At 55.4% G+C, this 229699-nt stretch carries 218 protein-coding genes and 1 pseudogene (1 of these 219 cut by a window edge); 99 read left to right on the forward strand and 120 right to left on the reverse strand.

Annotated elements, in window-relative coordinates:
* From LG297_RS03685 to LG297_RS03700, 4 genes are all read right to left on the reverse strand, one after another.
* Positions 1 to 381, reverse strand: the beginning of a protein-coding gene (locus LG297_RS03685) for an FAD-dependent monooxygenase (protein ID WP_404425247.1). 756 nt of this gene lie to the left of the window's left edge; only the first 381 of its 1137 coding nucleotides appear in the window; the start codon lies at positions 379 to 381; the stop codon falls past the left edge of the window.
* A gap of 35 nt (positions 382 to 416) precedes the next feature.
* Entirely contained in the window at positions 417 to 1415 is a 999-nt protein-coding gene (gene moaA, locus LG297_RS03690) for a GTP 3',8-cyclase MoaA (RefSeq protein WP_404425249.1), read from the reverse strand.
* 195 nt (positions 1416 to 1610) lie between these two features.
* Complete coding sequence (locus LG297_RS03695; protein WP_404425251.1) at positions 1611 to 2444, reverse strand: hypothetical protein; 834 nt, start codon at positions 2442 to 2444, stop codon at positions 1611 to 1613.
* A 214-nt stretch (positions 2445 to 2658) separates the two neighbouring features.
* A complete protein-coding gene (locus LG297_RS03700; RefSeq protein WP_404425253.1) occupies positions 2659 to 2844 on the reverse strand; it encodes a DUF3553 domain-containing protein in 186 nt (61 codons plus the stop codon).
* 322 nt (positions 2845 to 3166) lie between these two features.
* Here LG297_RS03700 and LG297_RS03705 point away from each other — a divergent pair, with 322 nt between their 5' ends.
* The 6 genes from LG297_RS03705 to LG297_RS03730 all read left to right on the forward strand — a co-directional run bounded on the left by LG297_RS03705 (position 3167) and on the right by LG297_RS03730 (position 10682).
* A complete protein-coding gene (locus tag LG297_RS03705) occupies positions 3167 to 3775 on the forward strand; it encodes a histidine phosphotransferase family protein (protein WP_404425255.1) in 609 nt (202 codons plus the stop codon).
* A gap of 142 nt (positions 3776 to 3917) precedes the next feature.
* Entirely contained in the window at positions 3918 to 6593 is a 2676-nt protein-coding gene (locus tag LG297_RS03710; RefSeq protein WP_404425257.1) for a chemotaxis protein CheW, read from the forward strand.
* 15 nt (positions 6594 to 6608) lie between these two features.
* The gene (locus LG297_RS03715) at positions 6609 to 7115 is read left to right on the forward strand and encodes a chemotaxis protein CheW (RefSeq protein ID WP_404425259.1); all 507 of its coding nucleotides are present in this window, start codon (positions 6609 to 6611) and stop codon (positions 7113 to 7115) included.
* An 84-nt stretch (positions 7116 to 7199) separates the two neighbouring features.
* Entirely contained in the window at positions 7200 to 7565 is a 366-nt protein-coding gene (locus tag LG297_RS03720; RefSeq protein WP_404425261.1) for a PleD family two-component system response regulator, read from the forward strand.
* Positions 7566 to 7634: 69 nt separating this feature from the next.
* The gene (locus LG297_RS03725; protein ID WP_404425263.1) at positions 7635 to 9353 is read left to right on the forward strand and encodes a chemotaxis protein CheB; all 1719 of its coding nucleotides are present in this window, start codon (positions 7635 to 7637) and stop codon (positions 9351 to 9353) included.
* A 6-nt stretch (positions 9354 to 9359) separates the two neighbouring features.
* Entirely contained in the window at positions 9360 to 10682 is a 1323-nt protein-coding gene (locus LG297_RS03730) for a CheR family methyltransferase (protein WP_404425265.1), read from the forward strand.
* Between the two features lie 117 nt (positions 10683 to 10799).
* On the opposite strand, the gene ctrA is transcribed toward LG297_RS03730, so the two are convergent.
* Complete coding sequence (ctrA, locus tag LG297_RS03735; protein WP_007091320.1) at positions 10800 to 11498, reverse strand: response regulator transcription factor CtrA; 699 nt, start codon at positions 11496 to 11498, stop codon at positions 10800 to 10802.
* A gap of 403 nt (positions 11499 to 11901) precedes the next feature.
* Here ctrA and fliI point away from each other — a divergent pair, with 403 nt between their 5' ends.
* Both fliI and LG297_RS03745 read left to right on the forward strand, forming a co-directional pair.
* Positions 11902 to 13422 (forward strand): flagellar protein export ATPase FliI, encoded by a 1521-nt coding sequence (fliI, locus tag LG297_RS03740; RefSeq protein ID WP_404425268.1) that lies wholly within the window; start codon positions 11902 to 11904, stop codon positions 13420 to 13422.
* A 54-nt stretch (positions 13423 to 13476) separates the two neighbouring features.
* Positions 13477 to 13905 (forward strand): flagellar FliJ family protein, encoded by a 429-nt coding sequence (locus LG297_RS03745; protein WP_404425270.1) that lies wholly within the window; start codon positions 13477 to 13479, stop codon positions 13903 to 13905.
* Positions 13906 to 13910: 5 nt separating this feature from the next.
* Here the strand turns inward: LG297_RS03745 and LG297_RS03750 are convergent, their stop codons facing one another.
* The gene (locus LG297_RS03750) at positions 13911 to 14393 is read right to left on the reverse strand and encodes a YbaK/EbsC family protein (RefSeq protein ID WP_404425272.1); all 483 of its coding nucleotides are present in this window, start codon (positions 14391 to 14393) and stop codon (positions 13911 to 13913) included.
* Complete coding sequence (locus tag LG297_RS03755) at positions 14390 to 15127, reverse strand: TerC family protein (protein WP_404425274.1); 738 nt, start codon at positions 15125 to 15127, stop codon at positions 14390 to 14392. Before LG297_RS03755 ends, LG297_RS03750 begins: the two co-directional genes overlap by 4 nt.
* Positions 15128 to 15335: 208 nt before the next feature.
* On the opposite strand from LG297_RS03755, the gene LG297_RS03760 reads away from it, so the two are divergent.
* The 4 genes from LG297_RS03760 (at position 15336) to LG297_RS03775 (ending at position 19632) form a co-directional block, all read left to right on the forward strand.
* Positions 15336 to 16565: an ABC transporter substrate-binding protein gene (locus LG297_RS03760; protein ID WP_404425276.1), complete on the forward strand. Its 1230-nt coding sequence runs from the start codon at positions 15336 to 15338 to the stop codon at positions 16563 to 16565.
* Positions 16566 to 16571: 6 nt separating this feature from the next.
* Positions 16572 to 18257: an ABC transporter permease gene (locus LG297_RS03765; RefSeq protein WP_404425278.1), complete on the forward strand. Its 1686-nt coding sequence runs from the start codon at positions 16572 to 16574 to the stop codon at positions 18255 to 18257.
* 7 nt (positions 18258 to 18264) lie between these two features.
* Positions 18265 to 18942, forward strand: coding sequence for an ATP-binding cassette domain-containing protein (locus LG297_RS03770; protein WP_404425280.1), 678 nt, complete (start codon positions 18265 to 18267; stop codon positions 18940 to 18942).
* A 135-nt stretch (positions 18943 to 19077) separates the two neighbouring features.
* Entirely contained in the window at positions 19078 to 19632 is a 555-nt protein-coding gene (locus LG297_RS03775; RefSeq protein WP_404425282.1) for a prolyl hydroxylase family protein, read from the forward strand.
* Here the strand turns inward: LG297_RS03775 and LG297_RS03780 are convergent, their stop codons facing one another.
* The 24 genes from LG297_RS03780 to LG297_RS03895 all read right to left on the reverse strand — a co-directional run bounded on the left by LG297_RS03780 (position 19633) and on the right by LG297_RS03895 (position 48582).
* Complete coding sequence (locus tag LG297_RS03780) at positions 19633 to 20034, reverse strand: hypothetical protein (protein ID WP_404425284.1); 402 nt, start codon at positions 20032 to 20034, stop codon at positions 19633 to 19635.
* A 101-nt stretch (positions 20035 to 20135) separates the two neighbouring features.
* Positions 20136 to 21758, reverse strand: coding sequence for a hypothetical protein (locus LG297_RS03785; protein ID WP_404425286.1), 1623 nt, complete (start codon positions 21756 to 21758; stop codon positions 20136 to 20138).
* 4 nt (positions 21759 to 21762) lie between these two features.
* On the reverse strand, positions 21763 to 22551 hold the full coding sequence (locus LG297_RS03790; protein WP_404425288.1) for a MinD/ParA family protein: 789 nt from the start codon (positions 22549 to 22551) through the stop codon (positions 21763 to 21765).
* Entirely contained in the window at positions 22548 to 23534 is a 987-nt protein-coding gene (locus LG297_RS03795) for a GTP-binding protein (RefSeq protein WP_404425290.1), read from the reverse strand. Before LG297_RS03795 ends, LG297_RS03790 begins: the two co-directional genes overlap by 4 nt.
* A 24-nt stretch (positions 23535 to 23558) precedes the next feature.
* On the reverse strand, positions 23559 to 25715 hold the full coding sequence (flhA, locus tag LG297_RS03800) for a flagellar biosynthesis protein FlhA (RefSeq protein ID WP_404425292.1): 2157 nt from the start codon (positions 25713 to 25715) through the stop codon (positions 23559 to 23561).
* 83 nt (positions 25716 to 25798) lie between these two features.
* Positions 25799 to 27388: a sigma-54-dependent transcriptional regulator gene (locus LG297_RS03805; RefSeq protein ID WP_404425294.1), complete on the reverse strand. Its 1590-nt coding sequence runs from the start codon at positions 27386 to 27388 to the stop codon at positions 25799 to 25801.
* 58 nt (positions 27389 to 27446) lie between these two features.
* A complete protein-coding gene (locus tag LG297_RS03810; protein WP_404425296.1) occupies positions 27447 to 28241 on the reverse strand; it encodes a motility protein A in 795 nt (264 codons plus the stop codon).
* A gap of 22 nt (positions 28242 to 28263) precedes the next feature.
* Complete coding sequence (gene fliN / locus LG297_RS03815) at positions 28264 to 28629, reverse strand: flagellar motor switch protein FliN (protein WP_404425298.1); 366 nt, start codon at positions 28627 to 28629, stop codon at positions 28264 to 28266.
* On the reverse strand, positions 28619 to 29803 hold the full coding sequence (locus tag LG297_RS03820; RefSeq protein WP_404425300.1) for a FliH/SctL family protein: 1185 nt from the start codon (positions 29801 to 29803) through the stop codon (positions 28619 to 28621). Before LG297_RS03820 ends, fliN begins: the two co-directional genes overlap by 11 nt.
* An 81-nt stretch (positions 29804 to 29884) precedes the next feature.
* On the reverse strand, positions 29885 to 31486 hold the full coding sequence (fliF, locus tag LG297_RS03825) for a flagellar basal-body MS-ring/collar protein FliF (RefSeq protein ID WP_404426928.1): 1602 nt from the start codon (positions 31484 to 31486) through the stop codon (positions 29885 to 29887).
* 358 nt (positions 31487 to 31844) lie between these two features.
* Complete coding sequence (locus tag LG297_RS03830) at positions 31845 to 33557, reverse strand: flagellar hook-basal body complex protein (protein WP_404425302.1); 1713 nt, start codon at positions 33555 to 33557, stop codon at positions 31845 to 31847.
* A gap of 51 nt (positions 33558 to 33608) precedes the next feature.
* Positions 33609 to 34397, reverse strand: coding sequence for a flagellar hook assembly protein FlgD (locus LG297_RS03835; protein ID WP_404425304.1), 789 nt, complete (start codon positions 34395 to 34397; stop codon positions 33609 to 33611).
* A gap of 21 nt (positions 34398 to 34418) precedes the next feature.
* Positions 34419 to 36056 carry a flagellar hook-length control protein FliK gene (locus LG297_RS03840; RefSeq protein ID WP_404425306.1) on the reverse strand — a complete coding sequence of 546 codons (1638 nt, stop codon included), beginning with the start codon at positions 36054 to 36056 and terminating at the stop codon, positions 34419 to 34421.
* A gap of 200 nt (positions 36057 to 36256) precedes the next feature.
* Positions 36257 to 36763: a flagellar export chaperone FliS gene (gene fliS, locus LG297_RS03845; protein WP_404425308.1), complete on the reverse strand. Its 507-nt coding sequence runs from the start codon at positions 36761 to 36763 to the stop codon at positions 36257 to 36259.
* Positions 36764 to 36820: 57 nt separating this feature from the next.
* Positions 36821 to 38569 (reverse strand): flagellar filament capping protein FliD, encoded by a 1749-nt coding sequence (gene fliD / locus LG297_RS03850; RefSeq protein ID WP_404425310.1) that lies wholly within the window; start codon positions 38567 to 38569, stop codon positions 36821 to 36823.
* A 106-nt stretch (positions 38570 to 38675) separates the two neighbouring features.
* Entirely contained in the window at positions 38676 to 39053 is a 378-nt protein-coding gene (locus tag LG297_RS03855) for a flagellar protein FlaG (RefSeq protein WP_404425312.1), read from the reverse strand.
* A gap of 86 nt (positions 39054 to 39139) precedes the next feature.
* A complete protein-coding gene (locus LG297_RS03860) occupies positions 39140 to 40462 on the reverse strand; it encodes a flagellin (RefSeq protein ID WP_404425314.1) in 1323 nt (440 codons plus the stop codon).
* Between the two features lie 379 nt (positions 40463 to 40841).
* On the reverse strand, positions 40842 to 42167 hold the full coding sequence (locus LG297_RS03865; RefSeq protein WP_404425316.1) for a flagellin: 1326 nt from the start codon (positions 42165 to 42167) through the stop codon (positions 40842 to 40844).
* A gap of 215 nt (positions 42168 to 42382) precedes the next feature.
* Entirely contained in the window at positions 42383 to 42859 is a 477-nt protein-coding gene (fliW, locus tag LG297_RS03870; protein ID WP_404425318.1) for a flagellar assembly protein FliW, read from the reverse strand.
* 80 nt (positions 42860 to 42939) lie between these two features.
* Positions 42940 to 44169 carry a hypothetical protein gene (locus LG297_RS03875; RefSeq protein WP_404425320.1) on the reverse strand — a complete coding sequence of 410 codons (1230 nt, stop codon included), beginning with the start codon at positions 44167 to 44169 and terminating at the stop codon, positions 42940 to 42942.
* 27 nt (positions 44170 to 44196) lie between these two features.
* Positions 44197 to 46608, reverse strand: coding sequence for a flagellar hook-associated protein FlgK (gene flgK, locus LG297_RS03880; protein WP_404425322.1), 2412 nt, complete (start codon positions 46606 to 46608; stop codon positions 44197 to 44199).
* Positions 46609 to 46625: 17 nt separating this feature from the next.
* Positions 46626 to 47087, reverse strand: a complete 462-nt coding sequence (locus LG297_RS03885; RefSeq protein WP_404425324.1) for a hypothetical protein — start codon at positions 47085 to 47087, stop codon at positions 46626 to 46628.
* Positions 47088 to 47092: 5 nt separating this feature from the next.
* Positions 47093 to 47440 (reverse strand): rod-binding protein, encoded by a 348-nt coding sequence (locus tag LG297_RS03890; protein ID WP_404425326.1) that lies wholly within the window; start codon positions 47438 to 47440, stop codon positions 47093 to 47095.
* Positions 47440 to 48582: a flagellar basal body P-ring protein FlgI gene (locus LG297_RS03895; RefSeq protein ID WP_404425328.1), complete on the reverse strand. Its 1143-nt coding sequence runs from the start codon at positions 48580 to 48582 to the stop codon at positions 47440 to 47442. The genes LG297_RS03890 and LG297_RS03895 overlap by 1 nt, the downstream gene beginning before the upstream one ends.
* A 344-nt stretch (positions 48583 to 48926) precedes the next feature.
* Between LG297_RS03895 and LG297_RS03900 the strand changes: the two genes are divergently transcribed.
* Together LG297_RS03900 and dksA are read left to right on the forward strand one after the other, a co-directional pair.
* Positions 48927 to 49370, forward strand: a complete 444-nt coding sequence (locus LG297_RS03900; RefSeq protein WP_404425330.1) for a flagellar assembly protein FliX — start codon at positions 48927 to 48929, stop codon at positions 49368 to 49370.
* A 151-nt stretch (positions 49371 to 49521) separates the two neighbouring features.
* Entirely contained in the window at positions 49522 to 49941 is a 420-nt protein-coding gene (gene dksA / locus LG297_RS03905) for an RNA polymerase-binding protein DksA (RefSeq protein ID WP_007092332.1), read from the forward strand.
* A 250-nt stretch (positions 49942 to 50191) separates the two neighbouring features.
* On the opposite strand, the gene flgH is transcribed toward dksA, so the two are convergent.
* The 4 genes from flgH to flgF all read right to left on the reverse strand — a co-directional run bounded on the left by flgH (position 50192) and on the right by flgF (position 53824).
* Complete coding sequence (gene flgH / locus LG297_RS03910) at positions 50192 to 50965, reverse strand: flagellar basal body L-ring protein FlgH (RefSeq protein WP_404425332.1); 774 nt, start codon at positions 50963 to 50965, stop codon at positions 50192 to 50194.
* Positions 50966 to 51092: 127 nt separating this feature from the next.
* Complete coding sequence (gene flgA, locus LG297_RS03915) at positions 51093 to 52079, reverse strand: flagellar basal body P-ring formation chaperone FlgA (protein ID WP_404425334.1); 987 nt, start codon at positions 52077 to 52079, stop codon at positions 51093 to 51095.
* Between the two features lie 125 nt (positions 52080 to 52204).
* Complete coding sequence (flgG, locus tag LG297_RS03920) at positions 52205 to 52990, reverse strand: flagellar basal-body rod protein FlgG (protein ID WP_404425336.1); 786 nt, start codon at positions 52988 to 52990, stop codon at positions 52205 to 52207.
* Positions 52991 to 53062: 72 nt separating this feature from the next.
* Positions 53063 to 53824: a flagellar basal-body rod protein FlgF gene (gene flgF, locus LG297_RS03925; protein ID WP_404425338.1), complete on the reverse strand. Its 762-nt coding sequence runs from the start codon at positions 53822 to 53824 to the stop codon at positions 53063 to 53065.
* 339 nt (positions 53825 to 54163) lie between these two features.
* Between flgF and LG297_RS03930 the strand changes: the two genes are divergently transcribed.
* The 10 genes from LG297_RS03930 to LG297_RS03975 all read left to right on the forward strand — a co-directional run bounded on the left by LG297_RS03930 (position 54164) and on the right by LG297_RS03975 (position 65207).
* Positions 54164 to 54697, forward strand: a complete 534-nt coding sequence (locus LG297_RS03930; protein ID WP_404425340.1) for a flagellar basal body-associated FliL family protein — start codon at positions 54164 to 54166, stop codon at positions 54695 to 54697.
* Positions 54698 to 54766: 69 nt separating this feature from the next.
* Positions 54767 to 55894 (forward strand): flagellar motor switch protein FliM, encoded by a 1128-nt coding sequence (gene fliM / locus LG297_RS03935; protein WP_114121795.1) that lies wholly within the window; start codon positions 54767 to 54769, stop codon positions 55892 to 55894.
* Positions 55894 to 56544 (forward strand): DUF6468 domain-containing protein, encoded by a 651-nt coding sequence (locus LG297_RS03940; protein ID WP_404425343.1) that lies wholly within the window; start codon positions 55894 to 55896, stop codon positions 56542 to 56544. The genes fliM and LG297_RS03940 overlap by 1 nt, the downstream gene beginning before the upstream one ends.
* A 154-nt stretch (positions 56545 to 56698) precedes the next feature.
* Positions 56699 to 57442: a MotE family protein gene (locus LG297_RS03945; protein WP_404425345.1), complete on the forward strand. Its 744-nt coding sequence runs from the start codon at positions 56699 to 56701 to the stop codon at positions 57440 to 57442.
* Between the two features lie 223 nt (positions 57443 to 57665).
* Entirely contained in the window at positions 57666 to 58052 is a 387-nt protein-coding gene (locus tag LG297_RS03950; RefSeq protein WP_062952883.1) for a response regulator, read from the forward strand.
* Positions 58053 to 58087: 35 nt separating this feature from the next.
* On the forward strand, positions 58088 to 58735 hold the full coding sequence (locus tag LG297_RS03955; protein WP_404425348.1) for a protein phosphatase CheZ: 648 nt from the start codon (positions 58088 to 58090) through the stop codon (positions 58733 to 58735).
* Positions 58736 to 58746: 11 nt separating this feature from the next.
* Complete coding sequence (locus LG297_RS03960) at positions 58747 to 59595, forward strand: hypothetical protein (RefSeq protein WP_404425350.1); 849 nt, start codon at positions 58747 to 58749, stop codon at positions 59593 to 59595.
* Positions 59595 to 60317, forward strand: coding sequence for a flagellar motor protein MotB (locus LG297_RS03965; RefSeq protein WP_404425352.1), 723 nt, complete (start codon positions 59595 to 59597; stop codon positions 60315 to 60317). Before LG297_RS03960 ends, LG297_RS03965 begins: the two co-directional genes overlap by 1 nt.
* 2 nt (positions 60318 to 60319) lie before the next feature.
* Complete coding sequence (locus LG297_RS03970; protein ID WP_404425354.1) at positions 60320 to 63802, forward strand: tetratricopeptide repeat protein; 3483 nt, start codon at positions 60320 to 60322, stop codon at positions 63800 to 63802.
* Positions 63803 to 63887: 85 nt separating this feature from the next.
* A complete protein-coding gene (locus LG297_RS03975) occupies positions 63888 to 65207 on the forward strand; it encodes an SEL1-like repeat protein (RefSeq protein WP_404425356.1) in 1320 nt (439 codons plus the stop codon).
* A 77-nt stretch (positions 65208 to 65284) separates the two neighbouring features.
* Here LG297_RS03975 and fliP read toward each other — a convergent pair whose 3' ends face one another.
* The 5 genes from fliP to csrA all read right to left on the reverse strand — a co-directional run bounded on the left by fliP (position 65285) and on the right by csrA (position 67904).
* Entirely contained in the window at positions 65285 to 66109 is an 825-nt protein-coding gene (gene fliP, locus LG297_RS03980) for a flagellar type III secretion system pore protein FliP (protein ID WP_404425358.1), read from the reverse strand.
* Entirely contained in the window at positions 66106 to 66492 is a 387-nt protein-coding gene (locus LG297_RS03985) for a FliO/MopB family protein (protein WP_404425360.1), read from the reverse strand. The genes fliP and LG297_RS03985 overlap by 4 nt, the downstream gene beginning before the upstream one ends.
* 122 nt (positions 66493 to 66614) lie before the next feature.
* A complete protein-coding gene (locus tag LG297_RS03990; protein ID WP_404425361.1) occupies positions 66615 to 66953 on the reverse strand; it encodes a hypothetical protein in 339 nt (112 codons plus the stop codon).
* On the reverse strand, positions 66943 to 67371 hold the full coding sequence (locus tag LG297_RS03995) for an EscU/YscU/HrcU family type III secretion system export apparatus switch protein (protein ID WP_404425363.1): 429 nt from the start codon (positions 67369 to 67371) through the stop codon (positions 66943 to 66945). The genes LG297_RS03990 and LG297_RS03995 overlap by 11 nt, the downstream gene beginning before the upstream one ends.
* Before the next feature lie 254 nt (positions 67372 to 67625).
* Positions 67626 to 67904, reverse strand: a complete 279-nt coding sequence (csrA, locus tag LG297_RS04000; RefSeq protein ID WP_404425365.1) for a carbon storage regulator CsrA — start codon at positions 67902 to 67904, stop codon at positions 67626 to 67628.
* Positions 67905 to 68185: 281 nt separating this feature from the next.
* Here csrA and flgB point away from each other — a divergent pair, with 281 nt between their 5' ends.
* The 8 genes from flgB to LG297_RS04040 all read left to right on the forward strand — a co-directional run bounded on the left by flgB (position 68186) and on the right by LG297_RS04040 (position 75504).
* Positions 68186 to 68587 (forward strand): flagellar basal body rod protein FlgB, encoded by a 402-nt coding sequence (gene flgB, locus LG297_RS04005; RefSeq protein ID WP_404425367.1) that lies wholly within the window; start codon positions 68186 to 68188, stop codon positions 68585 to 68587.
* 24 nt (positions 68588 to 68611) lie between these two features.
* Positions 68612 to 69019, forward strand: a complete 408-nt coding sequence (gene flgC / locus LG297_RS04010; protein WP_404425369.1) for a flagellar basal body rod protein FlgC — start codon at positions 68612 to 68614, stop codon at positions 69017 to 69019.
* A gap of 49 nt (positions 69020 to 69068) precedes the next feature.
* Positions 69069 to 69395: a flagellar hook-basal body complex protein FliE gene (gene fliE, locus LG297_RS04015; protein WP_404425371.1), complete on the forward strand. Its 327-nt coding sequence runs from the start codon at positions 69069 to 69071 to the stop codon at positions 69393 to 69395.
* Positions 69396 to 69559: 164 nt separating this feature from the next.
* Positions 69560 to 69829: a flagellar biosynthesis protein FliQ gene (gene fliQ / locus LG297_RS04020; protein WP_062952870.1), complete on the forward strand. Its 270-nt coding sequence runs from the start codon at positions 69560 to 69562 to the stop codon at positions 69827 to 69829.
* 36 nt (positions 69830 to 69865) lie between these two features.
* Entirely contained in the window at positions 69866 to 70630 is a 765-nt protein-coding gene (gene fliR, locus LG297_RS04025; RefSeq protein WP_404425374.1) for a flagellar biosynthetic protein FliR, read from the forward strand.
* A gap of 53 nt (positions 70631 to 70683) precedes the next feature.
* A complete protein-coding gene (gene flhB / locus LG297_RS04030; protein ID WP_404425376.1) occupies positions 70684 to 71754 on the forward strand; it encodes a flagellar biosynthesis protein FlhB in 1071 nt (356 codons plus the stop codon).
* Between the two features lie 184 nt (positions 71755 to 71938).
* The gene (bla, locus tag LG297_RS04035; RefSeq protein WP_404426929.1) at positions 71939 to 72757 is read left to right on the forward strand and encodes a class A beta-lactamase; all 819 of its coding nucleotides are present in this window, start codon (positions 71939 to 71941) and stop codon (positions 72755 to 72757) included.
* 128 nt (positions 72758 to 72885) lie between these two features.
* A complete protein-coding gene (locus LG297_RS04040; protein WP_404425378.1) occupies positions 72886 to 75504 on the forward strand; it encodes an ATP-binding protein in 2619 nt (872 codons plus the stop codon).
* Positions 75505 to 75513: 9 nt separating this feature from the next.
* On the opposite strand, the gene LG297_RS04045 is transcribed toward LG297_RS04040, so the two are convergent.
* Together LG297_RS04045 and LG297_RS04050 are read right to left on the reverse strand one after the other, a co-directional pair.
* The gene (locus LG297_RS04045; protein WP_404425380.1) at positions 75514 to 76551 is read right to left on the reverse strand and encodes a sodium:calcium antiporter; all 1038 of its coding nucleotides are present in this window, start codon (positions 76549 to 76551) and stop codon (positions 75514 to 75516) included.
* A gap of 102 nt (positions 76552 to 76653) precedes the next feature.
* Positions 76654 to 77427 (reverse strand): PH domain-containing protein, encoded by a 774-nt coding sequence (locus LG297_RS04050; protein ID WP_404425382.1) that lies wholly within the window; start codon positions 77425 to 77427, stop codon positions 76654 to 76656.
* 215 nt (positions 77428 to 77642) lie between these two features.
* Between LG297_RS04050 and LG297_RS04055 the strand changes: the two genes are divergently transcribed.
* Positions 77643 to 78542: a DMT family transporter gene (locus LG297_RS04055; protein ID WP_404425384.1), complete on the forward strand. Its 900-nt coding sequence runs from the start codon at positions 77643 to 77645 to the stop codon at positions 78540 to 78542.
* Here LG297_RS04055 and LG297_RS04060 read toward each other — a convergent pair.
* Both LG297_RS04060 and LG297_RS04065 read right to left on the reverse strand, forming a co-directional pair.
* The gene (locus tag LG297_RS04060; protein ID WP_404425386.1) at positions 78528 to 79049 is read right to left on the reverse strand and encodes a hypothetical protein; all 522 of its coding nucleotides are present in this window, start codon (positions 79047 to 79049) and stop codon (positions 78528 to 78530) included. The genes LG297_RS04055 and LG297_RS04060 overlap by 15 nt on opposite strands.
* 9 nt (positions 79050 to 79058) lie before the next feature.
* Complete coding sequence (locus tag LG297_RS04065) at positions 79059 to 79847, reverse strand: DUF4198 domain-containing protein (protein WP_404425388.1); 789 nt, start codon at positions 79845 to 79847, stop codon at positions 79059 to 79061.
* Between the two features lie 97 nt (positions 79848 to 79944).
* Here LG297_RS04065 and nikR point away from each other — a divergent pair, with 97 nt between their 5' ends.
* The 8 genes from nikR to LG297_RS04105 all read left to right on the forward strand — a co-directional run bounded on the left by nikR (position 79945) and on the right by LG297_RS04105 (position 87518).
* Positions 79945 to 80424, forward strand: a complete 480-nt coding sequence (gene nikR / locus LG297_RS04070) for a nickel-responsive transcriptional regulator NikR (RefSeq protein ID WP_404425390.1) — start codon at positions 79945 to 79947, stop codon at positions 80422 to 80424.
* Between the two features lie 280 nt (positions 80425 to 80704).
* Complete coding sequence (gene recA / locus LG297_RS04075; RefSeq protein ID WP_341363371.1) at positions 80705 to 81784, forward strand: recombinase RecA; 1080 nt, start codon at positions 80705 to 80707, stop codon at positions 81782 to 81784.
* A 250-nt stretch (positions 81785 to 82034) separates the two neighbouring features.
* Entirely contained in the window at positions 82035 to 82175 is a 141-nt protein-coding gene (locus LG297_RS04080; protein WP_097051001.1) for an entericidin A/B family lipoprotein, read from the forward strand.
* 93 nt (positions 82176 to 82268) lie between these two features.
* Positions 82269 to 82445 carry a DUF1328 domain-containing protein gene (locus LG297_RS04085; protein WP_082824831.1) on the forward strand — a complete coding sequence of 59 codons (177 nt, stop codon included), beginning with the start codon at positions 82269 to 82271 and terminating at the stop codon, positions 82443 to 82445.
* 220 nt (positions 82446 to 82665) lie between these two features.
* Entirely contained in the window at positions 82666 to 82809 is a 144-nt protein-coding gene (locus LG297_RS04090; protein WP_404425393.1) for an entericidin, read from the forward strand.
* 36 nt (positions 82810 to 82845) lie between these two features.
* On the forward strand, positions 82846 to 83151 hold the full coding sequence (locus tag LG297_RS04095) for an NIPSNAP family protein (protein WP_404425395.1): 306 nt from the start codon (positions 82846 to 82848) through the stop codon (positions 83149 to 83151).
* A gap of 180 nt (positions 83152 to 83331) precedes the next feature.
* Entirely contained in the window at positions 83332 to 85986 is a 2655-nt protein-coding gene (alaS, locus tag LG297_RS04100; RefSeq protein WP_404425397.1) for an alanine--tRNA ligase, read from the forward strand.
* A 176-nt stretch (positions 85987 to 86162) separates the two neighbouring features.
* Positions 86163 to 87518 (forward strand): hypothetical protein, encoded by a 1356-nt coding sequence (locus LG297_RS04105; RefSeq protein ID WP_404425399.1) that lies wholly within the window; start codon positions 86163 to 86165, stop codon positions 87516 to 87518.
* A 64-nt stretch (positions 87519 to 87582) separates the two neighbouring features.
* On the opposite strand, the gene LG297_RS04110 is transcribed toward LG297_RS04105, so the two are convergent.
* On the reverse strand, positions 87583 to 87987 hold the full coding sequence (locus tag LG297_RS04110; RefSeq protein ID WP_404425401.1) for a hypothetical protein: 405 nt from the start codon (positions 87985 to 87987) through the stop codon (positions 87583 to 87585).
* A 51-nt stretch (positions 87988 to 88038) separates the two neighbouring features.
* Positions 88039 to 88950 carry a DMT family transporter gene (locus LG297_RS04115; protein ID WP_404425403.1) on the reverse strand — a complete coding sequence of 304 codons (912 nt, stop codon included), beginning with the start codon at positions 88948 to 88950 and terminating at the stop codon, positions 88039 to 88041.
* 137 nt (positions 88951 to 89087) lie between these two features.
* On the opposite strand from LG297_RS04115, the gene LG297_RS04120 reads away from it, so the two are divergent.
* On the forward strand, positions 89088 to 89537 hold the full coding sequence (locus LG297_RS04120; protein WP_404425405.1) for an Lrp/AsnC family transcriptional regulator: 450 nt from the start codon (positions 89088 to 89090) through the stop codon (positions 89535 to 89537).
* Positions 89538 to 89636: 99 nt separating this feature from the next.
* Here the strand turns inward: LG297_RS04120 and LG297_RS04125 are convergent, their stop codons facing one another.
* Positions 89637 to 91001, reverse strand: coding sequence for a DUF2254 domain-containing protein (locus tag LG297_RS04125; RefSeq protein ID WP_404425407.1), 1365 nt, complete (start codon positions 90999 to 91001; stop codon positions 89637 to 89639).
* Between the two features lie 270 nt (positions 91002 to 91271).
* Here LG297_RS04125 and LG297_RS04130 point away from each other — a divergent pair, with 270 nt between their 5' ends.
* Positions 91272 to 92024 carry a TetR/AcrR family transcriptional regulator gene (locus LG297_RS04130; RefSeq protein WP_404425409.1) on the forward strand — a complete coding sequence of 251 codons (753 nt, stop codon included), beginning with the start codon at positions 91272 to 91274 and terminating at the stop codon, positions 92022 to 92024.
* Between the two features lie 61 nt (positions 92025 to 92085).
* Complete coding sequence (locus tag LG297_RS04135) at positions 92086 to 93336, forward strand: MFS transporter (protein ID WP_404425411.1); 1251 nt, start codon at positions 92086 to 92088, stop codon at positions 93334 to 93336.
* A gap of 13 nt (positions 93337 to 93349) precedes the next feature.
* Here the strand turns inward: LG297_RS04135 and LG297_RS04140 are convergent, their stop codons facing one another.
* Positions 93350 to 94192, reverse strand: coding sequence for a tetratricopeptide repeat protein (locus LG297_RS04140; protein ID WP_404425413.1), 843 nt, complete (start codon positions 94190 to 94192; stop codon positions 93350 to 93352).
* Positions 94193 to 94436: 244 nt separating this feature from the next.
* Here LG297_RS04140 and LG297_RS04145 point away from each other — a divergent pair, with 244 nt between their 5' ends.
* The 3 genes from LG297_RS04145 (at position 94437) to LG297_RS04155 (ending at position 97062) form a co-directional block, all read left to right on the forward strand.
* Positions 94437 to 95282: an AAA family ATPase gene (locus tag LG297_RS04145; protein ID WP_404425415.1), complete on the forward strand. Its 846-nt coding sequence runs from the start codon at positions 94437 to 94439 to the stop codon at positions 95280 to 95282.
* A gap of 6 nt (positions 95283 to 95288) precedes the next feature.
* Positions 95289 to 96476, forward strand: a complete 1188-nt coding sequence (locus LG297_RS04150; RefSeq protein WP_404425417.1) for a VWA domain-containing protein — start codon at positions 95289 to 95291, stop codon at positions 96474 to 96476.
* Positions 96477 to 96597: 121 nt separating this feature from the next.
* Positions 96598 to 97062, forward strand: a complete 465-nt coding sequence (locus LG297_RS04155; protein WP_404425419.1) for a thiol-disulfide oxidoreductase DCC family protein — start codon at positions 96598 to 96600, stop codon at positions 97060 to 97062.
* A gap of 16 nt (positions 97063 to 97078) precedes the next feature.
* Here LG297_RS04155 and LG297_RS04160 read toward each other — a convergent pair whose 3' ends face one another.
* Positions 97079 to 97495, reverse strand: a complete 417-nt coding sequence (locus tag LG297_RS04160; RefSeq protein WP_404425421.1) for an Lrp/AsnC family transcriptional regulator — start codon at positions 97493 to 97495, stop codon at positions 97079 to 97081.
* A gap of 137 nt (positions 97496 to 97632) precedes the next feature.
* On the opposite strand from LG297_RS04160, the gene LG297_RS04165 reads away from it, so the two are divergent.
* The 5 genes from LG297_RS04165 to LG297_RS04185 all read left to right on the forward strand — a co-directional run bounded on the left by LG297_RS04165 (position 97633) and on the right by LG297_RS04185 (position 103229).
* Complete coding sequence (locus tag LG297_RS04165) at positions 97633 to 99306, forward strand: M20/M25/M40 family metallo-hydrolase (RefSeq protein ID WP_404425423.1); 1674 nt, start codon at positions 97633 to 97635, stop codon at positions 99304 to 99306.
* Positions 99307 to 99452: 146 nt separating this feature from the next.
* On the forward strand, positions 99453 to 100505 hold the full coding sequence (glpQ, locus tag LG297_RS04170) for a glycerophosphodiester phosphodiesterase (protein ID WP_404425425.1): 1053 nt from the start codon (positions 99453 to 99455) through the stop codon (positions 100503 to 100505).
* A 156-nt stretch (positions 100506 to 100661) separates the two neighbouring features.
* The gene (gene wrbA, locus LG297_RS04175; RefSeq protein WP_404425427.1) at positions 100662 to 101264 is read left to right on the forward strand and encodes an NAD(P)H:quinone oxidoreductase; all 603 of its coding nucleotides are present in this window, start codon (positions 100662 to 100664) and stop codon (positions 101262 to 101264) included.
* Between the two features lie 168 nt (positions 101265 to 101432).
* A complete protein-coding gene (locus tag LG297_RS04180) occupies positions 101433 to 102299 on the forward strand; it encodes a pirin family protein (RefSeq protein WP_404425429.1) in 867 nt (288 codons plus the stop codon).
* 180 nt (positions 102300 to 102479) lie between these two features.
* Positions 102480 to 103229: a substrate-binding periplasmic protein gene (locus LG297_RS04185; RefSeq protein ID WP_404425431.1), complete on the forward strand. Its 750-nt coding sequence runs from the start codon at positions 102480 to 102482 to the stop codon at positions 103227 to 103229.
* 31 nt (positions 103230 to 103260) lie between these two features.
* On the opposite strand, the gene LG297_RS04190 is transcribed toward LG297_RS04185, so the two are convergent.
* The 3 genes from LG297_RS04190 to LG297_RS04200 form a co-directional block, all read right to left on the reverse strand.
* Positions 103261 to 104220 carry a hypothetical protein gene (locus LG297_RS04190; protein ID WP_404425433.1) on the reverse strand — a complete coding sequence of 320 codons (960 nt, stop codon included), beginning with the start codon at positions 104218 to 104220 and terminating at the stop codon, positions 103261 to 103263.
* 135 nt (positions 104221 to 104355) lie between these two features.
* On the reverse strand, positions 104356 to 105111 hold the full coding sequence (locus LG297_RS04195; protein WP_404425435.1) for a hypothetical protein: 756 nt from the start codon (positions 105109 to 105111) through the stop codon (positions 104356 to 104358).
* Entirely contained in the window at positions 105108 to 105608 is a 501-nt protein-coding gene (locus LG297_RS04200; protein ID WP_297014412.1) for an RNA polymerase sigma factor, read from the reverse strand. Before LG297_RS04200 ends, LG297_RS04195 begins: the two co-directional genes overlap by 4 nt.
* Positions 105609 to 105866: 258 nt before the next feature.
* On the opposite strand from LG297_RS04200, the gene LG297_RS04205 reads away from it, so the two are divergent.
* The gene (locus LG297_RS04205; RefSeq protein WP_404425437.1) at positions 105867 to 106700 is read left to right on the forward strand and encodes a hypothetical protein; all 834 of its coding nucleotides are present in this window, start codon (positions 105867 to 105869) and stop codon (positions 106698 to 106700) included.
* A 186-nt stretch (positions 106701 to 106886) separates the two neighbouring features.
* Here the strand turns inward: LG297_RS04205 and LG297_RS04210 are convergent, their stop codons facing one another.
* Entirely contained in the window at positions 106887 to 108101 is a 1215-nt protein-coding gene (locus LG297_RS04210) for an NADP-dependent isocitrate dehydrogenase (protein WP_404425439.1), read from the reverse strand.
* 408 nt (positions 108102 to 108509) lie between these two features.
* Here LG297_RS04210 and LG297_RS04215 point away from each other — a divergent pair, with 408 nt between their 5' ends.
* On the forward strand, positions 108510 to 108680 hold the full coding sequence (locus LG297_RS04215) for a hypothetical protein (protein WP_404425441.1): 171 nt from the start codon (positions 108510 to 108512) through the stop codon (positions 108678 to 108680).
* A 29-nt stretch (positions 108681 to 108709) separates the two neighbouring features.
* Here LG297_RS04215 and LG297_RS04220 read toward each other — a convergent pair whose 3' ends face one another.
* Entirely contained in the window at positions 108710 to 109369 is a 660-nt protein-coding gene (locus LG297_RS04220) for a TetR/AcrR family transcriptional regulator (RefSeq protein ID WP_404425443.1), read from the reverse strand.
* A gap of 94 nt (positions 109370 to 109463) precedes the next feature.
* Between LG297_RS04220 and LG297_RS04225 the strand changes: the two genes are divergently transcribed.
* Entirely contained in the window at positions 109464 to 110567 is a 1104-nt protein-coding gene (locus tag LG297_RS04225) for an HlyD family secretion protein (protein WP_404425445.1), read from the forward strand.
* A 1-nt stretch (position 110568) separates the two neighbouring features.
* Complete coding sequence (locus LG297_RS04230) at positions 110569 to 112161, forward strand: DHA2 family efflux MFS transporter permease subunit (protein ID WP_404425447.1); 1593 nt, start codon at positions 110569 to 110571, stop codon at positions 112159 to 112161.
* Positions 112162 to 112540: 379 nt separating this feature from the next.
* Here the strand turns inward: LG297_RS04230 and LG297_RS04235 are convergent, their stop codons facing one another.
* Both LG297_RS04235 and LG297_RS04240 read right to left on the reverse strand, forming a co-directional pair.
* The gene (locus LG297_RS04235) at positions 112541 to 113503 is read right to left on the reverse strand and encodes an EamA family transporter (RefSeq protein WP_404425449.1); all 963 of its coding nucleotides are present in this window, start codon (positions 113501 to 113503) and stop codon (positions 112541 to 112543) included.
* A gap of 160 nt (positions 113504 to 113663) precedes the next feature.
* Positions 113664 to 114653 (reverse strand): NAD(P)/FAD-dependent oxidoreductase, encoded by a 990-nt coding sequence (locus LG297_RS04240; RefSeq protein ID WP_404425451.1) that lies wholly within the window; start codon positions 114651 to 114653, stop codon positions 113664 to 113666.
* A 156-nt stretch (positions 114654 to 114809) separates the two neighbouring features.
* Here LG297_RS04240 and LG297_RS04245 point away from each other — a divergent pair, with 156 nt between their 5' ends.
* Positions 114810 to 115304, forward strand: a complete 495-nt coding sequence (locus tag LG297_RS04245; RefSeq protein WP_404425453.1) for an Rrf2 family transcriptional regulator — start codon at positions 114810 to 114812, stop codon at positions 115302 to 115304.
* Between the two features lie 114 nt (positions 115305 to 115418).
* Positions 115419 to 116345 (forward strand): LysR family transcriptional regulator, encoded by a 927-nt coding sequence (locus tag LG297_RS04250; RefSeq protein ID WP_404425455.1) that lies wholly within the window; start codon positions 115419 to 115421, stop codon positions 116343 to 116345.
* 105 nt (positions 116346 to 116450) lie between these two features.
* Here the strand turns inward: LG297_RS04250 and LG297_RS04255 are convergent, their stop codons facing one another.
* Both LG297_RS04255 and LG297_RS04260 read right to left on the reverse strand, forming a co-directional pair.
* Complete coding sequence (locus tag LG297_RS04255) at positions 116451 to 117530, reverse strand: cytochrome-c peroxidase (protein ID WP_404425457.1); 1080 nt, start codon at positions 117528 to 117530, stop codon at positions 116451 to 116453.
* Between the two features lie 178 nt (positions 117531 to 117708).
* Positions 117709 to 118293, reverse strand: coding sequence for a TIGR00730 family Rossman fold protein (locus LG297_RS04260; protein WP_404425459.1), 585 nt, complete (start codon positions 118291 to 118293; stop codon positions 117709 to 117711).
* Positions 118294 to 118647: 354 nt separating this feature from the next.
* Between LG297_RS04260 and LG297_RS04265 the strand changes: the two genes are divergently transcribed.
* The 4 genes from LG297_RS04265 to pssA all read left to right on the forward strand — a co-directional run bounded on the left by LG297_RS04265 (position 118648) and on the right by pssA (position 122731).
* Positions 118648 to 119634, forward strand: a complete 987-nt coding sequence (locus tag LG297_RS04265; protein ID WP_404425461.1) for a hypothetical protein — start codon at positions 118648 to 118650, stop codon at positions 119632 to 119634.
* A gap of 223 nt (positions 119635 to 119857) precedes the next feature.
* Positions 119858 to 121006, forward strand: coding sequence for an Ig-like domain-containing protein (locus LG297_RS04270; protein WP_404425463.1), 1149 nt, complete (start codon positions 119858 to 119860; stop codon positions 121004 to 121006).
* Positions 121007 to 121094: 88 nt separating this feature from the next.
* The gene (locus LG297_RS04275) at positions 121095 to 121862 is read left to right on the forward strand and encodes a phosphatidylserine decarboxylase (protein ID WP_404425465.1); all 768 of its coding nucleotides are present in this window, start codon (positions 121095 to 121097) and stop codon (positions 121860 to 121862) included.
* Complete coding sequence (gene pssA / locus LG297_RS04280; protein ID WP_404425467.1) at positions 121862 to 122731, forward strand: CDP-diacylglycerol--serine O-phosphatidyltransferase; 870 nt, start codon at positions 121862 to 121864, stop codon at positions 122729 to 122731. Before LG297_RS04275 ends, pssA begins: the two co-directional genes overlap by 1 nt.
* A 69-nt stretch (positions 122732 to 122800) precedes the next feature.
* Here the strand turns inward: pssA and LG297_RS04285 are convergent, their stop codons facing one another.
* Both LG297_RS04285 and LG297_RS04290 read right to left on the reverse strand, forming a co-directional pair.
* Positions 122801 to 123748 (reverse strand): hypothetical protein, encoded by a 948-nt coding sequence (locus LG297_RS04285; protein WP_404425469.1) that lies wholly within the window; start codon positions 123746 to 123748, stop codon positions 122801 to 122803.
* 260 nt (positions 123749 to 124008) lie between these two features.
* Positions 124009 to 124944 carry a hypothetical protein gene (locus LG297_RS04290; RefSeq protein ID WP_404425471.1) on the reverse strand — a complete coding sequence of 312 codons (936 nt, stop codon included), beginning with the start codon at positions 124942 to 124944 and terminating at the stop codon, positions 124009 to 124011.
* A 324-nt stretch (positions 124945 to 125268) separates the two neighbouring features.
* Here LG297_RS04290 and LG297_RS04295 point away from each other — a divergent pair, with 324 nt between their 5' ends.
* Complete coding sequence (locus LG297_RS04295; RefSeq protein WP_404425473.1) at positions 125269 to 126081, forward strand: substrate-binding periplasmic protein; 813 nt, start codon at positions 125269 to 125271, stop codon at positions 126079 to 126081.
* Between the two features lie 145 nt (positions 126082 to 126226).
* Here LG297_RS04295 and LG297_RS04300 read toward each other — a convergent pair whose 3' ends face one another.
* From LG297_RS04300 to LG297_RS04310, 3 genes are all read right to left on the reverse strand, one after another.
* Positions 126227 to 129427: an efflux RND transporter permease subunit gene (locus LG297_RS04300; RefSeq protein WP_404425475.1), complete on the reverse strand. Its 3201-nt coding sequence runs from the start codon at positions 129425 to 129427 to the stop codon at positions 126227 to 126229.
* Positions 129428 to 129456: 29 nt separating this feature from the next.
* Positions 129457 to 130638, reverse strand: a complete 1182-nt coding sequence (locus LG297_RS04305; protein WP_404425477.1) for an efflux RND transporter periplasmic adaptor subunit — start codon at positions 130636 to 130638, stop codon at positions 129457 to 129459.
* 109 nt (positions 130639 to 130747) lie between these two features.
* Positions 130748 to 131350 carry a PadR family transcriptional regulator gene (locus tag LG297_RS04310; RefSeq protein WP_404425479.1) on the reverse strand — a complete coding sequence of 201 codons (603 nt, stop codon included), beginning with the start codon at positions 131348 to 131350 and terminating at the stop codon, positions 130748 to 130750.
* Positions 131351 to 131716: 366 nt separating this feature from the next.
* Between LG297_RS04310 and LG297_RS04315 the strand changes: the two genes are divergently transcribed.
* Together LG297_RS04315 and LG297_RS04320 are read left to right on the forward strand one after the other, a co-directional pair.
* Complete coding sequence (locus tag LG297_RS04315) at positions 131717 to 133012, forward strand: helix-turn-helix domain-containing protein (protein ID WP_404425481.1); 1296 nt, start codon at positions 131717 to 131719, stop codon at positions 133010 to 133012.
* Positions 133013 to 133051: 39 nt separating this feature from the next.
* Positions 133052 to 133795 (forward strand): methyltransferase family protein, encoded by a 744-nt coding sequence (locus LG297_RS04320; RefSeq protein WP_404425483.1) that lies wholly within the window; start codon positions 133052 to 133054, stop codon positions 133793 to 133795.
* On the opposite strand, the gene LG297_RS04325 is transcribed toward LG297_RS04320, so the two are convergent.
* From LG297_RS04325 to LG297_RS04365, 9 genes are all read right to left on the reverse strand, one after another.
* Positions 133792 to 134142, reverse strand: coding sequence for a hypothetical protein (locus LG297_RS04325; protein ID WP_404425485.1), 351 nt, complete (start codon positions 134140 to 134142; stop codon positions 133792 to 133794). The genes LG297_RS04320 and LG297_RS04325 overlap by 4 nt on opposite strands.
* A 288-nt stretch (positions 134143 to 134430) precedes the next feature.
* Entirely contained in the window at positions 134431 to 135204 is a 774-nt protein-coding gene (gene queE / locus LG297_RS04330; RefSeq protein WP_404425487.1) for a 7-carboxy-7-deazaguanine synthase QueE, read from the reverse strand.
* Complete coding sequence (gene queD / locus LG297_RS04335; RefSeq protein ID WP_404425489.1) at positions 135201 to 135560, reverse strand: 6-carboxytetrahydropterin synthase QueD; 360 nt, start codon at positions 135558 to 135560, stop codon at positions 135201 to 135203. The genes queE and queD overlap by 4 nt, the downstream gene beginning before the upstream one ends.
* A gap of 195 nt (positions 135561 to 135755) precedes the next feature.
* A complete protein-coding gene (gene queC, locus LG297_RS04340) occupies positions 135756 to 136499 on the reverse strand; it encodes a 7-cyano-7-deazaguanine synthase QueC (RefSeq protein WP_404425491.1) in 744 nt (247 codons plus the stop codon).
* A 125-nt stretch (positions 136500 to 136624) separates the two neighbouring features.
* Complete coding sequence (locus LG297_RS04345) at positions 136625 to 137479, reverse strand: class I SAM-dependent methyltransferase (RefSeq protein WP_404425493.1); 855 nt, start codon at positions 137477 to 137479, stop codon at positions 136625 to 136627.
* Positions 137480 to 138064: 585 nt separating this feature from the next.
* Entirely contained in the window at positions 138065 to 139249 is a 1185-nt protein-coding gene (locus LG297_RS04350; RefSeq protein WP_404425495.1) for an ImmA/IrrE family metallo-endopeptidase, read from the reverse strand.
* A 6-nt stretch (positions 139250 to 139255) separates the two neighbouring features.
* Positions 139256 to 140611 carry a 7-cyano-7-deazaguanine synthase gene (locus LG297_RS04355; protein ID WP_404425497.1) on the reverse strand — a complete coding sequence of 452 codons (1356 nt, stop codon included), beginning with the start codon at positions 140609 to 140611 and terminating at the stop codon, positions 139256 to 139258.
* Positions 140611 to 141174 carry a hypothetical protein gene (locus LG297_RS04360; protein ID WP_404425499.1) on the reverse strand — a complete coding sequence of 188 codons (564 nt, stop codon included), beginning with the start codon at positions 141172 to 141174 and terminating at the stop codon, positions 140611 to 140613. The genes LG297_RS04355 and LG297_RS04360 overlap by 1 nt, the downstream gene beginning before the upstream one ends.
* 216 nt (positions 141175 to 141390) lie before the next feature.
* On the reverse strand, positions 141391 to 142008 hold the full coding sequence (locus tag LG297_RS04365; protein ID WP_404425501.1) for a superoxide dismutase family protein: 618 nt from the start codon (positions 142006 to 142008) through the stop codon (positions 141391 to 141393).
* Positions 142009 to 142321: 313 nt separating this feature from the next.
* On the opposite strand from LG297_RS04365, the gene LG297_RS04370 reads away from it, so the two are divergent.
* Complete coding sequence (locus LG297_RS04370; protein WP_404425503.1) at positions 142322 to 143704, forward strand: hypothetical protein; 1383 nt, start codon at positions 142322 to 142324, stop codon at positions 143702 to 143704.
* A 66-nt stretch (positions 143705 to 143770) separates the two neighbouring features.
* On the opposite strand, the gene LG297_RS04375 is transcribed toward LG297_RS04370, so the two are convergent.
* The gene (locus LG297_RS04375; RefSeq protein ID WP_404425505.1) at positions 143771 to 144442 is read right to left on the reverse strand and encodes a DUF5610 domain-containing protein; all 672 of its coding nucleotides are present in this window, start codon (positions 144440 to 144442) and stop codon (positions 143771 to 143773) included.
* 330 nt (positions 144443 to 144772) lie between these two features.
* Here LG297_RS04375 and LG297_RS04380 point away from each other — a divergent pair, with 330 nt between their 5' ends.
* Positions 144773 to 147775: a leucine--tRNA ligase gene (locus LG297_RS04380; protein ID WP_404425507.1), complete on the forward strand. Its 3003-nt coding sequence runs from the start codon at positions 144773 to 144775 to the stop codon at positions 147773 to 147775.
* Between the two features lie 133 nt (positions 147776 to 147908).
* Positions 147909 to 149198: a nucleotide sugar dehydrogenase gene (locus tag LG297_RS04385; RefSeq protein ID WP_404425509.1), complete on the forward strand. Its 1290-nt coding sequence runs from the start codon at positions 147909 to 147911 to the stop codon at positions 149196 to 149198.
* A 12-nt stretch (positions 149199 to 149210) separates the two neighbouring features.
* Here LG297_RS04385 and LG297_RS04390 read toward each other — a convergent pair whose 3' ends face one another.
* The 8 genes from LG297_RS04390 to LG297_RS04425 form a co-directional block, all read right to left on the reverse strand.
* The gene (locus LG297_RS04390) at positions 149211 to 149576 is read right to left on the reverse strand and encodes an MmcQ/YjbR family DNA-binding protein (protein WP_404425511.1); all 366 of its coding nucleotides are present in this window, start codon (positions 149574 to 149576) and stop codon (positions 149211 to 149213) included.
* Positions 149577 to 149637: 61 nt separating this feature from the next.
* A complete protein-coding gene (locus tag LG297_RS04395; protein WP_404425513.1) occupies positions 149638 to 150729 on the reverse strand; it encodes a glycosyltransferase family 4 protein in 1092 nt (363 codons plus the stop codon).
* On the reverse strand, positions 150726 to 151271 hold the full coding sequence (locus LG297_RS04400) for a glycosyltransferase (protein WP_404425515.1): 546 nt from the start codon (positions 151269 to 151271) through the stop codon (positions 150726 to 150728). The genes LG297_RS04395 and LG297_RS04400 overlap by 4 nt, the downstream gene beginning before the upstream one ends.
* A 189-nt stretch (positions 151272 to 151460) precedes the next feature.
* A complete protein-coding gene (locus LG297_RS04405; RefSeq protein WP_404425517.1) occupies positions 151461 to 152945 on the reverse strand; it encodes a hypothetical protein in 1485 nt (494 codons plus the stop codon).
* Positions 152930 to 153673 (reverse strand): hypothetical protein, encoded by a 744-nt coding sequence (locus LG297_RS04410; RefSeq protein WP_404425519.1) that lies wholly within the window; start codon positions 153671 to 153673, stop codon positions 152930 to 152932. Before LG297_RS04410 ends, LG297_RS04405 begins: the two co-directional genes overlap by 16 nt.
* Entirely contained in the window at positions 153670 to 154809 is a 1140-nt protein-coding gene (locus LG297_RS04415) for a hypothetical protein (RefSeq protein ID WP_404425521.1), read from the reverse strand. Before LG297_RS04415 ends, LG297_RS04410 begins: the two co-directional genes overlap by 4 nt.
* Entirely contained in the window at positions 154802 to 155998 is a 1197-nt protein-coding gene (locus LG297_RS04420) for a glycosyltransferase family 4 protein (protein ID WP_404425523.1), read from the reverse strand. The genes LG297_RS04415 and LG297_RS04420 overlap by 8 nt, the downstream gene beginning before the upstream one ends.
* Positions 155998 to 157110, reverse strand: a complete 1113-nt coding sequence (locus LG297_RS04425) for a glycosyltransferase family 4 protein (protein WP_404425525.1) — start codon at positions 157108 to 157110, stop codon at positions 155998 to 156000. Before LG297_RS04425 ends, LG297_RS04420 begins: the two co-directional genes overlap by 1 nt.
* Positions 157111 to 157425: 315 nt before the next feature.
* Between LG297_RS04425 and LG297_RS04430 the strand changes: the two genes are divergently transcribed.
* A complete protein-coding gene (locus LG297_RS04430) occupies positions 157426 to 158685 on the forward strand; it encodes a WecB/TagA/CpsF family glycosyltransferase (protein WP_404425527.1) in 1260 nt (419 codons plus the stop codon).
* Positions 158682 to 160730: a GumC family protein gene (locus LG297_RS04435; protein WP_404425529.1), complete on the forward strand. Its 2049-nt coding sequence runs from the start codon at positions 158682 to 158684 to the stop codon at positions 160728 to 160730. Before LG297_RS04430 ends, LG297_RS04435 begins: the two co-directional genes overlap by 4 nt.
* Before the next feature lie 288 nt (positions 160731 to 161018).
* Here LG297_RS04435 and LG297_RS04440 read toward each other — a convergent pair whose 3' ends face one another.
* Positions 161019 to 162371 (reverse strand): O-antigen ligase family protein, encoded by a 1353-nt coding sequence (locus LG297_RS04440; protein ID WP_404425531.1) that lies wholly within the window; start codon positions 162369 to 162371, stop codon positions 161019 to 161021.
* A gap of 98 nt (positions 162372 to 162469) precedes the next feature.
* Here LG297_RS04440 and LG297_RS04445 point away from each other — a divergent pair, with 98 nt between their 5' ends.
* The 5 genes from LG297_RS04445 (at position 162470) to LG297_RS04465 (ending at position 168671) form a co-directional block, all read left to right on the forward strand.
* A complete protein-coding gene (locus LG297_RS04445) occupies positions 162470 to 163534 on the forward strand; it encodes an O-antigen ligase family protein (RefSeq protein ID WP_404425533.1) in 1065 nt (354 codons plus the stop codon).
* On the forward strand, positions 163521 to 164852 hold the full coding sequence (locus LG297_RS04450) for a hypothetical protein (RefSeq protein WP_404425535.1): 1332 nt from the start codon (positions 163521 to 163523) through the stop codon (positions 164850 to 164852). Before LG297_RS04445 ends, LG297_RS04450 begins: the two co-directional genes overlap by 14 nt.
* A 75-nt stretch (positions 164853 to 164927) precedes the next feature.
* The gene (gene hrpB, locus LG297_RS04455; RefSeq protein ID WP_404425537.1) at positions 164928 to 167432 is read left to right on the forward strand and encodes an ATP-dependent helicase HrpB; all 2505 of its coding nucleotides are present in this window, start codon (positions 164928 to 164930) and stop codon (positions 167430 to 167432) included.
* 21 nt (positions 167433 to 167453) lie between these two features.
* The gene (locus tag LG297_RS04460) at positions 167454 to 168152 is read left to right on the forward strand and encodes a VIT family protein (protein ID WP_404425539.1); all 699 of its coding nucleotides are present in this window, start codon (positions 167454 to 167456) and stop codon (positions 168150 to 168152) included.
* A gap of 108 nt (positions 168153 to 168260) precedes the next feature.
* Entirely contained in the window at positions 168261 to 168671 is a 411-nt protein-coding gene (locus LG297_RS04465) for a VOC family protein (protein WP_404425541.1), read from the forward strand.
* Here LG297_RS04465 and greB read toward each other — a convergent pair.
* Entirely contained in the window at positions 168656 to 169138 is a 483-nt protein-coding gene (gene greB / locus LG297_RS04470; RefSeq protein WP_404425543.1) for a transcription elongation factor GreB, read from the reverse strand. The two genes, LG297_RS04465 and greB, sit on opposite strands and share 16 nt — an antisense overlap.
* Before the next feature lie 78 nt (positions 169139 to 169216).
* The gene (locus LG297_RS04475) at positions 169217 to 170125 is read right to left on the reverse strand and encodes a LysR family transcriptional regulator (protein WP_404425545.1); all 909 of its coding nucleotides are present in this window, start codon (positions 170123 to 170125) and stop codon (positions 169217 to 169219) included.
* A gap of 97 nt (positions 170126 to 170222) precedes the next feature.
* Here LG297_RS04475 and LG297_RS04480 point away from each other — a divergent pair, with 97 nt between their 5' ends.
* Positions 170223 to 170687, forward strand: coding sequence for an ester cyclase (locus LG297_RS04480; RefSeq protein WP_404425547.1), 465 nt, complete (start codon positions 170223 to 170225; stop codon positions 170685 to 170687).
* Positions 170684 to 171607 carry an NADP-dependent oxidoreductase gene (locus LG297_RS04485; RefSeq protein WP_404425549.1) on the forward strand — a complete coding sequence of 308 codons (924 nt, stop codon included), beginning with the start codon at positions 170684 to 170686 and terminating at the stop codon, positions 171605 to 171607. Before LG297_RS04480 ends, LG297_RS04485 begins: the two co-directional genes overlap by 4 nt.
* Positions 171608 to 171665: 58 nt before the next feature.
* On the opposite strand, the gene LG297_RS04490 is transcribed toward LG297_RS04485, so the two are convergent.
* The 4 genes from LG297_RS04490 to LG297_RS04505 form a co-directional block, all read right to left on the reverse strand.
* The gene (locus LG297_RS04490) at positions 171666 to 172895 is read right to left on the reverse strand and encodes an MFS transporter (RefSeq protein ID WP_404425551.1); all 1230 of its coding nucleotides are present in this window, start codon (positions 172893 to 172895) and stop codon (positions 171666 to 171668) included.
* A gap of 79 nt (positions 172896 to 172974) precedes the next feature.
* A complete protein-coding gene (locus LG297_RS04495; protein ID WP_404425553.1) occupies positions 172975 to 173928 on the reverse strand; it encodes a LysR family transcriptional regulator in 954 nt (317 codons plus the stop codon).
* Between the two features lie 77 nt (positions 173929 to 174005).
* The gene (locus LG297_RS04500) at positions 174006 to 175193 is read right to left on the reverse strand and encodes a DUF3095 domain-containing protein (RefSeq protein ID WP_404425555.1); all 1188 of its coding nucleotides are present in this window, start codon (positions 175191 to 175193) and stop codon (positions 174006 to 174008) included.
* Positions 175194 to 175233: 40 nt separating this feature from the next.
* Positions 175234 to 175452, reverse strand: coding sequence for a SlyX family protein (locus tag LG297_RS04505; RefSeq protein ID WP_404425557.1), 219 nt, complete (start codon positions 175450 to 175452; stop codon positions 175234 to 175236).
* A 108-nt stretch (positions 175453 to 175560) separates the two neighbouring features.
* Between LG297_RS04505 and LG297_RS04510 the strand changes: the two genes are divergently transcribed.
* Positions 175561 to 176097, forward strand: coding sequence for an SAM-dependent methyltransferase (locus tag LG297_RS04510; RefSeq protein WP_404425559.1), 537 nt, complete (start codon positions 175561 to 175563; stop codon positions 176095 to 176097).
* 59 nt (positions 176098 to 176156) lie between these two features.
* On the opposite strand, the gene LG297_RS04515 is transcribed toward LG297_RS04510, so the two are convergent.
* The 3 genes and pseudogenes from LG297_RS04515 to LG297_RS04525 form a co-directional block, all read right to left on the reverse strand.
* On the reverse strand, positions 176157 to 176567 hold the full coding sequence (locus tag LG297_RS04515; protein ID WP_404426930.1) for an NAD(P)-dependent oxidoreductase: 411 nt from the start codon (positions 176565 to 176567) through the stop codon (positions 176157 to 176159).
* Positions 176553 to 177047 (reverse strand): annotated as a pseudogene (locus LG297_RS04520) (NAD(P)-dependent oxidoreductase); the annotation flags it as partial. The pseudogene LG297_RS04520 and the gene LG297_RS04515, both read right to left, overlap by 15 nt.
* 267 nt (positions 177048 to 177314) lie before the next feature.
* Complete coding sequence (locus LG297_RS04525; RefSeq protein ID WP_082824825.1) at positions 177315 to 177728, reverse strand: tellurite resistance TerB family protein; 414 nt, start codon at positions 177726 to 177728, stop codon at positions 177315 to 177317.
* Positions 177729 to 178096: 368 nt separating this feature from the next.
* On the opposite strand from LG297_RS04525, the gene LG297_RS04530 reads away from it, so the two are divergent.
* Entirely contained in the window at positions 178097 to 181234 is a 3138-nt protein-coding gene (locus tag LG297_RS04530) for an EAL domain-containing protein (protein WP_404425561.1), read from the forward strand.
* Positions 181235 to 181282: 48 nt separating this feature from the next.
* Here the strand turns inward: LG297_RS04530 and LG297_RS04535 are convergent, their stop codons facing one another.
* From LG297_RS04535 to LG297_RS04545, 3 genes are all read right to left on the reverse strand, one after another.
* Positions 181283 to 181927 (reverse strand): Crp/Fnr family transcriptional regulator, encoded by a 645-nt coding sequence (locus LG297_RS04535; RefSeq protein ID WP_404425563.1) that lies wholly within the window; start codon positions 181925 to 181927, stop codon positions 181283 to 181285.
* Between the two features lie 102 nt (positions 181928 to 182029).
* Positions 182030 to 183415, reverse strand: coding sequence for a PepSY-associated TM helix domain-containing protein (locus LG297_RS04540; RefSeq protein WP_404425565.1), 1386 nt, complete (start codon positions 183413 to 183415; stop codon positions 182030 to 182032).
* Between the two features lie 152 nt (positions 183416 to 183567).
* The gene (locus LG297_RS04545; RefSeq protein WP_404425567.1) at positions 183568 to 184014 is read right to left on the reverse strand and encodes a DUF2946 family protein; all 447 of its coding nucleotides are present in this window, start codon (positions 184012 to 184014) and stop codon (positions 183568 to 183570) included.
* A gap of 279 nt (positions 184015 to 184293) precedes the next feature.
* Between LG297_RS04545 and LG297_RS04550 the strand changes: the two genes are divergently transcribed.
* Positions 184294 to 184863: an HdeD family acid-resistance protein gene (locus LG297_RS04550; protein WP_404425569.1), complete on the forward strand. Its 570-nt coding sequence runs from the start codon at positions 184294 to 184296 to the stop codon at positions 184861 to 184863.
* Positions 184864 to 184873: 10 nt separating this feature from the next.
* Here the strand turns inward: LG297_RS04550 and LG297_RS04555 are convergent, their stop codons facing one another.
* The 3 genes from LG297_RS04555 to LG297_RS04565 all read right to left on the reverse strand — a co-directional run bounded on the left by LG297_RS04555 (position 184874) and on the right by LG297_RS04565 (position 189097).
* Positions 184874 to 185893 (reverse strand): hypothetical protein, encoded by a 1020-nt coding sequence (locus LG297_RS04555; RefSeq protein ID WP_404425571.1) that lies wholly within the window; start codon positions 185891 to 185893, stop codon positions 184874 to 184876.
* Positions 185894 to 185978: 85 nt separating this feature from the next.
* Positions 185979 to 186200, reverse strand: coding sequence for a hypothetical protein (locus LG297_RS04560; protein WP_404425573.1), 222 nt, complete (start codon positions 186198 to 186200; stop codon positions 185979 to 185981).
* Between the two features lie 128 nt (positions 186201 to 186328).
* The gene (locus LG297_RS04565) at positions 186329 to 189097 is read right to left on the reverse strand and encodes an ATP-dependent DNA helicase (RefSeq protein WP_404425575.1); all 2769 of its coding nucleotides are present in this window, start codon (positions 189095 to 189097) and stop codon (positions 186329 to 186331) included.
* Positions 189098 to 189198: 101 nt separating this feature from the next.
* Between LG297_RS04565 and LG297_RS04570 the strand changes: the two genes are divergently transcribed.
* Positions 189199 to 190044, forward strand: a complete 846-nt coding sequence (locus tag LG297_RS04570) for an AraC family transcriptional regulator (protein WP_404425577.1) — start codon at positions 189199 to 189201, stop codon at positions 190042 to 190044.
* Positions 190045 to 190050: 6 nt separating this feature from the next.
* Here the strand turns inward: LG297_RS04570 and LG297_RS04575 are convergent, their stop codons facing one another.
* The 6 genes from LG297_RS04575 to LG297_RS04600 form a co-directional block, all read right to left on the reverse strand.
* Positions 190051 to 190653, reverse strand: a complete 603-nt coding sequence (locus LG297_RS04575) for a LysE family translocator (RefSeq protein ID WP_404425579.1) — start codon at positions 190651 to 190653, stop codon at positions 190051 to 190053.
* Positions 190654 to 190824: 171 nt separating this feature from the next.
* Positions 190825 to 191193, reverse strand: coding sequence for a hypothetical protein (locus tag LG297_RS04580; RefSeq protein WP_404425581.1), 369 nt, complete (start codon positions 191191 to 191193; stop codon positions 190825 to 190827).
* Positions 191194 to 191373: 180 nt separating this feature from the next.
* Positions 191374 to 191814, reverse strand: coding sequence for a YqaA family protein (locus tag LG297_RS04585; protein WP_404425583.1), 441 nt, complete (start codon positions 191812 to 191814; stop codon positions 191374 to 191376).
* Between the two features lie 63 nt (positions 191815 to 191877).
* Complete coding sequence (locus LG297_RS04590; protein ID WP_404425585.1) at positions 191878 to 192174, reverse strand: putative quinol monooxygenase; 297 nt, start codon at positions 192172 to 192174, stop codon at positions 191878 to 191880.
* A gap of 182 nt (positions 192175 to 192356) precedes the next feature.
* The gene (locus LG297_RS04595) at positions 192357 to 192782 is read right to left on the reverse strand and encodes an organic hydroperoxide resistance protein (protein WP_097050920.1); all 426 of its coding nucleotides are present in this window, start codon (positions 192780 to 192782) and stop codon (positions 192357 to 192359) included.
* Positions 192783 to 192930: 148 nt separating this feature from the next.
* Positions 192931 to 193962 (reverse strand): alpha/beta hydrolase, encoded by a 1032-nt coding sequence (locus LG297_RS04600; RefSeq protein WP_404425587.1) that lies wholly within the window; start codon positions 193960 to 193962, stop codon positions 192931 to 192933.
* 256 nt (positions 193963 to 194218) lie between these two features.
* Here LG297_RS04600 and LG297_RS04605 point away from each other — a divergent pair, with 256 nt between their 5' ends.
* Entirely contained in the window at positions 194219 to 194674 is a 456-nt protein-coding gene (locus LG297_RS04605) for a MarR family winged helix-turn-helix transcriptional regulator (protein WP_404425589.1), read from the forward strand.
* A 27-nt stretch (positions 194675 to 194701) separates the two neighbouring features.
* Here LG297_RS04605 and LG297_RS04610 read toward each other — a convergent pair whose 3' ends face one another.
* The 3 genes from LG297_RS04610 to LG297_RS04620 form a co-directional block, all read right to left on the reverse strand.
* Positions 194702 to 195133 (reverse strand): DUF1801 domain-containing protein, encoded by a 432-nt coding sequence (locus tag LG297_RS04610; RefSeq protein WP_404425591.1) that lies wholly within the window; start codon positions 195131 to 195133, stop codon positions 194702 to 194704.
* Positions 195133 to 195516: an MAPEG family protein gene (locus LG297_RS04615; RefSeq protein WP_404425593.1), complete on the reverse strand. Its 384-nt coding sequence runs from the start codon at positions 195514 to 195516 to the stop codon at positions 195133 to 195135. Before LG297_RS04615 ends, LG297_RS04610 begins: the two co-directional genes overlap by 1 nt.
* A 159-nt stretch (positions 195517 to 195675) precedes the next feature.
* Entirely contained in the window at positions 195676 to 197475 is a 1800-nt protein-coding gene (locus LG297_RS04620) for a methyl-accepting chemotaxis protein (RefSeq protein WP_404425595.1), read from the reverse strand.
* Between the two features lie 443 nt (positions 197476 to 197918).
* Here LG297_RS04620 and LG297_RS04625 point away from each other — a divergent pair, with 443 nt between their 5' ends.
* Positions 197919 to 198755, forward strand: a complete 837-nt coding sequence (locus LG297_RS04625; protein WP_404425597.1) for an aspartyl/asparaginyl beta-hydroxylase domain-containing protein — start codon at positions 197919 to 197921, stop codon at positions 198753 to 198755.
* Positions 198756 to 198848: 93 nt separating this feature from the next.
* On the opposite strand, the gene LG297_RS04630 is transcribed toward LG297_RS04625, so the two are convergent.
* Positions 198849 to 199739, reverse strand: coding sequence for a LysR substrate-binding domain-containing protein (locus tag LG297_RS04630; protein WP_404425598.1), 891 nt, complete (start codon positions 199737 to 199739; stop codon positions 198849 to 198851).
* A 98-nt stretch (positions 199740 to 199837) separates the two neighbouring features.
* On the opposite strand from LG297_RS04630, the gene LG297_RS04635 reads away from it, so the two are divergent.
* Positions 199838 to 200077, forward strand: a complete 240-nt coding sequence (locus LG297_RS04635; protein ID WP_404425600.1) for a hypothetical protein — start codon at positions 199838 to 199840, stop codon at positions 200075 to 200077.
* Positions 200078 to 200199: 122 nt separating this feature from the next.
* Here the strand turns inward: LG297_RS04635 and LG297_RS04640 are convergent, their stop codons facing one another.
* From LG297_RS04640 to LG297_RS04650, 3 genes are all read right to left on the reverse strand, one after another.
* Positions 200200 to 202275 (reverse strand): methyl-accepting chemotaxis protein, encoded by a 2076-nt coding sequence (locus tag LG297_RS04640; RefSeq protein WP_404425602.1) that lies wholly within the window; start codon positions 202273 to 202275, stop codon positions 200200 to 200202.
* Positions 202276 to 202445: 170 nt separating this feature from the next.
* The gene (locus LG297_RS04645) at positions 202446 to 204890 is read right to left on the reverse strand and encodes an EAL domain-containing protein (protein WP_404425604.1); all 2445 of its coding nucleotides are present in this window, start codon (positions 204888 to 204890) and stop codon (positions 202446 to 202448) included.
* Positions 204891 to 204898: 8 nt separating this feature from the next.
* Positions 204899 to 205990: a sensor histidine kinase gene (locus LG297_RS04650; RefSeq protein WP_404425606.1), complete on the reverse strand. Its 1092-nt coding sequence runs from the start codon at positions 205988 to 205990 to the stop codon at positions 204899 to 204901.
* Between the two features lie 268 nt (positions 205991 to 206258).
* Here LG297_RS04650 and LG297_RS04655 point away from each other — a divergent pair, with 268 nt between their 5' ends.
* The 5 genes from LG297_RS04655 to LG297_RS04675 all read left to right on the forward strand — a co-directional run bounded on the left by LG297_RS04655 (position 206259) and on the right by LG297_RS04675 (position 210668).
* Positions 206259 to 206396 carry a hypothetical protein gene (locus LG297_RS04655; protein ID WP_404425608.1) on the forward strand — a complete coding sequence of 46 codons (138 nt, stop codon included), beginning with the start codon at positions 206259 to 206261 and terminating at the stop codon, positions 206394 to 206396.
* Between the two features lie 34 nt (positions 206397 to 206430).
* Positions 206431 to 208023 carry a lysine--tRNA ligase gene (locus LG297_RS04660; protein ID WP_404425610.1) on the forward strand — a complete coding sequence of 531 codons (1593 nt, stop codon included), beginning with the start codon at positions 206431 to 206433 and terminating at the stop codon, positions 208021 to 208023.
* A gap of 151 nt (positions 208024 to 208174) precedes the next feature.
* Positions 208175 to 209131 (forward strand): proline dehydrogenase family protein, encoded by a 957-nt coding sequence (locus LG297_RS04665; RefSeq protein WP_404425612.1) that lies wholly within the window; start codon positions 208175 to 208177, stop codon positions 209129 to 209131.
* A gap of 142 nt (positions 209132 to 209273) precedes the next feature.
* Positions 209274 to 209861: a DUF4136 domain-containing protein gene (locus tag LG297_RS04670; RefSeq protein ID WP_404425614.1), complete on the forward strand. Its 588-nt coding sequence runs from the start codon at positions 209274 to 209276 to the stop codon at positions 209859 to 209861.
* Between the two features lie 213 nt (positions 209862 to 210074).
* Entirely contained in the window at positions 210075 to 210668 is a 594-nt protein-coding gene (locus LG297_RS04675; protein ID WP_404425616.1) for a lipocalin-like domain-containing protein, read from the forward strand.
* Between the two features lie 35 nt (positions 210669 to 210703).
* On the opposite strand, the gene LG297_RS04680 is transcribed toward LG297_RS04675, so the two are convergent.
* Complete coding sequence (locus LG297_RS04680) at positions 210704 to 211579, reverse strand: branched-chain amino acid aminotransferase (RefSeq protein ID WP_404425618.1); 876 nt, start codon at positions 211577 to 211579, stop codon at positions 210704 to 210706.
* Between the two features lie 285 nt (positions 211580 to 211864).
* On the opposite strand from LG297_RS04680, the gene LG297_RS04685 reads away from it, so the two are divergent.
* The 6 genes from LG297_RS04685 (at position 211865) to LG297_RS04710 (ending at position 219148) form a co-directional block, all read left to right on the forward strand.
* Positions 211865 to 212929, forward strand: a complete 1065-nt coding sequence (locus tag LG297_RS04685; protein ID WP_404425620.1) for a LacI family DNA-binding transcriptional regulator — start codon at positions 211865 to 211867, stop codon at positions 212927 to 212929.
* A 342-nt stretch (positions 212930 to 213271) separates the two neighbouring features.
* The gene (locus LG297_RS04690; protein WP_404425622.1) at positions 213272 to 214309 is read left to right on the forward strand and encodes an ABC transporter substrate-binding protein; all 1038 of its coding nucleotides are present in this window, start codon (positions 213272 to 213274) and stop codon (positions 214307 to 214309) included.
* A gap of 99 nt (positions 214310 to 214408) precedes the next feature.
* The gene (locus LG297_RS04695) at positions 214409 to 216625 is read left to right on the forward strand and encodes an ABC transporter permease (RefSeq protein WP_404426931.1); all 2217 of its coding nucleotides are present in this window, start codon (positions 214409 to 214411) and stop codon (positions 216623 to 216625) included.
* Complete coding sequence (locus tag LG297_RS04700; RefSeq protein WP_404425624.1) at positions 216622 to 217722, forward strand: ABC transporter ATP-binding protein; 1101 nt, start codon at positions 216622 to 216624, stop codon at positions 217720 to 217722. The genes LG297_RS04695 and LG297_RS04700 overlap by 4 nt, the downstream gene beginning before the upstream one ends.
* Positions 217723 to 217758: 36 nt before the next feature.
* Complete coding sequence (locus LG297_RS04705; RefSeq protein ID WP_404425626.1) at positions 217759 to 218568, forward strand: inositol monophosphatase family protein; 810 nt, start codon at positions 217759 to 217761, stop codon at positions 218566 to 218568.
* A gap of 163 nt (positions 218569 to 218731) precedes the next feature.
* On the forward strand, positions 218732 to 219148 hold the full coding sequence (locus LG297_RS04710) for a CBS domain-containing protein (protein WP_404425628.1): 417 nt from the start codon (positions 218732 to 218734) through the stop codon (positions 219146 to 219148).
* 80 nt (positions 219149 to 219228) lie between these two features.
* Here the strand turns inward: LG297_RS04710 and LG297_RS04715 are convergent, their stop codons facing one another.
* From LG297_RS04715 to LG297_RS04745, 7 genes are all read right to left on the reverse strand, one after another.
* Positions 219229 to 219849, reverse strand: coding sequence for a S24 family peptidase (locus LG297_RS04715; RefSeq protein WP_404425630.1), 621 nt, complete (start codon positions 219847 to 219849; stop codon positions 219229 to 219231).
* Between the two features lie 64 nt (positions 219850 to 219913).
* On the reverse strand, positions 219914 to 221215 hold the full coding sequence (locus LG297_RS04720; RefSeq protein WP_404425632.1) for a four-carbon acid sugar kinase family protein: 1302 nt from the start codon (positions 221213 to 221215) through the stop codon (positions 219914 to 219916).
* 5 nt (positions 221216 to 221220) lie between these two features.
* Entirely contained in the window at positions 221221 to 222489 is a 1269-nt protein-coding gene (locus tag LG297_RS04725) for a ribulose-bisphosphate carboxylase large subunit family protein (RefSeq protein WP_404425634.1), read from the reverse strand.
* Positions 222490 to 222492: 3 nt separating this feature from the next.
* Entirely contained in the window at positions 222493 to 223032 is a 540-nt protein-coding gene (locus LG297_RS04730) for a VOC family protein (RefSeq protein ID WP_085641872.1), read from the reverse strand.
* A 10-nt stretch (positions 223033 to 223042) separates the two neighbouring features.
* Positions 223043 to 224320, reverse strand: a complete 1278-nt coding sequence (locus tag LG297_RS04735; RefSeq protein ID WP_404425637.1) for a TRAP transporter large permease — start codon at positions 224318 to 224320, stop codon at positions 223043 to 223045.
* Positions 224317 to 224883 (reverse strand): TRAP transporter small permease, encoded by a 567-nt coding sequence (locus tag LG297_RS04740; RefSeq protein ID WP_404425639.1) that lies wholly within the window; start codon positions 224881 to 224883, stop codon positions 224317 to 224319. Before LG297_RS04740 ends, LG297_RS04735 begins: the two co-directional genes overlap by 4 nt.
* Positions 224884 to 224978: 95 nt before the next feature.
* Entirely contained in the window at positions 224979 to 225989 is a 1011-nt protein-coding gene (locus LG297_RS04745; RefSeq protein ID WP_404425641.1) for a TRAP transporter substrate-binding protein, read from the reverse strand.
* Positions 225990 to 226136: 147 nt separating this feature from the next.
* Here LG297_RS04745 and LG297_RS04750 point away from each other — a divergent pair, with 147 nt between their 5' ends.
* Entirely contained in the window at positions 226137 to 227171 is a 1035-nt protein-coding gene (locus LG297_RS04750; protein WP_404425643.1) for a LacI family DNA-binding transcriptional regulator, read from the forward strand.
* Positions 227172 to 227261: 90 nt separating this feature from the next.
* Here LG297_RS04750 and LG297_RS04755 read toward each other — a convergent pair whose 3' ends face one another.
* Positions 227262 to 227456 carry a YegP family protein gene (locus LG297_RS04755; protein WP_404425645.1) on the reverse strand — a complete coding sequence of 65 codons (195 nt, stop codon included), beginning with the start codon at positions 227454 to 227456 and terminating at the stop codon, positions 227262 to 227264.
* 113 nt (positions 227457 to 227569) lie between these two features.
* Entirely contained in the window at positions 227570 to 227857 is a 288-nt protein-coding gene (locus LG297_RS04760; protein ID WP_404425647.1) for a hypothetical protein, read from the reverse strand.
* A 174-nt stretch (positions 227858 to 228031) separates the two neighbouring features.
* Between LG297_RS04760 and LG297_RS04765 the strand changes: the two genes are divergently transcribed.
* The 3 genes from LG297_RS04765 (at position 228032) to LG297_RS04775 (ending at position 229531) form a co-directional block, all read left to right on the forward strand.
* The gene (locus LG297_RS04765; RefSeq protein ID WP_404425649.1) at positions 228032 to 228229 is read left to right on the forward strand and encodes a hypothetical protein; all 198 of its coding nucleotides are present in this window, start codon (positions 228032 to 228034) and stop codon (positions 228227 to 228229) included.
* Positions 228230 to 228231: 2 nt separating this feature from the next.
* Positions 228232 to 229179 (forward strand): IS1595 family transposase, encoded by a 948-nt coding sequence (locus LG297_RS04770; protein ID WP_404425651.1) that lies wholly within the window; start codon positions 228232 to 228234, stop codon positions 229177 to 229179.
* 79 nt (positions 229180 to 229258) lie between these two features.
* On the forward strand, positions 229259 to 229531 hold the full coding sequence (locus LG297_RS04775; protein WP_404425653.1) for a hypothetical protein: 273 nt from the start codon (positions 229259 to 229261) through the stop codon (positions 229529 to 229531).
* Positions 229532 to 229699 lie beyond the last annotated feature (168 nt).

Consider the following 229699-nt stretch of genomic DNA (forward strand, 5'->3'; position numbering starts at 1 on the left):
TTCGTTACTGATGTCGGATACGGAAAGCCCGAAGCGGATTGCCGGACCTGTCAGTTTGGCACACAGGATTTCGTGAAAGTCGCTGCGTGTCACGGCCTGAAATGTCGGCCAGCCGAGTTGTTCGGTTTCAAGCGCAAACAGTTTTCGGTCACGATGATCGAAATATTCCAGCCGTGGAAAGGCACTGGATTTGTCGGCAACATCCTGATCAATGCCAAGGGCCCGAAGGGCCGCCACCGCATTACCGGGCAGGTGCAACCCCGCCCCGGCCGGTTTCCAGCCATCAAGGGTTTCGGCAATCGTAATGTCGTGTCCGTCGCCTTGCAGGGCAATGGCCGCAGACAAACCGGCGATACCGCCGCCGACAATCAGAATATTCATTTTATGCCTGTGATTGGAATGGAGTGATGTCCGTATCAGCCGCCGGTCATGCTCATATGACGACCGACTGCCGGTTTCTGGCCCTTGCGGTCGATGACAAAATCATGCCCCTTGGGTTTCAGCAGCATGGCTTCGTCAAGCAGCCGGTCAAGGGCTTCGGGTTCGCCCGAACGAAGGGCTGCGCGCAGATCGACATGGTCTTCCTGTCCAAGGCACATATAAAGTGTGCCGGTACAGGTCACGCGCACGCGGTTGCAGCCTTCGCAGAAATTATGGGTAAGCGGTGTTATGAAACCAAGACGCCCGCCGGTTTCGGCCACCGTGACATAGCGAGCCGGGCCGGGGGTGACATGGTTGCTAGGCACAAGGGTATATTCCTGTTCCAGCCGTTCACGAACCGCGGTTAGCGGCAGATATTGCTCGGTCCGGTCGCCGTCGATATCGCCAAGCGGCATGGTTTCAATCAGACACAGATCAAATCCTTCGCTGCCACACCAGGCGACAAGACGGGAAATTTCGTCTTCGTTGAAATTGCGCAATGCGACAGTATTGATCTTGATTTTAAGACCGGCCTGTTTGGCGGCTTCAAGGCCGCTTAGCACCTGCTCAAGGCGACCGCGGCGGGTAATTTCGGCGAATTTCTGATGATCAAGACTATCAAGCGAGATGTTGAGGCGCTTGACGCCAAGACGCGCCAGATCATCGGCATAGGTTGCAAGCTGGCTGCCATTCGTCGTCATGGTCAGTTCGTCAAGCGCACCGGATCTAAGATGGCGCGACAAATCCCTGATCAAATCCATGATGCCACGACGCACCAGTGGCTCGCCCCCGGTCAGGCGCAATTTGCGGACACCGCGCGCGATGAAGGCCGAACAGAGCTGATCAAGTTCTTCCAGTGTCAGGACTTCGGATTTTGGCAGAAAGATCATGCTTTCAGCCATGCAATAGGTGCAGCGGAAGTCACAACGGTCCGTCACCGATACCCGAAGGTAGGATACATGACGGCCATATTTGTCGATCAGCGGTCTGGTCATGGCGATGGCGCTTGTTTCTGTTTTACGGGTCCGGAAACGCTATGTAGTGCGCAAGTTCGACTTTTGCACAAGGGGGATCGATTTGGCCACCCCGATTTGCGATGAAACCATCACCTTTCCGTCAGATGGCACATGAAAAACCGCGAGGAATGAATATCCGTCGCGGTTTTTTGTGATCGGTGAATGCCCGATTGCCTATTTCCAGTTATCGGCTTCGCGAATATGCAGGGCCGCGATATCGCGATCAAGAGCTGCCATGACATTGCGCAGGGTTTCGACATTCTCGCTGCCAAGTCTTGCCACCAGTTCAGCCGAACGTTCGGGTTTGGAAAGGGCGGCCCGAACGTCGCGGAACAGGGCGCGGAGCAGGCGCACGCAATGTTCCTCGGTAAAGGTCCAGGCCTGATCACCGTGAGGCAGATTGTCATTGACCAGCTGCACCATCCACTGTTTGCGGCGGTCATAATCCTTGAAATGCAGTGCCATGCGGGCAAAGACAAGGTTAAGCTGATTGGCGACCTGCGGTTCCTCGGCCAGATGATCCCAATAATCGGTCGGATCGCGCAATTCGTCATCCTCGTCGGCGTGCTGCACGATGATGGCATGAATTTCGCCGTCGATTTCCTGAAGCATGTCCATCCCGACCATCATGCGGATGACCTTGAAGAAGGGCTGCAGTATTTCACGCGACAATGCACCATGCTCAAGATCGCCGGCTTCACGTCCTTCAAGCAGATGGGCAAAGCGGCTGACCATCAGGCGGCCAAGCGGATCATGACGCACGGCGGCATTTTGACGGGCCTTGACGGTATCGACGTCGGTTTCAAGCGTCATCCATGCACCGTCAAACAGGTTTTCCTGCCCGCGTAACGTATCAAGGGCAGCAAGAATTTTGTCCGGGCTGATTGTTCCGCCATGCGCTCTCGCATATTCGACAAGACCTGTGGAAAACTGTTCGAGTACAGCAAAAGCGGCAGCATGGTGACGCTGTTTGAAACTGTCCCGTGGTGGTTTGTTGACTGCAATCATGGACCCGTTCCGACCTCGTTATCTTTTTGTGCGCGGCTAACCGGCATGTTTGCAGGCAACCGGATGCGTGAGACCTTGCGTATCAAATGTCAATCAGTACGCCAAAATGCTTAACATTTCCATTTCAGCAAGTTTCGTGCCATCGCTGCAGCATCACACCCCGGATTTGTGTTGTCAGGCAATGGCCTGCAGACTGGCGCCGGTTTGCTGGGCTCTATTCGTAACCGGCTGCCGCCTCGACGATTTCAAGAACGACATGGCGGGGGCGGATGATCTGGCGGCCGGCTTCTTCGAAATTGATGGCAATCCGGTCACCGTCGACAGCCTGAATACGTCCAAGACCCCAATCGGGCTGGCCGGGATGGCGAACAATGGTGCCAGGTGTCAGCAGAAAATCCATAACCGAACTCTTTTGTCTGGTGTCGTTGCCGATATATAGTCAGGCAATAGGCTGCCCACAAACTTTGCGCAATGGCAACCGTCACATCCAGAGCCGGATTATTGCCGGTCATTGGCCGATGGGCAAATATTGCCGCACTTTAAAAGGCCGCATAAAGTCGGGCAACTAAAGAAGGTTTTAACACATCTGCCTGCAATCTGGATCCGGTTCGCCGTTCCGGTCTTGGTCATTGTCCCGATTGACAAGGCAGGGGATGCGGACTTCGCCTTGCTTTGGGGAAGCAGGCGACCTGTTGACCCGTCACCTTGGAGATACCCGTTACATGGAACAGGACAGAGCGGTGGAACTGATCCTGATCGAGCTGATCAGCTCGCGCATTTGCCACGATTTGGTCGGGCCGGTGGGGGCGGTCAATGCCGGTGCCGAACTGATGGGGGAAGCCGGTGTCACCGATGACGAGGCGCTTGCCCTGATGCGCAAAAGCGGCCTTGAAGCCGCGCGTCGCTTGCAACTTTTCCGGCTGGCATTTGGGCGCGCTGGCAACAGTGTCGATACAAAATCGATGCGCGATGCGCTTGCCCAGAGTTTCGAGGCCGAGGGCAAGGTTTCCCTGCAATGGGATGATGTTGGAATTGATCCAGCGCATGGAAGGCTTGTACTTAATATGGTGATGCTGGCCCGCGAGGCTCTGCCGTTTGGCGGGGACATTGCGGTTGTCTGCGAATCCGGGGGCAAAATTTCGGTCAATGCATCGGGAAAACGGGCGGCATTTCGTCCCGATGTTGAAAATGTTATGAAAAACGAGGTGCCGCCCGAAGAGCTTGATCCGCGTACTGTGCATGGCTTTTTCCTGCGAAATCTGGCTTGTCGTGCCGGGGGAACGCTTTCGGTCTTGCAAGACGACGGAAATATTGCATTGATCTATGTATAAAAAAAAGACCTGCTGGTCTGGTAATGCCATGTGCTAGGTTCTACGTAAGTAACGGATTGAACGTGTGTTTCGCGCACGGGTCGTGGGGATGGATGTTCCTGTTCCGGCAAGCATTTGATTGCCGGAGATGTGGAGGGGATTTATGGACGATCTTTTAAGTGAATTTCTGACAGAGACTTCGGAAAGCCTTTCTACGCTTGACGTCGAACTGGTGAAACTGGAGCAAAATCCGAATGATCCGGACATTCTGTCGAATATTTTCCGTCTGGTGCATACCATCAAGGGGACTTGCGGGTTTCTTGGGTTGCCGCGACTGGAAGCAGTTGCGCATGCCGGTGAAAACGTGCTCGGCAAAATTCGCGACGGGGAACTGGTCGTAACACCGGACGCGGTGACGCTGGTTCTCGAATCCATCGACACGATCAAATATCTGCTGAGCGAGCTTGAGCAGAACGAAACCGAACCGGATGGCAACGACGCCGATCTGATTGCGCGCCTGAACCATTTTGCCGATACCGGCACGATCATGGGTGGTGCTGCGGCACCGGCTGCTGCGTCGGTCGAGGAAGAAGCTGCCGAAGACATCCCGATGACCGACGACGAACGGCTTCAGGCCATTTTCGATGCGACCGAAGTCGATCCGGACATTCAGGAGCCCGAGCCTGAACCAGAGAAACCTGCACCGGCTGCGGCTCCGCCGGCAGCGGCAAAGTCGCAGGCCGTTACCCAATCCAAAGCCGCCGCCGAAGAACAGGCCCCGCGCGGCGAGGCCAAGGAAAGCTCTGTTGCGGCCCAGACGATCCGTGTGAACGTCGAATTGCTTGAAAACCTGATGACGCTGGTTTCCGAGCTTGTCCTGACCCGTAACCAGCTTTTGCAGATGGTTCGCGGCAAGGATGACAGCGAATTTACCGTTCCGTTGCAGCGCCTTTCGCACATCACGACCGACCTTCAGGAAGGTGTGATGAAGACCCGTATGCAGCCGATCGGCAACGCTTGGGCGAAACTGCCGCGTATCGTTCGTGACCTTGCGCTCGAGATGAACAAGAAAATCGATCTGCAGATGATCGGTGCCGATACGGAACTTGACCGTCAGGTGCTTGAACTGATCAAGGACCCGTTGACCCATATGGTTCGTAACTCTGCCGACCATGGACTGGAAGATATTCCGGGCCGTCGTGAAGTTGGCAAGCCCGAAACCGGTACGGTCACGCTGAACGCCTATCACGAAGGCGGTCACATCATCATCGAGATTTCCGATGACGGCCGGGGCCTCAATATCGAACGGATCAAGGCAAAGGCGATTGCCAACGGTCTTGCCACCGAAAGCGATCTTGACGGCATGGCGGACTCGCAAATCCACCAGTTCATCTTCAAGGCCGGTTTCTCGACCGCCGAAAAGGTAACGTCGGTTTCGGGGCGTGGTGTCGGCATGGACGTGGTCCGTACCAACATCGAAAAAATCGGTGGTACGGTTGAACTGAAATCGGTCGAAGGCCGTGGTTCGACCTTTATCATCAAAATTCCGCTGACCCTTGCCATCGTTTCGGCCCTGATCGTCGAAAGCGGCGGCGAACGTTTCGCCATTCCACAGATCAGCGTTCTGGAACTGGTTCGCGCATCAAGCAATTCCGATCATTCAATCGAACGCATTCATGACACGCCGGTCCTGCGCCTGCGCAACCGTCTGCTGCCGCTTGTCACACTCAAGAAAATCCTTGGTCTTGATGACGGTGAAACGACGGTGGATGATGTCGATGAAGAAGCTTTCATCGTTGTTACCCAGGTCGGGACCTATTCATTTGGTATCATCGTTGACCGTGTGTTCGACACCGAGGAAATCGTGGTCAAGCCGGTCGCCCCGATCCTGCGTGACCTGTCGCTGTTCTCGGGCAACACGATCCTTGGCGACGGCAGCGTGATCATGATCCTCGATCCGAACGGTATTGCCACCCGGACCGGCGAAATCACTGTTGGCGGTTCGCAGGGCGTCGAAAGCAAGGCTCGCTCCGATACCGGCGACCGCGAAACGACTTCCATGCTGGTTTTCCGGGCCGGTGGGGCAGAAATTCGTGCGGTACCGCTGGCACTGGTTGCCCGTCTCGAAGAAATCGATGTCGAGAATATCGAATATTCAAACGGTCGTCCGCTGGTTCAGTATCGCGGCAAACTGATGCCGCTGGTGTTCATCGACGGTTCCTATCAGATGAAGGCCGAAGGCCGCCAGCCTACCTTGGTGTTCCAGGATCGTGAACGGACAATGGGCCTTGTGGTTGACGAGATCGTCGATATTGTCGATGACGTGCTGAACGTCGAACTGACAGCCGATCAGGATGGTCTGGTCGGATCTGCGGTGATTGACGGCAAGGCAACCGACTTGATTGATGCGGGTTACTATCTTGAACTGGCGTTTTCCGACTGGTTCGGTCACGAAGATACCGGTGGCGAGAAGAAGCGTGTGCTTCTGATCGATGACAGCCCGTTTTTCCGCAACCTGCTGACGCCGATGCTGTCTGTATCGGGTTTCCGGGTCGTCGCGGTCGAAAATGCCGAACAGGCGCTTGATCTTAAGACCCGTGGCGAACTGTTCGATGCGATCATCAGCGATATCGAAATGCCGGGCATGAATGGCTTCGAATTTGCCGAAAGCCTGCAAAATGATGCAGAATGGGGTAATACCCCGATCATCGCATTGTCCTCGCACACCAGCGAGGAAGATTTCGAACGGGGTAGACAGGTCGGCTTTAGCGATTATGTCGCGAAATTCGACCGGGACGCGCTGGTATCGACACTGATCCAGACGCTGAGCGCAGTTTAATCGGGGAAAAGTCCAATGAGCGATAAAAAGGCACTCGTCCCGAGCAAAGAACAGGGCACCGCCCTTGATCTTGGCGGCGCGACGAAGGATTTCGTTACCGCCTATATCGGCAAGCAATTGTTCGGTATTCCGGTTCTGACGGTTCAGGATGTTCTTGGACCGCAACGCATCACGCGTATTCCGCTGGCCCCGCCTGAAGTTGCGGGGTCGCTGAACCTGCGCGGTCGTATTGTGACGGCGATTGATGTTCGTAAACGTCTTGGTCTTCGCGAACGCGAAGATACCGAGCCTGGCATGAGCATCGTGGTCGATCAGGGCGGCGAACTTTACAGCCTGATGGTCGACCAGGTTGGAGAGGTTCTGAGCGTCCCGCAGAAAGCGTTCGAGCAGAATCCGGCGACTCTTGATCCGCGCTGGCGCGAATTTTCCGATGGCATTTTCCGTCTCGACAAGAAGCTTCTTGTCATTCTGGATGTTACCCGTCTGCTTGATTTTACCGCTTCGGTAAAACAGGCGGGCTAGGTATGATAGTATGTATCGGATGCAAAATGCATCCGATACAATGCCGTTATTGGCTTAACGACCTAATTTGCGAGAAGGAAGTCGATGAAGAGCTGTCTCGTCGTCGATGATTCGAAAGTCATCAGAATGGTGGCGCGCCGTATCCTGGAAGAAATGGGATTTGCGGTTATTGAGGCCGTGGACGGGCAGGAGGCAATTGACCGTTGCCACGAAGCCATGCCAGATGCCGTGTTGCTTGACTGGAACATGCCGGTCAAAAGCGGGATCGATTTCCTGCGGGAATTGCGGGCGGCCCCTGGTGGGGATGAACCTGTTGTCGTGTTCTGCACCACCGAAAACGATCTCGAGCACATCCAGGAAGCCATCATGGCCGGTGCGAACGAATATATTATGAAACCGTTCGACAGCGAGATCATCCAGGCAAAATTCGAGCAGGTCGGTCTGATTTAAGGTTCCTGTCAGCATCGCTGTGCATTTGCCTTGGTTTTGGTCCGGTTGCGCTAACGGGAATGTCGGTACGTGGAAGACACGCCAATCCATCCACCCTACAAGGTCCTGATTGTCGACGATTCTGCGATTGTGCGCGGCCTTGTAACCCGCATGTTGCAGGAAGACGACGATATCGAAGTTGTCGGCTCCGTCGCCAATGGCGAGGATGCTCTTGTTGTCATGCGCAAGGAAATCGGTATCGAGGCGGTGGTTCTGGATATCGAAATGCCCGTCATGGATGGTCTGACGGCGTTGCCCAAGCTGCTTGAGATCGATCCGACAGTCCGCGTGATCATGGCATCCACCCTGACCAAGCGAAATGCCGATATCAGTTTTCAGGCCATGACGCTGGGGGCGGTCGACTATATTCCCAAACCGTCTTCGGCCAAGGACCTTAATGTTGGCGAAGGCTTCCGTGCCGAATTGCTCGACAAGGTCAAGGCATGGGCCGAACAGCGGCGCAAGATGCTTGGCTCCGAGCAAGTGCGTTACGAAGAAATGCATGCCGAACCGGCACCGGTTTCCGAAACGTCCGCGACATCCCCCGAAACCGCTGCTACGCAGACGCCGGATCAGATCCCGGATGGCGATGATCATGTGGACGGGAAGCAGACGGGGAATGGTGATGCCACGGCCCCGTTCCGTGCCGAGCTGTCTGCTGAACATCAAACATTGCACAAGCCGGGGCGGGTTCAACGCAAACGGTTTACCGCCGAACTGCGTCCGCGTCCGATGAACCAGCCCGGTCGTCATGGGCCGATGTCGACCCGCCCGATGCCACAGCCGCAACATCAGCAACCGCAACCGCAACCGAGCCCTGCCAACACAGGCGAGGGCAAGGTGGCTGATGCGACAACATTGTCCCGCCTTAGCGGTGCCTCTGCGCCCGCGACACAGCCACGCGATCCGGGCCGTCTGATCCGCGAGGCCGCAATTGCCGCAGGCGATGCCAAGGCGGCAGGTGTTGGTGTCAAACCTTCCATCCATCCGGCAGGTGGTGCAGTAACCGCACGAACTGTACCGGTTAAACCGGCACCGCAACGCACGGCGCCTGCCGCACGCAGTCCGGCAGGCGCACCCGTTGCGCGTGCCAAGTCCCCGGCGGGTGCGGCACCTGCGCCGGTAAAGCGCGCCCTTATGACCGGGCAGATCAACCTGCTTCCGGAAAAACGCATCAATGTCGAGGCGATCGCGATCGGCAGTTCGACCGGTGGTCCGCAGGCTTTATTCGAAGTTCTGCGCGGGCTTGCCGGTGTACGGCAGCCAATTTTCATTACCCAGCATATGCCTGCGACCTTTACCACGATCCTTGCTGAACACATCACGCGCCTGACCGGGCTTAAATGCCAGGAAGGTCAGACCGGCATGCCAATTCAGGGCGGGCAGGTTTACCTTGCGCCCGGCGATTACCACATGGTGATAGAGGGCCGCGGAAATAGCAGGAAAATCGTCTTGAATCAGAATCCTCCAGAAAATTTCTGTCGTCCTTCGGTCGATCCGATGCTGCGCAGCCTTGTTGAAAGCTATGGTGGTAATATACTGACGGCTATCCTTACAGGGATGGGGCAGGATGGTATGCTCGGTGGGCGTGCTGTCGTGGGGGCCGGGGGAATGGTTGTTGCACAGGACGAACAGACAAGCGTTGTGTGGGGAATGCCCGGTGCCGCAGCACATGCGGGCATCTGTTCGGCTGTTCTTCCGGTGGGCGGTATCGCGGCCTATATCAAAAAATTTGCAGGAGGTCGTTAAGCCGAGATGATGAGGCCGGAAGACTTCGATTTCGTCAGCAGACTGATAAAGTCTAAATCCGGGCTCGTTCTGAGCCAGGACAAGACGTATCTGCTCGAAAGCCGGCTGATGCCGATTGCGCGCAAGCGCGGGCTTAAGGACCTGACCGAACTTATCGCAGCACTGCGCGGTGGTGACCGTGTGCTTGTCGAGGAAGTCGTCGATGCGATGACGACCAATGAAAGCTTCTTCTTCCGCGATACCAAACCGTTTGACCAGTTCCGACATGTCGTTTTGCCGCACATGATCAAGGAACGTGCATCCAAACGCCATCTCCGGATCTGGTGCGCAGCCGCGTCTTCGGGGCAGGAACCCTATTCGCTGGCGATGATCCTTGATGATTTCAAAAGCCAGCTTTCCGGTTGGCGGGTCGAAATTATCGGTACCGACATTTCGCGTGAAATCCTGACCAAGGCGCGCGCGGGACTTTATTCCCAGTTCGAAGTCCAAAGGGGGCTTCCGATCCAGCTTCTGGTGAAATATTTCCAGAAGAAGGAAGACCAGTGGCAAATCTCGCAGGAAATCCGGTCGAAGGTTCAGTACAAAGAATTCAACCTGCTGGAAGATTTCAGGCCGTTGGGGCAGTTCGATATCGTCTATTGCCGTAACGTGCTGATCTATTTCGACCAGCCGACCAAAACAGATGTGCTGTCACGTATATCGGCATTGATGCCCGATGATGGTTTCTTGTTCCTGGGTGGGGCGGAAACGGTTTTGGGAATTTCCGACAAGTTCAAACCGCTGGCACGCCAGCGTGGTATCTATCAGCTGAACCGTCCGGGGGCACCGGATGTTGATGTTAGCGCGCTCGAGAAAATTCAGGCTGGTTCCGGTACTGGTACTACGGCTGGGCTTGCTACTGGTACCGCGGCTGACGGCTTCGCTTTCCCGAAACCGAAACACATGCAAAATGCCGCCGGCGGCGCGACTACTGGTGCCACAACCACGCCCGCGCGTCCGGGACTTTCAAGCGGCACGACAACCCGTCCGGCGACCACGAATACAGGTTCGGCGGGAACGGCAGCACGCCCGGGTACAACCGGTGCGACAGGCAGCACATATAGCCGTCCTTCAACTGTTGGAATGGGCAGCACCGGCACAGCAGGCTCTACTGGCACGGCAGCAGGTTCGACCTATCGGCGTCCGGTGGGGACCGGGGCAACCGGCACCACAACGCCGCCTGCGCGACCATCGGGCGGTGCGGGCACTGGCAGCACCGGAACCGGGACAACGCGCCCGTCAACCACGTTTGATCGTTCGCGTTTCAGCAAGCCCGAAGACAAGAAATAGAAACCCGCTCGTTCGTTGCACGCAATCAGCGTGATTAAAAGCAAAACGCCCCGACGGACAAATCGGGGCGTTTTTGAGTATTGGGCACAGCGGATTGCGACGACAGGTGCGTTGCGATCAGGCGGCTGCGCTACTGTTGACATCCGGGTCGCGCAGGACATAGCCCCGGCCCCAGACCGTGTGGATGTAATTGTCGCCCTTGGTGGCCGACTGGATTTTCTTGCGCAGTTTGCACACGAAAACGTCGATGATCTTGAGTTCCGGCTCGTCCATCCCGCCATAAAGATGGTTCAGGAACATTTCCTTGGTCAATGTCGTGCCTTTGCGCAGCGACAGCAATTCAAGGATGCCATATTCCTTGCCGGTCAGATGCAGCGGCGATCCATCAACATCGACGGTGCGTGCATCAAGGTTCACATTCAGCCTGCCGGTGGCAATCATCGATTGTGCATGGCCGCGCGACCGGCGAACAATCGCCTGGATGCGTGCCAGCAATTCGACCTTGTCAAACGGCTTGGTCAGATAATCATCCGCACCAAAGCCAAGGCCTTTGACCTTGTCCTCGGTCTCGGTCAGCCCCGACAGAATAAGTACCGGGGTTTCAACGCGTGCGTCGCGCAAACGTCTGAGAACTTCATAGCCGTCGATATCCGGCAGCATGAGATCCAGCAGAATAATATCGTAATCGTAAAGTTTGCCGATCTCGAGGCCATCCTCCCCAAGATCCGTGGTGTCGACAACCATGCCTTCTGATTTCAGCATCAGTTCGATGCTGTCAGCAGTGGCGTTGTCGTCTTCGACAAGCAGCACCCGCATGTTCCGCTCCGTTACCGTGTTCCGCAAAAAAGTCCGTGTTGATCCGGCTTATTCCGACAAGCGCCCCAACGATTGCCGTGTGGAATTTTATTCCATTCCGTTAACGATACGTTGCTTTGCGACTCGTGGCAAGCAGGCGAGTCGCATCTTGTTAACTTTTTTTCATCAACACAGGCGCTCGATGTTGGAATGTGAAGTTTCCCAACGGTTTACACCGTTAACGTCCGGGCGTGCCGAGACCGTTTTTTCAATGCCAATTTGGCATATACGGGTTTTTAATACCGTCTATGCCACTTATATCTGGTGCGACGCGGTTGAATTTGCCACCCTGTGTCGGGATTGTGGCCACAAAATTCGCAAGACCGCAAGATACACAGAGCCCACCAAACAGAAAAGTGCAAACGTGTTCCAGATTGGCCGAAACATTGTCGCCGAACTCCGCCGTATTCCCGATTACCGGATTGTCGGGCGGGTGACGGCTGTTTTGGGCCTGCTGGTTGAAATCGGCGGGGTCGAGGGGGCATTGTCTGTTGGCGATCGTTGCAAGGTTAAACGCCGTGACGGCGAAGCGGTGATTTGCGAAGTTGTCGGTTTCCGCAACGAACGTGCCCTTCTGATGCCGTTCGGTGTGCTTGATGGCATCGGGATCGGGTGCGAGGTTGAACTGGCCGATACCCAGCCACAGGTCTATCCCGATGAAAGCTGGTTGGGGCGTGTGGTTAATGCATTTGGGCAACCCGTAGATGGCAAGGGGGCATTGACAGAAGGCCCAACCGCCTATCCGATCCGGAATACACCGCCATCGGCCCATTCGCGTCAGCGCGTTGCCGGCAAGATCGATTTGGGTGTGCGCGCGATGAATACCTTCCTGACCTGCTGCCGGGGGCAGCGTATGGGTATCTTTGCCGGTTCGGGGGTCGGTAAATCCAGCTTGCTGTCGATGATGACCCGTCACACGACGTCCGATGTTTCGGTGGTCGGCCTGATCGGCGAACGTGGTCGTGAGGCGCGCGAATTCATCGAAGACGACCTGGGCGAAGAAGGCCTGCGCCGTTCCGTTGTCGTCGTTGCCACATCGGACGAGCCGCCGCTGATGCGCCGTCAGGCAGCCTATATGACGATGGCACTGTCAGAGTTTTTCCGTGATAGCGGGCGCGATGTCCTGTGCATGATGGATTCTGTCACCCGCTTTGCCATGGCCCAGCGTGAAATCAGCCTGTCGGTGGGCGAACCACCGGCATCAAAGGGTTATACCCCGACGGTTTTTGCCGAATTGCCGCGACTGTTGGAGCGTGCCGGTCCGGGCGGGCCGGGGCAGGGATCTGTTACCGGACTGTTTACCGTTCTGGTCGACGGCGATGATCATAATGAACCGATTTCCGATGCGGTTCGTGGTATTCTTGACGGACACGTTGTGCTGGATCGTGCGATTGCCGAACAGGGTCGTTATCCGGCCATCAATATTCTGCGCAGTGTTTCGCGTACCATGCCGGGCTGCAATAACGAGCATGAAAACCAGATTGTTTCGCGTGCTCGCCAGTTGTTGGCGACATACGAGGACATGGCCGAACTGATCCGTCTGGGCGCCTACCGTCTGGGTACGGATCCCAAGGTTGACGAGGCCATCCATTATTTCCCGCTGATCGAGGAATTCCTGAAACAGCGCAAAACCGAATGCACCCGGTTGGCCGACGGTTATGCTGAATTGGCGCGCCGTCTTGATCTGGCACCGGCCGAACAGGAACTTCCCAATGCGGGCGGCAATGTCGGTGCTCAACCTGCTGCCCAGAACCCGCAGCAGGGCGGGGCCACCGTGATGGAACGCAACCGGCTTCGCCCGCAGGTCAATAGCCGTTCAACCGCCCCAAATGCAGGTAATGATCTGAATGCGGCCAAACGGGCACTTCGGCGTGACCCGCAATAGTATGATGATTATGCCGGAATGCTGTGCCGTCGATCTTTCGGATAACTGATTGCCATGGTCAAGGATTTCAAAACGCTGATCCGGATGCGCAAATGGGCGCTCGATGATAAACGCCGTGAACTCGGCGAGATGCAGGGCGTGCTGAGCAACCTTCTGGCCGAAAAGGATGCACTGGAAAAAGCGATAATTACCGAACAGAAAGTTGCAGCCGAAAATCCGGAATTGGCCGGTTTTGCCTATGGCCGTTTTGCCAGTGCCGTGATTGTCGAGCGTGAGGCGCTTGTTAAGCGCATCTCCGATCAGGAAGCCAAAATCGATGTGTTTCGTGACGAAGTTGCCGACGCATTCAAGGCATTAAAGACTGCCGAGATTGCTGAACGCAACCGGGCCGAGGCGGAACGCGCCGAGGAAGAGCGCAAGGAACAGGCCGAACTTGATGAAATCGGTGCACGTTCTGCTACGCGCGATGAGGGGCTTATCTGAACCCGTCACGCCGAGATCGACACGCCTGTTTCAACGCCGGTCACCCGGCGCAGTTCATCCGGGGTCATGGCAAACACCGTCCTGGGCGTTCCCGCCGCCAGCCAGATCGTGTTTTTCGATAACAGCTTTTCATCAATCAGGGTTTCGACCGGTCCGACATGGCCAAAGGGCGGCACACCGCCAATCGCATAGCCGGTGGTGGTTCGGACATCATCGGCGGTGGCTTTTCGGATTGAAAGACCGCCGATCAGACCGGCAACGCGCTTTTCATCCACCTGATCGGCTCCGTTCATAATGATCAGGATCGGTTTGTGGCGTTCGGTCATGAACACCAGCGATTTTCCGATATCGCTGACATCGCAGCCGATGGCGGCGGCCGCATCGGCCGCCGATCTTGTGCCATCGGGAAATTCCAGCACCTTGATATGGTCAAGACCATACTTGTCGAATGCATTTTGCAGGCAGGAAGGTGGTAACACCTGTTTCATTTGGCGGCTCCCAGCTCTTTGGCTTTGCGTTTACGCTTCTGATTGATCAGGTTCAGCGTTTCGACGCCAAGGCTGAACGCCATGGCGAAGTAAATGTAACCTTTGGGAACGTGGATTTCGACGCCGTCTAGCAACAGGACAAAGCCGACCAGGATCAGGAAGGCTAAGGCCAGCATTTTGACCGACGGGTGCTTTTCGACAAAATCGCTGATGGTGCTGGCCGCCGCCAGCATGACGAGAACCGACAGAACAACCGCGATCATCATGATCGAAATATGATCGACCAGCCCGACAGCGGTAATCACACTGTCGAGCGAGAAGATCATATCAAGCAGCATGATCTGGGCTATGGTCATCGCAAAGCTCGACATGATCTTGCCCGGTCCGTGTTCTTCGGGTTCGTCAATTGTATGATGAATTTCCTTGGATGCCTTGGCGATCAGGAACAGACCGCCGACAATCAGAATAAGGTCACGTCCGCTGATTTCCTGCCCGAAGGCGGAAAATAGTGGCGCGGTCAATTCCATCACCCAGGCGATACAGGCCAGAAGTACAAGCCGCATGCCCATCGCCGCAATCAGGCCGATGCGGCGGGCCGATTTCTGTTGATGTTTCGGGAGTTTGGAAACAATCACCGACAGGAAAACGATGTTATCAATGCCCAGTACGATTTCAAGCGCGGTCAGGGTGGCAAGCCCCATCCACATATGCGGATCTGTGACCCATTCAAACATGATTTGTTCCCGTTCCTGTGTTCCCGAACGCAATGCCGGAGCCCCCGACAGGGTGTAGTCACCGGCCACCTAACGCAAGCGTGAATTGATTTTAGACTGCCAAGATTGGAAAAATGATGGCAACAAAAACAAACAGGTAACGCGGATGGTGCCCGGTTGTTTCAATTGGCTGTTATTTGCGGTCCATCCAGTAACAAGGATTTCCAAGATGCGCGTTTTTCTTGCCGGTCTGAGCATTGTCGCCGGTCTTGCGACGGCAGCGGTTCCCGTCCCTGCCAAGGCCGATTCGGCACCCGATATCGGCAACTGGCAATCGGTTCTGGACCAGGCGCGCGGGCAAACGGTTTATTTCCATGCCTGGGGTGGAGAGCCCCGCATCAATGACTATATCGCATGGGCTGGTGCACAGGTTCAGGAACGCTATGGCATCAATGTCGTGCAGGTTAAACTTTCCGACACGGCCGATGCTGTGGCAAAGGTTTTGTCGGAAAAGACCGCCGGGGTCGATGACGGCGGGGCGGTCGATATGATCTGGCTGAATGGTGAAAACTTTGCCGCCATGAAACGCAATGACCTTCTGTTTGGGCCTTGGGCCGAACAGACGCCGAATTTTGCTTATGTCGATGTCGAAGGCAAGCCAACTGTAATCAACGATTTCACGGTGCCGACCATGGGCCTTGAAGCACCGTGGGGTATGGCGCAGGTCAGTTTCTATTATGACACCGCACGCCTTGATATTGTGCCGAAGTCTGCCCAAGCCTTGCTGGAATGGCTGGTGAAGCATCCGGGGCGGTTTACCTATCCGCAGCCACCGAATTATATGGGCTCGACCTTTCTGAAACAAATCCTGACCGAGCTGGTTGAGGATCCCAAAGTTCTGCAACAGCCAGCCAATGAAACGGATGCCGAAAAGGTATTGGCACCGCTTTGGGGATATCTTGAAGATTTGCAACCGCTTTTGTGGCGTAACGGGCAGGCCTACCCGCAAAATGGCGCATCTTTGCGCACCATGATGGCCGATAACGAAATCGACATCGCGTTTTCGTTTAGCTCGGGCGAGGTATCATCGGCGATTGAGGCAATGGAACTGCCCGATACAGTCCGGTCCTATGTGTTTGACAATGGTACGCTTGGCAACACCAACTTCGTTGCCATCCCCTATAACGCATCGGCCAAGGCCGGGGCCGTCGTGCTGGCCGATTTCCTGATGTCGCCCGAGGCGCAATTGCGTAAACAGGATCCGCAATATTGGGGGGCCGATACGGTACTGGCGATGGATAAATTGCCAGAAGATATGCAAAAGGCTTTTGCCGATCTGGACCTTGGGATTGCGTCACTGTCGCCGTCCGACCGTGGCACGGTTCTGCCGGAACCCCATCCAAGCTGGATGGAGCTGGTCGAAACCGAATGGCAGAAACGCTATGGCGTGGTGCAATAGGCACCTATGCTGCGGTTCATTCCGGCTTTTACCCTCATGCTGATGATCGGCCCGGTCTGTGCCGGGCTGATCGGGACGATATTACCGGCATTTGGGTATCTTCCGGCGCTTGGTGGTGATGGAATATCGATTGATCCATGGCGGGATTTGTTTGATCAGCCGGGGCTTGGCATTTCGATCCGGCTGTCACTGGTCAATGGTCTGCTCGCGACACTGATCTCATTTTTAATTGTCATGCTGTTTTGCGCCGCGTGGCAGGGAACGCGGATTTTTGGTGTGATGCAGCGATTGCTGTCGCCGATCCTGTCTGTGCCACATGCTGCGGCGGCCTTTGGGCTGGCTTTTCTGATCGCGCCGACCGGCTGGATTGTTCGGGCGGTCGCACCAATTGCCGGGTGGGACCGCCCGCCCGATATTGTAACTTTGCAGGATCCGTTGGGAATAGCTCTGATTGCCGGGCTGGTCGCCAAGGAAATCCCGTTTTTATTGTTGATGACGCTCGCGGCCTTACCGCAGTCCGATGCGGACCGGACGCAGCATGTGGCCTTAACACTTGGATATGGTCGGGTGGTGGGCTGGCTTAAAACCGTTTTGCCACGGGTCTATCCGCAAATCCGTCTGCCGGTATTGGCGGTGCTGGCCTATTCGGCATCGGTTGTCGATGTTGCGATGATCCTTGGTCCGACGACACCCGCACCATTGGCGGTTCGTATTCTTGGCTGGTTGTCCGACCCGGACCTGTCGCATCGTTTTCTGGCCTCTGCCGGTGCCATGTTGCAATTGATCCTTGTTTTGATGGCAATGGCGATCTGGCGGGGCGGGGAGATGCTTGTGGCTCGGTGGGGCCGAGCCTGGGCCCAAGGCGGCATGCGCGGGCGACGCGATGATAGCGTTCGAAGCTTTGCCGCCGGGGTGGCAATCCTGTCTGCGGCGGCGGTGTTTTTGGGTTTGGCCAGCCTTCTGGTCTGGAGCCTTGCCGGCTATTGGTCCTTTCCGGAATTTCTGCCACGCGATTTCAGTCTACGTCTTTGGATGCGCGAATATGGCATGCTGGGGGCGACACTTTGGACGACATTGGTGATTGCCATTCTATCTGTCGGGATTGCGATTACGCTGGTTCTGGGATGTCTTGAAAACGAAACCCGCCGGTTTCAAAAACCGGGGCAGGGGGTGATATTGTTGATTTACCTGCCGCTTTTGATGCCGCAAATCAGCTTCATGTTCGGGCTTCAGGTGTTTTTTACCGGCATCGGGCTGGAACGAACGTTGATTTCCGTCGTGATCGTTCATTTGATCTTTGTGCTGCCCTATATCTTTCTCTCACTTGCCGATCCGTTTCGCGCCCTTGACCCTCGATATGGGCAAACCGCCTTATGCCTTGGTGCATCACCGGCGCGGGTGTTCTGGTTGGTCCGCTTACCATTATTGACCCGCGCGGTTCTGACCGCCTTTGCAGTCGGCATTGCGGTCAGTGTCGGGCAGTATCTGCCAACCCTTTTGATCGGGGCGGGGCGATTTGCGACGGTAACGACCGAGGCGGTAGCACTGGCATCAGGCGGAGACCGGCGAATGATCGGGATTTACGGGCTTTTGCAAATGATCCTGCCCTTTGCCGGTTTTGCCCTGGCCCTTCTGATTCCGGCGGTTTTGTTCCGCCACCGGCGCGGCATGGGAAACCGAAACAGGATATGATCAGCCGATGAACAGCACATCAGCCAGCAATAATACCCCCGTCACAGGGCTTGAATTACGCCGGGTTTTCATTCGCCTGAACGGGCGTGTGCTGGTTGATATTGATACCATCATCACTCCGGGCGAGATCGTGACGCTGATGGGGCCGAGTGGTTCGGGAAAATCAAGTCTGCTGGCCTATATTTGCGGAACATTGCCGGTGGGCGAAACCGCCGGGTTTGAGGTTAGCGGGCAGGTTGTCCTGAACGGACAAGTGCTGGACGGTTTGGCACCGCAGGATCGCCATGTCGGTATCCTGTTTCAGGATGACCTTCTGTTTCCGCATTTATCGGTTGGCGGCAATCTGGCGTTTGCCCTGCCATCAAGTGTTCGGGGGCGGGTAGAACGCAGAACTCGTATCGAGGACGCGCTGGAAAGTGCGGGGCTTGGTGGTTTTGCCAACCGTGATCCGGCGACATTATCCGGCGGGCAGCGTGCGCGTGTTGCCCTTATGCGGGTGTTGCTGTCCGAGCCCGGCGCACTTTTGCTCGATGAACCTTTTTCCAAGCTTGATACCGAGTTACGTGATCAGATCAGGACATTTGTTTTTGAACAGGCGCGGTTGCGTGGTTTGCCAACCCTGATGGTGACCCATGATCCCGATGACGGGGCGGCAGCCAGCGGCAGGATCGTAAATCCGGTATAGCATGCAGGCGGTTCTTGCATGATTTTCTCGCTGGTCAATCCCGGCGTTTGGCCCTAAGACAAACGCACCGCAAAGAATTGTCTTGGGCCCGAAACACGAAATCAAAGGCCCATGCGGCATTGGAGAATGTCGTGAATGTTTCCAGAAGAAATGTATGCGATCGTCCCGGATGCGCTTGATACTGCAACCTGTGATCGACTGATTGACGGATTTTCGCAAGAACTTGACGATGGTGGCCTTGTTCAGGGACAGTCGGCAAGCCATATCCGCCGGTCGCAGATCACCTGGTTCAATGAAACACAGGAACCGGTCGTCATGCGCCGGATCGTTGACATGGTTGCGGATGTAAACCGCAATGTGTTTGATTTTTCTTTGTCGGAATTTGCCGAAGATGCGCAGATCGCCTGCTATGCCGGGGATCAGCGCGGTCACTATGACTGGCACAGCGACGTTGGCGCATCGGATGTCGCACGCCGCCGCAAACTGACCATGGTGATCCAGCTTTCCGAACCTGATCAGTATGAAGGCGGTTTGCTGCAATTAAACCCGGCGGGGCATGTTTTTGATGCGCCGATGGAACGCGGTACTGCAATCTTTTTCCCGAGTTTTGTTTTGCACCGCGTCGCACCGACGACGGCAGGCCTGCGCTATTCTCTGACCCAATGGGTGCACGGAACACCGTTCCGCTGATCAGTACCGTTCCAGCCGGTCCAGAAGGCGCGGATTGTGCCATTTGGGCTGGCGGTCTTCCAGAGCGGCTTCGTGGTGCTGGACGCTGGCATTGTCGGCCTTTTGTTTATCAAGGCGCAAATTGATCCAGCGCGGAATGATTTCATTGTTGAAATCTTCCATCAGCAGTACGGCTGCCGTTTCGAAATTGTCGAACGGGATACGGGCGATTTCGGCAAAATATGCCGCCAGACAATCCGGTTTAAGGATCAGCCGGTCAGGTACATAACGCAGCGTCATGCGCGCCGGAAAGACGGTTTCGCATCCGGCCAGTTCGCTTTGCAGCGTCACGACATAGTCAAGCTGTGCACCCGGATTATGTTCGGTCAGCAACAGGTTTCGACGTTCAAATATTTCCAGCATCGGCGCTACCTGCGTTTATTCATATGAGTATTCAAGATTACTCCTGCCCGTCAGTATCGAAAAGCCTTCATTTCAATGACATGACGGGCTGGCATGTGAATTCATGCCTCGATCCCGTGATGAGATCCGTGGCCGGGTTCGTTGGCAGGCGGAGCAATCTCGACAAAGCGCGAGCCATCCTGAAAAATCAGATGCCCGTTATAGCCGGAAATTTGCAATGCCTCGCGGAAGATGCCGCGGATATCATCGCGGTTAACCGATTGCAGCGGGTTTTCGGTACGAACGATCAGGTCGAACTTGTTGCCTTCACCCTTTACCAGACCGTCAAGCTGGGTATGGCCGACCTCGCTAAAAGACAGGTCGAGAAGAAAGCGTGTGCCGGGCTCTTCCTTTTCGCCTTTTTCGTTTTCCTCGTCACCGTGTCGCCAGGCAAGCCGAACCTGTTCGATACGATCACCCATCTGAAACGGCATCGGCATCACGCGCCAGCCATCCGGGCGTTCATCGGCGACCATGCCCCGCAGTCTGCTGAAATCGCCTTCAAGCTTTTTAAGGATATCGTCGCCGTTCCCATCAATCGATGACAGACTGTTGCTGGCGCGATCCCCCATCCAGCCACGTGCCGTGCCGCCGGGGCCGGTCATGGCGGCGAAAAAGAACATCATGGTAGTTGTCAGTTTCGGTCCGGCCTGCGGAATATTGTTCAGAAGCGCCGCCGCCGCCGCCGGGTCGTGTTGCACCAATGCGGTCACCGCCTGCTGCAAACTGCCCCAATCACGCGAAAGGGCAGCGTTCTGGCCGCGCGAGATCAATTCTGCCTCGGTCATCATTTGCGGGATTTGGGTGCCGCGTCCGGCGGCGGTGTTGGCATCAACACTGAACGACAGGGTCGCGCCCACCGGCGCAGGCATTGGCAATTTGATGCCAACGACACCGGCAGACGTGCGAAGGGCGGTAAAACCGTTTGGCAACATACGGGCTTCGGCGCTATCGGGGGGCAGAACCGTTCCTGTCAGGACGAGCGGTGTCGGGGTTGTACCGCCAGACCCGCCTGCAACGGCCTGACCGGCAAGGCCAGCGGCGGATGGTGTTGGAAGTGTGCCAGAGGACGTGATGACCGGTGTCGTTGCGGTTGGTATTCCGGTTGGTGTTCCCGGCGCGGTCATATTTGCAATCTGGGCGGCTTTTCCGGCGCTGACAGCACCCTGACCGACAAAGACAATCTGCGTCTGGCTGCCTGCGGGCAACTGACTGCCATTTGGCAGGGTCAGGTTGCTTGTTGTGATGGCGCTAAAGGTTTGACCGGGGATCAGCGGATTGCTGTTGATACTCGCCGTCGGCAAACTGCTGCCGGTTCCGGTTGGGCCCGGTGTCAGTGTTTGCGGCAGAACCTGAAGGCGAAGGGTTGCTGCCGGATCGCTCCCCTGTTGCGGGTGCCCCTGGGGCATGATGCGAACCCACAGCAGGTCACCAAGATTGGCGGGAAGCGGCGTGGGAAGCTTTATATTCACCTGACCCAGAGCGGTCAGAAGGGTCAATTCATTGCCGGAACGCGATTGAACGGCTGCCTGCAGAAGACTTTCGACCGGCAGTTTGGCAATGGCATTGGCGACCTGCTGGGCGGCACTGACCTGAGCCGGTGTCGCACCTGGTCCCCCCGAAGCCGCACCACCTTGACCACCAACAGTGGTGCCGGGAGGAATGGCCTGGGGCGGGATCGTCATGGCATCAGCCCTCCAGCAATTTTTGCGTGATGGCTTCCATGTCGTGCGCGGCATCGCAATTGGGATGACGCATCAGAAGCGGGGTTTGCGAACGGATACATTCGGAAACACGCGTATCGGTACGTATAACGCCCAGAAGTGGCGGACTGATTTTCAGGAAACCTTCGCAGGCTTTAAGAAGCTTGTTGTAGATCGCTTCGCCTTCCTTGCGGTCCTTGGCCATATTGACCACGACCCGGATATCGGTTTTGGGGCGCGCCATATGGGTGACCTTGATAAAGGCATAGGCATCGGTAAGAGAGGTCGGGTCACCGTTGGTGATGACAATTACCGTGTTGGCAAGACTTGTCATCTGACGCACACCCTGATCAACACCCGCGCCAAGGTCGATCAGGACCTTGTCATAGCTTTTGCCTGTCTGGATCAGATCGTCTGACAGGGCCTGAAGGCGGGTGGCCGGCAGATTGGCAAGACTGCCAGATCCGCTACGCCCTGCAATGATGTCGAACCCGCCATCGGGGAAATGGGTGACCGCATCGCGCAAACCGATCCGTCCGGAAATAACCCCGCCCAGATCATGTTTGGGCATCAGGCCAAGCTGAATATCGATATTGGCAAGACCAAGATCACCATCAAACAGCAGGGCCTTTTTACCTTCGCGCACCAGCGAATGGGTCAGAGTAATGGCAAACCAGGTCTTGCCCACACCACCCTTGCCAGATGCAATGGCAAGGACGTTGCGGCCTTTGGCGCGCGGAGCGGTTTTGGATACTTCATCAGACTTGGCAGTCATTTCACGACCTCGGAGAAACTCGGTTTCGCGTTCTCGGCGCGATGGGACGGTATCAGAAGTTTGGCCAGGGCGACGGGGCTTATTGCGGTCAGGCCGTCTGCAACCTGAGCGGTCATACTGACATTGCAAAGGGAAAGATTTCCTGAATCCGCACCGTATAGCGCGCCGCCAAGGCGCGATGCAACATCCAGTCTGGAAATCACCATGCGCGAAACACCGCAATCGGCAAAGGCATTTGCGATATCGGCACATTCGTCGGCATCAAGCCCGGCGGGATTAACCAGGACCGGTTCGCTGGGCACCACGGACATGAAACCGCCCAGTGCCTTGATATCGGTATCGACATAGGGATTGCAGCTTGCCGTGTCGACCAGAACCATATCGGCATCCCGAACACGGGCAAATTGCGATTTGAACTCTTCAGGGGTCCTGACCAGCGTCAGCTTGATGTTCAGAATACGGGTAAAGGCTTCGAGTTGGGCAACACCGCCTGCACGTTTGTAATCGGTGGTCAGAACCGCGACTTTACGCTTTTTCATGACGGCGCGTGCCGCTGTTTTGGCGACGGCCAGTGTTTTTCCACAACCGGGCGGCCCGACAAAAGCAAGCGCGCGCGGCGTGTTCTTTTCCGGGAGGGGAGAGAAATCGAAAATTTCGTCCAGTGCTGAAGCCAGAAGTTGCTGTGCATTGGTCGCCCCACTTTCGCGGCCCATCAGGTCGAACAGCCGCAGGCGCAGCCGTTCGGGCAGATTATGGCGCAGCAATGCCTCTTCGGCGTGATCAAGCAGTTCCTGATGGCCCGGCGGTCCCTGATCGGCGATATCAAAATCAAGGTCGGGATCGCGATCCAGAGCAGCCGTCAGGCGCACGCCTGTCCCCGGAATATCCTGGGTCGATACGATGATGGCATCCGATCCCATATGGTCTTTGACCAGTGCCATTGCCTCGGTCATGGTCGGGGCGCTGAACGTCTTAAGGCGCATATGCTGTCCCCTCGCAACGGATCATCATATCTGCCCCATGGTTTTGAGTTGGGCCTTGGGATGGATTTCGTTCTGCGACATGACAACGGTGGTTGGACGGAACCGTTCGACGATGGATCGGACATAGGGACGAATGCCGGGACTGGTCAAAAGAACCGGGCTTTCGCCCATCATGCCAAGTCGTTCGAACGTGGTGCGAACCTTGTTGATGAATTCCTGAAGCTGGCTTGGCGGGATTGACAATTGCTTTTCCTCGCCGGAGCCAACCAGACTTTCGGCAAATATCTGTTCCCACTGCGGGGACAGGGTTACCAGCGGGATCACGCCATCATGGTTGGTATTCACATCCGACAACTGACGGGCAAGACGGGATCTGACATGCTCGGTCATAAAGGTCGGGTTTCGGGTAAAGGCGGTTGATTCCGCGATCCCTTCGAGGATGGTTGGCAGATCGCGGATCGAAATGCGTTCGGTCAGAAGGTTTTGCAGAACGCGCTGAACCCCGCCAACGGAAACCTGACTCGGTACGATATCCTCGACCAGTTTTTTCTGGTCCTCATCGAGTTCATCCAGAAGCTTTTGCGTTTCGGCATAGGACAGAAGTTCGGGCATATGATCCTTGATCACCTCTGTAATGTGGGTGGTGATCACAGTTTGGGGATCGACAACGGTATAGCCACGGAACATGGCCTCTTCCTTCATGCCCTGCTCAATCCACATGGCCGGCAGGTTGAAGGTCGGTTCCATGGTCTTTTCACCGGCAAGGGTGATTTCCTCGCCCCTCGGGTCCATGACCAGCAGCATATTGGGACGAAGGTCGCCACGGCCTGCCTCGATCTCCTTGACGCGAAGTACATAGGTGTTGGCAGGCAATTGCATATTGTCCTGAATGCGCACACTGGGCATGACAAAACCCATATCGGTGGCAAGCTGACGGCGCAGTGCCTTGATCTGATCGGTCAGTTTCTGGCCGCGTTCGGTGCTGATCAGCGACAGCAGGCCATAACCGAGCTCAAGCCGCACATAATCCATGCGAAGCGCATTGGCGATCGGTTCTTCTGGCGGCGGGCCTGCGGCATCGGCTGCAGTCTGGGCTTCTTCCATCTGGGCGCTGGCGGCAGCCTCTTTCTGCTTTTTGCCCAGATGCCATGCAAGATAACCCAGCACAATCGCCAGACCAAGGAACCAGATCATCGGAATACCGGGCAAAAGTGACATGCCTGCCATCATGGCCGCGGCGACGCCGAGGGCGGCGGGGTAGTTGCTGACCTGCCCGAAAACGGCCTTTTCCGTCGCACCGTCAAGGCCGCCTTTGGTCACCAGAAGACCGGCGGCGGTCGATACGATCAGGGCGGGGATTTGCGATACCAGACCGTCACCGACCGTCAGGATCGTGTAAGTTTCGGTGGCTTCGGCAAGTGACAATCCCATCTGGGCCGTGCCGATGATGATGCCGCCAATCACGTTGATAAAGGTGATCAGGATACCGGCGACAGCATCGCCTCGCACGAATTTCGATGCACCATCCATGGAACCGAAGAACGAGCTTTCGTCTTCCAGTTCCTTGCGGCGTGCCTTTGCCTGTGTCTCGTTGATCAGGCCGGACGACAGATCGGCGTCAATCGCCATCTGTTTGCCGGGCATGGCATCAAGGGTGAAACGGGCGGCGACTTCGGCGATACGACCCGAACCCTTGGTGATAACCACAAAGTTGATGATCACAAGGATTGCAAAAACAATGATCCCGATCACGAAATTTCCCGAGATCAGGAAACTGCCAAACGCCTCGATCACGGCCCCGGCGGCATGGGTGCCTTCGTGCCCGTGTCCAAGAATAAGCCGCGTTGTTGCAATATTCAGCGCCAGCCGAAGTGACGTCGCCACCAGCAGGATCATAGGGAAAGAGTTGAATTCCAGCGGTTTCTGGATGAACAGGGCGGTCATCAGGATCAGCACCGAGAAACTGATCGATAATGCCAGCAGGAAATCGAGCAGCCATGGTGGCATCGGAAACATCATGACCGCAAGGATCAGGATAAAGCCGAGCGCCATGGCGATATCGCCACGTCTCATCGCCGAACGCAGGCGTGACTGGATGCCCGCCATGTTCAGGCCGCCTGCGCCGCCGGGTCCTTGCGATCCGTCAGATCCTGCCGGTGTGATGTCTCGACCGTCGGCCATATTGCCTGCTGGTTACCCTGTGTTGCTGGTCCCGGGAATGCACCCCCTTCCTGATATGGGGTGCGCCGGTTGTTTTGTAATAATCAGTCCTGAACATTGCCGGGTTGCGGCACGATAAGTCCTTCGTCGGTATATTGACGCAGTTTGTTACGCAACGTGCGGATCGAAATTCCCAGAATGTTGGCCGCATGGGTCCGGTTGCCGAAACAATGTTTTAGCGTATCGATGATCAGATCGCGTTCGACATCGGCGACAGTGCGACCGACAAGTGCGGCGGTGACCGAAGAATCATCATGGGGGGTATCTGCTTCATAATTGCCGGGTTCGGCCGATGGGGATGTATAATCATCATATTCATCTTCCCGGGGGGCAGATGTTTGCGGTGCGGGTGCCTGTGGCGTCGGGCTGGCCGCACGATAGGCTGCACCGCCATAGGCTGCGTTGGCATTGGCATAGGCCGAACTCGCGCGTGACGGGGCGCTTGGTGCGGGGTTTGCGGGGCCCGGTCCCGGTGTTGGCGCTGCGGAGACAGCTTCAGGGGCCGGGGCGGATTGCCATCCCGGCTCGGTGCTGCCAGCGCCTGACAGCATGATGGCTTCAGGGCCGATTTCTGTTGGCCCGGCGATCAGAACCGCACGATGCATGGTGTTTTCCAGTTCACGAACGTTGCCGCGCCAGTGATGGCTGCGCAGTCGTGCTATGGCAAGCGGGCTGATCGGGCGGATCGGAACATCGTTGGCATCTGAGTATTTTTTAACAAAGAATTCCGCCAGAACCGGAATATCGTCAGGCCGTTCACGCAGCGAAGGAATATCGAGATTGACGACGTTCAGACGGAAATACAAATCTTCGCGGAAGTTGCCGGCATTGACTTCGGCCTCAAGATTGCGGTTCGAGGTCGCGAGAATGCGGACATCGACCTTGACCGGGCTTTTGCCACCCAGACGGTCGATTTCCTTTTCCTGAATGGCACGCAGCAGTTTTGCCTGCAGGCGGACATCCATTTCGCTGATTTCATCAAGCAAAAGTGTGCCGCCATTGGCTTCTTCGAACTTGCCGATGCGCCGGGCCTGTGCGCCGGTAAATGCGCCCTTTTCATGCCCGAACAGTTCGGATTCCAGAAGGTTGTCGGGGATCGCGGCACAGTTCACAGCTACGAACGGCTTGTCCGCCCGGTTGGATTTGCGATGAACAAAGCGCGAGATGATTTCCTTGCCGGTGCCGCTTTCCCCGGTGATCAGAATGGAGGCGGAACTGTTGGCGACCTGGGTTGCCAGACGAAGGGTTTCCGCCATGCGGGCATCGCGATGGATCAGGGCATGGCTTTCTTCGGTAACGGCCTCAAAGATTGCCGCGATCAGGGCTGCTTCGGGCGGCAGGGGAATGAATTCCTGTGCCCCGGCCTTGATCGCGTTAACCGCACCATTGATATCATTGCCGATACCGCAGGCCACAACCGGGACATTGATGCGTTCACGATGCATCGCTTCGATCAGGGCCGCAACATCAAGGGCGATGTCGGCCATAACCAGATCGATACGGTTGCCTGCGCGCAGGATATTCAGCGATGTTGTGACACTTTCGGCCAACTGGACTGTTGCGCCGCGTGCCATCGCGATCTTGCTGGCTGCGCCGATCTGACCGCCCAGTCCACCAACGATCAATACCTGCATAGTCTCATCTCTTTCCGCTTCGTTTCCAGTGGCAGTTTCAATTGGCGGATCATACCGATCAATCGAAATAGCTGACCCGCTTTGACGGGGGCAGGATGGAGTTGATCAGCATTTCCAGTCGACGGGGGTTTTCCTGCCGTCCGATGGAAACGGCCCCCACCATGTAAACCGAATTCAAAAGTTCTTCTTCGCCCGAGTTGCGTTCTAGTTTGGCGGCAAGCGGCATAAACACCATGTTTGCCAGCACAGCACCATAGAAAGTCGTGAGAAGGGCAACGGCCATGGACGGCCCGATCGAGGATGGATCATCAAGGTTGCCAAGCATCTGGACCAGACCGATCAGCGTGCCGATCAGGCCCATGGCTGGCGCGATATCGCCAGCCTTTTTCATAATATTGGCACCTTTCTGGTGTCGTCCGATGGTGGCGTTCATGTCCTTGCGCATGATGGCTTCGACTTCTTCGGGTGGTGTGCCGTCAACGACCAGCGATAACCCCTTCCAAAGATATTCTTCGCTTTGCAGGCTGTCGAGATGGCCCTGCAATGACAGAACCCCGCCCTTGCGGGCGATTTCAGCCAGTTGGAGGATTTGCAGGGCAGCGTCGGCCGGGTTGCGCGATTTGTGAAAAATCGTGCGCATCAGAATTTTGCCAACGCCCAGAAACTCGCCAAGAGCAAAACAGACAGCGGTAATCGAGGCCGTCCCACCGATCACGATCAGGACGGACGGAATATCGATAAATGCCCCGGGCGATCCCCCCAATACAATCGCCGCAATAACAAGCGCGAAGCCAATAGCCAACCCCGCGACCGTCGCGATATCAAACGACGTTTTAGTCCCCCCGTCCGCCATACCCGCTCATCCTCTCAAAAGACTAGTTTTTCTCGGACTTGATGATTTCCGTCATGGTTACCCCCAGACGGTCTTCGACAACCACCACTTCGCCGCGAGCGACCAGACGGTTGTTTACATAGATATCAATAGCTTCCCCAACCTTGCGGTCAAGCTCTACAACGGCACCACGCCCCAGTTTCAGCAACTGGCTTACCTGCATGGTTGCTTTTCCAAGGACCGCTGAAACCTGAACGGGAATGTCGTATACCGCTTCAAGATCCTTGGACGTCTTCATGGCATCGCTGCCGATCTCGGCGGCGGCCAGAAGTTCGGTGCCTTCGCCCTCTAACTCGATATCATCATTGTTGTCGAGTTCCGAGAGTTCAAGATCGTCATCATCGGCCATTTTCGTCTCCTGATCCTTTGGCTTCCTGCGTCACGTCGATTTTCGTTTCGGGCTGGGCTTCGGGCTTGTGACCGGTCTGCAACGGGTTCCCATCCTGTTGTAGCTGATCATTTTTCTCGTCAATCCGGGTTCGAGTGTGCGACGCATCATCCCGGGGGGATGTTGGCATAATAACCTGTTCTGTACCATGACCTTCTTCAATCTGGTCAGTTGATACACGGGTAGAGTGTGATCCGGTTCCACTATCACCGATCTGATCGTCTAATGTTGGAGATGCCGGTATCCCGGGGGCATCTGGTGCCGCGTTCGTTACCCCTGATTCTGCTGCCGAAACCGGAATGTCTGCGGTCAATGGCGGTTCAGACCGGGTCGGAGGCTGCTGGGGCGGAAGGTCGGCACGGGTGGTATTTTGAACAGCGGGATCGCCCATGTCACTGTCTTCGAGCTCGTGCTCTTCGCCGTGTGCCTCAAGGGCGCGTTCAACAATATCGTTGATTTCTGCCCAGATGCGCTTGGTATCGCGAACCGCCGTGCCGTCGCCCCAGGAGACATGACAGTCACCAAGGTCGACATCGGATTCCCCGACAACCCCGACTTTGCCGGAAAAGCCGCGGGACTGCGCGATTTTTTCGACATTTTCCGAAACCATATCGGCAATATCGGGATGCACCTGAACGATCACCTTGGGGGCATCGAACAGATTTGCGAGACATTGGCGGACGATGCTTTCAATTTCGGTCAGTTCAAACTGTTTTGACCAGGCCGGGGCGATTTTACGCATGATGCCAACCGCGACATGAATGGCATCCTCGTTGATACGGGCATTGGCGCGTTTTTGTTGTTCATCAATCCGGGCAAGGGCATCGGCAATCCTTGCTGCCGCCTCGGTCATGGCTTGTTCCAGCGACGTTCGTATTTCCGTCCGGCCCTGTTCAAGCCCCCTGGAAAAACCTTCGGCGTCGGCGGCTTCGCGTGCGGCAGTTTCAGCCGCGGCGATCATCTCTGCGGCCTGTTCTTCGGTGTAAACCAGCGGCGGCGGAGGCGGTGTTTCGTCTTCGGGCTTTTTTTTCTTTTTGCCAACAGAATAATGCTCGTCATCCGCGCCGGATGACCGAATGACGTTATCGGCATCATCGAAACTGAGCGAAAACTTGAATTTTTCAATGGCCGTCATATCGAACCGCCAGTTTGGTTTGTGCGACAAGCAGGCCGGTGGCGTTATGCCACCCTGCCCATGATTGGACCGTCAGGCATATCAGGTTTCCTGATACAGCCAGTTGCGAATGATCGCCAAAGCTTCTTCCGGATGTTTTTCGACAATCTCGCCGATTTTCTTGACCGAGGACGCTTTGACACGACCCTCAACCATCGAAAGGTTGATCAGTTCCTCGCTGTCTTCCATCCCGGGGGCCATCGGCACCGGCGATGGTCCTGTCAGGGCCGGGGTGCCTTCTGCTGTCATGTCATCGGCGAGCAACTGGCGTTGGGCCATGTCGGCAGCACTTGGCAGGGTCTCGAACGCTCGGGTCAGAAGAGGACGAACCACCAGAAGGATGACCAGAATTGCGACAATGGCCAGTACCAGCATCTCGGCGATGCGGAAAATCTCGGCCTTGTCGAGGCCAAGGAATGTTTCGACATCTTCATCCGGGAACAGGTCTGCCGTGTCGGCGAATTGCATGTTGATCACTTCGACCTGGTCGCTTCGCGCCGGGTCATAGCCAATTGTACTGCGTACCAGGGCGGCGATTTTTTCCAGTTCTTCGGGGCTGCGTTCCTGATAAAGCCTTTCCCCGTTCTCGTCTGTTGTGTAGGTGCCATCGACCAGTACTGCAACCGTCACACGCGAAATTTCGCCAATTTCCTTGACCTTGGTGGTGGTGGTTTTGGAAATTTCGTAATTGACGGTTTCTTCGGTGCGTTCTTCCTGGCTGCTGGTGCCTGCTCCTTGTCCACCACCAAAGTCGGCGTCAGGCAAGTTGTTTTGCAGCGTTACCGGATCGGTGCCTTCGGTTTCGCTATTGGTCGAGTTCTCTTCGATCGTCTGGCTGGAACGCACGACCTGCTCGTCAGGGTTAAAGCGTTCATCTGCCGTCGTGACCTTGTTGAAATCCATTTCGACGGAAACTTCGGCACGAACTTCGCCGTAGCCGAGCGAACGCGACAGAAGATCTTCGATCGTATTGCGCAGGCGGCTTTCGTTGCGGATGCGCATTTCATCGGCGGTCTGGGTCAGGAAGGTTGAAGATTGTTCCTCGCCATCGCCACGGGCCAGAAGGCGACCGCGTTCATCAATGATTGAGACCTTGCCTGGTGTCAGTTGCGGTACTGCTGCGGCGACAAGATGCTGGATGGCAATGACCTGTTCGGGTTTCAATTCGCCGCCCGACATTTTTACTGCAATTGATGCACTGGCTTCCTGCGTTTCGCGTGAAAACATTTGGCGTTTGGGCAAAACCAGATGCACACGGGCCTGCTGGATCGACTGGATCGCGATAATGGTACGGGCCAGTTCACCTTCAAGTGCGCGAACATGGTTGATATTTTGTTCGAAGCTGGTCGCGCCAAGGCCACTGCCACTGTCGAAAACTTCATAGCCGACAGAACCGCCGGTCGGCAGGCCGCTTTCCGCCATCGACAGACGCATGCGATTGACCTGATCGGCAGGGACAAGGATTTCGGTACCATTATTGAGCAACTGATAGGAAACCTGCTGTTCTTCGAGCCGGTTAACGATCTGGCTGGCATCCGCGGGATTAAGATCGCGATACAGCAATTCCATATTCGGTGCTGATACACGCATAATAAGGAATGCAAAAAATACAAGCAGCAACACCCCGACGCCACTGATGGCCATCAGGCGTGTCGGTCCAAGACCTTTAAGCGTTTGTAATAAACCGCCCACGTTTGTCTGCTCCGGATCGATTGTTATCACTGTCCCCAAGACCGGCAGATGTCCGCACAATCGCTACCGGTATCATCTACGAATAGAAGCGCATATTGAAGAACAGGTTAACAACCGGCAATTATTGCCCAGTAATGTGTTCAAAATTCGCCAGTGATTTGAATCATTTGCATCTTTGGCGATAACAATATGCTGCCCTTTATGTAGGTAGTTATACCAGAAAAAAGAAGCCCGGCTGCAAAAGCCGGGCGAGTCCCTGTAAACATGCAGTGCATCGGGGCAGGATTCCCGCCCCGATGGCTCAAATCAGTTACCGTTTGATTCGGATCAGTTCGTCAAGCATTTCATCGGTCGTGGTGATCGTCTTGGTGTTCGCCGAATAGGCACGCTGGGTGACGATCATGTTGGTGAATTCTTCAGCAAGATCAACGTTCGACGATTCAAGTGCGGACGCCACGACGTTACCCGCACCGTTCAGGCCCGGTTCACGCAACAGATAGTCACCCGATTCACGGGTCTGGCGATAAACGTTACCGCTATAGTTTTCCATTTCATCAGGTGCTTCGAAGGTTGCGATTGCCAGTTTATAGATCGGGCGTTTCACACCGTTGGCGAACTCGACCTGAAGGAAACCTTCCTCGGTAAAGCCATAGTTCACCATTGAACCTGCTTGCGCGCCGTTCTGGTTGATGAAGCGGGTGTCGTATTCGACAAGGTTGCCATTGGCATCCGAACCTGCGCCAAACTGGGTAATGCCGTTCGTCAGGCCAACAGTGCCCAGGTCAAGAGTAATTTCGTTTGGATTCGACCCGTTGGTCCAGTTCGCGGTGATTTCCTCATCAAGCAAGTCCGTACCGGCGTTGTCGGTAAAGGTCCGCAGGCTGCCGTCACCGTTAAAGGTAATGATACCGGACTGGATCAATCCGTCTGGATGCTGGGTTGCATCAAGCTCACCTGTTGCCGTACTGCCCGTCAGTTCAAATCCCCAGCGATTCTGGCCCAGCTTGACGACCTGCAACTGGACAACGTGCGCCGTACCAAGGGAATCATAAATTGTTACCGGCATGGTGTTGTTTTCATCAACAGTACCGTCGGCCAGATCACCACCGGTATAGGTCGCTGCCAACGTTGCCGGGAAAGGTCCGGTAAAGCCAAGGGCCGTCAGCGGCGTGTTGTTGTTGTTGGTAATGACAACATCCTGATCGGCAAAAGAGCCGGTAATGGTCAGGGTATCGTCAGTGCCGGTCGATGTTGCAGTTGCAGTCACGCCGGTAACCGCGCTGATTTCCGCTGCTATATCAGCAAGCGTTTCACCAGCGTTGATGGTGATGGTCGTAACTGTGCCGGCAGGATACTCGATGTCAAACGAATCACCGGCTGCGATACCGGCCTGACCAGCGAGGGCGATGGTGCCGTCAATACCCAATGTGGTGGAAACATCCGAACCGCCTGTCAACGGCGTTTCATTGGCGTTGAGGTTGGCACCAAATTCGATGGTTGTGGTTGATGCTGCTGCCGTCAGGATCGAGTTGATATCAAGAACCTGAAGATCGGAGATCGCGGAACTGTTCGATGTTGTCGGCGTTCCTGTCGGGTCAAGAAGGACACCGTTACGGTCAGTTGCCCAGCCCTGAACGTAATACCCGGCGGTGTTGCGCAAAAAGCCGTCATCGTCAGGTTTGAAATCACCTGCACGTGTGAAGAATATCTCGTTGTCCGACCCGGGGGAGTTTGTGTCGCGGACGACAAAAAAGCCATCGCCGGAAATTGCTGCGGCTGTATTTGACGAGGTTGCCTGCAGCAAGCCCTGCTTGCTGATCAAAGCCGTCGGGTGGAACCGTACACCGCCGGGGGTGTAACGGGTATCGGTTGCGGATTCCGTGACAAGCGTCGAGAAACGCCCGATGGTACCCTTGTAACCGACCGTGTTCAGGTTCGAGATGTTATCCGAAATGACGCCCAGGTTTTGCGACTGGGCATTAAGGCCGGATACACCGGAAATCATAGCACCAAAAAGGCTCATTTTTATTCTCCTGCACTTACAGGGTGTTGATCAAAATCCGGATGAGAGCCTTCAGGCTGCTTCGTCCTGTTCGTCATTTCCGGAGGAGTCGTCGCCATCGGAGCCACCGGTGTCACCACCGTTGGAGGTATCCGTTCCATTCGCACCAAGCTTGACGTTCGTCAGGGTGGCGAACGGTACGGAAACGTCACCGATACGCAGATAAATATCGTCATCACCAATATCGACACTGTCGACATTGCCAATGATGCCAATCGCCATTGAGGCGGGTTTGCCTTTTTCATCCTTGAAGGTGTCACCGTTGGCAGCCATCGGTTTGAGCACGAGGGTATAGGCACCCTCAGCCTGTGCGACGCCGCTATTATTCTTGCCATCCCAGGTAAAGTCCTGAAGGCCGGAAACTTCGGTAAGTTCTTCGGAATATATTGTCTTGCCGCTCTGATCCTGTATCTGCAATTGCAGACGCGGGACTTCGGGGGAGATGTTGTATTTGTATTTGAGCTCGCCACCTTCATCGAGCCAGTTGGTGTCGCCAACCGCTTCAATCTCTGCCCCGACATAGGACAGGGCGGAAAGCTGACGTTGCTGGCTTTGCATCGCAAGCAGGTTCTCAAGGTTCTTGTTGCTCTGGATCCCTTGCTCGACCTGGGCGAACTGGCTCAGCTGGTCGGTGAATTTGTCACTTTCCATCGGCGAAGTCGGATCCTGATTCTTGAGCTGGGTGGTCAGCAATGTCAGGAACGTGTCGAAGTTCTGTGCCAGCTGGCTTGCCGAATTGCTTGATGCCGCGTTCGTGTTGCTTCCTGCGACATTAACATTGGTAGTTGAAGAAATGGTCATGATTTTGTTCCCCTACCTTTCCTAAATCCGGATATCGACGAGGCCGTTGGGATTGATCCCGTAGCCGATGGCAACATGTTCTGCGAGTTCGGCACCAGACATGACATCGCCTTCATCAGGCGTGCTGCCGGAATTGTTTGCCATGCGGGATTGGCCGTTGCCTTCCTGGCTTTGGCCGCCTTCGTTTCGATGTTCGAAGGTGAAGCTTTGACTGTCTGCATTCAGGCCTGCATCCTTGAGTGCCTGTTGCAAAGCGCGTGAGTCCTGGCGCAGCATATCAAGCGTTTCACGGGTATCTGCCTGAATGACTCCTTGCACGCGGCCGTCATGGCTGATTTCCAGTTTCACGTCTACCCGACCGAGATGCTCGGGGCGAAGCTGAACCGAAATTTTCTCCACGCCATCGCTGGCGGCATTGCGAATATGAACTGCGACTTGCTGCTGAACCTGCTGCGCCGGGGCACTGCGTGCTGTATGCGCGGCCTGGCCGGAGGCATTGCCCTGGGTCAAGTTGCTGTTGCCTGAAAGCTGACCATTGCCAGCCTGTACTGTGCCATCGGTCGCGCCGGTTGCGCTGACGGTGGAGGTTGCATTGCTGGTGGTTGCTGTTTGGGGCTGGGCAACTGGCGGCATGTTCTGCAGATTGGCTGCACCGGCCATGGCCTGTTGGGCCGCCTGACCGGTTGTGTTTGCAGGGGTGGCATTCGCTGCAGTCTGGGTGCCAGCACCTGAATTGGCATTCGCAGTGTTGTTACCGTTCGTAGCCTGTGCGGCTTCGCTACCCGATTTAACGGTGCGTTCACCACTCATGGCGTCGACGATTTTCGAGAGGAAACTGTCATTATCCCTGGCGATTTCGGTGCTGCCGTCAATACCGTTCAATGCCGATTTTGCCGCTGCACCCGCCGCCGGTTGGGAGAGGGCAGTGGAGCTCATAAGGCCGTCGGTTGTTCCTTCGACATTTCCACTTTGAGCCGGGATCTGCGCGCCATTCCCGGACTGAGTGGAAGAGGCCGGGATGTTGGTTCCTGCAGTCTGGACAGCATTTTGATCCGTAACCTGTACTGTTGCCGGGGATACTGCCGGGATAGCGGCCATATTCGGATCAACTACAGGGTCGGATGGTTGCGCAGTAGTATTTTCTGCCGGAATGGTTTCGCCAGTTGCTGGGGTCACATTCAAAGCCGTTTCCGGTGTTTCATCGGCGGGTTTGGATGATTTCGGCGGCGTATCCGTTTCGGCGGTTTCGTGTTCGGTTACATTGTCGCGGTCATGATTGCCGGTTTCGGCAAGATCATGGTCAATGTCTTCCGGTTTCGAATTTTCGGTGGTGTTTGTTTCTTCGCGCGGGCGATGTGTGTCGACATCATCATAATGTTCGCGATTATCATCATTCGTCAAACCGTCGGCTCGATTGACTTCGGGTTTTCGATAATCGTCGCGTGCGGAATTGTCGCTACGTTTCGCGTCAATGTCTTCACGGATTTGTGTCTGGGCAGTTTTTGCCGCGTCATGACGAATTTGGGCGTTGCGTTCTGCCCAACTGTCTGTGACCTGATCCATGACGTCGCCAAAGGACACATCGCTGCTGACAGACCCGGTCTGGCCCGGAATGGATATGGTTGGTGATGCCGATCTGATAATCGCAGAGCTGTTCATGACGTGGTCCTTCTTAAAACAGTGCCAGAACATCTGCAAAAGGCGGGCCAGTTTTGAATGTCAGGAATTCGTATAAAGAATCAGCAACTTAATCGCCGGTTGCAGGCAAAGGCATTTTTTGCCGGGCCTTTCATGCCGATACAGCATGAAAAAAGCTCCCGTCAGAAAAGGCGGGAGCTTTGGTCTTGCCAACTGATGGTTCAGGCAGAAATCGAAAGACCGGATTTGGGACGTTGTTCCTCGTCTTTCGTGTCTTGTCGATCTGATTGCGGATAAGATTGCGCACGAGGCTGTTGGCTCTGTTGTGCCGCAAGGATTGCCTGCCGCATTTCGTTTTCACTTCTTTCGGCAAGGGTTGCCCAAGAATCGCGAAGAGGTGTTAAAAGCTTGATAACATCAAGTGCGGCCTGGGGATCATTATGGCGATCAACATCCATTAACCGCAGCATGCAATGGGTATAAAGCCGTTCCAGATTGGTCGCGATTTCGCCACCCTGATCCATATCAAGCGTATTGGAAAGATGGGCAATCAGGTCAATAGCACGACAATTGGCGTTGCAGCGGCTTTGGATATCCCTGGCATCAATTGCTCGCAGGGCCTCCTGCAAGCAGGATAGCGTCTTTTCGTACAGCATGAAGACCATCTTGGCCGGCGAGGCTGTATTGACTTGCTGGTTTCTGTATATGTGTGCTGCATGCTCGTTCACGCTACACTCCTTGGTCTGCTAGGCGTCCTGTCAGTGTGCATGTATGAGTGTAAAATGTTAATTATTATCTTTGCCTGCGGCCATCAATTCATCGAGAGAACTCTGGATATTTTTCATTCTGGCAAGGGCCGCTTCCATTGAAATGAAGCGATCCATCAGATTTTCGCGCTGCCGCACAAGGCGTTCGTCAATGCGATCAACCTTGTCCTGATAGGATGCATTCTGTGTTTCAATGGACTCGATTTCCTGTGAAAGAACGCCTTCATCTTCGTCAAGGAAGCTATCAAGTTCAAAATAAAACTGGGTGCCGAGACCGACACTGGTATTTATCGTTGCGTTTTCAACAGCAGTTCCGTCGCCGCTGTAAATCAGGCGCAACCCGTCCGCGGTTGTAATAGTGTTGCCCGACACAGTTGCATTTTTTCCGCTGGTGGTAACACCATCGACCGTAATGTCATAGGTTACGCTGTTGATGACGCCGCCAGATGCATCAATGGTAAAATCATACTGACCGCCTTCGGTTTTACCGTTAAAGCCGGTCATGGTCAGGTTGGCGTTATCCGTTTTTGCCTGGAAGTTGAATAACTCCATGACTTCGGTCGATTCATTGAGAAGCGCCTCATCAAGCTTGGTTTCATCAAGCTCCAGCGTTTTATTCAACAGCGGATCTTCAGATGTACCATAAGGAACGAAGTCGATACCAATCTCGGCCAGAACAGAATAATCTGTCTCGCCGGCGCGATCGGTAACGTTTTTGGCAAACGAACCGGCAATCTGTTGCAGGGACGATTCGATATTCTTGACAGCCGAATTGCCAAGCAAAATGGCATCTTCGGATTTTTCCCCGGTTATCGGATCAACGAACGTCTTTTCGTTTACAAATGTCTGAACAGCGTTATAGGCCTCGACAAATCCGACAATGGCGGATTTGGCCTGGTTAAGGTCCTGTTCGACTTCGATCTTGATTGTTGTGCCCGGTTCGGCGTCATAAAGGCTGATGCTCAGTCCATCAATCAGATCGGAAATTTCGTTTGATGACCGCGAAACCGCAATACCATCAAGGGTAAACTCGGCATTGTTACCCTGATCAATTTCATTTGCGCCAAGATCGGTGAGTACCGTACCGCTGACATCGGTCAGGGTCATACGGTTGTCTTCGCCTTCTGCGGTCGAGGTGAAGATCAGCGTAGACTGACCATCGGCAACTTTGACAACCGATGCCTGAACGCCGGTATTCGATGTCACCGCGTTAATTTTATCGCGGATATCAAGCAGCGAGTCATCGGCAGCAACCGTGATATCGGCATCCCCGGTTGCGGTTGAGATATTGAAAGTTCCTGCGCCAACAGGCGCATCGTCGGTCGGGTTCACGGCCTGGGTGTTGCTGGCGATCTTGTGCTTTGATGCGACCTGACTGATCTCGAAACTATAAGTACCAGCCGCCGCTGCATTTTTGGCCGTTACGCCCATCAATTGTCCGACGGGGGAGGACGTACCGGAGCCGTTCGAGGCGGATGCAAAAATCTGTTTGGCTTCGAAGATGTTTTTCGATTTATCGAAGCTTGTGGCCCCGTAAAGGTTGGCCATCGCATCCTTGAGCGTGCCGACAAGGGTCTGCAATTCTTTTAGCGCGGTGAGTTTTTCGTCGTTGGCTTCGACGCGTTTTTCAAGGGAATCTGCGGGTATGCGACGTGCCGCAATCATTTTGTCGACAACATCGACAAAATCGATGTTCGATGAACCGCCCGAAAGCTGAATTCGACCGTTTTCTCCGACATAGATATTGTTAAGGTTCACGCCGCTCATTTGTCTTGCTCCCTGGGCTTCGTCGGTCGGCAACTTTTACACGTCTTGCCTGTACACGATCTTTTACGCAAGAAGCGTGCCTTTTCCGCAAGGCCCAAATGCTAAATCAGATTGCTTCGTCCACGACACTGCCAAGATATTCGCGAATTTGCGCGAAAAGATGTTGCAGTTCCTTGGACGGAATTTCCCGAAGAACTTCGCCGCTGTGACGATCCGTAACCTTGGCGATAACCCGACCGGTATCCTGATTGAAGTTCAGTTCGATACGCGAATTCTGGTCGGACAGCTCGGGAATGTCGAGCTTGGCCAGTGCCTGTTGAAGTCTGTTCCCCGCATCGGCCTGAGGATGATTTGCGTCAGAAGATTTGGCCGCACTTTTTGCTGATGCAGATTGGCCCGTCGCATTGTGTGACGCAGAAAGAGCAGAACCCGACGAAGAGCCGGAGGAACGCTGGGATTGATATGCGCCGATTACGATTTCCATCTGACCCTCCTATGCCACCTGTGCGGCAAAGGATAATCCGGATGAAGGATGGGAGGTTAACTCCCATCCTTCCTCGGATATCCGGATTACTGCAGCAGACGCAGCAGGTTCTGCGGCATCTGGTTTGCCTGTGCCAGCATGGCGACACCGGACTGCACAAGGATCTGCTTCGAGGTGAAGTTGGTCATTTCAGACGCGACATCAAGGTCGAGCAGAACGGACCGGGCAGATTCGGTGTTTTCCTGGGTGGTTGCCAGGTTCTGGCCAGCGAAGTCGAGACGGTTCTGGAACGTACCGATCGATGCACGGGCAGCCTGCAGGGTATCGATCGCCGAGTTGACGTTTTCGATTGCAGTCTGTGCACCGGCCTGAGTGCTGATAGCGTCGGCATCAATGCCAAGGCTGGTCAGGTCAACACGGCTCAGCGTTACCGAAAGACGGTCGGCAGCAGTGTTGTTCGAACCAATCTGGAAATTGACATCGGCCTGGAAGGCCTGTCCGCTATCGGAAAGCATCGTAACGGTTGCGTTTTCACCGTTTGCAGCACCCCAGTCAGCGCCACCAACAGCGGCGTCAACGGTAGCCGTCAGACCGGAGTTGATCGAGATCGACAGACCAACTTCATCAAAGTTGAGTGATGCCTGTTCGCCAACGCCAACTTCGTTGGCACCGTCAGTCTGATAGCTGGTGATATCGATGCTCTGGGTATAGGTGGTCGGACCGCCATCATCATCAACCGTTGCCGAAACAGTCATAATAACCGAGTTGCCGGGGCCAGCGGTAATGTCAACAGCAAAGCTGTTATCCGTGACGACAGGGTTACCATCCACATCCAGCGTGCCGGAGAAGTTTTGAGCCCAGAAGTTGTTATCGGTGATCGCAAAGCCCGAGAAACCATTGGCATTGCTGAGATCGGTTGCGTCAGAAGCAAGACCGTCACCAGCGCCACCATCCAGAATGTTCTGGAAGTTGATGTCCACATCGCCACCGTCGCCAAGCAACTGAATGCCGTTGAAGTTGGTCGAGGATGAAACGCGGTCAATCTCGTCTTTCAGAAGCTGGAATTCATCGTCAAGGAAGCCGCGCTCGGTATCCGACAGGTTGCCGGAAGCAGCCTGCGTCGCCAGCGTTTTCATACGAACGAGAACGTCATCAACCGTTGCCATCGAGCCATCGGCAATCTGCAGCATCGCGTTGGCCTGACCAACGTTGACGGTTGCTGTTTTAAGGGCCTGGGTGGTTGCGTTCAGACGGGCACCGATGGCCATCGAAGCGGCATCATCGCGGGCCGAAACAACACGGGTACCCGACGACAGTTTCGACAGGGAACGGGTTGCCATCTCGTCCGAGTTGGTCAGGTTACGGTGTGCAACGTTGGCAGCATAGTTGGAAATAATATTGAGAGCCATTTTATATCTCCTACATGGATAGCTCAAACGGCGTCGTGCCGTTCTGGAACCTGGCAACATTGCCAGATATGCTTTTAATGTTCTTCCTGATCACCAAAAGCAAAACTTTGTACGACGAAATATACCTATGGATGATGTGTATGTCCAGTAGTTTGTTGAATGATAGAAACATGTTTTAAATCAAAGCGATAGATTAACTATACTGTCGATACTTTGAATATTTGAAGTTGTTTTTGCGCTGTGATAATAGCGTTTACGCTCAGAAATCGCTGAAAAGCGCGAATCGATTCGAATCGAAAATACCTGAATTTTACCAAAGAAAAAGGTGCGCCTTTGAAAAGGTCGCACCTTTTGCGGGTGGTAGATTGCCGTGCAGATGTTACTGCTGCAGCAGACGCAGCAGGTTCTGCGGCATCTGGTTTGCCTGTGCCAGCATGGCGACACCGGACTGCACCAGAATCTGCTTCGAGGTGAAGTTGGTCATTTCAGACGCGACATCAAGGTCGAGCAGAACGGACCGGGCAGATTCGGTATTTTCCGTTGTGGTTGACAGGTTCTGACCGGCAAAGTCGAGACGGTTCTGGAACGTACCGATCGACGCACGGGCAGCCTGCAGGGTATCAATTGCAGAGTTAACACTTTCGATACCTGCCTGTGCTCCTGCCTGATCGCCAATTACTGTATTCGCGAGATCAAGAGTATCAAGGTCCACCCGCGTCAGGCTAACCGAAAGACGGTCGGCAGCAGTGTTATTTGCGCCGATCTGGAAATTGACATCGGCCTGGAAGGCCTGACCATTGTCTGAAAGCATGGTGACGGTTGTGTTTTCACCGTTTGCAGCGCCCCAGTCAGCACCACCAACAGCGGCGTCAACGGTAGCCGTCAGACCGGCATTGATTGTGATCGACAGACCAACTTCATCAAAGTTGAGTGATGCCTGTTCACCAACGCCAACTTCATTGGCACCACCGGTCTGATAGCTGGTGAGATCAATGCTTTGGGTGTAAGTGGTCGGACCGCCATCATCATCAACCGTTGCCGAAACGGTCATAATAACCGAGTTGCCGGGGCCAGCGGCAATGTCAACAGCAAAGCTGTTATCCGTGACGACAGGGTTACCATCCACATCCAGCGTGCCGGAGAAGTTTTGAGCCCAGAAGTTGTTATCGGTGATCGCAAAGCCCGAGAAACCATTGGCATTGCTGAGATCGGTTGCGTCAGAAGCAAGACCGTCACCAGCGCCACCATCCAGAATGTTCTGGAAGTTGATGTCCACATCGCCACCATCGCCAAGCAATTGAACGCCGTTGAAGTTGGTTGATGATGCGATACGATCAATCTCGTCTTTCAGAAGCTGGAATTCATCGTCGAGGAAGCCGCGTTCGGTATCTGACAGGTTGCCGGAGGCTGCCTGCGTCGCCAGCGTTTTCATGCGAACGAGGACATCATCAATGGTTGCCATCGCACCATCGGCAATCTGCAGCATCGAATTGGCCTGGCCAACGTTGACGGTTGCTGTTTTAAGGGCCTGGGTGGTTGCGTTCAGACGGGCACCGATGGCCATCGAAGCGGCATCATCGCGGGCCGAAACAACACGGGTACCCGACGACAGTTTTGAAAGCGACCGGGTCGCCATGGTGTCGGATTCTTGCAAGTTGCGGTGTGCAACGTTTGCCGCATAGTTCGAGATAATATTAAGAGCCATACTTCCCTCCTACATGGATGGCCCCATCGGAGCCTGTGTAGTCTGAAAAAATGCTCTCGAAGCCCGTGTCCCATCACGGATATCGTGTGTTTCGTATGCTCGAGAGCCTGAATACCAAGTATTAAGCAACGAGCGTGCCAGTTTCAGGCTGTGATTCGGCGGGAAATAAAAGATTGCCCGGCAAGATCTGCCGGGCGGGTGGGCAACTTCCGGTTTTAAAGGTCGTGCTGAACGGAATATTTGTCGTTAGGGATAATGTGCTGCCAGGCAATCTGGCGTTCGGTGTCGATGAATACCGGTGCCCGCAGATTGGTCGACATGGTGATGCCTTTGCCATCCGGCGCACTGCGTACCGTGACAACCATCAGAATCGCCAGATTTTTTGCCTCAATCGCGAGGCTGGACAGCGCAAGATCAATGTCCTTTTGATCAATCATCTGGCTATCCATATTGTACGGCGCCACGATAAACGACAGATTTGCATCAGTCAGGCTTTGGTAAAGCTTGAACTGGTCAAGGTTGGTATTGGGAATGTTCGCCAGACCAAAGACGTGATGGTCAGGAAAGCCCAGAAGGCCAATCGGCATATAGATGCCCTTGTCCCAGCTAAACTCGATATTGCCAAACCGGGTTTCAACAACCACGGACTCGGGTACGGTCTTGTCGGTGGCCTTTTCGGGGTCCATTGGCATTCTAACTCCGGCGCGCTGAGGGTTAATTAATGGTATGTGTGTGCCTTTGAAAGGCTGAATACAAGAAGGCTTTTCGCAAATTATCTCAGATAGTTTACCAGACTTAGGTCGGATGAACGGGAGATCGTCATGAAGCTCGCGTTTAAAGCGGTCTCGTACTGGGCCAGTTCGACAAGGGTGAGCGGAATATCAACACCTTCGATATCCGCAATGGCCTGACTCGCGAAAACCTTGAAATCGGCATGGTTGCTTTCGAAGCGTTCAAGATTGGCAATATCGAGACCGATTTCACCCTGGACATTGGGCAGGTTTTCGATCGCATCATTGATATGATCAAGTGCCTGGCCGAGTGCTTCCTGATCGGTTGTACCTGCGGCAATGCCCAGCCCCTGAATGAGGCTTTGGAATGCGGGGGCGTCAGCAAGAATCCCGTATGAAATATCGTAATCCTTGTCGACGCGGGTATTCAGAACCTGCTGGTCACCGGCATAGTAGGCCGTATCGTTTCGCGGATTCGGAATTTTGGTCAGTCCAAGGGCTTCCAGTATGTTGCCGCCACCAGTTTCGTTAAGTGTAATCGAGCCGTTACCGACATTTTCGATATTCAGCCGGGGCGATCCACCAGAAGAAATCGGGCGGATGCTTGACGTCGCACCATTTGCGGTATTGCCGTTAATGGCATCAACCAAGTCGCCAATGGTCGTTGTTGCCACCGGGGCATAGTTGATATTTGTCGTAACCGTATTGCCATCGCTATCGGAACTGACAATTTCGATCGTGCCGTCGGTAACTCCCAGCGAGGCAAGCGTATCGGTTGCACTGATCGCTGTGTCGCCGCTGGCATAGTTATCGGCAGGATAGATTTTTTCGATATCGACTGCTGGTTGGTCGGATCGCCCACCTGCAAAGAGAAAGCGTCCATCCAGATTGGTGTTGAGCAGACCGGCAATCTGTTGCATTGCCTGAGAGGCTTCGTTGTCAAGATTGACATCGTCGGATTGCTCTGCACTGAGCGCCTGGATCAGCAGGGATTTCATCTTGACGGCAATAGAAGTCATTTCATCGACGGCTGTTTCCATCGATTGCAGACGCAGTTTGGCCTGGGTCGTGTTGCGAAGATATTGCTCGGTGCGGGTATATTCCGCTTCGAGATTCAGCAAACGCTGAGTGCTTTCCGCAATACCCGAATATTCGCGCGATTTATAACCGCTCGACGCTTGGGTATTCAAATCGGCGACCTTTGACGCGTTTTTCAACGCCAGGTTCGAAAGCAATGTGTGGCTTGTGTAAGTTGCAACGCGCGTTACCATCTTACCGTCTCCATTTTATGCGGCAGTTTAGACCGCATTCAACAGCGTATCAAACAATTCATCCACGGTCGAAATAACCCGTGCGGATGCGCTGTAAGCACGCTGGAAAATAATCAAATCGGACATTTCTTCGTCAAGGTTGACCCCGGCCTCGTTCTGGATACGGGTATCGAGATCCTCTACCAGAGAGGACTGGAACTCGTAGTTGCTTGCAGCGACCGAAGCCTTGGTCGCAGAAGTGGCAATAATTCCGGCGGCAAAATCGGTCAGTGACGTCCGTTCGGCAGAGAGACCGCCCGCAGATTCGAAATTGATATCGGTGCGTTCGAACGTGTTGCTAAGGGCAAGAGCAGCACTATTGTCACCTTCATGGACACCGTAATTGATACCCAACCCCAGAACACTTGTCAGGCTGTCTGCCGCAGGAAGGCCGCTATCCTGGAAAAAGAACGGGTCGCCATCGGCATCGGTTACCTGCAATTTATAACCGCCGATGCTGCTGTCATAGATAACTTCGGCCGTGATATTATTGTCGGACAGGATAGCGCTGTTATTGATGGCGTTTGCAATATCATCCAGTGACGAACCACTGTCATAATCGATATCCACGTCGGAAAACGGGCCGCTGACAGTCAGGGTATAGTTTAGCGGCGGCGGTACCAGTGGGCCGAGATTGGGGATTGCTGCCGAAGAATCGACAACGGCATTCGCGGTTTCATAGACATCGGCATTCATCTGTCCGCGCACGATGCGTGCCGGATCGTTTTTGATCGCACTGTCAACATCCATGTTGCCAGCCAGTGTCGGCATGTCTTCTGTCATGCCGATTGTTTCCGCCATATCGCCATTATCGGTGATTGTCATGTTCGCCGTGTAGCTGAGTACCAGACGAGAACGATCACCGTCGTCGACAATATATGCCATTTCGGCGGCATCTTCTGCCGTCATGCCGGCCCCCTCCAGGGCGGTGCGGATGGCATCGCGCACATCGGTGAGGCTGTCGGTTGCCGCATAGTTGACGGTAATACCCGGTGTTGTCAGAACACCGCTACCGGCACTGATTACCATTGAGTTCGCCGTGACGTTCAACGCTTCGGTCGCACTGTCCAGCGGGGACGACGTCATGGTATCGGAGCGTTTTGTCGTGGCAACAAAGTCGTTCAGGCCGAAATAGTGGGAAAATCCCTGTTCGCGACCGTCGCTGGTGGTGATGGCGCTGGTCATTTCATTGATTGAAATGCGGCTGCCATCGATGCCCTCTATGACCATCTGGCCATCAACCAGCGATGCAGTCAGGTAGCCACCCGCATCGGATGCGTTGATCTCATCAATAAGTCCCTGCACTGTCGCAGGGACTGTTGGCAAGGTGATGTCGGCCCAACTGTCGTCTGCAGATAATTCACCATTGGCAGTTAATGCCGCGATCCGAAATGTACCGGATGCAGTCAGCGGGTCCGATCCCGCGACCATGCGGTTGCCCGACAGGTTGGTCGGCGGGGGAAAAGCCGTACCCTTGTTGTGTTCTTCGTTGATGGCATCGCGTAATTCACCGGCCAGTTCGTTGATCTGATCATTCAGGCGCGGCAATTCCTGATCACGCATTTCAAGCAGACCCTTGATCGTACCGGTCTGCATGATATCGGTGATATCCTCTCCATCCAGCGTGATGCCCGATCCGCCCGTGCCGGGTTCAAAGCCGGCCGTCGGGGAAAAGGCAAGGGTGGCCGGTGTTCTGTCCAACAGGGTCCGGTTGCCCCCGGCTGTAAACAGGACCATGGATCCGTCACCGCGATTATAGGTGGTGACGTTCATGATTTTGGACAGTTCGTTAATTTTCTGGTCGCGCTGGTCCTCAAGCTCTGTCGTCGGTTGATCAAGGTTTCTCTGACGTACGACGTCGGTATTGAGTTCGGCAATTTCATTCAGAAGTGCATTTGCGCGTTCGACCTCATCGGCAATGTTCTTGTCGATGTCATCGCGCATATCCTGGATCTGTCGCGACAGGTTTTCGAAAGAATCCATGACCTGGATAGCACTTTCGATGACTTCTACCTTTGGCGAATTTTGTTCTGGCGTATTGCCCAGTTGCTCGAAGGCATCGGCCATGTCGCTGATGCGCTGACTGATTGCGGCATCTGATTGCGGCGTGCCAAACAGGGTCTGGATGCGCTGAAAGAACTCGAAGCGCACTTCTTCACGACCGGCTTTACCAAGCTCGCCGCGCATTTCACGTACAAGGCCTTCATTGACGTTGCGGTAAATGTCACCAATCTGTGAGCCGACACCGACGCCATCGAGTATCAAAGTTTCCTGCCCGGCAATCTTTTTGGAATAGCCGGGGGTATTCACGTTCGAGATGTTCGATGACGTGATGGAAATACGGGCCTGTGCGGTATTGAGGCCGGAAATTGCGCTATTGAGTGCCTGGGTCAGTGACATGGTCTTTGCCTTTACCCCTAGAGCGTTTCGTTAACGCTGTAAGATGTGCCGGGTTTGCTGGTCGGGCGGCCATAACCGCCGATGGATGCCTTGCCGGTCTGGCCGGAACGGTTGTAGGTCGTGCAGTCTTCCTTGGCCTTGTCATTCACCGCGCGCACGATGGCATTGACCATGCGTTCGTTGGTGGCTTTGGCCGCCTGAAGGGCCGTCATATTGCGGCGTGCCGCCTGCTGGAATTCGGCCTGGAGGTCGCGAAGCTCGGCCTTGTCATTCTCGGCCAGTTGGCGCAGCTCGGAACCGCGTGCGCGCAACTTGACGACCAGCTGTTCATACTGCATCGACAGGGCAGATTTTTCCGACACGAACTGCTCGTACTCGGCAATTTCGAGCTTGCGCAGTCCCTGGGTTTCACGCTCCAGCAGGGAAATCAGGTCATAAGTGACGCTTTTAAGCTCGATAACCATCTGTTCGGTGGTCATGGTCATTATCCTTCCTGCACCTTTAGGATTTCGCGTGTAACGGCATCTGCAATTCCGATGCCACCTGCGCGGGTCATTTCTTTGGCGTATTCATCAACCAGCAGGGACCGCATCATGGTTTCGCCGTGACCGCCGCCAAACATTTCGTTGGTTTCAATGCCTGCGAACATGTGGCTCAGCATCTGGCCGAGAAACATCGATTCAAATTCTTCGCCGGCTTTGCGGGCCCCGGCCTCGGTTTTGATATGTCCGTCCGTCAACTGGCTTGCGCGGTTTGTCACCGTGTTCTGGGTACCATACTGAGCAGAGGCCTGGGCTTGCGCCATCAGGGCGTTGGTGCTGTCGATCATCATTACATCACCTCGATTTCGGCCTGAAGCGCACCGGATGTTTTGATCGCCTGAAGGATGGTGATCATGTCACGCGGTCCAACGCCAAGGCTGTTCAGCCCATTGACGAGTTCCTGCAGGCTGACGCCACTGCTAAGAACGCCAAGCTGATTGCCTTCGCCTTCGTCAATCTCGATATCGGTACGGTCGACGACTTCGGTATCGCCGGTTTGCGAGAAGGGTGAAGGTTGCGAAACCTGCGGTGTTTCGGTTACGCGGATCGTCAGGTTGCCCTGGGCGATTGCGACACGGTTGATGCGGACATTTTCACCCATCACGATCGTGCCGGTATTTTCGTCAATAACAACACGCGCGATCTGATCGGGTTCGACCCGAAGTTGTTCAATATCGGTCAGCAGGGCGACAACATCCTGATTGTAACGTTCGGGAATGTTTATGCGAACCGTGCCCGGGTCGCTCGGACGAGCCACAACTTCGCCGATATAGGCATTGACCGCCTCGGCAATACGTCTTGCTGTTGTGAAGTCCGGGTTGCGCAAAACAACGGACATATCCTGCATGGAGTTCAGGTTAAAATCGATTTCGCGTTCAACGATACCGCCATTGGCGATGCGCGCGGATGTCGGAACACCCTTGACCACTGTCTGGGCATTGCCCGCGGCAGAGAAGCCGCCAACGGCAAGGTTGCCCTGGGCCACGGCGTAAACTTCACCGTCCGCACCAACCATCGGAGTTACCAGAAGTGTACCACCCTGAAGGCTTTCGGCAGTGCCGATTGCACTGATCGAGACATCAAGGCGCGAGCCCTGACGCGAGAAGGGTGGCAGAGTGGCGGTCACCATGACTGCTGCGATATTATCGGAATCAAGATCGCCAATCTGATCGCGGACATTTATGCCCAAGCGTTCCAGCATGGCGACAAGGCTTTGGCGTGTGAAGTCGGCATCGTCAAGATCATCGCCCGAGCCGTTCAGGCCAACAACAAGGCCATAGCCGACCAGCATGTTGTCACGAACGCCTTCGAAATCAGCGATATCCTTGATGCGTGACTGGGCATTCGCGGGTGCAGCCTGTGTCAGGACAATCATGCCCAGCATGACAAGTGCTGCTGCCTTCACTCCATATTTGCCTAGACCTTTGATCATATTCTTTATTCCGCTTTCGGGGACGGTCAAGCCATCCAACACAATACGAAACCACTTCTGCGAAAATCGTGCCAAATGGCAGAAACCTGCGGCTTTGTATCTTTGGCAGGCGTGGTTGCTGGAAAGCCGGTATGTTTTCAACAGTCAAAGAGCCCGTGCCGCAAAGGTAGTGTGCCGACCCGGCATTTTTTTCCCGTTGCACCAATTCCCGGTTTGGGCGAGACTCGGCCATCTTAATCAGTGCCATCGGGCAGGGTGGGTCGCCCCGGAAATCTGGCGGGCCCGTTTCGGCCAGCTTGTGCCGGGCAGTTCGGAAAGCTTACCACAGCAGGCGGAAGTGAAAAATGAAGGTTAGCGGTTCCAAGGCGACAGGTGCAAACAGTACGGCGCGAAAGAAGTCATCCGGCAGCACCGGTGGGGGCGGATTTGCCGATGCCATTCGTTCGCTCGATTCCGCGGGCGGGGCAAGCGGTGCAGGAGGTGTCCATAGCGCGGGAACTGTCAGTGCGCTTGATGCCCTGCTGGCATTGCAACAGAGCGGCGATGCCCTCGATTCTCCTGAAAAACATGCTCTTTTACGAGCGGAAAGCCTTCTTGAGCAGCTTGAAGGGGTGCGAGATGCCTTGCTGAGCGGTTCCATGCCAGCTACGCGTTTGCACCAGCTTGTCGCGTTGCTGGATCAGCAGCGCGAAAATATTTCCGATCCTGCCCTTTCGTCGGTGCTTGACGAGATTGATCTGCGTGCGCAGGTCGAACTGGCAAAGCTTGAAGTTTCGGGACTGGCCTGAATTCGAGGTTTCGATAATGACTTTGGTTGTGAAACCCAAGGTTATGAAGGCTTTCAGGCTAATTCAGAATTATTTGTTCAATCAGCTTGCACCCATTGCGCGCGCCCTCTATATTGCCGCGCGTTCGATGAGTCCTGTATAGAGGGCGTACATGACTATCACGCTACCACCAGACTATCGTCCCGCTGAGGACGAAGAGTTCATGAACCCGCGCCAGCGGGAATATTTCCGGCAGAAGCTTTTGGCCTGGCGGGCTGAATTGCTGCAAGAATCTTCGGAAACATTAGCGAGCCTGCAGGATGGCGGGGGACTTCAGGAACCGGATCTGACCGACCGTGCATCGGCCGAAACAGATCGGGCACTGGAACTTCGCACCCGTGACAGGGCGCGTAAGCTGATTTCAAAAATTGATGCTGCTTTGCGTCGAATTGAAGACGGATCATATGGTTACTGTGAAGAAACCGACGAGCCGATCAGCCTGAAAAGACTTGAAGCACGTCCGATTGCGACCCTGAGCATTGAAGCCCAGGAACGCCACGAACGGATGGAGCGCACTCGCCGCGACGACTGATCGCGTCGGGAATGAATAAGGATCGTGTAGTAAGCATCGATCCGGCCAAATGGCAAAAGCCAAGGCTCTGTGGGGGAATACTGGTTAGGGATAACCAAAATCAAGGCCCGGTTGCTATCTGCGACCGGGCCTTTTTTATGCCGAATTAAAGATTTCGGGAAAAACAAAAAACCGGCCAGACAAAGGGCCGGTTTTTGATAAATGACAACCACCTGTCGGAATCCCGGAAAGGGCAGGTGTGCATTTTCGATCAGAAGGGCAGGATTACATCCATGATCTCGCTGCCATAGCGGGGTTGCTGCACGTCAGAGATCGTGCCGCGGCCGCCATAGGAAATCCGGGCTTCGGCGATCTTGTCATATCCGACTTCGTTAGCCGAAGTGATATCGGCCGCGCGGATGACGCCAGCGATCTGCACTTCCCTGACTTCGCTGTTTACCCGGATTTCCTGACGGCCATGAATCACATAGTTACCATTTGGCAATATCTGGATCACGATCGCCGCGACCCGCAAATCGATGGCTTCGTTACGATCAAGCGACCCGCTGCCCCGGTTTGATGTGGCACTATCCATATCAAACATGGAAGACGGGTTGATGGTTTCGGGCAATACCTTGGTGAATTCCGATTCCAGTCCGAACAGGTTCGGCACAGCGAGGTCTTCGCTGTTGGTGCGGGATCGTTGGGTGGTATTGGCCAGTGCGGCACTATCTTGCATGTCAACAACGACTGTCAGGATATCGCCTACCTGACTGGCGCGCTGATCCTTGAAGAACGAGCGTGCCCCGGAACGCCACAGCGAGTTGGGATTGCGTTCCGCAACTTGCGGGGCGGGCATTGGCAGGCTGACCGGGCGATAGGCTTCTGCCTGGGTCGGGTTATCTATTGCCGACAGCTTTGGTGCTTCGCCGACTTCCGAAAGGCGTTTCATCGCGTTGCAGCCTGAAAGCAGTGCTGCTGCGCCGATCAGGCTGGTCACAAGCGCCAAGCGGCGCATTGAAATCTGGAAATGATTACCGGGCATTTATTCCTCCTGGGATTCCTGCCGGTATTTACGCAATCCTCGTGCCAGAATACGATTTCGTAAAGGGCAAAGCGTGCCGGGTGGGCAAGCCTTTGTCTTTGAACGAAAATTACCAGAGGTGTAAGGATTACTGCGACATTGCAGGCAGAGCACGAACTTCGTTCTCGGCAACAACTTCCACCTGGATGGTTTTGTTGCTGGACATGTTCATGACACGGATGACCGATCCCTTTGCACCGTCTTCAAGTGCCTTGCCACGCGCGGTAAGTGACATATTTTCCGTTATCAGCCGGATGATCACAAGTGAACCGCGCCGGACAAGGATCGGGTTGGAAAAGTCACGAAACATCAGTGGTTCGTCAGGTTTGATCGGGCGTAACGCTTCTTTGCCAATGACATTGTTAATATCGTTGATGGTGCCGGCCGGAACCCGTTCTGAACGGATATTGCGATATTCAACCTGATCGGGACGAACGACTGCGCCACGCTGGATCGGCTCAACCACGACAGGGACTTGTGCCAAGGGGAAATATCTTCCACTCATGCGGTAAGTGCGCTGTTGGGCTGTCTGGGCACCGGTCGTAACGTTGGCAATAAAACGGTTGGTGCGCTGATTGATATCGATCCCGGTAATTTCGACTGCAGGCGGGACATCCACCGGCAAGTGAATCTGGAAGGTTTCCCCTGAAAGGTCGATACTGAAAGGCGGTTTGATGCCCTGGTCGATCAGGGCATTTTGGATCTCGTCAGCGATTTCATCCATGGATATAGTCTGGCTGGCGCGTGTGATGACAATCTGGTCCGCTGTTGTGCGCGGTCGCCACTGCAATTTCTGTCGCTGGGCAATCCCGTAGAGCCATCGATAATCGAGAACTGTTTGCCGCCCCGGCTGCGGGGCATGAGCGACCGGAATATCGGCCAGTTCAGGATCAACGCCGCTGAAAATATCCCCGAGAGTTACATATTGTCCCTCAACAACAGCATCCGGGCGCAACAAGATATTCGTATCGATTGTCTGCGAACCGGAGGACGACTGAGCATATCCCTGAGCCTGATCGGTCAGGAGAGCCGTAAGCAACAGGATAAGGGCGAGGAATATTTTCTGTATCTGCATGGTGTAACTATAGCATGGAACTGTATAGATCGCGTAAATACACTTTGCGCGGGCAACCGCTTTGTTCCCCGGTTGCCCGCGCAATTATTTTCCAGATGCTTCTGTCAGTTCAGACCGGAACGAAATTAACGCAGGTTGCTGACTGCGCTCATCATTTCATCTGTGGTCGAGATTGATTTGGAATTCATCTCGTATGCACGTTGGGCTTTGATCAGGTTGGTGATTTCCTGAACCACGTTGACATTCGATGCTTCCAGATAACCTTGCTGAATAGTACCAAAACCAACACCGCCAGGTACCCCGGCAGCGGCATTGCCCGAGGCCTCGGTTTCAAGGAAGAGGTTGTCGCCAAGGGCATCAAGTCCTGCCGGATTGATGAAGGTGGCAAGCTGGATCTGGCCAAGGTTCTGAAGGGCCACCTGACCGTCAATTTCAGCAAATACTTCGCCAGAAGTGTTGATTGTGACAGATGTTGCGTTATCGGGCACGGTGATGCCCGGCTGTACGGCAAAGCCATCTTTTGTCACAAGCTGGCCGTCTGCGTCGAGTTTCAGCGTTCCGTCTCGGGTATAAGCTGTTTCGCCGCTTGGCATATCGATCTGCAAATAGCCGCGACCCTGAATGGCAACATCAAGCTCGTTTTCCGTCAGGGTCAAGGTACCCTGTCCCATATAACGACCGATGGCTGCGGTTTTCACGCCCAAGCCAACCTGCACGCCAACAGGAACGATTGTTCCGGTATCTGATGACGGAGAACCGGCACGGCGTAAATCCTGATAAAGCAGATCCTGAAATTCCGCGCGCTGGCGTTTGTAGCCGGTGGTGGTCATGTTGGCGATGTTGTGCGAGGTCACATCCACGTTGGTGGATTGTGCCTGCATGCCAAGGGCTCCGATATCAAGTGACCGCATCTTCTGTCTCCTGGGTCTGCGCCGGCGGCGCATTCTGATTCTTTATGTAGCGGGACTTAAGTCCCTGGTTCATCAGGCGCGAATGTCGCCCAGCTTGCTGATCATATTGCGCTGGCGCTCGTTTTCGCTTTCGAGGGTTCGCGACACCGATTGATAGGTGCGCAACACATCAATCATTTGCGTCATCGAGCCGATCGGGTTGACGTTGGATTTTTCCAATGCACCCTGAACCACGCCGGGATTGTCCACCGGTTGTGCGCCGTCAGGATCTTCCGGATTTTCTTTGACCACGCTGTAAAGCGAACTGCCGGTTACATTCATTTCCTGAACGTTGTCGAAGGTAACGACCTGCAGCCTTCCGACCTGACCGATATCGGTTGATACTGTACCATCACCCTTGATTTCGATCTGGCCGTCGGCTTCGTTAAAGAAAATCGGCTGGTCGGCATCGCTCATCACCGGATAGCCTTCATTGGTAATCAGCTGACCGCCAGGGTCGAGGCTAAAGTTACCATTGCGGGTATATTGAATGCCGGTGGGCGTTTCGACTGCAAAGAACGTGTCCGGCTGGCTCAGGGCAACGTCAAGCGGTCGTTCGGTGTGTTCTATATTTCCCACACGCGTATCGCGGAACTGCGCGATGTCCTGAACAAGGGATATCTCGCGCTCGCCACGAAACGGTGCATCCTTGTTCTTCGCTATCCAGTCGGTGAACATCATCTTTTCTTCCTTGTACCCGGTCGTGTTCATGTTCGCCAGGTTCTGGGAGATGTTGTTCATCATGCTGCGAAGCGCTTTTTGGCGCGACAAAGCGATGTAGGTAACGTTTTCCATATTCTACTTCCCAAATCGGGTCGGTGTTCTGGACAGGTCAGTTGCGAACAGCGTGCCAAATGTGTTAACTACATGAAGTTAAATGATAAAATTATGACCCGCTGTGGTTCCCGGGAATGTTCCAGAAAGGTTCTGGTAGAAATTGCCGTCCGATTTTGCCGAGTGACCAGCAAGGCGGGTGGCAAGTGGATTTTCATGTATTAGATTACAGAGGCAAATCCGTTATATCGCCCGGCGGGAAACGGAATTTTAACGTCAAGGCGTTATGCCTCATCATTCCGGCATAGTGTTTGCTCGGAAGACGGGATATCGTTTTTGAATGCGGGATAGTGCGGGCCAATGGGTGATGACGTCGACGAAATAGAAATGGATGGCGGTGGGCGCAGCAAGAAATTGCTGGTCGTTGTTGTCTTGCTGGTGCTGTTGTTGCTGGGCGGTGCCGCCGCAGCATATTTCACCGGGTTGTTGCAGCCGGTGATTGATATGCTGACGGGGGGCGGGAATGGTTTGCAGACCGAGGAAGTGATTTCCGAGAGTGCAATCGAAGAAGCCCCCGGCGTACCCGAGAATGTCGGTTTTGTCGACCTGCCGGAGATTCTGGTCAATCTTAATGCCGGTGGCGGCAAGCAAAGCTATCTTAAAATACGTGTCAGTCTGGAAGTCGCCGATCAGACGATGCTGCCGCAGATCGAACAGATGATGCCGCGTATTGTCGACAACTTTCAGGTTTATCTTCGCGAATTGAGGCCCGAGGACCTCGCCGGGTCCGAGGGTATGTTCCGCCTGCGCGAGGAATTGCTGATCCGTGTGAGTGCTGCGGCAAAACCGGCAAAAATTAACGACGTTCTGTTCAAGGAAATGCTGGTACAATAGGGCTCCGGCGACAATGCCAGAGCTACCATCAAGAAGGTAACGGGCCAAAGACCCAGGGACAAATCGCCGATGGCAGATGAAGATGATGATGACGCACTTGCCGCTGAATGGGAAGCCATGGCAGGCGGTGACGAGGATGGAGACGACGGCGGCGAGGATATGGCAGCCGAATGGGAATCCATGCTTGGCGACGAGGATGGCGGCGGCGAAGACGAGGATGTAGGCCCTGGATCTGCGCGTGTTCTGAACCAGGACGAAATCGACAGTCTTCTGGGTTTCGATGACGGGTCGGGTGCGGGCGATCAATCGGGCATTCAGGCTATCATCAACTCGTCGATGGTGGCTTATGAGCGTCTGCCGATGCTCGAAGTTGTCTTCGACCGGTTGGTGCGCATGATGTCAACGTCGCTGCGTAACTTTACATCCGACAACGTTGAAGTATCGCTTGATAACATCCTGTCGTTGCGTTTCGGGGATTACCTGAACTCGATCCCTCTGCCCGCCATGCTTGGTGTTTTCAAGGCTGAGGAGTGGGATAACTACGGACTGCTGACGGTTGACTCCGCGCTGATTTATTCCATCGTGGACGTATTGCTGGGCGGGCGACGCGGTACGGCGGCGATGCGTATTGAGGGTCGTCCCTATACCACGATCGAACGCAATCTTGTCGAACGCATGATCCATGTGGTTCTTGGCGATCTTTCTGCGGCCTTTGATCCGCTAAGCCCGGTGACCTTCCGGTTCGAGCGCCTTGAAACCAACCCGCGTTTTGCGACCATTGCCCGTCATGCCAATGCTGCCATCGTCGCAAAGTTGCGCATTGATATGGAAGATCGCGGTGGTCGTCTCGAACTGCTGATCCCATATGCAACACTGGAGCCGGTTCGTGAGCTGCTGCTTCAGATGTTCATGGGGGAAAAGTTCGGTCGTGACTCGATTTGGGAAAACCACCTGGCAAACGAGTTATGGCAAACCCATGTGAACCTTCTTGCCGTACTGGATGAACAGATCATGTCACTTGGGGATGTGATTAATCTGGAAGTTGGCAACCGTTTGGTTCTTAATACCAGTCCGACCTCGCCTGTCGAGGTTAGGTGCGGGGATGTTCCCCTGTTCAAGGGGATGATGGGGCGCAAGGGGGACAGGATCGCTATTCAGGTTCGTGACCGTGCGCGGCATAACGAGGAAGACAGTTGATGGATTATGCCATCTATCTTGATCTGGTGATGATCGCGTTGCTGATTGCGACCATTATTTATGCCGTGATCCTGAGTCGCCGTCTGGCGGCATTTCGGCGCAACCGGGAAGAAATGCAAAACTTTCTGACCGCTTTCAATGCTGCAAACGAACGCGCCGAAATATCAATCAGGGCGCTGAAAGACATGGCAGAACAATCGGGCGAGAAACTGCGCGAGGATATCGAAAAGGCCAGCGCGCTCAACGAAGATCTTTCCTTTATGGTTGACCGTGGCGAAAGCATTGCCAACCGTCTGGAAAAGGCTGCAAGTGATGCCAATGCGACCCGCCGTGGCGGTAGTACGGCAAGTTTTGCCGGGACCGGAAATGCTACGGGGCCTGATCGCAAAGATATCGAGGATGATCGTCAGGGAGTTGAAACCCGTGCCGAAGAACTTGCTGCACGTCTGATGCGCGATGTCGAGCGTGGAACGCCTCCGGTTTCTTCCCGGTCGGGTGATGCGTCGGGAGGCGGGTTTTCTTCATCGTCACGAACAGGCGCTTCTTCTGGTGCCTCCGAACCGGTTTCTGATCCTTATGAACAGGATGAAGACGCCGGACGTTCCGAAGCCGAACGGGAACTTCTTGCCGCACTGCGTTCTGTTCGCTAGGCCGCGACTGCGATTTGGTCGGACGGTGCCGAATTGTCGTGGATGGTGAAAATCGGGAAAGGCGTCTTTTTTGGACAAATCTGATCCCTATTTGTTAGTATATGATTTGAAATTCAATATGGGCGTGCAAGCGTCCCGTGTTCCGGGTGAATGAATGTCTTCTGTGCGTATTCTGCCGTTGGTGGTTCTGGTCGGTCTTGTCGTTTTGACGGTCAAGATCGTGGGACTGTTTTCGGACTCTCCAAAAGGAGAAGATGCAGCCGCGACATCTGGCGTCAGTGTCGTTCAGCTTGCACGTGCGCAGGCACAGGAACAACCGGCTGCTGCACCTGATGCGGCGACACCTGAAACGCCGGCTGGCGAACCGGGGCTTGATGATCCGCTCGGGATGATGGAAGACGACGGGACAGGGGCTGTTGACGGTATGCCGAACGGGTCCGGTGATACCCCGCCGATGCTGGGCGGTGATCCAACCTTGTTTACCCAGGAAGAAATTGATCTTTTGCAGAACCTGTCGGTGCGCCGTTCCGAACTGGACCGTAAAGAGCAACGTCTTGACGAGCGTGAGAGCCTTTTGGCGGCTGCTGAAGCCCGGATCGATGCCAAGATCGAGGAAATGAAGTCGCTGAAAACGGCGATTGAAGGTCTGGTCGAGACCAAGGAAGAACAGGAAAATGAACGGATCACCAAGCTGATCAGCGTTTATGAAAAAATGAAGCCAAAGGATGCTGCGCGCATCTGGAACGATCTGGATATGGATATTCTGTTGCAGGTGGCACTTGGCATGCGAGAAGCAAATACTGCAGCGGTTCTGGCCGAAATGACGGCAGATCGGGCCCGTGCGCTGACAACCGAACTTGCCTACAAGCAGGATATAAACATGTTGCCGCTTCAATAATGCAGGAGACAGGCAAGCTTTGCAGAAATTTGGTCTGTATAAAATGGCTGCCGGTCGGCTGATTATTCAAGTATCATCAACATGATGGCCGTTATTCGGAAATTGTGAAAAGCCTTGATTAACCATTGTTAAATAGGTACATCACGATTATAGGGGCCTTACTCTTATGCACAGGGGTTCATGGGGTAAGGGTGAGAGATTTGATAGCATGATGGAGTGGTGAATGGCCGTCGATCCGAATATGCCGATCCTGATTGTGGATGACTACAAAACCATGTTGCGTATCATCCGCAATCTCCTGCGGCAGTTGAACTTTACCAATATCGAAGAAGCGACGGATGGCAGCATGGCATTGCGCAAACTGCGTGAAAAGCCGTTCAGCCTTGTGATTTCCGACTGGAATATGGAGCCGATGACCGGGCTCCAGCTTCTGAAAGAAGTCCGGGCTGATACAAAGCTGAAGGATCTGCCCTTCATCATGATCACCGCCGAGGCGAAAACCGAAAACGTCGTGATGGCGAAAAAGGCCGGTGTGTCTAACTACATCGTCAAGCCGTTCAACGCCGAGACGTTGAAAGGCAAACTCACCACTGTTATCGGTGAGTTCTGATTAGGGGCGCGGGACGATAGTCCCGCGATACCGTGATGTCCAAAACGTCCAAAGACGAACTTCGACAGTTGTTGCTGGACCTCAAGGCGCGCCTTGACGGCGATGATCTGAAGGTTGAACAATTGTCTGATCTGATGGATCAGCTTTCGCGCTTTGTTTCGGAAGGTGACAAGCCATCAGACGACCAGAAACGCCTGTTTGGCGAACTGGATGAGCTTTCGGGCATCATTCGCAAGATGAAATCCGAGATCGCATCATTGCGACCGGACGATATCAAGGCAGAATATATCCCCAATGCCACCGACGAGCTTGACGCAATTGTCGATGCAACAGCCGGGGCAACGCATGAAATCCTTGATGCGATGGATACGCTTGAGGAACTAGCTGCAAATCTTCCCCCTGAACAGGCTGAAATCGTAACCAGTGCGACCATGCGCGTTTACGAGGCCTGTAACTTCCAGGACATCACCGGCCAGCGTACGACCAAGGTGATCAAGGCCCTGAAATCGATTGAGGAACGGGTCGAGGGACTGGTTAAGGCATTTGGTGATGAAATTGCCAAATATGCCGCGTCCAATCCCCGGAAGAAAAAAGAACCCGAAGGTGAAGAAGCCTTGCTGAACGGGCCGCAACTTGATGGCAAGGGTGTTTCGCAGGCTGACATCGACGCGATGTTTAGCTAAATGGGACGGTTATGGCGGAAATAGAGGACGACGGACCAAGACCACCAAGCCCGCCCACAAATGCGGCGGTCGCGCTGTTCCTCGCTCTCTATCTCCTGCTTTTGGCATTCTTTATTCTGCTAAACACCATTTCAACGTTCGAGGAAGTCAAAACCCGGGAAGTTCAGGAAAGCCTGTCTTCCGCCTTTGCTGCCATTCTGCCGCCGACCACCAGTCTGCAAACCGTTACCTCGATTGAAGGGCCGGTGGTTGCCGCCGAGGATACCCAGGACAAACTCGGTTCCTTGTTCCAGACGGCAATCAAGGTCGTTCGGGTGCAGGTGCTTCAGCCCGGCACGCTGATGGAAGTCATCATGCATGTCGATCAATTATTCGATCCCAATTCAATCCTTATTCGTGAACGACAGGATGAACTCATGGACCAGCTCGCCGAGGTGCTGGCCGATGAAAGTGGTTATGCGTCCTATCAAATGGAAATGGTCATGGGTAGCGAGTTGGGATCAAAAGGCACGGTCGAGATTGAAAACAATCTTCAAATCGGTCGTGCGGGCGCGTTTGCCAGAGACCTTATCGACCGCGGCGCACCGGAAAAAAACGTTTATGTCGGTATCGACCCGGGAGCTGATCCGTTCATCGTGACCTTCCGCTTTTTCTGGGATTTCGGCCCGAAAGAACCGCCTGCTCCTGTGGTGACACCAACAAATGCCAATAACGGTTCCGGCAATGGTGCAATTCCGGCACCGGGATCGAATGGGACCGGCAACGCAAATAATGGTCCAATGCTGATCCCGGTGCCGGGAGCCAGCCAGCCAAGTATCAACGCGCCCATTCCACTGGGACCTCAAGGGGGCGACGGCTGATGGATGAACCAAAGCGCGATAACGGTCCCAAAGGGCCGCCGCCATGGATGCTCAGTCTTGCGGATCTGATCTCGTTGCTGCTGACGTTCTTCGTGATGCTGTTTGCAATGTCCAAGGTCAAGATCGACCGCTGGGACGAGGTTGTTGATTCTTTGTCACAGGCGATCAAGCCGTCCCCGGTCGAAGAAACGGATGAACCGGTCGCGCAGCTAAATATACCACGGGTTTATCGCAAGCCGGCAATGAACCTTGATTACCTTAGTGCGGTGATTGATGATGCCATTGATGATAACGACGTTCTTGGCGATGCCACGCTGAACCGTGATGCGGACAAGCTTGTTATTTCCCTGCCGGGCGATATTCTGTTTATCAGTGGCAGTTCTGAAATGACGGACAGGGCGCGTCAGGCGCTGTTCGTCCTTGGCGGTGTCCTTCGAAACATCGGGAACCGGATCGGTGTACAGGGGCATACCGACCCCCGCCCTGTCAGTGGACGCGGGCTTTATGCGTCGAATTGGGAACTTTCCCTTGCCCGTGCTGCAGCCGTTGCCAACGAACTTAAAAGATCCGGTTATACAGATTACATAAATATTTACGGATTTGCGGCATCAAGATACGACCAGCTTCCGGTAATGGCGGACGAGCAGGCGCGTTTTACAATGGCTCGTCGGGTCGACATTGTTATTGAACCCCATAGCGGAAGCGGGATCGGAGGTTCGTAAGAATGCTTTTGGCCGTCGCGCGTCTCCTGCTGGCTACTGTGGTTATGGTAGCCGGTCTGGCAGCATTGCCGGTAATGGGAGCGCGCCCCGCACTCGCTCAGGCGACAGATCAGGTGATCATTCGCTCGGGCGCACATAGTGGTTATGGACGTATTGTTCTGCAATGGGACAAGCCTGTCGACTACACCGCTGAGATCATCGGTGATCAACTTGTCGTGCGTTTTGATCGGCCGCTTGTCGCTTCTATGCGTGGCGTTCTTGATCCGATTTCCGATTATGTCAGCGACGGTTTTTTTGATCCGGATGGACGCACGGTTGCGTTTGTCTTGCGTGATGATTTCGAGGCACGTGTTTTTAATGTCGGGACCAATGTGGTGCTCGATATTCTCGATAAGCCTGCACCGCCTCCGGCCTTGCCCGCATCCCCCGAGCCAACCCCGCCGAGGCCCGCGCCAGATTCCCCCGCCGAAATAGCATCCGAACCGCTGCCAACACCGCAGACACGCCCGGCAACATCGCCGTCCCCGGAGGGGAATACCACCCCGGCTGCCGCAACTCCTGAACTTGATATCAGGGTCGGGCGGCATCCGACATTCTATCGTCTGGTTTTTGATTGGCCGAACCGTACCGATTACACACTGAACGGCGATCAGGGGAACCAGACTTTGGCTTTCAGCAACCCGGCCCGCATTGATGCGACGGGTGTGACACGTCGCCTGCCCGAGGGGGTTACCCTTCGTCAAAGTGCAACTGATCCGTTGTCTGTAGGGATCGAAACCGATCCGCCACGGGCACTGCGCCATTTCCGGTCCGGCAACAAAGTTGTTGTCGACCTGATGGGAGTACAGGGAACACCATCCGATGCCGTTGCTGGGACACCGGCAGCCCGTAATACGGCACCCGCCCCCGCGGCACCCGTACCATCGCAAGCCGCACGGCAATCTCCTCCTGCGCCAACCGCAGGAGAAACTTCACTGGAGGCAGAAACACCTGCCGCCTCGACAGATGATCCGATTGCGAGTTCTTTGTCGCAACAGCCGGATGTGCCTATTATATCGGAAGCGGTTGCACCTGAACGCGAAAGTATTGGCGACCTTGATGTATCCGTAACTCAGGATCCGACAAAACTTGTCCTTGGCTTTCCATTCGGGCGACCGGGCGGAATGGCGATCTGGTCTCGTGCCGGTTTCCTTTGGATGGTGTTTGACGTTCGTGCCAATCTGAACCTTGATGCTGTCAGGCAGGATGCTGCACAGATTGTCGGGGTGGTCGAGCAGCTTGACAGTCCTTATGCCACAGTACTGCGTATGACCATTCCCGAAGGGGTGGGGCTTTATGCAACGCCTGCTGAAAATGGCGACTGGGACGTCACCTTGCAGCAGGGGACCATGCAACCGATCGAGCGGCTTGGCCCGTCAATTGAACTGGATAATCAGACCCGGGCCCGCCTCGTTGTGCCGCTTGGCGATATCAGTCCGACCATACCGATTGAAGATCCCGAGGTCGGTGATCAGCTTCGTGTCGTGCCAACTCGCCAAATGGGCTATGGCATTGAAACGGCATTGCGTTATCCGGACTTCGAAGTTCTTCCCTCGGTTCAGGGGGTCGTGGTCGCGCCGATCAATGAAACCGTACAAGTCACCAATCGTGATGATGGACAGGCAGTGGTGGTGACGGCTGCCGACGGACTTAATATTTCACCGGAAGGGGCGCGGCTGCTGGCATCCGCAACCGGCGTGCGTGCGCGTGCCGGTGATGGCCGCGAAGGTCTGATTTTCGAACTGGAAGACTGGCGACGTGGCGGGTTGGAGAATTACAACAACGCAATGTATGCCCTGCGTCAGGAATTGATTGCAAGTGGAGACGAACACCGTAACAAGGCCCGGCTTGAACTCGCGCAATACTATATGGCCAACGGTCTTGGTCCCGAGGCGGATGCGGTTGTCTCGGCCATGGAAGATGACGATCCGCTGATTGCCCAGAAATTGCAGTTTCGTGCCCTGAAAGCGGCCGTCAAGTTTCTTGATCGCGAATATGACGAAGCATCCCGTTTACTTGAAGATGAACGCCTGCGGGCTATCCCGGAAATGCAGTTGTGGCGTGCGGTGACTTTTGCGGCTCGCGGACGTCCGAACGAAGGGGCGCGTGATCTTCTCGAAAGTGTGCATATCCTTGATAACTATCCGCCTGAATTGCTATCGCGTCTTGGCCCGCTTGCGGCCGAGCAGGCATTGATTGTCGGTAACCCTGATGCCGGCATGGACATAATTGAAAAGATGCTGGTTACCAAGGGGATGAGCGACAGCAAAATCAAGGATGTCGAGTATCTGAAAGGTATTTTCGAGGAAGAGGCAGGTGAATTTGAGCAGGCTGTCTCGACATGGGACGAGGTTGCCGAAGGTGATAATCGCAAGGCACGCGCGCATGCGATCTTTGATCGCACCGAACTTCTGATGCGGCTTGAGCGTTTGACCCTTGATGATGCAATCGAACAACTGGAGAAATTGCGTTTCGCATGGCGCGGGGACAATTTCGAAATGGCATTGTTGCGTCGGCTCGGTGAACTGCAGATCCGGAACAAGCAATATCGCGAAGGTCTAAATACCCTGCGTCAGGCGGCGATCTTCTTCCCCAACAGCCCGTCTGCGGCCGATGTTACCGATATGATGCACAATACGTTCGAGTCCATTTATCTGGGCGACGAGATCAATAATATTTCGGCGATCAAGGCTGTTGCACTGTATGACGAATTCCGCGAACTGACACCGGCTGGTGAAAAGGGTGATGAACTGATCCGGCGTCTTGCTGACCGAATGGTCGATGTCGAATTGTTCGACCGGGCCGAGGCGCTTTTGGAACATCAGGTTGATTTCCGCCTGACGGGAACAGAAAAAGCACGGGTCGGCGCAAGGCTGGCGCTCGTTTATCTGCTTGATGGCAAGCCAGATGAATCGATACGGGTTCTTGATAACAGCGAGGTCGCTGGGCTGACACCGGAACTCGAAAGCCAACGCCGCCATTTGCGGGCGCGTGCTCTGCTGGATACAGATCGCGGGGCCGAAGCAATGGCATCCCTTGAAGGGGATTTGTCCAAGGATGCCGAATTGCTCCGGGTCGACTATTATCGGGAAACGCGGGATTACATGTCTGCTGCCGAAACTTTCCAGCGGTTGGTCGGGGATGACGAGGGCAATATGGTCGAGAATTTCGGCGATGAGCGGGCCCGCTATGTTTTGAACTGGGCAGTCAATCTGGCGATGGGCGGGCAGGAGCGCACGTTGAATATGCTCAAACGTCGCTATGGAATTGTGATGGCGCAAAGCCCTTATGCCGAAGCTTTCAGCCTGATTACATCATCTCCGACGCAGGGCTTGATCGATTACCGTACATTGGCGAATAGAGTTGATGAAGTTGAGAGTTTCCAGGGTTTCTTGACCAATTATCGTGACCAGTTGGAAAAGTCACAGCTTAGTGCTATAAACTAATAATCGTATTTATGTTTTGGTCGGGTCATTGCATCTGTAAGGTGCGGAGGGCCGGTCTTGTTCTATTTGTGAAAGCAGTGCTGTGATGGATCGTGCACTTAAAATGGTCTATTACGATGACGCGAAGGTCGAACGTGACATCTTCGCTCAGCTTTCGCTTGCGCTCAGACATTTTCGTGGTGTCGGCATGCCCCGCGACGAGGGCGCTACCCGGAAAATTCTTGACCAGATACATCGGCAAAGCCGTGCCTTTGCCGCCATCTGCTATGGCTTCATGCGTTCCAAGGGAATAGGCGTTGCCGAGGATCAGGGCGAGGGCGATCAGTGGTACCGCGAAGCAGCCTATTGGTTCCGCGAGGAGGCAATTGGCGGGCAGGGCATTTCGGCCAACAATCTCGGATATCTCTATGCCAAGGGACTCGGAGTTCCGGAAAACCCGGAAACTGCTGCTGAATGGTTTGAACAGGCATCTGAAAACGGTTCAATCGCGGCTCTTTACAATCTTGGGGTCTGTTATCTTAACGGATGGGGTGTAGACCAGAATGATGAGACTGCCGTGGAATATCTGCGTCGCGCGAGTGAGGCAAATGACCCCTCGGCAGCAAGTGTGTTGGCCTATCTTTATCTTGAGGGGCGCGGTGTAAAGCGCGACCCGTCCAAATCGTTTGAATACAATTTGCGCGCTGCCCGCGCAGGCAGTGTCGAAGCTGCCTCTGCGCTTGGTTATGCGCTTGGTGTTGGTCTTGGGGCGGAGCGCAATATCGCCGAAAGCATCAGCTGGTTCGAAATGGCCGCGAACGAGGGTGATACCTATGCCCAGGCCAATCTGGCCATGTATTTCTGCCATTCTTCTGATTTGAAGCTGTTCAATCGCGGCTGGACGATGCTGATGAATGCCTGCGATCAGGGCGATATTTCAGCCAAATACCAGATGACGCAGATATTGATCTTTGGCGTTGCACATCGCGAGCCCGACTATGCCGCAGCCCTTGATCTGGCTATGGATTTGGCAGAACTGGGTCATCCTGGCGGTTATCATCTGATCGGGGTGATGTATGAGCATGGCCTTGGTGTGCCGGTTGACATGGCCCGTTCGGCAAGCTGGTACGAGCGTGCCGCGCGCAAGGGTTCGGCAAACGGTCAGGCGGCCTTGGGGCGGCTTTATGCGATCGGCAGCGGCGTCGATCAGGACAATATCATGGCCTATTACTGGCTGCGGATGTCGGCCCCCTCGGCCGGAAGTCAGGCTTATCGTGAAATGGAAGCCGTGCGGACAAGAATGAATGATCGTGAACGCCAGCAGGCGGATCGCTATGTTACCGAAAACCCGGCCCCGCGTCGCGGCAGTTTTGGTCTGAAACCGCTCGAAAAGAACGTTTTTAAAACAGGAAAACGTTCGGTCTGATCCGGATGATCTAATAATCAAAAAGCCGTCTGCTTGTGCAAGGCGGCTTTTGTTTTGGAAATTCCCGTTGGGTACGGCTAACCGCCGAAACTTTCGACCAGCGATCCCGATATCAGATACCAGCCATCGACCATGACAAAGAAAATCAGCTTGAAGGGCAACGAGATGATGACAGGGGGCAGCATCATCATCCCCATCGACATCAGGATACTGGCAACCACCATGTCGATGATCAGAAACGGGATAAACAGCAAAAAGCCGATTTCAAATGCGCGGCGCAGTTCACTGATCATGAAAGCCGGGATCAGGGCGCGTAGCGGAATGGTTTCGGGGCCGGTGACCTCGACATTCGCCAGATTGACGAACAGTTCCAGATCGCGGTCGCGCACTTGTGTCATCATGAAATCATGAACCGGTCGGACGGACCTCTCCATGCCTTCGAATTCATCGATATCGCCATTGATCATGGGCTGTAGGCCTTCGTCCCAGACGCGCTCCATCGTTGGCATCATAATGAACAAAGTCAGAAACAGCGCCAAGCTGACCATGACCTGGTTTGGCGGTGATTGCTGAATGCCGATGGCGGTCCGTAAAAGGCTGAGGACCACAACGATACGGGTAAAAGATGTCACCATCATCAGGATGGCCGGGGCAAGGCTTAGGACCGTAATCAAACCGATCAACTGGATCATGCGGCCGGACGACGTCACACCGGGGCCATCACCCAAATCAAAATTGAATGTCTGGGCGTGAACGGTATCACCGCCAAATCCTATGGCGATCAGGGGTACCAGTGACCAGATTGCAGCTAGCGTCAGCCAGCGTGGGACGCGGCCTGTGTTGGTATGCACCGGTTGGCCGGCTTGATCCTGTCGGGGATACGGGGCGGGTGCGATCATCATGCGGGTTGTTTCCCGTTGGTCTTTGTCTGATTTTTGTCAGACTTCGGCAGCGCTGTCGCATCGGGCACGTCATCATCGCCATGAATGCGCATATCGTCACTGAGGACTTCGGAGAAATGCGTGCCGATGTTGCGTTCTATGACGCTATCCCCGGATGGACCCAGCAAGACAAGATGTTCGGTATCGTCCCGTTTTAAGAGAACCAGACGTCGCTTGGTATCGACAGGAACGACTTCGACAATCGAAAGGCGGCGTTCCTTGTGCCGACGGTTGATATTACGCGCACCGGGAATAAAGCGCCGTGCAACCAGAGCCAATACCCCGATCATACCCAATACAAATACAAGGGCGGCGACAAACCGGAAATAAGCGCTAAATTCCATCAGGTTACCTTCCCCGCGACGGACCTGTTGTTTGGCTCGCCCCTAATATGACGAACCCGTTCTGTTTACCGTGCGCGGCCCGCACAGGCAAGATGCCATCGGGATTTCCAGCAAGGGCCTGTCTAGCGCGTTGTGCGTGCCGCATGGGCATAGGCATTGGTTGCCTGTGCGTTATTGCTAAGTCCGCGCAACTGACGTTGCAATTCGGAATATTCCTTGTGCATGGTCGTTTCCAGACGCGCCAGATCATCGGTCAAAGCAGCCAGAAGCGGTGCAACTTCGCGGCGTTGCTCGCCATTCATCACACTGGCCTGGACACAAAGATCGGAAATCTTGGTTTCCAGTGTATTGAGTTCAACCACCTTGCCTTCATCGACAAATCGCTGGCTGGCAGTGATCAGGGACAATACACGCTTGAGATCTTTCTTGAACTGATCAGGCTTGAATTGTTCAGGGCTCATTTTGGCCTTCCCGGTTGCGATCTTCAAAATGGGTTGTCGACACCGGATCAATGTTTGTTGATGCCGGTTGTTTCTTCGCCGAATCACCGTAAATCCGGTTGATACGGTAGATATAGTTTAAAATCTCGGCGACGGCGGCAAATGCTTCGAGCGGAATTTCGCTATCCACATCGACCGCCATCAGAATTTCCGCAAGATCGCTGTCTTTACGGACTTTGACCCCGTTGGCAAAGGCCAGTTGCAATATCTGTTCCGCAACGCTGCCTTCGCCCTTTGCGCTTAGTATCGGCGCGTTGTCGCGGCCATGAGCATAGCGCAGTGCAACGGCCTTCTGATCGCCGGAACCGGGCGCGGCAAGATTTTCCGTGCGGGTTTCGCGCGGATCGGTGATGTCGACTTTGGGTCGGTTACCGGTCATTCCTGCCCATTTCGTCATATTCCATCGTCTTGCGCTGCGTGGAGCGCCAATCACAAGCCTCGACCATAGCCAGAAGATGGTCAACAAATCGTTGCAACCATTTTCAGACGATTAAATGTGGCGCGTGGGCGTGAACACACGGTCGGGGAAGTAGTCAAGTTCCCGGCTACCTGCCAGGACGATGACGATGTTGCCTGTCGTTTGTCGGTTGTCTCGCGTCTCAGGCCCGTGCCGGGGATCGCGCGACAGGAAAATCAGTCTTTACCGTCTTTTTCGTCGGTTTCAGGACTGTTTTTCATCTTGTCGGCAACCGAATTGGCCACCTGGCCCAACTGACGTACAAGATCCGCGCTGGCCGCAGCCGAACGGTTTTCTTCCTGAATGCGATCATAAAGTTCGCGACGCAGGACCTGCACATCTTCGGGAAAGGTGAAGCCCAGCTTCACGGTTTTGCCGCGAACCTCAACGACGGTGACTTCGATGTTGTCGTCAATAACAACGGAGTCGCCAACTTTTCGTGTGAGATAGAGCATGAAATGTCCCGGTTTCGATAGATGGCGAAAGAAATTCGCCAGACGCGACACAATATGCCCGCTTTGTCCTTCGCGGTCCAGTGTCGCCGATAACAACCCGGAGCCATATTGTAATTTAAGGATTTTCTGACTTCTGGCATGGCATGTGCACAGTAGTTTGCAGGATTGATTTGGGCGGCAAATTCCGCCTTCCGCAAGACCCCGGTTACGATCAGGCCACCGCGTTAACTTCGGCTTTACCGGATCGCCCAATACTGGGGTCGGGATAACAGGAGCAGGCAATGGATATCGGCAAACTTGGCATGTTCGCCAATCTGAAAGAAAAGATGGACTGGCTGACACAGCGTCAGGAAGTCATCGCACAGAATATTGCCAACTCCGATACGCCAAGCTATCGCGCCAACGACCTTAAGGAATTCGATCCGAAGAATATCGGTCGTGACCGCCAATTTATTCTGGCGATGCAGGCGACGACGCCGGGTCACAGTCAGGGACTGCACAAACCGCAGAACTTCAAGGACGAGGAAGTTCGCAAGAACTATGAAGTGGCGCCTGGCAAAAACGCCGTCATTCTCGAAGAGCAGATGGTCAAGATGAACGAAAACCAGGTCGATTATCAGACCATGACCCGCCTTTATGCAAAGCATAAATCGATGATGATTTCGGCACTGGGCCGCGCATAAGCAGCGTTGAAGGAATAAGCGATCATGGAACTTTATAAAGCTTTCAAAATTTCCGCTTCCGGTATGCGCGCGCAGGGAACCCGACTGCGTATCGCGGCCGAAAACGTTGCCAACGCCGATAGTCTGCCGACCGCGCCGGGGCAGGACCCGTATCGTCGGAAGTTGCTGACATTTAAAAACGTCATGGACCGCGAAGTGGGCGTTGAACTCGTCAAGGTCAATAAAGTCATGACCGACAAGTCCGATTTTGGTATGAAGTATGAACCGAGCCATCCGGCCGCCAACGATCAGGGCTATGTTCAGACCCCGAACGTCGAAACGCTGGTCGAGATGATGGACTTGCGCGAAGCACAGAGAAGCTATGAAGCCAACCTCAATGTGATACAATCTTCGCGCAGCATGCTGCTCAAGACACTTGATATTCTGCAATAACCCCCGAAGTATCAGGTTGGAAATCGATACCTGTTAAGGATGCGAACCAATGGTTGCCAGCTTCAATGATGCCATTTCTGCCTACCGGAATGCAGCAAGCGGTCAAACTGCAAGCGTTGCCGAACGTGTGGGCGGTAACGGTCAGACGGTCAATCCGGGGGAAAGTTTTGCCGATATGGTCAAGGGGGCGGCAATTGATGCCCGTGCGACCATGGTGAATAGCGAACAGATGACCCAGAAAGCAATCGTTGGCGATGCGGAACTGCATGAAGTGGTGACCGCGGTTTCGGCAGCCGAAGTCACGCTTCGTACCGTCGTCAGCGTTCGCGACAAGGCTGTCGAAGCCTATCAAAGTGTATTGAGCATGCCGATCTGACGGTTGGTTGAATTGTTGGACGGATGCTTTTGGACAAACCGCACGATCATCGTGCGGTTTTTTGTTTTCGGGCGATCAAATTGAAATTGCAGGAAATCATGGCCGATGACCGGCCTTATCCTGTATGAATAATCTGACGTGCGGACGACGAAACAGGAAGGCCGATGGATCAAGCCGAAATTATGGATGTGGCCTATGATGCCGTATGGACTCTTCTGAAGGTCAGTACACCCTTGATGCTGATTGCATTGGGGGTGGGTTTGGTCATCGCTCTGTTTCAGGCTTTGACCCAGATTCAAGAAATGACTCTGACTTTTGTACCCAAAATCCTCGTGATTTTTATCGCGCTTCTGGTGCTTTTGCCTTTCATGATGACGGAAATGACCGAATTCATGGGACGAATGGTCGATCATTTTATTGGTCTGCCGAACTAGCAAAACGAACCCAATAACAGGACATCCTGAAAGAAGATGAATCTCGATGATCTTCTGACACTCAATGTCTATGTGGTCCTGATGAGCTTTGCCAGGGTCGGGGCGGCCTTTGCCTTTATGCCGGGAATCGGTTCAAGGGTTGTACCCGCGCGGGCTCGACTGGTTTTTGCTTTTTGGGTGGCGGTGGTGATTTCGCCGCTGGCGGGCCCGCTGATACCGGAACAGCCTGCCGATGCGCCAACGCTTTTTGTGCATTTGGCGTATGAACTGACAGTTGGTGCGTTTTTTGGCTTGTTTGGTCAGGTAATGATGGCCGGACTTCAGACAGCAGGGTCGATTATTGCCTATACATCCTCGTTGGCGAACGCCTTTAGCGGTGATGCCCTTTCCGGGGCGCAAAGTGCGGTGACAGGCAATTTCCTCACACAGATCGGCATGATTCTGATTTTTGTAACCGGTCTTGACCATTTGATGATACAGGCGGTGTTTGAGAGCTATTCATTGTTTCCGCCAGGTGGTGCCTTGCCGGTTGGTGACATGAGCGAATTTTTCGCGCGCGCGATCAATGAAAGCTTTATCATCGCGATGAAAATCTCGGCCCCGTTCCTGATCGTTGCTATCGTGATGCAGGTGGCGCTGGGTATTTTGAACAAGCTGATGCCGCAATTGCCGGTGTTTTTTGTGGCCATGCCGGTTCAGATCGGACTGGCTTTTGTGCTTCTGGCACTGGCGTTGCCAACCATGATGATGGTATTTCTGGAATATTACGAAAACGGGTTGGAAAGTTTCGTCAACCCCTAGGGGCTGGCAACCTTACGGCATAGTGCCGGGCAGCCCGGAATGATGGTGCGGGAATGGCCGAAGAAGACGACAGCCAAAAGACAGAAGACCCCACAAGTAAAAAGCTTGAGGATGCCCGAAAGAAAGGGCAGGTGGCAGTCTCCAAGGAAGTTGGCAACTTCATGCTGTTATTTGGCGGCGGTCTGGTGATGACCATGATGGCACCCGGCATGGCGCAATCCGTGCGGGATATTTCGGTTGGCTTTATCGAACATCCGCACATGTATGATGTCAGCCGGGCAAGCTTGCCGGTGCTGATGAAGGATGTGCTGGTAGGAATGCTTTATGTGTTGGGCATTCCCTTTGTCCTTTTGATGTTTTTTGCCGCCGCCGGGCATTTGTTGCAGAATGGCCTTGTGGTCGCGGTTGAACGCATTTCCCCCAAACCGGATAAGCTTAATCCGCTGACTGGGGCGAAGAACCTGTTCTCGATGAAGAACATGGTCGAGTTCGTCAAAAATGTTTTCAAGATTGCTCTGGTCGGTGCGGTCCTGGGCTTTGTGATCGTTCCTGAACTGATGGATGTTGAACTCTATCCCCAGATGCCGGTCGAAATGGCCCTGGAACGGCTTTACGATATGATCATCATTCTGATGATCGCAGCCATTTCACTGACAGCCGTGATTGCCGGGCTCGATTTCGCCTATCAGCGTTACGAATTCAACAAGCAGATGAAGATGTCCAAGCAGGAGATCAAGGACGAATACAAGCAGACCGAAGGCAGCCCCGAAATCAAGGCCAAGGTCCGCCAGATCAGGATGCAACGTGCCCAGCAGCGCATGATGCAAAATGTACCCAGTGCCGACGTCGTCATCACCAACCCGACCCATTATGCCGTGGCGCTTAAATACGACATCAATGCGATGGAAGCCCCGATGTGTGTTGCGAAGGGACAGGATAATATCGCGCTTAAAATCCGCGAGGTGGCCGAAGAAAACAATGTTACCATCATGGAAAACCCGCCGGTCGCCCGCGCCCTGTTCGCAACTGTCGAAGTCGATCAGGAAATCCCGCCTGAACATTATAAGGCAGTTGCCGAGATCATCTCGTTCGTGTTCCGCCAGCGCGGCAAGAAGCTGGGCTGATTGCAGGCTGTCCTGCCAAGTTCGCAAGTCCGGTCTTTCGACATTATTGCGCCAAAATTCAGCCGTTAATCCCGGTAACAAGCAGCCTGACTTGTTTCTGTTTCCGGGAAGTCCGTAAAACATGCCTGCCTTCAAAAGAACAGTTCTGGCAACTGCCACCATCCTGTCCCTGCTTGTTTCTGTCATGATACCGGTGTCTGCGTCGGCGAATGACCGTCTGATCAATGCTATCCGCGCGATCGAAACCCGGCTGAACGGGCGAATCGGCGTCAGTATCCTGAACGTTGAAAACGGACGGGAATGGCAATATCGCGCAGATGAACGTTTTCCGATGACCAGCACGTTCAAGCTGCTCGCTTGTGCTGCGGTGCTGCACAAGGTTGACCGTGGGGACGAAACGCTTGATCGCCGTATCACTTTTGGGGCGGATGATCTGGTGACCTATTCGCCGGTAACGGAAAAGCATGTTGATGGCGGTATGACGATTGGCGAATTGTGCGAGGCCACCTTGCATCTGAGCGATAATACGGCGGCCAACCTTATCCTTGATGTGCTGGGTGGCCCCGATGCCCTTAATGCTTACTTGCGCGATATTGGCGATGATGTGACCCGCCTTGACCGGATAGAACCCGAATTGAATGCCGCAACACCGGGCGACCCGCGCGATACCACAACCCCCGATGCCATGCGTGCAACTCTTGCCTATCTGTTGCTCGGCGATGCACTGTCCCCGGAATTGCGCCAGCAGCTTGAAGACTGGCTGACGGGTAATCAGGTCGGTGGCCCGTTGCTGCGGGCCGGTTTACCCGATGACTGGAAGATTGCAGACAGAACCGGGGCTGGCGGATTTGGATCGCGTGCCATTGTTGCGGTAATCTGGCCACCGGAACAAAAGCCGGTGATAGCTGCAGTCTATATCACACAGACATCCGCATCGATGGAAGAACGCAACGCAGCGATTGCAGATATCGGGCAGGAAATTTCTGCCGCTGTCATGCAGTAGAACTCTGTCCCCGAAACAGGAAGCAGAATGTGCTCCCGCTAATGTAAAACTTGCCGGTAGCCAGTCAGCCCAATAGCAGCTAAAAGTATGGGGCAATATTGTAAGTTATTGGCGTTAAAGGCGGTCGCGTGCTGTTTCGGGGAATTATCCTTGCTGTAAGTGTCGCATTTGTCGCTTTTGTCTATGCCCTGTTACAGGTCATGGCAAAGGCTGGCCTTGATGTGCGTATCATGTGGATTATCGGGTCCATGGTAACGGGGGTGGCGATCGTCGCGGTGGCCGCCCTGTCACTGTCTGCACGGTGGCGATCTGCCGGTGATCGTGACATTGCGCCATTGTTAAACGGTTTGGCGCATTCCGATATTGGTGTTGCCCTGATTGATGCCTATGGCCGCACGCTTTATGCCAACCCTGCCTTTCCACGCAAACTCGGTATCGAACCGGGCGAGGACATGCTTGCCGCCCTTGAAGCACGGCTAAGCTTTCTTGATGTCGGCAGTTCCGAGCTGGCCGATTTGCGGACACGCGCGATGCGCGGCGAAGCTGGCGAAATTTACGTCGATTTTTCACAAGCCAGAAAAACCGGGCAACTCGCACTTGCTGCTCCTGCCGGGGCTGCGGACGATGATGCAACCGGGAATGACGAAACACCGCCAGACGACATTGCCGAAGAAATTTACGAAGCCGGTACGGCCTGTCTTCGAATTTCGGTGACTGCGGCAAATGCCCGCGCAGGCCAGATGCTTTGGACGGTTGACGGTATCGATCCGTCTGCGATGCCCGAAGCGGGGCGTTCACTTGTTGTTGCTGAACAGTCTGCTGCCTTTGGGGCGTTTGTCACCGGTTCGGATGATGAAATGACGGTTGGCGGTGTCGCGTCGCGGATGGCAGATGGTGCGGGAAGCGAACAGGCCGATCAGATGGTCGAACGCCTGCCCGTTGGCGTTTGCGGTCTGGATGAAGAAGGCCGCATTCTTTACCTGAACCGGCGTCTGGCAAGCTGGCTTGGCGGTGAACCCGAAGATTTCGCCACCGGTACGCTGGAACTGGCCGATCTGATTGTCGGCGACGGCATGAATGGCGAGGTGAAGCTCAAGGTCAAGGGCGGCGAGCCGATCAAATGCTTTGTCACCCATTCGATCAACGCACCCGGCACTGGTCCGATCCGAAGCCAGGCGGTGGTCTTCCCCGATCCGATGCCAGCCCATGAATGGGAACATGCGCTTGCCGAAACGGAACGCCGGGTACGCTGGTTCTTTGACGACAGTCCGCTTTCGATTGTTCTGGCCGATATGTCGGGCACGGTTACCGATGCCAACCGCGCCTTTATTGAAACGGCGGGGCAACGACATGAACGGGTGATTGGTAGATCCATTCTTGAACTGATCCTGCCGGAAGACCGCGACGAAGTTGCCCGCTATCTGTCCAAGGCTGTCATGGGTATGGGCAAGGGCGGCCAGATCGAAGCCCGTCTGCAGGGTTCGCGCGGGGTCGCCGCACAGATTTACCTGCAACGTGTCGCGGGACGTTCGGGAGAAGCAGGTGCGCTTCTGCTAAACTTCCTTGATACGACCGAACAGAAGAATCTTGAGGAACAATTTGCCCAGTCGCAGAAAATGCAGGCGGTCGGACAGCTTGCCGGCGGGGTTGCACATGATTTTAACAACCTGCTGACCGCGATGATCGGCTTCTGCGATTTGTTGCTGTCGCGGCACGGGCCAGGCGACCCCAGCTTTGCCGATATCATGCAGATCAAACAGAATGCCAATCGTGCAGCCAATCTTGTCCGGCAGCTTTTGGCGTTTTCGCGTCGTCAGACATTACAGCCCAAAATCATCAACATCACCGATGCATTGGCGGAAATGTCGAACCTGTTGCGCCGTTTGATTGGTGAAAAGATCGATCTGAAGGTCAGTCATGGTCGCGATATCGGTCTGGTGAAGGTTGATCCGGGGCAGCTTGATCAGGTGATTATCAACCTTGTGGTCAATGCACGCGATGCCATGGCGGCCAATGGCGGGACGCTTACGGTTCAGACCGGCACCGAGATTGTGGATGAGGCACGCAATACTGGCACCGAACTGATCCCGCCAGGGGATTATATACGGATCGAGGTTTCCGATACCGGTATCGGCATTCCCAAGGATAACCTGACACGCATTTTCGAACCCTTCTTCTCGACCAAGCAGCGGGGCGAGGGCACGGGCCTTGGCCTGTCGACCGTTTACGGGATTGTCAAACAGACCGGCGGTTTCGTTGCCGTTCAATCCGAACCCGGTGTAGGCACGACTTTTACGATTTATCTCCCTCACTACGAAGCGACTGAGGAAGAACTGGCCGAAACCCGTGCGGTGGCCGAAGAAGCCCCGTCACGCGATCTGACCGGTACAGGTGCGATCCTTTTGGTCGAGGACGAGGACGCGGTTCGGACATTCGGTGCGCGTGCTCTTCGCGGCAAAGGCTATGACGTGCTTGAAGCCAATAATGGCGATAACGCGCTTGAGGTTCTGGCGAAAACCGACAAGACCATTGATCTGGTTATTTCCGACGTGGTGATGCCAGGTATTGATGGTCCGACCCTGATCCGCATGTTGCGTGAAAAGCGCCCGGATTTGCGGGTCATCTTTATCTCGGGCTATGCCGAAGATACCTATCGTGATGAACTTGACGAAGAAAACGGCGTGCATTTCCTGCCCAAGCCCTTCTCGCTCAAGGACCTTGCGACCAAGGTCAAAGAAGTCCTGTAAGTTGTTGCTCTATCCTGTCAGATAGAAAATCGAACCGCCATAAAGGCATAAGATCGAAACGCTTTCCCAGCCGATATTGACAAGCCCTCTGCGTTCGCGGTTCAGCATCCCCAACAGAAGTATGCCGGTCATCAGAATGACAAGGGCGATGGTGAACAGGTGCTGCGGACTGAATGCGGCGTAAATCGACCCGTCGCGATAGGCGAAGTCCGATGCCGCCAGAAACAGAACGTCAAACGCATTGCCGCCGATAATATCCCCAACTGCCAGATTGACTGCTCCCATGCGGACAGCTGCAATTGCCGAAACAAGTTCGGGCAACGATGTCGCAATCGCGGTCAGGAATGTGCCAACAGCCGTTTCGCTGATGCCGGTTTTCTCGACGATCGCCAACCCGCTTTCACCAATAGTGTAACCGGCGATTGCTGTTATCGCGGCAAAGGCCAGAAACGCTGACCACAGACGTAGCGAACTTTCCGGATGATAATCTGCATCATCTTCCTTGGCATCCTCGTCGGTCAGGTCGGTTTTGCGGGGCCGCCACATCGGTTGATGGCGGATTTCGGCAAGTAGAGACAGGCCAAAGCCATACAGAATGAACAACAGGATCGATACCGGGTGGATATGCAATATTGTCCAGTCCGGCCCGGCATAGGCCAGAAGCGGTAGGGCAAGCATGCTGACCAGCAGGGTCGCCTGCGCCAGTCCGGTGGCGCTGGCGGCGGCATGTTCCAGATTGCCCTTGCGATACAGAAAGTCGGCAATTCCCAGAAAGGTTGTCTGGGCTGCAATGCCGCCTAGCGCATTGCCAATGGCAAGGTCAGTATGTCCCTGCCATGCTGTCGTCACCGAAAGCACACTTCCGGGCAGGCTGGTTGACATACCGACAAAAACCGCACCGGCAATGATTTGTCCCATGCCGGTTCGTTCGGCCAGTTTGACAGCAATCGTTGCCAGCCGCGTCCCGGCAAAACCGATGATCAGTGCACAAATCGAAAACAGTCCGACTATGGACCAAAGCGGCAGGCTGGCAATTGCAGGCAGCATCGAAACATCTTTTGTTCGGATCTGGCCGCATTTGCACCGGGGCGGCTTTACCTGCCCTTTATGACGCGTCGGGTGCCGTCATGTTCCCTGATTTTGCGAAAGTTAAAACACTTCCCCTTCCGGACGTGCCAGCGGCTTGTTTTCGTTGTGTTCAATTGCTTCTTCACGGGCGCGATGTGTAATGTCAATCGGCTCGCCCTGGCGGGTGTCGGGGCGGACACGGCCAAAGAAATCGGACAGTTCCTTTGCGACGGTTTCAGGTCCCGTGACCTGACGCAGCGTAAAGCTGTGCCCCAGCCGGTCGGTGACATGAAGGTCGCCATAATCGAAAATATTCCCGATCACGCTTTTGCTGATCTGTGTGCTTTTGATGGACTCGAACCCGCGATCATCCTGATCCTTGCGCAAGACACCGCTGCGCGTGACGATCCGGTTATTGGTTATGACGCGCTCAAAGAAAAACAGATCGCGAATAGCGGTCAGGGGCAAAAGAATGCTGTCGCGTGCAGCACGTGTTGAAACGCCAAGGGCACGTTTCAACAGCTTCCAGACAATCGAAATCAGCGCGATGATCAGCCCGAACAGGGCAATTGAAAACACGAATTCATATTCTTCCCAAACCCGATCCAGTGCGGCAAAGGCTTCGGGGCCGGTCAGAAGGGCGCGTGCCTGCGGCATCAAGAAATCGTATATCGCGCGCCAGTGATAGGACGCGTAGATCAGAACCGCAATCCAGATGATCTTGATGATACCGGGGACAAGGATCGATACAGGCGAAATCGGCAGATCCATGATCACCACCTCGCCATCATGCAGATGGCGGCGGATGCCCTTGAACGGTTTGGTTTCCGCGGCGGTCTCGTTTTTCCGGCTCATGTATGTCGTCCTGTTTCAAGCAATCGGTTCAACATACGGCGCGATCAGAATTTCGCAAGCGGGTGAAGGGTTTGCTTTGGTACTATTCGTTGTTTTACCGCGATAATCTGTGATTTTTACAGTTGCCAAAAAGGGCAAAGTCGCGCTTATCTTCCCGAACCGGTTGCGCCACATCCCGGTCAACAACCAAAACAATATCCAAGCAAGAGCCCCGCATGATCCCGTTCTTCGGTGAAGCTGCCGCCTTTACTGCCGCGATGGCCTGGGCGACGTCGAGCATGATTTTTTCCAATATCGGCGGCAAGGTGGGCGCGCAGACGGTCAATCGCGGGCGTCTGGCATGCTCGATCACCTGTCTGACGTTGCTGCATTGGCTGCTTGAAGGGCAGCCTTGGCCGAATGCCGTAACATGGGAACAGCTTGGCTGGCTTTCACTATCTTCGATCCTTGGGCTTGTGATTGGCGATGCCATGCTGTTTCAGGCCTTCGTTACCCTGGGGGCGCGGCTATCGATGCTGATGATGTCGACCGTGCCGATCATGGGGGCGGTTCTGGGCTGGGTGTTGTTTGACGAAGTTCTCAGCCTTCAGGAAATGTCGGGTATCGCACTTGGCATTGGCGGCATCCTTTTGGTCATCATGATGAAAAAGGGACGTCCTGTCGGGTTGGAGGGACGCAATTATCTGGTCGGTATCCTGTTTGGACTTGGCGGTGCCATCGGGCAGGTTTCCAATCTGGTGACGGCGAAATATGCACTGATTGGCGGTTATTCCGCGCTGTCGGCAACATGGATCAGAACCTTTGTCGCGGTTGTGATCATGTGGGGAATTGCGGTTGCGATGGGACGAGCCCGGCGTACGATTGTGGCGTGCAGTGCGCCGGATGTCGGGCGGTGGCTGTTCCTTGGTGCCTTTATCGGCCCGGCGCTTGGTGTATGGCTTTCGATGGTGGCGGTTCAGAATGCCAATGTCGGTATCGCATCGACGCTGATGGCGTTGCCGCCGGTTTTGCTGATTGTCTATGAAGGTGTGGTTCTTCGCCGCCCGGTCGGCCCGCAGGCCATCATCGGGACCTGCATGGCTTTTGGCGGGGTTGCCCTTTTATTCCTGCATTGATCGGTGTTTCTGACGCCGTCTGAGCCAGACCGGGATGAATGCCAGATTGGCAATCAGGCTGATCCCGAACAGGATGGATACCCAGATCGGAAGATTGACCAAGGCACCTGTGCCGCGAAGGCCGGGCGTGGCCGGTTCGGGTGGTTTTGATACACCTGTCATGTCTGGCGTATCAGGCGAATGGGTCAGGATGACCTGATGGCCCATACCGTCCGATACCATGATTCGCCAATGCGCGCCGGTTTCCCCGTCACGCGACAAGGAAGGCGTCGCCACAGCAAAATGCCCGGCGCGATCCGTCCGGCCCTTTTGCCAGATATTGCCATCCGGACCGGTTATCGTGACTTCGGCAAACATCATTGCCGTGCCGTCGGTATATCCGAACTGATAGACGGTGGCGGATTGACTTTGATCGATTTGCCATCCGGCACCATGTGCCAGTGCAGGCAGAGGTCCCGCCAGTAGCAGGGCCAAAGCCAGATTTGTTGAGCGAAGAAATGCCATCATGACGGAATACTATTCCGCAATGTCAAAAGTCATCGTGGCGCGCAGATTGTGTACACGCACACCTTCCTGGGCATCGGGAAGATCGGCGGCAACGCGCACCACCCATAGACCCGGCGCACTGATACGGATTTTGGCAATGCCGCTACCGCGATTATCGCTCATGGTTTCGGTATAATAGGCATAGGAAGACGGCGTATCGGTGAAGCCCGCATAGGTTGCCAGAACACTGGTCGAATAGGGTTGCCCATCCAGCAGAACCTGAACATCAATATCATCGTCGATGCTTGCTGTGCGCGGATCGCTTAACGGCACGATTTCAAGCTTGTGCCCGAGTGGTATGGAAACAAACTCGGCATTTCCATCACCACCGGTCAGGTTTTTGGAAAACTTTTCAAAGCGCGAGGATGCAATCGCATCCGGGTTCACATCCGGTCCGCCTTCCTTCCAGCCATCCGGCGTCTGGGACCAGATCACCGGCAGGCGATGACTGACGAGCCATGCGGCGCTGTCCGGAAGGGTAAAAGTGCCCTTCAGGTTCGGGGTATCTTCATTTTCGGTAATTTCAAGATCGGTGGTGACCGAGGGGGTAATCAATTGTGCGGTTACATGTTGCGGGGCTTCGGCTTCTTCGGGAACACCGAAAACATGGGTCGAATCGAGGGTGAAGACAGCATTGTTCTTGCCGCTATCGGTGATGATGTCACTGCTGGCGATGAATTCGTGGGCTGTTGCACCATAGCCGATCAGGCAACCCAGCGCGGTAATTGCAAGCGGGGTTGTGAACTTTGATTGAAACATCTGCTATCCTTTGGGAGATTAGGGGAGTTGAAAGGCGGTATGAACTTTTCAAAATTGTTCATACGAGTCAAGCTGATGATTCTGAAAGGGAATTCGTATGACCCGCGTGACCGTATCGATCGAAGACGATTTGATGGAGGCCTTTGATGCCTTCCTTGAGCATCGCGGCTACACCAACCGGTCAGAAGGTTTTCGTGACCTGATCCGGGAAAAGCTTCAGAATACCAAGCTTGACGAAGATACCGGCGGCGTTGGTATCGCGGTTCTGAATTATGTTTATGACCATGAAGAGCGCATGCTGGCGTCGCGACTTATGAGTGCCCAGCACGAACATCATGACCTGACCGTGTCGACCGTCCATTTCCATATTGATCATGATACCTGTCTGGAAAGCGTGACCCTGCGTGGCAAGCTTGCCGATATTCGCAGATTCGCCGATCAGGTCCTGGCACAGCCGGGTGTCCGTCACGGGCAGCTTTATTCCGTGCCCGGTGAACTGCATGTCGAAGCCCATCATCACGGGGACGACGAACATGGTCACGCGCATCGTCACGAACATCTGAAAATCACGACCTGAAATCGTGCCGCAACAGAACCATTCCAACAGCTTGTGGGCTGCAGGACCGCTTCACTCAGAGGAAAGGCAGGAACTCTTCCACCGATAAATGAGAACAAACTTGCAACATTCATTTTTTTATGAGAGTGTTCGCATTATGTTCTCAATGCGTTTGCCGAAATGAGCTGGCGGGATTGCCAATCATCCGGCGGGGCACCTAGCGGTGGCGTTCCGCATTCTGGACCGGGGAACCGCCTGCGTTGCATCCTACCCGGCCCTGTGGAATAAGAGAGTTCGAAAAATGATTCAGACCGCACTGCATTTGGTGGATAAGGATACGATGGATAAGCAGAAGGCACTCGAAGCCGCCCTTGGGCAGATCGAACGCGCATTTGGCAAGGGCTCGATCATGAAGCTCGGCCAGCGCGATAGTGCGGTTGATATTTCAGCCATTTCGACCGGATCGCTTGGCCTTGATATTGGGCTTGGCATTGGTGGTCTGCCGCGTGGCCGCATCGTCGAAATTTACGGCCCGGAAAGTTCGGGTAAAACCACACTGGCCCTGCACACCATTGCCGAGGCCCAGAAACTGGGCGGCACCTGTGCTTTTGTCGATGCCGAGCACGCGCTTGATCCGGGTTATGCCCGCAAGCTGGGTGTGAATACCGACGAACTCCTGATTTCGCAGCCTGACGCCGGTGAACAGGCGCTTGAAATCGCCGATACGCTAGTGCGTTCCGGTGCGATTGATGTTCTGGTCGTCGATTCGGTTGCCGCCCTCGTACCACGTGCGGAACTTGAAGGCGAAATGGGCGATACCCACGTTGGCCTGCAGGCCCGCCTGATGAGCCAGGCATTGCGCAAACTGACCAGTTCGGTCTCGCGTTCCAACTGCATGGTCATCTTCATCAACCAGATCCGTATGAAGATCGGTGTGATGTTCGGTAGTCCGGAAACCACCACGGGTGGTAACGCGCTTAAATTCTATGCGTCTGTCCGTCTCGATATTCGCCGTATCGGCCAGATCAAGGATCGTGACGAAGTCGTGGGTAACCAGACCCGCGTGAAGGTTGTCAAAAACAAGATGGCCCCGCCGTTCAAGCAGGTCGAATTCGATATCATGTATGGCGAAGGCATTTCCAAGATGGGTGAAATCCTTGATCTTGGCGTCAAGGCAGGCATCGTCGAGAAATCCGGTTCCTGGTTCTCGTACAATTCGACCCGTATCGGTCAGGGCCGCGAGAATGCCAAGACCTTCCTGCGTGAAAATCCGGAAATGACCGCCGAGATCGAACGCAGCATCCGCGAAAGTGCCGGCCTGATTGCTGAGGCAATGACCAGCATGAGCGATGATGAACCGTCAAATGACGATGATGCGTGATTGCTGACTACCGATTTTCGCCAAATGCATCAAACGGGTCCTTCGGGGCCCGTTTTTTGTTGCGAGGTAGGCAAATCCGCAATTGCCCCAAAATGATCAAGATTGGCTGCAACCCGCAAAAACAAAGACATCGGCTCTGCCTTAATTGCGTCAGATCAGACACTTGGCAACCGCACAGGGAACTTTGTCTTTCCGGCTCCGTTATGAGGAATGTGAACAAAATCACGTCGAGCAAACAGGAGAAACCGAAATGTCTGACTTTCTGAAAAAGCTTTTCGCCGTTGCAATGATTTCCGGCATGGGTCTTGGCCTTGCTGCCTGCGAGACCGCCGAAGGCTTTGGCAAAGACATGGAAAATGCGGGTGAGTCCATTCAGGAAGAAGCTGAATAACAACATTGCCGTGCGGCTTCTCTGATGCCTGACGGGCACCGGGCTTGATCCCGGTGATCCGCCAGCGGCCAAAACCGAAAAGGAGATAACATCATGTTGGGTTGGGCAGTCTTTTGTCTCATTCTGGCGCTTGTCGCCGCCGTCCTTGGTTTTGGCGGCTTGGCAGGTACGTTTGTCGGGATTGCAAAGATCCTGTTCTTTGTCTTCCTCGTACTGTTCGTTGTTTCGCTTCTGGTCAACGCACTGCGTGGTCGTCGTCCTCCGATCTGATCGCGATATCGACAATAATACGAGCAAACGGAAACGGGCGTGCTGCGGCGCGCCCGTTTTTCTGCGTGGCTTTTAAATCATCCATGCAGGAAAGAGTTGCCAGCCGGTCGTGACCCCGACAAGATAGCAACCGATTTCGGAAGCCATATGCCTTGCGTCAGAAGCGGGCCGCGGCCGCCTTCAAAATCAACATGTCGTTAAAGGCAGGAGCAATCAAACGATGTCTATTCTTGTAAAACGTATTCTGGCACTGACCCTGGTCGCTGGTTTTGGCATGTCGCTGGCCGCGTGTGAAACCGCCGCCGGATTTGGACGTGATGTCGAAAAACTTGGCGAACAGATTCAGGAAGGCGTTAACGAGTAACCTGTCAGCGTTTGGCATATCCAAAAGGTTTCTGCCTTGATCACCTGCTATTTGAAATATGTTGTCGACATGCATAAAATCCCCGAATTCGAGGAGTATGCACGCCGCTGGATTCCCATCGTCAACCGGATGGGCGGCGATCATCACGGCTATTTCCTGCCACATGAAGGGGCCAGCAACATTGCCTATGCCCTGTTCAGTTTCCCGAGCCTTGCGGCTTACGAAGATTATCGCAACCGCATGGCCGATGATGATGAGTGTGTTGCGACACTCGAACTTGAAAAACGCAACCGCAGCATCATCAGTTACGAGCGCAGTTTCATGCGCCCGGTTCTTGAGTAGGTCGGCATATCTGATCATGGCGTTGCGGCGTTGCCGGTACGGTGCCAGATGCAGAAATCATCACTTAAACACCGCAAAGCCTTTCCCCGACTGGACAGCACAGGGACGAGCCGCTAAATAGGGCAGTCGCGCCGCAAGTTTGCGGCAGCGATTGTTCCGCGTTTTCCGGGTTGGAGAGAGATGCAGACCGTTAACGATATCCGCACCACGTTTCTGGAATTCTTCCGAAAGAACGGCCACGAGGTCGTGTCTTCCAGCCCGCTGGTTCCGCGCAATGACCCGACCCTGATGTTCACCAACGCAGGGATGGTGCAGTTCAAAAACGTTTTCACCGGTCAGGAACAGCGCGATTATTCGCGTGCGACCACCTCGCAGAAATGCGTGCGTGCCGGTGGCAAGCATAACGATCTTGAAAATGTCGGTCATACGGCCCGTCACCATACCTTCTTTGAAATGCTCGGCAACTTTTCGTTCGGCGACTATTTCAAGGAAAACGCGATTGAATTCGCTTGGAACCTGATCACCAGGGAATACGGCCTCCCGGCAGAAAAGCTGCTGGTTACCGTCTATCACACCGATGACGAGGCCCATGGTCTTTGGAAAAAGATCGCCGGTCTTTCCGATGATCGCATCATTCGCATTACGACCTCGGATAACTTCTGGTCGATGGGCGATACCGGTCCTTGTGGTCCGTGTTCGGAAATCTTCTTTGACCATGGCGATAAAATCTGGGGCGGTCCTCCGGGCAGTGCCGACGAAGACGGCGACCGGTTCATCGAAATCTGGAACCTCGTCTTCATGCAGTACGAGCAGATGGCAAATGGCGAACGCGTCAATCTGCCAAAGCCGTCGATTGACACGGGTATGGGCCTTGAACGTATCGCGGCTGTGCTTCAGGGCAAGCACGATAACTATGATATCGACCTGATGCGCGCCCTGATCGAAGCATCGGCGGACGCCACCAGCACCGATCCCGATGGACCGCATAATGTGTCGCACCGCGTGGTTGCCGACCATCTGCGTTCGACCAGTTTCCTGATTGCCGATGGTGTTCTGCCGTCCAATGCCGGACGTGGAAACGTGCTGCGCCGTATCATGCGCCGCGCCATGCGTCACCTGCACATGATCGGCACCCAGGACCCGGTGATGTATAAACTGGTTCCGGCACTGGTGCGCAAAATGGGCGGTGCCTTCCCGGAACTGGTTCGGGCACAGGCATTGATCGAGGAAACCCTGAAGCTCGAAGAGCAGGGCTTTAAAACCATGCTGGACCGCGGCCTCAAGATGCTTGATGACGCGACCGATGGCATGGCGGAGGGCGCAATCCTCTCGGGTGATGTTGCCTTCAAGCTTTATGATACTTACGGCTTCCCGCTTGATCTGACGGCAGATGCGCTTAAACCGCGCAAGATCGGCATTGATGAAAGCGGTTTTACGTCCGCCATGGAAGAACAGAAAGCCAAGGCCCGTGCCGCATGGTCGGGTTCCGGCGAAGCCGCGACCGAGGAAGTCTGGTTTGACATCAATGACCGTGATGGCGCGACCGAATTCCTCGGCTACGAAACCGAAAATGCCGAAGGCGTTATCACGGCCCTGATCAAGGATGGTGCCGAGGCCAAAACCGCGACCAAGGGCGACGAGGTTGCGATTGTTGCCAACCAGACCCCGTTCTTCGGGGAGTCCGGTGGTCAGCAGGGCGATGCCGGTGTGATCAAAACCGAAAAGGGTGCCGTGATTGAAATCACCGACACCCAGAAAAAACTCGGTGCGCTTCATGTGCATCTTGGCAAAATTGTCGAAGGTGATGTTTCGGTTGGTGATGCTGCCGAATTCCGTGTCGATCATACCCGCCGTTCGGCCCTGCGCGCCAACCATTCGGCGACCCATCTTCTGCATGCGGTCATGCGCAAGCATCTGGGCGATCACGTGACCCAGAAGGGATCGCTGGTGGCCAAGGATCGCCTGCGTTTCGACGTATCGCATCCCAAGCCGATTACCGCCGAAGAAGCCGCTGTGATCGAATTCGACGTCAACCGTCTGATCCGCGAAAACAGCGAAGTCACCACCCGTCTGATGACCCCGGACGAGGCGATTGAACTGGGTGCGATGGCGCTGTTTGGCGAAAAATACGGCGATGAAGTCCGCGTTGTATCGATGGGCCTGCCCGAAGCAAACGAACATGCCTATTCGCTTGAACTGTGCGGTGGCACCCATGTCAAACGCACCGGTGATATCGGTATGTTCAAGATCGTATCCGAAGGTGCGGTTTCAAGCGGTGTCCGCCGTATCGAAGCCTTGACCGGTTCGGATGCCGCAAGCTACATGGCGGCTCGGGATCAGCTTCTGCAAACCATTTCGGCCGATCTTAAAGCCGTTCCCGAAGATGTTCCGGCACGTGTCAAAGCCTTGCAGGATGAACGCCGCAAGCTTGAACGCGAGGTTTCCGACCTGCGCAAGAAACTGGCGACCGCCGGTTCGGGCGGGGCATCGGGTGCGGATGCGTTCAAGGAAGTCAACGGTATCAAACTGGCCCTGCGTGTTCTGGACGGTATCCCGGCCAAGGAACTCAAGGGCATGGTTGATGAATTGCGCGATCAGATGGGATCGGGTGTTGTTGCCCTGATTTCGACGGACGGCGGCAAGGCATCAATCGTTGTCGGCCTGACCGAAGACCTTGCGGGTAAGTTCAGCGCAGTCGATCTGGTCCGTGTCGGTGTCGAAAAACTCGGCGGCAAAGGCGGCGGTGGTCGCCCGGATATGGCACAGGGCGGTGGGCCCGATGCCGATCAGGCCGACGCGGCACTTGCTGCGATTGAGGCAACGATTGCTGCCTGATCGTCTGCAAAGCCGAATGTTTGAAAGGGGTATCCATATGGGTGCCCCTTTTGTTTTAGGCTGACTACGAGATTATAAAATTGGTGGAAATTATTACATCCTAATAAAGCTTTTGATTGCAGCATTTGAATGTTGGGGTTTAACCTGAAGTTGCAATTCTAGCAGGGGGATGTGATTTGAGACCGGATTATTTGGTACAAGGCGAAGTTGCCCGATTATTTCCAGTGTTGGCGACGACTTCAAAGGAAGGGAGAACAACCTCCATCGTTCTGAGTTGTATTGCCAATGTAGATGAATTTGGCAAAGAGCTATTGAAATCTGTGGGCGTCAAGACGGGAAAGAAGGCCGTTATAGAAGCCTATACAGAGGTTGTCTTCAGCGCGGGTAAAGAAAAAGAGAAGGATCGTCCTGACGGCTTGCTGGTTGTCAAGACCGGGAAAAAGGAATGGCGGGCGCTTATTGAAACCAAAGTCGGTGCCAGTGATCTTAATGAGGAGCAGATCGAGCGATACAGGGGTATTGCAAAAGATCATAACATCAATTGCGTAATTACCGTCTCAAATCAGTTCTCTTCACGTCCGGAAAATCATCCTCTTCAGTCGGTTCGGAAAAGCCGCTCGAAGATACCTGTTTATCATTGGTCATGGATGTTCATTCTTACTTCCGCTGATTTGTTGATAAACAACGAGCAAATTGAAGACACAGATCAGATGTTTTTGCTTAATGAGCTAAAACGGTTTCTGACACATGAAAGTGCCGGGGTTAAAGGTTTTGACCGGATGCCTCCTGAATGGAGCGAGCTTAATAAGCAGGTTTCGGCTGTTGGCGGTATTCCTGCCAAATCGTCGGAAGCATTGGCTGTGCTTGAAGCTTGGCACCAGGAAACGCGTGACCTTTCTCTGATTTTGAGCCGACAAACGGAAACTGTAGTAAATGAAAAGCTGCCGAGAAAACATCTTCAGGACCCTGGTTTGCGGTTGAAAGAAGAGTTTGCACTGCTGAGAGAAACAGGAAGATTGCAGGCTATCTTGTCCATTCCAGATGCAGCATCGCCTGTCGAAATCTACGCGAATATTCTCAGCCGGACGGTTTCTGTCGAAATGTTTCTGCGGGCACCTGAAGATCGAAAATCGACCAAAGCCCGGATGACATGGTTACTGCGTCAGTTAAAGAGCGTAGCTACACCCGACATTCACGTGCGTTTGATGTGGCCCGGCAGTAGCGAGGCAACGCACTATTCACTTGAGGCCCTTAGAGAAGATCCGGCAATTGCTGAAACTGACAAAAACAGTCTTCAGGTTCTGGGATTTCACGTCTTTTTGTCTCGTCGTTTAGGGGCGCGATTTACGCAGAACGTCAATTTTATCTCTGATCTGGAAGCAATCGTTCCCGAGTTCTATCGCACTGTTGGTCAAAATCTTGTTGCGTGGCGAAAAGCTGCTCCACGTATCAAAAGCGAAAGGGACGAGGCAGTTGATGTCAGTGTTGATGCGCTGGAAGACGAAGCAGAAGATTTCGCGATGGACAATTGACCCCATCGCAATTCGATTAAAAAAGGCCCCGAAATAGGGCCTTTTTTATATGCTGTGATGAGTTTCAGTCTTGCAGCATCTGTTTGTTCAGTTGTGCAAGTTTCTGCTGCTTTTCCTCGTCCGTCGTTTCTTCATCTTCGTTTACTGTCAGAAGCTCCTCTGCCGATGTTGGCAGCGTGGATTTGGAGGCTTCAGCCTGCTGGCCGATCAGTTGGGCTTCTGTTCGTGACTTGGCACTTGCATTTGCAGCAAGCGGGTCAAAAGACGGAGTATCCGATAGCGGCGCGGCTCTGCCTGAGCTGGCATCGTCTCCCTGCCTTTGGCGCATGAAGGCGATGGTTTCTTCGGGGACTTGTTTGTTCGCAACGTTGATCCCCAGCTTTTGAAACGATGCAACATTGAACTGGGACGGATTAATGCTGGTCATGCAGTGTTTTCCAAAAGTTTTACCCTGAAAAGTTGCAAGCAATAATCAGACCACCCGTTCATCTGCGTGCCGTTGGATTTGACCGTCGCGTGGTCATTTCTGGATGGCGGCATTTCTTGCCGGGTTGCGTTTTCCAGTACGCCAGAGCTGCCAGCCAAGATTCATGCCGGTTGCGGCAATCACAATCGCCACTGCCCCGATGATCTGGGCGGTATCCGGGCGATAGCCGAACGCGATCAGGTCGACCAGAATTGCAACAACCGGATAGATGAAGGACAGCGACCCTTGCAAATGGGTGGGTAGTTTCTGAACCGCGCCATACATCAGCACATACATGATCCCCGTATGAACCACGCCAACCGTGACAAGCGCGCCCCAGCTTGACGGATCATCGGGCAGGTTATCCAGATTCGCAAAGGGGGCCAGCATCAGGATACCGATACAAACCTGTATTAGCGCGATCAGATGCGGCGGGGTGCCTTTAAGCTTTTTGGTGATGATCGCGGCAACCGCCCAGAAAAAGGCTGCGACCAGTGCCATCGCGATGCCGCCGGCATAATTGGTGCCGGTAAAACCGCCATCGGGTTTGTCCGATATGATCAAAAGCAGACCGCCAAACGCAATGGCAAGCCATGCGAATTTATTTGCTGTCAGCTTTTCACCAAACAGCAATGCGCCGAACATCACCAGTATGAAGGGTTGAGTGTTGTAGACTGCCGTTGAAACCGAAATAGAGGCCATCGAATAGGACTGGAACAGCAGAAACCAGTTGGTCACGATGGCAACGCCGCCAAGCGCTGCCCAGCCCAATGTCCGCAGGTTCAAAAGTCCACGTAACAATCCCATGCCAGCGCAGACGACAAACAGGGCACCCGCCCCGAATACGCACCGCCAGAAAACAACATCAAGGGCGGATTGCCCCGACATAACGACGAACCAGCCAATTGTGCCCAGAATCGTCATGGCTGCGGTCATTTCGACCGTGCCGCGCAGTTTTTCATCCATCGGAATGCTCCGTTAAACTGATTTTATGGATGAAATTTGCGCCTTTTTTCGGCCTCGTTCCATGGCTTGAGATTGAAAATATCGGTTATTTGATTAATTATATAAAGTTGAGGTGGCAGATTTATGGAAAAAGTAAAGTGATCGACGAAATCGACCAGAAGATATTGAAAATCCTGATTGATGATTCGCGCGTCTCGCAAAAGGAACTGGCTGCCCGTGTCGGATTGTCATCCCCCGGCGTGGCGGAGCGGGTCCGGCGTTTGGAAGAACGCGGGATCATTCGTGGTTTCACCATTGATGTAAATCCAGAGGCTCTTGGTTATCCCCTGCAGGCGATCGTGCGCATTCGCCCACTGCCTGGCAAATTGCACATCGTTCAGCAAATGATCGAAGAAATCCCCGAATTTGGTGAATGTGACAAGGTTACGGGTGATGATTGCTATATCGCGCGGCTTTATGTCCGTTCGATGGGGGAACTTGATACATTGCTGGACCGGATTGTCGATAAGGCCGAAACCAATACATCAATTGTGAAATCAAAATCGGTTGAACGACGGATGCCGCCACCGGTTATGCGTTCGTCTTAGCAAGCGGCGTCGTCGGCGCTTCGCTTGCCTTTTCACCGGTTCTGATCCGTGGTGGCCCGGTAACCCGGCTTGCCAATAGTTTGACCCGGCAGGTCGGGATCAGGCCGCCGAATAATCATCCTTGGCCTGTTGCTTTCGCAGGACGCGGTTAACGGCCCGTTCAACCGCCCTTCGATCCGTCGCATCGGAGACGTCACGTGCGGCTGCGCGTCCGATGAGACGGGCATGTTCGCGAAGGATTTCCTGCTGTCCGGGGTGGCGGGCAAGGCCAACGAGACTTTCAAGGACCTCTGCCATCGGCAGAAGCACATCGGGCTTGCCAGCAGCCGATTGGCGAATCTGATCGAATGCAGCGTCCAGCATGCCGCCGAAATCAGAAAGATTGGCGCAGATACGTTCTTTGCCCTGATCATCCTGCCAGAGCCCAAGCGGATAATGGAAGCTCATCGCTTTTGGCAACGCACGGCCCAGACGATAGATCACGGCAATGGCGGTAAACGGGTCGTTGATCCCGGGCGACAGGGCGCGCAAGGCAATTTCGACCAGTTGGCGCAGGGCAAATTCGATATCAAGCAGGGCCGTGCGCTGATTGCCGATCATGATTTCGTGGTCAATGTCATCGCGGATTTTGTCGGTATCGATGTCGCTGCTTTTGTCGGGTGCGGGCGGATAGGGGCTGATTTCGCCGATAATGTCACCGGCAATCACATGCTGCCCGGCGCGGATCGTCAGGGCGATTTTGATGTCGGTGCGGATGGCAAGTTCAAGCAGATCGTCATAGGCAATTCCCTGAACATATCCCGATTTGGTCGCCCTGAGGACCTGCCCGGGCTGGATCGAGGCCACGTCGGGCAGCACGCAGTCAATCCCCGCCGCCCGCTTGATCGGCTTTTCAAGGGTTTCAAGCGATGCGGCAATGGTGGTTTCCAGATTGGCCCCGACATTGTGAATCACCTGATCGGCAACGATGGATCGGCCAAGATGATGTACAAACAGGATCAGTACGAACAGGCTGATGACAAAAAGCGCAATGCCCGCCATCGCGGCAATTTGCGGTATCTGGTCGTTTTCACCCTGTCCGCCCGAGATGACAAGGGTTGTGATCAGAAACAGGATCGATCCGACAAAACTGCCAAGTGAATTCTGGGTTTTCGGGTCGCCCATGAAATTGCGGATGGTACGCGGCCCAAGTGACCCGGCGGCCAAAGTCAGGACCACCATGGTCACCGAAAGGGCAAAGGTGGTCATCGTCACCAATGTCGCCAGCAGGGTCGATGTCAGGTCCTGCACGGTTTCAATCGTGCCAAAACGTGGCCAGAAATCCGGAAGGCTTCTGATCATTTCCGTGCCCGGCAGCCGGATGGTCAGCAGGGCGAAAATGGCACCGCCAATCGCATACAGAAGCGGGGTAAACCACAGGCTGTGGCTTATGATTTCCCAGAGCCGGATAAAGCGATGAAACATTTTTCAGAGACCCCAGTTCGTGTCATGTGCTTTGCGTGGCGACATATGCCGCCCGTCGGCAAAGCCAGCACCGGGACAGCGATCATCATATGAACGCTCGACCTGCAAAGCCGGTTCCCGGCCGATGACGGGAATTCATGCCATAGCATATCACGGAAATTTCAATGCGGTCGCCCAAGCCGGATGCCACCTATGCAAATTTGGCGGTTGCCGGGTTTTAAAAAATGAACCAAATTCGATTTTGCGTCATTTAATCATACAGGCATCGCGATGAACCGGCAGGACATCCCGGAAAAATCACCCGTAAAGCAACGGGCGAACCGCACAGAAAAGCGCCAGCAGCGCGAAGAGCTGATTGTTCAGCGCGCGGGAGAACTGATTGCGCAATACGGATTTTTCGAACTGAAAATGTCCGACCTTGCACGGGCTTGCGAAATTTCGGTCGGCACGCTTTACGCCCATTTCGCCAGCAAGGAAGACCTTCTGCTGGGGCTTGCCATTACAGCCGGACAGAAACGTGCGCGGTTTTTTGATCATGCGCGCGCCCATGATGGCAGTGCGATGGAAAAGTTCATTGTCGCCAGTCTGCTTGATATCCGCTTTTCCCTTGAACATCCCGAATGGTTCGAGGCGGAATATCTTGCGTTGGCACCTTCGATCTGGACGCGCGCGACGCCATCACATCATCAAAGCCAGTTGGCGGAGGTCGGCCGGATTACCGAGATGTTTCAAAGCTTTCTGTCGGCGGCAGCCGATGAACTTGGCATTTCGCATGATGTGATTGCGCGAACACGTAACCTCAATCTTGGCAGTTGGGGGCTTTCATTTGGCATGAATGCCCTTGCAATGTCGGAAATAACCGACCGTCATTACGGCACGGAACTGCGTGGCAATGCGATTGATATTTTCTGCGACAGCCTGGCCGATCTTCTGGCCGGGGCGGGATGGCATGTTGATGACGCCCGCCAGATCGTGCGCGACCTTGCCGCACGTTATGCCGATCTGCCCGAAGATGCGACATAGTCGCCACCCACGATTTCCATAAACCGCTGCCACCAAAAAACGCCCAAGGAGTATTCGCCCCATGTCCCAGGAAACCAAAACCATGACTGCGGTCTTTTTGACCGTACTGTTCGGTTTTGCCGGGTTCAGTCTGCCTTATCCGGTTTTCAGCCCGATGTTTCTGAAACCCGAACTGGGCTTTCTTGACCCATCCGTGCCGACGGAATACCGCACGATGCTTTTGGGTGTCGCCATGGCGCTTTATCCCATCGGGCAGTTTATCGGTGCCCCGTGGCTGGGGCGGGTGTCGGACAAGCTTGGCCGTCGACCGGTTCTGATGGCGTCGCTTTTGGGGGCGGCACTTGGTTATCTTGTGACGGCGTATGGGGTCGCCAGCGCGAATTTGCCGCTGGTTTTGGCCGGGAGGTTCGTGTCCGGCCTGTGCGAGGGCAATATGGCGATTGCACAATCGATTGCATCGGATATCAGCCGCCCGGAAACCAAGGTGCGTAATTTTGGCCTGATTACGGTGGCGATCAATGTTGGCTGGATCATCGGGCCATTGATGGGCGGCTTTTTCTCCGACCCGACCATTCATCCGTCCTTTAACGTTTCCTGGCCGTTCTATTTTGCCGCGGGCATGTATGCCTTTAACCTGTTGGTGGTGTTCGTGATCCTGCGTATCCCCGAATATGCGCGTCGTCGCGGCACGCCAAAGGGCATGACACCACCGGCCACGCGCACCGTTTGGGCGACGATCAAGGATCCGGACCTTTTGCCCGGTTATGTGATTTCGTTTTTCAGCTATATCGCGGTTTATATCTTCTTTGCCTTTTTCGGGGTCTATCTGGTGCAGAATTACGACGTCACCAGCAGCTTCCTTGGCATGTGTTCGGCAATCATTTCGATCCCGCTAATACTTGCCGGATTGACGGTTGATCGCGCGCAGAAGATTTGCGGTCTGATCGGTGTTGGCACACTCGGGCATCTGTTTTTGGGGATCGGCCTGATCACATTCCTGATCCCCGATGGGCTGGTGTGGATATTTGTGCCCATGTGTCTGGCGGCGTTTGGTATTGCCTGGTGTGAGGTGACAACCAGCCTGTTTATTTCCAACGCTGCCGGATCGCATGAACAGGGGCAGGCATTGGGCGTTTATCGTTCCGTCCACGTGCTTGCCGAAGCCGCAGCCGTGCTGATCGGCGGGGTTTTGGCCGGGGTCGCCAGTTATGCGCCCTTCTTCCTTGGCTTTGTTGCCGCGATGCTTTGTGTGATCGGTATTCTGGGCTGGCTGCGCATACGGCAGGCAACTGCAGACGTTCCGGTGGCTTAAGCTCACCACATTTTCAGATATCAATCGGTGCATGGGCGGCCCGCGCAATCAGTTCGGCCGCCCTGTCGCTGCCTTTGCGGTCCTTGCCCGGCAGTTTGACAAGCTCATCGGCAAGTTCGCGGGTTTCCTTGATCCCGTCGAGGTCGGCACTGATTTCCATCACCCGGTCCCAGATCGCCGTGTCATCCATGCCGCCCATAACGGTCAGGGTGATCGCCCGGTTAAGGGCGGCTTCGGCATTCTCGGGATCATGGCTCAGGATCAGCTCGAACGCCTCAAACGCCGCAATCAGATGCCCTTCGCGCAGATTGATAACGCCCAGATCGTTCGATGCGATCAAGGATGCGGGATCAATTCGCAACAATTGCTCGATCGCGCGGCGTTCGCTATCGATATCGTCATTGGCGCGATGCGCACGGGCAATCAGGCGGTGGATGGCGGCATTTCCCGGTTTGTGATGGGCTGCATTTTGAAACGCGCCAAGTGCGCGATCAGGCTGTTCAAGTTCCAGCAAGGCCTGCCCGCGCAATACCAGCAATTCCGGATCAATCGGATGATTGCGCAGAACAATATCGACATGGTTAAGGGCGGATCTGGCATCGCCGTTCTCAAGCAGGGCGCGTGCAATGTGATGAAGGCATTTCTCGTGACCTTCATCAGATTGCAATACGGTGCGATATTCGCCGAGTGCTTCGGTTAGTAAACCTTTTTCATGAAGGGCCCGGGCAAGCCCGAACCGGGCTTCAAGATTATCCTCATCCTCGCCCAGTGCCTGGCGTAACATATTGATTGCAGCGTCATATTGGCGTCTTTGAAGTGCGGCAAGCCCCATATCCGCAAAGGACATAGTGGTCATGCAAATTCTCCCAACCTTGGTATCATCCCGTTATCCGACCTATCGGATTTATCGTATTTCGATGGGATTATAGGCGGTAGAACGGTCATTTCCACCCCTGATCTATGTTTAGGGGAAGAGCACAGCAGGTTTTCTCCAGCCCTATAAAATCCCTGCCAATAGGGACGCGGGCGAATCAGCCCTTGTCCGCAGCTATTCTTGCCCTTACCTTGACGCAAACGTCAACTTATGTTGCAGGGCGAAAATGAAGTTTCAGGGTACGGAAAATTACGTCGCGACCGAAGATCTGATGGTGGCGGTCAATGCCGCGATTACCTTGCAGCGGCCGCTTCTGGTCAAGGGCGAGCCGGGAACAGGCAAAACCGTCCTGGCCGAGGAAATTGCCAAATCGCTTGGCAAGAAGCTGATTACCTGGTCGATCAAATCAACCACACGTGCGCAGCAGGGTCTTTATGAATATGACGCTGTTTCGCGCCTGCGTGACAGCCAGTTGGGTGATGCGCGCGTGCACGACATTGCCAATTACATCGTCAAGGGCAAGCTTTGGGAAGCATTCGAGGATGAAAGTGCACCGGTTCTGCTGATTGACGAAATCGACAAGGCCGATATCGAGTTCCCCAATGATTTGCTTCAGGAACTCGACCGGATGGAATTCTTTGTCTATGAGACACAGGAAACCATCAAGGCGGCCAATCGCCCGATCGTGATCATCACATCGAACAATGAAAAGGAACTGCCCGACGCGTTCCTGCGACGGTGCTTTTTCCATTATATCCGCTTCCCGGATGCCGAAACCATGGCCGAAATCGTTGCGGTCCATTTCCCCGATATCCAGAAACGTCTGGTGTCGGAGGCCCTGAACCTGTTTTACGACATGCGCGATGTTGGCGGGCTTAAGAAAAAGCCGTCAACATCGGAACTGCTTGATTGGCTAAAGCTTCTGATGGCCGAAGATTTGCCGCCCGAAGCATTGCGGGCCAGGGACGCCAAAACCGCCGTGCCGCCACTTCATGGGGCGCTGTTGAAAAACGAGCAGGATGTTTACCTGTTCGAACGTCTTGCCTTTATGGCGCGGCGCGAAGGGCGTTAGACCATCATGTTCACCGGCTTTTTCTACAAGCTGAAAGAAGCCCGCGTTCCCGTCAGTCTGCGCGAATATCTGACGCTGCTTGAGGCCGTCGAAAAGGGCCTTGCGAACCACGCGGTCGAGGATTTCTATTACCTGGCGCGTGCAGCACTAGTGAAGGATGAACGCCATCTTGACCGGTTCGATCAGGTCTTTGGTGCCCATTTCAAGGGCGTGGTTGATCTGGCTGACGGCATGGATGAAGTTGCCAAGGTCGACATTCCCGAAGAATGGCTGCGCAAGCTTGCCGAAAAATTCCTGACCGACGCGGAAAAGGCCGAGATCGAGGCGCTGGGTGGTTGGGAAAAGCTGATGGAAACCCTTAAACAGCGGCTTGAGGAACAGAAAGGCCGTCACCAGGGCGGCAATAAATGGATCGGCACCGCCGGAACATCGCCCTTTGGCGCCTATGGCTATAACCCCGAAGGGGTGCGGATCGGGCAGGACAAATCCCGTCATCGTCGTGCGGTCAAGGTCTGGGACAAACGCGAGTTTAAAAACCTTGATGACAGTGTCGAAATCGGCACGCGCAATATCAAGGTGGCCCTGCGGCGTTTGCGGAAATGGGCGCGGACCGGGGCGGCAGATGAACTTGATCTGCCCGGTACCATTTCATCAACCGCCCGTCAGGGCTGGCTCGATGTGCAGATGCGCCCTGAACGGCACAATGCGGTCAAGGTGCTTATGCTGTTTGATATCGGCGGGTCGATGGATGACCATATCAAGGTGTGCGAGGAGCTGTTTTCGGCGGTCAAAACCGAATTCAAGCATCTGGAATATTATTACTTCCATAATTGTCCCTATGAAGGGCTGTGGAAGGACAATGCGCGCCGCCGCACCGATCAGGTTTCAACATGGGATGTGATCCGGACCTATGGTGCAGATTACAAGCTGGTGATTGTTGGCGATGCCACCATGAGTCCCTATGAAATCACCTATCCCGGCGGCTCGGTCGAACATTGGAACGAGGAAGCCGGGGCGGTCTGGATGCAACGTTTGCTCGATCATTTCGAACATGCCGCCTGGATCAATCCGCAGGCGGAAAACTGGTGGCAATATCACGGCTCGATCCAGATCATTCACAAACTGATGGATGGTCGGATGTATCCGCTAACCCTTGAGGGGCTTGATCGGATGACCGGGGAATTGAACCGCTGATATCGGTGTCAGGAAACTGATCGGAAGGTTGACATGGCCGTATCCGCTCACAAGTCCGATGATATCGCCGGGTAAGAAACCGCCTCTGGACCTGATCAATATATCCCCGTGGTCTATCGATATGAACCTGCGCATTTCCAAACCGCCCTATTCATACCGCGACGACAACACGGTGCCGGACTTTGACGATTCCCGTCCGGTGATTGTGATGGATGGGCAGTGCGGCCTGTGTGCCATGACGGCCCGCTGGATGGCGCATGCCGACAAAGCCGGAGAATTTGGCATCTGCCGTTCGCAGACGGAACTGGGGACGGCGCTTCTGCACCATTATGGTATTGATGCGCAAAAACCCGAAAGCTGGCTCTATATCGTGGATGGTCGGGCTTATAGTGCGCTTGACGGTATCATTCGCGCCGGTGCACGGGTAGGGGGCACCGGATGGCTGTTTCAACCGCTCAGGATTTTGCCGCGGTCATTGCAGGACGGGCTTTATCGATGGGTGGCGCGAAACCGTTACAGGATATTTGGCCGGACGGATATGTGTGCGCTGCGCGATGAGGCTTTGCGCGTCAGATTGATGGAGTGAAACCAACCCATTCCGATCATGCCGGCCCCAGAAACAGATAGCTTTCGGTTTTGGCGATACCTTCCATGGTGCGCACGGTCGTGACCACCTGATGAAAATCCGAAAGGGCAGGCACCTGAATTTCCGCGATCAGGTCCCATTCGCCATTGGTGGTGTGAAGGGCGGCAAAGCCAAGGTTTTTGCGAAGGCTCGCGACCAGCGTTTTTACATTCTTGCCCGATAGCTCGATCATCATCACACCCCGAATGGTACCGTCCGACGCATCATCGCGCAGGCGCACGGTAAATCCGGCAATCACCCCCTGATTGATCAGGCGATCCATTCGGGTTTTAACCGTTCCGGCTGCAACCCCCAAAAGCTGCGCCAGTTTCGGGACGGATGCACGCGCATTGATGCGCAATTCGGCAAGAAGGCGGCGGTCAAGATCATCCATAATTTCGTTCCGGTTTGATGGTTTCGTCAATTATCCTGATGAAATAATCAATTTCCAATCGAAAATTGTATCAAACTGGCATTTTAACTGTTTTCGGCAAAGCATATCCTGTTGTCTCGTCATCAGGGAGCAAACACATGGCCATGCCGGAAAAACAATGGGCACCTTATGCCCGTACTGCTGAAATCGCCGACCGCCTGACCCGTTTTGGCAGTGTTACCGGCAGCGCAGGGGAAGCCGATATCACAGGGCTGATCGTCGATATTTTGCGTGAAATTCCTTATTTTCAGGATAACCCCGACAATATCGCCGTGATCGACAGCCATCCGGTGGCGGGGGGCAGCCGGATGGCAAAAAGTGTTGCCGCACTGGTGCGGGGAACCGGGCGCAAGACAATGGCAATGGCCGGACATTTTGATGTGGTGTCGATTGAAAACTATCATGATCTGAAACATCTGGCTTTTGAACCCGATGCGCTGTGCGAGGCCCTGATTGCCGATCTGTCCAGTCGGGAAAATCTTAGCGATGCCGAGGCACTTGCTCTTCGCGATTTTCAGACCGGTGATTTCATCCCGGGGCGCGGATTGCTTGATATGAAAAGCGGCGATGCGGCGGGCATTGCATTTCTTGAACATTTCAGCCAGCAGCCGGACCGGAAGGGCAATGTCATCCTGTTCCTGACACCTGATGAAGAACGCAATTCATGCGGTATGCGCAGCCTGCGCAATGCGTTGCCGGAATTGGCCGGGCGATGGAACCTCGATATTGTCGGCGGGGTCAATCTGGATGCCAGCAGCGACCCCGGCAATGGCGAGGCCGGGCGCGCAATTTTCCATGGCTCGGTCGGGAAGCTTTTGCCCTTTGCCTTGGTGGTGGGTTTGCCAACCCATGTCGGTTATCCGTTTGATGGTGTTTCCGCCCATGTGATCGCATCGGAAATCATGCAGGCGATCGAGGCCAATAGTAATCTGTGTGATCGCGGCATGCGTGAAACCGCACCGCCCCCGGTCTGTCTTGAGGCCCGCGATGTGCGCGATAACTACGAAGTCACCACACCAGAACATGTCTGGATGGCGTTTAACTGGCTGGTGATGGGGAAAAGCTGTGCCGAACTTATGGGCGATTTCACCGCCATCGTAAAGGATGCCGGAAACCGTGCACTTGAACGGTTTGCCGTCCACGCGGCCCGCTATGCCAAGGCCTGCGGTCAGGCTGCTCCCGCACCTTTGCCATCCTTGCGCATGGTCACAATTGCCCAATTGCGTGACATGGCCTTTGCATCGGGCGGCAGCGATGCGCTTGACCAGATCAATGCGGTGGCCATTGAAACGGCACGGGATAACAATCCGCTCAACCGTACCCGCATTATGGTTAGGGCCATGCTGGCCGAGGCACATCTGCGCGGCCCGGCCGTAGTGACCGGTCTGGCCGGTTTGCATTATCCGGCTGTTCATGTTGATCGCGCAAAGGATATGGACCGTCAGTTTCTGGATGCGATTGACCGGGCCCGCACCACGATAGAGGCCCGCCACAAAACGCAGATTTGTGATCGCGGTTATTTCATGGGCATCTCGGATATGAGTTTTTTCGGACATGTGACCGATACCCGTGACACAGAAACCATCGCCGCCAGCACCCCGATAGAGGAACTGGTGGATCGCCCGGTTGATGATGTTCTGACCTATCCTGTGGTCAATATCGGTCCGTGGGGGCGGGAATATCATCAACGTCATGAACGGCTTTATGCGCCCTACGCCTATCATGTGCTGCCCGATTTTCTGGCCGAAATCGCGGGAGAGCTTTTGGGCTGATCACTATCATTGGCAAAGCAATCCACGGAAGACGGACAAGCGTAACAGTTGCATGAAACTTTGAGTTCTTGCCTTCTGCCTTGTTCCTGCCGCATCGTTTCGTCACTATGCTGGGCAAAACTTATGCGGAAATAAGGAGTTATGGGATGCTGATGAAATCTGCGCGCGCCGCCATTCTGGGAACGGCACTTGCTGTTCTGCCACTGTCGATCACACCGGCAATGGCACAGGACAGTACCCTTGAAAGGGTGGTGATCGCCCATCGCGGGGCATCGGGCTATCTGCCCGAACATACCCTGCCGGCAAAGGCGCTGGCATATAGCATGGGGGCAGATTTCATCGAACAGGATGTGGTGATGTCCAAGGACGGTGTGCCGGTTGTCCTGCATGACATCCATGTCGATACCACGACCGACGTTGCCAAAAAATTCCCCGACCGCAAACGCGAAGATGGCCGTTACTACGCGATTGATTTCACGTTGGAAGAACTCAAAAGCCTGAATGTCACCGAACGGTTCAAGGCCGATACCGGGGATCAGGTTTACCCGAACCGCTTCCCCGGCGAATACGCGATTTTTAAAATTCCCACACTGGAAGAAGAAATTGCCATGATCCGGGGGCTTAACAAATCAACCGGGCGTGATGTCGGCATCTATCCGGAAATCAAGGACCCGGCATGGCACAAGGCCGAAGGGCAGGATGTGACCGCCGCGGTCATCAAGGTCATGGAACATTGGGGGTATGGCACGCCGGAATCCAATTCCTATGTCCAGTGTTTTGACTGGGAAGAAACCAAGCGTATCCGCAACGACCTGAAATATCAGGGCAAGCTGGTTCAGTTGCTGGGTGAAAACAGATGGGGCGCCCCCGAGGGCACGGATTACGATTATCTGAAAACCGATGATGGTGTGGCCGAAATGGCAACTGTGGTCGACGGGATTGGCCCGTGGCTGCCTCAGGTCATCGAAGGGCTTAGTGCCGATGGCACGGCGATCATGACGCCAACGCTGATTGCAGCCCAGCGTGCGCAGTTGGAAGTCCATCCCTATACCCTGCGTGCCGATCAGTTGCCGAAATGGGCAGGCGACATGGATATCGCGCTTAAGGCGATTTTTGATGATGCCGCAATCAATGGCATCTTTACCGACTTCCCCGATCAGGTTGTCGAATATCTGGCGGTGCGACCGCAGCAGGACTGATTACGCTCGCGTGTTGCGGTCTGGAACAGTTCCGGGATACGCGCGTTCTGGTCCGGGTAGGCTAAACGAAATAGACTGTTTCCAATCTGACTGTATCCGTCAGGCGGCAGTTGCCGCATTCTGATAAAGATCGATTTTCAACTCAAGGAGGCAAAATTGGCCAAGGTTCTGGTTCTTTATTATTCGATGTACGGACATATCGAAACCATGGCAAATGCCGTGGCCGAAGGCGCGCGCGGGGTTGCGGGTACGCATGTTGATGTTAAACGCGTGCCGGAAATCATGCCCGAAGATGTTGCCAAGGCTGCCGGTGCAAAGCTTGACCAGGTTGCCCCGATTGCCGCGGTTTCGGATCTTCCGGAATATGATGCAATCATCTTTGGTGTCCCGACCCGTTTTGGCAACATGTCGGCCCAGATGCGCAATTTCCTTGATCAGACCGGTGGCCTGTGGGCCAAGGGCGCATTGATCGGCAAGATCGGTTCGGTATTTGCCTCGACCGGAACCCAGCATGGCGGCCAGGAAACCACCATTACCTCGACCCATACGACACTACTGCATCATGGCATGGTCATTGTCGGCGTGCCTTATAGCTGTGCGGGCCTGACCAATATGGATGAAATCACCGGCGGGTCGCCTTACGGTGCGTCAACGCTGGCCGGTGCAGACGGTTCGCGTCAGCCGTCAAAGAACGAGCTTGATATCGCCAAATTCCAGGGCAAACACGTTGCCGAACTGGCCGCCAAGCTGGCCGTTTAAACGGTTTTCCATCGGTTTTCAGGCCGCGCGGCAATCTGTCGTGTGGCCTTTTCTTTATGTGATTGGATTGTTGCGGGAAACAATCCGATGCGTGATTGATCATTGTTTCGCGACAGTTTTCTGCCAGATTGAAGGGCAGAGAATGATGTTTTAACGAAAGGACTGTTCATGTCTGATCATGTTAAAAAACCGCGCGGTGTTGCCCGTGTTATCCGTGCGATGGATACATCCGACGGGGCCGGTGTGTCGCTGAAACGGTCCGTCGGATCGCCGCAGCTTGATATGCTCGACCCGTTTCTGATGCTGGATTCCATTTCAACCGACAATGCCGACGAATACATTGCCGGTTTCCCCGAACATCCCCATCGCGGCTTTGAAACGGTGACCTATATGGTCGAGGGAGCCATGCGTCACAAGGACAGCATGGGCAATGAAGGTGTTCTGCGTTCGGGTGGTGTGCAGTGGATGACCGCAGGCAGCGGGATTTTGCATTCCGAAAGCCCGGAGCAGGAAGATGGTCTTTTGCAGGGCTTCCAACTTTGGATCAACCTTCCGGCCAAGGATAAAATGGTAACCCCGCGTTACCAGAATATCGAAGGCAGCGACGTCGTCGAACTCAGCCCCGAAGACGGTGTCGATCTGCGTCTTGTCGCCGGTGATTTCATGGGTAAAACCGGGCCGGTCAATGGCATTGCTACCAAGCCGGTCTTTATTGATGCCAAACTGGCGGCTGGTCGCGAGGTGACCCTGCCGGTGTCCAGAGGCCATGCCGCGATGGTTTATGTCTTTATCGGGGACGCGATTGTTGCTGATAAGGCGATCACCACGCATCATCTGGCCGTTCTGGATGATGGCGATAGCATCACGCTTAAAGGCGGCCCCGAAGGTGGTCGGATGCTTTTGATTGCGGCCCGTCCGCTGCATGAACCGGTTGTTCGCTATGGCCCGTTCGTCATGAGCAGCAAACAGGAACTGATGCAGGCCTTCGACGATTATCAGCGTGGCCGGTTTGTCCGTGCGGCGGCTGTTTCCTGAAAAAGACATTCATAAAGTTCCAGAAACCCCGTCAAACTTTTGGCGGGGTTTTTCTTTTGCGGGTATCGGGCGATATTGTGATGTGGGCAGGTTCGAAGTCTTGCACGGCTTGAAAGAAACACCCGCCCCCCTAACCTATAAGATGCAGGGGGCAGGAATGCCCTGCGGAGTGGGTCGGGAATGAAAAAACAATGGGTCATGATGCTGGTGTTAGCCGCGTTGCTGATGATGGCGGCGCAGGCAAAGGCCGATCATGTCCGGATCGTGACGGGGGATTACTTTGCCCCCTTTACAGGCCGTGATCTGCCCGACGGTGGTATCATGACCGAGATTGTCCGGCGCGCATTCGAGATTGCCGGGTATGATCATGCCGAAATTATCTGGCGGTCCTGGCGTCAGGGCTATGACATGACGGTCAAGGGGGAGGTCGAAGGTACTTTCCCCTATGCCTATACTCCGTTTCGTGCGCGCGCAGTCCTGTTTTCCGAACCAGTTGCCAGCCTGTCGGCTTTTGGCTGGTATGCGAAATCTCGCCAGAATTTTGAAACCATCGATGATTTGAACGGTACAGCACTTTGCCTGCCGCTGGGCTATGCCGAACTGGGCAGGACAAGTCAGATGCTGGCAACCGGGCGGGCAACCCGCCATGCACCGCCCGATATGCGTACCTGTTTCAAACTTCTGGAAGCCGGGCGGGTCGATATTGTGGTTGCCCCACGGTCAGAAGCCCACGATTCCATACGCGCCGCCGGACTGGAACTGGATCATTTCGGCAATATTGATGAACCGCTTTCGACCATGCCATTGCATTTCGTGATCGGCCTGAACCATCCCAAGGCTGGCAAAATCATGCAGGATTTCAATACAGCCCTTCTGGAATTACGCGACAGTGGCGAGCTGGCCCGGTTGCTGAACCGCGCGCAATACTGATCACCTGACCGGAACGGAATATCCGCCAGAATCATGATTTTCCGGCAACATCATCCTCGACAATCCAGCCTTTTTCCGTACGGCACGCGGTTTTTATTTGGCTGCTGGTGCGGTTGTGTGCGCTCAGGGATTGCCTATAGGTGCGGCACCAAGCGCCCTTGTCGGTTTGCAGCGTTTTAAGCGGGGTGACCGCAATCGTAATGTTACCCTTGCTGGTCATGGTTTTACCTGAAAGCGTATCTTCCAGTGTTGCCTGAACCAATGCTGCAAGGCGTTTGCGATCTGCTGCCGGGATTTTGGTCGGTGCCGGGCCAAAGGTAATCAGTTCCTCGCTATGGTCCTGACCCGATTTCCAGTTGCGTTCGCGTTTGACGTAATAACCGATTTCGGGCGCGTACCACCATTTCGTGGTTTGCATCCACCATTGCTGCCAGTAACGTGCACATTCAACGATATAGGTATCAAAGGTCCCGGCTTCTACCGTCACGGTTTCCGTTGCGGGTACGCTGCAGGTCAGCCATTGTTTATACTGATCGGGCTTGCCGGTTTCGGGATCGATATTTTGCGACGTGGTATAAATCCGCACCTGCTTGTCAAATGACAGCGGCCAAATGCTCTCTGATCCGTCGCGAAGGGATGCCGTGCCTGATCGTTTTTGACCTTCCTTATCGGTATAGGACCATTCAAGATTGGGCAGGGTAAAATCGTCCGTCGTGACGAAACTGTAATCGCCGCCGCCATTCCAGAAGATTTTTTCCCCTGACGTTTTGGTCACGTACACCGCCCGGCCACTGTCAAAGACAAAAGCATCCCCGGTTCCGAATTTCGGCAAATTCGCCGATCCCATATCCGGACCATCATTGGTCCGTTCTGTGGCATAGGCAGACATGCCGTCATTGAGTTCATTCAGGGATTGGGAAAAGCTGTCGAGTGTATTGGTCACCTGACAACCGGCGGTTGCGGCCATCGCCAGAAAGGGAAAAATCGCCATCGCATATCGCGAAGCGGTCAAGCAGCACATCGATCCTGATCCTCGTGTTCTTTTTATCAAGCGTTCTTTTGATTTTGGGCCTGTTGACCATAAGGGCGTTGCGACCTGAGAAGCGGTCGCAACGTACATTGTTGATTAAAGCTTCTGTTCTGGCGCCTTGGACAGGTTTTCCATATCCATAGCGCCCGGTATCAGCCGATAAACCGTTTCCCAAACGCCGGAACCGGTTCGGCAGGCCCGGCCGAAGAAGGCATTGGCTTCGGTGGCGGCTGACGGGAAGGTCACCTGATATTCACGGCAATACAAGCCGTTCTGCTGGAAGGTTCGCAGCGGTTCGATCAGGGTTTCGCTTTCACCAATATCGGTTTTGCGGAGCGATACCTTGCGGATCGTGCCGCTTAGTGTGTTTTCCAGCGTTTCACTGATCTGAGCATCCAGAACCGGGTTGTTGACCGGTGAATATTCCGCAAGCTGTGCATTGGTGCCATTCGGCGCAAGATTTTGCGAAAACCAGTTACCACCAACAAAGGCCAGAAGGACTGCAGCCGCCGCACCGATACCGGTGAAAATGGCCGTGCGCGTATTGGAGTTTGCCGCTTTGGGAATCGCAACAGACGGCGCGTCATTGGTCATGGATGATGCCGTTGAGGATTGCCCGTCAAGGATACCGGCGATCCGTTTTGACAGGTCGGGATATACCGTATCGCTCAAAAGGCGTTCGGACTGGCTGCGTAACATAACCGACTGTCGGGCAATGATTTCGAATTGCCGTCGCATCCTCGGGCAATTGCCGATCCGGTCTTCCACCTTGCGGCAATCCGTCGGACCAAGCTCACCATCGACATAGGCAGACAGCAAGGCATAATCCTGTTCTGACAAACTATTACTCATGATGATCCTCGCTGAATGTCTTCATCGTCATTTTCGGTGCCGTCCTCGTCATGAAGACGGGCCAGATAGGTACGCGCACGGGCCACCCTGCTCATCACCGTTCCGTGCGGAATATCCAGAATGCCGCCTGCCTCGCGATAGGTGTAACCCTCAAACAAAACCAGTGTCAGGGCAGCGCGCTGTTCTTCGGGCAGGCTGCCAAGCGCCTTTTGAAGGAACATGCGGTCTGTGCCGCCATGCCCATGCGAGGGCATGGTGATCTCACGCGCGTCCTCAAACGAAATCACGACACCACGGCGTTGCTCGCGCCGTTTTTCATCAATCCAACTGGTCTGGACAATCCGGAACATCCAGCTGTCCAGACGTGTGCCGCGCTCATACTGATCGATCCGCTCGACCGCTTTAATATAGGCGGTCTGAACGAGATCCTCTGCTGCGGTGGCATCACGGGTCAGCGATCTTGCAAATCGCAGGATGCGGGGCAGCAATTCAGTCATTTCTGCGCGTATTGCCGGTTCCAAACCGAACTCCCGACCGTGATCATCTTTTTAAATCTGGGGTCTTGTTACGCAGATAACGCGCGCGAGCGTCTGTTTCTTCCATCACAGTTCAAAAAAATCCGAAAAAAAAGTTCAACCAGCGGGATGAAAATGGAAAGCCTGCGCGTTGTCCTTGCAAATCACCGGATGAAAACATCCACAAGGTTGGACCTCATAGGTGGGGACGAAAAAATGAAAAGCGGAAAAAAAACAATCATGCGTAACCGCATCTGTACAGCCGCAATTTTGGGTGCCGGCACCTTTGCCTTGATCGGCGCGCCGGTATCGATTGATTTCGGCAAACTGGACTTCTCGGCCAAAACCGCAATTGCCCAGGGAAATGGTAATGGTGGCGGCAACGGGAATGGCGGGGGTAACGGCAACGGTGGTGGCAATGGCGGGGGGAACGGGAACGCTGGCGGGAACGGCGGCGGGAACGGTGGTGGAAACGGCAATGGCAATGGTGCTGGCGGCGATGGCGGGCCTGGCGGTCCCGATGGCCCGGGCAACAGCAGCAATGCCGGTGGTAATGGAAACGGCAATGGTAGAAATGCTGATGCTTCCGATGGCCCGGGCAATAGTGCCGCCGCAAAATCAAAAGCACAGGACCTCGGCCTACAGTCGAAAGGCAAAGCCTTCGGACGCAGCGGGCCGGGCCCGGCGGGAGTAGAGGGTGAGGATGTAGAACGCGGCATGCCGCCGGGTATCGGGCGTGCTCCCGGGCTGGCTGGCGCGCTTCCGCCGGGAATTCAAAGGGTCTTTGGGGCTCCGACCGGGCCGGATATCGACCCGGACATTGAACAGGACATTATCGTTCATGGCTGGAAAGAACTGACCCGCCCGGATGACGATGTCGATACTCCGGACGACGGTGAACCTGATCCGGGTGACACCGGGGATGCTGGCGACACTGGCGATACTGGTGATACCGGAGATTCGGGAGACGATACAGGTGACACCGGCGACACCGGTGACAGTGGTGGCGACACGGACGATACCACTGATACCGGTGATACAGGTGGCGACGATACAACAACCGACGCAACCTGACCTCAAAAGCAGCTGATCCTGCTTTCTGCTGTACGTTCTTTGGTTGGGACACGCAGCAAACTTATCCCCGCTGGTCCCTTCCGGCGGGGCTTTTTTGTCGTTCCAACCGTGCTGATCTCGGGCAAAACAAAACCCCGCCCAGTTTGCACCGGCGGGGTTTCATCATTCTGGCAAGATGCCGGGCAATCAGCCCATGGCAACTTTCAGGCCTTCGTCAAGTTTGTCGAGGAACTGCGTGGTGGTCAGCCACTTCTGGTTCGGACCGATCAGCAGCGCTAGATCCTTGGTCATGAAGCCGGCTTCGACGGTGTCGACACAGACTTTTTCAAGGGTTTCAGCAAATTTCACAACGTCCGGGGTGTTATCGAACTCGCCACGGTACTTAAGGCCCTGCGTCCAGGCAAAGATCGACGCAATCGGGTTGGTCGAGGTTTCTTTGCCCTGCTGGTGCTGACGATAGTGGCGGGTGACGGTGCCGTGTGCTGCTTCTGCTTCTACGGTCTGCCCGTCCGGCGTCATCAGAACAGAGGTCATCAGACCAAGCGAGCCAAAGCCCTGTGCGACGGTGTCGGACTGAACGTCGCCGTCATAGTTTTTACAAGCCCAGACGAAACCACCATTCCACTTCATCGCGCATGCAACCATGTCATCGATCAGGCGGTGTTCATAGGTGATGCCAGCAGCCTTGAATTTGTCGGCAAATTCGTTCTGGAAGACTTCCTCGAACAGATCCTTGAAGCGGCCGTCATAGGCTTTCATGATCGTGTTCTTGGTCGACAGGTAAACCGGCCAGCCAAGAGCAAGGCCATAGTTCATGCAGGCACGTGCAAACCCGATGATGCTGTCATCAAGGTTGTACATCGACATGGCAACGCCCGAAGACGGGAAGTCGAAGACTTCGTGCTCGATAGGCTCGCCACCGTCTGCCGGCTGGAATTTAATCGTCAGTTTGCCTGCACCTGGAACCTTGAAGTCGGTCGCACGGTACTGATCACCAAAAGCATGACGACCGATAACAATCGGCTGGGTCCAGCCCGGAACCAGACGCGGAACGTTCGAACAGATGATCGGCTGGCGGAAAACGGTACCGCCGATGATGTTGCGGATGGTGCCGTTCGGCGACTTCCACATTTTCTTCAGGCCGAATTCCTCGACGCGCTGTTCGTCAGGCGTGATGGTCGCGCATTTCACGCCAACACGGTGTTCCTTGATGGCATTTGCCGCATCAATGGTGATCTGGTCGTTGGTCTCGTCGCGTTTCTGAACCGACAGATCGTAATATTTAAGATCAATGTCGAGATACGGCAGGATCAGTTTGGTTTTAATGAAGTCCCAGATGATCCGGGTCATTTCGTCGCCGTCGAGCTCGACGACGGGGTTCTTCACTTGAATCTTGCTCATGGAATACTCCCTTTCTGGCCGCGGCCAGGATACAGCGCGGCTGCCATTTGACATTTCATCCGGCGCGCGAGGGAGCGCCCTGGCCGCGTCGGGAGCCCGCAACATACAGGATGAAATCAGAAAATCAAAGAGGGCGGCGCAACATCCTTGTTAAGACTTTCGCGCAAGGCGGAAACTGGCGAGTTTTTGCGCTTTGACCTGTTACGAGTTGACCCGGAAAAACGCTGGTTTGCCCGATATTTACACCATTACCTGAATTAATGTGCATCATGCGGGCAGGGGGCATGCCCTGTGACGGCACATGATCCTGATCAAAGAAAACAGTTGTGGAATGGGTCAAACTCGCATTTGTCGGGTTTAAGGGGGAAGACTCCGGCGACGCCAAACCGGAACCACATGGGGGATTCCATGAACCTGCCTTATGAAACCAACATCATCATTGCATTGTGTATTGTCGGCTTTTGCCTTTTGGCCGTCGGGTTCAGTTTCCGCGACCGGAACTTGGGCCTTGCCCTTATCTGGATCGGGGTGATCACAATGATGGGGCCAATTGCCTATCGGCTGCTGATCATGTTCTGAACCGGGAAACCATCCCCGGGACGGCATGGTTATGACTGTACCGGAACTTCCTGATCGACGGTTGCCGGGTCTATTCCATATCCGCGCAAGAACATATCGACTGCCGCGATCACATGGGCATGCAAATCCTTTGCATGTGGTTCCCAGCCAACATAGGTCATCTGCCGAAAATCATAATCGGCCTTAAGCAGGCTTGTGAAAAATACAGCGGCCTGTTTCGGATCGCCCTTGGGGAAGGTGCCCTCGTTCATCTGGCGTTCGAAATAGGATGTGATGATCCGGCGGCCGCTCATCAGGCCGCTTTCATAAAATACCTTGCCCAGATGCGGGAACCGCGGAACTTCCGACAGGAACAACCGCATATAACGAATGGTTTCCGGTGTGGTCAGAAGCGTCATCAGCGTTTCGCCAAAATGGATCAGGGCCGCGCGCAGCGGCATCTGTGACAATTCCAGATCGGCCATGACCGCAACCACACGCCCCGTGCAATCGCGAATCACCGCTTCGAATACACCGTCCTTGTTGCCAAACAGTTCGTAAATGGTTCGTCGCGAACCGCCAGCTTCGGCGGTGATCATTTCAAGTGTCGTGCCCGAAAGGCCATGCTCACAAAAAAGTTCACGGGCCGCATCGATAAGAGCTTCGCGGCGCTTCATGGTTCTTGGATCGATATTTCGCGTTTCGGACAAGCAACTGTTCCAATTCTGCACTTGACGCTTGGTACTGCCTAGTACCATAAAGAGGCAAATGGTACTGATCAATACCAAAAGGATCAAACGGACGATGAATGTGAAAAAGGTCATACTGCCCTTGATCGCTGCGGCGATTATCGGTGGCGGTGGTTATTACGGGTTCTATTGGGTGACCGAAGGTCAGTACCACGAATCCACCGACAATGCCTATCTGCAGGCCGACGAAGTCGCGATTTCGCCCAAGGTTTCGGGCTATGTCGGTGACCTTCGGGTTGCCGAAAACCAGCCCGTCCGGAAGGGCGAGCTGATGCTGACGATCAAGGACGAAGATTACCGGGCCGAACTGAAGCAGGCAGATGCCGCCCTTGAGGCGCGCCGTGCCGCGGTTCGAACCATGGATGAACAGATCACCCTTCAGATGGCAGCCATCGATCAGGCGAAAGCCAATCTGCGCATCGCCAAAGTCGATCTGGATCGCACGTCCGAGGATTACGCGCGTTACGAGGATCTGGTGAAAAAGGGCGCGGCCAGCCGCCAGAAATTCGATTACGCCAAGGCGGATCTCCAGACCGCACAGGCACAGGTCGCCGCTGCCAATGCGACCCTTGCGGTCGAGGAAGGGCGGATAGGTGTCCTGCGGGCGCAAAAAGTCGAAGCCGAACGTGCCGTGTCACAGGCCGAGGCCGCGCGCGATATCGCCCAGCAGGCGCTTGATGACACGCGTATCTATGCCCCCTTTGACGGTGTGATAGGCAACAGGTCGGTTCAAACCGGCGCGCTGGTGCAGCCCGGCGAACAGTTGCTCGTGCTTGTGCCGCTTCCGGGTGTCTATGTTGTGGCCAATTTCAAGGAAACCCAGATCGGCCATATGGCACCGGGCCAGAAGGTCCGGATCGAGGTCGATGCCTTCCCCGATGCCGATATCACCGGCCGGGTCGAAAGCTTTGCCCCTGCCACCGGTGCGCAATTCAGTTTGTTGCCGCCCGAAAATGCCACCGGCAACTTCACCAAAATCACCCAGCGCGTCCCCGTGCGTATTGCCCTTGATAACAGCGAGCTTGCCAAGGCTTTGCGCCCCGGCCTGTCGGCTGTTGTGAATGTCGATGTGCGTGATGATGATGGGGACGAGCATGCCGCCGGTACCGGCCTTGCCAGTGTCGTAACGCCGACCCCGGAACTGTCGGAGCGCAACTGAAATGAGCAATGCCGCCACCAGCCCCGGTTCCATAGCCCGGCCCGATGATCCGGTGCAGCATGTCGATACCACCAAGTTTATCGGCTGGGTCGCGATGGTGGTCGGCATGTTTCTGGCGATCCTCGATATCCAGATCGTCGCAAGCTCGCTTGAAAACATTCAGGCCGGTCTTTCGGCAAGTCCTGATGAAATCGGCTGGGTTCAGACCAGTTACCTGATTGCCGAAGTCGTGATGATCCCGCTTTCCGGTTTTCTGTCGCGCCTGATCTCGACGCGCTGGCTGTTTGTCTTCTCGGCCATCGGCTTCACAATCTTCAGCATCGCCTCGGCCTTTGCCTGGTCAATCGAAAGCATGATCTGGTTTCGCGCCGCGCAAGGGTTCCTTGGCGGGGCGATGATCCCGACCGTGTTTGCCACGACCTATATTATTTTCCCGGCGGATAAACGGAATACCGCCTCGGTCATGATCGGTCTGATTGCGACCATGGCGCCGACCGTGGGGCCGACTTTGGGCGGGTATCTGACGCAGTCGTTTTCGTGGCACTGGCTGTTTTTGATCAATGTTTTGCCGGGGATGCTGATTGCGCTTGTGGTGGCTGTAACGCTTGATGTGGATCGCGGTGACCGGTCATTGCTGCGCGGTTTCGATCTGCGCGGATTGATTGCGATGGCGGCGTTTCTCGGCAGTCTGGAATATGTTTTGGACGAGGGACCAAAAGACGACTGGTTTGATGAACGCGCCATTGTTTATGGCGCTGTTATCTGCGTGATTTCGGGGCTCTATTTCTTCCGGCGCATGTTCACCTATGACCATCCGATTGTCGATCTGCGCTCGTTCAGGGATCGCAACTTTGCCATGGGCTGCATCTTCAGCTTTACACTTGGCATCGGGCTTTATGGCAGTGTCTATATTCTGCCGCTGTTGCTGAGCCGTGTGCGCGGCTATGACAGTCTGGAAATCGGCACCATCATGGCGGTCACCGGCATCTGCCAGTTCATATCGGCCCCGATTGCCGGGAAACTGACGGCCAGATTGCCCGCGCGCGTTGTGCTGGGCTTTGGCCTGGCGCTGTTTGCGGTCGGGGTTGCCCTAAACGGTTTTCAGAACAGTCAGGTATCGTTCCACGAACTGATTCTTCCACAGGCCGTTCGCGGTTTTGCCCTGATGTTCTGTATGTTGCCGATCACCAATCTGGCGCTTGGCACCTTGCCACCGGAAAAGATCAAGAACGCCAGCGGCCTTTATAACCTCATGCGTAATCTTGGCGGGGCGATAGGCTTGGCTGCGATTAACACCATGCTTGATAAACGCACTGATCTGCATTTCGCGCATCTGGCCGAACATATCAGCACCTCCAGCACGGCGTTTCAGAACTATCTGGAGACCATGACAGCACGATATAGCGCGATGGGCCTTCCTGATCCGCAGGCCAGTGCGATGAAATCCATCGTCAATATCGTCACGCGCGAAGCCAGCATGATTTCATTTAACGACGTGCAGCTTGCCATGGCGGGCATCTTTGTTCTGGCTTTGCTGCTTCTGCCGCTGGCGCGTCCGGCAAGACCGGGCAAACCATCCGCCGACGCACACTGAAAACAGGATATTCATCCACCAGACAGAAAAGGCCGCACATCTCTCCCCCGACCCCGTAAGCGAAAGCTTGAGTGCGGCCTGACCGGTTCCCGTTCCCTCGGGGACCGGTTTTCTTTTGGCCAACCAGCTTGATTAACTTTTGCGTGGCACTTTCCGGCCCAGTAACAGGGTCACAGACAGAAAACGCCCGGTTGGGGAAACCGGGCGTTTCGGTCCATCCGGAAGGGAGACTAACCGGATGGAAACAGGGTCGGACGGCCAATTTTTTGGGAGGCTGGCCGTTTGGTATGTGCCCTTACGAGAGGGGGCTCGTTGGGGGCGTAGGCGACCCTGCATTGGTGGCGCGAGGGGACGCGTTTTGTTTGGTCTTCTATTCGTCTCAGGCCGGGGCCGGATCGGTTGTGCCAGGTGACCTGAGCCGCTTGGCATGGCGGCGTTTCGAATAGGTGATCTGTATGATGCCCAGCATCACCAGAAGGGCGGAAATCCAGAAAACGCTGTCATGGGTCGGGGCCGGCGTCAGGGCAAACCGCGCGGCAAGCATTTCGAGCCCCAGCAGGATAAAGGGCAGGATGCTTGTTGCCAGAATGTATTTCTCCATCCCGGCTGTCTTGATGGACCGCAATGTCAGGACCATGGCAGGACCGCGCAACAGCGTGCCAAGGATCAGACCGGCCAATATGGTTTCGATCCCGAAGAACCCGTCAAGCGAGGTATAGGGGATCGGAACCGGGCTGATGGCGCCGATCAGCGGTGGGAAGATCAGAAACACCGAGGCGGTAATCAGCAGCAAAACCCCGGTAAAACGCAAATGCGACCATGCATCCCTGATCTGGTTATCGGGGTGTTTTTCCGCCAGAACCGATGATGAAATCGCCGTAACCTCGGATGCCAGCATCAGCCACACCGCCGGATTGGCAAAGCCGTCGGGTAGATGCCACGCAAGGAAGCCTGCCCCGGCAAGCAGGATCGCATGGCCGAACCATTCCGATTTGCCCGGTACGCGGCCAAGGATAAAGGCCGCAGCAAGGGCAGCCATCGGCATGCCGGTTTGTGACAAAATCCCGCTTTCAGGCGAGCTGATATAAACCAGTGCCGCGGTCCAGCTGACCCCGGTCAGGACGCGCAAAATTCCATAGGCCCAGTTGATGCGCAACGTGAATTGTCGCCACGGAATGGTCCGACCGGGGGCAAGCATCACCAGCGCCAGCCCGCCAAAGACCAGTTGCCAGCACGTCATGGCATAGACATCGACATCAAACGCCGTCAATGCGATCCGGTTGCACACCAGAAGCATCGCCCAGACGACAGTCGTGCTGACAAGCAGGATCAGAATCGGCATATGAAAAAACTTTAAAAGTTATGAACAATGACAGTCTCTTGGATTCAGGAATGAATAGCCATGCCCGATATTTAAGGGGTGCTATTCATATTTGTATCGCTAGGCAGGCTGCCGCCAGCCGTGCGGATTTCCACAGGCGGCGGCCTTACCGGCCTTATGATCAGCTAAAAATCAGCGACTGATGCGCACCAACCCCGGCCAGAACACCGGCTGCGGATGCCAGCGTCGCATTATGCCGTGCGGTGGCAGCATCGCCTGCGGCAAAGACGCCGGGGATACTGGTTTCCTGTGATGCATCGACTTTGATGAACGGCCCGGCAAATCCTTCTTCGAACGCGCAGCCGAGCATTTCGGCAAGTGGATTGGTCATGGAAACAGTTGGTCCGGCAAACAAGGCCTGAATGGGCATGCTGCGCCCGTCAGCCAGTTTAACGGCATTAAGGTCGGGGATATTGCCGATCAGTTCAATAATCGGGCTTTGTTCAATCGTGATTCCGCGTGCATCCATCTGGGCACGGATTTCGGGTTCCGGTTCGTATTTCCCTTGGGTGAAAAAGGTCGTGGTGCCCCAGTCGGGGATCATCATTGCCTGATGGGTGGACATCGGCCCGGTTGCCAGCACGCCAAGGGCGCGGTCGCGCACTTCATAGCCATGACAATAGGGACAATGCAGTACCGTTTTGCCCCAACGCGGCATCAGGCCGGGAATATCGGGCAGGGTATCGACAACCCCGGTGGCAAGGATCAGGCGACGGGCCTGAAAGCGGCGGCCATCATCAAGCGATACTTTGAAACGGTTGCTGTCTTCGTTTCCAGTTCCGGCGGCATCCGGTTCCAGTCGGCTCGCCGCTTTTGCCATGCCATGCGCGATGCTGACGGTGGGATAGGCCCTGATCTGGCCCATCGCAAGGCGCGAAATTTCATCCGGGCTTTTGCCATCGAGGCCGAAAAATCCGTGCGAGGCCGCGGCAAAGCGGTTGCGCGGCAGTCCTGCATCAATGATGCAAATCTGTTTGCGGGCGCGCGCCAGCTGCATGGCTGCCGACAGGCCAGCAAAACCGGCCCCGATGATGATCACGTCATAAAGTTTTTTGGAATCAGGCATCGAAACCGGCTCGGCAGGGGGCAGGGCGGGGGCGGCGTTAGACATGATCGGAACTCCTGTGACACCTTAAAATCAATCATGTAACTTTATAAGTGTCGTAACTTTCTGGAGTCAAGCATCTTGAAACTTTTGGTGTTGCGAATATGCGCCAAAGCCCGATAGTCTGGGATATGATGAATGCCAGCCCCAAGGAAACCGTTGATGCGCCGTGACAGCCGCCTTTCCCGCATGTTGCATGTCCTGATCCACATGGACCGGTTTGGCGGGGCGATGACATCCGATATGATTGCCCGGATGCTTGATACCAATCCGGTTGTGGTCAGGCGGACCATGGCGGGTTTGCGTGATGCCGGTTATGTGCGGTCCGAAAAGGGCCATGGTGGCGGATGGGTGATCATTCGTCCACTTTCGGAAATCACGTTTCTTGATATCCATAACGCGCTTGGCAATCCGTCGATCTTTGCCATGGGGGTTGCTGTCGAACATCCCGAATGCCTGGTCGAACAGGCGGTGAATGCGGCGCTAGGCAGTTCGTTTGACGCCGCCGAGCAACTTCTGCTTGAACGGTTTGCGTCGGTTACGCTGGCTGACTTGGCAGCCGATGTGGATCAACGCTGGCCAACCGAACCCGATGGCAAATGGACAGGCCCCGGCAGCATTTTCGAACATCTTCCCCGGCCCCTCGATACCGAATAACCAGACCTTGCAAATACTTGCGGGATCGGTGGTGATCCAATAATGAATAACAGCGGGGTTGTTTGGTGACCTGTTATTCAATCCTGTATCGCGCCACCACCAACCGAGGCCCCGATGACGACCAAAAAACCCGATTGGGATCATATTCGCGTGTTTCTGGCACTTGCGCGCACCGGCAGTCTCAGGGCCGCCTCGCAGGAGCTTGGCGTCAGCCAGCCGACATTGGGGCGGCATTTATCCGCCCTTGAAGATGTTGTCGGCGTGGTACTGTTTGATCGCCTGCCAGAAGGATTGCGCATGACCGAGGCCGGGCGTGATTTGCGCCCGCGCGCCGAGGCCATGGAAGAAGCCGCCTTTGCCTTTCACCGGCAGGGCGATGCGATATCGGGCCTTCGCGACCGGCAGGTTCGCCTGACCGCCAGCGCGTGGTCGGCCCTGTTTCTGGCAAGCCAGATTAATAGCAGGCCCGATGGGCTTTACCTTGAAATCCGGCAATCGGATGATACGCAATTGTTGACCAAGCGCGAGGCGGATTTCGCCGTTCGGCACGGCTTGCCCTTGACCGGTGATTTTATCACCAAGCGGCTTGGCACCATTTCGTGCGGGGTTTATGCATCCGAAAAGCTTGCGGTAGACTTGCGCGCGCTCGGTACGGACCGGATTTTCGCCGAGGCACCGTGGATCTGCTTTTCCGAGGAATTCGATCTGTATGAGAGCCAGCGCTGGCTGCTGGCCCGTATTGACAGTAACAAACCGCTATTTCGCGCGGGCAATACCGCGATGCTGCAAAATGCATTGCGCACCGGGATCGGAGCGGGGATTTTGCCCTGCTTTCTGGGGGACAGCGATCCGGCACTGGCCCGGGTTTCGCGCCCGATAGAGACGCTGGATTCTGATATCTGGCTGATTGTTCATCGCGATCTGCGGGCCGCGGAAGGTATCAAGCAGGCCACCAACTGGGTTGCCGATATGTATAAACGCCGGATGATGCAGTTATCAGGTGCACGGGCCTCTGGCGGCGAGGGAATGGAACTGAAATAGGCAAAAGAAATGCCGCCCGGGTTGTGTCGGGTGGCAGGTTCGCAAAGAGCGTGTCGGGGTTCGCACCTTTGCGGATACTTTCTGCTTTTCCACACCCCTGTGGGATCAGTTTGCGACCATCGCGGCCGGTTTTGGTGTGGTTTTGCTGCTGACCGGCAGGATAGGATATTCCACACGCGGGGCTTCCCCGGTCAGGGTCATCAGGAAGGCGGTAATCGCCTTGATCTGGCTGTCGCCAAGTTCAGCGCCAAGCTGGCTTGAGCTCATGATCGCGACAGCCTGCTCAAGGTTCCAGACCTTGCCGGAATGGAAATAGGGCGCGGTCAGTTCGATATTGCGGAGCGGGCCTGCGCGGAACACATAGTCATCTGTTGCTGTCTGGGTCACGGTAAAGCGGCCCTTGTCGTCGGGGGGCAGAATTTCCGCACCCGGCTGTTCGACAACACCGAACGGATAATAGCCCGTACCGCCGACATTCACCCCGTTGTGGCAGGATGCACAACCGGTATCGATGAACAGTTCAAGCCCCGCCATTTCGGTCTGGGTCAGGATGGCGTCATTGCCTTCCAGAAACTGGTCAAACCGCGATGCCGGGGTGATCAGGGTTGCTTCGAACGCCTCGATTGCCTTGGCCATGTTGTCGAACGTTACCGGGTCGGCTTCGCCCGGGAAGGCATGGGCAAATTTCTGCACGTAGTCGCCCATGCTTTTCAGCACTTCGACAACACGTTCGGGGGTGCTGGCCATTTCAACCCCGGCCTGAACCGGGCCCTTGGCCTGTGCTTTAAGGTCTTCGGCGCGACCGTCCCAGAATTGCGCTTCGTTAAACACGGCATTCAAAACGGTCGGGGCGTTGCGCGGGCCTTTCTGCCAGCCATGGCCGATGGATGTTTCAAGATTGTCGTCCCCACCCATGCCAAGGTTATGGCAGGTATTGCACGAAATCAGCGCACTGGACGACAGGCGCGGATCGAAAAACAGCATTTTGCCCAGTTCGACCTTTTCGCGTGTGACGGCGTTGTCCTTGACAGAAGGCACCATCGACGGAATGACTTCGAAATATTCAAGGGCGGCTTCGCGCAGATCGGCTGGCGATGGCGTTTCCGCTGCATGAAGGTTTCCGACGATCCCCAGCATGGCAGTCCCGGAAATCAGGGTGCCCATTAACGCACGATAGGATTTCATTTGCTCTCTCCCAAATGATGGCAGTCCGGGGAGTAAAGCAGGCGGTAAATACAGCCACGCTGATGTATGTCAAAGTTCTAAAATAAACGTTTCTTCAATTGGTTGTTTTGAATTAGACAAAGAAAAATCCGCAAGACGCGATATCTTGCGGATTTGATGTGTTGGCTGAAAAACGTGCTTACAGAAGCTTCTCGCGCGGGTCGAATTTCGGGGCCGGTTCGGCTGCAAGCTGTTCGAAAACCTGATCAAGCGTTTCGGCAACCGTGAACAGGTTGCGGTTGCTTTCGCGCGCAAAACCGTCTTCGATGATGCCGTCGATCATATCAAGGCACTTGTCCCAGTATCCCAGCGCATTAAGGAACACCAACGGCTTGTCGTGAATGCCAAGCTGGCGGAGCGTGAGTGCCTCGAACGCTTCGTCAAGGCTGCCAAGGCCGCCAGCCAGAGTGACAAACGCATCTGAACGTTTGAACATCTCGACCTTGCGCTCATACATGGATTTGCAAACAATCAGTTCGGTCAGCCCCTTATGGCCGACTTCGATATCGTCAAGATGGGCCGGAATGATGCCGATCACCTTGCCGCCATTTTTCATGACCGCGTCGGCAACCGCCCCCATAAGGCCGATGCGACCGCCGCCATATACCAGTGCGATGCCGCGGTCGGCCATCATTTTGCCGAACGCAATGGCATTTTCCATGTGCTGGGGATTTTTGCCGTTCGAAGCGCCGCAAAAAACACAGATCGATTTAACTCTTGTCATGGCAACCTGCCTCTTTGTTGTTATCTCGCAGGTGACTTTCGCCGGATCGCGACACGGGTGGCGTCCGGCGAGATGGCCCGTCTACTGATCAAGCATAGCCCATTGCGCGGTAACCCGGTCAACAGTTTCCTTCGCGAAGATCCTGTGACAGCCAGATATTGATCGCATGCAATCCTTGCCGCATTTTTGCCTTGGCAATCGGCATGATCGGGCGCGATAAGCCGGGGCGAATTTTTCGCCGATGGTTAACAGGTTCTGAACCTGATTGTGGGATGGATATCAGCGCCTGCGCGCGCAATGCCGTTCCGCTCGCAGGTTTGAAAACGAAACAACAAGAAGGCAGGATCGCCCAACGTGTTTGTCGACAGTCCCTTTTGGCTCGCCATTCTGGTGTCCGGTGTTATTGCCACGGTCTTGATGCTTGCCCTTTGGCTGGGCCTTGACCGGGCCCTTGCGCGGCGCATGGTGCTGGCTGCGGTTATTCCGGCGGTGGCAGTTGCCGTTCCGGCGGCCATCGGTTTGCCTGCAACCGCCCGCGGCGGTGTGGGGGCAGCACTTCTGATGCTGGTGCTGGGCGGGGTTTGCGGGGCGATTCTGGATTTCGCGCATTTGCGCGCGCGCGTTTGCGCGATTGTCGCAGCCTTATTGATGTTACTGGGGGGCTGGCTGGTTCTGGCGGCCCCGATTACCGGGCTTTTGCACCATTCGGGCGGGTTGGTGACGCTAGTGTGGATGACCTATATCCTGATTGGGGCATCGTTCCTGTGGGTGACGCGCCCCGATTTTAACGAGGACAAAGACCATATGCCCCCCAAAGGCAGGGGCAGAAAGAACGGAACATCGACAAAATCCGCCAAAACATCGACAAAATCGGCTGCTAAGAATGACGATGATGCCGCAAAACCGGCCCCGGTAGCGACTTTTGTGGCGCTTGCCATCGGGCAGGGAATTATCGCCGCCCAGTTCGGTCTGCATGATCATGTGGTGTTTCAGGCCGGTCTTTCTGTTGCCCTGGTGGTGGCGCTGATTTCTGAAAAGGCCGCCCCGCAATATCGTGCGGCATTGTGGCTGGCAGTCAGTACCGCACTAATGGCAAGTGCATCGGGTGTGATGCTGGCGGCACCGGCATCGGCGGTTGCGATGGCGGTTCTGGTGCTGGTGGTGTTTGCCGGATCGGGTGCGGCGCGGATTGCGGCACTTTTGCCAGCAGATATCGGTGCGAATGCCGGGGCGGGCGGTGCGGTTCTGGCGATGCTGGTGCGGTTATCCGTTCTGGCCCTGCCGGTGCTGGTTGCCGCACTTGTGGCTTATATCGGGGCCACAATGCAGGCAACTCCATAAGAAACCATGGGCAAAGCTTGACCAAAAGCGCTGATTCTATTCATCTTTGCCTAACTGTTGCACTGTAATCTCGGTTTGTTACGTTATGGAAACTGTGTGCCGAAAGTAGTACAAGTTTCAAATTAACGTGTCGGGCGGGGCGTTTGGGGGACTCAATGACTGCCAGTTACAAGGTTTCGACGCCACCCGTAATAATCATAACCACCGTTCAAGGATATTACCGGTGAAAAGACCTTATATCCTCGTCATCATTGGCGTTTTGCTGATTGTTGCCGCGATCTCGTTGAATTACATGCTGACCCGGTCGGTCAACGAAGAGGACGCACCGGCGCAAACCACAGCGCCGCCTGCCGTGACACCCAACGAGAACGATACTGCCGCACAGAACGCACCGGACCCGGCTGATACCGCACCCGAAGTTCGCAATCCGAGCTTCGATGTCGTACGCATCGGTCCGGATGGCAATGCCGTGATCGCCGGGCGTGCCGCCCCCAACAGCACCGTTCGCATCCGCGAGGGGGACGAAGTCATCGGGCAGGCAACCGCCGATGAACGGGGTGAATGGGTGGTTCTGCCTGAAAAGCCGCTGGCAAGCGGTGATCGCGAACTGTCGCTTGAATCCGAAGACAGTGCCGGTGAAATTCTTGCAGGCGAGGACAATGTCGTTGTCCTGATCCCGGAAAAACCGGTAACCGCCGATCAGTCATCGGGTGATGACACCACCAAAGACGGTGACAAGACCGAACAGCCGATCATCGCCATGCGTGTACCCAAGGAAGGCGGTGCTTCCACCGTTCTGCAGGGACCGGCTCCCGAAGATATGAGCGAGGACACCACCCGCGAACTGGCTCAGGCCATGCCGCAAGGCTCTGAAATGCCCGGTGCAACAGCCGAGCAGCCCGCTGCCGCCATGCCACGTCTGTCGATTGATATTGTCGATTATGACGAACAGGGCCGGGTTGCCATGTCTGGCAAGGCAGACGAGGATACCAGTGTCCGGGTTTATCTCGATAACAGGTTTGTCGGTAGTGCAACGACCGGGGGCGAGGGCAACTGGGCGCTGACGATTGATGAGCCGATCGAACCGGGCCAGTATCAGCTTCGCGCCGATCAGCTCGATCCGTCCGAAAAGGTAACGGCACGCGTCGAGCTGCCGTTTGAACGCGCCCGCCCGGACCAGATTCTGGAACCGGGGACACGTTATGTCGTACAGCCGGGCAACAGCCTGTGGCGCATTGCACGCCGGACCTATGGCGACGGCCTGCAATACTGGGTGATCTATAACCAGAACCGCAAACAGATCCGCGATCCCGACCTGATTTATCCGGGCCAGATATTTACGCTGCCGGAAGGCGAAACCGCCCGGCAGTAATTGCTATTCTTTGCGAGGGGCAGAACACATGGTAATGGTGTTTTGCCCCTTTTTATTTGCAGGTTGCGTTGCTCTTTGTCATCACTAGATGGTAGTAACGCGGCCGACCGGTAATCATTGCCGGAATTGTTATGCCCATACCCATGGCAACCAGGGAATAAAGACTTTGAAATCCGTTCTTGTGCCGATCAATCCCGAAGGCTGGAAATTCGTTGCGATTTTTGCCGCGATCACTGTGGTTCTGTTTCTGATTGCCGAACCGCTGGGCTGGATCGGTGTGATCCTGACACTCTGGTGTGCCTATTTCTTCCGCGATCCGGACCGTATTACCCCGGTTGACGAAAACCTCGTCATTTCCCCGGCGGATGGCCGTGTTTGCATGATTTCCAAGGCGGCACTGCCCAAGGAACTCGAACTGGAAGATAAAACGCCGCGCACGCGCGTTTCAATCTTCATGAATGTGTTCAACGTCCATGTGAACCGCTGCCCGGTCAATGGCGAAGTTGTGGGCGAGGCTTACGTTCCCGGCAAATTCGTTAATGCTGAACTCGACAAGGCATCGGAAAACAACGAACGTCAGATTCTTCTGGTCCGGGACAAGCAAGGTCGCGAATTTGGCGTCGTCCAGATTGCCGGTCTTGTTGCGCGCCGTATCCTGTGCGATGTTGGCCGCGGGTCGCAACTGAAAGCGGGCGAGCGTTTTGGGCTGATCCGTTTCGGTTCGCGCGTTGATGTTTACCTGCCCGAAGGGGTGGAGCCGAACGTCATTGTCGGCCAGACCACGATTGCCGGTGAAACCGTCCTTGCCGATGTCTCGGTCACGGGCAAGGACGCCGCAATCGGGGAGATTCGCTAATGGCAGGCGGCATCCGTCAAGATGGCCCCCACCAACGGCCAAGGCGGTTCAGGGCCTTGTCACTAAGCCGTCTGGCGCCCAATGTGGCGACCCTGATGGGGCTGTGTGCCGGTCTGACCTCGATCCGCTTTGCCATGCAGGATCGCTGGGAAGCCGCGGTTGCCGCCATCCTGATCGCCGGGATCATCGATGGCCTTGATGGTCGGCTGGCCCGGATGCTGAACGCCTCAAGTCGCTTTGGCGCGGAACTCGACAGCCTGTCGGACTTCGTCTGCTTTGGCGTGGCACCGGCGATGATGCTGTATTTCTGGTCGCTGCATGAACTGGGCTCGATCGGTTGGGCGCTGTCGCTTCTGTTTGCGGTTTGCATGGCGTTGCGTCTGGCACGGTTCAACACCCAGATGCTGGGCGAACCGGAATTGCCGACATGGGCCTATCGCTTTTTCACCGGCGTCCCGGCTCCGGCGGCGGCGGCATTGGCGATGTGGCCAATTGTCCTGACCTTCCAGTTTGGTCGCGGTGTGTTTGACAGCCCCTATCTCGTGGCACCCTATGGCGTTCTGATTGCGGCCTTGATGGTTTCGCGGATGCCGACCTATTCGTTTAAAAAGGTCAAAGTCCCCCGCGCATGGGTTTTGCCGTTGATGCTGGCATTCGGCGCGTCGGTGGCGTTTCTGGTATCTTCGCCGTGGCTGACCCTGTCGGTGATTGCCGCAGTCTATTTCGCGACCTTCCCGCTATCCTATCGCTCGTACCGCCGCATGGGGGTTGAAAACCAGCAGGAAGAAGAGCGCGCGGATGAAGAAGACGATGACGGCGAACCCGATGACGATCCCGACGAGGGATTGAACCGGGTCCATCAGAACTGATTTCCGGTTACATCCGATACATGATTGCAGACAGGCACCCTTGAAACGGTGCCTGTTTTGCTCTGCAGCTTATTGCCCCACCGGAAGCATTTGCGACTTTTTGAAATGTTCAAGCGCTTCCCTGAAACGGTCGCGATCTTGGGGGGCAAGATATTCGACATAATATTCAAGCCATGGCATATCGGGATGGGCGGCAAGGATGGTATCGAATTTTTCAACCGCCACCATGCCGTTTTGCGACCGGCTGCATGCAATCCCGATATCCAGAAGTTCCGGCATCCCCGAGATCGGCAGGGAGACGATATCGGGGATGGAATTGGTTGCGCGGCGGCGAAACTCGATTTCAACCGGATAGGCCAGCATCCAGTCGATCCGCCCCATTTCCAGCATCGACAGGAAACTTGACTGATTGTCGGTACGCAGCACATTGGGCGCGTTGATCGCCCGGGCCAGAATGCTGTCGATTTGCGGGCCATAGGATCGCGATTTTGCCAATGCGGTATAGCGCGACGTATCGCCAAGCAACGCTTCAAGGTCAATTGTGCCATCGCCGGCCATATAGGGCCGGAAGGAACTGCGCGCACTGCGCGATACCACCACCGAAAGCGGCAATAACGGTGCCACGGTGCGGCTCATGGCAAAATCGCGCTCGCGTTCCGGGGATCGTAATAAACCGGGGATGCAAACGGTTTCGCCGGTCTCGCCGGTTTCGGTCGCCATGCGCATGGCGTCAAAGGCGCTGCGTCGCGGCAATATTTCGATCAGATGATCATGTCCGGGCATTCGGGCAATAAACCAGTCCAGCATTTGCGCACCATACCCGTTCACCCGTCCTTCGACCTTGATAAAGCCAGGTGTAATGGCATCCACGGCCCAGACAATTTTGGGGCGGGTATCCGCGCCCTCGTTATCCGGGCGCTGTTCCTGCGCGCCCGCAATCCCGGACATGCCAATGTCAAAGGCGAGAAACGCCGATATCCCGGTTATCATCAGGCAACTTGAACGTCGTTTACGCATACCAAAATGTCCGGCCGCGATTTCCTGCCGGTCCGTGTTGCAATTTTACTTATCCAAAAGTGGTGGGTCGTCGTGCGATATCAATAGTTATATAATAGAAAAGTCGGAACTAACGGGCGTCAGACACAAAATATTTCGTTAATTTGTGCGGTTTGATGAACTTCCTGACTAAAGCCCGGTCCGCTTTTGATCCTGCCGGGGATAATAACTTTCGGATAGGGATCAGGGGATTTCTGACTGCCCGCTTTGTTGTTTTATGTTCATTTGCCGGGCACCAGCAGGGCCTCGAACTGTTTGGGAGCGATATATTGTGCGCGTGCGGTGGTGAACCATGCATGATCACCCGGCGATAGCCATGCGGCATAAAAATCGGTCCAGGGCATATCGGGATGGGCATCGACGATCTGGTTGATCCGGGCAACCGCCTTTTGCCCGGTTGGTGTTTTGGCGCATCCGATGGTCGCCTCTAGCAGGGCGGTATTGCCCCGGATCGGGAGGGATTTGATCGCCTGATCGGGGGTGATCTGGCGGCGGAAATATTCTGCTTCGGACGGGAAATAAAATACCCAGTCGATCCGGCCAAGTTCAAGCAGCTTTAAAAGTTTGCCGTCATCGGCCACCGTCATGACCTGTGGCGCATTGTGATAGCGTTCCACAAAACGGTCGATCAGGGTGCCATAGGATCGCCCGATGCGAACCGCCGTGGTCATGTTGCCCGAAGCGATCAGCGGGCCAAGGCGGATATGATCTTCGTCATCAAGGAACGGCTTGAATTTTGCCGTGTCCGCCGCCCGGATGACCACTGAAATCGGCAGATGCAGCAAAATGGTTTTGGCAAAGCTGATATATTCGCGCCGCTCGTCGGTCGGGATCAGGGTGGTGCTGCACCGGATATCGTCGGCATGTCCGGCTTCATTGTTCCCGTTGCGCATTTCCGCCAGAAGCCGCGCCAATGGCACTTCAAGAACCTCATGATCATAATCGTCAAGCTGTTCTGCAAACCAGTTCTGGGTATCGGCGGCATAGCCCGAAAGAGTACCGTTTTCCGAAATGAAGGCAGGGGGAAAGGGTGGCACGGTCCATGTCACCGTGCCTACTTTATCCGCCCCGGCTGCACCCGCCGATCCGAGCATAAACGGCAGTGCAACAAGGCCGATCAGGCACGACAGAGTCACACAACCGGGCCAGAGTTTCATCCGTAATCCCATTTATTGTTCCCGAACCCACAGGGATATTCGTTGTTTTGTAATCAGAATAACGCCCTACTGATTAGCAAATTATGTAAATCGCCCTATCCGAACGGGGGGCATCCCCTGTCATTATGTTTGGTCCGTCAGGCCGTTTGAAAAGACCCCGAATTGCCTCATGTGGAAATAAGGCATTGGACTTTCGTAACGGAATTGAAGCGGGACCAACACGGATTGCTGTTTTGCAATTACGATTTTTCCGTTACGATATCGGTAAGTACATAAACTAAAAGACTAATATTATCAGACGGCTTTCATCGCTATGAGGCGGTAATGACCTTTGAAAGACGCCTGCCGTGGCATCGCACTATGTTGTGCATCCCGGTCATCCGGCTGATGGTGGCGGTGGTCGTGTTCTGCGGTCTTTCGGGGTGGGCTGCACGCGCCGGTGCGCAGGTTGTCGATATCGTGACAACACCCTTTCCACCCTATGTCGTCGCCAGCGAAGACAGCGATTTTGTTTCCGGTCCAGCCGTCGATGTTGTGCGCCGGATTTGCGAAAATGCCGATATCGAATGCAGAATTTCCGCCCAACCATGGGCGCGCGCCTATGCCGACGCCCAAAATAAGCCCGGCACCCTGATTTTCAGCATCGCACGCCGTCCTGATCGCGAAGGGCTGTTTCAATGGGTCGGCACGGTTTCCCCCTATCACGTGCGGCTGTTTTCACTGCGCGGCAGCACGGTCCCGTTGGGGACCAACTGGGATGCGCTAAGAACCTTCCGCGTTGCCGGACAGCTTAAGGACGTTAAGGCGGAATTCCTGCAAAATCACGGCTTTGACGTTGATTTTGTCCCCTCGGCAGAGGCAACCTTGCGCCTGCTTTATGCCGGACGTGCCGATCTGGTGGCGGGGGATGCACTGTCGCTGCCGTACCGGGTCCAAAGCCTGCAATACAATGTCGATATTTTGCAGGTCGCTGCCGAAATACCCGAACTTTCCACCGAACTTTATCTTGCGGCCAACCGGTTAACCGATCCGGATATTGTCACCCGATTGGCAGATGCCCTGGACGAGTTGAAACAGAGCGGCGGCTATCAAAGGATATGGGCGGAATCCTTGCCCGACGGTGCACTGTCCAACTGATTGTCCTGTATGTTTTAGGCCTGTTTTCCGTCTGTTTCCCAAAAAAGACCGGCCCCCACTTGCGTAGCTGGGGGCCGGTCAAACCGCGCGGCGGGGTCGGGGGGAATGTCGCGCGGTTTTTCTGTGCTGTCGTGGACCGCGGGACTTATGTCCCTTGATCGGCGGCTTGCGGTGTGTCGCTCTTGCCAAATTTGTCCGACATGCGTGCCTTCAATTTCCGCCAGCCAATGCCCACCCGGTGGCGCATCATCAGCGCACAGGGGGTAAAGACCAGTGTCAGCACGGTGGCAAAAGCCAGACCGAATGCGATGGATGTCGAAAGCTGCACCCACCACTGGGTCGAAGGTGCGCCGATCGACATGGCGCGTTCGGCAAAGTCGATATTGATCTGCAACACCATCGGCACCAGACCCAGGATGGTGGTAACAGTGGTCAGCATCACCGGGCGCAAACGCTGCGCACCGGTTTGCAGGATCGCGGTTTCGATACTGTCCGCACTGTGTTTGAGCCGGTCGAACGTATCGATGAGAACGATATTGTTGTTCACCACAATCCCGGCAAGCGCAACGATCCCGATCCCGGTCATGACGATGGAAAATGCCTGTCCGGTAATCATCAGGCCAAGGAACACACCGGCCGTGGACATGATGATGGCCACCATGATCAGAATTGAACTGGATATGCTGTTGAACTGGGTAACCAGAATGACAAACATGATGAATAGCGCGACCGAAAACGCATTTTTCAGGAAGTCTGCCGACTTTTGCTGTTCTTCATCCTGCCCCTTGAATTCGACCGAAACACGCGGATCGATATCAAGGGTTTTCATCCATTCCTTGACTTCGTCCAGCTTGGTATCGACCAGAACGCCTTCGGCAACGTCGGCCTTGACGGTAAGGGCTCGGCGGCTGTCAACGCGCGACAATGTCCCGGTTTTGGGTTTTGGCGTGCGCGTGACGAAATTCGCCAGCGGCACCAGACCCTTGTCGGTTACAATCTGAAGGCTTTGCAATTCCTCAAGCGACCTGTGTTCGGCGGGATAACGACCGACAATGTCGATTTCCTCGGTCGAATCATCTGGGCGATAGGTCGAAAAATTGATGCCATTGGTCACCAGCTTGATCACATTGCCGATCTGCGTGATGTCCGCGCCAAATTTCAATGCCTGCGCCCGGTCGACACTGTATTCCCAGTCAATGCCGGGAGGTGATTTGCCGTCTTCGAAATTGTAAAGGCCGCCCATCTCCTGCAACCCGGTCATGATTTTGGTCGCGGTTTCATCCAGAACATCGGGATAAAGCGACCGCAACTGAATCTGGATATCCTTGCCTTGCGGCGGGCCTGCTTCGGCGGCGCGGATTTCAATCTGCAATCCAGCCAGATCAGCGGTTTCTTCAAGGATGCGATGTTCGATCTCGGTCGCCTTCGGGCGTTTCTGCCAGTCGGCATATTCAAGCTGGATAACACCGATCACGTCTTCGGGGGTGTCGGTGCCGCCGCTGCTCGCGCTGCGACCCGAACGGGCATAGACGGTATCAAACCAGTGTTCGCCTTCATGCCTTGCATCAAGACCCAAAATGCGATCCTCGACTTCCTTGAGCAATGCATCCTGTTCATAATAGGACATATTGCCACGTGCGCGCACCTGAACGGCGGCGACTTCGGGTTCGACTGCGGGGAAAAATTCCACCCCGCGACCGAACACGCCAAATGCCGCCCACACCCCGATCAGGATGACAAACGCCATCGGTACAACCAGCCAATGGAACCGAAGCGCGCCTTTAAGCAGACGGACATAGAAACCTGTTCCGCCCTTAAGGTCGCGCAACCGGTCCATCCGGCCCGCGGCAACCGCGTCGAGCGCCTCGCTTGATTCCGCGCCCGGCTTGCCAAACCATGCACCCACGGTCGGCACAAAGATCAATGCCATGGCAAGCGACGCCGACAGGGTAAACAGAACCGTAATCGGCAGGAATTTCATGAACTCGCCGACAATATCGGGCCAGAAAGCCAGCGGCAGGAACGCGGCAAGTGTTGTCGCGGTCGATGCAATGATCGGCATTGCCATGCGTTTGGCCGCCAGCGGATAGGCCTGTTTGCGCGGCAAACCGTCCAGCATTTTGCGGTCGGCATATTCGGTAACAACAATCGCACCATCCACCAACATCCCGACCGCCAGGATCAGACTGAACAGAACGACGATATTTACCGTCATGCCCAGCGACCAAAGGATCAGGATCGCCGTCAGGAACGAGCCCGGAATGGCAAGACCGACCAAAAGCCCCGACCGCCAGCCCAGCGACCAGATCACCACGATCATCACCAGCAGGATCGCCAGGATCACACTATTCTGAAGGTCCGTCAGCATGGTGCGGATATCGGACGATTTGTCCTGTGAATAGCTGACCGTGACATTGGGCGGGAAGGATTGGGCGGTATCCGCCGTAACCGCCTTGATGCCATCAATCACATCAATGATGTTTTCGCCGACACGTTTGGAAACCTCGATGGCGATTGCCGGTTGACCGTTCAGACGGGCAAAGCTTTCGGCATCCTTGAAGGTGCGGCGTACCTCGCCGATATCGCGGAACCGGATGACGGAATCCCCGTCGACCAGAAGCGGCATGTCAAGAATGTCATTGACCGTTTCAAACAGGCCGGGGACCTTGATATTGAACCGACCCGATCCGGTATCGATGGCACCGGCCGCCACCAGTGCGTTCGAATTTTGCACCAGCGATACGATATCCACCCCGTTCAGGCGATAGGCCTCGATCTTCATCGGATCGATGATGAACTCGACCAGTTCCTCGCGGTTGCCTGCCAGATTGGCTTCCAGCACCGCCGGGATGCCCTCGATATTGTCTTTCAGATTACGCGCAAGGCGCAGCATTGTGCGTTCTGGCACGTCGCCCGACAGGGTCACGACCAGAACCGGGAACAGCGACAGATTGACCTCGTGGACTTCGGGGTCATCGGTTTCATCGGGCAGTTCGGATTTGGCAATATCGACCCGTTCGCGTACATCGGCCAGGGCCTCGTCGATATCGACATCGGAATAGAATTCAAGCGTGACCGATGCGCCGTCCTGATAGGATTGCGACGTCATTTCCTTCACACCTTCGATGGTGCGAAGTTCCTGTTCCATCGGACGCAGCAAAAGCCGTTCGGCATCTTCGGGCGAAATACCGTCATGATGCATCGACACATAGAGGACCGGGATTTGCACATCCGGGTCGGCTTCTTTGGGGATCGCGTTATAACCCACCCAACCGGTCACCAGCAAAAGGATCAGGGTCAGGATAACGGTGCGCGAACGTTCAAGCGCAAGATCAATCAGGGACATGTTTCTGTCTCCGGTTCCTCATGCCACGCTTAACGCGCGACCGTTTCCTTGGGGGTGCTGCTTACGTCTTTTGTGCCTTCGGGTGTATTTTCCGCCTCCAGTCGGCTGATATCGACAGTTGCACCTTCCCTGACCCAGTCATGGCCGACAACGATCAGGTCGATCTTTTCGGGCAATCCGCCGATCCAGATGCCCTCACGATTGCCGCCCTGAAGATCGACCGGATAAAACGCAACCTTGTTTTCATTGACAATCCCGCGTACGCCAACCTGTCCTTCGTCATTCAGCGTCAGGACGGACGGCGCAACCCGGTGTGCCATTTTGGTGCCGACCGGGATTTCCAGTTCGGCGGTCATGCCGTCAGGAATGGTCAGATCGGTATTATCGATTTCGACCTCGACCCGGTAAGTGCGCGTTGAATTGTCCGATACGCGCGACACATAACGCACCACGCCATCGGCTTCGCGCCCGTCAAAAAGGGTGATATGCGCCAACTGGCCGTTTTGGACTTCGCCGATTGAATGTTCGGGAACATGGGCCACGACCAGTATCGGGTCGACCTGGATCAGGGTCGCAACCGGGTCGCCAACCGACAATAAATCGCCGATTTCTGCCGGACGGGTTTCAACCACGCCGTCAAACGGCGCATGAATTTCAGTATGGGTCAGTTCGATTTGCGCCAGTTTCAAATCCGCACGTGCTTCTTCCAGAAGTGCCTTGGTTTCGGCCACACCGGTTTTCGAGCGGTAATTTTTTTCGGCAAGGCTTTTGGCAGCACTGTTTTCAAGTTCGCGCTGGGCGACAAGGGCGCGTGCTTTTTCAACGCGTGCCATCCGGTCTTCGACCGCCAGCTTGACCAGAAGGTCGCCCTTGTTCACGCGCTGGCCTTTGGCCGCTCCGATCTGTTCGACCATCGCATCGATCTGGGCTCGGATTTCAACCGAAATCACGGCTTCGGTACGACCGGAAATGCGCACTGTGTCGACATGTTCGACGGCCTCGCTGGATATGACGCGAACCGACGCACGTGGGGCGTGCGCGGCTGATGGCGATTCTGTCGGGATCGGGGCGGCATTTTCGTCTGTGTCCGATGTGGATGTTTCCGTCGTCTCTGCCGTTTCAGTGGGGGCATCCCCGGCAAACAATCCCGATCCAACCCAAAGTACAGCCCCAAGGGCCAATACGATGGCGACAAGGCGTGAAGCATTCATGGTTCAATTCCCTCAGATATGCCCAAACGGAATGCGTGTGGCACTTGAATACAGTGGCGCGTTTTGGTGGACCTTGCGGTTCCTGTTATTGTTTTGGTCTTGTTGCAGATCAGGCTTTTTTGTCTTTGCGCGATCGCAATTCCTCGATCAGTCCGGCCTTGTTCTGGCGGATGAAACCAAGCGTCGCCTCGCACATCGCCTGTCCAAGTCCGGCGACAAAACGGCAGCCGGGGGTCGGTTTGCCGTCTTCATCGCGGCCATGGGCCAGCGGACAGTCGTCTTTCTTCGGATTGTCCGGATCGATATCACTTTTCATCATCTCATGACGGGCAGCAAACTCGTCGATCAGGGCCTCGGTCAGCTCGATCGGCAGTTCCTCGGCAAAGGTCAGCATGAACAGGATGTCGGACCGGTAACGATCCTCGCCCGGGCGCGTTTGTAACAATGTGCGCAGGAACGTCCGGCGGCCGTCGCTGGTCAATTGGTAAACCTTTTTGTCGGGGCGATTTTCCTGTTCGCGCTCGACAAAGGTCACCATCCCGTCTTGGGTCAGCTTGGTCAGGGCCGGATAGATCGAACCAAGAGACGCGATCTGAAAATGGCTGAAAGTGCCATCTTCAAACATCTTGCGAATCTCGTATCCGGTTGCTTCACCACCCATCAGGGCACCAAGGCACAAAGTGCGTACATCCATATTCTGTTCGGTATCCATCCTGTTATGCATCTCGATCCGATTATCATTCCGGCGGGGGGAAGGTGCCGGAATGACTATATCAGTTCGATATATATCAATTCTTAGTATATCGAACTGATATAGTCAATTTAATACGCGCTGTAGTTTCATGACGATTGATGCAGGTGGTTTGTTACAAAACTGACGAATGTTTCATCATTCGTTTGGGCAGTCATGCTGGTCTAAGAAACAAACTGTCTGATTTCGCCTGTTCGGGCGTCCGGCTGTGCATTGTCGGACGCCGATTGTGTTTGTTTGTGCATATTGAAACGATATAGGACGATACTTCTTCATCCCGGCAAGGGGGCAATGCCGGGTTCCGATCACACGGGATAAAGCGCATTTATGAACGATATATATGACTATCTTGATCTGATTGTGGCCGTAGCCGGCATCGCGCAGGCAGCATTCCTTTGTCTGCTGTTGCGGTCCGAAGGCGCGCGCGCGTTGCGCGCCAATCGCTGGATGATGCTTTTCCTGGCTGCCGTGGCGTTCAATCTGTTCGAAGATATCGCCGAGGTATTCTTTTCCCCGCAAAGCTATCAGGTTGTCGAAATGATATTCATTCCGGCCAATTTCCTGATTGCCCCGGCTGTTTATCTTTACTTCCGTGAAGTTTCGGGCGTGCCGTCACGTCAGCCTTGGGTGCATTTTGTGCTGGCTGGTGTGATCCTGAATCTGATGGCATGGTCGATCACCAATGGCATGCCCATTTCTGATAATTTCCAACATAGTTTTACTGTTCCTGCCGCCATCAGCAGTTTCTGCTGGTTTGCGATTTTCGCGCAGGCGGGAACTTATGTTTTGCTGATCTGGAAGGTGGCGCATCGGTATTTCCGTCAGGCACAGGAACAACTCGGCGTGGATCGCAATGCGATGCGCCGCTGGATGGGCGTCATTCTTGGTGGGGTTAGCCTGATCTTCCTGACAACCCTGATCGGTAAGATTGCCGCATTTTTCTTTGTGGAAGACCTGGCTATGTCGGGAACCGGGGTGGCATTTGTGCTGCTGCTGTTCGCGCTCAGTTATGAAATCGCGACCCAGCCGGTTTTGTTTGTCATGCCTGATTGGCCGGGCGAAGGTGAGGCAGACGAGGATGATGAAGACCTGGCCAAACCGGCAGAAATCGCGGAAAACAGCGGAGTTTCGGCTTCGGGAACTTCCGGCGCGTCTGATGCATCCGCTGGCAGTACGGAATCGATCTCGCGGCCGTTGCTTGATGATGACGGGGTCGCGTTGGCGCGAAGGCGGCTTGACGAGATCCGAAAACGTGGTGATTTGCTGCTCGACCCGTTGGTTTCCCTGCCAAAACTTGCCCGGTCGGTGGGAGTTTCGCCCAACCAGCTTTCCTATGTTTTAAACCATCATGTCGGACAGAATTTCTTTGATTATGTCAACGGAGCCAGGATCGAGGAGGCCCGTGCGGTGCTGATTGCGGAGCCGGACCGTACCATCCTGGATGTGGCGTTAAGTGTGGGATTCAACTCTAAATCGACCTTTAATCTGGCGTTCAAGAAACTGACCGGGGATACGCCAAGTGCGGTGCGGGCCCTGGCGCGCGCGGCGGCAACAAACCCGCCGTCCGAACCGCCCCGGGGCAGGCCGGATGGGCAGGGCCGGACGCCGGACGCGGCGCAATAGGGCAGGGTTGGCAGGATTTCACAACAGGAACCTGCCGACATGATCCGCGCGAAAGAACATTTCAAGCCCGGCACAAAGCCCGGCCATAATACCGTTAGCAAACCCTGCGAAAATAATGACCGAAACACGGTCGTTCGAGACGGCACCTTCACAAACGCCGCTAAGAACCATGATGATGGCCTTCGGAATGTGCAGCGTATCCGCAAGCGGACCTTGCGGATTGGCTGCCTGTTGATGCTTTTACTGGTGATGCTGGCACAGGCAAGCTGGCAGCGCACGACAAACATCCATGATGTGATCGAGGCGACCGGAATTATCGCCATCATGATCAGCATCGTCGGGCGGGGCTGGTGCGCGCTTTATATCGGCGGGCGCAAAAAGACCGAGCTTGTAATGACCGGGCCCTATTCGCTGTGCCGCAATCCGCTTTATCTGTTTTCGATGATAGGTGCATTCGGCGCGGGGGCACAAAGCGGCAGCCTTGTGATTGCCGGACTGTTTGCCATTGCCTGCTGGCTTGTCCTGCGCGAGGTAACCCTGCGTGAGGAGGCGGTGTTAAAGCAGAGCTTCGGCCCGCGATATTACCGTTACCTGATTACGGTGCCGCGGTTTCGTCCGGCCACGTTCCGCTGGCGCGATGAAAACCCGCTGGTCTGTCAGCCGCCGCTCTTCCTGCGCACCATTCGCGATGGCTGCTGGTTCCTGATCGCCGGGCCGGTGTTGGAAGGGGTGAAAGTCATGCAGGAACAGGGCTGGATCACGCCGCTGGTGTATTTGCCTTAATGTTGGCTTGCGCCGCCATTGGCAATCGGCGGTTTGGCGGGGGTGTCCGGCCTGCCGAGCAGGGCTTCGCGTTCTTTCTCGCGCAGCGGGTCGGCATCCAGAACCAGTGCGGCATCAAGGGCGGCGGGATCGACAATCAGGGTTTCTTCCTCCATGTCGCGGCTGCCTTCGACCAGAACCGGCATGCGGCACTCGATCTTTTTATAGGTCCTGGTGGCGGCCATTGCGTCCAGCTCCTCGGTGGTTTCGACCTCGTAAATACCGGGCGGAAACAGCCGATCGTGCCCGGCCAGCCGGAACGGGTGATAGAAGGTAACACTGCGATGCGTGGTGCGGGTAATCGTCATGATCATGGCTCCTTTGGGCTTCCGGAAAGGGCCAAAAGGCCAGATTTCCGGGAGTTTCGCGCGACCGTGTGACGGACGGATTTTGATCCGCTCCTGCTCGCCCCAAAACAGCATGATTGCCGGTCTTTGCGCGCGCCCTGCGCGAGAAATCAAACCAGCTTTCTTCCCTAAATATGGTGAGTGATCCGCGATTTCGCAATTGGCGGGAAGGGCGGCGGACGGTAAAGGGCGCACGGCGGGTAATTAGGGGCAGAACCTCCGCCACATCCATAAAACGACAACGGAAAATCACACCCCGCGCAGATTGCCCCAGACATGGACGTGCCATTGCGGCAAAACCCGCACATCGAACCAGCGGCGTTGTGATACCTGATCGACCAGCCAGCGATAGCGTTCGGTCAGGCCATCGATATCAACGCCATTTGCGCCATCCGGGTGCGGTTCGGCGGGGGTGGTGTTGACCGGTTGCAAACAGACCGGGATATCGGGATGGCGTTTGCGGACATGGTCGGCAAACATCAGATCGGCCTCATCGCGCACCGGGAATTTAAGCGTAATTACCGGGCCATCAAGCACGCCATTGGCGCGCGCGGCGTTGATGCAGGCGGCAAGGGCGCGCGGGTCAAAATCGGTGCTGCTGCTTGGCGGTTTGGGGCTTAATGTCAGGTAATCAAGATCGGCAAACCAGTCGCGTGCGATGCTGCCCTGGGTTTCGATGGCAAAGGTAAAACCATTGCGTTTGCCAAGCGCAATCAGGCCGCCCAAGGGCTGGATCGCCGGGTTGCCGCCCGAAAGGGTCACAAGGATCGGCCGACCACCCGAAAGGGTGCGGACCCGGTCCATGACCTCGTGGGCGCTGTGCGGTTTCCAGTCGGCGCGAAAGGCCGGATCGACGGCATAAAGCGTATCGCACCATGAACAGCGAAAATCACACCCCCCGGTGCGGACAAACACCGTCGGCATGCCGATCAGCGCCCCTTCGCCCTGCACGGTCGGTCCGAAAATTTCCGAGATACGGATTTTATCCGTCACAAGCTCTGGTGCAAGTTCGGTCCCGCTCATGGCCGGTATTCCGCCCATGTTTTCGGCGTTTCGGAAACGCGCACCGCACTGACTTCAGGCCAGCGATCATGCGCCCAGTCGTAAAAGAACAGGGCAAGCCGTTCGGCGGTGGCGTGATCATGGTCAAGGACCTCGTTCAGGTGGCGGTGATCAAATTCGTCATCAATCATTTGTTTCAGCGGGGCGAGTTCGCGGTAATCGCGGACAAAGCCACGCGCATCAAGCTCCGCACCGCGAAGCTCGACCTCGACAATGTAATTATGCCCGTGCAGGCGGGCACAGGGGTGATCGGCATCAAGCCCGGCCAACTGGTGGCTGGCGGAAAAGGCGAATTGTTTGGTGATGGTAAACATCATAATGGCTTTCGATACGGCGCGCCCGTGCCCGCGATGCGGCGGAGGGCTTGCGGCCGGGTTGTGTCTGTGAGTCTGCGGTCCGAAAGACTGGACTCCCGCCTGCGCGGGGGTGACGGTTTTGGGGGTTATGACCTTACCTTCGTCATGCCCGCGAAGGCGGGCATCCATAGTGCCCCATGCTCGGTCCAGCGGCTTTTAGTCTCCGGAAGGTTGTACTTCCGCCTCTGCCCCAAGGCTGCGCGCCATATGTTCGGCCCGTGCCTGTTTCCAGTAATCGCGATCCACGTAAACCGTCGGATCGGGCACACGGGCAAGTTCAAGCGCCTCGCGCCGCTCCACGCATGTGCCGCACCGCCCGCAATGGGTTTCACCGCCCTTGTAGCACGACCATGTGCGATCAATCGGAACCCCAAGACGCCCGGCCTCGGCGGCGATATCGGCCTTCGACCCGTGAAGGAACGGCGTATAAAGCGACACGTCGCGCACGCCTTCAAGGGCGTGGTTCTGCATGGTCTGGAACGATTTGATGAAATCGGGACGGCAATCGGGATAGATGAAATGATCCCCGCCATGAACGGCGGCTGCCACCGCATCGGCCCCGGCGGAGGCCGCCGCCCCGAACGCCACGGCAAGCATGATGGCATTGCGGTTGGGGACCACGGTGATGCGCATGGTTTCCTCGGCATAGTGGCCGTCGGGCACAGCGATATCATCAGATGTCAATGACGACCCGGTCAGCAGTGCGCCAACCGGCGTCAGATCGACAATGTGATGTTTGACGCCAAGATCGCGTGCGGCACGTGCGGCGTAATCAAGTTCCTTTTTATGGCGCTGGCCATAATCGAACGAAATCAGGGAATGCAGTTTATGCTCGGCCGCGACCTTATGGGCCAGCGTGACGGAATCCAGCCCGCCAGAGCAGACGACAATCGTCTTCATATGTCATGTCTTTCGTGTTTTTAACCTGGTGCTACGACAGGGGAAGGAAACATCCCTTCCAAGGCGCGCGGTTTGACACGAAGGAGTACGGAAATCAAGGGAAAAACGCCGCTTTGCGTAGGGGCTTACCCCTTCACCCCGGCAAGTACATGAAAACAAATCGGAACCTGAAAATGCCCGTCCGTCACATAAGGGCGAAGGGCTTCGAACATTGCGGCATCAATCGCCCCGCGTTCCGCATCCGTGGCGGCACGCAATTGCGGCCCAAACAGCATTTCCATCTGCGGCTTCCAGAATGCTGCACGTTCCGGGATGCGCCCGGCGGGGTTATGGGTGGTGATTGTGACATCACCAAACCCGGCGCGTGCCATGCGCGCGGTCGCCGACGCCGGATCGGCAAAGCCAAACAGGTCAAGCCCCGCATCGGCAAACCCGGTCCCAAGGATATTGCCCAGAACCGCATCCATGGCGCTAAATAAGGGATTATCCACCAGCGGTGCCCACAACATGAAAGCCGCCCGGCCACCTGTACGCAACACCTGGTTGGCTTCGCCAAGGGCGGCATCGGGATCATGGCAGAACATCACGCCAAACCGGCACGAAATCGCATCCATCGTGCCCGTGCCAAAGGGCAGCTTTTCCATATCAGCCGCAACCACCGACAGATTGCCGATCTCCTCGGCCCCGGCGCGCTCCGCCAAACCGGCACACATGCCCGGCACGATATCGGATGCAATCACTTGGCCGCGCAGGGCTTCATCGGCGTCGTTGTTGTCTGCCAGCATCCGCGCAATCCCGAAGGCCGGTTCCCCGACCCCGGACGCCAGATCAAGCACGGCCAATCCCCGCCCGTCGGCGGCACGCGCCAAAGTCGGCAGATCAAGTGCGTCGATCAGATGCCGGTTGATCTTCTGTGCTGCGGGCGCGAGTTGATCCGCCCAGTTCAGCCAGTCTGAAGAGAGGTGATGCCAAGAGGTCATCGTGATGTTTTCTGGTTGGAAAGGCTTGGGCAAACACGAGTTCTTTCGTCACCTATAAGATCAATGACTTGCGCGATATAATTGCTGGGAACGCGCATTCGTGCTCCTGACAAAGCGTTGAATACAAGATCTGACATTGTGTCGTCACTGAATTCTCGTGCGACATTTGGATGCAGAATTAAGTCCAAGCTATTGCATGTCTGTAACTGAGAAAATTTCCGCGTGCATAAGTGTAGGGCCTTCCGTTCATCAATTGCTGCGATGCAATTTGTTTGCAGAGCGAAGCTGATAGTTGAAGCCTCTCCATCGTCAAGTGTCTCAAATGCGGAACCATTTACAAGAGAAAGATAGATTGAGGCAGCATAAGGTTCTAGCGAAACTATCTTTACGAGGCCTTCATTAACCAAGCTGATCAGTTGAGAAAAGTCGCTGTGTCCTCTGAGGGATTCACCATTTCGAAGTTCATCCACGACATGATTTGTCACGTTCACGGTATAGGGTAACAGTGACAATATTTTTGCGAAGTCTTTCGTTGCATTGAGATTTATCACGACGCTAGCATCGAGAGTAATGCTCTCGGACGACTTAGTTGGGGAGTTTGACGAGATCATTTGCCTCGTTTTCCTCCATTTCTACACCATCCAAAACTTCCCGAACTTGATGTCGGTCGAGCATTAACAATTTTGACAACTGCCCTTCGCTGAAAAGATCACGCTTCCAAGCTTCTCTCGCTAATAGTGCCAAACGGGACGGTAAAAGGTATTTCCCCTCGCTTAGATTGGGCTGAGGGGGGTGTTTGTCGCCGAGTACTTGTTTTGCTTGTTCGTCAGTAATCCCGCCATTGTCTTTAAACCAGTCCCAAGTCCCCGTCTTGGCAAGATTGAGTTCTTCAAGCCGACGAGTTATTGCTTCCCGAGATACTTGAAAGGCGTGTGCAAGCAGAATTATATGACGTCTCGTCAAATGAGTATGGCCGGCGGTAATGTCGGCAAACTTTTGTTGAACAGCACGGGCGGGAGTTAAGAAACTTCGTTGAAAAATATTGGCATATCTTTCCTCTCGAGAAGAGAAAGTTTCATTGATAGTTAGGGCTTCTGGTTGGTTGCGCGTAGCTATAAAATGAGCAAGTTCATGCGCACAAGTTTGTTGGATGCGTTCAATTGGATGGTGGGCATTCACTAGAACACATGCCCCCACGTTTTCGTGGTAAGAAAATAAACCGGATATATTTCCGCTGAGTTTGCGTAAATAAACTCTCATGCCGATTTGCAAACTCAGTATTGAAACCATATCGCCTACTGGCCCTGAACCTAGGCTAAGCCAGTTTCTTAAATCCTGAGCGTCAGTCTCGGCTTGAGTCGCTACATTTCCTGGGAGCAATGGGCGTTCAGGAGGATAATTCTTTGGCCGAACAACTCCAAGACAGTTTTCCAGTTCAACTTCGGCCTGAACCAATTTGTTTAATAATATTGCCGCATCCGTAATTGAGGAATGATCGGTCTCTGCTAGTTTTCTAAATTGTGGCGTCATATCAAGATGTATTGATTCTTGACGTAGCAAAGCATTCACCGACGTTTTGTATAGTGCGGCGAGCAGTTGAATTTCTTCAAGCTTGATCTTCCGTTTACCCTGTTCGATTGCGATGAGTGTGGTTCGTGCCGCACCTATTTTTTCGGCGGCAGCTGCTTGCGTGATTTTGGCAGCTTCTCGCACAATTCTAAGACGTTCTCCAATTAAGGGGTCTTGAGAAATATCTTTACTAGGGGTCATGATTTTTTAATTGCGCGCCCAGTTCCAGACAAACGAGCGCTCTCCCAACTCATTGAGGTATTGGTCCCACTCATTAGAGTGTCTTTTGATCAGATCAGTCAGATTTTTCAGAACTTGTTCGACCGGGCTCTCCAATGCCAAAGCAAGATGCAGAGCGTGTCTCTTTAGAGTACGTTCATACTCCGGCTTTGACATATCAGCGAGGTGTTGCATGTGCAACACACCGGCAATTGCATATTCCGTAAAGGCGCGCCCCTTGCGTTTAAAATCAGGATGCAGGGCGTTTTCAAAACTCTCGCTGCTCATGTCTATTGCTACATAGGTTTCGGCACTTTCTTTTAACCCGGCTGCATGTACGCTAAGTCGTCTAAGCATGCAGGCTGCGCACGCGCCGCATTGACGGTATTTTCCATTAACCGATGACCAGTTGTTTCCCCGCCAGCAAGACAGAGTTTTCGACCATTCATTTCCGTTTGGTAACTCAGAAAATTTTTTAAGTGTTTCGCCTTTGGTGCTCCAAAGACGAGGGTAATCGAAGGTTATGTTTCTGCCGAAAAGTGCAGAGATGAAATCACTCATCATTTTCGTAAAGCGAGGGTGATTACGAAAATCAGGATAGATATTTCCTACAGTGACCAATGATGGTCCGATTGCGCCTTGACCGCTTTCTGGTATTAAAATTTTTTCTGCATTGGTCAAATAAGCTGCAATAGAGCTAATTGTTGCGAACTTGAAACCTCGGCTCCGGGCGCTTGGTTCTTTATTGTGTATTGATGATATTCTGACGTCATATGGAAAATTGGTGAAGGGGCGCTTCTTTTTTTCCCTCTTGCTTTCATCCTTTCCACCTACCCTAACGCAAACTAACTCCGTTCCAATCTCTGCTTCAGTGATACCTCTCACCGCATTTGAGTCCATTCCATTGCTATAAGCCAAGATGGCTTTTGTTGGTTGTTGAAAATCAAAGAATGGTTCGTTGCCGAAGGAATGGGCATTTTTTCTCGCGACGAACGATATTTGCCAAACATCACCGGTTAAAAAATTCAAAGCGCGATGCAACGGTTCTGATACCAATTTGGAGTTCCAATGTTTTGGGTCATGAACCGAAATTTCTAAATCTATAGTTCTGCCCCAAACGGATGTACGTCGCATGATCGCTCTATCCGAAAACTCAATTGATGCTGCTACTATCATTGCGTCGTAGACTGTTTCGGTCCAGTCAGGGAGATAATAGGAAATGAAGTCTTTTGGCGAGAATTTGAGGTCTGTTGTAAGGTCGAAGGTAAATGCATTTGAGGCTCGTCTAGGACGATCCGACGCAATTATTTTTCGAAAGGGATAGTTGTCCAAGTTAGCTGCCATTAGAGCGCAGGCCCCTCATCAAGACCGGTTCTAGATACATTTCTGTTCCGTCGGTTAATTGTGGAAGAAGCGTCCGACCTCGGTTGAGAAGTTTTTCTGTAGCTGAAATTGCTTCGGAGCCAATTAAGACGATTACGTATCGTTCGAATTCCGCGATACCCGGCCTCTCGTTGCCAGTGTTCTTCTATACTGCGGGCATGCTTTTGGAAAATCTCGTCGGCTACGCTTCTGAGCACGTGTTTAATCGCTTCCTCGCCATGTTTGTTCTCCATGATGGTTTCGATGGCGCTCTCGGCCGCAGTGAGAAAAACTGTAGAGCCTTCCACTGATTCGAGCAGTCTGTTCGCTCTTTCGAGCTTCTCATCTTCGAACAGTTGACCTTGCTCTTCTTCAAGAAAAATACGCTCTAGCAAATCTAGCCGCGCGTCTTTCAGTTCTTTGCTCAGAGCTCGTTCGAGTTCTTCCTGCACTTCTTCAATAGAGTACGCTCCGTTTGCTGCCTTTTGGGCAAATCGCTTCCAGTGTCTCTTCAGTGGTAGGCTTCTATGTGGTCCATCGCTCATGGCTGATCCTCCAGTGTCAGAATTATCATTTAAAATATCTGACAATGTCAAGTTTAATGAATCAATTGGTTTTTATTTCATTGAATATATCAACCTTATGGTTCTTTGAGGGAGTGGTTAAGCTATTGAAAAAGCCAGCAAATTTTCATTTGCTGGCGACTGGATTTACTGCAATAGTTTTGGAATCTATGCTATATGGCTTGGCTCGAAGTTACCTTACTCAATCACCGCACAAGCAATCCGGTCCCCGGCATCACCTGAGGGCTGGGATTTATAGTCGTCCGCACCGGCATGGATGATGACGGCTTTGCCGTGGATGTCGGTTTCGCCGCTGCCGTCTTCAAAGCGTACGGCGTTATTGAGGATTTGGGCGTAAAGTTCGCCCTTGTCATTGACATACTGGTTCATCATGTCGCCCGCATGCGGGCCGTCGGCAAATTCGTGGCCGTGGGATTTTTGCATCGGGTTGAAATGGCTGCCGGCGGATTTGAAGCCGCCCTGCGCATCGCATTCGCCGTTTTCATGGATATGAAACGCCACCCACTGACCGGGCGGGAGGTCGTTAAGTGCGATCTTCAGGATCGCAGTATCCGGCACGCCATTGACCGTCAGCGTCCCGATTTCCGTACCATCCGTATTGATAAAGTTTGATTTGGCTTCCTCGCCCGCCTTGGCATGACCGGGCACAAGCGCCATCGCAGCACCAAGGGCAAGCAGGGCCGCCATGGTGGCGGTTGCCAGTGCCGAGCGGCGCGTGTCGTTGGCATCGGTCGTCGTGGTGGGGATGGCGGCAGTACGTGATTTGGGGTGGCAGATGTTTTCGCGATGGAACATGGGAAATCCTCTGCTGTTGTGGCGGTCCTGTCGGCGATCCTGTTAGCGATGCGTGACCTTTGCGGTTCGAGCCGTTTTTGAAAAACCTGTTTTCCTAAAACCGGTGCGGACGGGTTTTGTTCCGTAAAATCTTGGTCGTTTTAAGTGTTGGCGGGGTTTGGGGCGATTTTATGGGGGGATGGGTCCGGGCCGGGGTGGGAGTGTGGAGCGCGAGACGGCCCCTGTCACAAGGGCGGGTCTGGTGGCGTCAGGTTTGAGGCGGCGCGTGGCGTCGTGATCACGGCGCAATCAGGCGGAGTGCAGGGCACAGACCATGACAGAGGAGAATGACCGGCGATCTTCGGGCAATGCGGCGCGGTCGGGCAATACAAGTCCCGGTAGATTTGAATGGGGCGATCTGATCCGGCATGTGCTGTTTGGCCGGGTTTTATATGTTCGCGGGGCGGCGATTCTGGGCTCTGTCATGCTGATCGCGCTGGTGGTGGTTTTGTATGTCGGGTTTGTCGTGACCCTGTTTGCTGGATTTACCGCCGATATCCAGCGCGAGCTTCTGAGCCGCGAGCTTGAGCTAAGCTCGCCCGGTGATCTGGAACGGCTGGTGTTTCAGGGCTATCACGAGGCGCAGCTTAAGGGCGATATCCATGCGATGCGTACCGATATCCGGATGCTTGATGCAAGTGGCCTTACCGCCGCCCGGCATGGTTTGGCCCTGCGTCAGGAGGCGATTGCCGCATGGCGGGCGGCGTTTGATCTTTATGCCGGGCTGGGTGCTGTGGTGGTCGAACAACCGGGCAGGTTCGACCCGGATTTTCGCACGGCCTACCTTGCCGCCCTTAATCAGGCATTCGCCTTTCTGGCGCAAAGTGATTTCAGTGCCGAAGACGGGCGACCATCGCCCGACACTGCGCGCACCGGCGAGGGCAGGGAGGTGATTGCCAACCTTGACACGGCCCTGTCGCATATGGCGCTGGCCCCCGGCGGGAGCGAGGCTTTTGCTACCGATATCCGCAGCCGGGTCGACGCGATCCGCAATGCGGTGATGAGCTTTGGCGAGAAGGCGGCGCGTGCCCAGGTGGCCTGGGCCAATATCACCGCCGAACAGGCACAGGCCGACCGGCTACGCGCCAGCCTGAGCGCGGAGCTTGCCGACCTGCGCGAGGAACATGCAGCCCTTTGGGCGGACGAGGATGCGACGGGCGACGAGGGGCGCAGGTCCCTGGTCGCCCTGTTTCAGCAGCCGCTTGGCGGGGTATTGTCGCTTCTGTTGCAGATGCCGGGGATCGTGCTGACGCTTCTGGTGACGGTGGCGGCGGGCGGCCTTGGCTCTGTTGTCAGCTTTACCCGCCGTTATCGCCGGGTTGGGATGGCGGACGCGGTGGAGACGGATGAGGATGAACAGGCAGCGGTGGAGATGCCGGAAACCGGTTTCGCCGCTGCAGGGCATTTGATGGTGATGACCGGGGAGGGGATTGCAGCAGCAATCGCGATTTTTCTGTTTACCGAGGCCGGGATGCTGATGGTGACCCAAGGCGGCCCGGACGGATCAGGCAATATCGAAATCAGCGCGTTTCTTCTGACCTTCATGGCGTTTGTGTCGGGCTTCATGGCCGAGGATGCGTTTAACAAGATACAGGATGCCGGACGGAAACTGTTTCGTGTCGGCAGTGATGACGGGCCGGGACCGGCGGGGTTGTGAGGGCGCAAAACAAAACCGGCAGGGGATGCCTGCCGGTTTGGATGGATGAGGCTATGATCGCGAAGATCAGATGGCCGAGGTGCCATAGCGCGGGGCGTTACGCTGCGCATTGCTGCCGGCCTCGGCATAGGCCTGGCTTGCCTGCGCCGTTTGGGTGACCTGCGACTGAAGGACCTGCTCATCACGTTCCGGGGTTGTATCGGCGGCTTCCTTGGCCGGGCTGTATTCAAACAGTTCGGTCAGGCGGGCTTCGATGGATTTCAGGCCTTCATTCAGGCGGTCCTCGGTTTCGTTGATATTGCCGTTGATCGTGTCGTTCAGGGCATTGATCCCGTCAAGGAATTCACGCGCCTGATCAAGGCCCCTAGCGATGCCTTCGCTGGCCTGATCGAAAATCTCGCGGGCTTCTTCCTCGCTATCGGCGTTCGAGGCGATCAGGTCGCCAACGCGGGCCAGAATGCGATCAGCAACCGCTTCGGGGGTGTAATCGGTGGGATCGACACCCTCGACCGAAAGACCGGTCGAGGCCAGGCTTTCATTGATTGCCGAGACGATCTGATCGGCGGACAAAAGATTGGCCGATTGCGGGGAAAGCGAGACCGAGGTTGCGTTATCAAACGGGGAAACGGATGTGTTTGACCCGGATTTCGAGTCGTCATTACCGGGCAGGTAAGACTGCGCGCTGCGGCTTGAGCCGTTGGTCGCCTGCGATGTCAATCCGCCGATAGTGATATCCATGCCGTCCTCCCTGGACGCGGGTTGCTTGTGGCCAAGCCCTTGATCGGGCTTGATAACACAAGGAGCATGCGGGCTCCCTCATGGGCCGTATCGCATGCCGGTGAATCATTTTCAGCGGTCAATATGGCATAATCGGCGCGAAAAAGCCATAGCCGGTTATAGAGGTATGGTTGGGGATTGGCGCAGATATCCTGCATTCTGATATTGCAACGGGGACCAAGCCCGATTATTGAACAGGGTTTATGCGAGTTATGTTGCAAGAATTTCTTGCCCGGGACGTGTCGAGGATTTCTCCGCATCCGGTATTTTGAGCTTGGGAGCTGTTTGACGGTGGCGAACTATCAGGAAAGTGCGCGCGAATTTGAAAAGCGCTGGCAGGATTACTGGCGGGAAAACGATACCTATCGTACCCCCAATCCGGGCGATGCCGATTTCGACGCCGCCAAAAAGAAAAAAGTCATCCTCGATATGTTCCCCTATCCAAGCGGGGTTGGTCTTCATATCGGTCATCCGCTGGGCTATATCGCAACCGACGTCAAGGCACGGTTTGAACGCATGCGCGGCTTTAACGTGCTGCATTCGATGGGTTTTGATGCCTTTGGCCTGCCAGCCGAACAGTTCGCGATCCAGACCGGCCAGCATCCGCGCATCACCACCGAAGCCAATATCGAAAACATGCTGCGCCAGTTGCAGGTGATCGGCCTTGGCCATGATCCGCATCGTCGCTTTGCCTCGACCGATGTCGATTATTACAAATGGACGCAGTGGATTTTCCTTCAGCTTTTCAACAGCTTCTATGACCCGACTGTCGAATGGAAAGGCCCGCAGGGGCAGACCATTACCGGGCGCGCCCGCCCGATTGCCGAGCTTCGTGGGCTCCTTGAAAGCGGGGAATGGTTGTTGGACGAGGACGGTGTGCCGCAGCCGAAATCCGTCATTGGCGAGGGCACGAAGGCAGAAGGCAAGGAAATCGACCGCGCGATTGATCGTGGGCGTCTGGCCTATGTCGATGAGGTTCCGGTCAACTGGTGCCCGATGCTGGGCACGGTTCTGTCGAACGAGGAAGTCACCAACGAAGGCAAGTCCGAACGCGGTGATTACCCGGTTTACAAGCGTCCGCTGAAACAGTGGATGTTGCGCATTACCGATTATGCCGATCGGCTGGTGGGCGACCTTGAAGGGCTTGATTGGCCCAACGGCGTTGTCGAGATGCAGAAAGGCTGGATCGGCCGTTCGGTCGGCGCGCGGGTCAATTTCCCGGTAACTCTTGCCGGTGGCGGCAAGGACAAGATCGCGGTCTATACCACGCGGCCTGATACGATTTTCGGCGCGACATATATGGTGCTGGCCCCCGAACATCCGCTGGTTGATGCTCTGACGACAGCCGATCAGAAGGATGCGGTTGCGGCCTATCGCGCCGAGGTCAAACTGGCCGGTCCGGTATCGTCCAAGGACGAAGCCAACCGCGAAAAGACCGGCGTGTTTATCGGGGCCTATGCCACCAACCCGGCCAATGGGCAGCAGATCCCTGTCTGGATTGCCGATTATGTCCTGATGGGCTATGGCACCGGCGCGATCATGGCGGTGCCGGCCGGCGATCAGCGCGATTTCGAATTTGCCCATAAATTCGGCCTGCCGATTGTCGCGACCACCAAACCGTCGGAAAGCTGGCTTCGGGCCAATGCACCGGATGATGCGGCCGATCTTGACGATGCGGCCTTGCTGGCGCGCTATGAAACCGCACCGGGCGATTTCAAAATCGCGCAGACCGATGTGGGTGATACGATCAATTCCGCCAATGACGAGGTCAGCCTGAACGGGCTTTCGACCCCGGATGCGAAGGCGAAAATCATTGAATGGCTGGAAACCAAGAACATTGGCCGCGGTCGGGTGCAGTATAAGCTGCGCGACTGGCTGTTTTCGCGTCAGCGTTATTGGGGCGAGCCGTTCCCTGTGCTGTTTGATCAGGAAACCGGTCAGGTGCATGGCGTGGCCGAGGCGGCCCTGCCTGTTGTCCTGCCGGAAATGACCGATTTCAAACCGCAATCGAACGAAGACCCGAATTCGGAACCCGAACCGCCTTTGGCGCGTGCCAAGGAATGGATGGAAGTCACCGGGATTGTATTGGGGGATGGTTCGGTCCTGCCGGTGGATGCGGCGGTGGGATCGACCCACAGCCATGCCGGTGCGGATTACGAAGTGCGTTCGTTCCGTCGTGATGCGAACTCGATGCCGAACTGGGCCGGTTCGTGCTGGTATTATCTGCGTTATTTCGATGCAAAGAACGATCAGGCCTTTGCATCGGATGCGGCGGCGGCCTATTGGGCCAACACCACCGACGAGAATGGTAATGCCAAGCCCGGTGCGGTCGACCTTTATGTCGGCGGGGCGGAACATGCGGTGCTGCATCTTTTGTATTCGCGTTTCTGGCACAAGGTCCTGTTTGATCTTGGCTATGTTGCAACGCCCGAACCGTTCCAGAAACTGTTCAACCAGGGCATGATCACGGCCGATGCCTATACCGACGCGCGCGGTGTTTATGTCGACATCCATGATGTTGAAATGCGCGATGTCGACGGCAAAAAGCAGCCGTTCAATGCCAAGACGGACGAGGCGCTGATCACCGTTCCGGGCAAGATGGGCAAGCGGTATAAAAACGGCATCCCGCCGGAAGAAATTTGCGATCAGTATACAATCGATACCTTCCGGACTTACGAGATGTATATGGGGCCGCTTGACAGCTCCAAACCGTGGCAGTCTGACGCGATTGTTGGCATGATGCGCTTCCTGTCGAACGTCTGGAAGGTTGCAACCCAGATGGAACGTACCAGCGACGTTGATGGAAAGATCGAAACGCTTGTGCATAAGACCATCGCCAAGGTGACCAACGACATCGCCGAATTGCGCCTGAATACCGCGATTGCGGCATTGATCGAACTGACCAACGCCATGACCCGCCAGAATGCGGTGCATGACGATCATGTTCGTGCCCTTGCCCTGATGGTGGCACCCTTTGCGCCGCATCTGGGCGAAGAGCTTATGAGCCGTATGGCAGAAGCCGAATTTGGTTCCAAAAAATCGGTGATCAAGTTTGACTGGCCGGTATTTGATGCCGAAAAAGCCAAGGACGACGAATTTGAAGTCCCGGTTCAGGTCAATGGCAAAAAGCGCGGCTCGATCATGGTGGCGGTCGATGCCGATCAGGCAACGGTCGAGGCAATGGCAAAGGCCGACGAAAATGTTGCGCGCCATCTTGAAGGCATGCAGATCGTCAAGGTGATTTATATCGCCAAGCCGACCCCCAAACTGATCAATATCGTAGTCAAGGGTTAAGCCGGATCACGACAGGTTTCGCGCAGAAAGTGCATTCTTAAACGAATGCCTTGTCTATATTTGACCTCGATTATTGACGGTTGTGCAAGTGCTGGCTAGAAGACAGGCAGAATTAAATTTCAAGGGTTGAGCAATGAGCCACGGGCGCAAGATTTCGGTTATCGGTCTGGGATATGTCGGTTTGCCGGTCGCGGTGGCGTTTGGGACCGAAACCGGTCGTGTCGTGGCATTTGATATCAACAAGACGCGTATTGCCCAGCTTAAGGCGGGGCATGACGCGACTGGCGAGGTTGATGATCACGAGCTTGCAGCGGCAGATTTGCTTCTGAGCGACAATCTGGAAGACTTGCGTCAGGCCGATTTCCATATCGTGACCGTGCCGACCCCGATTGACAGGTCAAACCGCCCCGACCTGTCACCGTTGCGATCCGCATCGAAAACCGTTGGCAAGATTCTTAAAAGGGGTGACATCGTTGTCTATGAAAGCACGGTTTATCCCGGGGCGACCGAGGAAGAATGCGTGCCGATCCTTGAACAGCTTTCAGGATTGAAAGCCGGGACTGATTTCACGGTCGGCTATTCGCCCGAACGCATCAATCCGGGCGACCGCGAACATCGCTTTACCACCATAACCAAGGTTGTGTCAGGCCAGACGCCGGAAACGCTTGAAATCGTTGCGGCTGTTTATGGAGCGGTCGTCAAGGCCGGTATTCACAAGGCACCGACCATCAAGGCGGCCGAGGCAGCGAAGGTAATTGAAAATACCCAGCGCGATCTGAATATCGCGTTGATGAACGAGCTTTCGCTGATCTTTGATCGCGCCGGGATTGATACCCGTGATGTTCTGGATGCCGCCGGGACCAAATGGAACTTCCTGCGCTTTACGCCGGGTCTTGTCGGCGGGCATTGCATCGGGGTAGATCCCTATTACCTGACCCACAAATCAGAGGAACTTGGCTATTACCCGCAGGTGGTTCTGGCTGGTCGGCGGGTCAATGACAGTATGGGCGAAGTTGTTGCCAACAAGGTGATCCGGGCGTTGCTGCGCGATGGGGCGACCAAGAACCCGACTGTTACGGTCCTTGGCCTGACTTTCAAGGAAGATGTGCCCGATATCCGCAATACGCGCGTGATCGATATCATCCGATCACTTGAGGATGCCGGGATCATTGTTCAGGTCCATGATCATCATGCCGATGCAGAGGAAGTTGTGCATGAATTCGCAGGTCTGAAACTGTGTGGTGACGGTGATCTGAAGCCCGCCGATGCCGTCGTGCTGGCGGTGTCACACCGCGAATATGTTGCCAAGGGCTGGCCGCTGGTGCAGGGGCTTTTGAAGGATGGCACCGGCTTTGTCGCCGACGTGCGTGCCATTCTGCCGCGTGACGAGGTTCCCGTTGGCATCGAGCTTTGGCGGTTGTAAAGGCGGCACCGCTTATTCCTGATACAGATTAAGCTCGCGCTGCATCTTTTGGGTCAGGCCGCGTGCAACGATTTTGTGTGATTCTGCCAAATGATCGCGCAGGTCGGCATCATCCAGTCCCGGCACGTCATAATGCTGGATCCATTTCATGCCGCGCGATGCGAGATAAGGGGCAGGTCGCAAACCGGGCTGTTCCTTTAAAACCTCGTAGGCAATATCGGAAACCTTGAAGGTAATGCCAAGCGTATTGCCCTTGGTCCAGCCGCCAATCGCAAAGACCTTGCCACCGACCTTCCAGACATCGGCACCGCCCCATTGCACGACATACGTTGTCACGGGCAGCGATTTGCAAAATGCGTTAAATTCGTCACGGGTCATGCGGGGCTTCTTTCCTGATCAAAAGCTGTCCGGATATTCTGGCGTTGCCATCATATGGAGATCAAGAAACGATTTTGACGATGAGTTGCTGCAAGTCGCGATCAAAGCGGTCCTTGCTGAAATGCTTGCGGCAAAAGGCCTGTGCGGCATTTGCCATATCGCGTGTTTCATCCGTTTGAATCAAAGCATTGGATATCTGGTCAGCCAGTATTTCGGGATTACCCGGTTGGCAGATGCGCCCGGTTTCACCGTTTCGAACGATATCGCCCAATGTGCCGATATTGCTGGTGATGACGGGAACCCCGGCGGCCATAGCCTCCAGCACGACAAGCGGCTGGGCTTCGTTCGGATAGCGTGTGGGAAACAGGAAAAGGTTGGCGTTGGATAGAAGCTTTGTGCGGAAACCGGCATCGACCGGGCCATGATATTGGCAGTGATTTTCGAGGTCGAAAGTGCCGATCAATCGTACAAGTTCGGTGGCTGAAATGTCACCCTCTGCCCCGGCGATATCAAGTGCGAAATCAATATTGCGCTGTCGAAGGATCGCGCAGGCCGCCAGCACAACGTCAATGCCCTTGTTGCGAAACAGGTTCGACAGATAAAGCAGGCGTGGTGTGGTGTCATCGGATCGGGGCCGTGTGATTTGGAAGGCCTCGTCGGGTAGACAATTGGCAATGGTTGTTGATTGGCAATCAAGGCCTGAAAGTTCGTGGCGCAAGGCATCGCCTAGAATAATAGCGGTTTGCCCTGCAAAGACCTGGTGTTGCAGCCAGCTCGCGAACCTGTTTTCGCGACCTGCTTGCAGGCCCTGTCCATGCAGATGCAGGATCGTCGGGATGCCAAACAGTTTTGATATAAGGACGTAAATGCCATCGCGATAAAACGCGCCGCCGGACGGGGCAAAATTGATGTAAAGCGCATCGGGTTTTCGCCAAAGTTCGAAGAGCAGTCTGAGCAACAGGTAAAATGCCGTGACCAGTTTGCCAATTGTCGGTCTGGCAATGTCGCGCGGATGCTTGGCAAAACGCATTTCAAGCAGGGTCACATCACAGATTTTCCGCAATGCGGCCAGCGCCCTTTCATTCATGGCAGCAGCCCCGTGCATCGGCGGGGGCAGTTGCAGCATGGCGATAATCCGCGGGGGTTTGGTCATATGCCGATCCCCATTGCGCGTTTGAGATCAAAGAGGCGCATCCAGACCGGAGGGGCTATGCCTTTGCGATGGCGGGCCAGAACATTGTGCAATGTGTCGCGATATATTGTGGTCTGGATGGACGCAAAGTGGCGGGTTGCGGGATCGGTATTTCGCGTGATCAATGGCCGATCCAACCGCCAGATTGCAGTCCCGCCATACCGGACAGCCCGCAGGTAAAAATCAAGATCGATGCAGCAGGGCAAGTCTGGGTCGTATCCGCCCGCCTGTTGCCAGATATAGCGATGGAAAGCCAGAGACGAATGATGTAGCGGATTGCTGCGATAAAGCCGTACGGCGGGCATTTCATGCCATTGATCTCTGCCGGTTTTTACTTGTGCTTCTTGTCCTTTGGTGAAGGCTAGGACATGGGGATGGTTGCGCAAAATACTGGCTTGTATCGGCAGTCGGTCGGGGTGGGAAAGATCGTCGATATCCTGAATGGCAATCAGGCTGGTGCTGGCATGTGAAATGGCAAGATTGAGCGCAGCCCCCCCTGCCAATCGGATTGCTTCGAATAAGTAGGGCCTGCTTTAATCCATCGGGAAGGATGATAGGATTGGTCGAGCCATCATCAACGATTACGGCACAATCCTGCGGGCGTAGAATATCCGACAGATTGGCAAAATAGCGATCCAGAAAGGCATCGCCATTTCGAACCGTGGTGATCACGGTGATGGCATCATTCTGGTTCATGACGGGTTCCAGACAATGCGAAGTGTTGCGGTGTTTTGGTTTGGCACAAAGATCGTTTTGACCGGGCCGGTCACGGCAAACAGGCCGTCATCGGCAATGTGAAGCGGATGATCGGCGATCAGGTGCAGGTTCAATTCGGGGACGTCAATCCGGGTTTTATCTGGTCTTCCAATGGTAAAACCGGCGGGAATCAGCAGGCGGAACAGATGCAGGCCCGATGGACTGTCTGTCCGGACCTGATCATAGATGACAATTTCGTCCTCGTGGAATGTGATGCTCCGCTGCCCCCGCAACCCCGCCAGCCTGAATGCGATATTCACGTTGGTATCTTTGACGGTGCCCGATGTGAATGCCCCGAAAGACTCGTGACCGGCAAAGGCGGGAAGAGGCTGGGATGCCGGGCAGTAAAGGCTTGGAAAGTCTTCTTCGCCGCTGGTGGGCGGCAGGAAAATGTGGCCGTTCGTGATCAGAACCGGTGATGATGTGACGTCATAAGACGTCTTTCCGCGCAGGCACATGCGGGCATGATAATGGCGTGTATCCTTGATCATAAGGAAATCGGGCGTGGCGGTGGCCGGATTGGTTGGTGCAGATTCGGGGATGTTATTCATTGCCGTGCGCAGCAGCCAGAAACCGGTGAAAGCCAGATAATCGTAATGCCGGTTATAGCTATACCAGCCCGGTGTTTGTGAATTATCCGGACCGGGGGCTTCTGGCAAGGGATTGGGTGCAAGCAGGTTCAGCGGCAATGTTTCGGTTAGCAACAGTATCTGTTCAAGGCGAAACAGAATGGCTTCGCCTTCCGCGCGATAACCGTGTTTGAGCAGAGCGTAAAGGGCGGTTGCCACGCCAAAGCTTTGTCCGGCACCGCGTCCGACAGGATTGGGGATGCCCGTCGTCCTGCAAAGCCGGGCGATCAGGCTGGTGGCATATGTCGCGATTTCGCGTTGGGCTTGGATGGGGCTATCGGTCAGCAAGGCTGCGCAGAAGGCATGATACTGGGCTGAAAAGCTGCCGGGGCGATCCATGAAAGCGGGCATGCGCCAGAAGCGGATGCGGATATACAACCAGTTGAGTTTGGCGCGCAGTTTATCCCACCATGAACCGGATTGGCGGATGCGCATAGCAAGCATGAGCCAGTTTGCGACCTTGGGTGTTTGATACGGGGCGTTTCGCAAGATGGCGTTACGGGTTTCGACGTTTACGTCCGGGCAGCTTTGCAGTGCGTATTCGATGAATTCACGGTGATAGAGTTGGTCCTGCTTTTCGATTTTCAGGACGTTTATCGCCACGATGCTTTTCGGGAGATAGCAGGTATCACCCAGATTTTGCCAAAGGGCGAGGGCATAGGCCTTGGCGTAAAAGCTGTGCTGGGCGAAGTTGCCGTCTTCGCCTTGCTGATCAGCCAGTTGATCGGCGATCAGCCGGGCGAGGCGAAGGCAGCGTTCCTGCAGATTGGAAGGGTCTACCGGAACCTGCATGTGACCTCCAGCAGCAGGGACTGACCGGATTTCAGGTTATTGAGTGGCACGGCCTGTATTTCGGGGCAGTGCCGGCCAAGCCGTTCGCGCAGGCGCCAGAAGATGGCCCTGCCGCCCGGGCAGTTCCAGATCATACGCGCGAGCCAGTCCGGAGTGGACAGGGTGAAAAGGCGATTGGCCCAGCGCAGCCAGACGTGATCGACCGGATCAATTGGCAGCAGACGGGCGTGAATGATCCAATGATCGCAGCTATCGCGCAGATAAAGATAGGGCGCAAAGCGACCGGCCCCATCATAACGATCAAGGGTGACGGAAATGATTGTGTCACCGGTCCCGGTCAAGTGGGCAGTACGGACCGGATAAAGGCGGTATCTGTCACTGTCGGTGTGGCGATATTGGCGACCGGCAATTTCACCGGTTTGAATATTGGATTTGTCAAAGACCAGCCGGATGACGGCATCCTGTAACAACCCATCGCAACGCGCGGTGAGTGCCGCCCGAATGTGCAGCCTGTTCTGATCTGTTTGAAGGGTGTGATAATCAAGAGCCCACTCTCCTTCGGCAAGCTGCCAGTGATCACCAGTCTGGCGCGCATTACGGCATTGATCGGTGAGGCTGACAAAAGAATGCCGGTCAGAGTATTCAAAACCCCATGGTCCGAAACGGATATCGCCATACTGACCTGTGACAAGCCGGCTATTGATGATTTCGGCTTGCAATTTCTTCATGCCGGTTTGTTCCGCAAAATTGGACTGCGGTGACAGATCAGCATCAGGAACAGGCAAATAGTCAGACGAAGCTGCATAACGATCAGGGCATCGGTTTCATGGGGAAAAGCCGGCAGAAGCAGGCCGGAGACGACCAGAAGAGCAAGGCAAAGCCAACCGGGGAACAAGCGGTTTTCCGTTTCCTGCGAAATCAGGATCTGACGCGAGATCATGGCGAGAAGTGCGGGCCAGAAGGCACCTGTGCGCAGTAAGGTAACGAGGTCGGCATTGGTCGTGCCGTAAAATAGCAGGGCAAGCGTTTCGGGGATGAACAACAGTATCGCAGTTGTGGCAAGCGGCGGTGTGATAAGCCAGATATCACGGAGCAACCCGGACTGTCGTTTGGCAAATAATGCCGTCGAAATGCTGGCAATGATGGCCGATGTGATCAGGAAAATGCGTTGACCCAGCATCAGATTGTCGTGCGCTGCGTCGGGCAGGTTTTGACCGAGCAATACGAAATCCAGATTGGGTAGCGCCCCGGCGAGCAGGATGAACCCGATCAGGTTGATCGCATGGTTGCCGGTAAGTTTGCGGGCAACGGCTTGCTGAGTGGCTTGTTCGCGTAGGGCCAACAGGAAGCCCGCGATCAGGCTTGCCAATGAGATAGCGGGGGCGATGGCAAAGAGGGTCAGATTGCTGTTGGTTGCAATGGCGATGACGGCGGTGATTATCCCCGCGATCTGGCCAAAAACGGCAATCAGGGCGATTTGGGAAAGCTGTCCGCGTCCGGTGATGATCCAGTCCGGGGCAAGTGCCGCGGCAAGTGGCATCAGCAGGATCGGTGACAGGGGGATATCGGTGGTGGTGATGACGAATGCGGTTGCTGCAAGCGCCAAAGTCACGCGCAGGGCGCAAATGGTAACGATCACCTTGATCTGGCTCGTTTGATAAAGCCGGATCAGGAGCGGGCCACACCCGGCCTGCGCGATGGTTACCGCAAGTCCGATGGTGGCAAGGGCAGTGAAATAACCAGCAAGCTGATCCGGGGCAAAGTGATGACCGACCAAAAGCAGAGTGATCATGCCACCCAGACGTGCGACCAGATTGGCGATTACCAGCCAGAGGGGATAAAGGTGCGAGTACAGCCTATGCATGGTGGGCAAAAACCCTGTCATAGGCGGCCTCGATACGTTTGCCATAGCCTTGCGTGATGTCGGTTGCGATCAGGTGACGGGCAGCTTTGCCAAGGGATTTGCGTTTGGCGGGATTTGCCTGCAGCTCGTGGATGGCATCGGCAAGCGCCTCGCTATTGCGTGGCGGGATCAGGATGCCGGTTTGGTCATGTTTGATCGGGCTTCCGGCATCCGGGGTTGTGATCACGGCACATCCGGCTGCCATGGCTTCGAGCAGGGCGAGGCTGCTGCCTTCTGACAGGCTGGGAAATACAAAGACATCGGCGGTAGCCAAATGACGGGATAGTTCTGTTTGCGGGAGCGGACCGTGCCAGACGGAGCCCTGCGGCAGTTTGGCAAGGTAGGCAAGGGCACAAGACTGGGCCGGGCCGATCAGATCAAGCGTTATGGTCGGGCCAAGCCGGGTGCGAAGGGTTCGAAAGGCTTCGATCAAAATCCGGATGCCCTTGGCAATCGCGATGTTGCCGACATAAAGCAGACGGATGATTCTGTGTTTTCGTGCAGGGCGTTTGCCGTTTAAAAGCTGCGCGCACAGGCTGGAGGCAAAGGGCACCAGATGAATACGGGCGGGATCGATACCGCATTCCTCAAGCCCGGCGGCGACCGCATCGGAGGGTGCAAAGACCCCATCGGCAAAGCGGGCTTCGGCGATCCGGCGGCGGGCGAGGAAGTTCGATATTTCGCGATAGCGCAAACCGTGATGGCGATATTCATCGGAAAGCTGGCGGTGGCGAATCGGGGCAAGCTGGCCGGTAACATCGGAAATTATTACCATGCCATGTTCGCGGGCGGCTCGCATGGCAGGCAGGCTGTAATTGCCTTGTCCGTGCAGGATGCGGGCATCGGGCATATGGGCACGTGCCAGCCATGACAGCGGTAGATCGGAATAAAGGTTGTGGGCAGGCAGGCGCAGCTTTTTGGCGGCCTTGCCCAACAGATCAGGCAGAAGGTGACGACCGGGAATAGAGGCAAGCGCCGGATCGATGAGACGCGCCGGTGGCGTGATCAGGCCATTGCCGTCATGACGCCAGAAACTGTCCCAGCGGATCAGCCGGTTATGGTGTGCGAGATGGGCGGCGAGAATGCGGAACTGGTCATTGCGGCCAATCATCCACACAGGGGCATTGCTGCGCGTAAGGTGTTGATGCATCAGGCGGCCTCCATCCGGTTCGTCGCCATAAGGCAGGCCTGCCAGAGTGTTTCGGTATGATGGACCGGATTGTTATGGGTGATGCGCGAATGTTGTGTAATTTGTGTTTTCCGCCATGCTGCCTGATCGCAAAGCAGTCTGCTACAAGCATCAATCCATGCGGGCACAATGTTGCTAGGCAGGATTTCGGGCGAGCTCAACATATCACGGGTGCAGCCGACCCGATTGGTTGCCAGTGCGACCGAGCCACATGCAATCGCCTCAATCACGGTGACGCCATAGGCATCGTTGCGGCTGGGCAGAAGGCAGAGCTTGGCCTGTTGGTAAAGAGCAGGAAGTTTCGATGGCGCGACATTTTCCACAAGTTCGGTAACCGTGCTTAAGCCCATGCGGGGCAGCCGGTCCGCAATATCATTGTGATGGTTCGCGCCGACGATCCGGATGTTTTTGGCAATCCCATTGCGATGAAGCTGGCTTGCGATTTCAAGGAAGGTATCAAAGCCCTTGGATCGTGTCGGTCGCCCGCACCACAGAAGATCAACCGGGCGATCATTAAAACCCGACCGATGATCGGGGGGTGTGAAGGCGGGCGGGATAGGTGCGATCAGGATGTCGGTTCCGGCCTTGCCAAAACGGACAAACCAGTCGCGACCGTTTTCGCCCGCAGCGATGCAGATGCTGGCGCGCGCGATCATCCTGCGCCGGATGTTTTCGCGCAGCGGGTTTTGATACGCCGCATCGGATGCAGCCCAGCCATCGAATTGCACGATGGTCGGGATATTATGCCTGCGGGCATAAAGATGCGCCTGCCACTGTGTCGGGCCGAAACCGGCAAGGATCAAAGCATCAGGCCGGGCATGATCAAGGGCGCGATCCAGCCCGAAATTGATCGCAATCGTGCGGTTTTCGCCAAGCGGGATTTTCGCACGGGGCAGGATCGTTTGGGCAAATTCGCCGGTCAGGAGCGGCCAGGAGCGTTGCGGTTCGTGATGATGAGTACAGATGATGCGAAACTCGCCCTCTGAATCACAGGTGCGAACGCGGTGTGCAAGCATGCCATAGGCAGCCTGCCGATAGGGCGGAACGATATTCGTGACCAGAACAATCTTCACGCGCGATCACCATCCGGTGTTTATCTTGATGACAAGACAATCATAAGTTACTTTTAAATTCAATGATTTGTCAGTTGGTTGTCGGGGAGCTAACAATTACAGCCATCGCATAGGCAGAAATTGGGGGAGATATCGGCGGGGATGACCAGTGACCGACGGGATTTTTTCGGGTTGCCACTTGACATGCGGCGGCGGACCGAGCTGGCTGACGATATTTGCGCGCGGATGGATATGGATTGGCGCAGCTGTTTTTGTCATCTGTCGTTAAATGCCGTCAAATTTGCACTTTCGCGTCGGGATCGGAATATCCACAGAATGTTGAGCCGTGCGGACTGCCTGTCAGCCGACGGCATGGGTATTGTCTGGGCTGCGTGGTTGCTGGGGATCAATGTGCCGGAGCGGGTAACGGGCATTGATCTGATGGAAAGCCTTTTGCCGCGTTTTGAGGCGGACGGGCGTTCGGTTTTTTTGCTTGGCGCGCGGATCGGTGTTCTTGAGCGGTTGCAAGAACGGTTTTCCATTCGTTTCCCCGGTCTTGTCATTGCAGGAGCCCATCATGGGTATGACCCGGATGATGCCAAACTGGCCGAAATAGTACGTATAAGCGGGGCTGATGTTCTATTTGTCGCGCTACCCAGCCCTCGCAAGGATGCGTTTGTGGTCGATTACGGGCCGGAAACCGGTTGCCGTTTTGTCATGGGGGTTGGCGGGGCGTTTGATGTGCTGGCAGGCGACATCAAACGTGCGCCGGTAATGTTACAAAGATGCGGGCTGGAATTTGCGTGGCGTATCGCCGCAGCCCCCGGGGTTATGGTACCGCGTTATGTTCGCGGGCTTGCGCGGTTTGCGTGCGTGGTGACCCCGGCCATCTTGCGGGCAAGGCGGCGTTTGTTCTATCGCGTGGCGGGTTTGGCAGCCGTGCTTATCGGCGCGATCTGGCTGGTGTTGTCGCCGGTCGATGCATCAAGTCAGGAGGTGCTATCGCAACAGGACATGGCAATTGCGGACACGCAGGCAACGGAACTGATGCAGTTTTTGACCCGGCAGGTGTCGGAAGACAGAACGGTGGAAATTGACGGTATCGTCGATAGCCTGATCGCAAAATTGCTCGCGGGGGATGTAGCGGCAGACGAAGGCAACCTGATGATCGAAGATTTCAGGGCGATTTTGCGAATCCTGGACCGGGTTTTGATGTTGACGAGGATGTTTGTGCCGGGCGGGACAGGGAGTTTTTTGATGGAGCTGATCGTTATGAAGACGGTGCTTCGGGTTGTTGCAATGTATCCCGACCCCATTGTGCGCGACGTAATGACAGAGGAATATTTTCCTGAAATATCCCGCCGGTTTTTTGATGGTGGATATTCTGTCCAGACAGAAGTGACGGCGGTAGCCGACGTACCTGGTTCCGTGACAGCACCAAAGGCAGCAGAGCCATTTTTACCCGTTCGTTTCAGCAATCACTATGCGCATTGGGATCCGGCGGCAACGCAAAGCTGGAACACGACAATCACGGAAAAATGGGCAGACACGGATCAATCCGACTGGATTGAACAACCATCGGTGAGCCCGCGATGAGGCATTCCGGAAATTCGCAAAACCGCGACGGGTTCGATTTGGCGCTGATCGATCTTTTGCCGGTACTGTGGCAGAGACGGGGAATGGTCGCACTGGCATTTGCTGCCGTGCTGATTGTGGCGGCTCTGATCATTCCGCACTGGATGCCGACATATCGGTCAGTGGCGGAAATCGGTTTTGTGACCGGCGGCGATGGAACGCCTTTGGATGGTATTGGTATTGCGCAGCATCTGGAAACCCGAATGGCCGAGCTTCGCGGCAACGAGGTTCTGGAAAGCGCCCTGTCGGTCCTGCGCGGCGAGGGTGTTTCTGTTGTGCCCGATGGTTTGGATATCCCGGCTGGTGAGGAACGCGCCCTTGGTATTTTGCGATCAACGATCAGGGTTGCGCGGATTGGCAATGCATCGGTGATTGAGGTCAGTGCGCGTGATGCCGATCCGGTTCGCAGCCAAAAAATCCTTTCGGCTGTTATCGACAGTTATCTCTGGCAGCGTGAAAGCGCACGAAAACAGGGGCTCCGTGCAAGGCTTTCGGAAACGTCGGACCAGTTGATGGCGGCCAATATGAGGCTTGAGGCGGCAGAAGCCGCCCTTGCCGACTGGCAACAGGCGGCGGGGTTTGTCGAGGGCGATGAAAGCCGGTTGATGCTCGACCGCATATACGAGCTTAATGGGGCGCTTGAACAGGCCCGGCGTGATCTGGAGCGCACCCGTCTGATGGCAGAGGCCAAGGCAAAAGCGCAATCGATTGACGAACTTCTGGCGTTGCCGCCGGTTGCCAATCATGAAATGGTACGCAAGCTTGCCGGGCAATATGACGATGTGCGGCGAAACCATACCGCCATGGATCAGCGTTATGGCCCGAAACACCCGGCGATGATTGCTATTACGGGTGAACTCGAAACCGTGCAGGCCCATCTGAACGAAGCTGTCATGCTTGCCGCACGTCAGGTGGAACTTGATTTGCAGCAGGTACAAAAACAATACGAACTGACCAAAAGCCAGCGTGATGCCTGGCAGATAAAACTGTCCGGACGTCATGACAGGGCTCAAGGGCAGGCCACGCTTTTACGCGCGGTCGAGTTGGCGCGCAGCGAAGCTGACAAGCTGAGTACGCAGGAACAGGAATTGCGCATCGCCCTTGCTGCGTTTCAAAGCGATGTGACAGTGATGCAGGCCGCAACCCTGCCCGAAGTGGCGGAGTTTCCGGCAAGGCGGGATTTGTGGATCGCTGGGGTTTTGATTGCGTTTTTTGCCGCCACCGGTGCCGGGATGCTACGGCACTATTTCGATCAGTCCATTCATGATGACGGAAGTATCGAGGATCAGTTTGGCGTCCCGCTTTTTACCAGAACGCCGCAGATTGATCATCCGGATAATCAGTCAATTGCAATGGAGGAAGCCGTCGGTCATCTGGTCGTTCTCATCAATATCCTTGTCAAAACGCGCGGGGAACCGGGCAGACCCCACATTACCTGTATCGGGTCGGCGGTGGCGGGCGAGGGCAAAAGCAGACTGGCCCATGACCTTGCCACTGGTTTCGCGATGGCGGGGTTAAAAACCCTGCTTCTGGACGGAGATTTGCGTCATCCGGCAGGTTTGGGAAAGGTTCATGGTGGGGCGGGGGCGGCCGATCTGACGGCGACTCTGGCCGGGGATGCTGCACCGGACGACGCCATTTTGCGTGCGGAAGACGGGTTGGTGTTTGACTATCTTGGCGCACGGGCATCTGTACCAGGCAGTCTGGCGACCGGGTTGCTCGAAACCGGGCTTGAAGCTGTCCTTATGGGATTAGGGGGCCATTATGAACGCATCGTGATCGATAGTCCGCCGATTTTATCGGTGGCGGATGCCGTGTTGTTGATGGGGGCGTCCGATGCGCGTTTGCTGGTCTTGCGCCGTGGATACAGCAAGCGTCGCGATGTCGGCGATGCGATCAGCCAGCTACAGGCCGCGGGACTGCAACCCGACGGGCTTGTTCTGAGTGCGGCAAAAGTCAAACCGGCCTATGGCCGCACGGGTGCCATTGCGACTGGGGCGGTATGACATATCCTCGTCTGATTATTTCTGCTGTTGGCTTGGTTTTGATCCTGGTCGGAGCGTTTCGCCTTGGTGGCGAGGTATTTGCGTTTGATCGGGATGCCGATATTGCGTTCGCACTGCGTGATGGTGATGGTTTTGCCAGTGCTGCGATAGGGAAAGCCATCAGCGCGGCATTTCGGTCCGGCGACTGGATTGCCTTGGACGAACTCGCAACGGTGGGGCTTTCCGATGCGCCGTTTGATCCGGTTTTGCTGTCGCTTCGGTCGGTTGCGCGGGCAAAGGGGGTGGACGTCAATCCACATGCGATTGCCGAGGAACTTGATCGGGCGGTGCTGATTGCAGGCGACCACCCCGATATTGAAACCCTTCGGCAGGTTGCGTTGTCTGCGCTGCTTCAAGACCGCACAAAACCGACAGGAACGGAAGAATGAGGGCGGGGAGGGAGGCAACCCAGCCGACACTTGCCATGATGCCGGTCAGAATGGCGAGATTAATCAGCAGGGTACGGTCCGCTCTGCTTGCGGTATTGAGGATCGTCCGACTTAATCGGTACAGAATGAAACCGACAAGCAGTAGCGTGATGGGGGGGCCAAAAATCAGGGCGGCATCGAACCAAAGGTTATGGCTGCTGAACCATGCAGCATTGCGGTTCAGGCCATCGGTGGCAAAATGATCCATCACCAATGCGATACTGTCCGGGCCAAAACCGGCAAGGGGCCGGTGGGTAATGGCGATGAATGCGGTTTGCCAAGCATCGTCACGCTGGATCAGGTCAAGTCGTGCCAGTTCGGCGAAACGATTACCGAGGCCGGGGGCCATCGCGGCAATAATTTTCAGGATCGCCAGCGTGCTAAGGATAATCAGGAAGGGATAGGTGGTGCGCCAAATTCCGGTCCGGAAACGGGGCGGACGATAAAGGATTGCGAAACCCGCGATTGCGATGGCAAGGGCCACAGCGGCACTGCGCGAATGGCTTTCGATCAGGGCGGCGGTGAAAATCAGGGCCAGGGCGATCCAGCCGCCTGCATGGTCGATCCTCTGTCCGGTTGTTGCGGCACTTTTGCGGCAGAACAGATACAGGCAGCACAAGGTGGCAATCGCCATCAACCCGCCAAAGGCATTGCGGTTGGCGAAAGTACCTGTCCAGTCGCCAAGATGGGCCTGCTTGGCAAACCAGTAGGTGGTTTCAAGTGCCATCACATCGGCAAAGGCCGCAAGGACAGCCTGAATGGATGCAGAAATCACCACGGCGATGGCGATATGGCGCATGAAAGCCCTGCCTTGGTTCTGGGCGTTCTGTCCGACCAGAATACAGGTGCCGACCAGCCAGACGATATTGCCGATTGTGGATTGCCATGCATGCGGATACAGGGCGATACGAGGGGCGTCGAAGGGCAGGGGCTGCATTGGCCAGAATGGTGCAGCCTGCAATACCAGCCAAAAGGAAACAAGCGTCCCGGCAAGGACAATTTGCAAGGTGGAGGGTACGAGTACCATTCTGCCGCGCCATCCGGTGACGATCAGGCCGATACCGGTCAGGATGGTCAGCATTGCCATCGCCCATGGTCGGGCCCCGCCCAGCAGAAGCGGTGCCAGAACGATTTGCGATATCAGACAGAATTGCGCCAGTCGCGGCATCGGCATCCCGAAAATATCCGTAATTACAATGCGATCACGATAGCGGAGTTTTGCCGGTTTGTCCCGTGGTGTCGTGGCGCGGCGGTGTCCGTGCGGGGATGTTTATGACGGAACCGGATTTGAAATCGGGCGGGGCCGTACCTGCAACGGGAATTTCTATATCCGTTATCTTGCCGGGCATTGTGGCAATGCTGGTTTCCCTTTGGCTGATCGGGTTTGGTGGGATGGTGGCGAAGCTTATCCTGATCGGGTTTTGGGGGATTTGTGTATTTCCTGCAGTTTTGCAGGCCCGATTGACGGGGGATGGATTGGTCGCCGTGCTTTTGCTGGCCGGGTTGGTCGGGGTTATTGGGCTTGGCGATGCCGGGACGGATGAGAAAGTCCGGCTGATCGGCAATCTTTTGATCCTGCCGCTTGGCCTGATATGCGGCCTATGGCTGGGGCGGGATTGTTTGTGGGTGATGGTGCCGGCATTGATTTTGTATCTGCCGATGGCAAGCGTTTTTCAGATCACCCATGAAGGATGGCGGCTTAATCATCCGTTTCTGTTTCTGGGGTTGTTTGCATTGACGTGCACGATGCGGGGGCATGCGCGCGGATGGATTGGCGGGGGTGCGGCGATCGCCGTTGCCTTGAGCCAGACGCGGATCGCGGTTTTGGCGCTTGTGATCGTCTTTGTCGGGCGGGTTCGCTTTTCGCGCGCGGTGACATGGCTTTGCGGATTGCCGGTGTTGATTGCGGCGGGGATCATCGCGACCATGTGGCTGCCGCGACTGTTGATGACGCATGGGAGCGGGCGATTGGCATTCTGGCGGATGTTCTGGGATGATTGGCAAACGGCATCCGACGCGCGGCAATGGCTTGGCTTTGGTGCGGGGAGTGTCGAGGCGGTTTTGCAGGATTTGCCGTCTGCGGCGGCTTTTGGAGCATTGCACAACGATCATTTCCGCATCCTGTTCGAGACGGGATTGATCGGCGCATTATTTTGGTTGGTCGGTTGGGGGATGCTGATCTGGTGTGCGCGGGGGGCGCGGTTGGCGATCTGTATTCTTGCATCGGTCGCGGTGACGATGGTGACGGACAATACATTGTCATACGGGCATTATCTGATTTGTTGCGGGATGGCGGCGGGGATTGCCATGCGGGAGAATGCCGATGCAAGGCAATGATCTGATTGCGGTGCGTGATCGTGTTCTCGCGGGAATTGTTCACGCCGACTTTGCCGGGACGGATCCGTTTGATGGGCTCGAAAGCCGAATGTTCCGGGCAACCGGTTTGGGGCGGTTTCGTATGGCGCGGCTGGCATGGTTGCAGGCGATAAAGCGCGGGCCGCGGCTATTGCGTCACATCGCGATGATACCAGCATTGCAAAACCCGAAAACACTAGCGTTGCTTTTGGGGGCGGCTGATGGGGTGCGGCTTTGCAATGTGGCGGGCAGGCTTTGCCAGATGCAAAACAAGGACGGTGGCTGGGGATATCCGTTTGCTTGGCAGGCACGCGCCTTTTATGTGCCGCACGGTGCGTCCAATGCAATTGTCACAAGCTTTGCGGTGGATGGGTTGATGGCAGGCGGTATGGCATCAAGCGACCCGGTATTGCAACGGGCGGCGGGATTTTTGCGCGGGCTTTGGCGGAATGGGTATTTTGCCTATGTCGGGCAGGGGGATGGCGAAATCCACAATGCCAGCCTTTGGGGCGCCTGGGCCTTACATCGCATTGATCCGGGCAATGAGATAAGCCGGAAGGCGGTTGCGCAGGTTCTGGCCGCACAGCGTTCCGATGGGGCGTGGGAATATGGCACGCGGTCGCATCATCGTTTTGTTGATGGCTTTCATACCGGTTACATTCTTGATGTGCTGGATCGGTTCCGGACATCGGGGATGGTCGGGTTGGATGACGCGATCATGCGTGGCTATGCGTTTTACCGTGCGGAATGTTTTGACGTGAATGGCCGCCCGCGCAGCTTTGCCGGGCGGGACAGGTATGTTGATTGTCATGCGGTGGCACAAGCTATCGCGACACTTTGCCGGTTTGACGAGCTTGAAGCAGCACAGAAGATTGCGGATTGGGCGTATGAAGCATTGTTTGATGCAAAGCGCGGTGTTTTTTATGCCGGTCTTGGGCGGTTTGGCGTGGATCGGCGCAATTATATGCGCTGGACACAGGCATGGATGGTCTGGGCCCTATCGATTGTGATAGAAAAGACCGCGATGACAGAAGCATTCAACCCCGCCCGCCCATTGGTTTTTGAGCATCCTGATCCGACCCGTGCGGAAAAGGAGGATGCACTTCGTGCGCTTTCGGAGCAGGCGTTTCGCGATCTTTTCAAAATCACCCGGATCGAGGCACAGAAAATGCGAAGCAGCGGAGGTATGGAAGCGCTTTACGGGCTGACGCGCGGCCTTAAAACCCTGCAACGGATTGGTGGGGAGCGGGGGATTGTCCTGAATGCGCGGCGGATTGAGGCGAGTACCAGAGACACGTAACCTTGCCCGTTTGTACATTTTGGGAAATAACCGGGACAAATACCGGCCCTCAAACGAGAAATCAGAAAGTCGTTCATGCCCAAAGCCTTTCCCGTCCTTCCGATTGATGCCGTTCTGCCCGACCTTTGTGCCGTGCTCGAAACCGCTACCAATGCGGTTCTGCAGGCCCCGCCAGGGGCAGGGAAAACAACGAAGGTGCCCTTGGCATTACTGGAAAGTGCATGGCGCAATGATCAGAAGATCGTGATGCTGGAGCCCCGGCGGCTGGCCGCGCGGGCGGCGGCGCGCCGGATGGCGCAGTTGTTGGGCGAAAGCGTGGGCGAGATGGTCGGTTATCGTGTTCGGTTTGACAGCAAGGTTTCTGCCAGAACCCGGATCGAGGTCGTGACCGAAGGTATTCTGGTTCGCATGATCCAGGATGACCCGGAACTTTCAGGCATCAGTTGTGTGATTTTTGACGAATTTCACGAAAGGTCGCTTGATGCCGATCTGGGATTGGCATTGGCTTTGGAAACGCAGGCCGCCCTTCGCGATGATTTGCGCATTGTCGTGATGTCGGCAACCCTTGATGGTGATCCGATTGCGGCTCTGATGGGCGGTTGCCCGGTGATCACCAGCGAAGGCCGCGCTTTCCCGGTTGAAACAAAATATATCCCGATCCGACCCGATGTGTGGATTGACCGGGAAATGACGGCGGCGATCCAGTTGGCACTTCGCGAGGAAAGCGGGTCGATCCTGGCCTTTCTGCCGGGACAGAGCGAAATCACGCGGGTTGAGGCGGCGTTGAAAGACGGGCTTGATCCAACGGTGATTATTGCACCGCTTTATGGCGCGATGGAAACCAGGGCACAGGACATTGCGATTGAGCCCGCCCCAGAAGGCATGCGCAAGGTGGTGCTGGCGACTGCGATTGCCGAAACGTCATTGACGATTGATGGCATCCGGGTGGTGGTGGATTGCGGGTTGCAGCGTTTGCCACGGTTTGATCCGGCATCGGGCATGACGCGACTGGTGACGGTCAAATCATCGCAGGCCAGTGCCGAACAACGTCGTGGTCGTGCCGGCCGATTAGAGCCAGGCGTGTGTTATCGCCTTTGGGCAGAGGCCGAACATCGCGCCCGTCCCCCGTTTACCGCACCGGAAATTGCCGATGCGGATCTGGCGCCGCTGACACTGGAGCTTGCACGTTGGGGTGTGGCTGATCCGGCAAGCTTGCCGTGGCTGGACCAACCTGATGGGGCAAAAATCGATCAGGCGCGCGATGTGTTACGGCGGCTTGAGGCGATTGACGATGCCAACCGGATCACGCCGATGGGCACCGCGATGGCCGCATTGCCGGTGCATCCGCGCTTGGCGCATATGATGTTGCGCGGGGCGCGCCTTGGACTTGGCGAGGTTGCCTGTGCGATGGCAGCACTTTTGTCGGATCGGGATTTCATGCGCGGGCGCGGGGCAGATTTGCGGCTTCGGGTCGAGGCGATTTTGGCCCGCAAGGCCCCGAAAATGATGATTGAAGCGGTAAGGCAGCTCTCGCGCCGACTGGCGGAGGTCACAAAGAAAGAGGCCAGTAACGCGGGCAGTCATAACCCCGCCGTCCTTGTTGATCATGTCGATCAGGTCGGGTTACTTCTGGCCTTTGCCTATCCCGACCGGATTGGCGAGCGGCGCAAGGGTACGGATGCGCGTTATCGCCTGTCGGGCGGGCGTGGCGGGATACTGGCCAATGACGATGCGTTGGCGAACGAACCCTATATCGTAGTGGCGGAGCTTGACGGGCAGGCACGCGAGGCACGGATTTACCTTGCGGCCCCTTTGTCTCGGGCAAGCCTTGAAACCCATTTTGGCGATCAGATTTCCGAGGGGACAGAGGTCTTCTGGGATGCGCAAAGCGATGCGGTGCAGGCGCGATGGCAACGGAGGATCGGTGCGCTGGTGCTTGATGAAAAAGCCACCCGTGACGAAGCCGGACCGGATGCGATTGCAGCGGCGATGATCGAAGGTATTCGTCGTCTTGGCCTGCATTGCCTGCCGTGGGACAAGGCGGCAGAAGGATTGCGCGAACGGATGGCGTTTCTGCACCGGGTCGATCCGGGGAACTGGCCCGATATGAGCGATGATGCGCTTTTGGGCGGGCTTGAGGATTGGTTGATGCCATATCTTGGCGGGATCAATAAACGCAGCCAGCTTAGACAGATCAATCTGGCGGAGGCTTTGATATCGGGCATTGACTGGAACAGGCGCCAAGAGCTTGACCGGCAGGCCCCGACCCATTGGATCGTGCCGACCGGGTCCCATATCCGTATTGATTATAGTGGTGAAACACCCGCCCTTCCGGTCCGGTTGCAGGAAATGTTCGGCGCGACCGAAACACCGAAAATCGCAGGGGGCAAGGTGGCGGTAACGTTGCACCTGCTGTCGCCCGCGCAAAGGCCGCTTCAGGTGACGTCCGATCTTGTGGGGTTCTGGAACGGCTCCTATGCGCAGGTCAAGGCCGAGATGAAGGGACGGTACCCCAAACATTACTGGCCCGACGACCCGTTGCAGGCCGAACCGACCAATCGGGTTAAAAGCCGGATGTAACCGCATTTTAAAGGAAGTCCGATGGAACATCGTCGCCATCCGGTCATACATCATGTCAATCGTATTGGCTGGTTGCGTGCAGCCATCATGGGTGCCAATGACGGAATTGTTTCGATTGCAAGTCTTCTGGTCGGCGTTGCGGCGGCCGATATTGCGCGGTCCGATATCCTGATTGCCGGGGTGGCGGGGCTTGTGGCAGGTGCCATGTCGATGGCGGCGGGGGAATATGTTTCCGTCAGTTCCCAATCGGACACCGAACAAGCCGATATTGCACGCGAAAAGCGCGAGCAACTAGAAGACCCGGTGGGCGAGCTTGAAGAACTTGCCGATATTTATCGCAGTCGTGGGCTTTCCGATGACCTTGCCCATCAAGTCGCACGTCAGTTGATGGCGCGCGATGCTCTGGCCGCCCATACCCGTGACGAGCTTGGCATATCCGATGTGATGACCGCACGCCCGATACAGGCGGCGGCGACATCGGCGCTGACCTTTGCGCTGGGTGCTTTTTTGCCGCTTCTGATGGTTCTGGTTGCTCCGGTTGGTACAATTATTCCGGCGGTTGCCGTTGCGGCCCTGATTGCGCTTAGCATTCTGGGCGCGCTTGGTGCGAAGGCGGGCGGGGCGAATGTGCTGCGTGGATCGGTGCGGGTAACATTCTGGGGCGCGTTTGCGATGGTGCTGACTGCGATGATCGGCAATTTGTTTGGCGCTGTGCTCTAGTCTGAGTTTGCTGGCTATTCTGTTTCGAGCGGTCCCCGTAACGGCAGGGCTATACGCATTTTGCACAGGCAGGCATAATCGAGCCGCGATTTTGCGTTTAACAGGATCATGATGATCACAGCCGCCACACCGCTTCTGAATGTTGCCGAGATCAACCGCAGTATCGGGTTTTACCGGTTTCTGGGGTTTGAGGTGGTGGTGCGGACATTATCCGATCTGGATGACGAGCCGGTATGGGCGATGCTGCAAGCAGGCGACGGAGATAGCAAAATCCGTTTGATGCTGGCCGTACACGGCGGGGTTTCCCATGAAGAACGCCGGATGCGGCCATCCTTTGCAGGGCTGGTCTGGTATCTGGAATCCGATGATGTTGCGGGCATGTTCGACGCGCTAAACGATGCCGGGTTCAAACCCGAACCGGTGACGGAGCTTGAGGACGGCACGCATCAGTTCTTTGTTCGTGATCCGGACGGATATGAAATTGCGGTGACAGGACCCAATGGTTACGCAGTCGGGTAGCTGATTTTCAGGACTTCAAGTTCGTCCTCGCCAGCAGGAGTGCGCAGTGTGACCACATCGCCGACACCGGCCTTCATCAGGGCGCGGGCGACGGGGGAGATCCAGCTTATTTTGCCTTGCAGGCTTTCGGCCTCGTCCTCGCCCACGATGCGGATGGTGACTTCTTCGTCACGGGCATTCACATAGGTGACCGTGGCGCCAAAGAAGACCCGGCTGTGATCGGGTTGTTCGCGCGGATCGACGACCACCGCATCCTCGATCCGTTTGCGCAGGTAGCGCACCCGGCGATCAATTTCGCGCAGGCGTTTCTTGCCATATATATAATCGCCATTTTCCGACCGGTCGCCATTACCTGCCGCCCATGAAACCACGGCAACGGTTTCGGGCCGTTCCTTTTTCCACAGGTGATCAAGTTCAGCCCGAAGGGCTATGAGCCCTTCGGGAGTCATGTAAATCGGTCTGTCCATGAGCGGGTTTTAGCCTAACGCCGTGTCGCGGGAAAGAGGCGATTTGGATCGGCGGTGTAGCATATACCGGGCGTCTTGTTATTCATCAAGCGGCAGGCCCGCGACAAAATCGCGCAACCAGCGCTGTGCCGGATGGACATCATTGCGGCGATGCCAGGACATGGTGAAGCCGATCGGATCAAGATCGAAGGGAAGCGGGCGGATGGCAAGCGCGTCGGTCTGACCCGAGGCTGGAATGACGCCCGCCATAAGCGTCGCGATCAGATCTGAGCGTGCAATCAGAAGCGGGGCGGCATACATCGTGGGCAGGGTTACGGCAAGGCGGCGTTTATGGCCCATTTTTGCCAGTGCCATATCCACCAGACCAAAACGGTCATTTTCCGGTGATACCAGCAAATGTGACAGCGATAGAAACGCCGGAATGTCGAGCGGTGCCTTGGCTGCCGGATGGTCGCGACGCATGACGCAGACAAAGTTTTCCGCAAAAAGCGGTTGAGTCAGGATGCGACCGGTTTCAGAAGGTGGCACGCCAATCGTCAGGTCGGCCTCCCCCGCGTCAAGCAGGGTAATGGCATCATCCCGGGCGGTGAAATTGGCGATCCGTAGCGTGATGCCCGGTGCCTTCTGACGCAGAGCATCAAGCAGTATCGGAAGGACTTTGAAGGTCGGATGATCCGAAAGTGCGATGGAAAAGGTCGCGGTGGACGTCGTCGGATCAAACGTCTGGGTGAAATCAAGCGTGCGCTGAATTTCGGCCAGCGCATGCCCGAGTGGTTCGGCAAGATCAAGGGCACGCGGGGTTGGCTGTAAGCCCGCAGGGCTTCGGATGAAAAGTTCATCATTAAGCAATCCGCGCAGCCGCGATAGTGCGGCACTCATGGCCGGTTGGGTGCGGCCAATGCGGATACCCGCGCGCGTGACGCTGCGTTCTTTCATCAGCGCGTCGAAGGCCACCAGAAGGTTAAGGTCTATACCATGTAAATCCATGAAATGGATGTTGTCATATATTTTATATCGATTTCAAGTATATCGAGAGGATCGATAGCATTTCCCCATATCCAACAATCCTGAATGGGAAATGAAAATGACGGATCAAATCAATAAGCCTGTGATTACCGGGGTATCAGACCCGGATCGCAAGGCCATCGAGGTACTCTATCGGGCTTTTAGCGAAGGTGCCGACCTTTTGGATGAGGCGGTTACCAACGACTGGCAGGATATCCCGCTTGCCCCCGGGCAGGCACCGGGACGCGATGGCATGAAGCCGCTGATAAAGGCGTTTCAGGCGGCCTTTCCGGATGTGAGAATCATCATCCATGAAATGATTGGCGGGCCCGGCCGGGTTGCCGTGCGTGCGGAAATTACCGGCACGCATTCAGGTGAGTGGTTTGGGATTACGCCGACAGGTAAGGCTTTTCGCATGCCGATCCACGAATTTCATTATGTCGAAAATGGCAAGGTAAGCCACACATGGCATCTGGAAGACTGGTTTGGCTGGTTGTATCAGGTGGGCGCATGGCCGAGCATTGATCAGGAGGCCGCGCAATGAAAGCCGTCAGACTGGATGATTACAGCACCACACCTGTCATCCGCGATATTGCGACACCGGAAATCAGTCCGGATGATGTTCTGGTCCGGGTCGGGGCAGCGGCTCTTAATCCGCTGGACGTCAAATTGCAAAGTGGCGTGTTGCAGGGTTATTTCCCGCTGGAATTCCGATACACGGTCGGGTCCGACCTTGCCGGGATGATCGAGGATGTCGGGGCAAATGTGACCGGCTGGCACAAGGGTGACAAGGTTATTGCCCGGCTTGATCCGGTTGCGGGCGGGGCGTTTGCCGGGTTTGCCTGTGTTCCAGCGAGTTATCTGGTGAAGGTGCCAGACAACATGCCGCTTGAGATAGCGGCAGGCATCCCGACGGCGGCGGGAACAGCGTGGCAGGCGCTGTTTGAGCTGGGCGATCTTGGTGTCGGTCAGACAGTTCTGATCCATGCCGGGGCCGGTGGGGTGGGTAGCTTTGCCATCCAGTTTGCCCGCGCGGCAGGCGCGCGCGTGATTGCAACGGCATCTGCGGACGGGGTCGACATTGCCCGGACACTGGGTGCGGATCAGGTGATCAATTATCGCCACGCCGATTTTGCGGAAATGCTTTCGGATATTGATCTGGTGATTGACACCATTGGCGGCGAAACACAGCAAAAATCGTTTGGTGTTCTGCGAAGCGGCGGCAGGCTGCTATCGCTTGTTGCCCCGCCGGACGAGGCATTGGCACATGCGCACAATGTAAATGCGCAGTTTGTGTTTCATATGTCTGACGGGGAACGGTTGGCACGGGTCGTTTCGGCGGTGGCCGATAACAATGTGCGTGTCCTGATCGACAGGACCGTGCCGCTTGATCAGTTTGCCGATGCTTTTGAGCGGCAATCATCAGGTCGTGCGCACGGCAAGATCATTGTGACGATGGTCTGATATGGGAAAGCCGTGACACAAACTGTTTGTGTCACGGCTTTATTCGGATAGGTAACGGTTAGGCGTTGGCTTGAACCCGGAGGGCTTTGTCGTCAATCGGCATATGGACGAGGGCGGCAAAGATGCCCAGCGCGATGGAGGTAATCCAGACGCCATCGAAACTGCCGGTCAGATCAAAGATGATCCCGCCCATCCACGCGCCAAAGAACGCGCCGATCTGATGGGAAAGCATCACAATGCCAAACAGGGTTGCCATATAGCGCGGGCCGAAAACTTGCACGATGATGCCACTCGTCAGCGGCACGGTCGACAGCCACAAGGCCCCCATCACGGCCGAGAACAGCCAGATGGTTTCGGCGGTCTTGGGGGCGATCATGAAAATGAGAATGACGAGGGCCCGCATGCCGTAAATAAATGACAGGCCCCATTTCTTGCGCCATTTGCCACCCGCCCAACCAGCGGTCAGGGTACCGACAATATTAAACAGTCCGACAAGCGCCAACCCTTGGGCCGCGACCGAACCGGGCAACCCGCAAAGCTGGGTAAAGGTCGGCAGGTGGGTTGCGATCACCGCGATATGGAAGCCGCAAACAAAGAAACCGGCATTGAGCAGCAGAAAACCGCGATGTTTGCGGGCTTCGTGGAAGGCGGCGATCAGCCCGTCGGGGCCAAGGTCGGCACCATCTGAATTGGGGCCATGCGCCTCGGCCTTGCCGGTCAGGGCAAAGGCGAATGGCACGATGATCATCGACATCACGGCAAGGATGGCAAGGGCGGTGACATAGCCATAACCGTCATTAAGAAACTGGGTTGTCGGGGCCATGACGAACTGGCCGACCGATCCACCGGCGGATGCCAGACCAAGGGCGAAGCTTCGTTTGTTCGGCGGGAAGGCACGACTGATTGCAGCCAGAATGACCGGGAAGCTGGTCGCGCCGACACCTGCCCCGATCAGGAAGCCTGATGTCAGATGCAGTTCCAGTGGTGAGGTCGAGGTGCCCATCAGATACAGGCCCAGCGCATAAAACGCCGCGCCACCGATCAAGGTGCGGGTTGTGCCATAGCGATCAGCAAGGGCACCGGCAATCGGGGCGGCAACGCCCCACATCAGGTTCTGAATGGCAAAGGCCAGTCCAAACGTGGAAGCACTCCAGCCGGTGGCAGTCAGCATATCGGGGATAAACAGGCTGAGCGACGGGCGAATGCCAAGATTGACTGCCAGGACAAGACAGCCAGCGACAAGAACAAGCCAGGGAAACCACCTGGCGGAACGGAGAGTGGGGCTCATCGGTCTACTCCGGAGCGGATTTCAACAATTGTTCCAATTTTGAACGCGGTGGTGTAATGCGTCCAATTCATTCGGATTATTATGCTGATAACATTTGTGCATTATCTTCTGACAGAGGGTCGGATATTGCTCCGGCTTTGACGACAATTTTGCCAACAGCATCAATGATATCATCAAGATCAGTATTGGCTTGACGGCGGATCAGCATGATCCCCATATCCCAGTTCATGCCGGGAATATCAAGGATGCGGATGCGGTTTGCCGCAGGACTGTGCATGCAGAAACGCCGCGCCATGATGCCGTATCCTGCCCCGGCGGCGACCATTTCGATCTGCAATTCAAGTGCGGAAACTTCGAGCACGGATTTGAACTGCACTCCGTTCTGGCGCGCCCACGCATTGCCAAGTGCCCGGAAAGTGCAGCCCTCCGGCATCAGGACCATTGGATGTTCAGCCAGTTCGGCAATGTTCTTCGGGTGGTGTTTCGCTGATCGTGGCCCGATGGCAACGATCTGGTCATCAAGAAGCTTTTGCGCGCGTAGACTTGCCGGTATATCGCGGACATCGATCCCGCCGACTGTGCCATGCGGACCATCCAGCGACAGCATGGCATCAATTTCACCCCGCCGCATCAGCGGCAACAGCTCGCTTGACCAGCCGCTTTTGATCGTAAGGGACATGTCAGGAAAACGTGTGTGCAGGTCGCGCAGTTCACGTGCCGCCAGAAGCGGAGCAGCCCCATGACTGACGCCAAGGCGGAACGGGCCGATTGCGGTATTGTTGCCGGTGATGCTTTCGGAGAAACCGTCCAGGCGGCGCAAAAGATCGCGGGCTTCGGCCAATGCACGATGCCCGGCGGAGGTCGGTTGCAATGGTTTCAATGACCGGTCAAAGAGCTGTGCGCCAATGCGCTCTTCAAGACGCTGGATACGGCGCGTGATGGCAGGCTGCGTCAGGCCAAGGTAGGCGGCGGCCCCGTGAAAGGATTTTTCATCGGCAACGGCAATCAATGCCTGAAGTTCGCGGGTATCCATGGCGGTCACCTGTTATCGCAAGAGATGGTTCAGGATCGCGCAAACAGATGTTTAATGCAAGAAGTGCATTGGAAGTATCATGTTGATGCGGGTTCTGCATGAAGTGGCTGTGTGGCGGTCTTTTTCATCTTGGCTTTGCACACGCTTGCCGCCGCGGTATAGCCGCCATCGGCACCATCAAGAAAATGCAGGTGGGAGTCCGATGCAATATCGGGAACGATGCAGGTCATCAGGGCTTCGTCCTGCTGCTTGATTCCGAACCAGATATCGCCGTTATTTTCTGCATTCGACAGCAGTGTTTCGATTTGTTCTGTCTGTTCCGCATTGCAATTGACGGTGAGCCAGATGCCATCGCCAAAGCGGCGGAAATCGGTATTAAGCCGGGTTTGGTGGCGATAATGCAGCGGGTCGAAATCACCAAGCTTTCGGCCGGTTTTAAACAGGAACAGGGCAACGCACGAGATAAAAAGCGCCTTGCACCATGCGCGCAGTTTTGATCCTTCGGTTCCCTGAGTTGCCAGTGCTTCGAGGCGAAGGCTCTCCCAGCCAAGCCGGAAATCGGGGCCGGTTTCCGGCACCGGGTTGCTGTCGCGACGATCCTGTTCAAGGATGCCAAACAGGGCGGTTGCGCAAAGGTCAAAACGGTGCCGGTCATCGCGCGGCAACATGATCAGCGACAGGATTTTACAGCCATCCTCAGCCGAAATCGGGGACCATCGGCACGAAAGCCCGGTCAGGTCGGGCTGCGTGCCAGACGGTGCCGGGGCAATCAGGTTATGGCCCTGTTTCATCTGGTCTTCGGCCCAGGAAATACCACGCCCGGAAAACACCGCATAAGCCAGCTTTTTCGATGCCAGAAAACGTGCGACCCGAACATCGTGGCCGCCTTTGCGGATGTCGTTTATCCGGATCAATGCAATGCGCAAATCGAAGCCAAGTTCTTCCTTTGCCCAGATTGCGGTTGCGGCAAGGGCATTACGGACGTCGGGAACCTTGTCGGGCGGGCAAACGATTGCTGCACCGTCCCCGCCAAAGATAAACGGAAAATCGGAATGCCCGATGGCATTGGTGGTTGCCGCAATGATCGACGCACCGACCATGTTGACTTCCTTGTAACGGCCTGCTTCAACCGCCTTGGTCGATCCGACGATATCGGACGTGCCGACCCACCAGTCATCGGGGAGGGCGTGGTAAACTGATGGATCAAGCACTTTGGTGAAATCGTCGAAAGCCGGGATGTCGAGATAGGGGTTGGTCACGGGCATCCTCGCAAATTTCAGGGTGCGGTCTGCTTGCGCCTCGGACTCAGTAATGCGGCGGCGGCGCATCGTCTTCCGGCGATGTACGCAGGAAATCGACAAGCCGTTTAATATCTTCGGCCATTAATTTATTGCGCCGTTCCAGCAGGTCGATCCGGTCCCACTGCGATTTGATCATGTCGGACATGTCATGTATCGCGCTTTCGAGATGGGCGATATGGACTTCAAGTTCATTGATACGGGTATCGGGATCTTGCTGGCTCATATTGGCGAATTGCTCTGGATGTCTGATGGAAACTTGTTCTACCCTCCACCATGTGGCAGGAGTAAGGACCGACCCTATCACATCTTGCCAGGATTGGTTAGCCGACCTGTGAGCGAATTATCCGTCCTTGTCATTCTTGGCGTCATCATCGCCCTGATCCTGATTTATGCCGTTCGGCTGCGTGTGGTGCCTGTGCCATGCGGGCGCAAGGCACGCAACGAAATCATATCCTATCTGCCCAGGGAAGCCTGCCGAGTGACGGATTTCGGATCGGGTTGGGGGGATCTGGTGATCAGTATCGCGCGCGCCCGGCCCGATATCACGGTGACCGGGATTGAATTATCGCCGTTGCCTTATGCGGTCAGCCGCATTCGTGCGCGCATCAACCAGTTGGAAAACCTGTTCCTGATCCGGGCTGATTTCAGGAAGATCGATCGCGATCCGGGGGATGTTGTGGTCTGTTTCCTTGACCCGCGCGTGATGGCCGATGTCGGTGATGTTTTAAACCAGCGCATGGCACCGGGCGGGATTGTGATTTCACGCGCTTTTGCCATTCCGGGTTGGCAGGCCTTCGGGGAAATCCCGATGCAGTCGGGGTCGGATATGCTTTATCTGTACCGGATAGGATCACATCTGCCAGGATGAGGCGAGGCACGGCTCGTAAAATAAAGCAGGGCCGCTATGGACGACCCTGCTTTTCGGCGTTATTCTTCTTCGTAAATCTTGATCAGAGCGGAATGGTCCAGTTCACCGCCGCCCATTTCGATCAGTTCTTCGTAAAGTTCGAGTGCGAGGCGCGAGAAGGGCAGTTCAAGACCAAGTTCGCCTTCGGAAAATTCAAGCGCCTGATAAAGGTCCTTGCGCTGGGTCACGACCTTGCCGCCCGGTTCGAAATTGCGTTCGATCATGCGTTCGCCGTGTTTTTGCAGGATCGCGGAATCGGCAAAGCCGCCAGTGAGCGCGGATCGCAATTTGCCCAGATCGACCCCGGCTTCGTCGGCCATGGAAAAGGCTTCGGCGATTGCGCCGATGGTTATGCCAACGATCATCTGGTTGGCAGCCTTGGCGATCTGGCCCGATCCGATTTCCCCGACATGGGTGACGCGTGATCCCAGAACGGCAAAGACGCGCTGCACACGTTGAAAATCTTCTTCCTCGGCGCCGACCATGATGGTGAGCGTGCCATTTTCGGCCCCGTGGGTGCCACCTGATACCGGGGCATCGATCCAGTGACCGCCGGCTTCTTCGACTGCATCGGCAAAGCGTCGCGTCGCATCGATTGCGGTTGTGCCCATGTCGACAACAATCGTGTCTTCTTCCATGCCGTCAATTACGCCATCTTCGCCGAGTAGCACATTTTCGAGTGCCTCGGTATTGGCCACACAGATGATGACGATATCGGCCTCTGCCGCCGCATCGGCCGGTGTCGGGGCGGTGGCAACGCCCAGATCCTCAAAAGCGTTGAGCGTTTCGGGATTGCGGGTATTGACGGTCAGGATCGCCCCGGCCTTTTCAAGGTTGAGCGCCATGGGGCGGCCCATCAGTCCCAAACCGATGAATGCGATATTTTCCCCGGCAAGTGCGGTCATGACGGTGTTCCTTCGTTTGGGCCCGCGTGCGGGCCTTCGATGTGACGGTCAATAAAGGCGATCAGACGATCAAAGCCGTCCCGGTTCAAGGAACCGGGCGGGCGGCAGTAAAAATGCAAGCACGGCCATAACATAGCGGTCTGACAAAGAAAGCAGCAATTCAAGGCGTTTGCCCGATTTTATGCGCGTTTCGTTCGGTTTCCGTTGTTATCAGCCGACGCTATGTCGTCGGAATGGAAATTATATGGTCGTTCTGTGCCGTCTTCGCTTTACTTAAAACTCGCCGGGGCGGACATAACGCGCGGCCATCGCACGTTCAATGGCGGCACCCACAAGGCGGTCGATATCAAGGCGGTGACGTATCAGTTCGAGAATGCGAAGTTCTTCCTGGCTGATTTCACTGTCGGACAGGACAATTTCACAGGCAAAAACATAAGCGGTTTCGCGCAATTTGCGCGGCAGGGCTTCGCGGATCATGTCAAGCGTGCTGTCCAGGCCGTCTTCTTCGGCAAGCAATTTGGCGCAATCGCGCGCGACCGCAGTGACACCGTCATTGTCAAAGCCGGCAAAAATCGGAAGATAGCGAACCCGACGCCCCATTGCGGATAGTTCCGCATCGGTGATGTCGTTATCAGAGGCGGAAACCATAACCATTGTGTAAATCAAGGCGTCCTGATGCGATATCACGTTGGTTACTCCTTTGCCGGGTGACAGGCCGTTAACGGTTATTTCCGCCAAACGGTGACGCCCCGGACGGGGGCGTGTGACAACTCCGATGGACATAGAGCCTAAGACGGTATTTGATCCCCGGCAACAGTTAACCGTTTAAATCTTCACGATTTTAATGATTGCGTAGTGAAATGTGGGGCATCCTTTGAATGTCGGAACACAGGGGGGGCTTGCTACGCATTCATGCGTAGGGGCTGTGAACCGCAGGGGATGCTTAAAAAAATACAACATGTTAGCGTGGGTTTGCTTCGCATACACTCTTGGGAAGAAAATAGGCCTTTGCAGCGCATGGAGTATAAAGTTATGGTCTCGCAGCGATAACAAAAATGACGAACAAGCCGGGTATGGGAGTTATCATTTCAAGCAATGCTGCGGGGACTCTTGCGGCGTTGATTGGGCACCTTCGTGTCCCGTCGGGGGTCTATGATCCCATCGGCGAGCGCCTTCTTGTCAATGCGCCATGGGCGAAAACAATCTCGCCCGATCTTGCCGAAGATATCTGGCACAAAATCGATGCCCATCCCGAAATCGCCCGAAACATTCGTGAAATTAGCGCCGAAGCGCTGAATGCGGTTGGCTATTTTTCGCGCGTCGACAAGATCGACGGACGCGATGTGCAGTTTTTCGCCTGGCAGCTTTCATTTTCCGATCAGGACTTTGTGCGCATCATCGCCCTTCAGGATGCCGATGCGACGACCGGCACCGGGGTCCTGATTTCGCCGCAACCGGTTCTTGTGGTCGAGCGTGACGGCAGTTTGCGATTCTCCAACAAGGCGGCCGAGCAGGCCGCCCTTGAAATGGGATTGACCGGGGCGTTGTCCCTGACCAGGCCGACCGGCCAGCGCGCCCTTATCGAAAAGGGCGAGAATATCGCCGACTGGGATGAAATACGCACCGTACATTACGGGCAGCGGATTTATCAGTGGCAGCGGATGCCATTGCCGACGCAGGATGCGATTGCGCTGTTCGGACAGGAACGCACGCGCGAGGAAAGCTATCGCCGCGCGCTTGAACATGCGGTGCATGGCATTATCGATCTGGCCGCGGACGGTACATTGACCAGCGTCAATGAAGAAGCCGCATCGTTGTTTGGCTATGACAATGTGCGTGAACTTCGCCAAGCCTATCTTGCCAACAGTGAAAAATTTTATGCCCGTACAGATGACCTGCGCGATTTGCGCCGCGATTTGATATCGGGCAACGGGATACAGGCGCGCGATGTCGAAATGCGTCGTCAGGATGGCAGTCAGCTTTGGGTGCGGGTCAATGCGACCGAAATCCGCGGCGAGGGCGGATCACTTCTGGGTTACAGCGTCACGGTTACCGACATTACCAAAAGCCGTCAGGCCGAATATGATTTGCGCCGACGTCAGGAACGCTATCGCGCGCTGGTCCAGACAGCAGGCAGTGTCATTCTGTTTCTGGATAGCGAAGGCCGCATTCTGGAATATAACCGGGAATGCGAATGGACATTCGGCTATTCCTGGATGGAGGCAGCCGGTCAGAACTTCTTTGATTTCCTGTTGCTTGATGGGGAACGCGATCAGGTGCGCCAGGCAATCAAACGCCTGATTTCCGGGGAAATCATCAAGGACGAGGTGATTTCCTTCCGCCGCCGTGATGGCGAGGTTCGTCTCCTGCAATGGAATGCGCGTGCGCATTTCGGGGAAGATGGCGATGTGTCAGGCGTGATCTGCATCGGGCAGGATGTGACCGAAAAACTCTCGGTCGAACGGGCCCTTCGCCGGGCAGAGGAAAAATATCGCGGTATTTTCGAAAATTCCGCCGAAGGGCTTTATCAGAGCCGGCCGCTTGGTGATATATTGTCGGCCAATCCGGCCTTTGTTTCGATCCTGGGTTATGACAGTGCCGATGAATTGCTGGTACCCCAGGCAGGCTTCTCGCAATGTTACCTTAACCCGACCAATCGCATGCGTCTTACGGGCAAGCTTTTGCGCGACGGGGTGGTTCAGGGGTTCGAGGCCGAAATGCGTCGCCGCGATGGCAAGATCATCTGGGTCGAGGAAAATGCAAGACTGATCCGCGACGACAAGGGTTTGCCGGTTCTGATCGAAGGATCGATCACCGACATCACGGACCGCAAACGCAGCGAAGCGCGCATCCAGTTCCTTGCCCATCATGACGGTCTGACCGGGCTTCCCAACCGCACTCTGTTTCAGGAACGCCTTGCGGCTGCGGTCAAGCGCGGAAAGTATGAAAAACGCAGCTTTGTGCTGATGTTGTTCGATCTTGATAACTTCAAGGATATCAACGATACGCTTGGGCATCCCATCGGCGACCTGCTCTTGCAGGGGGTTGGGGAACGCATGCGTGTCTGCCTGCGTAATGAGGATGTTGTCGCACGTCTTGGCGGGGATGAATTTGCCGTTCTGATCCATGATCCGGGCACAATTGAGGAAGTTACCCTTGTTGCCCAGCGCCTGATAGAGCGGGTTTCGGAACGATTCATGCTGGACGGGAACGAGGTACAGGCATCAACATCGGTCGGTATCTGCATGTTCCCGCAGGACGGGCGCGATGAAAAAGACCTGTTTCGCAATGTCGATCTGGCGCTTTACTGTTCCAAGGCCGAAGGGCGCAACCGCTATCACTTTTTCGAGCCGAGGCTCCATGTTGAAGTGCAGGAACGCAAGGCGCTTGAACGTGACCTTAGCCACGCGATTGAAAATGACGAACTGGAGCTTTTCTATCAGCCGATCATCGATATTGCGAACCACAAGATCATCGGCATGGAGGCGCTGGTGCGCTGGTTCCATCCGTCGCGCGGGCAGGTCAGCCCGGTCGATTTCATTCCCGTGGCCGAACGCATGGGCATCATTGCCGATGTCGGCAAATGGGTACTCAATCAGGCCTGTAAACAGACGCGCGAATGGGTTGACGCCGGGTACGGAGAACTGACGATTTCGGTCAATCTGTCGCCGCTTGAACTTGCACGGCACGAAGACCTGATTGAAAGTGTCGGCGATGTTCTGGACCGCTCGCGGCTGAACCCCAATCAACTTCAATTCGAGGTTACCGAAAGTGCGGTGATGGACAACCCGCGCGAGGCGGCGATCACGCTGGGCATTTTACGCAATCAGGGTATCCGCATTGCGATTGACGATTTCGGGACGGGCTATTCCTCGCTGGCCTATCTGAAACGGTTCCCGGTGGACAAGATCAAGATCGACCGGTCGTTTATCATCGATCTTGACAGTCGGGACGGCAATGCGGCCATCGTGCGCGCGGTGGTGTTCCTGGCGCGGTCTTTTGGCATGGCGGTGAATGTCGAGGGGATTGAAACCGAAATGCAGCTTGAACGCATCGTTTCCGAAGGGGTCGATGAGGTACAGGGCTTCTATTTCAGCAAACCGATCCCGGCCACCGATTTTGAATTGTTGCTGAAATCGAACGTGACCATGCCGTTCGATGTCTCCTTTGGCGGGAACGCGCGGCCGCATTGATCAAGATCTGCGGCCGCATTCCCGGTTTTCAATATGGCGTGCCAGCGATCAGGCGGCGTGATGATCCCAGAAATCGCCAGCCTTCTGGCGCACACGATCCCGGTCTATCACGACCGTTGCCGGACGTGACCGGCTTTTGCGCAAGACCCCCTGACGACGAAGATCAGCGATCATACGGCTGGCGGTTTCGGTAGTAGTGGCGATGATGCTGCCCAGCTTGTCGCGTGTCGGCAGCGGACAATATTCGTCCTTGGCACTCCAGAGCAGGAAGCGGCAAATCCGGCGCATTGCCGATCCGGTTCCCAGATTGACCTTCCAGTTATAGCCATCGACAACCTCGCGCGCGAGCAGGCGGAGGATTGCCTGTTGCAGTTCGGGATTGGTTTTCTGGGCCATGCGGATGCGGGCAACCGGAATGCGCATCAGGACCGTCGGCGTCAGGGTTTCGCTGATCAATGCCAGACCCGGTTCGGCTACCGTCTCAAGCCCGATCAGATCGCCGGGACGGAACACGCGGCAGACCTGTCGTTCGCCGTCCTCGGCATAGTGGCACTGCATCACAAGGCCTGACAGGATGCGGTAAATGTATTTTCCATCCTCGTCATGATGCCCGATGGCGGTATTGGCCCCGATATCAAGGGCCGGGTTTTCAGCAAGTTTCTCAAGATGTTTCAGGGCGTCTTCGTTGTTCATGGGAATCTCCCGATGGCACAAGGGAGATACGCGGCACATTGCGGGGTGCCGCGTATCGACACCAGATCTTTGATGGCGGCCTGATGGCCGGTGTCCTGTTGGTCAGGCCGTGCGGATTGCACTGGCCGGCCGGGCAATAAACAGCCAGTCCAGCAGCCAGATCACAATCATCGATGCCCCGACCAGCGGGAAAATCACCCCGCCAATCGCAAGGATCGCCGTTACCCCCAAAAGACTTTTGCGATCACGCGGCAGGGGTGGCACCCCGACCGATCCCGCGGGACGGCGTTTCCACCACATCACCCCGGCCGAAGCCGACATGAAAACGATGGCAATGCAGACCAGCAGCAGAACGATCTGGTTGATCGTGCCGAATTCCTGCCCAAGGTGAATATTGATCGCCCATTCCAGCACGCGCCCGACCGGCCCGTAATCGCGGTACCCCATATCGATCAGGGCCCTGCCGGAATATTGGTCCAGATGAATGACACGTTGCTGGTCAAGGTCGTCAGGATAGATCGAGGCGCTGTAAACCCCGGTTTCGCCGTGCGGCAGATTGATGGCATAACCCGGCGCAATGCCAAGGTCGTCAAACCGGGCAACGGCGGCATCAATACCGATGGCAGTCGGTGCTGCCTGTGCGGAGGACAATCCGCCATCGACTGAGGCGGGCAATGGCGCATTTTCCGTTGTCCAGCCGGTTTCGCCGAACGCATCGATCATCGGCACGGTCGACAGCGGCACATCGACGCGCACACCCGACGGATAACCGGTCGGTGTGCCATTGGCGAACTGGTTGGCATATTTGCCCCAGAACACCGACCATGGCATGCCCGATGTCGCAAGGAAGATGATAAAGAACCCGGCAAACAGGCCGGTCACCGCATGGCCATCGCGCCACCAGCTTCGTTTCCCGGGGGTGTCGCGCAAAGTGACGATGCCGCCCTTCTGCCCGGTACGGGGCCACCAAAGGTAGAGCCCGGTTGCGACCAGAAGGATGGTCCACCCGCCGACAATCTCGATGATGTAATTGGTGGCGGTGCCAAATTCGGCCAGGCTGTGAATGCGGCGCACCAGCCACATGATCGTGCCACGATCAGGCATCGATCCCAAAACCATTCCGGTATAGGGATCGACATAAACCGACCGGCGATCACCGCCCGATGTGGCAATGACAATTTCCGTGCTGCGGTCAGAGGCCGAAGGCATGACGATCTTGGCCGGTTTATCGCCGACAAAATAGCGTACAGCATCAACCTGCGTGCTGATCGGCAGTGGCGGAACGTTCAGAACCTCGACAAATTTCAGGTCGGAATAGACCCAGTCATCAATCTCGTCACGGAAAAGATAGGCCCCGCCGGTCACGGCCAGCAGGATCATGAAAGGCAGGACAAAAAGTCCGGCATAGAAATGCCAGCGCCAGACAGCACGATAAAGGCTGCTTGTCCCTTTTGGCGCGGCTTTGGCATGTGCCGATGCGTTTGACATCGCGATATCCCCGTTCATTCGCGGGTATGGCGAATGCAAATGCCAGAAGGCCTGCAAACCGTACCCGGAATTAAGAACAATCTGAAAACGGCCATAAGCGTCGATCCCGGTGACATCAAAGGCAACCGGAATGCATCAGGGCCGGGAAAGGGTCAGACGGGAAAGGGCGGGGCGCGGGGCGATGCCGCAATCGGGCAGAAATCATGCAGGCGCGCGGTGATATGAAGTGCCGTAACCGAATTGGACAGGCGAACGCGATGGATCAGGGGCAATTCCGGCTCGACCGGTAGGCCGACCGCATGATTGCCTAGCCCGCAAATCGCGCACTGGAAACCTTCATAGGCGCTGGAATGGGGGGATGGTCCGCCTTCTTTTGCCGCATCGGCGGGGACGGATATCGTCTTGATGCCGTTGGCAGTACAAATGATCAGCGGAATAAAGCTTTGATCCGTAGGCTCGCCCGTGGCAACCGGTGTATTGGCAAGCGCGACAGGTGTATGCATGAAGCCGAACATCAGGGCATTTGCCAGCAAAAAGCACGCAACCGCAACCGACAGGCTGTGTCTGAATGCCGAATATATCTGGCAGGTTTTGACCACGGCTTTCAATCCATCAAGGAAAGATACCTGCCTTCAATAATCCCTTGAAGGCGGGGTGTCAAAACCTCTTGGTGTGAACCACTTATCGCCGATTATTTATAATCGTTCCTGTCATAATTAAAATCCGTTGCAGGGTCTTGGTTTTTCCTGGTGCAGGCATGGCTGCCAGCCCCTTGAAGAACAGGAACTTTTGATTTTCGGGGCAAATGATTTCGGCTACTCTTGATTGTGAAATTCCGGATTGTTGCCCGGAGTAATAAAAAGCGGGAGGATGGGGACATGACACTTGTTGTAAATGACGGCACGCCGGAAATGCGCGCACTTCTCGAAAAGGGGCGCAAACGGCTTCGGACTGTCGGGATTATCCTGCTTTTGCTGGGAATTCTTGCCGTTGCCTTCCCGTTTGCCACCACGATTGCCTTTAAAACCGTGATCGGCTGGCTGTTTATCATTGGGGCCATCGGGCATTTTTACGGCGCGTGGAATGCCGATACGCCAACGCGCCGCTGGATCGATGTGGTGCAAGGCGTTCTGTTCGGGCTTGTCGGCGGGTGGCTGGCATTTTTTCCGTTGACCGGGATTGTGACCCTGACCGTTTTGCTTGCGATTGCCTTTATCCTGCAAGGTCTGCTTGAACTTGCCATGGCGTTCCGGCTCAGCCAGTTTCCCGGCTGGAAATGGATGGTATTTTCCGGCGGTATCGCGATGCTTGCCGGTATCCTGATCTTTGCCGAACTGCCAAGTTCTGCCACATGGGCCATCGGGCTTTTACTGGGCCTCAATCTGCTGTCATCGGGTTTCAGTTACCTGATGGTGTCGATGGCGATGGGCAAGGTTTCCGTCCGCTAACGACTGCCTGTCACGGATCATGTGGAAAGGCGCCCGGCGTGATCAGTTCAAGGTCAAGTTCCTTCATCACGACCTCGATCGGGGTGATGATGGTTGTGCCCGGATCGCGCGCCGTGCTTTCCGACCCGGCAAACAGCAACCCGACGCAGACATTGTCATCGTCATAAACCAACGACCCGGAATCGCCGCCGCGTGAAAAATCCTCCTGACCCAGCGGTTGGGAAATGATCACCTGATCGACGAAAACCGCATTTCCGGCTTCGCCGTAACTGACCTGAACGGTGGCATAAAGGCCTTGTATCGATCCTTTCGTATGGCCGGTGGTGCGCCCGGTTTTATGTACCGCTGTGCCGAGGTCGCCATCGCCAAGACTGCGCGTTTTCCCAGGTGTTTCCGGCCCGATATTCTGCGTGTGCCAGCGGACATATTCGGACGCGGGTTCAAGCGGCGTGGCAGTCGCCGCATCCATGCGGTTTTCGGCATTGTCGCGAAAATCAATCGGCACAAACCGGGCCAGACCGGCAATCACATCATCCGGATCATGGCCGCCATCGGCAATACCCGGTTGGAGGATCGCATCGCCTGACCGGGCGTCGTTGGAATTGGCCAGAACATGATTGTTCGACAGGATCACAACCGCGCCGCTACGCCGGTCGCGCATCAACCCGCCCAGTGTTCCGGCTGTGATATCGACGTGGCCGATGCTGATACCGCTGGTGGCCGGTCGTTCGCGGGCGGTGAGCGGACGGCGCGAAAAACTTGCTTCCTGGACATCGGTAATGAAATCGACGGTGCCGCCGCTGCTCGCGGGGTGTTGCAACAGATTGGGGATGCGGTGCGACAGCGCAAGCTGGCTTGCCGCGATTTTCCGGTTTACGAAAATAACGATGGCAAGCTCGCCGGTATCAACCCCCTTGACGGTTTTCCGGCCCAGCGAATAGCCGTTGATTTCGCCACGTTCCAGCAGCGGATCGAACTGGTTGGTCTGACGGATGAAGTCCCGATATTGTGCAAAATTTGCCCGTGTCATGGTTGGGATTCCCTATTGCTGTTATCACGGTTTTGCCCCGGATTTTATCGCCGGTTTTGTTCAGCATGGCAGGGGTTTATGGCACTCAGAAGGCTGCAAATCCTTTGCTCGGGATCAACTCTACGTCGTAGCCGTCAACATCATGGGGAACGCCGTCCGGCCAACCGGGGCAGGACACATAAACATGAATGCAATGCCGGTCGGGATGGGTGCGCGACACACCGGCAGCAACGCCAACCACACCCGACGCCGCCATGACTTCGGCCCGGCAATGTTCCACGGCATCCTTCAGGGTCGGACGGGACATCGGTTTATCCTTTTATGTATCGTGCGGATCGTGCCTTTCGGATATGGGGTGAAAGGGTGCGTTGGTCAAACGCACTTTGCCCATTGACTTGAATTGTTAGAGAGCTGCCAGGGGAGGCAATTCGGCACTCAATCCTGATTGGGACGCAAAAACGCTCGTGTCTGTTCAATCGCTTCGCGCATGCCGACCCGTTGCACATTGACATCGTCGGGGAAGGCACCCAGCAATCGCGATGGCATCCGGTTATCCAGCAGGACAAACACCCCGCGATCTTCGGCGCCGCGGACAAGGCGGCCAAAGGCCTGCTTCATCCGAAGGCGAGTCAGCATGTCGTCGTACCGCGCACCATGAAATGCCGCCTTGCGCGCCCGGTGCAGGATATCGGGGCGGGGCCATGGCACGCGATCAAACACGATCAGGCGAAGGCTGTCACCCGGCACATCAACCCCGTCGCGCACCGCATCGGTTCCAAGCAGACAGGCATCGCGTTCCACCCGGAAAATATCGATCAGGGTTGACACATCCATACCGTCAATATGCTGTGCCAGAAGCTGCAACCCGGCATCGTCAAGCGGCCCGGTCAGACGTTCGTAAACCGCACGCAAACGGTTGATTGCGGTAAACAGGCCAAGTGCACCGCCGCCGGACGCCAGAAACAATTCGCGATAGGCCGCCGCCACATGATCGGGGTTATCACGGCCAAGGTCATTGATGATGAAAACCTTGGTCTGTTTGGCATAGTCATAGGGGCTTTTCATCGCCGCCCGGACCGCGGGCATCGGCATGTGCGATGCCCCGGTGCGATCCTCGGCCACACCCCAGTCAAACATTTCATCGCCCGTGCCATCGCGCAGGGTGGCTGACGTGATCACAAGCCCGTGGGCAGAGGGGGCAAGAGCCGCAGTCAGGGGGAGCGTCGGGTCGATATGATGGCGGTGCATGCCAACATCGAAATCGCGGCCAAACTGCCGTTCGATGGCAAACCAGTCGACAAATTCCGGCGGGGTGGCATCGACAAGGCTTTCAAGCATTGCGCGCCATGCGGCAACCTGCATGATTGCACGCCGTTCAAGGGAACGGATCGCGGCATCAAGGCGTTGGCGCTCGGCACTTTCAAGCTCGTCGGCTTTTTCATCAAGCATATGGGCGATGATTTTGATCAGGGCCTTGGCCGGTTTTTCAAGGGCGGCCAAGGCACGGTCAAGATCGGCTGCACTGGCCAGAACCGGATCAATCGCCGGTTTGCAATCGGTTTCAATCGAATAACCCCGGTCGCCTTCAGCGGCACGCGCCATCACCTGTGCCCGGACATGGGCAAGGAATAATTCCGCCGGGCCCTTGGCATGTTCGGCCCCGTCATGAATGCGCATCAGCCAGCCCTGATCGGGCAGGCATTGGGCGGCGACAATCACCGCATTGACGGCATCGCGAAGTTCGTCCCGATCCATGATCAGGGTTTCAAGCCGTTGTTTAAGCCCGCGTGCGCGCGACTGGCCCTTGTTTTCCGCACCCAGCAACCAGCGGCGCAATTCTGCGCCTTCCTGCCCGGTCAAATGTGCGGAAAAGGCTTTATCCGCCGCGTCAAAAAGGTGATGTCCCTCGTCAAAGACATAACGTGTGGGCATCGATGCGTCGTCAAGCCCGCCAAGGGCAGCCTGCACCATCACCAGTGCATGATTGGCGACCACGATTTCGGCCGACCGCGCCCGGCGCACGGTTTTTTCAACAAAGCAGCGCGAATAATGCGGGCAGGCGGCATAAATGCATTCGCCGCGCTGATCGGCCAATGCACCGGTAAAACGATTGCCGATCAGTTCGGTCAGCCATGCCGGGAAATCACCGCCGACCATATCGCCATCGCGCGTCTGCGACGCCCAGCGCGCCATCAGCCCCAGCGGGATCGCCTGATGGGGTTGTTGCGCCAATGGTCTTTGGGCTTCTTCGAAATTCAGGAGGCACAGATAATTTTCGCGGCCCTTGCGGACAACCACCTTAAGGCGTTTGTCCTTGGGATCGTTATAAAGACGGTTCAGTTCCTGATCGATCTGACGTTGCAGGTTGCGGGTATAGGTTGAAATCCATACCGCCCCGTCATTCTTTTGCGCCCAGATCGATGCCGGGGCAACATAGCCCAGCGTCTTTCCCGTTCCGGTCCCGGCCTCGGCCAGGACGATATTGGGCGTGCCTTCGGCGGTTCGCGGCGCGAAGGCCGAACAGACGGCGGACGCATAATCGGCCTGTTGCGGGCGTTCTTCGGCCCCTTCACCCAGAAGATTTTTCAGCCGTTCGCGGGCATCCTTGGGATCGACCGGATTGTTGCCGGGTGGCGGTGGCGGGGCATGTTCGGCCCATTCGCCCATTTTCTTCCAGACTTTAAGTCCTTCATAGACGGCAAATTTATGCGGCCCGTCGCCATCGGCACCAAGGGCGGCCAGAACCGGTACGCCCCACATCCAATGCCCGCGCGCCATCGGCCATGCTATGGATAATGCACGTGCGCGTTTTTCACGCGGCAGGGTGGCAAGTTCCTGCAACAATCGTTTCATCGCCTCGGCCAGGGCTTCGGCCTGTCCGATCAGATCGTCGCACGCCCGTTGCCCGGTCGCCATGGCAAGCCCGCGTGGTGTGGGGACGCAAAATTGCGCCGGGCGGACAAAGGCAAAAAGTTCCAAAAGGTCATGGGCCGGAAACGGATCGGATTTCATCCGCCGTGCAGATGCCGGGGTATGAACCAATATCGGGCGTTGGGATCGCGCCCGTTTGGCCGCCGCCCCATGCGGCAATTCTTCTATTTCCCCGTCGGGCGACAGGAAAACAGCATGACGCAATCCGACGACCATGATGGGTGCGTCGGGCGGCATGAATTTCGGCGTGGGATCAGAACGATCATCGAACATTTGGGGGACTATAATCAGGTCCGGCCACTGGTGCCACCGGGGAAATTATCCTATCTTCGGATTTTCGCGTTTTCATTCCCAAAGATGGTGCGGGCGTTTCAATGGGCAAGGCAAAATCAGATAACCAGTGTTTCTGGCGCGATGCCGGTTTGCCGTTTGTCGAACTGCGCCGGGTCGATGACGGGCGGGGTGTTTGCTATGAACGCCACAGCCACGACACGTTTTCAATCGGCATCGTCAAGGGCGGGCGCAGCACCTATTGGAACCGGGGCAAGGTCCATGAAACCGGCAAGGGATCGGTTGTTGTGCTCAATCCCGAGGATGTCCATGGTTGCAACCCGGTGCCGGGTGGGGGATGGTGTTATGACATGCTGTTTGTCGATCCGGCATGGCTTCTGGATTTGCAGGTTGAAATCGATGCCGATGCCGCCGGGCGGTTTGCGATGTTTTCCGACACCATAAGCCATAGTCCAATGCTGTATTCCGGCCTGCAAAGCCTTGCCGATACATTGATCGACCCTGATTGTGACCGTTTGGCGAAGGAAAGCACGATGGTGTCGTTCTTTGCCGATCTGCATGTGGCGCTTGACCGGCGCGGTATCTTGCGTGGGGTTAGCTATGTGACGGATAAAAGCAAAATGGACAGGGTTGCGGATTATATCCGGACCTATTGCGCCGAAGACGTCAATCTGGATGATCTTGCCGGGGTGATTGGCGTTTCACGATCCTATCTGGTGCGCGCGTTCAAAAAGGCACATGGCATGACGCCCTATGCCTATCTGATCAATTGTCGGGTGCAGAAGGCACGCCATGCGCTCAAGCGCGGGGAGCGGATTGTTGACGTTGCCCTTGATTGCGGCTTTGCCGATCAGGCGCATTTTCAACGGGTTTTCAAACGCCTGATGGCAACCACGCCGCGCCATTATGCAATGGCGCATGTCGCCTGAGGGCGATCAGGTGACGATCAGATAGGCTGCACTTGCCACAAGCAGCAATGCCATGATCCGGTTAAACAGACGGATATGGGCGGCATCGTCTAAAAACCGGCCCAGAAACGCCCCGGCATAGGCCCAGCAGGCGACCGAGGCAAAACAGACCGCGAAATAAAGCACGGTGAATTCCCAGACCAGTGCCGGGGCACCATTGGCGGCATAGGCCCCCATACCGGCAATGGCGGCAAGCCATGCCTTGGGGTTAACCCATTGCAGCAATGCGCCGGTCATCATGGATGGGCCTTTTTCCGCGCGGGTTTTGCCAAGTTCACCCGATGCGGTGGCAAGTTTGAAGGCCATGAATAGCAAAAAGGCGACCCCGGCCCATTGGATTATCGTGGTCAGGTTCGGGAAAATCACCAGCAATTCATGCAGGCCCAACCCGATCAGAAGCAATAACAGGCAAAAGCCGCTGGTCGCGCCGAACACAAGGCGAAGGCTTGGGCGAAAGCCGTAATGCACACCGGAGCTCAGGATCAGGATATTGACCGGGCCTGGCGTGATCGAGGCGGCAAGCGCGAAGGCAGCCATCGACAGATAAAGGCTTGGGGCGGCGGCAAGCATGGGGTGGCGATCCTTTTGATGATTTTGCTGAATGCAACAATGCGCCGCAGGTCTTGGGGTTTATTGAACGATATTGCCCTGCCTGTTGTGATCGCCCATAAAAAACGGCATCCGGGAGTTGGCCCGGATGCCGTTTTGGACGGATCAATTACCTCGGGGGAGGTGATCCGCTTAGTTTTCTGTCAGTTTCATCAACTGACTTGCACAGGCGTCGGCGATTTCCGTGGTCGGGGCATCATTGCCGGGCATGGTGGCCCAGCCTTGAGCTGCGACGAAATCATCGCGCTTGTAGGAGCTTTCCTCTTTAAGGGCGGCAAGCTGCATGGTCTGATTGCTGGGGGTCTGGGTTTTGAACTGCGCAACACAAATCGGGGCAAGGGCAGTAATGACCGCATCCTTGCTTTGAGTGTTGGCCATTTCGGCTGCGGTGCTGCCCGAAACGACCCAGCTTGCGCTAAAGCCGATGATCGTGATGGCAACGGCACCGATAACACCGCCCCAGATTGCGGGTTTGACCCAGACTGGAATTTCCATATTCATAATATACTCCCATTTATTTTGTGAAATTTATAAACAGTTTTTCGTTTTTTATTTCACTCAATGAAATCACGAGAGCATAATATTAGCAAATGAACTATATTTTTATATAATTCACGTGGCTATTGTGTTTTCGATAATTCGCGCGTTTCGATTTTATTTTGTAGTTTATTTTGACGAATATTATGAATATCCAAGTAGGCTGGCGATCCAGCCGGTGCCACCGGCAATCATTGTATAACGTGCCGCCTTGCCAATCGTGATCAGCACGATGAAGGGCAAAAAACGCACGCGCATCACACCGGCAAACAGGGTCAGTGGGTCCCCGATAATTGGCAGCCAGGCTAGCAGAAGCGCCCAAAGTCCGTATTTTCCAAACCAGTGTGACGCACGATCAAGGGCATCTGGCGATACCGGGAACCAGCGCCGATCCTTGAAATGGTCGATATAAAGCCCGAGGGCCCAGTTGACGCACGAGCCCAGAACATTCCCCGCCGTCGCGACGAGAACCAGCCACCACACCGCATGATCGCCCGATGCGACAAGCGCGGCCAAGGCCGCCTCGGACGTGCCGGGCAGGATGGTGGCGGATGTCAGAGCCGACAGGAACAGGGCGAAAAGCAAGGATTAAGATCCCGTTCAGGTCAAATGGGCCGGATGAGGCGAAGGCAGGAACAAGGTCAGGCTTCAGGATTTGACAGTGAATTTCTGAACGCTGACCGGTTCTGCCAGCAATTCATCACCAAGGGTGCCAAAGGCGCGCAGATATGGTGTTTCGAAATGAAGGGCGAGGTCTTCGTCAGAGCGCCAGTTTTCATACGCCATCCAGATTGCCGGATCGTCGTTGGACTGGTGAATGTCGTAACTGATGCAGCCTTCTTCGGCGCGCGAGGGTTCGACAAGTGCGAGAAGACGTTCGCCAAGTTCGGTTTCCTTGCCCGGTTTGGCACGTGCAATGGCAAGAACAGTAAGTTGTTGGGACATGAATGTTTCCTGTCGGATTTCTATGGCGTTTTGATTGGTCTGGATCATCGTGGCAGGTGCCGGATCGGGCAACCGTTAAATTACCGGTGAAAGATAAAAGCCCGGTGCGGGGAGAGCACCGGGCTTGGCTTCGGCAGTTGTGGATCGGGGGAGGTCCCTGCCGAAGAGGGGGAGGCTTTCGATCAGGCGATGTGCGAGGTTACTTCGACATTGCCGCGGACCGAGTTGGAGTAAGGGCAGATTTTGTGGGCTTCTTCGACCAGCTTTTCAGCATCGGCCTTATCAAGGCCCGGCAGCGAAACATGCAGGTCAACCGCAAGACCGAAACCGCCAGCCGCACGCGGGCCGATGCCGACAACAGCCTTGACCGAAACATCAGACGGAACTTTCGGGCCGCCCTGGGAGGAGACGAATTTCATCGCGCCGATGAAGCAGGCCGAATAACCCATCGCGAAAAGCTGTTCAGGGTTGTTGCCTTCACCGCCAGCACCGCCGAGTTCTTTTGGCGTGGTCAGTTTGACATCGAGGCTGCCGTCTTCGGTTTTCGCACGGCCGTCGCGGCCACCGGTTGCACTTGCTGTTGCACGATATTTGACATCTACAGACATGGTTTCTTCCTTTGTTTGAACGTGATGGTTCGAAGGTTTCGATAACCCGGCTGATCAGGGCGTTGGTTCGGTTGGTGACCCAAGTGATATGTTGCCGGTCGGGTGGGGGCGCAACCGCGCCCCCGAAAGAAGTTGCAGAAAGTTCAGGTTATTCGCCGTAAAAGGCGTTCTTCAAAAACTGGCTGGCCTGGGCGGTTGCAGCCTTGGCAGCCGGGGTATCGGCAACGGCATTGAGCATGACGAAATCATGGATCGTGCCGTTGTAGCGAACCGTGGTGACATCCACCCCGGCCTGGCTGAGTTTGCGGGCATAGGCTTCGCCCTCGTCACGCAGCACGTCATTTTCATCTGTGATGATCAGGGCAGGTGCCTGACCGGCCAGCAAATCCTGTGGGGCGTGGATCGGCGTTACTTTCGGATCGGTACGATCAGTTCCTTCGGGCAGGTACTGGTTCCAGAACCATTCCATTGCTGCCTTGGTCAACCACGGGCCATTGGCAAATTCGGTATAGGATCCGTTTTCAAAATTCGCGTCGGTCACCGGATAGAACAGGACCTGAGCGATGATTTCAGGGCCTTTGCGCTGCTCGGCCAGCAGGGAAACAACCGCGGTCATATTGCCACCGACACTGTCACCTGCAATCGCCAGACGGGTCGGGTCAACGTTAAGCTGTTCGCTGTGCTCGGCGACATATTTGGTGACGGCATAATCCTGTTCGATCGCGATCGGGTATTTGGCTTCGGGCGAACGTTCGTAATCAACGAAGACGACGGCAGCATTTGACTGTACGGCGATTTCGCGGATCAGACGGTCGTGGGTTTCCTTATCGCCCAAGACCCAGCCACCACCGTGGAAGTAAACGACAACCGGCAGGCGGTCGGTGTTGCCTTCGGGGCGGACGATCCGGACCCGGGTTTCGCCGGTCGGGCCAACCGGCAAGACGGTGTCGGTAACGTCGGCGGCGCGTTTTGCAATCGGGCCTGCCTGTGCACCGGCCAGAACATTGCGGGCATCAGCGGGGCTGAGCGTGTAGATTGGCGCACCACCCGAAGCGGTCAGGGCATTGATAAAGTTCTGGGTGTTGTTTTCGAGAACCGGATCGGCCAAAGCGGTCGTGGCTGTCAGGGTGGTTGCCAGAGCAATTGCAGCGGAGGCAACAGTCGTTTTGAATGTGTTCATGATCTTGTTCCTTTGAGCTGTCTGTTTGGTGCCGCTGTGCGGCGTTTTCCGTTTCGATGATTTTGTTATAGCGCACGATTTAATCGTGTGCGATATAAATTTGAGAATACGAGCTATGCAATTAAATCGCTTGTAATTAAATCGCGTGCGATATATTGATGAGGGTTTGATTTCAAATCAGCCGTATTCCGGGCTTTAGAGCAGCCCCAGTGACTGTCAGCCGGACCGGCCCGATAGGACAAAGGAGAATGCCACCATGGACGATCATGATAACGACCCGCTCAGGCTCGAAAACTTTCTGTGCTTTTCGGTCTATGCTGCCAGTCATGCGTTTAACCGTATCTATAAGCCGCTGCTTGACGCGCTTGAGCTTACCTATCCGCAATATCTGGTGATGGTGACCTTGTGGGAGCAGGATGATCAGCCGGTGCGCAGCATTGGTGAAAAGCTGTTCCTGGAATCCAGCACGCTGACACCGTTGTTAAAAAGGCTTGAGGCGGCAGGGCTGGTCAAACGAACCCGCGACCCGAAGGATGAACGGTCCGTGCGCATCACCCTGACGGTGGCGGGCAGGGAATTGCGGCAAAAGGCGCTTGATGTGCCACGCTGTGTTGGCGAGGTGGCGGAACTTGATCTTTCGACAATCAAACGCCTGATCGACGATCTGGGCCAGTTGCGTGACAATCTTGAGGCAAATGCATTGCGGAAGTAGCGATGAAAACGTTCAGGCAAGCGGTGACTAGCGTTTGCGGGTTGGTTTGCGCCTGTCCAGATGATAGGTCAGCGCCCAGACAAGCACGGTTTTAACCGGCTCTTCGGGGAGCGGGCGATCCAGCGGCAGGATGACCGCCCGGTTGCCGTCACATTGCAGAATACCGTCAAAATGGCTGCGTATCCGGTCGATCAGATCCGTCTGGCAATTGACATAGATGGCGATCTGACCGGGGGTCTTTGATTTCCAGTCGGCACGAATGGTCGTGCCCGACCCGGACGGAGTCAGCCATGCGGGTTCGCCCCATTTAAAGGCCTCGGTGATCTGGCCAATTGCCGGGTCGGTAGCTGCCAGGTCGAAAATCCATTCGCGGATCGTCCTTAATGCTTTACCGGCATCATCGGGATAGCTGGCAAATTTGGCGTCAAGGTCGGGCGGCGAAAAGGGGCGGGATGTCATCAGACAGACTGGATCAGAAGCCAGATCGCGGCACAGCCCAACACGACATGCTGTATGACCATCGCGGGCGCAATCAGGGCAAGGGTGCCGGTCAGCGTTCCCCAGGCGTGCAGAATGCGGGCGACGACAAAGGCCGCCGCAATCAGCCAGATGATGCCCGATGTTGCCAGAACGGCTTCAAGTGCCAGGATAACCAGAATACAGAACGGGGCATTTTCGGCAAAGTTGCCATGTGCCCGGATCCGGCGTAGCAGAACCATGTCCCCGCCATCGCCAAGCGCGAGTTTAAGATCGCGCCGCCGCAGGGAAACATTCAGGCTAAGCGCAACCAGCATCAAGGCAAAAATACCTGTCAGGCAAACGGTTACAGGGATCGGCAGCATGGCTGTGGTCCTTTATTGCATTGTGAATGAACAGCTTTGCCTGATTGGCAGGGGTGGTGCAAGGGCTGCGTTAACCCGGAATGACACCCGGGGTAAAAAAACAGGCCGGAGATTTCCCCGGCCTGTCTGTGTGATGATCATGTCTTTGCGAATAATGTGCTACTCGGCTGCCCGCAACATGGTGGGATTGCGGACTTCCTTGCCCGGATCGTCATTCTGGGCGCGTTTCATGGCGGTGATGAACTCGCCGATTTTGCCATTCAGGAAATCGGCCTGATGGGCCGTGCGGTCAGCATTGTCATGTACGGTCACCGCACTGCTGCCGACATCGGCGACGCTGCTTTGGATTGTGGTGACATTTTCCGAAACGCGTTTGGCACTTTCCGATACGAAATCGACATTTCGGGCGATTTCGCGGGTCGTAACGTTTTGTTCCTCGACGGCACCGACAATAGCGGTGACATAATCATCGATGCTGCCGATCACGGTGCCGATATTATTGATGGCCTCGGTCGAATTGCGCGAAACGGTTTGAATGCGGTCGATCTTGCGGGTGATTTCCTCGGTCGCCTTGGCGGTCTGGCTGGCAAGGTTCTTCACTTCGCCCGCGACGACGGCAAAGCCCTTACCAGCATCGCCGGCTCGCGCGGCCTCGATCGTAGCGTTCAGCGCCAGCAGATTGGTTTGTTCGGCAATCTGGGTAATCAGTTGTACGACCTGACCGACTTCGTCGGCGACTTCCTGCAAATTGCGCATTTCCGTCTGCGAGGCGGTGGAGTGATCCACTGCCTCGCGTGCTACCCCGGAAAACTGGGTGATCCGGGATGATATCTCATCGATGGCCGCGACCATTTCTTCGGTCGCGGCACTTAGCGACTGCGCACTGGCCGATGATTCTTCTGCCTCGGTCGCAACCGACCCGGCAAGCGATCCGGCCTGAGAGCTTTGAGTTTGCATCATTTCGGCACGTGCGAGAACATCTTTGGCACTTTTGACGATATCGGCAAAGGTTTCGACAAGCGTGTCGCAGAATTCCTTTACCAGCCGGTCGGTTTCGGTCCGGCGTTTTTCATCCCGCGCACGTTGGGTTTTCTGGGCGGCTTCCAGTTCGCGGGCCTTGATCATGTCGGCCTGAAAAATCCGCATCGCATCGGCCATTTCGCCGACTTCGTCGCGGAATTTGGAAGCCGGTACGGCTGTATCGAGCTTGCCCTTAGACAGATCGACAAGCGCACTGGTCAAGCGACGCAACGGCAATGTGATCGACCGGCCCAGCAACCACGCCAGTGCAACACCCGATATCAACACAAGACCGGACAAAACGGTAATCAGCGTCTTGCCCATGCGTTCATCAGCAAGGGCGGTATTCATCGATGCCTGTGTATAAGCCGCAACTTCGGCGACAAGGTTTTCAATGGCAGTATCAAGATTGTCTTGCAGTGCTTCGGTCGCAATCACGGCATCCGCAACATCCGGCGCACTTGCGCCGTCATCGAGGGCTTTGAAAATATCGTTGACCTGTGCTTCGTAAGTACGGTGATCGGTTTCGATCCGGCCAAGGGCGGTTTCGACCCCGGAAAATTCTGTGCGGGCCTCGTCACTGATTGCATCCTTCAGATAGCTATTGACCATCTGGTGTGCGGCGGCGAGTTCGGTGTCGGTCTGTTTTGCCAGTTCTTCGAAATGGTGCCGGATGTCGGCCTCTGTTTCGGTAGCGTCATGGGCGTCAATATTGCGATAGCGCAGGGCTTTTTCCATCAGGATGGCTTGCTGCAACTGATGCTGCGTTATTTTTTCAAGCATCAGCGTCAAGGGCAGGTCGCGTGCGGCAACCTGTTCAAGCTCGTTGCCGATTACGGTCATTTTATAAATCCCGACCGATCCGATCAGGCAACTGAATGCCAGAAGTATGGTCGCCAGTCCGGCCAGGCGATGGGTGATGCGAAAATTTCTGAACATGATCGGGCGACCCTTGAAAGTCATAACTATTGGGGGATTGTTGCAAGGAAAATGCACTCATTCAGTTTAGTAGCATGTGCTAATTCTATTTTTGATTACAAGAGTATGTCAGGGGAAAATACAAGCTGAAAAAGTATGATTATTGACATGATACAAAATCGCAAACCAAGGCTTTGTCATTATGGGCAGATTAGAGTTTTTTCAGATTTCATTTTGCCGGTTTCGGGCGGGTTCTGGTGTGACGGGAGGTCAAGCAAGGGGCTGAATGGATAAAAAGCGTTCCGATTCTGTCCAGATTTCTGGAACCACACGAATGCGAACACGTTTTATCCGGGATGAAAGCTTTGCCGACAATTTGCGATGGCAATATATTGCCATGATTGTCTGTCATTTCCGGCATTTCCTTCGAATGCTCAGTCTGCTGTATAACAAAGAGGGCAAAATTGCATAATTACGACACGAGCATCCCGCACGCGGTCGGTCAGGAACCCGAACATCGTTTCGGAACGGACGGTATCCGTCCGATGGATCGGCCAAGTCGCATCACCCGGTTTTTCATGGGGATCGTTTCCCGTGCAGAACGGTTGAACCGGAAATACGCCAGGTTCGGCAATCCGCCGGTCTATGACAATGCAACCTTCCCCTGGGCGGCCGACATCGAAAAAGAATGGCCTGTCATCCGTAAGGAACTTGACCAAATTTTGCTGCGCAAGGATGAACTGCCGTCGTTTCACGATATTTCGACGGACGTCAAAGAGATTTCCAGCGATGCGGATTGGAAAACCTTCTTCCTGCTGGGATTCGGTTTGAAGTCCGAGCAAAACATCCGGGCTTGCCCGGAAACCTGGCGGATCATGAACAAGATCCCCGGCCTGACGACGGTCATGTTTTCAATATTCGAACCGGGAAAACACCTGCCGCCGCATCGCGGACCTTATAACGGTGTGTTGCGGATGCATCTTGGTCTGATTGTCCCGGAACAGCCCGACAAGCTGGGTATTCGGGTGGGAAACCGGACATGCCACTGGGAAGAAGGCAAGGTTCTGATTTTTGATGATTCCTATGAACATGAAGCATGGAACCATACCGATCAGACGCGGGTCGTGCTGTTTGTCGATTTCGTCAAGCCGATGAAGTTTCCCGCCCGACTGGTGAACTGGTGCCTGATGAATCTTGCAATTTTTACTCCTTTCATCAAGGAAGGGCTGGATAATCACAACAAGTGGGAAAAGAAGTTTTACGCCGAAGCCGAAAAATTACGCAATCAGTCAGGCAACTGATCCTGCGTGTTATGCCGGAACAAAAGAAAAGGCGGCGGATTCCCGTCGCCTTTTGCGTGTCGGACAATCACTGAAACCGGCCTTGTTACCCGACTATCCCTGAAGTTGCTGCCTTATCCATTGCCGAAACGTTCTGAAAGCCGGGCGGTTCTTGCTGTCTGCCCAGCACAGGTAATAGTGGCGTGTATTTTGGGCAGGAAAGCTGTCGTCGCTGAATAATTGCACCAGACGCCCGCTGGTCAAATAAGGTGCCGCATAAACATGAGGCAACCATGCCACGCCATATCCGTCCAGTGCCGCGACAAGCGTTAGCGCGCTGGGCAGTCGGGTAATTCGTTTATGCGCTTGGTGAGCAACACCATGATCATCGAACCAGTTGGACATTTCAATGTCCCGGTCCTCGTCCAATATCCATGGCAGCCTGATCAGATCCTGAGGTGTTTGAACGGAAACAGCCTCCAGAACCGCAGGTGCCGCCACGACGACATCCCTGCTTTCAAGAAGCCTTTCGCAGTTCAGTCCCGGCCAGTTGCCGTCACCATGCCGGACAGCAGCATCGAAATCGCCGTGTTCAAGGTCATGCACGGTCGCATCGGCATTGATGCGAAGGTCGATTTCCGGGTGATGTTGCAGAAATCCGCCAAGGCGCGGTAACAGCCAATATTGGGCGAAATGCGGTGTGACGGTGATGTTGAGGATATTGTCGTCACGTCGATATTGGTCGATATCACCGGCAATCGCCCTGAAATTCCGAAGCAGATTTTCTGCCAGACCCGCGGCTTCGGGCAGCATGACCAGGCGGTTGCCCGACCGGGTAAACAATTTGCGCTGCAACCGGTCTTCAAGGCTGCGCAGATGCTGGCTTACGGCGCCATGCGTCACGCTCAGCATTTCCGCAGCCGCCCCTACAGAGCCGGTTTCATGGACCGCAGCGAAAGCACGCAGGGAATTTAACGGTAACCAAGCGATGTTGTTTGACTTCATAATGATAGAAAAACTAACAGATACGCAGCTTTTCTGACAAGCTTCAAATGCCTTGAAATGCTAGATTTATGGCATCGAAAGACGAAGGAGAAGTCAACATGTCACGCAGTTTTTCTGAGAGTTATGCCAAGGATGTTTCCTGTCATCCGGTTTCTGCTTTTGGCGCGGATCAAGAATCCCTTCACCAAATCCGCCAACAGGGGCGGATCGAACGGGTGAAAGTTGTTCGTCAGGGTTTGGCAATGCTGCGGCGGGCAGTCTTCAGACACATTAACCCTGCGGATCATGGCCGCAGGGAAGCTCGCGAAATGTCTGACCGCCGATGTGCAGGCATTTGAAACCCGCGTCGGTGATTTCAGTCCCGATCTTGTGCTTCTGATTTGCGTCATCACAAACCAGACATTCACAAGCGACTGAAATCACGCGACGGTTTCCGGGTCAAAGTCCGGTATCCGGACCCTTAGATATGACGCAACCGGTCAAGGAAGCTTTTGACCTGAGTGTCGAGGTTGCGCGCCTGTTCTGCCAGTTCGGTTGCGCCGGCCTGAACGTTGGATGCGGCATCACCGGTTTGTTGTGATGTATTGCGCACAATTCCGATGGAAGATGATACCTCGTTCGTGCCTGCTGCTGCCTGCTGCACATTGCCTGAAATTTCGGCTGTGGCAGCACCCTGTTGTTCGACTGCGGCGGCAATCGCACTGGTGATCTCGTTGATGTTGGAAATCGTTTCGGTGATCTTTTCAATCGCGCCGACGGTATTGTGGGTTTCGGACTGGATCGATCCGATCTGCTGGGCGATATCCTCGGTCGCCTTGGCGGTCTGGTTGGCAAGGTTTTTGACCTCGCTTGCAACCACGGCAAATCCCTTGCCCGCTTCGCCTGCGCGGGCGGCCTCGATGGTTGCGTTAAGCGCAAGAAGGTTGGTCTGGGACGCGATATCGTTGATCAGACTGACGACCTGACCGATACGATCGGCGGCCTCGGCCAAACCGGTGACCATGGCATTGGCACGCGATGCCTCCTCGACCGCGTTGTTGGCGATTTCCGATGATCGGGCAACCTGCGAACTGATTTCCTGGATGGAGGCGGAAAGTTCCTCGCTCGCCGAGGCGACGGTTTGAACATTTGCGCTGGCCTCATCGGCGGCAGCGGCGACCACGGTTGCCTGTTCGGAGCTTTCATCAGCCGCACGGCGCATCTGGCGCGACACCTTTTCCATATCGCCCGCGCTATCCGTCACATTGACGACGATGGAGCCGACCGATTTTTCAAACTCGTCTGCCATTTGAAGACGGGTGCGGTTGCGTTCCTCGCTGGCGCGATGTTCGGCTTCACGCTTGTCGCGTTCAGCCTGCTGCATGCCGGCAGATGCTTTCTTGAACGCTTCCAACGCCTTGGCAATCGCACCGATTTCGTCGGAGCGGTCATGATAGGGGACGGTGACACTGAAATTGCCTTTTTCCAGATCGGAAATCACCCCGGCAACCCGTGTCATCGGGCGGGCGACCATACCGTTGGTCGACAGCAGAATCACTGCAATCACCACGATCAACAGCACCACACCGCCGATCAGGGTCGCATCGCGCAGGTCATTGGCCGGGGCATAAACGGTGGCAAGCGGCACATTGACGACCACGCCCCACTGGTTGGCATAGCCTTCGATGGCGACCGGAACAATCAGATGCATGAATTCGTCGTCGTCAATCTGACCGGACTGGCCCGATTTCATTGCATCAAGAATGGCTGCGTCGGTTGGATTGGCGGCATCAAGTTTGGTGCCGCGAATATCGGGATTTTCATGGGCGACCCATGTGCCCTGAGCAGAGACAAGGTTGACTGTGCCGGTGCCAAACGGGCCCAGTTGGGCAAACCGTTCGGACAGCGCATTCAGTTCAAGATCGACGCCCATGACGCCAAGGAATTTGCCGCCACTGTCCTGCACCGGATAGACAAACGATGTCAGAACCACATCGCGCCCCTGAATGTCATAGGTGATGGCATCGGTCAGGTAGGGGTTATTGGTGCGTTTGGGTTCGGTGTAATATTCATTGACCGATGTATCGTCGAGGCCGGTCAGGTGATAGGGAACGATCCCGTCGCCGAAATTGTAATAATAGGTAATATAACGGCCCGAACCGTTGCCGAACGGCTCGCCCTCGTCCTTGTAATCGGCATCCTTGCCGTCAAGCGCATCGGGTTCAAAGCCGGACCATGCCCCGGCAAGCGACGGGTTGTCGATCAGTGTGCGATTGAGGATTTCGTTATAGGCCTTGCGGTCTACGCCACCCTGTTCGCGAAGCGCGCGAAACGCCCCGGCAAGGTTTTTGGCAACCAGCATCCCGCCATTCAGCACCCGGCTGGCCTGTTCGGCGTGGAACTGGCCAACGGCACGGGCTTCGCCCACGGTCAGGTCTTCGGTTGTTTTACTTGTCTGGACGGTTTGAAGGAAGATGCCAACGATCAGGCAGAAGGCGATGGCGAGCGCACTGACGCAGGTGAGCTTGGCGCCAAGAGACAGGTTGGAAAATCGCATTAAGGGTCCCCCTCAGATAAGCCTATACCTCTGAAGTAAGCCTGACGGTCCTGCCCTGTGCCGCCTTATTCAAGGATTTGGCGGCTTTGATCGGGAGATTTTACCACGCAGACTATACTTTAGGTAAGTGGGAATTATCTGTTCAGAGGACAATAAAAGGTGGGATTGTTTTATGAAATTTTCGCATTCCGGTAGACCGTTTCAAAAAGCTGTGCGGCCGGAACCGGCTTGCTGAACAGGAAGCCCTGTAATTCGGTGCAGCCCTGTTCGCGCAGGAAATCACGTTGTTCGACCGTTTCGACCCCTTCGGCCGTAACCGTAAGCCCAAGGGTGCGGGCCATCGCAATGATGGCCACGGCAAGGGCGGCATCGTCGGCATTTTGCGGAATGCCATTGATAAAGGCACGGTCGATCTTGATGCGTTTGAGCGGCAGGTTTTTGATCGAACGCAGGCAGGAATAACCGGTACCGAAATCGTCAATCGCGAGCGATACCCCGACCGCACGCAATTCATGCAGCGTATCGATCATGATGACTTCGTCCTGGATCATGCTTTCGGTGACCTCGATTTCCAGCCATTCCGGCGACAAACCGTTTTCGGACAGGGCTTTTTGCACGGTTCCGGCAAAGCCCGGCGATCGCATCTGTCTTACAGATGCATTGACCGCCATGCGGATGGGGGGATGGCCTTCATCCTGCCAGCGGCGCGATTGTGCACAGGCCTCGTTCAATACCCACTGGCCTATTTCAACGATCAGGCCGCTTTGTTCGGCCACCGGGATGATTTCGGCCGGGCCAAGCAAACCGCTTTTCGGATGATGCCAGCGGATCAGGGCCTCGGCCCCGGTCATCTGACCGGTCTGCGCATCCATCTGCGGCTGGTAATAAAGGGCCAGTTCACCCTTTTCCAGGCCGCGTCTGAGTTCCAGGCTGCGGGTCATATAATGGGTGGCATTTTCGGTCATTGCCGATTTATAGAAGGCATAGGTACGTCGTCCCTGATCCTTGGCGGCGTACATCGCGGTATCGGCCAGACGGATCAGGTCCTGTGGCGAATGGGCGTTTTCGGGATAAAGGGCGATCCCGATACTGGCTGACAATGTCAGTTCGTGGCCGACAATATAGAACGGCTTTTGCAGTTCATGAATGATCTGGCTGGCCAGATTGCCTGCGGCGACCTCGCTATGCATGTTTTCACGGACGATCATGAATTCATCGCCGCCAAGGCGCGCGATGGTATCGGTGCGATCCGTCACGGCCTTGATCCGGGTCGAGACAATCTGTAAAACCTGATCACCCGCCGCGTGGCCCAGCGTATCGTTGATATTCTTGAAATCATCGAGGTCCAGAAACAGACAGGCGACAACCGCACCGGTTCGTTCGCAGCGTTCAATCGCGCGGTTAAGGCGGTCGGTCGCCAGCAGCCGGTTGGGAAGGCCTGTGAGACCGTCATATTGTGCCAGATAATGCAGTTCCTGTTCGGCCTGACGGATTGCGGTACGATCCGAAATCATGGCAACGAAATGGGTCAGTTGGCCGTCGTCATCCTCGACTGCGATGATCTGCATCACGATTGAAATCGGATTGCCCGACATATCGCGCGTGTCAATTTCGCGATGCCAGTGGCGGCGCGTACGCAGGGTATGAAACAGTTCCTGATAGAAGGCGGGCGGGAAGGCTTCGGGTACGATCATATAAGGCGGCTTGCCATTCACATTTTCCGGATCGGCACCGGTAATCTGGCAATAGGCGCGGTTGGCGCTGGTGATGTTCAGATCCGGGTCAAGGATCAGGATGCCGTCCTGGGTGGTTTCAAACACCGTCATCGCCTGACGAAGCTTTTCATTGGTGATGCGCTGATCGGTGATGTCCTGCATCACACCGATGATGCGGAGCGTCCCCTTGCGATCATTGACATAGGACTTGCCGCGTGCGCGGAACCAGCTTTGCGCGCCCTTGGTATGCTCGCCGCGAAAAACGATATCGTAAAATTCGCCATTCAGAACGGCATATTCGAATGCCTTGCGAACCATGTCGCGGTCTTCGGATGCCACACGACGCAGGAAGTCTTCCCAGTTTTCGGTAATGGTTTCGGTATTCTGGCTTTCGCCCGGTAAAAATTGCGCCAATCCGGTACTGTGCATTTTGCGGGTATCGACATCGACTTCCCAGCAGCTCATGCGGGCGGCATGCATGGCAAGCGACAGGCGTTCCTGGCTTTCGCGTAGGGCCAGTTCGACCTCGCGCCGTTCCAGCGCCATCTGGATGGTGGCGTGCAATTCGCGTTCGGAGAACGGCTTTAACAGAAAGCCGTAAGGGCGCGTTTTGCGTGCCCGTTCAAGGGTTGTGTCCTCGGAATAGGCCGACAGATAGATGATCGGGATCATCAGATGTTGGGGAATGCCCGCTGCGGTTTCGATCCCGTCCATATCGCCGTCAATATGGATATCCATCAAAATGATGTCGGGTGCGTCATTTTCAATCGCATTAAGTGCATTGACCCCGGCACTATGCACCGATGTTCTGTCATAGCCCAGCCGTGCAAGCTGCTGGCGCAGATGAAGTGCGACGATCCGTTCGTCTTCGACAATCATGACATGGATCGGTTTGCGCATAGCGGTCCTCAATCCTTTACCGGAAAGCGAATGGTGATACGGGTCGGGTTACTTGTATGCACCTCAAGCGTGCCGCCCAGTTGTTCGGTCAGAAGTTCGACCAGTTGCAGGCCGAGCCCGCTGCTGTCGTCGATGCTGAAATCATCCGGGAATCCCGCCCCGTTATCGGTCAGGCTAAGTTCGATCTGGTTGGGGGAAATCTGATGCGCGATCAGGCTGATGATACCCTTGCGATCCCCCGGAAAGGCGTGTTTCAGCGCATTGGTCACAAGTTCGTTGGCAATCAGGCCACAGGGCACGGCGGTTCCGATCGGAAGCGAAACCGATCCCAGATCACGGTTGAATTCGATCCGTTCGGGATCGGTATTGAATGTGACCAGCAGCGAATTGATCAGCGCGTCGCAGAAATAGTTGAAATCAACCCGTGATACATCCTCGTTCTGATAAAGCGTCTGGTGAATTTGCGCCATGGATCGCACACGGTTGCAACTGTCGCGGAGGATTTCACGCGCCAGTTCATCCTTCACATTCGCCGTTTGCATATCAAGCAGGCTATGAACGATCTGCAGATTGTTTTTGACCCGGTGATGGACTTCCGACAGCAGGATTTCCTTTTCCTGCAGCGACTTTTCCAGGCTTTCCTGACGGGATTTTCGATCCGAAATATCGACAATTGCGGCCAGAACCTGCACCCGGTCGCCCTCGGATATGGGATTGAGGCCGATTTCAACAGGGAACTCGCTGCCATCCTTGCGCAACGCATAAAGATCGCGCCCCGGTCCCATCGGGCGCGGGCCGGGGGATGCAATAAAGCTTGCGCGCAAACCCGCATGATGATGGCGGAACCGGTCGGGCACCAAAATATCCACCGGCTGGCCCAGTAATTCATTACGGGTATAACCGAACACCTTTTCGGTTTCGGCATTGACCATTTCAATAAGGCCCTTGGCATCGACAAGAATCATCGCATTTGGCGCGTATTCAACAACACGCCGGAACCGGTGATCTTCATCGAATGCGACATGCGGTGCGGTCATCGTACTGCCCGAGCCATCGGTACGCGACGCCGACAAATCTTCCATGTCTGACGTTTCGGTCAATCATTTTTCTCCCGTGCAAGACGGTTTTCCGCCTGAAAAGGCAGGAAACCCCACCTGATCGTCGCCAGATTTTTCACCCACTCCCGGCTGTTTTATGGTCCCTGACTGCACGGACAGGTATCCAACACGTCATATCAGCGTTCGGCAAGCCGGTTTCAACCATCCGTCGGTGTAGGTTTGCATTTTTTCTTATATTTGCTGTAGCCTGATGATCTGATGCGCGAATTTTGCGCATCACTTTGTCCGTCCTCTCTGTCAGGGTGGGGAGATGATGCGTCGCGCCCGTGAAATCATACTTCGCAGCCCGGCCATGCCCGATCCGGACTTGATCTTGCAGGCCGGCGGGGATAGCTTCGCGCACGCGCGAAATCCGGGTGATTTCATGCGTGGCCGGATTTCCAGATAATTCAACGATCCAACTGACAAACAAGGTTTCAAAAATGACAGCCGATCTTCGTGATGCCGCCTTTAACAGCAACGTCTGGGCTTTCCAGGAAGCCCGCAAGCTGGTCGAGCGGTATAAACAGAAGAAGCCTGAAAAGGGTTATGTGCTGTTTGAAACCGGTTATGGCCCGTCAGGCCTGCCCCATATCGGGACGTTTGGCGAAGTTGCGCGCACGACCTATGTGCGCCGCGCGTTCGAGCTGATGTCCGATATTCCGACCAAACTGTTCTGCTTCTCGGACGATATGGACGGCCTTCGCAAGGTGCCCGACAATATCCCGAACAAGGACATGGTCGCCCAGCATCTTGGCAAGGCCTTGACCAGCGTGCCGGACCCGTTTGGCACCCACGAAAGCTTTGCGCATCACAACAATGCGCGTCTGTGCGATTTCCTCGACAGTTTCGGTTTTGATTACGAATTCAAATCCTCGACCGAATGTTATCGTTCGGGCATGTTCGATGCAGCCCTTCTGCGTCTTCTGGAGCGGTATGACGCGATCCAGAAAATCATGCTGCCGACCCTTGGTGAAGAACGGCGCGCGACATACAGCCCGTTCATGCCGGTCGAAGAAGGCACCAACAAGGTCCTGATGGCAAAGGTTACCGAGCTTAACGTTGAAGCCGGAACCATCGTTTACGAACATCCCGAAACCGGCAAGCTGGTGGAAACCCCGGTTACGGGCGGGCGTTGCAAATTGCAGTGGAAGCCCGACTGGGCAATGCGCTGGTTTGCGCTTGGCGTTGATTACGAGATGGCGGGCAAGGACCTTATTCCGTCGGTCGAACTGGGCAACAAGATCGTCAAGGCGCTTGGCGGCACCCCGCCGGAGGGCTTCAATTACGAGCTGTTCCTTGACGAGAACGCACAGAAAATCTCGAAATCCAAGGGTAACGGCATTTCGATGGAAGACTGGCTGAAATATGCGCCGGAAGACAGCCTGTCACTGTTCATGTTCCAGAAACCGAAAACAGCAAAACGCCTGTATTTTGATGTCATCCCGAAAACGGTGGATGAATATCTGACCTTTGCCGACAAGCTGAAAACCGAAACCGATCCGGAAAAGCTTTTGCAGAACCCGGCATGGCACATCCATGAAGGCAAGGCACCGGAACGTGAAATTCCGCTGTCGTTTGGTATTCTTCTGAACCTTGTTTCGGTCTGTAACACGGCTGATCGGGATCTTTTGTGGGCGTTTATTTCGCGTTATGCCAAGGGCGCAACGCCGGAAAACGCGCCCTATCTCGACAAGCTGGTGGGTTACGCAATCAATTATTACAGCGACTTCGTCAAACCGGCGAAGAAATACCGCCTGCCGACCGAGGCGGAAAAAGCAGCCTTTGCCGATCTGCGCGATATGCTGAAAACCCTTGAGCCCGGTACGGATGGCGGCGACATTCAGACCCAGATTTTCGAAGTCGGCAAAAAGCACAATTACGAAAACCTGCGCGACTGGTTCAGGGCACAGTACGAAGTCCTGCTGGGGCAGGAACAGGGCCCGCGCATGGGGTCGTTCATCGCGCTTTATGGTATCGATGAAAGTGTGAAGCTGATCGACCGCGCGATTGCCGGTGAAGACCTCGGCGCGTAAGCGTTCGGTCTTTTCCCGATTTCGGTAATACAAGGCGACCCGTCACCAGGCGGGTCGCTTTTTGTTTGATCCGGTGTCATTTCCTTCAATAAGTTTGGCGGCTTATCGCCGATGGTTGTTCTTTTGCGTTTGACCAAAACGGAGTTGATGGATGGGGTTCTGGCAAAAGACGATGATCGCGGTGGCGTGCAGCAAACCGTTGCGCCGCATGGGCGAGGCGGTCGGGCGGAAAACCGGGTTGGCGGCACAGTTTGTCAGCGGTGATGACATTGCCGGTCATGTGACACGGGCGCGCGATCTGAACGGGCAGGGCATCAGCGTTTCCAGTTTTTATCTGGGCGAATATGTCACCGATCCGGCACAGGTGACGCGCACGGTCGACCAGTTGGCCGATCTGATCCCGGAGCTTAATGCTGCCGGGCTTGATGTGCATGTTTCCATCGATCCGTCGCAGCTTGGTTACATGCAGGACCCGGCGATGTTGTGGGATAATGCATTGAAGCTCGCGGCATTGATCGGCGAAGCCGCAGAGGTGCAAAGTGACGCGCGGTGCCATCGGTTAATGATCGACATGGAAGATTTCGCCATGATCGATGATACGCTGGCGCTACATGATCGTTTGCGTGATATCGGCCATCCGGTTGCCCAGACCTTGCAGGCCCGTTTGTTCCGCACCGAGGCCGATTTGACGCGCAAGATCGAACAAGGGGCGATGGTGCGTCTGGTCAAGGGGGCGATGGCCCCACCGGCCAGCGTAGCCTATACCAAACGTTCCGATATCGATGCCAATTACCTGAAACTGGCCGATATGATGCTATCGGATGCGGCACACGCCAGCGGATTTTTGCCGGTGTTCGGATCTCATCATCGCGAACTGGTGGAAAAAATCGCGGCCCTTGCAGATGTGCGTGGCTGGTCGCGTGACGGGTTTGAATTTGAGATGCTTTATGGCGTCAATCAGCCTTTGCAGCGCGATCTTGTTTCGCGTGGTTACCGGTTGCGGCTTTATGCGCCGTTCGGGGAAGACTGGTGGGCTTATGCGTGGCGGCGTGTCGGGGAAAATCCGCGAAATCTTGGCCTGCTGTTGCGATCCGGGTTTAATCGTTAAAGATGCTGATCTGCCATTGGGTTGCCAGAATGATAGAATTGAATTTCAAACGAGATCAGGAATTTCCATTCACCGGTTTCACCGGTAGAATGCAGGTAAATGATAGTCAATATCAACGGGCAAACATCGAAAGGATGACCGCATGAATAGGGTCAAGATCATGATGGCGGGGGCAATGGCGATGCTGCTGGCGGCCTGCTCGACCGGCCCGCGCGTCTATACCGATGCCGATCCGGCGGCGGATTTTTCACGCTATCGGACCTTTGCCTTTTATGAGTCCGCGGGAAAGTCGGCTGAAAAATACGCCACCCTGCACGGCCAGCGGATCGAGGATGCTGTCAGTGCTGCGCTTGAGGCGCGGGGATACAGTGTTGATATCAACAATCCCGATATTCTGATCAACTATCACCTCAAGACCGAGGAAAAGACCCGGACATCGCCGCCGGTCTATTATGGCGGATATTATGGTTATCGCAGCGGGATGTATGTCGGCTGGCCGGGTTATGTCGAGCCGGGATATGTTGATAATTATACCGAAGGCACGATTTCGGTCGATATGGTAGACCGCCGGACAGACCAGATGATCTGGGAAGGCACGGCCATCGGGCGCATCGACAGCGAGTTTCGCAACAATCCGAATCAAGGCGTGCGCAAGGCCGTGGCCGCGATCTTTGGCAAATATCCCTATGTCGCAGGCAGCAGTGTTCCGGTGATGCCTGCAGCGCAGTAGGGCCGGGTTTAGCCGGTTTGGATAGGGAACGGGCCGGATATATGATCCGGCCCGTTTGACATCAAGCGGATTAGTTAGAATTTCTAACCGCCTTATGCATCAGAACTACCCTTATCAGGGTACGTAGAGAGATATAGGTTTTCCTGCTCATAAAGCAGCGCGGCAGCCGAGCCGCGACTGCGATGATCCAAGAATTGTGACAGGAGCTTTCTGATGCGGGAAACTGGCGTTAAGCGAACAGGTGAACGGGCTGTATCGGCTAATGCGGTCTTGTTGCGGCGATGGATGCTGGCGGCGCTCGCAGCGGGGATGCTGTTTTTGGAGTTAATTGTCGCCTTTTCATTTAGTGCAATTTCGGCGGCGCGCGCAGAGACCGTTAAGAAAAATGAGGTTGAGGGCATCTGGCGGATTGTGTCAGCAGAACTGACAGACACAAACGGACAGGTAAATCAGCCTTATGGTCCCGAACCTAAGGGAAGGCTGGTTTTTACCCGGGAGATGGAGTTTGTCGCGGTCCTTCTTGATCCGCGCGTGCCCGATTTTGCATCCGATATACGTGGAGAAGGAACTGCAGCAGAAAATGCCGCTGCAATGGCAGGTAGCATTGGCTTTTTCGGGACATATACGGTCGATGAAAACGGCGTGTTCAGCGGCAATACCGTTCTTGGTTCTACTTTTCCGAACTGGGAAGGTAGCGTTCGTACGACCGAGCAGCTTCAGCTTCGGGTTGAGGGGGATCGGATGATCGAGAGCTTTAGCCGGCCCAGTGGACTTAGGATTGCCATCGAGTGGGAGCGGGTCAGATGAGATGATCCCGCTCCGGTCTGGGGGATGGCTTTATCTTAGCTTTGTTCGGCAAACGCCCAGTAAAGTTCCTGTGCGCGTTTGGTCATCGGGCCGGGTTGCAGGTTGCGGTCGTCGAGTTTGACGCAGGGGGCGACCTTGTAATAGTTGCCGGTGCCAAAGATTTCGTCGGCATTTTCAAGTTCGGTATAGGTCACGGTTTTTTCGGTGACATCTATGCCGTCTTCGCGGAGCAGTTTGATCACGCGCTGGCGGGTCAGGCCGTTTAAGAACGTGCCGTTGATCACGGGGGTAAACACCTTGCCATCCTTGGCGTAGAACAGGTTGGCATAGGAAAATTCCGCGACATTACCGATCGGGTCAAGCATCACGCCAGTGTCAAAACCGTCCTTTGTGGCCTCGGAAACAGCGCGGCCGACATTGGGATAGAGGCAGGATGCCTTGGCCTCGGTCGGGGCACTTTCGGGCGAGGGGCGGCGGAAACTTGATTTCCGGGCGGTAAAGCCGGTTTTGATCGCGTCGGGCAGGTCGGATACCGAAATGCACAGTACAAATTGCGCGCTTTCGGCTGTCGGGGCAAGGAAGCCCTCGCCGCCATAAACAATCGGTTTGATATAAAGCGCCAGCGCCGGATCGAATTTCTGAACACCTTCGCGCACCAGCGACACGATTTCATCGGTGGTGATTTTCGGGGCAAGGCCCATCAGTTCGGCCGAGCGCAGCACACGGGCGCAATGGGGCACGAGGTCGGGCATTTTGCCATTGATGCGGCGCGCGCCGTCAAACACCGTGGAGGCCATCCACATGCCGTGGGTCTGCGGGCCGATAATCATCGGGTTGCCTGCGTGCCATTCGCCCTTGTACCAGGTCCATGTCGTGACGGCGTTGGTGTCTGCGGTAGTGGCGTGACCCATTCTTCTTGCTCCTGATCAAAATTCGGGTGGCGTTTGCATGTCGCGGGGCGATGCAAGGCATCCAGAATAGGGTCTTTGCGCGATCATGGTCAAAGAAAACTGACAGGAGGAATGCCGGTTTGATGCCGTTTTTAAGGAAGTTGCGATAAATGACGGTTCTGTGAAATATCCCGTATCATGCACACGTGTGCGTTGGCGGATCGAAAGGCCTGTGATATGTGTGTGACCGTGCTGCAAGACTGAAAACAGGCACGGCCAGACGGCGTAAACAGGGAAATTGCGCGCATGACCGAGGGGAAACACACGCCTGCAAATGGTGACGGGGCCGAACCGGGCCGCGATTTGCAGCATATCGTGACCTCGGCCGATGTTGCGCGCGAAGCCGGTGTTTCAAGGTCCACCGTATCGCGCTGTTTATCAGGCGACCGGCGGATATCGGATGCGACCCGCAAACGGGTACAGGAAACCGCCAACCGGCTTGGTTATCACGTCAATAAAATCGCCCGGTCGATGAATACGCGCAAAAGCGATCTGATCGGGCTGGTGACATCGGGCCTGTCCGACCCGTTTAGGGTCGAGTTCCTGGATAAACTGATTTTCGCCATTCAGCAGTCGGGTTATCGCCCGCTGGTGATTGATGTTTCCGATCCGGCCCAGATGGGGACATCGATGATGCATCTGTTGCAATATCAGGTAGCCGGTGTGGTCGTGACATCAGGAAGCCCGCCGCCCGAGGTGGGTGTGCATTTCCTGAAACGCAATGTCCCCGTCGTTCTGGTCAATCGCGCCGGACGGCTGGAGGGCGCGGACGTGATCAATTGCGACAATGTGCGCGGCGGTGAAATGGCGGCCGACCTGTTGCTTGAAACCGGTAAAACCCGGTTCGGGTTCCTGAATGTCAGGGGCGGTACATTCAGCGGCAATGTGCGCGGGGAAACCTTTGTTTCGCGGATCGCACCGCGCCTTGCGAACGGCGATATCAGCTTTACCCCGCTGGTTTGTGACAGTGCCGATTATGATGGTGGCTTTAACGCGGCGCTTAAATTCCTGGCAACGCCGGAAACCGCGCCAAACGCGATTTTCTGTGCCAAGGATCATATTGCGTTGGGGCTTCTGGATGCGGCGCGGTTTGAACTGGGCCTGCGCATCCCCGAAGATATTGCCGTGGTCGGGTTTGACGATATTGCCGCCGCCCGGCAGGGGGCCTATCAATTGACGACCGTACGCCAAAGTGCGACCAGACTGGCCGAAATGACGGTGGATCGGTTGCGTCAGCGCATCCGGGGCGATGCCCTGACGGATCAGCGGCTGATCCTGCCGGTGGAAATGACACGCCGCCGGACGGTTTGAGCCGCTTTTGGCATTGGTCTTCCGGTTCGTTTTCTTCGATTTTTGATCAAAATCCGCTGACTCGCGGTATTTCTGCGAATTATGCGCACACGTGTGCGTTTAAATCCCGGTTGAGAATTCGGTGTGAAACAACTTGCGGGTTTGCAAGGGTTGGTTTTGTGGTCGAGAAAATTACATTTAGAATCATATGTTTATCGTGATTAAATGGATATTCCCGACTTAAAAATAGAATTTTTCTGTCATTTATTGGAATTTATGATTAAATCATTCCAGCACGTGATTTGCGCAATGGTAATGCACACGTGTGCATTCAACGAAATGCAAACCGGGAGGAACCCCAAAATGACGATCAGAAATTCTCTTTTTTCGACTGTCGCGATTTCAGGCCTTTTGGCTGTTGCGACCGCCGGTTCGGCCAATGCGGCCGGTCGGCTTAATGTCATCTGCTCGGCCGATAATGAGTGGTGCGAGATGATGGAAACCGCGTTCGAGCTTGAACATGACATTGATGTATCGATGGTTCGCAAAAGTTCGGGCGAGGCTTATGCGCAGGTTCGCGCCGAAGCAGCCAATCCGAAACTGGATGTCTGGTGGGCCGGGACCGGCGATCCCCATCTTCAGGCTGCCGCCGAAGGCCTGACCGAGGAATATGAATCGCCGCAGATTGAAAATCTGAATGACTGGGCCGTGCGGCAGGCGAAAAATTCCGGTAACCGGACGGTTGGGGTTTATGCCGGTGCGCTCGGCATTGGTTACAACAATGATCTTCTGGCGGAAAAGGGGCTTCCGGCGCCAAAATGCTGGGAAGATCTGAAAGACCCGGCCTATAAGGGCGAAATCCAGATGGCCAACCCGAATTCATCGGGCACTTCCTATACCGCACTTGCGACCCTTGTGCAGATTTTTGGCGAGGAAGAGGCGTTTGACCTGCTGAAAGAAATGCACAAGAACGTCAACCAGTACACCAAATCGGGTTCCGCCCCGATCAAGGCCGCAGCCGTTGGTGAAACCACCATCGGCATCACCTTCATGCATGACATGGTCGCCCAGATCAAACAGGGGGCGAAGCTGACGGTTGTATCGCCCTGCGAAGGGACCGGTTACGAGGTTGGTTCGATGAGCATCATCAAAGGTGCGCGTAACCTTGAAAATGCGAAAATCTGGTACGAATTCGCGCTTGATCCGCGGACCCAGTCGATTGCCGAGGATGCACACAGCTATCAGGTGCCATCCAACAAAGAGTCCAAAATTCCCGACGGCGCGCCGCGTCTGTCGGACTTGAAACTGATCGATTATGACTTCGCGAAATACGGGGATGCGGAAACCCGCCGTCATCTTCTGTCGCGTTGGGATGACGAAGTCAAAACCGCGCCGCAATAAGCGCGATCTGCCTTAACGGTTCTGTCCGTCCGGTTTGATCATCGGGCGGACAGGGCCAGACTTCCCAATTCGGCGTGCAGGAGAGTTTCGGTGAACCGGATGCTTTGGTTCTGGCTGGTGATCGGCTGGATCGGTTTTGCAATTTTACCCTGGTATCAGCAGGAATACGGGTTCTGGACCCTGGAATGGCTGTATGACGGCTATCCGATGTATGGCGATTATTCGCCTGCGATCCTTCAAACGATTATCCATCAAAAATTCTGGCTTTTGCCGATTGCGGCCTTTCTGCTGGCACCGCTGGTACTGATCCGGGCCGGGCGGGATCATCCGCATTATGCCCGTATCCTGATTTCATGCGGGCTGGGCGGCCTGGTCTATCTGGTCGGGCAGGGCTTTTTTGTCGGCATTTCCGGCTGGGGATTTGGCTGGCTTGAGGCGATGTTCGGCCCGCTTGACGTCCGGCAATACGGGCTTGGCTATGGCGCGATGTTTGTTGCGGCCAGCCTGCTTGTGATGCTTTGCTCCGGTCTTGCCGCGGCGGGGGCGATGCGCGGTGATGTGTTTGTTACCTCCGCCATCGGGACGGTTATTGCGCTTGTCGGGTTGTTTGTCTTCTTTCCGGTGGCGCGCATTTTCATCGGATCGTTTGTTGATATTGATGGCAATCTTTCGGGCGTGGCCTTTATCCGCAATTTCCTTGATGACAGCATCTGGGGGCTGGGCTGTTTTGCCGGGGGTGTCTGCGGGGTTGCCTGGAATACGGCGTTTCTGGCGGTTCTGACCGCTATTTCGACCACGCTGCTTGGGCTTTCATTTGCGCTTGTGGTGACGCGGACCGGGTTCCGGTTCAAAAAGCCGCTGCGGGTTTTGACGGTGTTGCCGATCATTACCCCGCCTTTTGTGATCGGTTTGGCATTGATCCTTCTTTTTGGCAGATCGGGGGCTGTAACGCAGTTCTTTGCTGATCTGCTCGGGGTGGAGGCAGGGCGCTGGCTTTATGGCCTCCCTGGAATCTGGCTGGCACAGACCCTGTCCTTCACCCCGATTTCTTTTCTGGTGCTGATCGGTGTGGTCGAGGGTGTCAGCCCGTCGATGGAAGAAGCATCGCAAACCTTGCGGGCCGGACGGTGGAAGACGTTTGTCAATGTGTCGCTGCCTTTGATGCGCCCCGGTTTGGCCAATGCCTTCCTGCTCGCCTTCATCGAAAGCATGGCCGATTTCGGCAACCCGATGGTTCTGGGTGGCAATTACGAAGTGCTGTCGACCGAGATATTCTTTGCCATTGTCGGCGCACAAAACGATGCCGGACGGGCCGCCGTGCTTGCGATGATTCTTTTGTTCTTCACGCTTTCGGCCTTTGCCGCACAGCGGTTCTGGCTGGGCAAGAAATCCTATGCCACGGTATCGGGCAAGGCCGATAACGGGGCCCATGTCGGGCTTAATCCCGGTATGCGTTTGGCGTGCTATTTCACCGCCATTCCGTGGGCGATCTTTACGGTCGTGCTGTATGGCATGATTTTCTATGGCAGTTTCGTCAAACGCTGGGGCTTTGATAACAGCCTGACGTTCGATAACTACAGCGATGCATTTGGCATCGGCTGGGGCGATCATGGCATCGTCTGGGCCGGGGCGGCATGGGACAGTTTCTGGACAACGTTAAACATCTCGGCGATTGCCGCACCCCTGACGGCGGCGGTTGGTCTGACGACGGCCTATCTGCTGGTGCGGCAAAACTTCCGGGGCAAAAGTGCCTTTGAATTTGGCACGATGTTAAGCTTTGCCATTCCGGGCACGGTGATCGGTGTCAGTTATATTCTGGCATTCAATGTGCCGCCGTTCGAATTGACCGGGACGGGTGTGATCCTTGTGATCTGCTTTATCTTCCGCAATATGCCGGTGGGTGTTCGCGGCGGGATTGCCGCCATGAGCCAGCTTGACAAAAGCCTTGATGAAGCATCCCTGACGCTTGGTGCCAACAGCTTTACCACGTTCCGGCGTGTGATCCTGCCGCTGTTGCGCCCGGCGATTGTTGCCGCACTGGTTTACAGTTTTGTGCGTGCGATCACGTCGGTCAGTGCGGTGATCTTTCTGGTCAGTGCGGATCACAATATGGCGACATCCTATATCATCGGGCTTGTGGAAAACGGGCGATACGGCGTTGCGATTGCCTATTGCAGTGTCCTGATCCTTGTCATGCTGACCGCGATCCTTGTTGTGAACGGCCTGATCGGGCAACGGCGCCTGCGCCGCGAGGACCGGGTTGAGGCAACACCGGACAAGACAGAGGCACGTAATCTGAGAGAGAAGCATTCATGAAACTGAAAACGCGTGCGGGTTCGGTCGTATTCGACAATGTCACCAAGACCTATGGTCACGGGGCAGTTACCGCGATCGACAATGTATCTTTCACCATCAATCCGGGCGAGCTTGTGACCCTTCTGGGGCCAAGCGGCTGTGGCAAGACCACGACCCTTAGGATGATTGCCGGGCTTGAACATGCAACCACGGGCAAGATCCTGATCGGGGGCAAGGATGTTACACAGCTTCCGGCGACGGATCGCGATGTCAGCATGGTGTTTCAGTCCTATGCGCTGTTTCCGCATATGACGGTGGCCGAAAACGTTGCCTATGGGCTGAGTGTGACCGGCGTTGCCAAGGCCGAGGCCAGGGAAAAGGCCGAAGAGGGGCTTAACCTTGTCGGATTGGGCGGTTATGGCAGTCGCCTGCCGTCCGAGCTTTCGGGCGGGCAGCAGCAAAGGGTGGCAGTGGCGCGTGCGCTGGTGCTGGAGCCCGAGGTTCTGTTGCTGGACGAGCCGTTGTCGAACCTTGATGCCAAGCTTCGCCGTCATGTGCGGACTGAAATCCGCGATTTGCAGCAGAAACTTGGTTTGACGGCGGTTTATGTGACCCATGATCAGGAAGAAGCCCTGGCCGTGTCGGACCGGATCATCGTGATGAACCGCGCGGTGATCGCGCAGCAGGGCACGCCACGCGAATTGTATGAACAGCCGCAATCGGAATTTATCGCCGACTTTATCGGTGATGCCAATCTGGTTGACGGGGAAATCATCAGCATTGATGGCAATCACGCCCGCGTCGATATCGGGGGTGCGCAATGCAATTTGCGTCATCGCGGGCAGGCAAAGGGACCGGTCCGGGTGGCGGTGCGGCCCGATGCGGTGCAACTGACCGGATTGGCGGCGATAACGGGCGATGCGCGTGTCATTGAAACGTCGCTAAAAGGTCACATTACGCATGCAGCCTATCTTGGTAGTCAGATGCAGTATTCCGTGGCAACCCCGATTGGCGAGCTGTTTGTGATCGATCACCGGATCGATACACCGATCATCGCCGGTGAACAGGTTGCCATCGGCTTTTCCGAACGCGGTATGGCCGTGGTTTCGGCACAATAATTGAGCAATGACATAACTGTTTCAGGCAGGGACAAAGTGGAAAAAGCATTTTCGGGAATTGATATCGAAGCACGGTTGGAACATGCGCGCGACGTGATCCGCGAAGCGGGCAAACGCGCCATGGAATATTATGAAGGCGACGCCGCCGACCTTGCGATTGAAACCAAAACCAACGCGCTTGATATGGTCAGCATTGCGGACAAAAACGTCGAGGCGATTATCCGCGACCGGATCGGCGATGCCTTTCCCGAGGACGGGTTCCTGGGTGAGGAAATGGGCATCGAAAAGGGCGATAATGATTGCCTTTGGGTGATTGACCCGATTGATGGCACGGCCTGTTTTGTCAATCAGATGCCGACCTGGTGCATTTCGGTGGCCCTTATGGTCGGCAAAGAAGCGGTCATCGGCCTGATTTATCATCCGTGCAATGACGAGCTTTTCAGTGCGGTGATCGGCGACGGGGCGCGTGTGAATGGCGAGCCGGCCAGGGCCAGCAATGCCAAACGTGTCAGCGATGGTGTGATGGGGATCGGCATGTCGCATCGCCTGCCCAGTAGCTCGATCGTGCCGGTGATCGGCCAGTTGCTGGACGAGGAAGGCATGTTCATCCGCAACGGGTCATGCGCGCTTATGATGGCTTATGTCAGTGCCGGGCGGTTGATCGGTTATTATGAGCCGCATATCAATGCGTGGGATTGCATGGCGGGGATTGTCCTGATCCGCGAGGCAGGCGGCTGGTGCAATGATTTTCTTGATCTGCCCGATGTGCTTGAAAATGGCGGGCCGATCCTGGCTGCGGGGCCGCATGTGGCGCATCATCTGAAAGAAATGACCGGGATAAAATAACGGCAATCTTCATCGCGAATTTGCCGGGACGAGAAGATCCGGAACAAAAACCTTCTGGCTTCGTTGGGCGGGTAACTGTCAATCAGACAGGATGAAAATCCCGGATCATTGATGGTGACGAAGTAACCTTACAAAACCTGACTTAAGCCAGAAGGAGGCAGTTATGCAGCTCAGTGAAGTCATGAGCCGTGATGTGAAACTTGCAACTCCCGACATGAGCATTCAGGTGGCCGCGGGCCTGATGAGAGACGGCAATTTTGGCGTGCTTCCCGTTGGCGAGAATGATCGCCTTGTCGGGATGGTGACCGACCGCGATGTGACGGTGCGGTGTTGTGCCAACGGCCACGATCCGAAATCAACCAAACTTAAGGATGTGATGACCGGCGAAGTCCGCTGGGCCTATGAAGATGCCAGCACCGAAGAAGCGGCAAAGATCATGCAAAAGCATCAAATCCGCCGTATGCCGGTGATCAACAGGGACAAGCGCCTTGTCGGCATCGTTGCTCTTGGCGATTTTGCCGTGCAAAGTTCGGCTGTGCGTCCGGCGATTGAAACGCTGTCGACCATCTCCAAAAGCTAGGTGATGATCGACGATCGGGGCCCCTTATCCCGCCCTGCCGGTTCGAAGAACCGCTCGGCGGGATCGGGCCGCGTCCTTCACTACTGACTGACCCAAAGCACGCGCGCGATCCAGTCGATATCCTCGGCTGCGATATACCGGTCGTCATAGGCCGGATTCAGCGATTTGAGTTCCACCCCCATCGCACCGCGACGCACCAGTTCCTTGGCCATGACTTCGCCCGATGTGGTTTTGACGACCACGCGATCCTGCGGGCGGATGTTTGATGCCGGGGATACGACAATCAGATCACCATCGCGAAATACCGGGGCCATCGAATCCCCGGCAATCCGGAGCCCGTAGGCGGTCGGATCATGCAGGGCGGGAAAGGTGATGTCTTCCCACGCGCCGCCGACCGGATAACCGGCATCATCAAAAAAGCCGCGATTCCCGGCCTGGGCAAAGCCGATGACCGGTACGCGCCCGGCCCCGTTGCCATCGACAAGCTGGGCGAATTCCTGAAAGGTGACATTGGCGACCGAGAGCACCTTTGAAATGCTTTCGGTCGAGGGCCAGCGCGGCTTTCCCTGATTTGTCGTGCGTTTGGACCGGTTGAATGTGGTGGGGTCAAGCTGCGCCAAGCGGGCCAGTCCGGAGGGGGACAGCCCGTTATCTTCGGCGATCTTGTCGAGTGCGCCCCATATCTGTTCTTGCCGGATCATACGTCATCCTAGCAGCCTGTTATTGCTTCGGAAACGGAATTAATTTCGGCTTTGGCAAACGGTGTCAGGAACGATGCGGGTTTTCCATGCGTGAAACGACCCGGTCAAAAACATCGGCACTGCCCATCTGCCCGCCTTTCAGGATCATTTCGATCCCGTCAAGCTGTGGGTTGGTGCTGTGTGCGCGGATCACCGGCACACCGCGATCAAAATCGGTGACGAAGGACAGGCTGTCTATCGGCAGCTCGAGCACCGCAAGGCTTGATGTATCCCCGCCCGCAATCGCGAGGAAACCGACCGGTGCCTGCGATAAAACAGCGGCAATGAACCGGGCACTGGCCCGGGCCAGTTCATGGCCACCAATGCCATGTGTCGCATCATCGCCAAGGGTTGCCAGAACATGGCGATTGCCCAAAAGCATATCGCGGCAGATTTCAGCCTTGTGGGCAAAGCGGGTTTCATTGATCAGATCGGCCGGTTTGATTTCGATTTTTTCAAACAATCGGGTGGCGGCAACCTGCTGCGCAGTCAGCGATGAGCGGCTGCCGGCAAAGGCGAAAACCGGGCCGTTGCGGCGGGTTTGAGGCACGCCGGGATCCGTTGGTTTCAGGGCGTTTTTGCCGTTGGTTGCGGTTAGAATCTGCGCGACGCTGCTCGCACCCACACACAGGATATTGGTGTCGTTTGCAATCGCGCGAAATGCCAGACCGATGATTTCAATATCATGAGGGTCGCCGACATCAAACAATGTCTGTTTTTCCCCCGCCGCCAGCCGTTTGCGGATTTCGCTGGTCAGGAAAAGCAACCCGCGCCGGATCATGGAGACATCAATCAGGCCGATATTTGGCCAGCCCTGTGCGCCCAGATGGCGGCGAAGGTCGGCTTCTTTCATCGGGGTCACCGGATGATCGCGCATCACGGGATGGCGGTCGATGCGGTGGATGTTGCCATCGCCCGCGGCGGCAAAAAGATTGCCAAACAGGCAATATCGGCCAAGGGAAGGCTGTCCGCCGATGATCGCCACCCAATTGGCATTTACCCCCTTGGCGAAATGGTCGGCGACCTTTGCAATATTGCCAGTTTTTGGGGAGCTGTCGAAGGTTGAGCAGATTTTGAAATGATGGATTTTGCCGCCCATCGTGCCAAGGCCAGCGACAAGATCATCCATATGTCTGATACCATTTTCAACAGTTTCGGCGCGAAGCGAGGTGGCAACGCCAATCGCATCGAGGCCAGCGATTTCCGGGTGATCCGATATTCGGGGCGGGCTTAGATAAAGGCGGGCGGATTTGCCGCCGCGCGCCAAGGTAGCCAGCGTATCGGACGCCCCGGTGAAATCATCCGCGCAGAAAACGATATCGGCCATCGCGGTCAGGCCTTGTTGCCGTAGAAGGTCAGGGCCGCAGCCAAAGCCGGGCTGGTTTTGGCCTGAGCGTCAAGGCTTTGTCCCGATGCGCAGGCGTCCCAGGCGTCTTGCAGGCTGCGCACCCCGGCGGCTGGTCCCGACGGATGGGCAAGAATGCCGCCCCCGGCAAGGAACATGAAATCAGCCGATCCGACGGCATCAACAGTGGCCGGGACGGTACCGGCCCATTGACCGGATGAAAAGACCGGAAGGACGGTATCATCGGTGTCGCCGGTACATAGCGGCTGCCCGCAAAGGCGGGCACTTTCGGTGACTTCGGCGTCGTCATCACAGAATTTGCCGCCCATGCCATGCACATGCATGTGATCCACGCCGGTCAGGCGATACAGCGTCTGATAGGCGGGGAAGGCCATGCCCAGAAGCGGATGGCGCGACAAGGCACCAAAGCCGTTGCGATGCCCGTGCAGGACCAGCGGTGTTGATGCGCGCAGGGTCTGCATGGCCGAAAGCCCGACCCAGTTCATGCTGACCATCGCGCAGGAACCGCCTTCGTTTTCGATCAGGTCGGCATGGCGGCACATCGCATCGGTTTCATCGGTGATGTTAAAGGCAATCATCACATCGCGCCCGGTGCGGTCACGATATTTGCGCACCCGTTCCATGACCGCGGGAATACGGTCGGCAAGCGGGGCGGATGCGGGGTTTGCGCAGACCTCGTCATCCTTGATGAAATCAACGCCGGCCTCGCATAGCTGTTCGACCAGATCAGCGATGTCATCGGTGCGAAGACCGACGTTTGGTTTGATGATCGTGCCAAAGAACGGGCGGCCTTCGACCTTCATGCGGCTGCGTGTGCCATGGGTTCCGGCAACCGGGCGGTCATACAGATCGCGATAGGATACAGGCAGTTTGACATCCAAAAGCTTCAACCCGGTGATTTCGCCCAGATCAAAAAGATTGCCCGAAACCGTGGAGGCCAGTGTCGCCAGATTGCGCCCGATATTGCCGGTCGGGAAACCGACCCGGACTTCGGCTCGGCGATAGGGTCCACCGATGCCCTTGGCCTGCAAATAGGCACTTTGCAGGCTGGGTTCGGTGGCGGCATCAAGTTCGGTCACCGACAGGACACGTGCCGCACAGCGTTCGCGCAGTTCGTCGGTTTCCCCGGCGACGCGCACAAATGTGCCGCTGCTTTGTTCGCCCGCGATGATGGCGGCGATTTTGGCCGGGTTCATCGGGGTTTCGATCAGGTAACGGGCTTCGATCAGGTCCATGGTTCAGATTTCCGAAAGCGACGGGAAGGGACGCACGGGATCATCGCCGTTCCAGCCGACGGATGCCTCGTAAATGGTTTTGAACAGGCGTCCTTTGGGGCCGACGACCTCGGAAAGTTCGATCACGGTGCCGGGATGGTCTTCCTTGTCAAAATAGACAAAGCGGCCATTTTCGCCGACCGTGCCGCTCATTTTGACCTTGAAGCCCTGTGCTTCCATAAGCGCCAGATCATTGTCAAAATCCTGCGTCCAGTAGGCGACATGCTGAAGGCCGGTATGGCCTGCTTCCTGGAAATCGCGATACATCGACGGCGCATCATTGCGCGTCTGGATCAGTTCGACCTGCACAAAGCCCGAATTGGCAAGGGCGACGGAATTGTGAACCTCGTAAGGTTTGCCGTCGTAGCGGTAATCTTCGATCGGGACCTTGGGGTTATAATACCAGGGGCCGACGCCCATGGTGGTTGCCCAATATTCCATTGCGGCCTCGATATCGGGCACGACATAGCCGAGCTGGCGGATTTCGCCCAAAAACTTGCTCATAATTCCTCACTTATCCAAGAAGGTTTGGCAACCAGGTCGAGATTGCCGGTATGCAGGTCACCGCCAGAAGCGATAAAAACAGCGGGATCAGGAAGGGCAACGCGCCGCGTATGACCCGATGAAGCGGCATCTTTGCGATGATGCTGACCATATAGAGGCTCATCCCGACCGGCGGGGTCAGAAGCCCGATCATCAGGTTCAGGACAAAAACGATCCCCAGTTGCAGCGGATCAACGCCAGCAGCCGTCAGGGCCGGGGTGATGATCGGTGCAATGATCAGGATGGCGGCAATTGATTCCAGAAACATGCCGACGACCAGCAGCAACACATTGACGATGAACAGCAAGATCAACGGGTTGTCCGACAGGTCGAGGAGAAACGCACTGGCGGTGGCGGGCAGCCGGTCCATCGTCAGAACCCAGGCAAACAGGGCCGCCGTGGCCACGATGAACAGGACACTGCCGGTGGCATCGACTGTATCGCGGGCGGCGGCAATGATGCGTTTGACATCAAGTTCGCGATAGATGAATTTGCCGATAAACAGCGCATAGGCGACCGTTACTCCGGCGACCTCTGTTGGGCCGAAATAGCCCGAAATCAGACCGCCGATCAGAAGCACCGGGGCGGCCAGCGCGGGCAGGGAGACCACGAATTTACGGCCAAACGCAGCCCAGTCAAATTTGACATCGTCACGTGGCAGTTTGTAAATCCGGGCCATCACGCCGACCTGCAACATCAGAAGTGCGGTGATCAGGATGGCGGGCACGATCCCGGCAATCAGCAGTTGGACGGCGGAGATATTGGTGACAGAGGCAAAGATGATGATCGGGATGCTGGGCGGGAAAATCGGGCCGATGGTGGCAGCCGCCATAGTGATGCCCGACGCAAATTCGGCACTGTAACCCTGTTTGCGCATCATCTTGATCTGGATTGAACCAAGTGCGCCGATATCGGCAAGGGCCGCACCAGACACGCCGGAAAAGATCAGGCTGACCAGAACGCTTACCTGTGCGGTGCCGCCCCGGATCCAGCCGACCATCATGCGCACCAGTTCAAACAGATGGTTGGTGACACCTGAGGTACTCAGTAGACTTGCCGCGAAAATAAACAGCGGCACGGCCAGAAGCGGCGTTGAATCCAGCGCATTGATCGTGCGTTGCGCCAGGACCGTCATCGGCAGGTTAAACAGGATCATGACAACAGCCGAAGACAGGCCAAGGCAGATGGCAATCGGCAGCCGGATCAGCATCAGAACCAGAAACAGGACAAGAAGGGTCGCGCTCATCATGGGCGGGGTTCCTCGCGGGATGCGGCAAACGTGGCGGCGTTATCGGTATCGTCGGGGCTGTCGGCTTCTTCATGATGGGCGGCGGGTTCGCTGTCGGTGACAAGGCGATAAATCGCAACTGCGGTCAGCAACACGATGCCGATCACCGCCGGGGCATAAACCACAAGGTTCGATAACCCCATCGACGGGGTTGAAAATTTGCCCGCGCGCAGCAAAAACGTATAAAGCGAAAACAGAAATACGCCGGAAAAGGCGGTAATCAGGATGTAATTGGCCACCCGCAAGATTGCCTTGCCACGCGGGCGAAGCGCGCTGTAGAGCAGGTCAATCGCGATATGGCGGTTATGGAGCATCAGAGCCGGAGCGACGAAAAACACCAGCGCAATATTGGAAATACGCGACAATTCATCGGCCCACGGCAGGCCAAGATCAAAGAAATTGCGCAGGATCACCTGGCCCACCACCAGCACCGTCATCAATGCCAGCATCAGCATCGCAAGCAGTGTCAGAACCCGGCAGATATGATTGAGCCCCCGATAGATCGGAGAATTCCGGTTCGGCATGACAAACCCCGGACAAGAAACGGAAAAACAGGAAAAAGGGCGAAGTTCAGGGCGGCCCGGTTGGAATGATCAGGGCCGGACCGCCCGAAAAGCGATTACTTTACAGCAGAAATCTTTTCGTAATAGGCGCCGTATTTCTCGTCAAAGCGTTCATGGACGAGTTTTTCAACGCCGCTTCGGAAGGCGGCAACGTCAAGCCCGTCATCGGGTCCGATCACGGTCATGCCGGCATCTTTCAGCGCCTGAAGCTCTTCTGTTTCCTGATCGAGGATCATTTTTGACGCTTTCTGACGCACGGTTTCGGCGGCTTTTTCAATGCCTGCCTTGACGTCATCGGGGAAGCTTTGCCAAGTGTCTTCGTTGATCACGACGATTTCAGCGGCCGAAATATGGCCGGTCAGCATCATGTGCGATTGCACGTCATAAAGTTTGTGATCGAGCACCACATTGACCGGGTTTTCCTGGCCCTGGACGATGCCGGTGGCAAGGGCGGTCGGGACTTCGGACCAGTCAACCGGAACCGGTGCGGCACCAAGCCCTTCGACGGCAGTCAGGTAAACAGGCGACGGGATCGCACGGATTTTGACACCCGAAAGATCGGCCGGGGTTTTAACCGGGCGATCGGCCGTCAACTGGCGGGTGCCGAAATAAAACGCATAAAGAACGCGCATATTGGTGTTTTCGATCAAGCCATTATTCAGTTCTTCCATCACGGGGGAATGAATATCAACGACCTTCATCAGATGATCATAGTCGCGGTAAAGATAGGGCGTATCAAGCACGCCGAAATCTTCATACAGCGAGCTTATCGCGCCAGCGGTGTTATGGGACAGGGCAATCGCGCCGGTCGAAACGCCTTCGGCCAGTTCCTGAATCTTGCCAAGCTGGGACGAGGGGTAAACGGCGATCTTGACTGCGCCATTGGTGTTTTTGGCGACTTCCTCGGCCAGCCAGTCGGCCTGAAGGCCGGTGATGCTGGTGGGGGAATTCATGTGACCGTAATTGAGTTCGTATTCCTGTGCCTGTGCGCCAAGGGCAAACAGGCCGCAAGTGGCAACCGTCGCAACGGATGCGACGAAATGACGGAATTTTCCGTGAATGACCATTGTATCCTCCCGAGATGGTCCGCAGGCCGTTATGGCCGAATATGAAGGGCTATTGTTGTTTTTCCCTTGAATAAAATGATGGTAGGTGAAAGTTTATCCCTCATCAAACATCATTAATTGATGTTTTTTGATGGTTTTGAGGGAAGAATGCCAAAGACGACAGGCCCGGTAATCAAGGATATTGCAACGCTTTCAGGGGTTTCGCCCGCAACGGTGGACCGGGTTTTGAACAAACGCCCCGGCGTGCGCGAAATGACGGCAAAGCGGGTTTTATCGGCGGCTGCGGAGCTTGGTTATCTGCCCGAATCCGATATGCAGGAAACATTGCGCCCGCGCCCGATGAAGGTTGTTTTCCTTTTGCCGGCGGGGACCAATCCCTATCTTGGTCTTTTGGGCGAAACCATCAAGGCCGCCGCCGAACAGCCATCGGGCTATAACATCCGCGCGCGGTGTTTTTTTATCGACAGTTTCAATCCCAAACTGCTTTCGGATGCCATGCGCCAGCACGGCAAAACCGCCGATGGCATTGCATTTATGGCGATTGATCATCCGCTGGTGCGTGAAACGGTTTCGGATTTGCAAGCCCAGGGGAAGCATGTGGTGACATTGGTATCCGATATTGCCGGGGTGCGTCATTCGGCCTATGTCGGGCTTGATAACCGGGCGGTCGGGCGGACGGCGGGCTATCTTCTGGGCCGGTTGACCCGGCAGGCAAGTGGCAAGGTCGCCCTGATCACCGCCAGCCGCACCTATCGCGCCCATGAGGAACGCGAAATGGGGTTCCTTGGCCTGATGGATGAGAGTTTTCCCGGGATTTCGGTGATTGCCGCGCGCGAAGGCCATGACAATCGTGCGGAAAATTACCACCATACGGTATCGCTTCTGGCAGAATATCCCGACCTGATAGGGATTTACAATGTCGGCGGGTCATCGGACGGGATTGCACGGGCCCTTCGCGAAAGTGACCGGGGACGGGATATTGTTTTTATCGGGCATGGATTAACACCCGATACGCGCAAATTCCTGCTTGAGGACATCATGGATATCGTGATCACCCAAAGCCCGGATATTATCGTGCAGAACACCTTGAAAATATTTGACAATATCCGCAATGGCGCCGCTCCGATGCAGGGGGTGGCGGACCTTACCATGCAGGTCGTGGTCAAGGAAAATCTGCCGTAAACGGACGGTTTGGGACAGCGAAAGAAAATCAAAACCCCGGGCCGGATTGCGCCGGGGTTTTGTGTTTCGGGGACGCTTCAGGCGGTGGCGTCATGCACCGGCTTCGTGTACCGGAACGTCCCTGGATGATTTCAGCAGATCGATGCTGTGCGTGCAGTCGGATTTGGCTTTGTAGCCCTCGCTGCTCATGGCGATTTTAAGGCCGTTGCGCGCGATATAGGTCCAGCGCCATTCGCCTTTTTTGTCCTTGTAAAGCTCGTAACGCGGGGACGGGGGATTTGCCATGGGAGACTCCTGAATGTCAGTGGATCGGCATGCGCCAGTTATGGAAAATTGCCCGATGGGGCGTCCATGAAGACAGTTCAGGAAGGGTTTTGTGACAAACGGGCCGGCGGTGATTAGCGCAGAAGCGCAATCCCGTCATCGTGGCCTGCCAGCAGGATCACATCCTTTTTCGATGGTGCCTTGCATTTCGTGGCCGGACGCAGCGTGAGCAGGGACGCGGCGATTTTCTGCGCGCCGGGCGAGAGGAAAAACGCATCATCCGGCCCCAGTTCGCGGGAGCAGAAAAGGGCGGCATCGCGCGGTTTTTTGGCGGCAATGAACAGCTTTTCAAACGCATCGATAAAGTCGGTCGATATTCCCATTGCTTCCTGTTGCGTCATTTTGATGCTGGCCCAGCTCATGGGAGTCTCTTGTCTGGTTGTGGATAGTTGGACGGCCATTATTCATTCGTGGGCCTGCAAGTCGAGGATTTTTGCGGGCGTTCACGTTATAGGAAATTAATCCTAATTATATACTTGACGTACCAAAGGTGTTATCCTATTGTTCCAAACAACGAAGGACATAGGAGCCGAAAGATGTCTTCTGTATCAGGAACACCGCTTGATCGTCTGACGGGATACGAAATTCTTCCGACACCAAAGGGCTTTGACGCATACACGCTAATTCTTCGGACAGATTCGGCGGAATTTGCGGTTGTTGCTGACCACCAAAGTCTTCTGAAACTAGCGGCTTCACTTCAAAAACACGTTGTCGATCCGACGAAAGAGCGCTGACCATGTTTGACATAACCAATCCTATCTATCAGGACGCAGACAAAGCCCGTGAGCATCTGGAATCCATCCAGTGGCCCGACGGTCCTGAGTGCCCGCATTGTGGTAACTGCGATCAGAAAGCCATTACCAAGCTGGCCGGTAAATCGACCCGCCCCGGTGTTTACAAGTGCAATGCCTGCCGTTCCCCGTTCTCGGTAACGGTTGGTACTGTGTTCGAGCGTTCCAAAGTTCCCTTGAACAAGTGGGTTCTGGCAACACACCTTATGGCATCATCCAAGAAAGGCATGTCCGCGCATCAGCTTCACCGTATGCTTGGCGTCACCTACAAGACTGCGTGGTTCATGTCTCACCGTATCCGCGAAGCAATGGCAGAAGATAACGACACCTCCGGCCCGATGGGTGGCCCCGGCAAAACCGTAGAAGCCGACGAAACCTATATCGGTAAGAAAGAAGGCTGGAAGCCTAACCCTAATGCCGTGAAGTCTGGCAAAGCCGGTGCAGCTTCAAAGCGCACTGTTGTCGGCCTTGTCGAACGTGGCGGTAAAGTTCGCACCTTCCATGTAAAGCACGCGACCCGCGAGTCCATCCGTGACGTTCTGGTTCGCAACGTTTCCCGCGAGACAAACCTTTATACCGACGAATCCCGCCTCTACACCAAGACCGGCAAGGAATACGCCAGCCATGAAACGGTAAAGCATTCAGCCGGTGAATATGCCCGTGGCACGGTTCATACCAATACCATCGAAAACGTGTTCTCCGTGTTCAAGCGCGGCATGCGTGGCATTTATCAGCATTGTGCCGAAAAGCATCTGCACCGCTATCTCTCGGAATTTGATTTCCGTTACAACCGCCGCGCTGCACTCAAGGTTTCCGATGCAGAGCGCGCCGAGCAACTTCTCCAAGCAATCCGAGGCAAACGCCTTACCTATTGGCGGATTGGTGAAGTCTAGGGCTTTTCAGGGTCGTTGACTCTGGGTTGTGTTGGTTGCATCATTTATCTAGTTCAAAATAGAAACTGGGGGAATGATTATGACAACCTATACAGTCACATATGATCTGCGGAAACGAAAAGATTATCAGACGTTGTGGGATGAGTTGGAACGTCTCAATGCACACAGAACAGCGGACTCATACTGGCTTGTCAGCGTCAGTAACACAGCAATAGAACTGCACAATCATTTAAAGTCATATATTGATTCTGATGATCGTTTGTGGGTGTCGGAACTTACAACAAATCATTACTACAAAAACGCTATAGGTGGAACCAACGATTGGATTAGCAAGAATCCTCCATCTCGCTGACTTTAGTTATCGCTCCATACGATATTCCTTCTACCTTGACTGAAATACCAAGCGCTTTCGCAATTAGATCGATAATTCTGACTTTCATAAAACCTCCAAACAAAACCCCGGATCACTTGTCCGGGGTTTCTTCCTTCTCAGGGTTGGGTTTATCCTTGTTCGGTTTTG

The sequence above is a fragment of the Thalassospira australica genome (assembly GCF_044790785.1).
Classification (GTDB): Bacteria; Pseudomonadota; Alphaproteobacteria; order Rhodospirillales; family Thalassospiraceae; genus Thalassospira; species Thalassospira australica_A.

What these genes read in the sequence shown, in the direction of transcription:
- moaA (WP_404425249.1), bottom strand. Translation starts at nt 1,415, where the DNA reads ATGACCAGACCGCTGATCGACAAATATGGCCGTCATGTATCCTACCTT.
- LG297_RS03695 (WP_404425251.1), bottom strand. Translation starts at nt 2,444, where the DNA reads ATGATTGCAGTCAACAAACCACCACGGGACAGTTTCAAACAGCGTCAC.
- LG297_RS03700 (WP_404425253.1), bottom strand. Translation starts at nt 2,844, where the DNA reads ATGGATTTTCTGCTGACACCTGGCACCATTGTTCGCCATCCCGGCCAG.
- LG297_RS03705 (WP_404425255.1), top strand. Translation starts at nt 3,167, where the DNA reads ATGGAACAGGACAGAGCGGTGGAACTGATCCTGATCGAGCTGATCAGC.
- LG297_RS03710 (WP_404425257.1), top strand. Translation starts at nt 3,918, where the DNA reads ATGGACGATCTTTTAAGTGAATTTCTGACAGAGACTTCGGAAAGCCTT.
- LG297_RS03715 (WP_404425259.1), top strand. Translation starts at nt 6,609, where the DNA reads ATGAGCGATAAAAAGGCACTCGTCCCGAGCAAAGAACAGGGCACCGCC.
- LG297_RS03720 (WP_404425261.1), top strand. Translation starts at nt 7,200, where the DNA reads ATGAAGAGCTGTCTCGTCGTCGATGATTCGAAAGTCATCAGAATGGTG.
- LG297_RS03730 (WP_404425265.1), top strand. Translation starts at nt 9,360, where the DNA reads ATGATGAGGCCGGAAGACTTCGATTTCGTCAGCAGACTGATAAAGTCT.
- ctrA (WP_007091320.1), bottom strand. Translation starts at nt 11,498, where the DNA reads ATGCGGGTGCTGCTTGTCGAAGACGACAACGCCACTGCTGACAGCATC.
- LG297_RS03745 (WP_404425270.1), top strand. Translation starts at nt 13,477, where the DNA reads ATGGTCAAGGATTTCAAAACGCTGATCCGGATGCGCAAATGGGCGCTC.
- LG297_RS03750 (WP_404425272.1), bottom strand. Translation starts at nt 14,393, where the DNA reads ATGAAACAGGTGTTACCACCTTCCTGCCTGCAAAATGCATTCGACAAG.
- LG297_RS03755 (WP_404425274.1), bottom strand. Translation starts at nt 15,127, where the DNA reads ATGTTTGAATGGGTCACAGATCCGCATATGTGGATGGGGCTTGCCACC.
- LG297_RS03760 (WP_404425276.1), top strand. Translation starts at nt 15,336, where the DNA reads ATGCGCGTTTTTCTTGCCGGTCTGAGCATTGTCGCCGGTCTTGCGACG.
- LG297_RS03765 (WP_404425278.1), top strand. Translation starts at nt 16,572, where the DNA reads ATGCTGCGGTTCATTCCGGCTTTTACCCTCATGCTGATGATCGGCCCG.
- LG297_RS03770 (WP_404425280.1), top strand. Translation starts at nt 18,265, where the DNA reads ATGAACAGCACATCAGCCAGCAATAATACCCCCGTCACAGGGCTTGAA.
- LG297_RS03775 (WP_404425282.1), top strand. Translation starts at nt 19,078, where the DNA reads ATGTTTCCAGAAGAAATGTATGCGATCGTCCCGGATGCGCTTGATACT.
- LG297_RS03780 (WP_404425284.1), bottom strand. Translation starts at nt 20,034, where the DNA reads ATGCTGGAAATATTTGAACGTCGAAACCTGTTGCTGACCGAACATAAT.
- LG297_RS03785 (WP_404425286.1), bottom strand. Translation starts at nt 21,758, where the DNA reads ATGACGATCCCGCCCCAGGCCATTCCTCCCGGCACCACTGTTGGTGGT.
- LG297_RS03790 (WP_404425288.1), bottom strand. Translation starts at nt 22,551, where the DNA reads ATGACTGCCAAGTCTGATGAAGTATCCAAAACCGCTCCGCGCGCCAAA.
- LG297_RS03795 (WP_404425290.1), bottom strand. Translation starts at nt 23,534, where the DNA reads ATGCGCCTTAAGACGTTCAGCGCCCCGACCATGACCGAGGCAATGGCA.
- flhA (WP_404425292.1), bottom strand. Translation starts at nt 25,715, where the DNA reads ATGGCCGACGGTCGAGACATCACACCGGCAGGATCTGACGGATCGCAA.
- LG297_RS03805 (WP_404425294.1), bottom strand. Translation starts at nt 27,388, where the DNA reads ATGCAGGTATTGATCGTTGGTGGACTGGGCGGTCAGATCGGCGCAGCC.
- LG297_RS03810 (WP_404425296.1), bottom strand. Translation starts at nt 28,241, where the DNA reads ATGGCGGACGGGGGGACTAAAACGTCGTTTGATATCGCGACGGTCGCG.
- fliN (WP_404425298.1), bottom strand. Translation starts at nt 28,629, where the DNA reads ATGGCCGATGATGACGATCTTGAACTCTCGGAACTCGACAACAATGAT.
- LG297_RS03820 (WP_404425300.1), bottom strand. Translation starts at nt 29,803, where the DNA reads ATGACGGCCATTGAAAAATTCAAGTTTTCGCTCAGTTTCGATGATGCC.
- fliF (WP_404426928.1), bottom strand. Translation starts at nt 31,486, where the DNA reads ATGGCCATCAGTGGCGTCGGGGTGTTGCTGCTTGTATTTTTTGCATTC.
- LG297_RS03830 (WP_404425302.1), bottom strand. Translation starts at nt 33,557, where the DNA reads ATGAGCCTTTTTGGTGCTATGATTTCCGGTGTATCCGGCCTTAATGCC.
- LG297_RS03835 (WP_404425304.1), bottom strand. Translation starts at nt 34,397, where the DNA reads ATGACCATTTCTTCAACTACCAATGTTAATGTCGCAGGAAGCAACACG.
- LG297_RS03840 (WP_404425306.1), bottom strand. Translation starts at nt 36,056, where the DNA reads ATGAACAGCTCTGCGATTATCAGATCGGCATCACCAACCATATCCATT.
- fliD (WP_404425310.1), bottom strand. Translation starts at nt 38,569, where the DNA reads ATGAGCGGCGTGAACCTTAACAATATCTATGTCGGAGAAAACGGTCGA.
- LG297_RS03855 (WP_404425312.1), bottom strand. Translation starts at nt 39,053, where the DNA reads ATGGAAATCGTAATCGGCGCATATCAATCCCAGCGTTCCTCCGGCTCT.
- LG297_RS03860 (WP_404425314.1), bottom strand. Translation starts at nt 40,462, where the DNA reads ATGGCTCTCAATATTATTTCCAACTATGCTGCCAACGTTGCACACCGT.
- LG297_RS03865 (WP_404425316.1), bottom strand. Translation starts at nt 42,167, where the DNA reads ATGGCTCTTAATATTATCTCGAACTATGCGGCAAACGTTGCACACCGC.
- fliW (WP_404425318.1), bottom strand. Translation starts at nt 42,859, where the DNA reads ATGCCAATGGACCCCGAAAAGGCCACCGACAAGACCGTACCCGAGTCC.
- LG297_RS03875 (WP_404425320.1), bottom strand. Translation starts at nt 44,169, where the DNA reads ATGGTAACGCGCGTTGCAACTTACACAAGCCACACATTGCTTTCGAAC.
- flgK (WP_404425322.1), bottom strand. Translation starts at nt 46,608, where the DNA reads ATGTCACTGACCCAGGCACTCAATAGCGCAATTTCCGGCCTCAATACC.
- LG297_RS03885 (WP_404425324.1), bottom strand. Translation starts at nt 47,087, where the DNA reads ATGACCACCGAACAGATGGTTATCGAGCTTAAAAGCGTCACTTATGAC.
- LG297_RS03890 (WP_404425326.1), bottom strand. Translation starts at nt 47,440, where the DNA reads ATGATGATCGACAGCACCAACGCCCTGATGGCGCAAGCCCAGGCCTCT.
- LG297_RS03895 (WP_404425328.1), bottom strand. Translation starts at nt 48,582, where the DNA reads ATGATCAAAGGTCTAGGCAAATATGGAGTGAAGGCAGCAGCACTTGTC.
- LG297_RS03900 (WP_404425330.1), top strand. Translation starts at nt 48,927, where the DNA reads ATGAAGGTTAGCGGTTCCAAGGCGACAGGTGCAAACAGTACGGCGCGA.
- dksA (WP_007092332.1), top strand. Translation starts at nt 49,522, where the DNA reads ATGACTATCACGCTACCACCAGACTATCGTCCCGCTGAGGACGAAGAG.
- flgH (WP_404425332.1), bottom strand. Translation starts at nt 50,965, where the DNA reads ATGCCCGGTAATCATTTCCAGATTTCAATGCGCCGCTTGGCGCTTGTG.
- flgA (WP_404425334.1), bottom strand. Translation starts at nt 52,079, where the DNA reads ATGCAGATACAGAAAATATTCCTCGCCCTTATCCTGTTGCTTACGGCT.
- flgG (WP_404425336.1), bottom strand. Translation starts at nt 52,990, where the DNA reads ATGCGGTCACTTGATATCGGAGCCCTTGGCATGCAGGCACAATCCACC.
- flgF (WP_404425338.1), bottom strand. Translation starts at nt 53,824, where the DNA reads ATGGAAAACGTTACCTACATCGCTTTGTCGCGCCAAAAAGCGCTTCGC.
- LG297_RS03930 (WP_404425340.1), top strand. Translation starts at nt 54,164, where the DNA reads ATGGGTGATGACGTCGACGAAATAGAAATGGATGGCGGTGGGCGCAGC.
- fliM (WP_114121795.1), top strand. Translation starts at nt 54,767, where the DNA reads ATGGCAGATGAAGATGATGATGACGCACTTGCCGCTGAATGGGAAGCC.
- LG297_RS03940 (WP_404425343.1), top strand. Translation starts at nt 55,894, where the DNA reads ATGGATTATGCCATCTATCTTGATCTGGTGATGATCGCGTTGCTGATT.
- LG297_RS03945 (WP_404425345.1), top strand. Translation starts at nt 56,699, where the DNA reads ATGTCTTCTGTGCGTATTCTGCCGTTGGTGGTTCTGGTCGGTCTTGTC.
- LG297_RS03950 (WP_062952883.1), top strand. Translation starts at nt 57,666, where the DNA reads ATGGCCGTCGATCCGAATATGCCGATCCTGATTGTGGATGACTACAAA.
- LG297_RS03955 (WP_404425348.1), top strand. Translation starts at nt 58,088, where the DNA reads ATGTCCAAAACGTCCAAAGACGAACTTCGACAGTTGTTGCTGGACCTC.
- LG297_RS03960 (WP_404425350.1), top strand. Translation starts at nt 58,747, where the DNA reads ATGGCGGAAATAGAGGACGACGGACCAAGACCACCAAGCCCGCCCACA.
- LG297_RS03965 (WP_404425352.1), top strand. Translation starts at nt 59,595, where the DNA reads ATGGATGAACCAAAGCGCGATAACGGTCCCAAAGGGCCGCCGCCATGG.
- LG297_RS03970 (WP_404425354.1), top strand. Translation starts at nt 60,320, where the DNA reads ATGCTTTTGGCCGTCGCGCGTCTCCTGCTGGCTACTGTGGTTATGGTA.
- LG297_RS03975 (WP_404425356.1), top strand. Translation starts at nt 63,888, where the DNA reads ATGGATCGTGCACTTAAAATGGTCTATTACGATGACGCGAAGGTCGAA.
- fliP (WP_404425358.1), bottom strand. Translation starts at nt 66,109, where the DNA reads ATGATGATCGCACCCGCCCCGTATCCCCGACAGGATCAAGCCGGCCAA.
- LG297_RS03985 (WP_404425360.1), bottom strand. Translation starts at nt 66,492, where the DNA reads ATGGAATTTAGCGCTTATTTCCGGTTTGTCGCCGCCCTTGTATTTGTA.
- LG297_RS03990 (WP_404425361.1), bottom strand. Translation starts at nt 66,953, where the DNA reads ATGAGCCCTGAACAATTCAAGCCTGATCAGTTCAAGAAAGATCTCAAG.
- LG297_RS03995 (WP_404425363.1), bottom strand. Translation starts at nt 67,371, where the DNA reads ATGACCGGTAACCGACCCAAAGTCGACATCACCGATCCGCGCGAAACC.
- csrA (WP_404425365.1), bottom strand. Translation starts at nt 67,904, where the DNA reads ATGCTCTATCTCACACGAAAAGTTGGCGACTCCGTTGTTATTGACGAC.
- flgB (WP_404425367.1), top strand. Translation starts at nt 68,186, where the DNA reads ATGGATATCGGCAAACTTGGCATGTTCGCCAATCTGAAAGAAAAGATG.
- flgC (WP_404425369.1), top strand. Translation starts at nt 68,612, where the DNA reads ATGGAACTTTATAAAGCTTTCAAAATTTCCGCTTCCGGTATGCGCGCG.
- fliE (WP_404425371.1), top strand. Translation starts at nt 69,069, where the DNA reads ATGGTTGCCAGCTTCAATGATGCCATTTCTGCCTACCGGAATGCAGCA.
- fliQ (WP_062952870.1), top strand. Translation starts at nt 69,560, where the DNA reads ATGGATCAAGCCGAAATTATGGATGTGGCCTATGATGCCGTATGGACT.
- fliR (WP_404425374.1), top strand. Translation starts at nt 69,866, where the DNA reads ATGAATCTCGATGATCTTCTGACACTCAATGTCTATGTGGTCCTGATG.
- flhB (WP_404425376.1), top strand. Translation starts at nt 70,684, where the DNA reads ATGGCCGAAGAAGACGACAGCCAAAAGACAGAAGACCCCACAAGTAAA.
- bla (WP_404426929.1), top strand. Translation starts at nt 71,939, where the DNA reads ATGATACCGGTGTCTGCGTCGGCGAATGACCGTCTGATCAATGCTATC.
- LG297_RS04045 (WP_404425380.1), bottom strand. Translation starts at nt 76,551, where the DNA reads ATGCTGCCTGCAATTGCCAGCCTGCCGCTTTGGTCCATAGTCGGACTG.
- LG297_RS04050 (WP_404425382.1), bottom strand. Translation starts at nt 77,427, where the DNA reads ATGAGCCGGAAAAACGAGACCGCCGCGGAAACCAAACCGTTCAAGGGC.
- LG297_RS04055 (WP_404425384.1), top strand. Translation starts at nt 77,643, where the DNA reads ATGATCCCGTTCTTCGGTGAAGCTGCCGCCTTTACTGCCGCGATGGCC.
- LG297_RS04060 (WP_404425386.1), bottom strand. Translation starts at nt 79,049, where the DNA reads ATGATGGCATTTCTTCGCTCAACAAATCTGGCTTTGGCCCTGCTACTG.
- LG297_RS04065 (WP_404425388.1), bottom strand. Translation starts at nt 79,847, where the DNA reads ATGTTTCAATCAAAGTTCACAACCCCGCTTGCAATTACCGCGCTGGGT.
- nikR (WP_404425390.1), top strand. Translation starts at nt 79,945, where the DNA reads ATGACCCGCGTGACCGTATCGATCGAAGACGATTTGATGGAGGCCTTT.
- recA (WP_341363371.1), top strand. Translation starts at nt 80,705, where the DNA reads ATGATTCAGACCGCACTGCATTTGGTGGATAAGGATACGATGGATAAG.
- LG297_RS04080 (WP_097051001.1), top strand. Translation starts at nt 82,035, where the DNA reads ATGTCTGACTTTCTGAAAAAGCTTTTCGCCGTTGCAATGATTTCCGGC.
- LG297_RS04085 (WP_082824831.1), top strand. Translation starts at nt 82,269, where the DNA reads ATGTTGGGTTGGGCAGTCTTTTGTCTCATTCTGGCGCTTGTCGCCGCC.
- LG297_RS04090 (WP_404425393.1), top strand. Translation starts at nt 82,666, where the DNA reads ATGTCTATTCTTGTAAAACGTATTCTGGCACTGACCCTGGTCGCTGGT.
- alaS (WP_404425397.1), top strand. Translation starts at nt 83,332, where the DNA reads ATGCAGACCGTTAACGATATCCGCACCACGTTTCTGGAATTCTTCCGA.
- LG297_RS04115 (WP_404425403.1), bottom strand. Translation starts at nt 88,950, where the DNA reads ATGGATGAAAAACTGCGCGGCACGGTCGAAATGACCGCAGCCATGACG.
- LG297_RS04125 (WP_404425407.1), bottom strand. Translation starts at nt 91,001, where the DNA reads ATGTTTCATCGCTTTATCCGGCTCTGGGAAATCATAAGCCACAGCCTG.
- LG297_RS04130 (WP_404425409.1), top strand. Translation starts at nt 91,272, where the DNA reads ATGAACCGGCAGGACATCCCGGAAAAATCACCCGTAAAGCAACGGGCG.
- LG297_RS04135 (WP_404425411.1), top strand. Translation starts at nt 92,086, where the DNA reads ATGTCCCAGGAAACCAAAACCATGACTGCGGTCTTTTTGACCGTACTG.
- LG297_RS04140 (WP_404425413.1), bottom strand. Translation starts at nt 94,192, where the DNA reads ATGACCACTATGTCCTTTGCGGATATGGGGCTTGCCGCACTTCAAAGA.
- LG297_RS04145 (WP_404425415.1), top strand. Translation starts at nt 94,437, where the DNA reads ATGAAGTTTCAGGGTACGGAAAATTACGTCGCGACCGAAGATCTGATG.
- LG297_RS04150 (WP_404425417.1), top strand. Translation starts at nt 95,289, where the DNA reads ATGTTCACCGGCTTTTTCTACAAGCTGAAAGAAGCCCGCGTTCCCGTC.
- LG297_RS04155 (WP_404425419.1), top strand. Translation starts at nt 96,598, where the DNA reads ATGAACCTGCGCATTTCCAAACCGCCCTATTCATACCGCGACGACAAC.
- LG297_RS04160 (WP_404425421.1), bottom strand. Translation starts at nt 97,495, where the DNA reads ATGGATGATCTTGACCGCCGCCTTCTTGCCGAATTGCGCATCAATGCG.
- LG297_RS04165 (WP_404425423.1), top strand. Translation starts at nt 97,633, where the DNA reads ATGGCCATGCCGGAAAAACAATGGGCACCTTATGCCCGTACTGCTGAA.
- glpQ (WP_404425425.1), top strand. Translation starts at nt 99,453, where the DNA reads ATGCTGATGAAATCTGCGCGCGCCGCCATTCTGGGAACGGCACTTGCT.
- LG297_RS04180 (WP_404425429.1), top strand. Translation starts at nt 101,433, where the DNA reads ATGTCTGATCATGTTAAAAAACCGCGCGGTGTTGCCCGTGTTATCCGT.
- LG297_RS04185 (WP_404425431.1), top strand. Translation starts at nt 102,480, where the DNA reads ATGAAAAAACAATGGGTCATGATGCTGGTGTTAGCCGCGTTGCTGATG.
- LG297_RS04190 (WP_404425433.1), bottom strand. Translation starts at nt 104,220, where the DNA reads ATGGCGATTTTTCCCTTTCTGGCGATGGCCGCAACCGCCGGTTGTCAG.
- LG297_RS04195 (WP_404425435.1), bottom strand. Translation starts at nt 105,111, where the DNA reads ATGAGTAATAGTTTGTCAGAACAGGATTATGCCTTGCTGTCTGCCTAT.
- LG297_RS04200 (WP_297014412.1), bottom strand. Translation starts at nt 105,608, where the DNA reads ATGACTGAATTGCTGCCCCGCATCCTGCGATTTGCAAGATCGCTGACC.
- LG297_RS04205 (WP_404425437.1), top strand. Translation starts at nt 105,867, where the DNA reads ATGCGTAACCGCATCTGTACAGCCGCAATTTTGGGTGCCGGCACCTTT.
- LG297_RS04210 (WP_404425439.1), bottom strand. Translation starts at nt 108,101, where the DNA reads ATGAGCAAGATTCAAGTGAAGAACCCCGTCGTCGAGCTCGACGGCGAC.
- LG297_RS04215 (WP_404425441.1), top strand. Translation starts at nt 108,510, where the DNA reads ATGAACCTGCCTTATGAAACCAACATCATCATTGCATTGTGTATTGTC.
- LG297_RS04225 (WP_404425445.1), top strand. Translation starts at nt 109,464, where the DNA reads ATGAATGTGAAAAAGGTCATACTGCCCTTGATCGCTGCGGCGATTATC.
- LG297_RS04230 (WP_404425447.1), top strand. Translation starts at nt 110,569, where the DNA reads ATGAGCAATGCCGCCACCAGCCCCGGTTCCATAGCCCGGCCCGATGAT.
- LG297_RS04235 (WP_404425449.1), bottom strand. Translation starts at nt 113,503, where the DNA reads ATGCCGATTCTGATCCTGCTTGTCAGCACGACTGTCGTCTGGGCGATG.
- LG297_RS04240 (WP_404425451.1), bottom strand. Translation starts at nt 114,653, where the DNA reads ATGTCTAACGCCGCCCCCGCCCTGCCCCCTGCCGAGCCGGTTTCGATG.
- LG297_RS04245 (WP_404425453.1), top strand. Translation starts at nt 114,810, where the DNA reads ATGCGCCGTGACAGCCGCCTTTCCCGCATGTTGCATGTCCTGATCCAC.
- LG297_RS04250 (WP_404425455.1), top strand. Translation starts at nt 115,419, where the DNA reads ATGACGACCAAAAAACCCGATTGGGATCATATTCGCGTGTTTCTGGCA.
- LG297_RS04255 (WP_404425457.1), bottom strand. Translation starts at nt 117,530, where the DNA reads ATGAAATCCTATCGTGCGTTAATGGGCACCCTGATTTCCGGGACTGCC.
- LG297_RS04260 (WP_404425459.1), bottom strand. Translation starts at nt 118,293, where the DNA reads ATGACAAGAGTTAAATCGATCTGTGTTTTTTGCGGCGCTTCGAACGGC.
- LG297_RS04275 (WP_404425465.1), top strand. Translation starts at nt 121,095, where the DNA reads ATGGTAGTAACGCGGCCGACCGGTAATCATTGCCGGAATTGTTATGCC.
- pssA (WP_404425467.1), top strand. Translation starts at nt 121,862, where the DNA reads ATGGCAGGCGGCATCCGTCAAGATGGCCCCCACCAACGGCCAAGGCGG.
- LG297_RS04285 (WP_404425469.1), bottom strand. Translation starts at nt 123,748, where the DNA reads ATGCGTAAACGACGTTCAAGTTGCCTGATGATAACCGGGATATCGGCG.
- LG297_RS04290 (WP_404425471.1), bottom strand. Translation starts at nt 124,944, where the DNA reads ATGAAACTCTGGCCCGGTTGTGTGACTCTGTCGTGCCTGATCGGCCTT.
- LG297_RS04295 (WP_404425473.1), top strand. Translation starts at nt 125,269, where the DNA reads ATGACCTTTGAAAGACGCCTGCCGTGGCATCGCACTATGTTGTGCATC.
- LG297_RS04300 (WP_404425475.1), bottom strand. Translation starts at nt 129,427, where the DNA reads ATGTCCCTGATTGATCTTGCGCTTGAACGTTCGCGCACCGTTATCCTG.
- LG297_RS04305 (WP_404425477.1), bottom strand. Translation starts at nt 130,638, where the DNA reads ATGAATGCTTCACGCCTTGTCGCCATCGTATTGGCCCTTGGGGCTGTA.
- LG297_RS04310 (WP_404425479.1), bottom strand. Translation starts at nt 131,350, where the DNA reads ATGGATACCGAACAGAATATGGATGTACGCACTTTGTGCCTTGGTGCC.
- LG297_RS04315 (WP_404425481.1), top strand. Translation starts at nt 131,717, where the DNA reads ATGAACGATATATATGACTATCTTGATCTGATTGTGGCCGTAGCCGGC.
- LG297_RS04320 (WP_404425483.1), top strand. Translation starts at nt 133,052, where the DNA reads ATGATCCGCGCGAAAGAACATTTCAAGCCCGGCACAAAGCCCGGCCAT.
- LG297_RS04325 (WP_404425485.1), bottom strand. Translation starts at nt 134,142, where the DNA reads ATGACGATTACCCGCACCACGCATCGCAGTGTTACCTTCTATCACCCG.
- queE (WP_404425487.1), bottom strand. Translation starts at nt 135,204, where the DNA reads ATGAGCGGGACCGAACTTGCACCAGAGCTTGTGACGGATAAAATCCGT.
- queD (WP_404425489.1), bottom strand. Translation starts at nt 135,560, where the DNA reads ATGATGTTTACCATCACCAAACAATTCGCCTTTTCCGCCAGCCACCAG.
- queC (WP_404425491.1), bottom strand. Translation starts at nt 136,499, where the DNA reads ATGAAGACGATTGTCGTCTGCTCTGGCGGGCTGGATTCCGTCACGCTG.
- LG297_RS04345 (WP_404425493.1), bottom strand. Translation starts at nt 137,479, where the DNA reads ATGACCTCTTGGCATCACCTCTCTTCAGACTGGCTGAACTGGGCGGAT.
- LG297_RS04350 (WP_404425495.1), bottom strand. Translation starts at nt 139,249, where the DNA reads ATGACCCCTAGTAAAGATATTTCTCAAGACCCCTTAATTGGAGAACGT.
- LG297_RS04355 (WP_404425497.1), bottom strand. Translation starts at nt 140,611, where the DNA reads ATGGCAGCTAACTTGGACAACTATCCCTTTCGAAAAATAATTGCGTCG.
- LG297_RS04360 (WP_404425499.1), bottom strand. Translation starts at nt 141,174, where the DNA reads ATGAGCGATGGACCACATAGAAGCCTACCACTGAAGAGACACTGGAAG.
- LG297_RS04365 (WP_404425501.1), bottom strand. Translation starts at nt 142,008, where the DNA reads ATGTTCCATCGCGAAAACATCTGCCACCCCAAATCACGTACTGCCGCC.
- LG297_RS04370 (WP_404425503.1), top strand. Translation starts at nt 142,322, where the DNA reads ATGACAGAGGAGAATGACCGGCGATCTTCGGGCAATGCGGCGCGGTCG.
- LG297_RS04375 (WP_404425505.1), bottom strand. Translation starts at nt 144,442, where the DNA reads ATGGATATCACTATCGGCGGATTGACATCGCAGGCGACCAACGGCTCA.
- LG297_RS04385 (WP_404425509.1), top strand. Translation starts at nt 147,909, where the DNA reads ATGAGCCACGGGCGCAAGATTTCGGTTATCGGTCTGGGATATGTCGGT.
- LG297_RS04390 (WP_404425511.1), bottom strand. Translation starts at nt 149,576, where the DNA reads ATGACCCGTGACGAATTTAACGCATTTTGCAAATCGCTGCCCGTGACA.
- LG297_RS04395 (WP_404425513.1), bottom strand. Translation starts at nt 150,729, where the DNA reads ATGACCAAACCCCCGCGGATTATCGCCATGCTGCAACTGCCCCCGCCG.
- LG297_RS04405 (WP_404425517.1), bottom strand. Translation starts at nt 152,945, where the DNA reads ATGCAGGTTCCGGTAGACCCTTCCAATCTGCAGGAACGCTGCCTTCGC.
- LG297_RS04410 (WP_404425519.1), bottom strand. Translation starts at nt 153,673, where the DNA reads ATGAAGAAATTGCAAGCCGAAATCATCAATAGCCGGCTTGTCACAGGT.
- LG297_RS04415 (WP_404425521.1), bottom strand. Translation starts at nt 154,809, where the DNA reads ATGCATAGGCTGTACTCGCACCTTTATCCCCTCTGGCTGGTAATCGCC.
- LG297_RS04420 (WP_404425523.1), bottom strand. Translation starts at nt 155,998, where the DNA reads ATGCATCAACACCTTACGCGCAGCAATGCCCCTGTGTGGATGATTGGC.
- LG297_RS04430 (WP_404425527.1), top strand. Translation starts at nt 157,426, where the DNA reads ATGTTGAGCCGTGCGGACTGCCTGTCAGCCGACGGCATGGGTATTGTC.
- LG297_RS04435 (WP_404425529.1), top strand. Translation starts at nt 158,682, where the DNA reads ATGAGGCATTCCGGAAATTCGCAAAACCGCGACGGGTTCGATTTGGCG.
- LG297_RS04440 (WP_404425531.1), bottom strand. Translation starts at nt 162,371, where the DNA reads ATGCCGATGCCGCGACTGGCGCAATTCTGTCTGATATCGCAAATCGTT.
- LG297_RS04445 (WP_404425533.1), top strand. Translation starts at nt 162,470, where the DNA reads ATGACGGAACCGGATTTGAAATCGGGCGGGGCCGTACCTGCAACGGGA.
- LG297_RS04450 (WP_404425535.1), top strand. Translation starts at nt 163,521, where the DNA reads ATGCAAGGCAATGATCTGATTGCGGTGCGTGATCGTGTTCTCGCGGGA.
- hrpB (WP_404425537.1), top strand. Translation starts at nt 164,928, where the DNA reads ATGCCCAAAGCCTTTCCCGTCCTTCCGATTGATGCCGTTCTGCCCGAC.
- LG297_RS04460 (WP_404425539.1), top strand. Translation starts at nt 167,454, where the DNA reads ATGGAACATCGTCGCCATCCGGTCATACATCATGTCAATCGTATTGGC.
- LG297_RS04465 (WP_404425541.1), top strand. Translation starts at nt 168,261, where the DNA reads ATGATGATCACAGCCGCCACACCGCTTCTGAATGTTGCCGAGATCAAC.
- greB (WP_404425543.1), bottom strand. Translation starts at nt 169,138, where the DNA reads ATGGACAGACCGATTTACATGACTCCCGAAGGGCTCATAGCCCTTCGG.
- LG297_RS04475 (WP_404425545.1), bottom strand. Translation starts at nt 170,125, where the DNA reads ATGGATTTACATGGTATAGACCTTAACCTTCTGGTGGCCTTCGACGCG.
- LG297_RS04480 (WP_404425547.1), top strand. Translation starts at nt 170,223, where the DNA reads ATGACGGATCAAATCAATAAGCCTGTGATTACCGGGGTATCAGACCCG.
- LG297_RS04485 (WP_404425549.1), top strand. Translation starts at nt 170,684, where the DNA reads ATGAAAGCCGTCAGACTGGATGATTACAGCACCACACCTGTCATCCGC.
- LG297_RS04490 (WP_404425551.1), bottom strand. Translation starts at nt 172,895, where the DNA reads ATGAGCCCCACTCTCCGTTCCGCCAGGTGGTTTCCCTGGCTTGTTCTT.
- LG297_RS04495 (WP_404425553.1), bottom strand. Translation starts at nt 173,928, where the DNA reads ATGGATACCCGCGAACTTCAGGCATTGATTGCCGTTGCCGATGAAAAA.
- LG297_RS04500 (WP_404425555.1), bottom strand. Translation starts at nt 175,193, where the DNA reads ATGCCCGTGACCAACCCCTATCTCGACATCCCGGCTTTCGACGATTTC.
- LG297_RS04505 (WP_404425557.1), bottom strand. Translation starts at nt 175,452, where the DNA reads ATGAGCCAGCAAGATCCCGATACCCGTATCAATGAACTTGAAGTCCAT.
- LG297_RS04530 (WP_404425561.1), top strand. Translation starts at nt 178,097, where the DNA reads ATGACGAACAAGCCGGGTATGGGAGTTATCATTTCAAGCAATGCTGCG.
- LG297_RS04535 (WP_404425563.1), bottom strand. Translation starts at nt 181,927, where the DNA reads ATGAACAACGAAGACGCCCTGAAACATCTTGAGAAACTTGCTGAAAAC.
- LG297_RS04540 (WP_404425565.1), bottom strand. Translation starts at nt 183,415, where the DNA reads ATGTCAAACGCATCGGCACATGCCAAAGCCGCGCCAAAAGGGACAAGC.
- LG297_RS04550 (WP_404425569.1), top strand. Translation starts at nt 184,294, where the DNA reads ATGACACTTGTTGTAAATGACGGCACGCCGGAAATGCGCGCACTTCTC.
- LG297_RS04555 (WP_404425571.1), bottom strand. Translation starts at nt 185,893, where the DNA reads ATGACACGGGCAAATTTTGCACAATATCGGGACTTCATCCGTCAGACC.
- LG297_RS04560 (WP_404425573.1), bottom strand. Translation starts at nt 186,200, where the DNA reads ATGTCCCGTCCGACCCTGAAGGATGCCGTGGAACATTGCCGGGCCGAA.
- LG297_RS04565 (WP_404425575.1), bottom strand. Translation starts at nt 189,097, where the DNA reads ATGTTCGATGATCGTTCTGATCCCACGCCGAAATTCATGCCGCCCGAC.
- LG297_RS04570 (WP_404425577.1), top strand. Translation starts at nt 189,199, where the DNA reads ATGGGCAAGGCAAAATCAGATAACCAGTGTTTCTGGCGCGATGCCGGT.
- LG297_RS04575 (WP_404425579.1), bottom strand. Translation starts at nt 190,653, where the DNA reads ATGCTTGCCGCCGCCCCAAGCCTTTATCTGTCGATGGCTGCCTTCGCG.
- LG297_RS04580 (WP_404425581.1), bottom strand. Translation starts at nt 191,193, where the DNA reads ATGAATATGGAAATTCCAGTCTGGGTCAAACCCGCAATCTGGGGCGGT.
- LG297_RS04590 (WP_404425585.1), bottom strand. Translation starts at nt 192,174, where the DNA reads ATGTCCCAACAACTTACTGTTCTTGCCATTGCACGTGCCAAACCGGGC.
- LG297_RS04595 (WP_097050920.1), bottom strand. Translation starts at nt 192,782, where the DNA reads ATGTCTGTAGATGTCAAATATCGTGCAACAGCAAGTGCAACCGGTGGC.
- LG297_RS04600 (WP_404425587.1), bottom strand. Translation starts at nt 193,962, where the DNA reads ATGAACACATTCAAAACGACTGTTGCCTCCGCTGCAATTGCTCTGGCA.
- LG297_RS04605 (WP_404425589.1), top strand. Translation starts at nt 194,219, where the DNA reads ATGGACGATCATGATAACGACCCGCTCAGGCTCGAAAACTTTCTGTGC.
- LG297_RS04610 (WP_404425591.1), bottom strand. Translation starts at nt 195,133, where the DNA reads ATGACATCCCGCCCCTTTTCGCCGCCCGACCTTGACGCCAAATTTGCC.
- LG297_RS04615 (WP_404425593.1), bottom strand. Translation starts at nt 195,516, where the DNA reads ATGCTGCCGATCCCTGTAACCGTTTGCCTGACAGGTATTTTTGCCTTG.
- LG297_RS04620 (WP_404425595.1), bottom strand. Translation starts at nt 197,475, where the DNA reads ATGTTCAGAAATTTTCGCATCACCCATCGCCTGGCCGGACTGGCGACC.
- LG297_RS04630 (WP_404425598.1), bottom strand. Translation starts at nt 199,739, where the DNA reads ATGAAGTCAAACAACATCGCTTGGTTACCGTTAAATTCCCTGCGTGCT.
- LG297_RS04635 (WP_404425600.1), top strand. Translation starts at nt 199,838, where the DNA reads ATGTCACGCAGTTTTTCTGAGAGTTATGCCAAGGATGTTTCCTGTCAT.
- LG297_RS04640 (WP_404425602.1), bottom strand. Translation starts at nt 202,275, where the DNA reads ATGCGATTTTCCAACCTGTCTCTTGGCGCCAAGCTCACCTGCGTCAGT.
- LG297_RS04645 (WP_404425604.1), bottom strand. Translation starts at nt 204,890, where the DNA reads ATGCGCAAACCGATCCATGTCATGATTGTCGAAGACGAACGGATCGTC.
- LG297_RS04655 (WP_404425608.1), top strand. Translation starts at nt 206,259, where the DNA reads ATGATGCGTCGCGCCCGTGAAATCATACTTCGCAGCCCGGCCATGCCC.
- LG297_RS04660 (WP_404425610.1), top strand. Translation starts at nt 206,431, where the DNA reads ATGACAGCCGATCTTCGTGATGCCGCCTTTAACAGCAACGTCTGGGCT.
- LG297_RS04665 (WP_404425612.1), top strand. Translation starts at nt 208,175, where the DNA reads ATGGGGTTCTGGCAAAAGACGATGATCGCGGTGGCGTGCAGCAAACCG.
- LG297_RS04670 (WP_404425614.1), top strand. Translation starts at nt 209,274, where the DNA reads ATGAATAGGGTCAAGATCATGATGGCGGGGGCAATGGCGATGCTGCTG.
- LG297_RS04675 (WP_404425616.1), top strand. Translation starts at nt 210,075, where the DNA reads ATGCGGGAAACTGGCGTTAAGCGAACAGGTGAACGGGCTGTATCGGCT.
- LG297_RS04680 (WP_404425618.1), bottom strand. Translation starts at nt 211,579, where the DNA reads ATGGGTCACGCCACTACCGCAGACACCAACGCCGTCACGACATGGACC.
- LG297_RS04685 (WP_404425620.1), top strand. Translation starts at nt 211,865, where the DNA reads ATGACCGAGGGGAAACACACGCCTGCAAATGGTGACGGGGCCGAACCG.
- LG297_RS04690 (WP_404425622.1), top strand. Translation starts at nt 213,272, where the DNA reads ATGACGATCAGAAATTCTCTTTTTTCGACTGTCGCGATTTCAGGCCTT.
- LG297_RS04695 (WP_404426931.1), top strand. Translation starts at nt 214,409, where the DNA reads ATGCTTTGGTTCTGGCTGGTGATCGGCTGGATCGGTTTTGCAATTTTA.
- LG297_RS04700 (WP_404425624.1), top strand. Translation starts at nt 216,622, where the DNA reads ATGAAACTGAAAACGCGTGCGGGTTCGGTCGTATTCGACAATGTCACC.
- LG297_RS04710 (WP_404425628.1), top strand. Translation starts at nt 218,732, where the DNA reads ATGCAGCTCAGTGAAGTCATGAGCCGTGATGTGAAACTTGCAACTCCC.
- LG297_RS04715 (WP_404425630.1), bottom strand. Translation starts at nt 219,849, where the DNA reads ATGATCCGGCAAGAACAGATATGGGGCGCACTCGACAAGATCGCCGAA.
- LG297_RS04720 (WP_404425632.1), bottom strand. Translation starts at nt 221,215, where the DNA reads ATGGCCGATATCGTTTTCTGCGCGGATGATTTCACCGGGGCGTCCGAT.
- LG297_RS04725 (WP_404425634.1), bottom strand. Translation starts at nt 222,489, where the DNA reads ATGGACCTGATCGAAGCCCGTTACCTGATCGAAACCCCGATGAACCCG.
- LG297_RS04730 (WP_085641872.1), bottom strand. Translation starts at nt 223,032, where the DNA reads ATGAGCAAGTTTTTGGGCGAAATCCGCCAGCTCGGCTATGTCGTGCCC.
- LG297_RS04735 (WP_404425637.1), bottom strand. Translation starts at nt 224,320, where the DNA reads ATGATGAGCGCGACCCTTCTTGTCCTGTTTCTGGTTCTGATGCTGATC.
- LG297_RS04740 (WP_404425639.1), bottom strand. Translation starts at nt 224,883, where the DNA reads ATGCCGAACCGGAATTCTCCGATCTATCGGGGGCTCAATCATATCTGC.
- LG297_RS04745 (WP_404425641.1), bottom strand. Translation starts at nt 225,989, where the DNA reads ATGGTCATTCACGGAAAATTCCGTCATTTCGTCGCATCCGTTGCGACG.
- LG297_RS04750 (WP_404425643.1), top strand. Translation starts at nt 226,137, where the DNA reads ATGCCAAAGACGACAGGCCCGGTAATCAAGGATATTGCAACGCTTTCA.
- LG297_RS04755 (WP_404425645.1), bottom strand. Translation starts at nt 227,456, where the DNA reads ATGGCAAATCCCCCGTCCCCGCGTTACGAGCTTTACAAGGACAAAAAA.
- LG297_RS04760 (WP_404425647.1), bottom strand. Translation starts at nt 227,857, where the DNA reads ATGAGCTGGGCCAGCATCAAAATGACGCAACAGGAAGCAATGGGAATA.
- LG297_RS04765 (WP_404425649.1), top strand. Translation starts at nt 228,032, where the DNA reads ATGTCTTCTGTATCAGGAACACCGCTTGATCGTCTGACGGGATACGAA.
- LG297_RS04770 (WP_404425651.1), top strand. Translation starts at nt 228,232, where the DNA reads ATGTTTGACATAACCAATCCTATCTATCAGGACGCAGACAAAGCCCGT.
- LG297_RS04775 (WP_404425653.1), top strand. Translation starts at nt 229,259, where the DNA reads ATGACAACCTATACAGTCACATATGATCTGCGGAAACGAAAAGATTAT.